Below are 197,110 nucleotides of genomic sequence, written 5' to 3'. Positions count from 1 at the left end.
CTCCTGCTTACGGGTCAACTACCCACTCATGACCACACCCCGGCGCTCTCCTGACCCTCCCCGCGGAACACCAAAGCCCTTCGTCAGCAGGCTCTTAGAGCCGGCCCGCGGCCTTCAACGCCAGGTAGGCGTCCGCCAGCGCGGGCGCGATGTCCTCGGGCGGCGCGTCCACGACCTCGACGCCGTGCCGGCGCAGCCTGGCCGTGATGCGCCTGCGGGCGAGCTGGGCCTGCTCGGCCGCCGCCGCGTCGTAGACCTCCTCGGTGCTGCCGCGCCTGGCCGCCATGGCCGCCACCCGCGGGTCGGACACGCCCGCGACCAGCACCAGGTGCCGCGAGGAGAGCTGGGACAGCACCGGCATCAGGCCCTCGTCGAGCGCCGCCGCGTTGAGGTCGGTGAGCAGCACGACCAGGCAGCGCCGCTTGGCCCGGGACAGCACGGCGGCCACCATGCCCTGCCCGTCGGCCTCGACCAGCTCGGCCTCGATCGGCGCCATCACGTTGACCAGCGACGACAGCAACTCGGTACGGGACGCGCCGCTCACCCACGCGCGCACCGCCCGGTCGAAGGCCAGGAAGTCGACCTGGTCGCCGGCCCTGGCGGCGAGCGCGGCCAGCAGCAGCGCCGCGTCCATCGACCAGTCGAGGCGCGGCCAGCCGGGGGCGGGCCGCGGGTCGGGGCGTACCAGCAGCCCCGGGCCCTGCGCGACGGCCCCGGTCAGGGGGACCGGCGCGTCGCCCACCCGGCCCGCCGACGTGCGGCCGGTGTCGAGCACGATCAGCACCCGCCGGTCGCGCTCGGGCCGCCAGGTGCGCACGACCACGTCGTTGCGGCGCGCGGTGGCCCGCCAGTCGATGGACCGCACGTCGTCGCCCACCACGTACTCGCGCAGGGAGTCGAACTCGGTGCCCTGCCCGCGCACCAGCGCCGGATGCCGGCCGTCGAGCTCGCGCAGCCGCGCCAGCCTGGACGGCAGGTGCTTGCGGGACAGGAACGGCGGCAGCACGCGCACCGACCACGGCGAGCGGTGGTTGCCCTGGCGGGCGGCCAGGCCGAGGGGCCCGACCGAGCGCACGGTCACCGCCACCGACGACCGGTCGCCGCGCCTGGTCGGGTTGAGCGTGACCACGATCCTGCGCCGCTCACCGGCCGGCACGTCGAGCGCGGCGACCCGGGGTTCGGCCCCGGCCGAGGGCGGCCAGGCGTCCCTGATCCGCCCGCGCACCCGCCGGCGGCCCGGGTTCTCCACGATCAGCTCGACCGTGGCCGTCTGCCCCAGCCGTACGAGCGTGTCCCCCGAACGGTGGAGCCGCAGCGGCCGCACGGCGCCCGCGAACACCAGGTCCACGATGATCGCGGCGGCCAGCAGCAGGCAGACCCCGGCCAGCGCGGCGGCGGGCTGCGGCGCGAGCAGCACCACCACGATCCCGGCCGCGGCGAGCAGCCCGGCGCGTCCCGTCAGAGCCATCGGCGCCTCCCGGGCGACAGCGTCGCGGACCACTCGCGTTCGTCGGAGCGGGCCATCAACGCGGGACCGGGACCGAGGCCAGGATGCCGTCGAGCAGGCCGTCGGCGGTCGCGCCCTCCAGCTCGGCCTCGGGCCGGAGCTGGACGCGGTGCCGCAGCGCGGGCCTGGCCAGCGCCTTCACGTCGTCGGGCGTCACGTAGGGCCGCCCGGACAGCCACGCCCACGCCCTGGAGGCCGCCAGCAGCGCCGTCGCGCCACGCGGCGAGACGCCGAGCTGCAGCGACGCCGAGCTCCTGGTCGCGCGGGCCACGTCGACGATGTAGCCGAGCACCTCGGGGGCCACGTGCACCTGGGAGACCGCCTCGCGGCCGGCCGCCAGGTCCTCGGCCGTGGCCACGGGCTTGACGTCGGACAGGTCACGCGGGTCGAAGCCGCGCGCGTGCCGTTCGAGCACCGAGATCTCCTGCTCGCGCGGCGGCAGCGGCACGGTCAGCTTGAGCAGGAACCGGTCGAGCTGGGCCTCGGGAAGCTGGTAGGTGCCCTCGTACTCGACCGGGTTCTGGGTCGCGCAGACCACGAACGGGTCGGGCAGCGGCCGGGCCGAGCCCTCCACGCTCACCTGGCGCTCCTCCATGGCCTCCAGCAGCGCCGCCTGCGTCTTGGGCGGGGTGCGGTTGATCTCGTCGGCGAGCAGCAGGTTCGTGAAGACCGGCCCCTCCCTGAACTCGAACTCGCTGGTCTTCGCGTCGTAGATCAGCGAGCCCGTCACGTCGCCCGGCATCAGGTCGGGCGTGAACTGCACGCGCTTGAAGTCGAGCGACAGGGCCGCGGAGAGGGTGCGCACCATCAGCGTCTTGGCCACGCCCGGCACGCCTTCGAGCAGCACGTGCCCCCGGCACAGCAGGGCGATGACGAGCCCGGTGACCACGGCGTCCTGGCCGACCACGGCCTTGGACACCTCGGCCCGCAGCGCGCCGAGCGCCTCCCTGGCCGCCTCGCCCGAGGGGGCCACGCGGAATGTCTCCTCAGAGTTCACTGACCTGCCTTTCGATGGAGTCCAAGTACCCGGCCAGCGCGACGAGCCCGGCGTCGTCGGCCGGCGGCGGGCCGTACAGTGCGGCGCCGACCACCCGCGGGTCGTCGGCGATCCGCGCGGCCAGGGCCGCGACCAGCTCGTGCGGCCCGGCGCCCTGGGCCAGGCCCAGGCGGGGCGTGAGCCGGTCGATCGTGCCGGCGCGCAGCGAGTCGGCGGCCCGCTGCCTGGCCTTCCTGGCGCGGTAGAGCCTGCCCCGGCCCTCGACCGTCTCGGCGGCCCGCACGATGACGGGCAGCTTCTCGGTGACCACCGGCCCGAGGCGGCGCCCGCGCCAGAACGCGACGAGCACCACGGTCAGGCAGGCCATCAGGAGCGCCCAGGGGATGCTCGGGGGCATCAGGTCGTACATCGACTTGCCCTCGGAGCCGGGCAGGTCGAGCGGGGGCGGGTTGTCGGGGCGTACCAGCCAGGTGACGGGCCTGCCGGTGCCGACGAGGTTGAGGGCGAGGGCCGCGTTGCCGTCTTCGGGCAGGCGCAGGTTGGTCATGAACGCGCCGTCGCCGACGACCGTGGTGGTGGCGCCGTCGGGGGTGCGGTAGCTGACCAGCGAGTGGCCCTCGCCGGCCGGGTAGCAGGCGGCGGCGCCCGGCGGGCCGGTCAGGACCAGGCCGCCGACGTACGCGCTGCCGGCCCGCGTGGCGGCGGGCAGCCCGCATTCCGGGTCGCGGGAGCGCACGCGCGACGGCTCGCGCAGGGTGCGCGCCTCGGGGGCCAGCACGTCGAGGCCGGGCAGGTCACCGACGATCAGCCGGTCGCCCGGGATCTGCGCGAGCCGGTGCTCGTCGAGGTAGGTCAGGTCGGTGACCAGCAGCAGCCGGCCGCCGTCCGCGGCCTTGCCGGCGGCCGCCTCGACCGAGTCGACCCGGTCGACCTGGACGCCCCTGGCCCGCAGCAGCTCCGCCAGCGCCTTCGACCCGGCCAGCGAGGTGTCGGCCGGGTCGAGGAGGCGCGAGGGGCCGCGCTGCGGGCCGAACAGCACCGCGGCCGCCGCGAACAGGACGACGACCAGGCCGAGCACGACGATCATGCGGCCCGCCCGCCAGGTGGAGCGGGCGGTGGGGGAGGTGGGGGCGGAGGCGGCCGGCGGCGCGGTGGACAGGCTCATGACGGGACGCCTCCCACGGCCAGCGGGACGGGCCGCGCCTGGCGCAGCCGCTCGTCCAGGTCGCTCATCGCCTGGTAGGCGGCCTGCGTGCCGGGCACGCCGCCGTAGCTGACGTCGTCGAACGAGCGGGCGGCGGCGGCCAGCTCGGCGGCGAAGGCGGGCAGCGCCGCGCCCGCCTCGGCGGCCAGCTCGTCGGCCGTGCGGCCCGGCATGCCGTCGACCAGGGCGCGTTCCTCCAGGTCACGGGCGATGGCGCGAAGACGTTCGCGGACGGCCTGCGTCCAGTCGCCCTCGGCGGCCAGGCGTTCGGCGGCCCTGCGGTGCTCGGCGGCGTTGAGCACGCGTTCGCCGTAGAGGCCGCCGACGGCCATGGCGTTCCTGCGGGCGGTCCCGCGCAACCGCCAGGCGACCAGCAGGATCACGCCGAGGATGATCAGCGCGATCACGAGGGCGGCGATGATCCCGCCGGTCGAGCCGCCGCCCGTCGCCGCGTCGGTCAGGTCACCGATGAACTGGTTGAAACGCCGATAGAGCAGGTCGAACAGGGATTCCTTCTCGTATCCGGGCTTGAGGAGCTCCTCGGCCGCTCTGCGGGCCGCCTCCTCCCGGTCGACCGGGCTCACGACCCGGCTGAGTTGGACGGGTGCCAGAGCTCGTCGGCGGAGGAGTGCACCCACCCCTGGCGCTGCTGCTCGATCGCCGCGGTCTGCAGCACGAGGTCGAACGCCTCGCCGCGCATGCGCCGGTCGGCGTAGAGCAGCCCGGAGACGCCGGCCTGGAAGGGGTAGGAGAGCATCGCGCTCAGCGTGCCGCCGACGGCGATGAACACGGCCGCGGCCACGGCCGAGCCGGGCGAGCCGCCGCCGAGCACGCCGATCACCGTCCCGCCCAGCGTGAACGGCACCGACAGCACCCCGGACAACAGCCCGACCAGCAGCGACGTCAGCAGCAGGATGCCGAGCACCCGCCAGAAGTCACCGGTCACCAGGTGCCACGAGCGCCGCATCGCGTCGATCGGCCCCCGCCCCTCCAGCACCACGGCGGGCGCGGCGAACGCGAAGCGCGTGGTGATGAACAGGTAGTACGGGATGAAGAGCAGGACGAACAGGCCCATCACGCCGAGCATCAGGCCGACGCCGTCGGAGGAGGAGACGTTCATCGCGAGCGCGAACAGGATCACCAAAAACACGGCCACGGGCACGACCATCATGACGGCCATCAGCCCCACGACCCCGAACAGCGCGGGGATGCGGCCCTTGCAGAGGTGCCACGCCTCGGCCGCGGTGATCTTGCCGCCGAAGACGGCCCGGCCGAGTATGCGGGTCAGCACGCCGGTCAGCACCGTGACCACGACGAACTGGACCGCGTACGAGACCAGCATGCCGCCGTACTGGGCGATGACGCCGTTGACGCTGTCGTAGCCGGCGGAGGCCGACGCCGGGTCCTCCAGCGCGTCGCCCATCGAGCCCAGCATGAGCGCCTGGCCCACGGCCAGCGGCACCGCGCCGAGCAGGGCGGCGATGGCCGACAGGCCGAGCACGGCCTTGGGGTTGGACCTGACCAGCTTGATCGTGCCGTCGAGGATGTCGCCGAGCCCCAGCGGGCGCAGCGGGATGATGCCGGGACGCAGCGCGGGCGGCGGCATGTAGCCGTAGCCGGGCTGCTGGTAGCCGTACTGGGGTTGGCCGGGTTGCGGATGACCGGAGTGCGGGTGGCCCGGCTGGGGGTAGGGTGTTTGAGGCCCCGGCGGGCCGTAGGGCGGCGGCTGGGGGGCTTCGCCCTGCGGCTCGTACGGTTGGCCGTACGGCGTCTGCGTGGGCGAGCCCGGCGCGGTCCACGGGGAAGCCTGCGGGGCGCTGTAGGGCGGGGGCTGTTCGGCAGACCAGCCTGGGGGCGTCTCGGGCGTGCGTCCGTGACCGTCTGACATATCCCAATCCTGGCACGCTGGGCGGGTGGCTGGTGTCACGGAGGGCATTCGCCGGCTCATCCAGCCCTCATTTATCGGCGAATCAGGGCAACGAAGGCTGCCGGGGATGGCCGAAAGTCGCTCCGTTACCGCAGACTGGGTTTGTGGTTGCGGGGGGAACCTGAAATTCGCCTTTCGTGAGGCTCATGTCCCACACATGGGCCGACCAAGGGTAACCTTCAGCGATCGTGCGGGTATGTCCCACAATGCGTAGAACGAATGAGGGGCCATGAAAGGTCGCGTGCTGGTCGTCGACGACGACGCCGCTCTCGCCGAGATGCTCGGCATCGTGTTGCGCGGAGAAGGCTTCGAGCCGTCCTTCGTCTCCGACGGCGACAAGGCCCTCGACGCGTTCCGGGATACACGCCCGGATCTTGTCCTGCTCGACCTGATGCTGCCGGGCGCCGACGGCATCGACGTGGCGCGCAGGATCAGGGCGGAGTCGGGGGTGCCGATCGTGATGCTCACCGCCAAGAGCGACACGATCGACGTGGTGCTCGGGCTGGAGTCCGGCGCCGACGACTACATCGTCAAGCCGTTCAAGCCCAAGGAGCTCGTGGCGCGGGTGCGGGCGCGGCTGCGCCGTACCGACGAGCCGACGCCCGAGATCCTCCAGATCGGCGACATCACCATCGACGTGGCCGGCCACTCGGTCAAGCGCGGCGAGGAGACGATCAACCTCACGCCGCTGGAGTTCGACCTGCTCGTCGCCCTGGCCCGCAAGCCGCGCCAGGTCTTCACCCGCGAGGTCCTGCTGGAGCAGGTCTGGGGCTACCGGCACGCCGCCGACACCCGGCTGGTGAACGTGCACGTGCAGCGCCTCCGCGCCAAGATCGAGAAGGACCCCGAGCACCCCGAGATCGTCGTGACGGTCCGCGGCGTGGGCTACAAAGCCGGCCCCGCCTAGCCTTCGCCCGCCCCGCCATGCCCCCGACCAGGCCCTCGACCAGGAATGCCCGCCGACGGACGGTCCGCCAGATTCTCGGCGGCGTCCGCCGGAGGGTGCGTCGTGCGGCGGGCCGGGTGCGCAGCGTGTGGCGGCGCTCGCTCCAGCTCCAGGTGGTCACCAGCACACTGGTGATCTCGGTGACCGTCGTGGTCGTCCTCGGCACGTTCCTGTCCGACGAGATCAACAGGTCCGTGATCGCGAGCAGCCAGCAGTCCGCGCTCAACGAGGCCTACGCCGACCGGCTGCAGATCGCCGACGCGCTGATCCCGCCGTCCGACGACGGGGCCAAGGCCGCCGACGCCGACCAGAAGGTCAACCCGCTCGACCAGGTCATGGACACCGTCACCGGGTCCGGCGAGGACGGCTCCAAGAAGCGCTACGACGTCCTCATACTCAACGAGGCCACGCCCGGCATGTCGCGGGCCTCGGGCCGGGTGGTGCAGGCCGACGTGCCCGCCTCGCTCCGGCAGCGCCTGCAGAGGTACATGAACCGGGCCGAGTACGGCAAGACCGAAGTGTCCATCGAGACGATCAGGTTCGCCGGGCAGAGCCAGGCCACGCTCACGTTCGTGGTCGCCGGGGTCGTGCACGAGACCCTGACCGGCGAGGACTACCAGGTCTACCACTTCTTCCCGTTCAACGAGGAAGAGGAGCTGCTGTCCAACGTCCGGCTCGCCATCGTCGTGGTGGGGCTCGGGCTCGTCCTGCTGCTGGCCGCCATCGCGTACCTGGTCACCCGGCAGGTGGTCACGCCTGTACGGCTGGCCCGCCAGGCCGCCGAGCGCCTGGCCGCCGGCAAGCTGGACGAACGCCTCAAGGTGCGCGGCGAGGACGACCTCGCCCGTCTGGCGAACTCGTTCAACGAGATGGCCGCCAACCTGGCGCTCAAGATCCACCAGCTTGAGGAGCTGTCGCAGGTCCAGCGCCAGTTCGTCTCCGACGTCTCCCACGAGCTGCGCACGCCGCTGACCACCGTCCGCATGGCCGCCGACCTGCTGTACGACGCCCGCGAGGACTTCGACCCCATGGCCGCCCGCTCGGCCGAGCTGATGCAGGCCCAGCTCGAACGGTTCGAGTCGATGCTGGCCGACCTGCTGGAGATCAGCCGCTACGACGCCGGCGCCGCCACGCTCGACATCGACTCGGTGGACATGCGCGACGTCGTCCACCGGGCCATCGCCGACTCCGAGGCGCTGGCCGAGCGCCACTCCACCCGCTTCGACATCCGCCTGCCGCACGAGCCGTGCATGGTCGAGGTCGACAACCGCCGCGTCGAGCGCATCCTGCGCAACCTGCTGTTCAACGCCATCGAGCACGGCGAGGGCAGGGAGATCGTGGTGACCGTGGGGGCCGACCGCGACGCCGTCGCCGTCGCCGTCCGCGACCACGGGATCGGGCTCAAGCCGGGCGAGGAGACGATGGTGTTCGACCGGTTCTGGCGGGCCGACCCGTCCAGGGCCAGGACCATCGGCGGCACCGGGCTCGGCCTGGCCATCTCGCGCGAGGACGCCGTGCTGCACGGCGGCTGGCTCCAGGCGTGGGGGCAGCCGGGCGAGGGCTCGCAGTTCCGCCTCACGCTGCCCCGGCTGGCCGGGGCCGACCTCAAGGGCTCGCCGCTGTCGCTGGTGCCGCCCGAGATCGAGATGCGGCGCACCTGGCGCAGCCACATGACGCCGGTGCTGCTCCCGGCCTCGGGGGACGGAGGCGGCCATGACGAGGACTAGGCGGATGGGGGCCGCGGTCGCCATCGCCGCGGCCGTGGCCTGCGCGGGGTCGGGCTGCACCGTGATCCCGGTGACCGGGCCGTACACGGTGAGCGACGCCGGGGGCGGCGACCCGCTGAACAAGCCGTTCCAGCGCATGATCGCCGTCGCGCCGCGCGACGACTGGGACCCGGAGCTGCTGGTCAAGGGGCTCCAGGCGGCCATGGCGGCCTACCCCGACGACCCTTCCGTGCTGGCCAAGTACCTGACGCCCAAGGCCCAGGCCAAGTGGAAGCCGTCCGGGCCGGTGACGGTGATCGAGGACGTGTACCAGGTGGACCCGGTGGAGGGCGACGCCGCGGAGACGTACGGGCTCAAGGCCAAGCAGGTCGCCCGCATCGACCCCGACGACGCGTACGTGCCGCTGTCGGGGAACGCGCCGGAGCGGCTGTTCGTGCTGAAGAAGGACGCCCGGGGCGTCTACCGGGTGGACGACCTGCCGGACGGGCTGCTGCTCACCAAGTCCGACGTGGCCCGGGCGTACCGGCTGACCAACCTGTACTACCTCAACAGCGCCCGCGAGCGGCTGGTCGTCGACCGGGTGTGCCTGCGGCTCAAGCCGACCGAGACCTTCGCCCAGACCATCGTCAGGCGGCTGCTCAAGGGGCCCAGCGGCGCGCTGCGCGGCGCCGTGGGCACCGTGTTCCCCGAGGGCACCGAGGTCGAGTCGATCGGCACCGGCGACGACCGCGTCGTGATCAACTTGTCGGGCCCGCTCCTGCCGCTCGACCTCGGCGAGAAGGCCGCGCTGGTGGCGCAGCTCAAGTACAGCCTGACCAACAACAAGGTCGCCATCAGCCGCACCATCGAGGTGCAGGTCGAGGGCGAGCAGTACTGGACCGAGCCGCCCAACTCCGAGACCCACTGGCTGGACAACGGCGGCAACACGCCGTACTACACCAACAAGGGGTCCGTGCACGTCATGAGCAACAACGAGGGCGCGGGCGTCGCCGTGTCCGGACCGGCGGGGGAGTCGAACACCGACTTCAAGGCGTTCGCGCTGTCCACGCAGCAGACCGGCGCGATCGTCGCGGCCCGGACCTCCACCGGCATCTCGATCGCCGGGCTCACCCCCGAGGGCCGCTGGCAGCAGGTCATCGAGGGCGCCGACCTCACCGACCCCACCTGGCGCCGCGACGGCTCCCTGTGGACGTTCGACCAGCACAACAAGGTCGTCCTGCGGTACGACCCCAACGGCGGACACGGGCCTGAGCGCGTCTCCGCCCCCGGACTCGACGGCCTCGACGTCACCGCGCTCAGGATCGCCAGGGACGGCGTGCGGGTGGCCCTGCGCACCGGCAAGAACACCGTGCAGCTCGGCGCGCTGAGCGAGGGGCTCAACGGGCCCATGCTCGGCAACCTGCAGACGCTGACCTCGACGGAGGTCGAGTACGAGATCGAGGACATCGCCTGGGAGGACGACGAGCACCTGCTCGTCCTCATCAAGAGCAAGGCCGGGCAGATACTCAACGAGATCGACATCGGCGACGGCGAGACGATCGGGATCCCGCTGAAGGACCGGCTGGAGCGGGTGACCGCGCTGATCGGGCGGGTGCTCGCGGAGGCGAACACCGACAAGGGGCCCAAGATCATCGAGCTCAACCCGGACCGGCAGGGCTGGACGAGCAAGATCGACCCCAGCGCCAAGAACCCCTTCTTCCCCCTGGGCTGACCTCTCCCGCTTCCCCCTGGGCCCGCTTCCTTTGGATGACCGCTGCCCGTGAGCGCGCGGGGCTCGGGTTTCCCGGAACTGTCGGTGGCCGCAGGCATGCTGGGCGGTGTGTTCGGGGGCGTGCTCGATGTGTTCCTGCCGCAGTCCTGTGTGGGCTGCGGCCGTGCCGGTGCTCGGTGTTGTGCGGGGTGTGCGGCCGAGATGGCCGCCGTCCCCGCCAGGCGGGGGCCGAGACCGGGCCCGGCCGGCCTGCCCGAGTGCTGGTCGGCCACGCCGTACGAGGGCGCGGCGCGCAGGGCGATCCTGGCCTACAAGGAGCGCGGCGCGGTGGCGCTGGCCGGCGTGCTGGCGCAGGTGCTGGCGTTCACCGTGCTCACCGCCCTGGGCGCCGGGGCGGGGGCAGGGTGGGCGCGGGGGCCGTTCGCCGTCGTGCCGGTGCCGAGCGCGAGGAGGGCGCTGCGGGGCCGGGGGCACGATCCCATGGGCCGGGTGGCCGTGCTCGTCACCCGTCACCTCGTGGCGTCCGGCCTGCGGGCCGAGCCGTGGGCGGGGTTGCGGCAGGCGCGCCGGGTGGCCGACCAGGCGGGCCTGAGCGCCACGCAGCGCGTCGCGAACCTCGCCGGGTCCCTCTGTGTCGCCGGACGCGCGAAAGCCCCTCCAGCGCCCTCTGCGCTGCTCCTGGACGACATCGTGACCACGGGCGCCTCGCTCGCCGAAGCCGCCCGCGCACTGCGCGCTGCCGGCGTACGGGTGCCGATGGCGGCCACCGTCGCCGCGACACGCCGAAGATCTTGAAAACGCTTGACATCACTGTCGGTAAAGAAAGATCCAATTCTTAGGCCCATCTTGAAGGATGGATTTCCTGTTGGGGGAAGAAGAAGTGGTGCAGCTCAGACCGTCGGAAGGCGCGTGGCCACTGGGCTTGCCGACAGGGCGCTCCGAGGTCCCCCGGGCGTCCGGAACCCCGGAAAAGTCACGGAACGTGATCCTTTGGCCGACGCTCCGGCTGACATTCGCGCAGGATGCGGATAGCGTTCTGACATGGCACCCGTTCGGGTCCGTGGTTGCGCAGAGTCGGTGTCCCCGGCTCTGCTAGCCGATGCCAGCCGCAGGCAAAACGGTCCACGTAAGGCGACTCTTTGTCGACCGATCACGGTGCGGCTTAGGGATAAGTCCTGCCTTCCCGAGGGTCCAGATGTCCCTCGTCAGAAGAGAAGGGCAGTAGTGGCAACAGAGCTGCGAAATCCTCAGCAGGCGGATGTGGGGTCGAAGACCAGGTCGGCCGGACGGGTGCCACCCGAGAACCCGGTGACGTCGTGGCGGAAGAGGGTAGCGGTGACAGAGAGGCGGACCCGAAACCCCGTCCGGAACGCACAGAGTCGGGCGCTCTTGCTCAGTCGTTAGACGAAGGGGGGCTGTTGCATGGACATCATCGTCAAGGGTCGGCACACAGGAGTGAGTGACCGGTTCCGAGACCAGGTGACGACCAAGCTGGCCAGGATCGAACGTCTGGACAACAAACTCATCCGAGTCGATGTGGAGGTGTCGAAAGAACGCAACCCTCGCCTCGCCGACCAGCGCGAGCGTGTCGAACTCACCATCCATTCCAAGGGCCCGGCCATCCGCGCCGAAGCCTCGGCCGACGACCGGTTCGTAGCCCTCGACATCGCCCTCGACAAGCTGGAAGGCCGCCTGCGGCGGCTGGCCGACCGGCGCAAGGTTCATCACGGCAACCACTGCCCGCCCTCGGTGGCGGAGATCACCGCGACGCTCCCTGACGTCGGCCTGCCGCCTCTCGGGGCCAAGCACGTCCCTGAGCCGGCCGAGTCCTACGAGGACCTGCCGGTGCAGGACGAGAAGCTCGACGACGACATCGTCCCGATCGAGATGGACGGCGACGGACCGCTCGTCGTCCGGGAGAAGTTCCACAAGGCGGAACCCATGACCATCGACCAGGCCATGCTCGAAATGGAACTGGTCGGGCACGATTTCTACCTGTTCCGTGACAAGGAGAGCGGCCTGCCGAGCGTGGTCTACAACCGGCGCGGGTACAACTACGGCGTGTTGCGGCTCATAGAGCCCTGATCGCACGCTAAAAGATCTTCTCGACCACCCGAGGACCGTGCCATACGTGCCATCATGGCGGTCCGACGGCTCTGGCCCCCCGACGAGGAGGACACGTGAGCGAGCTCAGTCAGGTTCAGATGAGCGAGCGAAGCGAGGGTACTGACGGGACAACCGCCATGCGGACAGCCGCCACGGCCCCGACCGGGCGTGACAACGGAGCGGCCGTCCGATGAGCAGGTTCCCCGTGAGCAAGGCAGGCGCAAGACGGACCGAGGAGGGCTCGTGACCGAGTCCGGCGAGGTCCGCACGGCAGAGAGCGAGCCGATCCGCGTGCTGATCGTTGACGATCACGAGCTGATCAGGCGCAGCCTGGCGTTGACGCTGGCCGCGGAGCCCGACATCGAGGTGGTCGGTGAGGCGAGCGACGGGCAGGAGGCGGTCGAACTGGCCGATCGCCTCATGCCCGACGTCGCCCTCATGGACGTACGCATGCCCCGGCAGGACGGGATCGAGGCGACCAAGAGCATCAGGGCCTCCGTCCCGAGCACCCGGATCATCATGCTGACCGTGAGCGACGAGGAAGAGGATCTCTTCGAGGCCATCAAGGCCGGCGCCACCGGTTATCTGCTGAAGGACGTGCAGATCAACGACGTGCCCGCCGCGGTGCGCGGTGTGCACGAGGGACAGTCCTTAATCAACCCGGCGATGGCCGCCAAGCTCATCAGCGAGTTCGCGAACATGAGCCGCAAGGAGGCCGAACGCCCGCCGCAGCTCCCCGTGCCCAGGCTGACCGACCGCGAGATGGAGGTCCTGCGCCTGGTCGCCAAGGGCATGAACAATCGCGAGATCGCCAAGCAGCTGTTCATCTCCGAGAACACGGTGAAGAACCACGTCCGCAACATCCTCGACAAGCTGCAGCTGCATTCGCGGATGGAAGCGGTGGTGTACGCGGTGCGGGAACGCATGCTGGAGATCACCTGAGGCCACCCGGCCCCCCCACAGAACACCCCGAAGCCCCTCCGCTGACAGCGACCACAACACGATCCCCGGCCGACCCTCGGTCCCGGTCCTGGCCGATCCCGGTCCTGGCCCTGGTCCCCGATGGCCCTGGTCCGGACCCCGGCCTCCAACCCCGGCCCTCGGTCGCCCTGATTCGGCCCCGGGCTCCTGGTCCTGGTCCTGGTTCTGTCCTGGCCCCGGTCCCTAGTTCTGGTCTTCGGCCGTTTGGGGTCGGTCCTGGCATCTAGCGCCAATCCTCGGATTGTCCTGGTTCTGCCCTCGGTGCTCAGTCCCGGCCGACGGTGCCCGGCCCTGGGTGTCCAGCCCCCCGGGTGTCCAGCCCCGGCCCTCGTCCGGTTTCCGAGTGCGCTGTTTCCCGGCTGTGGCTGTAGCCGGCGGCCCGCTGCTGAGAGGGCCGTCCAGCGCCAGGAAGCGCCGAGCTCCCGTAGCGCGGGGCACCCCACCGATGCCCTCCCCGGCCCCCCGCCGCTCTGGCGCGCAACCCGCAGGGCGCGGCCCGTTGAGGGCGCCCAGGGGCCCCGGCACGCAACCCGCCGGGTACGGCCGGTCGAGAGCGCCCAGCGGCGCTACAACCCCCGATCCCCGCGCCCGGCTCCAGCCGGGCCGCTCGCCCCTTTAGGGCAGCCCCTCCCCGAAGCCCCCGGCCCGAGCGCGGGCTGAGGTCAGGGGCGGGGGAGGGAGTGCGGAGCGCCGAAGAGAGGGGACGGGGGTGCGGGGTGGTGTCGGGGAGCTCCGAGGCGGGTTGGTGGTGCGGTGGGGCGTCCGTTTCTCGGGGGCTTACGGCTGGGGTGCGGTCAGGAGGGGGGCCAGTTCTGGGGGGTCGGTGCGTTCGACGCGTACGGAGTCGCAGCCCACCCATTCGGCGGCCGACCACAGCGCGTCGCGCAGGGCGTCGGCCCACTTGGCGGGGGACAGGCCGGGCTCAAGGTGGACCTGGCGGGCGACCAGGGTGGTGCCCTCGCGGGCCGGGTCGACCCGGCCGATCAGGCGGCCCCCGGCCAGCACGGGCATCGTGAAGTAGCCGTGGACGCGCTTCTCCTTGGGCACGTACAGCTCAAGCTGGTACTTGAACCCGAAGACGCGCTCGGTGCGGCCGCGGTGCCAGATGAGGGAGTCGAACGGGGACAGCAGCGTCGTACGGTGACGGCCGCGCGGCTCGGACTCCAGCGCCTGCGGGTCGGCCCACGCGTTGGCGTGGCCCTTCTTGGCGGGCCAGCCCGCCACCTTGACCGGCGCCAGACCGGCGGCGCCGCTGAGCAGGGCCTGGTCGAGCATCGCCGCGTACTTGCCCTTGAGGCGCAGGAAGTCGAGCAGGTCGGTACGGTTGGCCACCCCGAGCGACCGGCCCGCGATGGCGGCCAGCAGGACGATGCACTCCTCGTCGGACAGGTCGTCGGCCAGCGAGTCGGCGGGTACGACACGCTCGGTCAGGTCGTAGACGCGCCGCCAGCCGACGCGGCGCACGCAGGCGATCTCGCCGATGTCGAGCAGCCACTCCAGCCCGATCTTGGAGTCGGACCAGTCCCACCACGGGCCGCCGTTCTTGGCGCCGCCGACGTCGGACGTCGTGAGCGGGCCCGAGTCGCGCACCTGCTGCAGCAGCTTGTCGACGCTGTCGGGGACCTCGTGCCAGCGGTAGCGCCGGTCGCGGTAGGCGCGGCGCCGGAAGGCGTAGAGCGGCCAGTGCTCGATGGGCAGGATGCAGGCCGCGTGACACCAGTATTCGAAGCTCTGGGCGGGATCGTGCCAGTAGGCGCGCTCGACCGCGGGCCTGCCCACCGCGCCGAGGCGCGCGTAGGCGACCAGCTCGTGGGAGCGGGCCAGGACGGAGATCGTGTCGAGCTGTACGGCGCCGAGCCGGCGAAGCATGCCGCGCACCCCGCCCTTGCGCACGTCGGCGCCGATGAGCCCCTGGGCGCGCAGAATGACCCGACGCGCTTCGTCAGCGGTCAGGTCGGTCACGTTCGTCATACGGCGAACCCCAGGGGGCCTTGGGGGACGGTAGGGCTATCCATGCAGGAAATTTAGCGGCGCCCACCGACAGAATCGCTCCGCCCCAGGTGGGGATGGCCGGAGGCGTCCCACCGCCTGCGCGCCGGGGGAGCGACACGCCGATGTCCTGGCGTTGGGGAATTGGATGCCGAGAACAGGGGGTTCCGGAGGGGCCGGGCATGGGAACGGCGGGCGCCCGGATGGTCGGGGCCCGCCGTGTGCCGGAGTGGTCAGCGGTGGTCTTCGGCGTGCATGCCGACGCGGGGTGCGTCGATCACCACGTCCGTGAAGATGTCGAAGACGAGGGCGAGGATGCCGCCGACGACGAACGCACCGGCGCCGACCCAGACCAGCGTCCAGTTGTCGGCCGTCAGTCCGAAGCCGGCCACGATGGTGCCCACCACCATGACAGTCACGGCCAGCCACGAGGAGGCGCGCCCGCCGTGGTTGCCGAGATTCTGCGCGTGCTCGGACTTCTTCCCCTCAACCATGACTAAATCCTTCCTTTGCCGGATATCCCGCTATTGGTGCGAACCGGCGCTCAACCGGCATACCCTCTGCCTTGACCCCATTCTCCCAGACGTGTCCGGCGCCCTCGTCGTCACGGTGGCTGTGTCTGGTTGTGGAACCGCCTACGATGGCAACCGGGGAAGTTTGTCTCGGCCTCTCCTCCTGGCGGCGCCGCCGGGGTAGACCTGCGAGGAGCTTTACATAAAGTGGCAGCCATTCTCGACAAGATCCTACGTGCCGGCGAAGGCAAGACTCTGCGCAAGCTCAAGCGGATCGCCGATCAGGTCAACTCCATCGAGGACGACTTCACGAGCCTGTCCGACGCGGAGTTGCGCGCCCTGACGGACGAGTTCAAGCAGCGTTACGCCGACGGCGAGAGCCTCGACGACCTGCTTCCCGAGGCGTTCGCGACCGTCCGTGAGGCGGCCCGGCGCGTGCTCGGCCAGCGGCACTTCGACGTGCAGATCATGGGCGGGGCCAACCTGCACATGGGCAACATCTCCGAAATGAAGACGGGTGAGGGCAAGACCCTGACCTGTACGCTGCCGGCTTACCTCAACGCGCTGGCGGGCAACGGCGTCCACGTCATCACCGTCAACGACTACCTGGTCAAGGTCGGCGCCGAGAACATGGGCCGCGTCTACCGGTTCCTGGGCATGGAAGTCGGCATGATCCTCTCCGGCCAGGCGCCGGATGAGCGGCGCAAGCAGTACGAAGCGGACATCACGTACGGCACCAACAACGAGTTCGGCTTCGACTACCTCCGCGACAACATGGCGTGGTCGCTGGAGGAGTGCGTCCAGCGCGGCCACCACTTCGCCATCGTCGACGAGGTCGACTCGATCCTCATCGACGAGGCCCGCACGCCGCTGATCATCTCCGGCCCCGGCGAGCAGTCGGGCAAGTGGTACAGCGAGTTCGCCAAGATCGTTCCCAGGCTGCGCAAGGGCGTCGAGGCGAAGAACCCGGGCGAGGAGAGCACCGGCGACTACATCGTCGACGAGAAGAAGCGCACGGTCGGCGTCCTGGAGGCCGGCGTCGAGAAGGTCGAGGACTGGCTCGGCATCGACAACCTCTACAAGCCCGAGCACACCCACCTGGTCGGCTTCCTGAACAACGCGCTCAAGGCGAAAGAGCTGTTCAAGAAGGACAAGGACTACATCGTCTCCGACGGTGAGGTGCTCATCGTCGACGAGTTCACCGGCCGCGTGCTGCACGGCCGGCGCTACAACGAGGGCATGCACCAGGCCATCGAGGCCAAGGAAGGCGTGAAGATCAAGGACGAGAACCAGACTCTCGCCACGGTCACCCTCCAGAACTACTTCCGCCTCTACGCCAAGCTGTCCGGCATGACCGGTACGGCGGTCACCGAGGCCAACGAGTTCCACCAGACGTACAAGCTCGGCGTGGTCCCGATCCCGACCAACCGGCCGATGGTCCGCAAGGACCAGCCCGACGTGGTCTACAAGACCGAGGACGCCAAGTTCAACGCGGTGGTCGAGGACATCAAGGAGCGCCACGAGGCCGGGCAGCCGGTCCTCGTCGGCACGACCTCGGTGGAGAAGTCCGAGCGGCTGTCCAAGGCGCTCAAGCGCCGCGGCGTGGTGCACGAGGTCCTCAACGCGAAGAACCACGCGCGTGAGGCGGCGATCGTCGCCGAGGCGGGCCGCAAGGGCGCCGTCACCGTCGCCACGAACATGGCCGGTCGAGGCACCGACATCATGCTCGGCGGCAACTCCGAGTTCCGCGCCGACCTCGAGCTGCGCCAGCGCGGCCTCGACCCGGTCGAGACGCCGGAGGAGTACGAGAAGGCCTACCCCGAGGCGCTGGAGAAGGCCAGGGCGGCCGTCAAGGCCGAGCACGACGAGGTCACCCAGCTCGGCGGCCTCTACGTGCTGGGCACCGAGCGCCACGAGTCGCGCCGCATCGACAACCAGCTCCGCGGCCGTTCCGGCCGTCAGGGCGACCCCGGCGAGTCGCGCTTCTACCTCTCGCTCGGCGACGACCTCATGCGCCTGTTCAACGCGGCCAGGGTCGAGATGATCATGAACAGGCTGAGCATCCCCGACGACCAGCCGATCGAGTCGGGCATCGTCTCCAAGGCCATCGCCTCCGCCCAGCACCAGGTCGAGCAGCAGAACTTCGAGATCCGCAAGGAAGTTCTGAAGTACGACGAGGTCATGAACCGGCAGCGGAAGGTGATCTACTCCGAGCGCCGCCGCGTGCTGGAGGGCGCCGACCTGCACGACCAGGTGCGCGGCTTCGTCGGCGACGTGATCGACGGCTACGTCGCGGGCGCCACCTCCGAGGGCTTCGCCGAGGAGTGGGACCTGGAGAAGCTGTGGAAGGCGTTCGGCGAGCTCTACCCGGTCTCGCTCCGGATCGACGACCTGGTCGAGGAGGTCGGCAGCCGCGAGGAGCTGACCGCCGAGATCATCTCGGAGAAGATCAAGGCCGACGCCCTGGAGGCGTACGCCAGGCGCGAGGAGCAGCTCGGGGCGGAGGCCACGCGTAACTTCGAGCGCCAGGTCATCCTGTCCGTGCTCGACCGCAAGTGGCGCGAGCACCTCTACGAGATGGACTACCTGCGCGAGGGCATCGGCATGCGGGCCTACGCGCAGAAGGACCCGCAGATCGAGTACCAGCGCGAGGGCTTCGAGATGTTCGCCGCGATGCTGGAGGGCATCAAGGAGGACTCGGTCGGCTTCCTGTTCAACCTTGAGGTCGAGGTGCAGGAGAACCCGATCGTCGAGGAGGAGGACGCCGCGGTCACCGAGACGCGGTCGATCATCTCCACCGCCCTGCGCGGGCCGCAGCGCCCGGCCGAGCTCGAATACTCCGCCCCTGGCGAGCAGGGCGACGTCGAGCACACGCGGGTGCGCACCACGCCGGCCGAGCGGGCCGCGTACGGGAACGTCGAGCGCAACGCGCCGTGCCCGTGCGGGTCGGGCAAGAAGTACAAGCGCTGCCACGGCGACCCGAAGAACGCCGTCTGACAGGCTGAGGCGAGAGCCTGAGCGGGCCCCCGTCTCCCCGTGCGAAAGCAGGGGGGCGGGGGCTTCGTCATGCGTGATCAGGCGGGGGGTTCGCGGCCGGGGGTGGGGATGTTCAGGCGGCGGATCAGGAATGCGAAGATCAAATAGTAGAGGACGAAATACAGCAGGCCGAAGCCGATGATCAGGCCGAGCCGATGGGTGTTCGATTTGCTGGCGTTCAGCAGCATGTCGATGGCTCCGCCGGAGAAGGTGAACCCGAGTCGCGCGCCGAATTCCGCCATCAGGGCCATCGACAACCCCGTCAGCAGGGCGTGCACCACGAAAAGCACCGGCGCCACGAATATGAAGGCGAATTCCAGCGGTTCGGTAATGCCGGTGATGAATGCCGTCAGCCCCGCCGACAGCATGATGCCGCCCACGGACTTGCGGCGTTCCGGCGGGGCCGCCCGCCACATGGCGATGGCCGCTCCGAGCAGCCCGAACATCATCACGGGGAAGAAGCCGGTCATGAAGATGCCGGCGCCCTGCTCGCCGGCGAAGTAGCAGTTCAGGTCGCCGGCGGCGTTCCGGGTGGCGCCGTTCAGGCCCGCGTGGCACTCGGGCAGGGTGAACCAGACGATGGTGTTGAGGAAGTGGTGCAGGCCGACGGGTATCAGCAGGCGGTTGGCCACGCCGTAGATGCCGGTGCCGGCGGTGCCGTGGGCCGACAGCCAGTCGCCCATGCTGGACAGCCAGTCGCCGACCGGACGCCAGACCAGCCCGAACACGACGCCGAGCAGCAGGGCGGCGACGGCGGTGATGATCGGGACCGAGCGGCGTCCGCCGAAGAAGGCCAGCCACGGGGGCGGTTTCAGCCGGTAGAAGCGCTGCCACAGCAGTGCCGCCGTGATGCCGATGACGATGCCGCCGAGCACGCCGGTGGGGTTCTGGGCACCGAGGTTGAGCATGGGCCCCTGGGGGGTGGCGACGACGACCTTGGCGTAGACCGCGCCGTGGCCCGCGTCGTAGAAGAGCGTACGGCTGACGCGGTCGAACACCAGGTAGCCGACCAGGGCGGCGAGGGCGGTGGAGCCGTCCGACTTGCGGGCGAACCCGATCGCCACGCCGATCGCGAACAGGACGGGCAGGTTGTCGAACAGGGCGCCGCCGGCCGCGGCCAGGACGTTGGCGACGGGCAGCATCCAGGGAAGGATGCCGCCGAGTCCGTCCTTGCCGAGCAGGTCGTCCTGGCCGAAGCGGAAGAGCAGGCCCGCCGCGGGCAGCACGGCGATGGGCATCATGAGCGAGCGGCCGATGCGCTGCAGCACCGCGAACGTCGCCGACCAGGGCGACGCGCCCATGCCCCTCACCCCCGCTCGGTGGTCCGTCAGCGGGGGAATGCCAGGTTCCTACCACGGCGGGCGAGGCGGAAAACGGGCGCTAGGTCTCGCCGGAGTCGAGGTCGGGCTCGGGTTCTCGGCCCGGTGTCATGATGTCGAACCTGCGGATGAGGAACGTGAACACGACGTAGTAGACGACGCCGTAGATCAGGCCGAGCAGCAGGATGCCCGGAAGGTTCTGGGTGTTGGACTTGCTCACGTTCAGCAGCATGTCCAGCAGGCCCGCGGAGAAGCCGAAGCCGAGCTGCCCGCCGATGAGCGTGGTGAGCGCCATCGCCAGCCCGGTCAGGATGGCGTGCGCGACCAGCAGCGCGGGCGCGACGAAGATGAACGCGAACTCGATCGGCTCGGTGATGCCGGTGACGAACGAGGCCAGCCCCGCCGAGAGCATGATGCCGCCCACCGTGGCCCGGCGGTGCGGGGGCGCGGCCCGCCACATGGCCAGGGCGGCGGCCGGCAGGGCGAACATCATGACGGGGAAGAAGCCGGCCATGAACTGGCCGGAGTGCGGGGCGCCGCCGAAGTAGCAGTTCCAGTCGCCGCCCAGCACGTGACCGCCCACCTCGCACTGCGGCACGACGTACCAGACGACCGAGTTCACGAAGTGGTGCAGGCCGAGCGGGATGAGCAGGCGGTTGATCAGGCCGTAGATGCCGGTGCCGATGGGACCGATGGCGGCCAGGGCCTCGCCGGCATGGCGGATCCACTCGCCGAGGACCGGCCAGAGCCAGCCGAAGAGCACGCCGAGCAGCAGCGCGACGATGGAGGTGATGATCGGTACGAATCGGCGTCCGCCGAAGAACGCCAGCCACGACGGCAGCTTGATCCGGTGGAAGCGCTGCCACAGCAGCGCGGTGACCAGGCCCATCACGATGCCGCCGAGCACTTTGGTGGGGTTCTGCATGCCGTAGTTGATGACTTCTTTGATGCCCTCGTCCTGGACCTGGCGCATGGCCACGGTGTCCCGGATGTCGGAGCCGAAGAACATCACCTTGGTCACCCGGTCGAACACCAGGTAGCCGACGACGGCCGCCAGTGCCGTGCTGCCGTCGGCCTTGCGGGCGAAGCCGATGGCCACGCCCACCGCGAACAGCAGCGGCAGGTTCTGGAACAGCGCGTCCCCGGCCGCGGCCAGCACCGCGGCGACCTGGCTCATCCACGTGAACCCCGGGACGTCGGCCAGGCCGCCGGAGGCCGGGCCGTTGGAGCCCAGCATGTCGGGCTGGCCGAACCGGGAGAGCAGCGCGGCCGCGGGCAGGGCCGCGATGGGCAGCATCAGCGAGCGGCCCAGCCTCTGGAGCACGTTCATCACGCGTGCGAGCGGCGAAGGCCGGGCGGCGGCGGTGGTCTCGTTCACCGGGCGTTCCTCCGGGGGGTGGGAGTGGGGCGTCCGCCGGGCCGGCCGTCCGGGCCCGGCGGAGTGGCCCTAGCCCCGTCTAACGGGCATTTCGAGTATGGTCCGCAGCTGATAGCGGTCAGCGCGGTAGGTGGACACGCCGAGCTCCGCGCAGACGCCGCCGGAGAAGGACCTGCGCTGGAGCAGCAGCACGGCGCCGCCGCGCGGGAGCTTCAGCAGGTCGGCGTCGCTCGGGTCGGCGATGCCGCCGTCGATGGTGAGCTCGCCGGCGTCCATGACCAGGCCGTAGCGGCTCTCCAGCAGCTCATACAGCGATTTGTCGGACAAGTCGTAATCGGCCAGGTCGGGGGCGAGCTTGACCGGGATGTGTGCCCGTTCGATGGACAGCGGCTCACCGTCGGCCGTACGCAGGCGTTCGATGAAGTGCACTTCCTCACCCGGCTGGATCCCCAGCTCCTTGGCCAGGTGGGCGCTGGCCCGCACGATGCGGCGGTCGAGGTCGCGCGAGCCTGGGATCATGCCGCGCGCCCTCATGTCGTCGGTGAACGACGTGAGCTGCAACGCCAGCTCGATCTTGGGCCTGGCCACGAACGTGCCCTTGCCTGGCACGCGGTGCAGGCGTCCCTCGGAGACCAGGTGGTCGACGGCCTGCCGTACGGTCATCCTGGACAGGCCGAACCGCTGGCAGAGCTCCCGCTCGGACGGGATGGCGGCGCCGATGCTGAGCTCGTTGCTGTCAATGAGGTCCAGCAGGATCTCGCGAAGCTGGAAGTACTTGGGCACCGGGCTATCCGGATCGATGTGCGCCACGGATCCTCCCCTCGATCGGCAAAGAAGAAATCTGGGACTGGTGGTGCGGCAGTCTATGGGCAGATTTCTTGTTTGGTGGTCATGGGCTATGGTTCGTACTGGTCTAGTCCGGACTAGACCACATGTCGCGAAAGACGGTCAAGTGCGAACCGTATGAATCGAGGGATGAGCTCAGGATGACCACCAAGATGCGCAGTGAGATCGCCGAGCAGCCGGAGGCGCTGCGGGCCACGCTCGACGCCCTGCTCCCCAGGGTCGGCGAGGTGAAGGCGGTGGGCGAGCAGACTCGCCAGCTGCTGTTCATCGCGCGTGGAACCTCCGACAACGCCGCAGTCTACGGCCGCTACCTGGTCGAGTCCCACGCGGGACGGATGGGCGCGCTGGCCGCGCCGTCCATCGCGACGACCTACAAGCGCAAGGTCGACCTGGACGGCGTGCTGGCCGTCGCGATCTCGCAGTCGGGTCGTACGGAGGAGATCGTCGAGACCCTGGCCTGGGCCAAGGACTGCGGCGCGAAGACGGTCGGCATCACCAACGGCGGCGAGGACAGCCCGCTCGCCCAGGCGGCCGACGTCGCGCTGTGCACGCTGGCCGGCGAGGAGAAGGCCGTCCCGGCGACGAAGACGTACACCACGCAGCTCGCCGCGCTGGCCGTGCTGGCGCTGGGCCTGGGTGCCGACGTGGACGCCGGGGACCTGCGGCGGGTGCCCGAGGCGGTCGAGAAGCTGATCGCCGAGCCGGGCGACCTGGACGCGGTCGTCGAAGGGCTGCTGGACAAGCCGGGCGTGGTCGTGTCCGGACGCGGGCTCGCCTTCTCCACGGCCCTGGAGACCGCGCTCAAGCTCAAGGAGGCCTGCTACCTGCACGCCATGGGCCTGTCCTACGCCGACCTGCTGCACGGCCCGATCGCCGTGGTCGACGCCGACACCCCGGCGCTGCTGGTGGCCTCGGAGAACAGCCCCACGCTGTCCGGCACGGTGGCCCTGGCCGAGCGGGTCGTGGCGGCGGGCGCGGCGGCGTACACGATCGGCGGCGGCGACGCGCTCGCGCGGGCCGGCACGGCCGCGCTGAACGGCCCCGACCTGCCCGAATGGGTGGCGCCGATGGGCCTGATCATCCCCGGCCAGCTCCTCACCGAAGCGCTGGCCCGGCGCCTCGGCATCGACCCCGACTCGCCGCGCGGACTCAACAAGGTCACGCAGACGGACTGAGCGAGGCGCCTCGTTTAGCCTGGTCAAGGAGTTGGAACGAGGGAGGACCGGATGGCGGCGGATGTGAATGCGATCATCGCCGGTCTCGGCGGTGCCGACAACATCATCGAGATCGAACCCTGCATCACCCGGTTGCGCACCGAAGTGCACGACGCGTCCAAGGTCGACCAGGCCGCCCTCAGGGCGGCGGGGGCGCACGGCGTGATGGCCGCGGGCAACGTGGTCCAGGTCGTCGTGGGGCCCGAGGCGGACACGATCGCCAGCGACATCGAGGACATCATCGGCTAAGGGCGAGACCATGACGACTGTTCTCGCCCCGGTCGAGGGGGCGGCTGTGGGGTTGGCCGCCGTGCCCGATCCGGTCTTCTCCGCGGGCATGGTGGGACCGGGAACGGCGATCGACCCGTTGCGGGGGCCAGGCAAGGCCGTGGCCCCCATAGCGGGAAAGATCATGAAACTGCATCCGCATGCCTACGTCATCGTGGGGGACGACGGCAGGGGCGTGCTGGTGCACCTGGGCATCGACACGGTCCAGCTCAAGGGGAAGGGCTTCCGGCTGCTGGCGGCCGAGGGCGACAGGGTCAGCGCGGGGCAGCCCGTCGTGGCGTGGGACCCGTCGGCCGTCGAGGCGGGCGGACGGTCCCCGGTCTGCCCGGTCGTGGCCCTCGACGCCCCCTCGGAGTCGGTGACCGGCATCGTCCAGGGGGCGGTGCACGTGGGGGACGAGCTGTTCACATGGATGTAGCGGCCGTCGGCGCGGTCCCCGAGATCGCCGTACGGGCACGGTCGTACCGGCAGAAGACGTCACAATAGGCGTGCCCCCCGCCATACCGGGCACCGGCCCGACCGCGAGCGGCCGGCCGCCATTCAAGCAGGGGTCCAGCTGGTCTGGACCGGGTAGAGAAGGAGAGGCTCATGGGTGAGCGCAAGGTCACGGTCGCGGCGGAGGTGGGTCTGCACGCCCGTCCCGCGGCGACGTTCGTGAAACGGGCCCAGCTGGCCCCGATGGACATCAGCGTGGCCAAGGCCAGCGGCGGAGGGGCGCCGGTCAACGGCAAGAGCATCCTCGCGATCATGGCGCTCGACGTCCGGCAGGGCGAGACCGTCGTGATCAGCGCCGAGGGCGACGGCTCCGAGGAGATCCTGGACGAACTGGCCACGATCGCCGGAGCGCCATGAACCTGCGGGGGGTTGGGGTCAGCCCGGGCATCGGGCACGGCCCCGCGTACGTTCTGACCGCCTCTGTGCCCGAACCCCCCGAGGGCAGCACCTACACCGGTGAGGCGGAACAGGAGAAGGAGCGGGCGACGGCCGCGCTCTCACAGGTCGCGGGCGAGCTTGAGGCCCGCGGCAACCAGGCGGGCGGCGAGGCCGAGGAGATCCTCAAGGCGCAGGCGCTGATGGCCGAGGACCCCGGGCTGGTGGTGAAGGTCAGAACCCTCATCGACCGGGGTCTCGCCGCTCCGCGGGCGGTCTTCGAGGCGTTCACCAAATACCGGGACGTGCTCAGCGGGGCCGGCGGATACCTGGGCGAGCGGGCCGCCGACCTCGACGACATCAGGGACCGGGTGATCGCCCTGCTGACCGGGCACCCGATGCCGGGGCTGCCGGTGGCGCCCGAGGAGCCGTACGTGCTGGTCGCGGTCGATCTGGCGCCCGCCGACACGGCGTTGTTGTCCCGGCGGCACGTGGCCGGGTTCGTCACCGAGCAGGGCGGGCCCACGAGCCACACCGCGATCATGGCACGGGCGATGGGCGTGCCCGCCGTGGTCGCCTGCCCCGGGGCGACCGGCATCCCCGGCGGCGTCCGGGTGCTGGTGGACGGCACGACGGGCGAGGTGAGCCTGGAGCCGTCCGACGACCACGTGGCCGGGGCGCGTGACGCGGCGGCGGCGAAGCAGGCGGCGATCAGCGCGGCCAAGGGGCCGGGCCGGACCGCCGACGGGCACGCGGTGCCGCTGCTGGCCAACGTCGCCGGCCCGGCCGAGCTGACGGAGGCGGTGGCCGCCGGGGCGGAGGGTGTCGGGCTCTATCGGACCGAGTTCCTCTTCCTCGACCGCGCCGACGCCCCGGCCGTCGAGGAGCAGCGGCGGGCCTACCGCGCGGCGTTGGAGGCCGTGCCCGGCGGGACCGTGGTCGTGCGCACGCTCGACGCGGGCGCCGACAAGCCGCTGCGGTTCCTGCCCGCCCCCGCCGAGCCGAACCCGGCGCTGGGCGAGCGCGGGCTGCGCCTGTTCAGGCGGTTCCCCGAGGTGATGGACGCGCAGTTGCGCGCGCTGGCCGCGGCGGCCGAGGACGCGCCGGCCGAGCTGCTGGTGATGGCGCCCATGGTGGCCACGGCCGAGGAGGCCGAATGGTTCGCCGACGCCTGCCGGGCGCGCGGGCTGTCCAAGGTGGGCGTCATGATCGAGATCCCGTCCGCGGCGCTGCGGGCCGGGCAACTGGCCGGGATGGTGGACTTCGTCTCGCTCGGCACCAACGACCTGGCCCAGTACGCCTTCGCCGCCGACCGCCAGCTCGGCACGGTGAGCGGGCTCCAGGACCCGTGGCAGCCGGCGCTGCTCGACCTGATCGCCATGTCCTGCGGCCACGGCAAGCCGGTGGGCGTCTGCGGTGAGGCGGCCGCCGATCCCGCTCTGGCGTGCGTGCTGGTCGGGCTCGGGGCGACCACGCTGTCGATGGGGGCGGGGGCTCTGGGGGCCGTACGGGCCGCGCTGGCCGCGCACACGCTGGAGCAGTGCAGGCTGGCGGCGCGCAACGCGCGGGCCCAGGTCACGGCCGCGAACGCGCGCGCGGTGGCGCGCACGCACCTGCCCGGGCTCGCGGCGCTGGGGGTGTGAACGGGGCGTTTTGGGGCCGCAGGCCTCGGACGGGCCTCGGACGGGCCTCGGCATGGATACCTTGGAAGGCATGTTCAGACGGATCGGCCCGGCAGGGCTCCTGGTGTTGGCGCTGACCGCGTGCGGCGGCGGGGGTGGCGCCCCGGCGAGCGCGGCCCCGGCGAGCGACGGGGCCACCACCCCCGTGGGGAGCACGACACCACAGAGCCCGCCCCAGGCCGAGGCCGACCCGGTGCTGCGGGCCCTGCGGCGGATGACCCTGGAGGAGAAGGTCGGCCAGCTCTTCATGCCCGTCCTGTACGGCACCGCCGCCGACACCGTCTCCGGCGAGAACCAGGCCCGCTACGGCGCCCAGACCCCGGCCAAGGTGATCGCCCGCTACCACCTGGGCGGCGTGATCCTCTTCCCGGCGAACGTCAAGTCCACCGCCCAGGTCGTCAAGCTCACCAACGGCCTCCAGGAGGCGTCGAAGAAGGTCCCGCTGCTGGTCGGCACCGACCAGGAGAACGGCCTGGTGTCCCGCATGTCCGCGCTGATGACCGAGTTCCCGGGCGCGGCCGAGATCGGCGCCACCAAGGACCCGGCGATGTCCAGGGCCGTGGCCAGGGCGACCGGCGAGGAGCTGCGGGCGCTCGGGGTCAACCTCGACTTCGCGCCCGTCGCCGACGTCAACATCAACCCGAGGAACCCGGTCATCGGCAGGCGGGCCTACGGGAACGACCCGTCCGCGGTGGCGAAGATGGTCGCGGCGGCGGTCAAGGGCTTCGGCGACGCCAAGGTGGCGTCCACGGCCAAGCACTTCCCGGGCCACGGCGACACCTCCGTCGACAGCCACACCGGCCTGCCGGTGATCAAGCACACCATGGCCCAGTGGGAGCGGATCGACGCGCCGCCGTTCAGGGCCGCCGTCGGCGCCGGGGTCGACGCCGTGATGAGCGCCCACATCGTCTTCCCCAAGCTCGACCCGTCGGGTGACCCGGCGACGCTGTCCAAGCCCATCCTGACCGGCCTGCTGCGGCAGAAGCTCGGCTTCAAGGGCGTGATCTCCACCGACGCGCTCAACATGGAGGGCGTGCGCAAGAAGTACGGCGACGGCGAGGTGGCCGTGCGCGCGGTGCTGGCCGGGGCCGACCTGCTGCTCATGCCGTACGACCTGGGCAAGGCGTACCAGGCGGTGCTGGGGGCGGTGAAGTCGGGGCGCGTCTCGGAGGACCGCCTCGACCAGTCGGTTGTCCGGCTGCTCAGGCTCAAGCAGAAGAGGGGGCTGCTGTCCGCGGCGCCCGTCGCGTCGGCGCAGGCGGCGGCCGGTGTGCTGCGGTCGCCCGAGCACCGCAAGCTGGCCGCCGAGGTGCGGGCCGCGGGGTAGGCGCGAAAGCCGATTCGCGGGGTTCTATCCTAGAACCGGATTCGAGCGAGGAGGCGGTCGTGGTCGCAGGGGTGCTCATCGACTGGGGTGGCGTGCTCACGACCAGCCTGACCGACTCCATCGCCCGGTGGCTGGCGGCCGACCGGATCGACGCCGAGCACTACCGCTCGGTGATGCGCGAGCTGGTCGACCACGCCTACCAGGGCGGTGAGGGCCAGAACGTCGTGCACGCGCTCGAACGCGGCGAGCTCGACGGCCCGGCCTTCGAGCGCGACCTGGCCGCCCGGCTGCTCACCGTCGACGGCGTGCCGCCGGTGGCCGAGGGGCTGCTGGAGCGCATGTTCGCGCAGTTCGAACGGGTCGACGCCATGTACGACATGCTCCGCGACGTACGGAAAAATGGGGTTAAGACGTGTTTGTTGTCTAACTCCTGGTCGAACACCTACCCCCGCCACGAATGGGACGGCCTCTTCGACGCGGTCGTGATCTCCGGCGAGGTCGGCATGCGCAAACCCGAGGAACGCATCTTCCGACACGCCCTCGACCAGGTCGGACTGCCCGGCGAGCAGTGCGTCTTCATCGACGACATCGAGGCCAACATCCTGGCCGCCCGCGCGCTCGGCATCACCGGAATCCACCACCGCGACGCCGACACGACCCTCACAGAGCTGGAGTCCGTTCTCCGGCTCACGCTGCGACGGGCATGATGGTGCCCTTGCGATTTCGGAAAGGTTCGTGATGCGCGTCTATCTGCCGTGCACCCTCCCCGCCCTCGCCCGCGCGGTCGAGGCAGGGGAACTGGGGCCGGCCCCCCTGACCGGTTACGCGGTGACCCCCGCGCTGACCGAGTGGTACGCCTCGGGCGACACCGAGGAACTGGAGTACGTCGCACTGACCGAGGCGGCCCGCGCCTCGCTGCGCATGCTGGCCGCCGACCGCGCCGACGGCGTGGCCGCCGGGCCCAGGCGGGTGGTGGTCGCCGCCGAGGTGCCCGACGGCTCGGTCTCGGCCGGCGTCGGCCTGGAGGAGCGGGCCCGCGTGCGGCTCGCCGCGGCCGTCCCGATGGCAAAGGTGGCCGCGGTGCACATCGACGACCATGACGCTGCCGCCGACATCAAGGCCGCCGTCGAGGCGCTGCCTGCCTCCGACGACGGCGACGACGACGCCCGGTTCACGGTCGACGGCGCGGAGGCCCATGAGCTCATGTGGTATGCCACCCAGGAGATCCCGGACCTGCTGCGTTCAGAATAAGCTTGATGGGACATGACAAAACACATCATCTGGGATTGGAACGGGACGCTCTTTCACGACGTCGAGGCCGTCGTAGGTGCCACCAACGCCCTCTTCAAGCCGTACGCGCTGCCCGAACTGACCGCCGACGGGTTCCGCGCGGTCTACACCCGCCCCATCTGGGTCGCCTACGAGCGCCTGCTCGGCAGGCCGCTGGCCGAGGGGGAGTGGGAACTGCTGGACGACGGGTTCCATGAGCACTACTTCAGGCTGAGCGCCGCCTGCGGCCTGGCCCCCGACGCCGAGGTGGTGCTCGGCGGCTGGGCCGGCACCCAGTCATTGTGCTCGATGGCCCCCCACGCCCATCTGGTGCCGATCGTCGAGTCCTTCGGCATCACCCGGCACTTCACCCGGGTCGACGGGCTGGTCGGGAGCACGGGGGGTGAGAAGGCCGTGCACATGACCACGCACATCCAGGCCCTCGACGTCGATCCCGGCGAGATCCTGGTGATCGGCGACAGCGTCGACGACGGGCTCGCCGCGCGGCACGTGGGCGCGCGGGCGGTGCTCTACACCGGCGGCATGACCTCGCGGGCCGAGCTGGAGGGCACCGGCCTGCCCGTGGTGGACACGCTCGCCCAGGCGCTCCAGTACGCCTGAGGGGCATGCCGGATCCGCCTCGGGGGAAGCCCCGGGGCGGACGGCGGCCGTACCCTTGCCGGTAACCCCTCAGGAGGTCGCCATCAACCGCCTTGTGCTCTGGAACGTCGATCTCACCCTGGTCGACGTCGCCATCGTGACCCGGGACGCCTACGCCGAGGCGTTCCGCGCCGTGACCGGCCGGCCGCTGGTCAAGCTCGTGCCGCCGCTGGGCCGTCCCGACTCCGAGATCGTCTTCGAGACGCTGGCCGTCAACGGGATCCAGGCCGAGGACGACCACCTGCCCAGGTTCCTGGCCGCGCTCGCCCTCGCCTTCGCCGACCGGCGCGGCCGGCTGGCCAAGGAGGGCCGGATGATGCCGGGCGCCAAGAGCGCGCTGAAGACGGTGGCCCGGCTCGACGGCGTCGTGCAGTCGGTGCTGACCGGCACGATCAAGGGCAACGCCGTGCACAAGCTCAAGGCGTTCGGGCTGGACAAGTACGTCGACTTCGAGCTCGGCGGCTACGGCGAGGAGGTCTACCCCAAGGCGACGCTGCTGCAGGTCGCTCAGGGAAGGGCCAAGCAGCGGCTGGGCACGCCGTTCACGGCGGCCAACACGGTCGTGATCGGCGACTCCACGCGTGACGTGCAGGCGGCCAGGATCGGCGGGGCCGCCGTGATCGGGGTCGCCTCCGGGCGGTCCACGGCCGCCGAGCTGCGGGAGGCGGGCGCCGACCTGGTGCTGCCGGACCTGTCCGACGCCTCGGAGGTGCTGGCCGCCGTGAACGGCCTGACCTCCCCCCTGGACCGCAAGGCCGGCTGACCCGCCCTGCTGACCTGCGCCCCCCGTGCGGTGGATCAGGGCAGGGCGGTGAGGAAACGGGCCGCGACGGGGGCCGCCACGGCCGAGCCGGCGCCGCCGCCCTCCACGACCACCGCGAACGCCACGTCCCCCTTGTAGCCGATGAACCACGAGTGCGCGGGCGGCTCCTTGCCCGAGCCGTACTCGGCCGTCCCGGTCTTGCCCGCGGTGCCCGGGGGGAAGTGCGCGGCCTTGGCGGTGCCGTCCGTGACGACGGCGGGCATGAGCTTGCGCAGGGCGGAGACCACGCCGCGCTCCAGCGGGCGCGGGCGGTCGTCGGAGACCATCCCCTTGGGCACGATCCGCGGCGGGATCCAGGCGCCCGAGGCGATGGCGGCGGCGACGGAGGCCATGTTGAGCGGGCTGGCCAGCACCCGGCCCTGGCCGATGGAGGCCGAGGCGAGGTCGGTGTCGTCCTTGGGGTCGGGGAACTCGGCCCGCACGGCGGGCACGCCCGGGTTGATCGCGGTGCCGAAGCCGAAGCTCCTGGCCACCTCGGCCAGCCTGCCGCCGTTCAGCTCGGCCACGCTCATCTCGCCGAACGTGGTGTTGCACGAGTGCGCGAAGGCGTCCTGGAAGGAGAGCGTGCCGTAGTCCTTGAAGCCGGCGTTGTGGAAGGGGAAGCCGCCGATGTTCTTCTCGGCCGGGCAGGTGACCGTCCTGGCGGGCTCGACCCCGTCCGCGACCAGCGCCGAGGCCGTGACGACCTTGAACGTCGAGCCGGGTGGATACTTGCCCAGCAGCGCCCGGTTGAAGCCGCCGGGCTTGTTGACGACGGCCAGCATCTCGCCGGTCGAGGCGCGCAACGCCACCAGCGAGGCCGGCTTGGTCACGCCTTCGAGCGCCGCGGCCCCCGCCTTGTGCACCTTCAGGTCGATCGTGGTGGTGAGCGGCTCGGTGCCGCCCGGCTTGACCAGCGTCTCGACCAGCTCGTCGCCCTTGTAGAGGCCGATGATGGAGTCGCCGCTCCCGTTGAAGCGGTCGGGGTAGGTCTGCTTGATGCCCTCCACCAGTTGCTGCACCGAGCCGGGGGCGTCCGCGCCGCCGATCTCGGTGCCGTCGGCGGCCCGGACGCTCACCGCGTCGCGTTTCTGGGCGACCAGGCGCAGCGAGAGGCCCTTCTTGAGCTGGGGATGGAGGACGGCCGGGGTCCAGGCGACCTTCCACGCGCCGTCCTGCTCGACCACCTTGAGCCGGCTGCTGTACTTCCAGTCCCGGCGGCCTTGCAGGTTGACGTTGAAGCCCAGGTAGCCGTCGTCGTCCGGGCCGTCGTCGGCGAAGGGGCCGGTCGACCGGGAGCGGGAGAAGGTGGCCTGCTCGGCCTTGAGGTCGGTGCTGAAACGCCGGTGCCAGGCCTCGAAGTCGGTGGGCGGGTCGGCGACGAGCCGGCGCATCTTCGCATAGTCCTTGACGGACCAGGCCGAGAGGTATTCGTCGGTCGTCTGCTCGGGTGAGCCTTCCGTCCGCAACAGCCAGATGGTGGCCCCCGCCGCCACGACCAGCACGAGAAGGACTGCCAGGAGCAGCGGCCACCTGCGCCGCCGTCGGCGGCGCGGCTCCTCCGGCCGAAGTCGCCCGTACAGGGCCCCCGTTTGTGATGCCATGGCCTGAGGACACCAGACAGTGAGACGTCCCGTCCAATATTGATATGACGGCTACATAGATATAAATCTGGATATAGTGGCTGGTCATGGACCTGGTCCGGCATCTCCGCTACTTCCTCGTGGTGGCGGAGGAACTGCACTTCGGGCACGCCGCGATCCGCCTCGGCATGGCCCAGCCGCCGCTCAGCCAGCGCATCAAGCGCCTGGAGGAGGAGCTCGGCGTGCCGCTCTTCGACCGGTCCGCCCGCCAGGTGCGCCTGACCGAGGCCGGGCGGCTGCTGCTCGGCGAGTCCCGGGAGATCGTGGCCAGGGTCGAGCGGCTGCGCGAGCTGGCCCGCCACGGCGACGGCGGCGTGCTCAAGATCGGGGTCCCGCCCGACCTGGCCGCCTCCGTGATCGCCGCCCTGGTCGCGGGCTTCCGGGCGGCGAATCCGGACGTACGGCTCGTCCCCGCCGAGATCTGGACGGCCCACCAGGTGTCCGCGCTGGCCGAGGGCACGATCGACGTCGGGCTCGTCCGCCATCCGGTCGCCGCCCCCGGCCTGGACTTCGGCCAGGTGCTCGTGCAGCCCCAGGGCGTGCTCCTGGCCGGGGACGACCCGCTGGCCGAGGCCGGCGAGGTGCACCTGACCGAGCTGGCCGGGCGCGAGCTGCTGATGCCGCCCAAGGAGGGCGAGCCGGGCTGGCACGCAGAGACGCTGGCCGAGTGCCGCCGGCACGGCTACGTCCCCGCCCAGGTGCACCAGGGCGCCGGGCTCGGCCTGGTGCTCGCGGGCCAGGCGGTGGCGTTCGGGCCGAAGGCGGACGTCCCTGGGCTGGCGTGGCGGCCGCTGCTAGGCTCGCCGATCGCGTGCCGGGTCTCCACCGCCTGGCGAGCGGCGACGGGCACGAGGAAGGACTGGGTGGCCGAGTTCTCGGCCGTTGCCGTACGCACGTTGAAGGAGAGCGCCGGGATGACCGACGAGGGCGCCGCGCCCGCGCGGCGGATCAGCCGGAGGCCGGGGATGCTGGCATGAGCGATCCCGACTACGCGGCGCTGTTCCGGATGGCCGGGGTCACCGGCTGGCTGCACGCCTGCGACATCGACTCAGGGCGGGAGGCCGGGCACGACGCCGACGAGCCGGTGCCCCTGGCGTCGGTGTTCAAGCTGCCGCTGCTGGTGGAGTTCTGCCGGCAGGCCGACGCCGGGCTGCTGGACGCGACGGCCCCGACGACCGTCACGGCCGACCGGCGGGTCTCGGGGCCCACGGGCCTGTCGGCCATGCTCGACGACGTGACGATGTCGCTGCGCGACCTGGCGTACCTGATGATGGCGGTGAGCGACAACACCTCCGCCGACGTGCTGCTCGACCGGGTGGGCATGGAGGCGGTCAACACCATGCTGGACGCCTTCGGCCTCGACGGCACCCGGCTGCGGCAGAGCGGCCGGGCCCTGTTCGAGTCCATGGAGCTGGACACCGGCCACGGGTGGCCGTACCTGGATCCCGACGACATCTCCCGCCTGCGGGTGCTCGACCCGGCGCGGACGAACCGCAGCACCCCCCGCGAGATGACCCGCCTGCTCTCCATGATCTGGCGGGACGAGGCCGCCACGCCGGAGTCCTGCTCCTGGATGCGCGCCGTGCTCAACATGCAGGTGTGGCCCCACCGGCTGGCCTCGGGCTTCCCGTACGACGACGTCGAGGTCGGCGGCAAGACCGGGTCGCTGCCGACGCTGCGCACCGAGGTCGGCGTGGTCGAGTACCCCGACGGCGGCCGGTACGCGGTGGCGGTGTTCACCCGCTCGTCCAGCACGGCGGTCATCCAGCCGCGCGCCGACGCGGTGATCGGCACGGCGGCGCGTATGGCGGTGGACCACCTGAGGAGGTAGCAAGTTATGTGGGAGGTCAGGTATGACTTTCCACCTACCGGGCGACAGGATGGGGCACATGGTTGCTGAAGGTGCGCTTCTCTGGGAGCCGACCGACGAGGTCGTGGCCGCCGCCAAGCTGACCCGCTACCTGGAGTGGCTGGGACGGTCCGGAGCGAGCTACGAGGAGGTGTGGCAGTGGTCCGTCGACCGTCCTGAGGACTTCTGGACGTCGGTCTGGGACTACTTCGACGTCATCGGGGAGCGCGGTGACGGGCCGGTGCTGTCGGGCGAGATGCCCGGCGCGACCTGGTTCGCGGGAGCCTCGGTCAACTACGCCGAGAACGCGCTGCGGCGTACCGAGGGCACCGCCCTGGTCTTCGTCTCCGAGGACGGCGCCCGCCAGGAGCTGACGTACGCCGAGCTGCGTGACGAGGTGGCCCGCGTCCGCGCCGGCCTGGCCCGGCTCGGCGTCACCAGGGGCGACCGCGTGGCCGGCTACCTGCCGAACATCCCGCAGGCCCTGATCGCCTTCCTCGCCACCGCCTCGCTCGGCGCGATCTGGTCGGCCGGCTCGCCCGACTTCGGGGTGCCGAGCATCGTCGACCGGTTCAAGCAGATCGAGCCCAAGGTGCTCATCGCGGTCGACGGCTACCGCTACAACGGCAAGACCTACGACCGCTCCGACGCCGTCAACGAGATCGCCGCCGAGCTGCCCACGCTGCGCGCCACGGTCTGGATCCCCTACCTGTCGGCGGCCGGCGACGGCCGCGCCCCCCAGCAGGCCGAGCCCGGTGCCGCGCACACGCGTTCGGTGCCGCACGGCGAGGTGATCGGCTGGGAGGGGCTGCGGGCCGAGGCGGGGCCGCTGGAGTTCGACCGGGTGCCGTTCGGCCACCCGCTGTGGATCCTCTACTCCAGCGGCACGACCGGGCTGCCCAAGCCGATCGTGCACGGGCACGGCGGCGTGCTGCTCGAACACCTCAAGTCGCTCGCCTTCCACCAGGACCTGGGCGAGGAGGACGTGTTCTTCTGGTACACCACCACGGGCTGGATGATGTGGAACTACCTCATCGGCGCCCTGCTGGTGGGGGCCACGCCGGTGCTCTACGACGGCTCGGCCACGCATCCCTCGTCCGCGGCGCTCTGGCGGATCGCCGCCCAGGAGCAGGTGACGTACTTCGGGGTGGGGGCGCCGTACATCATGGCCTCGCTGAAGGAGGGGATCCGGCCGACCGGGCTGGAGCGGCTGCGCGGCATCGGCTCGACGGGCTCGCCGCTGCCGCCCGAGGGGTTCGAATGGGTCGCCGCCGAGCTGCCCGGTACGCCGATCGGGTCGTTCTCCGGCGGCACCGACGTGTGCACCGGGTTCGTCGGGGCCACGATGCTCCACCCGATCAGGGCGGGGATCATCCCGTGCCGGTCGCTGGGGGCGAAGGTGGAGTCGTACGACCCCAAGGGCGAGCCGGTGGTCGGCGAGGTGGGCGAGCTGGTGCTGACCCGGCCGATGCCCTCGATGCCGGTGATGTTCTGGAACGACCCCGACGGGCGGCGCTACTTCGAGAGCTACTTCGACGTCTACCCCGGCGTGTGGCGGCACGGCGACTGGATCAAGATCAACGAGGACGGCGGCTGCGTCATCTACGGCCGCTCCGACTCCACGCTCAACCGTGGCGGCGTGCGCATGGGCACCAGCGAGTTCTACCGGGTCGTGGAGCGGTTCGACGAGATCGCCGACAGCCTGGTGATCGACACCGGCCAGCTCGGCCAGGAGGGCCGCCTGCTGCTCTACGTCACCCTCGCCGAGGGCGCCGAGTTCGGTGAGCAGCTCGAACGCGCCCTGTGCGCGGCCCTTCGCCAGGAGCTGTCGCCCCGGCACGTGCCGAACGAGATCCGCGTCGTGCCCGGCATCCCCCGGACGCTGTCCGGCAAGAAGCTGGAGGTGCCCGTACGCAAGATCCTGCTCGGCACGCCCGTGGAGGAGGCGGCCAACCCCGACGCCATGGCGAACCCGGAGGTGTTGCGGCACTTCAGGCCGTAGCGACGGCGGATGCTCAGGGCTCCAGGCCGAACAGGGGCAGGCAGGCGTCCAGGTGGTGGATCTCGATGTCGGGCGACGGCGACCAGTCCTCGCGGGCCATGCGGAAGCGCCGGGTGACGACCGGCTCGCCCTTGCGCGCGTGCACGGTGACGCCGTCGTCGCGGTAGCCGAGCTTCCTGGTCACCGCCAGCGAGGCGTGGTTGTCCTCGAACGCCTCCGTCACGGCATGCCGCGCGCCGAGCCCGGCGAAGGCGAAGTGCAGGACGGCCCTGCGCATCTCCGTGCCGATGCCGAGGCCCTGGAAGCGCCGCCCCAGCCAGGAGCCCGTCTTGACCTGCCGGGCCACGGGGAAGCTCGTCGCGGTGATGCCCTGGGTGCCGACCACCTGGCCCTCGTGCACCGCGACCAGCTCCACCGACCAGTCGTCGGCGGTGAACCCGGCCCAGCTCCTGAAGTGGTACTGGACCGTACGGCGTACCCGCTCGGCCGGGGCCGCCTCGGACCACGGGCGCAGGAACGGCATGAAGCCGGCGTCGTGGACGCCCTCGGCCGCCCGGTCGGCCAGTTCGTCGAGGTCGTCGAGGGTGGGGTGCCGCAGTTCCAGTCGCGGCGTGGTGATGGAGAGCTCGAAGAGCGGCCAGTTACGCATATCTCGGCATACTTCCACCCGTGCTGACGCTCGCGCGACTCGTTTTTTGCCTGCCCCCGATTTTCTCCGGAAAGGTTTTGCCGAACGGTGTGCGTTCCGGGCTTCGGCTTGGCTAAGGTTGGGGCTGTTCGGAGGGGTGAACAGAGGTCCGGGTGGGTGAACGCGCAGCTCACTCCCCGGCTTCTGGAGGAAAGGCGGATGCGTCCATGGCGCATCCGCCTTTTCTTGGTCGCCCTCTTCTCTGCTTGCCCAAGACGCCGCTAAAGCTTTGACTTTGTTGTCGCATAAAAGCGATATGCCGGTTTTAATGGGATTTACCAGTGTCGTGAATTGTTGGTGATCTGGGTAGGCGTTGACCTATGATCACAAAGGTTCGGAGAGCGGTTGTTTTCGCCGCTCTCGGGTGTGGTGGGCTTCCCTTCCTGGCCGGTGCGCCCGCCGTGGCGGACACGGCTGTGCCCGGCACCGCTGGGCCCGGCGCGACCGGGCCCGACACGACCGGGCCTGGCACGACTGGGCCTGGCACGGCCGGGCGCGACACGGCCGGGCGCGGCACTACTGGGCGCGACACGGCCGGGCGTGGCAGGACCGGGCCTGGCACGGAGGTCGTGCTGCGGCCGGGCGACCGCGGCGAGACCGTCAGACGCCTCCAGGAGCGGCTGCACCGGAACGGCTACTACTACGGCAGGATCAACGGCGTCTACGACGAGCAGACCAAGTTCGGCGTGTGGGCCTTCCAGAAGCACCGGCACCTGCGTCCCCAGGGCGCGGTTGGACCGGAGGTGTGGCGGGCCTTCGACCGTCCGGTGCGGATGAAGCCGCTGGTCCCGAACGGCGAGGCCGACCGGGTCGAGATCAACCTGCGTTACCAGCTCCTCGTCGTCTACCGCCACCGCCGCCCGGCGCTCGTCTCGCACGTCTCGACGGGCGCGCGGGTCAGCTACTGCGAGAACGGCCACTGCGGCAACGCGATCACCCCGACCGGCGACTTCCACGTCACCAGCCGCGCGCCGGGCTGGACCGAAGGCCCGCTCGGCACGATGTACGACTCGCTCTACTTCGTCGGGGGCATCGCCATGCACGGCTCGTCCAAGGTGCCGCTGCGGCCCGCCTCGCACGGGTGCGTCCGGCTGCCGCTGCCCACCTCGAAGCGGCTGTTCGACATGGTGAAGATCGGCGAGCCCGTCTACGTGCGGGAGAAGTAGGTCAGATGCCCTGCGGCAGGCGGAACAGCCGGTCGGGGTCGTAGGTCGACTTCACCTCGGCCAGGCGGGCGGCGTTGGGGCCGTAGTAGGCGCCGCGCCAGCCGGTCAGGTCGGGATCGATGTAGTTCACGTAGGCGTGCTCGCCGAAGTGGGGGGTCATCTCGCCGTGCAGCCCGCGCAGCCAGGTCCGGTCCGTGCCCTCCGCGTAGTACTGCACGCTGTAGAGCGCGGCCCGGTGCGGGAACGCCGTGGCGGTCGGCTTCACCCGGCCCACCGCGCCGCCGAGCGCGTCCAGCAGCACGGAGTGCCGTCCGCCGCGCGCCACCCCGTCCACCAGCCTCCGGACGCCGTCGGCCGGGAGCTTGGCGTAGGCCAGGTGCGACTTGGCGGCGAACGCCTCTCTCGGCGTCCGGCGGCACTGCTCCACCGACCGCGAGGCGCATCCCGCCATGATCATCATCGCCTCCCGGTACGACGTGGTCCGCACGGACCTCGACGACGGCGTGCCGATCCGCGCGACCAGCGGGGCGAGCAGGCGGTCCAGTGACGCCTTCGGGCCCTCGTACGTGCCGACGACGAGCACGTCCAGGCCGCGTTCCGCGCGCGTCAGGTGCAGCGACGACCACAGCTCGTCCGGCGCGGACGGGCCCCACGACTGCCAGGCGCGCACCGCGGCCCCCGCCTTCGACCACGGCCAGTGCAGGAAGAACACGGTGAGGTCGCGCGTGGCGTGGGTGCGGAAGGTGAAGGAGACCGCGATGCCGACGTTGCCGCCGCCACCGCCGCGGCAGGCCCAGTAGAGGCCGGAGTGATGGGTGGCGTCCGCGGTCAGCAGGCGGCCGTCGGCCGTGACCACGCGGACGGACTCCAGGGTGTCGCAGGTGAGCCCGTACTTCCTCGACACCACGCCGAGGCCGCCGCCCAGCGTCAGCCCGGCGATCCCGACCGTGGGGCACGAGCCCGCCGGGATGCTCACGCCGTGCCGGGCCAGCCGGTCGTAGACGTCGATCAGCTTGGCGCCCGCCCCGACCGTGGCCCGGCCGGAGGCGTAGGAGACCGCGTTCATCCGGGACACGTCGATCACCAGGCCGGTGCCGGTGGACCAGCCCGCGTAGGAGTGGCCGCCGGAGCGGGCGGTGACCGCGACGCCGGTCGCGCGCGCGAACGCCAGGCACGCCGAGACGTCCGCCGGGCTCGCGCAGTACGCCACGCCGCCCGGCCTGATCCGGTCGTAGGCGGGGTTGAACAGGCGGCGGGCGCTGTCGTACCCGGAGTCGCCGGGCAGCACCAGCGTGCCCGCGAGCTGCCTGCGCAGCCGCGCCCAGTCCGGCGGCGGCGCCGACCGCCCCGCGCCGGCCGCCCCGACGCCGAACACCTCAGCGCCGGACACCTCAGCGCCGGACGGCCCGAAGCCGGACGTTCGCGCGCCGGTGGCCGGTACGCCGGGCGTCCTCGCGTCGGCGGCGAGTGCCAGCGGCGCGAGCGCGGTGAGGTGGAGAAAGTCGCGGCGGTCCATGGTCGTCCCCCGTCGGTCGTGTCGAACCGATCGATGAGACGCGTGGATCTCCGGACAAGTTGGTCACAACTCCATCACTGCAAAATCACCCCGCCGTCCCTCCGAATCCAAAGATGTTCTGACCGGCCCCCACCCGCGTCAGCCCCGGGGCCTTCCTCAACACGCCGTCCTTGACCAGCCGAAGCGGCGACATGGGCGGTTTCGGCCCGTCCCCGTTCGTCTGGGCGATGCGCAACGCCAGCGCCGGGCACATCTCGACCGCCCGCCGCGCGTCCTTGACCATCCATCCCGGCACGTTCCTGAACGACGGGAACCCGTAGTCGTCCAGGTCCACGAACTCCGGCAGCAGGTGCGCGCACAGTCCGTGCCCCTGGCAGCGGGTCCAGTCCACCTCCAGCCGGTACTCGGGCTCCACCTCGGGCTCGGGCATCGGCAGCACGCCGCGCACCGGCCGGCCGCACGAGCCGTGCTCCAGGTGGAGCGCGATCTCGCTCTCGAACGCGTCCAGCGCCGACAGCACGAACTTGGCCGTGCCGTCCGGGTGGAAGCACGCGCCACGCCGCTCGACGGCCCGCACGCACCGGCGTACGGCGTCCACGGAGCCCGTGCCCTCGGCGATCGCGCACAGCGCCCGCGCCACGTCGGGCAACCCCAGGCGGCAGGGACCGCACTGCCCGGCCGACTCGGCGGCCAGGTACGAGGCCACCCTGGCCGCCTCGCCCAGGGGACAGGTGGCGTCGCCGAGCGGCACGATGATCCCGGCCCCCAGCGTGGCCCCGGCCAGCTTCATGCCCTCCCGCGAGATCACCGCGGACCTGGCCACCTCGGCCGACAGCCACGCGCCGTGGTAGCCGCCGACCAGCACGCCGTCCCCGGCCTCGGCCTCGCACAGCGCGAGGACGTCGGCCAGCAGGACGCCGGTCGGCGCCTCGATCACCGCGCCGTTGGCCGCGCCGCCGCTCACCGTGAGCAGGATCGTGCCGGGCTCCTTGCTGGTGCCCACCTCGGCGTACTTCTCGGGGCCGTACTCGGCCAGCAGCGCGAACTGCGCGTAGGTCTCGGTGTTGGACAGCAGGGTCGGCAGCCCGTCCACGCCGCTCGTCGCGGCCCGCCGCTTCCTTCCCGGCGGGATGGCCTCCTCGCCGTTCACGCCGCGGACGAGCGCACCGCCCTCCCCGCTGATGAACCTCTCCGCCAGCCCGACCACCCGGATCGGGATGCGGCTCTCCGAACCGCCCGACACGTTCGCGGCCCGGCGTTCGGCCACTGCGGCGGACACGGACGACTCGGCCACCTCGCCCGCGACGGTGGCCACGACCACCTCTCGGGCGCCCAGGGCCTCCGCCGCCAGGATGGCGCCGTCCAGCACGAGGTGCGGGTTGCGGGTGAGCAGCATGGCGTCCTTGGAGCTGGCCGGCTCGCCCTCGGCGCCGTTGACCAGCACCACGCTCTCGCCGGTGCCCGCCGCGTCCGCCACGGCCCGCAGTTTGCGCCCGAACGGGAAGGCGGCGCCGCCCCGTCCGCGCATGTCCACCTCGTTCACCATGGAGATGAGCTCGGCCAGCTCGCGCGGGCGCGGTTCGCCGTGCAGCGTCCGGTGCGCGGGCAGGTCGAGCCGCCGGCAGTGGTCGAGCCCGGCGGTCAGCCGCGCCGGACCCATCCGCAGCACGCGCGGCACCCGGTGCGGGATCACGACCGGCTCCCTGAGGTCGCGCGGCGCGGGCTCATCCGGCCTCCCGGTACCTGCGTCGCGCGTCGGCCAGGCTCACCGGCGCGTCTGCCGGCGCCCCGGCGGTGGCCGCCGCCGCTGCCGCCGTGGCACGCGGCCGCTCGACGGGCACGTCCGCCGCGACCCCGGCCGTCACGACGGGCGCCTCGACCCTCTCCGGTACGACGGGCGGCCTGCGCAACGTGGCCAGCACGCGCACGACCAGCGCCGAACCGACCGCGGCCAGGCATGCCACGTACGACCAGGCCACCCAGCCGGCCGGCGAACGGCCCGCCGTCAGCCCGTGCATGATCGCGATGGGCCAGGCCAGGTAGGCGGCCGAGTGCAGCAGCCGCCACAACCACGGCGTGCCGCGTACGGCGAAGCGGCCTCGGAGCATCCCCGTGACCACCGCCACGATCATGAGGTCGAAGGCGAGCGCGCCGAACCCCACGTAGAGCCCGGCGACCGGCACGACCGCGGCCCCCGGCGGCGCGTGTCCCAGGCCGACCATGAGGACGATGTGCGTGACCAGGTAGGCCAGGCCGATGAGGGCGGTGGCCCGGTGCGCGAGCTGCGCCCTGACCCGGTTGGGCGGGGACAGGAACACGCGTTCGGTGGTGAGCAGGCCGAGCGCGACCGTCGCGGTCAGCAGCACCAGGGCGAACACGCCCGCGTAGAACTCTAGGAAACTGACTCCCCGGCCGAGCAGCGCGACGCCGCGTTCGGTCCTGGCCAGCGCGAACACCGACAACAGGACGGCGGTCAACGAGGCGCTCGCCCCCAGCCGGACGTTCCTTGTGTCCAGCTTTGTGGGGGCGTGCCGGGGGTGTCGTCTGTGGAGCATCTGTTTCCCTCCAAGGTCGGGTGAGGGTACGACTCGGAAGGCTGATGGGGACGTGTCAGCAGCGGCGCCCCCGGTTGATGCACGAGACGACGAACTGCATCAGCCGATCGGGCATGACGTTGGCGAAATCCGCGTGGTCGGTAACCGGGTTGTGCTTCTGTTCAGGGAACGCGTCCACGGCGAACGACGGACCCTGTGGAACTGTGTAGGCGAGGATCATGCGCAGTTGCGGAATCGCCCTGGTGCCTTGCGGACAAGCGCCGTTCTGCCCGGGGAAGCCCACGTGCGTGCGGTGATTGGCGCTGTCGGTGTTCTGACCGTCCCAGCAGCTGGGGAAATCCAGAATACGAAGAACCTGACTTCCGCGCGGGCAAAGCGGATATTTATCGGGACTTATGCGATTTGTGAATCCTGTGCAGGTCCAGCGGGCCCGCGCGTTGGCCGCGCCGTTCGTCCCGGCCTTGGCGTCGCCGGTGATCAGCCGCAGGAACCTCGGCATCGCGACGACCCTGGAGGTCGCGTTGCCCCGGAACTGCAGGGTCACCGCACGGGCGCGGATCACCTGGCCCACGTTGCCGTCGGGGTCCTGGGCGTTCGCGTCCACTTTACGGTCACGGAGAACCGGCCAGAAGTAAGTGGATTTATCCCCTGCGCGGCAGGTGGTGTCGGCGGCGGCCAGGCTCTCGTCGGTGGAGAAACCGTCCGTGGACAGGTTGCCCACATAGTCGTGGAGGTGGTGGGCGCCGTTGCTCACGCCGGGGGCCACGATGAAATTGTCGGGGTTGTTGTGGCCATTGCGATTGGTGCCGCATTGAGCGACGAATGTGCCGCGTGAGCCGTTCCTGCCGATGCCGGCGTCGAGCCTCAGAGGCTGCACCTGGCGGATGTCCACGAAGTCCTCGACGAACGGGCCCAGATTCAGACAGTCGTCGTCCTGGGTGGCCGTGGGGGAGGGGGAGGCGGTCCTGGTCGGCCGTCCGCGCCGGTCCGACGACTGGTCGCCGGGGTCCTGGGGATTCTGGGGGTCCTGAGGGTTCTGGGGGTCCTGGGAGTTCTGGTCGGGGTTCTGGGGTGCCTCCGGGGTGGGGGTCCGGGGCGAGCGGTTGCGTCTGAACAGGCCGGTGGACTCCTCCGGATCCGGCGACTGCGCGGGGTCGCGCAGCCCGATCCCGCCGCCCTGCACCTGCTGGTCGGGCGCCTGCTGATCAGGGGCCTGCTGGTCGGGGAACTGCTGGTCGGGCGCTTGCTGGTCCGGCGCCTGTTGGTCGGGGGCCTGCTGGTCCGGTGCCTGCTGATCAGGGACCTGCTGGTCGGGGGCGCGGTCGCCCTGGCGACGGGCGTTCTCCTGGCTGGCCTGGGCCGGGTCGCAGAGGTCGGCCCGCGCCGGCACCACCCCGATGACGGCGGCGGACACCAGGCTCCCCGCCGCCACGGCAAGAGCGGACATGGCCGCGGCCATGCGCCCAGTTCTCCTCATGGTTGTCTCCTCGTTTCGACCGCCTCGGCGGCGGCGGGCGGCCACCACGGAGCCGCCGGGCATGAGGGTCTCGCCGCACGAAGCCGTTGCATGGTGGGAGGTACGCGGGCTTACACCATCAGGTTCAGCCATGACCGGAGATAGTTAGAAATAACTGGAGTTATCGGAGTGGCTGCCGGACGGATAACGAAGGTGTAAAGATGTGCCCCGTGCTAGGTCACCTCGACGGCAGGTTCGAGAGTGCGGATGCCGAGGCGGAACATCGCATCGCGGTGCTCTACCAGGAGTTCGGCGGCCCTCTGCTGCGCCACGTACGCAAATCGACTGGTAACGATCTGCAATGGGCTGAGGACGTCGTACAGGAGACGCTGGTCAGGGCCTGGCGTAACTCGGCAAGACTGCAATGGGAACCGAGCCTTTTATGGGCGTGGCTGCTGACAGTGGCCCGCCGCATCGTTATCGATGGACGTCGACGGAAGAGCGCCCGGCCTCACGAGGTCGAGCCGCCCGAGGTCGACCAGATGTCGGTGCCGGACGGCTCCGAGCGCGCCCTCTCGGCGATCGTGGTCGCCGACGCGCTGCGCAGCCTGTCCGACGAACACCGCGAAGTCATTGAGCAGACCTATCTCCGAGACCGTACGATAAGTGAGGCGGCGGAGATTCTGGGGATACCGCCGGGCACGGTGAAGTCCCGGCTCTACTACGGGATCCGGGCTCTCCGCGAACAGCTGCGGGACAAGGGGGTAGCCGGCTGATGCACGACGGGGTGGCCGCCTACGCCCTCGGTGTCCTCGACGATGAGGAGCACGAGGCGTTCGAGCGCCACCTCGACGCGTGCGAGCGGTGTCAGGCCGAGCTCGTGGAGCTGGCCGAGCTTCCCGACCGGCTCGACGACCTCAAGAACGTCCCCTCGGCCTCCGGCGATGATCCCCCCATGTCGATGTCACGTTGACGTCTATGCCCTTTTCGGGTGATATCGGTACGGCGAGGCGTACGCCCGGAATCAGGCCGGGTGTTCAGGGGGAGGTGTTCGGTGGGCATCGACGGTGATGCGCCCGTTCCCCCGCATCGGCGGATCCGCACCGGGCCGGGCACGCGTGGCCCGGCCGGTGTCCCCTGTCTCCGCGGACGTACGCGTCTGCACTACTTCCCCTTGCCATGGGAACGAAGAGCCTGGCTATGAACAGCCATGGCAAACCCTCACAAAGGAGTGAGAGCGAAATGCCGCTCGACGAGGCCAAGGATGAGCTGCTGCAAAGAGCCGCGGAAAGTTGCGCGGTCGGCAGCGAGCACATGAGCGCGGAGGAGGCCCTCTCCTTCCTGCGGTTCTACTACCGCCATGTCGCACCCGAGGACCTGCTCGACCGCAACCCCGTCGACGTGTACGGCCCGGCGATGTCGCAGCGACAGCTCGCCGAGGTACGCCCCCAAGGCCGGGCCGTGGTCCGCGCCTACACCCCCACGCTGGAGGAGAACGGCTGGGACCCGGGGCACTCGGTCGTCGAGGTGGTCACCGACGACATGTCGTTCCTCGTCGACTCGGTCACCATGGAGCTCGACCGGCACGACATCGGCGTCCACCTGGTGGTCCACCCCCAGATGCGGGTACGCCGCGACATGACGGGCCGGATGCTCGGCCGCGGCCAGGAGGACGTCACCGGCCAGATGCTGGTCGAGTCCTGGATCCACATCGAGATCGACCGGCAGGCCGACCCCGCGGTGCTCAGGCGCGTCGAGGCCGACCTGCTGCGGGTGCTGGCCGACGTGCGGTACGCGGTCGAGGACTTCAGGAAGATGCGGGCGCTGGCCGTCCAGACGGCCGAAGACCTCAGCATGAACCCGCCGCCGCTGGAGCCCGCCGAGGTCGAGGACAGCCTCGACCTGCTGCGCTGGCTCGCCGACGGGCACTTCACCTTCCTCGGCTACCGCGAGTACCGGCTGGAGCACACCGACCAGGGCGAGATGCTGAAGGCCCTGCCCGGGGCCGCGCTCGGCATCCTGCGCGACGACAAGGTCGGCTCGGACAGCTTCTCCGCGCTGCCCGCGGAGGTGCGCGCCAAGGCCCGCGAGAAGCAGCTCCTGATCATCACCAAGGCCAACAGCCGGGCGACCGTCCACCGGGCGACCTACCTCGACTACATCGGGGTCAAGCTGTTCTCGCCCGAGGGCGAGGTCATCGGAGAGCGTCGCTTCCTCGGCCTGTTCACCCACGTGGCCTACAACGAGTCGATCTCCCGCATCCCGGTGCTGCGGCGCAAACTGGCCGAGGTGCTCAACGCCGCCGGCCACTCGCCCGACAGCCACGACGGCAAGGACCTCATCGAGATCCTGGAGACGTTCCCGCGCGACGAGCTGTTCCAGACCTCGGTCGCCCAGCTCCTGCCGATCGCGCTCGGCGTGCTGCGGCTGCGCGAGCGCAAGCAGGTCAAGCTGTTCCTGCGGCGCGACGACTACGGCCGTTACATCTCCTGCCTGATCTACCTGCCACGCGACCGCTACACCACCAAGGTGCGGCTGAAGATGCAGGAGGTGCTGCTCAAGGCGCTCGGCGGCAGGTCGCTCGACTACAGCGCGATGATCGGCGAGTCCGTGCTGGCCCGGCTGCACGTGGTCGTGCGCGGCGAGCAGCTCCCCGTGCCCAGCGTCGACGTGGAGGAGCTGGAGGCGCGTCTGGCCGCGCTGACCCGCTCCTGGGAGGACGACCTGACCGTCGCGCTCGACGAGATGACCTCCGAGGAGGAGGCCCCCGCGCTGGCCGGGAGGTACGTCTCCGCCTTCCCCGAGGGGTACAAGGCCGACTTCCCGCCCAAGGTCGCCGTGGTCGACCTGCGCCGCCTGGAGCAGCTCGTCGCCGACGGCGAGGAGGTGGCGATCAACCTCTACGAGCCGTACGACGCCACCGAGGGCGAGCGGCGGCTGAAGATCTACAAGGTCGGCTCGCCGATCTCCCTGTCGGAGGCCCTGCCCCTGATCCAGCGGCTCGGCGTCGAGGTCGTGGACGAGCGGCCGTACGAGATCGACCGGGACGGCGACGCGAGCACCAAGAACGCCTGGATCTATGACTTCGGCCTGCGCTACACGCCCTCCGGCGAGGTGGACAGGAACGACTTCAAGCGGCTCTTCCAGGACGGCCTGAGCGCCCTGTGGCAGGGCCGCGTCCAGGCCGACAACTTCAACGCCCTCATCCTGCGGGCGGGCCTGACCTGGGAACAGGTCGAGATCCTGCGCGTCTACGCCAAGTACCTGCGGCAGGCCGGCAGCACGTTCTCGCAGCTCTACATGGAACGCGTGCTGCTGGGCAACGTGCGGCTGGCCCGGCTGCTGGTCCGCCTGTTCGAGGCCAAGCTCGACCCCAAGCGCGGCGACGACGTGCGGGTCGACCTCGTGGAGGCGCTCAACGAGGAGATCCTGGGCGCCCTCGACGAGGTGGCCTCCCTCGACGAGGACCGCATCCTGCGGGCCTACCTGGAGATGATCCAGGCGACCCTGCGCACCAACTACTTCCAGACGGTCGACGGGCAGCGCAAGCCGTACATCTCGCTCAAGGTCGACCCGCAGGCGATCAGCGTGCTGCCGCTGCCCCGGCCGAAGTACGAGATCTTCGTGTACTCGCCCCGCGTCGAGGGCGTGCACCTGCGGTTCGGGAAGGTCGCCCGCGGCGGCCTGCGCTGGTCCGACCGCATGGAGGACTTCAGGACCGAGATCCTCGGCCTGGTCAAGGCCCAGATGGTGAAGAACACCGTCATCGTGCCCACCGGGTCCAAGGGCGGGTTCGTGGTGAAGCAGCCGCCCGTGTCCGGCACCCGCGAGGACATGCTGGCCGAGGGCGTGGCCTGCTACCGGACGTTCATCTCCGGCCTGCTCGACGTCACCGACAACCTGGTGGACGGCAAGGTCGTGCCGCCGGCCGACGTGGTCAGGCACGACGGCGACGACACCTACCTCGTCGTGGCCGCCGACAAGGGCACCGCGACCTTCTCCGACATCGCCAACAGCGTGGCCAAGGAGTACGGCTTCTGGCTCGGCGACGCCTTCGCCTCCGGCGGCTCGGTCGGCTACGACCACAAGGCCATGGGCATCACCGCCCGCGGCGCCTGGGAGTCGGTCAAGTACCACTTCCGCACGATGGGCGTGGACGTGCAGACCACCGACTTCACCGTGGCCGGCATCGGCGACATGTCCGGCGACGTGTTCGGCAACGGCATGCTGCTCTCGCAGCACATCCGGCTGGTGGCCGCCTTCGACCACCGGCACGTCTTCATCGACCCGACGCCCGACGCGGCCCGGTCGTTCGCCGAGCGGCAACGCCTGTTCGACCTGCCGCGCAGCTCCTGGGACGACTACGACGCCTCGCTGATCTCGGCGGGCGGCGGCGTGTTCCCGCGTACCGCCAAGTCCATCCAGATCACCCCGCAGATGCGCGAGGCGCTGGGCATCGAGGCGGGCGTCAACGCCCTGGCCCCCAACGACCTGATCAGCGCCATCCTGCGGGCCCCCGTCGACCTGCTGTGGAACGGCGGCATCGGCACGTACGCCAAGGCCGGCTCCGAGTCCAACGCCGACGTCGGCGACAAGGCCAACGACGGGCTCCGGGTGAACGCCGGAGACCTGCGGTGCAAGGTCATCGGCGAGGGCGGCAACCTGGGCTTCACCCAGCTCGCCCGCATCGAGTTCGCGCTGAACGGCGGTCTGGTCAACACCGACTTCATCGACAACTCCGCCGGGGTGGACACCTCCGACCACGAGGTGAACATCAAGATCCTGCTCGACCAGGTCGTCCGCGACGGCGAGCTGACCGACAAGCAGCGCAACCAGGTCTTCTCGTCGATGACCGACGAGGTCGCCGACCTGGTGCTGCGCGACAACCACGCCCAGAACGTGGTGCTCGACGCGACCCGCGCCCAGGCGGTCGACATGCTCCACATCCACGCCCGCTACCTGCGCAAGCTCGAACGGGACGGGCTGGTCAACCGGGAGCTGGAGTTCCTGCCCTCGGACAAGACGCTGGCCGAGCGGCGGCAGGCCAGGCTCGGGCTGACCGCGCCGGAGTTCTCGGTCCTGCTGGCCTACACCAAGCTGGTGGCCGACGCCGAGGTGCTGGGGTCCGAGCTGCCCGACGACCCGTACCTGGCGTCGTGCCTGGTGTCGTACTTCCCGTCGGACCTGCGCGAGCGGTTCCGCACGTACATGGACGCGCATCCGCTGCGCCGCGAGATCATCACGACCTGCGTGGTGAACGAGCTGGTCAACTCCATGGGCACCACGTTCATGTTCCGCTTCGGCGAGGAGACCGGGGCCTCCACGTCGGACATCGTGCGGGCGTACCTGGTGGCGCGTGAGGTCTTCGACCTGCCGAGCTTCTACCGGGCCGTGGAGGCGCTGGACAACGAGGTGGACACCGCCACCCAGGTCGCCATGCTGCTGGAGGGCCGCAAGCTGCTGGAGCGCGGCACCCGCTGGCTGCTGGTCAACCGGCGTCCGCCGCTCGACCTGGCCGGGTCGGTCGCCTTCTTCCTGAAGGGCGTCAACGGGCTGTCGGCGCACATCCCCAAGCTGCTCACCGGGCCGGACCTGGCCGCGTACGAGGAGCGCCGGGACTCGTTCGTGGCCCGCGGCGTGCCGCAGGAGCTGGCCGAGCGGGTGGCGTCGATGGTGCCCGCGTACTCGACGCTGGACCTGGTCGAGGTGGCGTCGCTGACGGGCCGTCCGGTGAACGAGGTGGCGGAGGTCTACTTCGACCTGGCCGATCGCCTGCAGCTCGCCCGCCTGCGCGAACGCGTCATCGCCCTGCCCAGGGACAACCGGTGGAACTCCATCGCCCGCTCGGCCCTGCGCGACGACCTGTACACCGCGCACGCGTCGCTGACCCGTGACGTGCTGGCCCACAGCAAGCCCGGCCTGCCCCCGGAGGAGCGGCTGGCCGGCTGGACCGAGGCCAACTCGGCCGCCGTGGGACGCGCCCGTCAGACGCTGTCGGAGATCTGGGAGAGCGACCACTTCGACCTGGCGACGCTGTCGGTGGCCCTGCGCGCGATCCGCACGCTGGTGGGCGCCAGCAGCCTGCCGCGCACGGAGGCCTAGGAACCGCCCGAGGGGGCCCTCACTCGCCGCTGGCGCGGGTGAGGGCCCCGTCGTGGGCGATGACGCGGGCGGCGGCCGGGGCCGTCAGCGGCGGCACCGCCGTGGCGTACTGGTGGACCTCGGTGAGCTTGAGGCTGCGGCGCACCGAGGAACCCGAGATGGCCCAGCTCGCCTCCGGCGGCACCGGGATGATGTAGGTGTTGTTGGCGACCGTGCGGGTCGAGGTGTTGCGCGACAGCGAGTACTGGATCAGCGCGCCGCCGTCGGACGTGCGCAGCGCGTAGACCGGCCAGTTGTCGGCGCTGAAGATCGAGTCGTAGCTGAACCCGTCCTTCTTGGCCTTCTCCCGGTCGGTGGCGATCTGCTTGGCCACCTCGGTCGTGTACTGGCCGTCGGCGAGCAGGCCCGCCGTCACCCCGGCCGCCCCCGTCTCGGCCACGCTGGCGTGCACCGGGCCCATGTACTGGGGGCTGATCGTGACGGTCTTGTCGTCGGGGGTCAGCGCCTTGGCGTAGCCGTCGGAGTCGAGCTCGACCTGCGGCAGCCGCTGCCCCGACAGGAGCTGCGCGGCCGAGCTGAGCTGCCAGTCCTCGCCGCTCTTGGCGAACGTCAGCAGCGTCGGCTGCCCGTTGCGCGTCACCAGCGCGCTGAACCAGGGCGCCCGCTCGCCCTGGGCGAACCTGGGCACGTAGAGGGTAGGCGAGCCCCACGTGTAGCGCGGCGGACGGTCGCCGGTGGACTCGTAGGCGGCCTGGGTGAGCGCGAACTGTCCGTCGCGGACCAGGTCGCTGTCGAGCGCGAGCCGCCCCGGCACGATGCTCTCGACACGCAGCACGTCGTCGGTGGGCAGGATCGCGGCGATCGCCTCCGCGGCCTCCTGACGCGTGACGGCGGGAGCCGGCGCGGACGGCGAGGGCGTGGCCGAGCCCGTGGCGGGCGCCTTCCCCTGCGACACTCCGGAGGACGTTTGAGCAGGGCCTGTGCACGCGGTAGCCGCGGCCAGCACGCCGACGGCGAGCGCCAGCATCTTCCCCCGACGGTATGCGCGCACCTCGCCATGTTATTCGTGCACGCGAGGGTCGCGTACCCTAGGGAGACGTGGCAGGCATCGATCCGGCAGAAGAGATCAACGAGCTCGCGAACACGCTCCGCAGCATCCAGGACGTGCTCGACCTCGACGCGATGCGCAAGCAGATCGAGGAGCTGGAGCAGCAGGTTGCCGCCCCAGACCTGTGGGACGACCCCGAGCAGGCGCAGAAGGTCACCAGCAAGCTCTCCCATCTCCAGGGCGAGCTCAACCGCGTCGAGGGCGTCGCACGCCGTCTCGACGACCTGAAGGTGCTCTACGAGCTCGCGGCGGAGGAAGGCGACGACGACACGCGCGTCGAGGCCGACAAGGAGCTGGAGTCCCTCAAGTCCGACATCGGCGCCCTTGAGGTACGCACGCTCCTGTCGGGCGAGTACGACGCCCGCGAGGCGCTCGTCACCATCAACTCCCAGGCCGGTGGCGTCGACGCGGCCGACTGGGCCGAGATGCTGCTGCGCATGTACCTGCGGTGGGCCGAGCGCAAGGGCTACTCCACCGAGGTCTACGACACCTCCTACGCGGAGGAGGCCGGCATCAAGTCGGCCACGTTCACCATCAAGGCCGCCTACGCCTACGGCACGCTGCGCGGCGAGCACGGCACCCACCGGCTGGTCCGCATCAGCCCGTTCGACAACCAGGGCCGCCGCCAGACCTCGTTCGCGGGCGTCGACATCGTGCCGGTCGTCGAGCAGACCGACCACATCGACATCAACGAAGACGACCTGCGCATCGACGTCTACCGTTCGTCGGGCCCCGGCGGCCAGGGCGTCAACACCACCGACTCGGCGGTGCGCATCACGCACATCCCGACCAACATCGTGGTCTCCTGCCAGAACGAGCGCTCCCAGCTCCAGAACCGCGCCTCGGCCATGAACGTGCTCCAGGCCAAGCTGCTGGAGCGCAAGCGGCAGGAGGAGGCGGAGAAGATGTCGGAGCTGCGTGGCGCGACCACCACGTCATGGGGCACGCAGATCCGCAACTACGTGCTGCACCCGTACCAGATCGTGAAGGACCTGCGCACGGGCACGGAGGCGGGCAACCCGACGGCGGTGCTCGACGGCGACCTCGACGGGTTCATCGAGTCGGAGATCCGCTGGATGCGCAGGCAGGAGTCAGGCACCGACTAGGTGCCTGAGCACCAGCGTCGCGAAGAGCAGGACGAGGAGCAGGACGGCGACGAGGGCGGGTGACAATCCGGCGAAGCCGTGGTTGTGCATCCGCTCCCTGTTGGCTCGGCAGAGGGGGCAGCGGCCCTCGATCACGGGGTGGGCGCACTGCGCGCATACGAGGTGTTCGCAACTCATGACAGCCCCAAGTGTAGCCGCACAATCGTTTTGTTTCCGTTATGGACGTTCCATGCCAGTCTTCCCCCTAGACTGTCGTCTGGCCAATCGGAACGTCGATCATCAGTAAAGACGGCGTCCCCGATCGGCCGGCGGCGGGAATGGGCATGTGCCACCCTCGCTTCCGTCCTGACCCCTAGACTGGCATGCCGTGATGCTCTCGTGATCCATTTCGATAATGTCACCAAGGTCTACGCGAACCAGAACCGGCCCGCTCTCGACCACGTCTCCGTCGACGTGGACAAGGGTGAGTTCGTGTTCCTCGTCGGCCCTTCGGGGTCAGGCAAGTCCACGTTCCTGCGTCTGGTCCTGAAGGAGGAGCGGCCCAACTCCGGGGCGATTCACGTCGCCGGCAAGGACCTGGCCCGCCTCTCCAACTTCAAGGTGCCTCACCTGCGCCGCCGTATCGGCTGCGTCTTCCAGGACTTCAGGTTGCTCCCGAACAAGAACGTCTACGAGAACGTGGCGTTCGCCCTAGAGGTGATCGGCAAGCCCAGGCGGTTCATCCGCAAGGTCGTGCCCGAGGTCATCGAGCTGGTCGGCCTGGAGGGCAAGGCGCACCGCATGCCCGACGAGCTGTCCGGCGGCGAGCAGCAGCGTGTCGCCATGGCCCGCGCGTTCGTCAACCGGCCGATGATCCTGCTGGCCGACGAGCCCACGGGCAACATCGACCCCGCGACGAGCATCGGCATCATGAAGGTGCTCGACCGCATCAACCGGACTGGCACCACGGTCGTCATGGCCACGCACGACGCGGCCATCGTGGACTCCATGCGCAAACGCGTCGTCGAGCTGGAAGACGGGAAAATCGTCCGTGACCAGTCGCGTGGCGTTTACGGCCAGGCGTACTGACAGGGAGCGGCAGACAGAACATGCGGGCGAACTTCATCTTCTCCGAGGTCTGGATCGGCCTCCGTCGCAACCTGACCATGACGATCGCGGTCGTCATCACCGTGGCCGTCGGCATGGCGATGTTGGGCGTCGGCTTGTTGATCAACACCCAGGTCTCCTTGCTCAAGGGCTTCTGGTTCGACAAGGTGGAGATCTCGGTCTTCCTGTGCACCAAGGGCACCGCGATCCCCGAGTGCAACGGCAAGGCGGTCACTCCGGCCCAGACCAAGGCGCTGGAAGCCCGCCTGAAGGGCCTCCAGGGTGTCAAGGAGGTCTTCTACGAGGACCAGACCACGGCGTACGACAACTTCAAGACGGCCTACCAGGGCAGCCCGACGCTCGTCCAGGCCACCCGGGTCGAGGACATGCCGCAGTCGTTCCGCGTGAAGCTGGTCGACCCCGACAACTACCAGCCGGTGGTCCAGGCCGTGAAGGGCCAGCCGGGCGTGTCCCAGGTGATGGACCACAAGCAGCTCATCGGCAAGTTCTTCGACATGCTCGACAAGCTGTCCTTCTACGCGCTGGCCGTCGCCATCATCCTGGTGCTGGCCGCGGCGCTGCTGATCGGCAACACCGTCCGGCTGTCGGCGTTCAACCGGCGCCGGGAGACCGGCATCATGCGCCTGGTGGGCGCGTCCAATCTCTACATCCAGCTCCCGTTCGTCATGGAAGGCGTGATCGCCGGCCTGATCGGCGGCGTCTTCGCGGCGATCATCCTGATCGTGACCAAGGTCCTCCTCTTCGAGGAGATCGCGGCCTACTTCGGCAGCGGCACGGCCCAGCTCGGCTGGGACTCGGTGGCCCAGACCATCACGGTCACCATGGGCATCGGCGTCGTGATCTGTGTGCTGGCCTCGTTCGTGACGCTCCGCCGATACCTCAGGGTGTGAGGAATCGCCGGTAAGGTCGAAGCATGCCACGTGAGACCGGGCGGAAGGTCATCGCCCAGAACAAGCGGGCCCGGCACGACTACCACCTTGAGGACACCTTCGAGGCGGGGCTCGTGCTCCAGGGCACGGAGGTGAAGTCGCTCCGCGAGGGCCGCGCCTCGCTCGTCGACGGCTACGCCAGCATCGACGACGGCGAAGCGTGGCTGCTCAACGTGCACATTCCCGAGTACACGCAGGGCACGTGGACCAACCACGCCGCCCGCCGCAAGCGCAAGCTGCTGCTGCACCGCAAGGAGATCGAGAAGCTGGCCGCCATCACCAAGGAGGGCGGCCTCACGATCGTCCCCACGGTCCTGTACTTCCAGGACGGCCGGGCCAAGGTCGAGATCGCCGTGGCGCGCGGCAAGAAGGACTGGGACAAGCGGCAGTCGCTGGCCGAGCAGCAGGCCAAGCGGGAGATGGCGCGGGCCCTGCGGCACCGCAACCGATGAGAGCGGCGGCACTCTAACCGATGACACGCGCGCGCCGCACCCTTGCCGCGACCGTCACGCTGGCGGTCGCGAGCATGACGCTGACCGGCTGCTTCGAGGAGTCCTCGCCGCACGACGCGGTGCGTGACTTCCTCGTGGGCTGGCAGTCCGAGGACTACGCCCTGGCCGCGGGCCGCACCGACGGCGACCCGGCCACGGTGGGCAAGGCCCTGGCCAACGCCAAGCTGGAGCTCGACGCGGCCTCGTTCCGCTTCAGGATCAAGAGCGTGAGCGTGACCGGCGAGGAGTCCAAGGCCGACTTCCGCGCCGAGGTCGACCTGGGGGAGAACACCCCTCTCTGGGAGTACGACGGCTCGCTGCCGCTGCACCTGGTCGACGGCCGGTGGAAGGTGCGCTGGTCGCCGTCGGTGCTGCATCCGCAGCTCAAGGAGGGCCAGCGGTTCGCGGTCGAGACCAACCCCAAGCCGCGCCAGCCGGTGGTCGACCGCTCCGACGATCCCCTGCAGAACGAGCTCTACGTCTACGTCGTGGGCGTGGTGCCGTCCGCGCTGGGCGACCGGGCCGAGGACGTCGTGGCCAAGCTGTCGGCCATCACCGGCTACGCCCAGGACCGGCTGCTGAGCCGGATCAGGTCCTCGCCGCCCGACAAGTTCGTGCCGCTGGTCACGTTCGGGCGCTCGCGGTACCTGTCGATGAAGTCCAAGCTGGCCGGCATCGCCGGCATCGAGACCGACCCGCAGCCGCAGCCCATCGACCCCGCCGCGCCCAAGCAGATCGTCGGCAAGGTCAGCGCGCTCACCCCCGAGGACGAGCAGAAGCTCGGCGGGCCGCAGCGGGCCGGCGACTCGGTCGGTCAGAGCGGCCTGCAGCAGGCGTACCAGGACTATCTGACCGGTTCCACCGAGACCAAGGTGATCACCCTCGATCTCAAGACCGGCAAGCAGGTGGCCAAGCTGCGCGAGTGGCCGGGCCGCCAGAACGTCTCGGTCAAGACCACGATCGACAGCCACGTCCAGGCCGCGGCCGAGCGGGCGGTGGCCGAGACGGCCACGAGCGCGCTGGTGGCCGTGCAGCGCGACACCGGCGAGATCCTCGCGGTCGGCACCAGCGGGCTCAACCAGGAGAAGGACGCGCTGGCGGGCAGGTTCCCCGCGGGCACGGCCTTCTCGATCGTGGCGGCCGACGCGCTGATCAAGGGCGGCGTCAGCACCAAGCAGCGGCTGGCCTGCCCGGCCGAGCGCACGGTCGGCGGCGCCAAGTTCGTGCACACCAGCCAGGCCGCCGGGGTCACCTCGTCGGCCACGTTCCAGGACAACTTCGCCAAGGGCTGCGTGACCGCGCTGGCCTCGCTGGCGCGCCGGGCCACCGCGGGCGGCCTGGCCACGAGCGCCAAGGCGTTCGGCATCGGGCTGCCGTGGCAGCTCCCGCTGAAGTCGTTCAGCGGGGCGATGCCCGAGCTGTCCAGCGACGCCGACAAGGCCAGGGCCATCGCGGGCCAGAACGTCGAGGTCAGCCCGCTGTCGATGGCGCTGGTCGCGGCGGCGGTGGGTTCGGGCACCTGGCGGCCGCCGGTGCTCGTGACCGCCCCCAAGTCGCCCGATCCGGCCGCGGAGGTCGTCCCCGACCGGCAGCCGGCTCCCGTCGCGATGGATCCGAAGGTGCGCACGGCGCTGACCGCGATGATGCGTGCCGGCGCGGTCGGCAGCCCCGCGCAGGCGGGCCGGGGCCGGGTCTACGGCGTCCGCGCCACGGCGGGCAGCCAGGACAAGCCCATGACCTGGTTCGTCGGCTGGCAGGGGGACGTGGCGATCGCCGTCCTGGCCAAGAACTACGACGCGGCGGCCGTCGCGGGCAGCTTCTTCTCGGGTCTTCGTGACCCTGCGTGAAAAGTCGTGACGGTGAGCAACCTTTCCGGACGTCGGCTGCGTCTTACTGAATGACTGGGCCCGCTCGGGGGGTTGCGGACTCAGTCGCCGTGATGAGATCAGGACTTCATCTCGGGGGAAGTCCTGCCGTCCGGACCGGCTCGACCCTGCCGGTCGGCCCCCGGGAGCGCGTGCTGCTGTGCCACGCTCCCGGGGGTTTCGCCATGCTGGAATTAAGTTGGCGTTGAGGGTGTTGTCCCCTGTAGATTCAGTGTTGCTCGTCTCTGTGTGATCAGCATTGAGGCGTGTTGACAACTGCACAGGGGGTGACTGGCTTCGACTTCGATCTTGCAAGCCAGGTGAAGCGGGCCGAGGACTGCGGACATAACCTCGTTAATCCTGTGACCGCAAAACAATAAGTGCCAATTCCAAGCGCACTGAGGTCGGCCAGGGTTCCCTGGCCCTCGCTGCCTAAGTAGCGAAACCTCTGTCAGCCCGGGAGCGCCTTCGGCCCGGTGTCTGGCATCGTGAGAAGGCTCAACCGATCGACCCGGCCACGGGGGAGATCGGGAAATCAAACAGTGGCTGAGCCCGTCGGCGACTCGCCTGTGTGATCGCCGGGGCTGAGAAAAGCACAACAGGCTGCGCCCGGAGAAGCCCTGACTTGGGGTTGAAGGACGCGGGTTCGATTCCCGCCACCTCCACGTGACCAGAACGCCTCCGACCTGCCGAGATCTCGGCGGGTCGGAGGCGTTCTGCTGTCCGGGGTGTGTTGTTGTGCTGCCTAGAGCGTGCGCAGCCATTGGCGGAAGCGGTCCAGGCCGGGGCTCGGCGTCGGTGACGGCAGGGTGCGGAGCAGCTCGTCGTCGGTGGCCGGGCGGGCGTCGAGGGCCGCCTGGCGCAGCAGCTTCGCGTCCACCCGCAGGCCGCCGAGCACCTGGACGGTCACCGTGTCGCGGCGCATCGCGTAGCCATGGGTGTCCTCTTTGCGGACGTACGTGAGGCCGGGGCCGGCGGTGGTGCACTCCTTGGCGAGGAAGCAGACGTCGTCACCGTCGACGTAACTCGCGTACATCGTGATGCGGACGGTCTGCGCGCCGTTGCCGGTGTGGTCGGCGGGCGTGTAGATCAGGCCCGGCGGGATGCCCGTGAGCTGTGGGGTGTATCCCGGGATCTTCGCCGCGTAGTAGTCGCCGGTCTGCTCCTGGTCGCCCAGCTCGCGGGCGGTGGCCGGGCGCAGGGTCCGGGCGGCCGACCGGAGCAGGGCGTGGTCGACGGCCGCGCTCCCCACCACCGCGACGTACCGGCGTCCCACCCGCACCTGGTAGCCGTGTTCCACCGGGCCTTGCCGGTAGACCAGGCCGCCGGGCTCGGCCGTGCACGACTCGACCGGCAGATGGGCGTCCAGCGCGGTGGGTTGTCCGCATCTGTCCTCGCCCACCATGAGCCGGTCGTACGCGGCGATCGTGATGTGCCGGTCGGGCGGGACGGAGGCCGGGTCCGCGGGCATGAAACCGGAGGCGCCCAGCCCGTCGCCGTAACCGTTGCCGTCGGGGCGGTAGCCGGGGATGGCGACCACGTACGCGGTCTTCCGGGAGAGGTTGCCGGCACTCAGCCGCGTCTCCAGGTCGTCCGGCGGGTCCTGGCGCAGCACGGCCACACCGGCCGCCAGGAGGGCCAGGATCAGCCCGAGAGCGACCGCGCGGTAGCGCCACCCGCGGACGAACACCCCGGCCACCAGGGCGTGCGGGACCCCGCCGAGCAGGAACGTCAGCAGCGCGTCGCGGCTCACGCCGAGGCCGGCGATGTCGGTCACCCTCCAGCCGAGCAGCCATCCGGCGGTCCCCAGGCCCAGGACCAGCAGCGCCCACAGCAGCCGGCCGCCGAGGGTGGTGCCGAGGACCGACACGTCACGGGTGGCCTTGATCACGAAGACCAGGTAGCCGAGGATGGCCGCCACGGCCAGTGCCGCGGCGACGAGGGGCGCGGTCTCGTTGACGGCGAACAGCAGGATCATCAGGACCATCCCCGCCGCCGGCAGGATGAGCGATCCCACCGTCCAGGCCGCGGCGAGATGGGCCAGGACCCGCACCGGCTTCGGCACGGTCGGCCCGGTAGCCCTGGGCGGTCGGTCGTTCTCGGTTTCCGCGCGCACGCCGCTCTCCGTTCTTCGCGTCAGCCAATGTGTTGGATGAACGCCGGGCGGCGGGGGTTCGGCGGGCCGGGTCAACGTTCGAGGGTGGTCTTGAGGTGGCGGTTGCGGACGTTGATGAGGTGGGTCATGTGGCGGCGGAGGACCAACCGGTCGGCCAGGCGGCCCAGGAGACCGGCGGGGGCGGAGAAGTCCACGATGTCGGTCATGAGGGTGGCGCCCGCATGCGGGGCCGCGTCGAAGCGATGTTCGTGGCGCCAGTGGCGGAACGGGCCGGACACCTGCTCGTCCACGAAGTACGCGGGCCGCTCCCACGCGCTGATCGTCGAGGTCATCCGCCAGGTGAGCCCGAAGTGCCTGGCCTGCCAGGTGACCTGGTCGCCGAGGCCGAGCAGGCCCGTGGTGACGCCCGCGCGTGGAGGTCGTCGGGTCAGTGGGCGCAGCCGGCGTACTCGTCGAGGCGGCGGAACATGGCGGCCAGCATGAGCGGGAACATCGCGACGTGCGCGACGACCATCAGGACGCCGCCGTCGATGACGCCGAGCCACAGCAGCGGATACAGCGGCACGACCGGGACGAACATCGCCGCGCACATCTCCAGCGTCGGCGGCCAGCGGTGGCCGCGGAAGCGCATCCACGCGGCCATGCCCACCGACATGTCGACGGCCATGATCAGGTACGCGAGCTCCGGCGACTCCTCGTGGGAGACGGACAGGCCGACGGCCGACTGGAGGGCGCCGAGCACGAACATGCCGGCGAACATGGCGAGGATCATCTCCACGTAGTGGAGGGCGAACTTCGACCAGCGACGTCCGGTGATGGAAGGCGGTGTCATGCTTCCGACTGTGGCCGGGCGGGGGCGGCATAAAGGAAGGGCAAGGTGGTACATGTCCGGAAAGTTGGGTTGTCTGTCTGCCCTACTACAGTCGTGCCATGGAGTACCGGCGGGTCGTGGTCGTCGCCTACGAGGCGGCCGAGCTGCTCGACATCGCGTGCGTCACCTCGACTCTGGAGAACGCCAACTGGCACGGCGCCTCACCGTACTACCAGGTGCGGATGGCCACTCCCGGAGGCCATCCCGTCACCACCGCCAGCGCGCTGGTGCTCCAGGGCCAGCTCACGCTTGAGCGGATCACCGGGCCGCTCGACACGCTCATCGTCTCCGGCGGCACCGGCCACCTGGACGCCGCCGAGAACCCGCTGGTCGTCGGCCACGTCCGCAGGCTGGCGCGGGAGAGCAGGCGGGTCGCCTCGGTGTGCACCGGCGCGTACGTGCTGGCCGCCGCGGGGCTGCTCGACGGCAGGCGCGCCACCACCCACTGGCGGGAGGCGGCCGACCTGGCGGCCCGCCATCCGCGCGTCACCGTGGATCCCGCCCCGATCTACGTCCGCGACGGCGAGGTGGCCACGTCCGCCGGGGTCACCGCCGCGCTCGACCTCACGCTTGCCTTGGTCGAGGAGGACAACGGCGCCGAGCTGTCCAGGACGGTGGCCCGCGGCATGGTCACCTACCTGCAACGGCCGGGCAACCAGGCGCAGATGAGCATGTTCGTCAGCCCTCCGGCGCCGGCCGACAGCCTGGTCAGGCGGACCGTCGAGCACATCTCCGCCAACCTGGCCGCCGACCTCACCGCGGCCACGCTGGCCGCCGCGGCGGGCGTCAGCGAACGCCACCTGACCCGGCTGTTCCTCAGGCATCTGAAGCAGACGCCGGGCAGGTTCGTGCGGCAGGCCCGTACCGAGGGGGCGGCGCACCTGCTGGTCTCGACCTCGCTGCCCATGTCCGCGATCGCCGTACGCTGCGGTTTCGGCACGGCCGAGACGTTGCGCCAGGCGTTCGTGGACCGGTACGGCATCCCGCCGTCCCGGTATCGGCTGACTCAGTCGTCTGCGACCGGTTAATTGCCTTTTGTCCGGCCCGAAAGGAGTAATTCGGGCTAGTGTGACTGACTTGGGCACTTTCCCGAGCATTAAGGTGATCATCAGATGCGAAAGACGATCGCGCTGACCGGGGCGGCCGTCGTCCTGTCGGGGTGCGGCATGCTGCCCGGCGCGCAGTCGCGGACGGCCGCGCAGGAGACGGCGGCCACCACCGCTCCCGCCGCCGCCACCACCTCCTCTGCCTCACCGCCGCAGAGCGCGCCGCCGCAGCAGGACGAGGTCATCGCCACCCGCGAGGCCAAGGTCGGCTCGGGCGGCCAGCACGGCAAGGCCCGCGTCGACATCACCGCGCTCAAGCGCCAGGGCAGGACCGTCACACTCAACTGGACGATCACCGCCACCGACGGCAAGGTCAACGTGCACAACGGCCTCGGCACCGGCACGCTCGACTACACGGTCGCCAACGTCTCCCTGATCGACCCGGTGAACGCCAAGCGCTACCGCGTCGCCCGCAACGGCACCGGCCCGGACGCCACGTGCGTGTGCTCCGGCACCCAGGGCCAGTTCCTGGAGAACGGGCAGGCCAGCACGCTGTACGCGGTCTTCGCCGCGCCGCCGCCGGAGGTCACCAAGGTCAACGTCGAGATGCCGATGCTGGGCGTGCTCACCGATGTTCCGCTCTCTTAGCGTCGCGCTGGCCCTCGTCCTGACGCCGGCGCCGTCCCCGGTCCAGGTCCCGCCCGACGCCATCGGCCCGGTCGAGGACCTGGTGCTGCCGGTCGAGGACATCGTCGGCGAGGTCGAGTCCATGGACGGCGCCGAGAGCGAGACCAAGCAGGGCCGCCAGGTGACGGTCGCGCTCACCAGCGACGTGCTGTTCGCGCTGGACAAGTGGCGGCTCACGCCCAAGGCCAGGAAGCGGCTGGCGGACGTGGCCGCCAAGGTCGAGGCGGAGGGCGCGGGCGGCGTCGTCAGGATCGGCGGGCACACCGACGACCAGGGGAGCGACGCGTACAACCTGGTGTTGTCGCGGCGGCGTGCACAGGCCGTGCGCGCGGCCCTCGCGCCGCTGCTCGGCGGCGGGAACGTCACCCTCCAGGCCGCCGGCTACGGCGAGACGCGGCCCAAGTTGCCCAATCTGGTCGAGGGCAAGCCGGTGGAACGGAACCGGGCGAAGAACCGCCGCGTGGAGATCGTCTTCACGGCCAAACAGTGACGGGCGCGGTCGGGCGGGGTGTCACTCGGCCTTGAGTTCGCCGAGCGTCACCGTGACGGTCTGGGTGCCGCCGTTGGCGCGCAGGATCTCCACCTTGACCTGGTCGCCGGGTTTGTAGGCGCTGACCTCCTCCGCCAGCGCGGCCATGGTCGCGGTCTTCTTGCCGTTGATCGAGAGGATCACGTCGCCGGACCGGATCCCGGCCTTCTCCGCGCCGCCGCCCTTCTCCACGCCGGCCACGCCCACGCCGCTCGGCTGCCCGGTGGCGCCGATGACCGTGCTGCCGCGGATGCCCAGCGCGGCCCGGTGGCTGTTGGTGACCTTGCCGCTCTTGACGATCTGGGCCGCGATGTCGGTGGCCGTGTTGCTCGGGATCGCGAACCCGATGCCGGGTGCGGCCCCGCCGCCGAGCTGGGGGTCGGTGGCGGCGAGCGTCGGGATGCCGATGACCTCGCCGGCCAGGTTCACCAGCGCGCCGCCGCTGTTGCCGGGGTTGATCGCGGCGGAGGTCTGGATCGCGCCGCTGATGGTGGCTCCCGGCGATTCGGGGTTCTGGGGCTCGCTGACGGTACGGCCGAGCGCCGAGACGATGCCGTTCGTGACGCTGCCCGACAGGCCCAGCGGGTTGCCCATGGCCAGGACGATCTGGCCGACCCGCAGCTTGCTCGAGTCGCCGAACCTGGCCGGACGCAGGCCGTCGGGCTGCTCCACCTTGATCACGGCCAGGTCGCCGGCGCCGAACGCCTTGACCAGCTTGGCCGGGCGGGGTGCGCCGCCGGTGGCGATCGTGACGTTCATCTCGGTCGCCTCGCCGACCACGTGCGCGTTCGTGACGATGTGACCTGCCGTGTCGTACACGATGCCGGAGCCGAGGCCCACCTTGGTGTTGATCTGCACGATCGACGGCAGGACGTCCGTGATGACCCGTTCGTACGCGCTCTCCAGCGATTCCGGCCCGCTCCCCGGTGCCGCCGCCGAGGTGGGCGACGGCGAGCCCGGCATGGTCGTGGCCGGCGAGACCGTGGACGTCGAGGTGGACGAGGACGGCCCGCAGGCGGTGAGCAGTGCGACGGCGGCCAGCCCCGCGACGATCTCCCTCATGGGGAGGTCTCTGCCCAGCTCAGCAGGAAAGATACGCCTCCCGGACGTCGCGTCTGCTCAGCTTGCCGGTCGGGGTGCGCGGCAGCGACTCCCGGTACTCGATCACCCGGGGGTGCTTCAACCGGGCCAGCCGGGGCCCGCAGTGCCGCAGCAGTTCGGCGGTCAGTGCCTCGCCGCCCGCCACGCCCGGTGCGGGCTGGACCAGCGCCACGACCTTGTGCCCCCACTCGGGATCGGGCACGCCGATCACCGCGACGTCGGCGACCGACGGGTGTTCGAGCAGCGCGGCCTCGATCTCGGCGGGGTAGATGTTGACGCCGCCCGAGATGATCAGGTCGGTCCTGCGGTCCAGCAGGAACAGGTAGCCGTCGGCGTCGAGGTAGCCGATGTCACCCGGGGTGTAGGCGGCGCCGCGCATGGCCGAGGCGGTCTTGCCGGGGTCGCCGTGGTACTCGAAGCGGTTGATGCCGCCGATGTAGACCGTCCCGGGCTCGCCGGGGGGCATCTCGTCGCCGTCGTCGCCGACGATCGTGAAGGCCATCCCGTCGAGGGCCCTGCCCACCGTGCCCGGCCTCTCCAGCCACTCCCGGGACGACACCATGGTCGCCACCGCCGCCTCCGTCGAGCCGTAGTACTCCCACAGGACGGGGCCGAGCCAGTCGATCATGGCCTGCTTGGTGGCGGGCGGGCAGGGGGCGGCGCCGTGATAGAGGTGGGTGAGGGAGGACAGGTCGTACCTGTCCCGGTCCGGCACGGCGAGCAGCCGGTGGAACATCGTGGGCACCATGAACGCGTTCGTCACCCGGTGCCGTTCGATCAGCTTCAGCGCCTCGGCCGCGTCGAACCGTTCGGGGGCCACGATCGTGTGGCCGAACTGCAGCGCCATCATCGCCTGGCCGTACGGGGCCGAGTGGTAGAGCTGCGAGCACACCAGGTGCACGCCGTCGGACGGCAGGCCGAAGTGACGCCAGCTCTTGCGCATCAGGATGGGGTAGAGGTCCTCGGGCGTCAGGTCGAGCAGGCGGCGGCGCACGCCCTTGGGGCGGCCCGTGGTGCCGGAGGTGTAGAGCATCATCGAGCCGGCCCGGCGGTGCCCGGGAGCGGTGTCCGGCCGGCCGTCGATCAGGTCGGCGACCGTGAGCGCATCGGGGGAGACGACGACGTCGGCCGCGCAGTCGGCGATGACGTAGTCGATCTCCTCGGCCGTGAAGTGCCAGTTGACCGGCACCAGGTAGGCGCCGATCTGGTAGGTCGCCAGCATCATGGTGAGGGCGTCGAGCCCGTTCTTCAGCACGGTCACCACGGCGCCGCCCGGCCGGACGCCACGCGCGACCAGGCCGTGGGAGGCGCGGTTGGCGCGGCCCAGCAGTTCGCCGTAGGTCGCTTCCACGTCGCCGAGCAGGGCGGGACGGTCTGGATCGGCGGCTGCGATCTCGTAGAAACCCCTCATGTTCGCAGACCATACAGAATTAGATTCTGCTGGGGGAATAGAGGAATTATCCTCCTCTGTGGTGACGTAACCTCAAGGCCATGGCGGACGTCGGCGACGAGAGATCAGCACAGGACACCCAACCTTTCCGCAAGGTCGTCGTGCCGCCTGCCGAGCAGACCGTCAAGATCCCGCGTCCGCCTCGGCCGGGGGCTTCCCAGCCGGTCGGGCCCGCTCCGCAGCCGCCGTCCGGCCCCCAGGCTCCCCGCCCCGCCCCTCCCGGCTCCCGGCCCGGCCCGCCGCCCGCCCCGCAGTCCGCTCAGTCGCCCGCACCACCGTCCGCCCCGGCGCCCGCTCGGTCGCCCGCGCATCCGTCTGGTCAGCCGCCGTCCGGGCCGCAGGCGCGCCCGCACCCAGGGCCGCCATCAGGGCCGCAAGGGCGCCCACCGTCCGGCCCGCAGGTGCGCCCGCAGCCTCCCTCCGGGCCGCAGCCTCCCTCTGGGCCGCAGCCTCCCTCTGGGCCGCAGCCTCCCTCTGGGCCGCAGCCTCCCTCTGGGCCGCAGCCCCTCTCCGGGCCGCAGGCTTCCTCCGGTCGGCGGCCTTCCGGCCCGCAGCCTTCTTCCGGTCCGCAGGCGGGCCCGGCCGGTCCGCCGGGTTCCCTCGGCCCGCTCGGTCGCCCGCCGCAGCCGCCGCAGGGCGGGAACCCGCAGCTTCCGGGTGGGGGACGGCAGGGGCAGGGGAGGGCGGCGGGGCATCAGCCTGTGCAGGTGTGGCCGCCGGGATCGCCCGGATCGCCCGAGTCGGGCCCGGGCGGACCTGTGACGCCGGTCGTCACCAAGCCGCACAAGCGCGGCATCGGGGACATCCCCATCCGCGTGGTGTACCTGGCGGGCGCGATCCTCGTCACCGTCGTGGCGGTGCTGCTGGTGTTCGTCGTGTTCTCCGGCGACGTGCCCACGCGCGTCGACTCCACCGGGACGCCGGTCTCCGTCGCCCCGGTACCGGCCGCGACCGCCACCCCGACCGCCTCGCCGACGCCCAGCGAGACGCCGGTCGTCCTCCCGGCGGTGCCCGAGAGCAAGGCGTTCGCCACGTTGCCGGGCAAGGCGTCCGTGGTCAGCGGGATCATCTCCGACCGGACGTCCGGCATCAGCTACCCGCGCCTGGCCGCGCCCTGGGACGCCAAGTCGTTCGCGCCGTTCACCGTCGCCCAGCGCATCGGCAAGGTCGCGGTGCCGCACACCGTGATCGCCTCGGCCATGTTCCCCGGCGACGCCCCCGAGAAGAAGCCCTCCAAGGACGCCGACTACCGCGAGATGGCCACCCGCGCGGCCCGCTGGACCCTGCGTACGCAGTACCCGGCGGGCGCCACGCTGACCTCCTGGACCGGGTCCAGGAAGGTGCCGGTCGGCAAGGGCTGGTCGCTGGGCTACAAGGTCACGTACGTCTCGGGCGGCAAGACCGAGACCGCCCAGGCCATGGTGACGATCGTCGAGGTCGGCAAGACGAAGCCGGCGATGCTGATGGCCTCGATCCCCGAGAAGAACAAGGCGCGATGGCCTGATTTGAACACACTCGTCCAGCAGGTGAAGCCCCTCTAGGCCAGAAGCATGCTCTAGAATATGGTTCTGGGCATCAGGCGTGGACTTTGACCTGGCTGGAGGATGAGCAATGGCGATCGGATTGAGCGAGGAGCACGAGGCGCTCCGCGACTCGGTGAGCGGCTGGGCCGACCGGAACATCCCCTCGGAGCTGCTGCGATCCGGGTCGGACGGGCGTCCGCCGTTCTGGCCGGGCCTGGCCGAGCAGGGGCTGCTCGGCCTGCACCTGCCCGAGGAGTCCGGCGGCTCGGGCTACGGGCTGCTGGAGGCGGCCGTCGCCGTCGAGGCGCTGGCCGAGAAGCTGGCCCCCGGCCCGTACGTGCCGACCGTGCTGGCGAGTGCGGTCATCCACGCCAGCAAGCGGCACGACCTGCTCGAAGCCCTCGCCGACGGCACGCTGACGGGCGCCGTCGCGCTGTCCGGCTCGCTCACCGGCGCCCGCGCCGACGACGGCTCGCTGGTCGTCTCCGGCACGGCCGACCCGGTGCTCGCCGGCTCGCTGGCCGACGTGCTGGTGCTGCCGGTGACCACGTCCGAGGGCGAGGAGTGGATCGCCGTCGACGCCGCCGCCGTCACCGTCACGCCGGTCGAGTCGCTCGACCTGACCCGTCCGGTGGCCAAGGTGGAGCTGTCGGAGGTGAGCGTGCCCGCCGAGCGGGTGCTCGACGGCGTGGAGAGCCCCGACGTGCTCAACCTGGCCGCGATCCTGCTCGGCGCGGAGGCCGCCGGGCTGGCCTCCTGGTGCGTCACGGCCGCCGCCGCCTACGCCAAGGTACGCGAGCAGTTCGGCCGCCCGATCGGCCAGTTCCAGGGCATCAAGCACAAGATCTCCCGCATGCTCGTCGCCCTTGAGCAGGCCCGCGCCACCGTCTGGGACGCCACCAGGGCCGAGGGCCGCGAGCTGGAGTACGCCGCCGCCGTCGCCGGTGTGATGGCCCCCGACGCGGCCGTCCAGTGTGCCAAGGACGCGATCCAGACGTTCGGCGGCATCGGCTACACCTACGAGCACGACGTGCACCTGTACTACCGGCGCGCCCTCACGCTGCGCGCGCTGCTCGGCTCGTCGGCCGAGTGGGCCGCCTCCGTGACCGCGCTCGCCCTTCAGGGCGTCGGCCGCGAGATGGAGATCGACCTGCCCGAGGGCGCCGAGGAGCTGCGGGAGGGCATCCGCGCCGAGATCGCGGAGATCGCCCGGCTTGAGGGCCAGGAGCAGAAGCGGGCGCTGGCCGGGCGCGGCTTCGTCATGCCTCACCTGCCCAGGCCGTGGGGCCGCGCGGCCAAGCCGCTGGAGCAGGTGCTCATCGCCCAGGAGCTCAAGGCCGCCAAGGTCAGGCTGCCCGCGATGATCATCGGCGCCTGGGTGGTGCCGTCCATCGCCGTGTACGGCACGCCCGAGCAGCAGGAACGTTTCCTGCCCAAGACGCTCGCCGGCGAGATGATCTGGTGCCAGCTCTTCTCCGAGCCGGGCGCCGGGTCCGACCTGGCCTCGCTGCAGATGAAGGCGGAGAAGGTCGAGGGCGGCTGGCGGCTCAACGGCCAGAAGATCTGGACGTCGGTCGCCCACGTGGCCGAATGGGGCATCTGCATCGCCCGCAACTCCTCCGAGGGCACCAAGCACGAGGGCATCACGTACTTCCTGGTGGACATGAAGGCCCCCGGCGTCACGGTCAGGCCGCTCACCGAGATGACCGGCGAGAACCTGTTCAACGAGGTCTTCCTCGACGACGTCTTCGTCCCGGACGACCTGGTCGTGGGTGAGGTCGGCGACGGCTGGAAGGTCGCCCGCAACACGCTGTCCAACGAGCGCGTGTCGCTCTCGTCCGGGTCGGGCGGCACCGGCGCGTCCGTGCCCGACCTGCTCGGGCTGATCGGGCGGCTGGGCCGCGAGCTCACGCCGGCCGAGGAGCAGGAGGTGGCGGGGGTCGTGTGCGAGGGGCACTCGATCAACGCGCTGTCGCTGCGGGTCACGCTCAAGCAGCTCGCCGGGACCGAGCCGGGCGCCGACGCCTCCGTACGGAAGCTGCTGTCCACCTCGCACGCCCAGCACGTCTCCGAGACGGCCGTGAGCCTGCTCGGCGCCAAGGCCGTGGTGGCCGCCGACATGAAGCTCGGCGACGCCGGCTACTGGAACCGGGCGGTGCTCGCGACCAGGGCCATGACCATCTACGGCGGCACCACCGAGGTGCAGCTCAACATCATCGGCGAGCGTATGCTCGGCCTGCCCCGGGACCCCGAGCCGGGCAAGTAACACATGTGAGGTTTCGGCGGCTACTCTCCCTTGTGTCCGGACTGCCCGTCCCGGCGCGAGGGAGAGGCGGTGTCACGGTGCGCGAAGGCCGTGCGGGCCGCTGGGGGCCCGCGGTGCTGGGGCTCGGGCTGGCGGTGCTGGCGCTCGGACCGGCGCTGGCGTGGGGGCTGGTGCTCCGGTACGACCTGCTCTTCGTGCCCGACCCGCCGCTCTGGCCCGACCGTGGCGGGTTCCCCCGGGCGGTGCCCAGCGACCTGGTCGTGGCGCTGCTGTCCAGGGCGGTGCCCGTGGAGATCGTGCAGAAGGCGGCCCTGGTCGCCGTCTTCGTGCTGGCCGCGAGCGGGGCGGCGGCGCTGGTGCCGGGGGAGCGCAGGCTCGCCCGGTTCGTGGCCGCCGCGTTCTACGCCTGGAACATCTACCTCGCCCAGCGGCTCATGCTCGGCCAGTGGGCCCTGCTCCTGGGCGTGGCCGGACTGCCGTGGGCGATCCGCGCGCTCACACGGGACGACCCCGGCGACGGCGCGCGCGAGGCCCTCCCCCCGGCCTCTCGGTCGCGGGCGGGACTCGTGCGGTGCGGGCGGCTGGCGGCGGCGTTGCTGCCCGCCGCGGTCGGCGGGTTCCAGGCGATGCTGGTCTCCTGGCTGACCCTGATGCCGATCGCCGTCGCCCGGCGCAGGGTGCCGGTCGCCGCCGGGGTGCTGGTGGCGTTCAGCCTGCCGTGGGCGGTGCCCGCGCTCGGCTCGGGCGCGGTGACGGACCCGGCGGGGGTGGACGCGTTCGCGGCCCGCGCCGACGGGCCCTTCGGCGTGCTGGGCAGCCTGCTCTCGCTCGGCGGCATCTGGAACGCCGAGGCCGGGCTGCCGGGCCAGGAGTCGTGGTGGACGGCGACCGCCCGCCTCCTCCTGGTCCTCGCCGGTCTGTACGGCTACGCCCGCCTCCGCTCGGCCCCCGTACGGCCCGCGTGGTGGGGCGGACTGGCGGTGGCGGCGGCGGCCGGGTTCTGCGTCGCGGGGCTGGGCGCGTTCCAGGCCGGGCGGGAGGCGCTCAAGTGGCTCATCGCCCTGTGGCCGGGATTCGGCCCGCTGCGCGACGGCCAGGTCTACCTGGCTCCGCTGGCCCTGCTGACGGCGGTCGGCCTGGCCTCGGTCCTGCGGTCGGGCGCGCTCGCGCTGGTCGGGGTGCTGGCCCCGGTGCTGGCGCTGCCGACGTTCGCGCTGGGGGCGTTCGGCCGGCTGGAGGCGGTGACGTACCCGGCGGAATGGACGGCGGTCCGGCGGATCGTGGACGGCGACCCGGCGCCGGGAGCCCTGGTGTCGCTGCCCTGGGGTGCCCACCGGGCCTTCGCCTGGAACGGCGGGCGGGTGGTGCTCGACCCCGCGACCAAGCTGTTCAGGCGCCGGGTGCTCTGGGACGACACGCTGCTCGTCGGGCTGCCCGGCGGCGGCCGGCTGCGGGTGCGCGGCGAGGACCCGCTGAACCGCCGTGCCGGCGACCTGCTGGCCGCCCACGCCTACGGCGAGCTGCCTGCCAGATACCTCCTCATGGCCGCGGGCGAGAACGGGTTCCCGTCCGCGCCGCCCGGGTGGAGAACGGTCTTCGACGGCGAAGAGCTGCGCTTGCTGCGGCATTGACCGGCTGTTTCATGATGTACCGGAGGGTAACTTGCTTTATCACGGTTTGACCAATGTTATGGATTCAAGACGAAACACGTTCTAGTCTCGGCACACCGCGTCACCGGAAGGAAGGGAGTGCTTCGTGTTGCGACTTCTCGTGGCCCTGGCAATAGGAGCCCTGCTGGCGGTCGGAGCCTCGGTCGCGGTGGTCAACGTGGCCTCACCCTCGCTCACCCCACCCAACCAGCCGCTCTACAACTACGGCACCAGGTGATCCATCCCGCTTGACGCGGGGCCATGCACAGCGAGCACGGAGTGTGGCTCCGCCATGCCCGCATGCCGGCCGACGAGGAGTGACGGTGGTCTTTACCGGTGAGCGCAAGGCGGACCCGGCACGGCTGGCCGAGCCGCGTACGAGCGACAGGACGGCGGACGAGCGGCCACTCGCGGGCGTCCGCGTGGCGATGCTCAACTTCCGCGAGCCCCGGCAGTCCACGGCCGGCGGCGCCGAGGAGTACGCCTGGCAGGTCAGCCGGTTCCTGCTGACCCAGGGAGCCTCGGTCGTGTTCGTGACCGGCCGCCAGCGCGGGCAGCGCCGCGCCGAGGTGCTCGACGGGGTCGAGCTGCGCAGGATGGGCAACCCGTACCTGGTCTACCTGCTGGTCCCGCTCTGGCTGCTGGTCCACCGGCGGCGCGTGGACGTCGTCATCGACACCATGAACGGCATTCCCTTCTTCTCCCCGCTCGTCGTCCGCCGCCGCACACCCGTGATCAGCCTCGTGCACCACGTCCACGACCGGCAGTTCCACGCCTTCCTGCCCGCCTGGCTGGCCCGGATCGGCTGCTTCGTGGAGGGCCAGGTGGCCCGGCTGGTCTACCGGCGCTGCCTGACGATCACCGTCTCGGAGTCGTCGAGGCGCGACCTGGCCGACAAGCTGCGCTGGCTCGCGCCGGTCACCGTCGTGCCCAACGGCTGCGCCCAGCCCGCGCGGACCGAGCCGCCGGACGCGGCCGGCGACCCCGCCCTCGTGTACGCCGGCCGCCTGATCGGCCACAAGCGCATCGAGCGCGTCGTGGACCTGGCCGCCGAGCTCGGCGGCGCCTGGCCGGGCCTGCGGGTGCACGTCGTCGGCCGCGGCCCCGAACGCGACGCCCTGGCCGCGCGGGTCGCCGACCAGGGCCTGGACGGACGCGTCGAGCTGCACGGCTTCCTGCCGGAACCGCGCAAGAACGCCCTGCTGGCCGCGGCGAGGCTCAACGTGACGGCCTCGGAGTTCGAAGGCTGGGGCCTGACCGTCATCGAGGCCGCCGCGCTCGGCGTGCCCACCGTGGCCTACGACGTGGCCGGGCTGCGCGACTCCGTACGGGACGGCGTCACCGGGTGGCTCGTACGGGACGGGGAGAGCCTGGCCGAGGTGACCGGCCGCGCGCTGGAGGAGCTGGCCGACCCGCGGCGGCGGGCGGAGGTGGCCGCGGCCTGCCGCGCCTGGGCCAGGGAATTTACGTGGGCCCGAACTGGGGCTAGCATGACCGGACTTGTCCTGGCGAAACTCCAAGATTGCGGCGGAGCCCCTCAGTGACCCAAGCCTCGCCTGGACCCCCGGGGGAACGCGGGGACTCCATCGTCGAGAGCGCCGTCGAAAGCTACGAGGCCCGGATCAGGCACAGGTTGCGGCTGCTCGCCGCCTGCCTCCTGCTCGGCGCCATCGCGTTCAACACCTCGACCGAGAAGATCATCCCCGAGACGAAGCTCGACATGGCGGTCAACCCGCTGGGCTTCCTCGGCCGGGCGCTGCACCTGTGGGACGGCGCCTACTTCGGCCACCTGCAGAACCAGGCGTACGGCTACCTGTTCCCGATGGGCCCGTTCTACGCGATCTTCCTCAAGCTGGGCATGGAGTCGTGGACCGTCCAGCGGTTGTGGATGTCGCTCGTGTTGTGCGCCGCCTTCCTCGGCGTCGTCCGGCTCGCCCGCGCGCTCGGCGTCGGCGGCCCGCACACCCGCGTCCTGGCCGGATTCGTGTACGCGCTCGCGCCGCACGCCCAGGCGCTGATCGGCATCAACTCCTCGGAGTTCCTGCCCAGCGCCGTGTTGCCGTGGATCCTTCTCCCACTGGTCAAGGGGGCCAAGGGCGAGCTGACGCCGCGCCGGTCGGCCGCGCTGTCGGCGTTCGCCTTCCTGTTCTGCGGCGGCGTGAACGCGGTGGCCGAGGCGGCCGTGCTCGTGGTGCCGATGGTGTACCTGTTGACCAGGCGCGGCGGGCCGGTCAAACGCCGCCTGATCGCCTGGTGGCTGCCGCTGGTCGCGCTGGCCTCGATGTGGTGGGCCGTGCCGCTGCTCACGCTCGGCGGCTACATCTTCTCGTTCCTGCCCTACATCGAGACCGCCACCGCGACGACCGGCGTGACGTCCCTGGTCAACGCCCTGCGCGGCACGTCGAGCTGGCTCAGCTTCCTGACCGTGGACGGCCAGACCTGGCTGCCCGACGCCCACCAGCAGTCCACGGTCCCGTGGCTGATCGTGGTCACCGCCGCCGTGGCCGCGCTCGGCCTGGCCGGGCTCACCCTGCGCCGGCTGCCCGAGCGGCCGTTCCTGCTGATCAGCCTGCTGTGCGGGATCGCCATCATCACCACCGGCCATCCGGGCACGCCGCACGAGCAGTTCATGGTCGGGCTGCTCGACGGCCCGCTGGCCGCCTTCCGCAACCTGCACAAGTTCGACGCGCTGATCCGGCTGCCCGTCGCGCTCGGCTTCGCGGGGCTGCTCTCCCTGGCGCGTCCGCGCCTGCGCACGCCCCTGACCGCGCTGGCCGCCGGGCTCGTGGCCCTGTCGGGCCTGCCCGTCCTGTACGCCGGCCTCGCCCCCGCCGGCGGCTTCACCGCCATCCCCGACTACTGGCGGCAGGCCATCACCTGGCTCAACCGCAACGCCGGCGACGGCATGGTGCTGGCCGTGCCGGGCGCCAAACGCGGGGAGTACCTCTGGGGCCGCCCCCTGGACGAGCCGCTGCAGGCGCTCTCGCAGGCCCGCTGGTCCACGCACACGATCGTGCCGTGGGGCTCGGCCGGCATCTCGCGGCTCATGGCCGCCGTGGACGACCGCCTGGCCACCGGCCAGGGCTCGCCGGGGCTGGCCGCCACGCTGCGCCGGATGGGGGTGTCGTACCTGGTCGTCAGGAACGACCTGGACCGGGCGACGATCGGCACGGCCTGGCCGGTCCGGGTGCACCAGGCGCTGGAGGACTCGCCCGGCGTCTCGCTCGTGGCCCAGATGGGACCGGGCGTCGGCATCGGCCAGTACGGCAGAGCCGCCGCCTGGCTGGACCAGCCCTACCCCGCCGTCGAGATCTACCGCGTGGCCGGGGCCGCGCCGCTGGTCGGCACCGTGGACGCCACCCGCCCGCTGCGCGTGGGCGGCGCGCCGGAGTCCGTGCTCTCCCTGGCCGAGCAGGGCCTCCTGGGCGACGACCGGCCCGTCCTGCTCAACGACGACGCGGGCGTGGTCAAGGTGCCCGCGCACGACACGATCCTGACCGACACGCTGCGCCGCCGGGAGGTGGCCTTCGCCGACCTGCGCCGCAACGCCAGCGCCACGCTCACGGCCGACGAGCCCCTGCGCGGCAGCTCGCCCTCCAACGACCTGCTCGACCCCGGCTGGGCGCGATACGTGTCCACGGCGGGCCTCACCGGCGTCGCGGGCGTCACCGCCTCCAGCTCCGAGGCCGACGTCGGGGCCGCCCCCAACAGCCGCGAGCCCGCCCACCAGCCCTTCGCCGCCCTGGACGGCGACCGGCGCACGAGCTGGCGCTCCACCGGCTGGAACGGCGCGGTGGGCGAGTGGCTGGAGGTGACCTTCGCCGACCCGTTGACGATCCCCACGATCCAGGTGGCGTTCGAGAACTCGCCGATCGGCCCGCCGCCCAGCGAGGTCGTCGTGGAAACCGGTGCCGGCTCGCTGCGCCAGAAGGTGCGCGCGACCGCCGACCCGCAGGAGCTGGCCGTGCCGAAGGGCCCGGTCGAGCGGCTGCGCGTCAAGGTCGTCGCCACCGCCTACCAACCGGCCAACCGCCTGGGCGGCCGGGTCGGCATCACCGAGCTGACCATCCCCGGCGTCCAGCCCGGACGGTCGATCGTCGTGCCCGACCCGCGCGAGGACACCGGCGAGCCGGCCACGATCGCGCTGGCCAGGACCGGCGACGTGCCCGGCTGCGTCAGGGGCTCGGCCGCCTGGAGCTGCGCCAAGGGCCACGAGGTGCTGGGCGACGACGGCAACGGCTTCGACCGCACCTTCGTCACCGGCAAGGACGGCGCGTACGGCGTCTCGGGCCGCACCACCGTCACCGACCGCGCCACCGTCGAACGCCTCAGCACGCTGCCCGGCGACCCCCTGAGCGTGCGCGCCTCCTCCACCTCGGTGGACGGCGGCGCGGCGGGCGGGCGCTGGGCCTTCGACGGCGACCCGAAGACGGCCTGGTTCGCCGACCCGCTCGACCCCAGGCCCACGCTGACCGTCGAGCTGGCCCGCGAGACGAAGTTGTCGCAGCTCCGCGTCATCACGCCCGACTCCTACCTCGGCGCCCCTCCCGTCCGGGTGACGATCCGCGCGGAGGGCGGCGTGCGGCAGAGCTGGGTCGGCACGGACGGTCTCATCCGCTTCCCGGAGATGCGGGCCAAGAAGGTCGCGCTGGAGTTCGGGGCGTCGGGCGGGCGGCCCATCGAGATCAGCGACGTGGCCTTCCCCGGCGTACGGCCGCTCGGCGCGCTGACCGGTTTCAAGCTCACGCTGCCGTGCGGCTTCGGGCCGACGCTCACCATCGACGGCAACGAGGTGCACACCGCCATCACCGGCGGCACCCTGCACGACGTGGTCACCGGCCGGCCGGTGACCTTCGAGACCTGCGAGCGGCTGCAGCTCGTGGCCGGTCCGACCCGGCTGTCGGTGCGGCCGGGCGAGTCGTACCGGGTCGAGTCGGCCGTCGTGCGGCACGAGCCGGGCAGCCCGGCGGCCGGGCCCACCGTCATGCGGCCGACGCCGGTCGGCAAGTGGGCGGCCGGTGAGCGGGTCGTCCAGGTCAGCGTGCAGGACGACTCCTACCTGGTGGTCAACGAGAACTTCAACGCCGGCTGGAAGGCCACGCTGGGGGCCGCGGCGCTCAAGCCGGTCCGGCTGGACGGCTGGCGGCAGGCGTGGTTCCTGCCCGCGTTCACCGCCGGGACGGTGACGCTCACGTACGAGCCGGACGAGCCGTACCGGGCGGGGCTCGCGGCGGGCGGGGCGCTGGCGCTGCTCGTCGCCGGGCTGGCCCTGGTGGGAAGGGGCAGGCCGGGACGCCATCTCGCGCCCGTCCTGGCCGCCCGGCCGCGCGTCCGGCACGTCGCGGTCTTCGCCGTGGCACTCGGCTACTGGGTCGGCGGGCCGGCGGGCGCGGGCGTGGCCGGAGTGGCGTTCGTGCTGGGCGCCTGGTCGCGTCCGCTGCGCGAGGCCGAGCACCTGCGCGGGCGGCGGCGCTGGACCCTGCTGCTCGGGCCGCCCGGCGGGATCGCGCTCTACCTGGCCGTCACGGTCGCCACGGCGTTCGGCGCGGGCGGCCTGTGGACGCAACTGCTCTGCCTGCCGCTGCTCGGGCAGCTCATCGTCGAGGTGGCGGCCAGGCGGGCGCCGGTGAGGCAGACGACCGTACCGATCACCGTCGCCGCAGGCGGCCCGACCATGACGAGTGTTCCGTGACCGACACGATCAAGCCGCGTCCGGGGACCGTGATCACGGTTCCCGGCCCGGTGGCGTGGGCCGCCCGCCGGATCCGCCGCCACGGCGTCCTGCTGGCCGGGCTCGTGCTCATCGCCGTGGCGATGGCGGGCAAGGCGGCCGTCGTCCAGGAGGCGTACTTCAAGGAGGACGACTACGAGTTCGTGGCCAGGGCGATGGAGAGCGACCTGTCGTTCGACTACCTGACCCGGATCCATTTCGGCCAGTTCATGCCGGGCGGCTTCCTGCTGGCCTGGCTGGTCTCCCGGCTGCACCCCTTCGACTGGGGGTGGGCGGCCGGCACGGTGCTGGCGCTGCACGCCGTGGCCGCCCTCGGCGTGCTGCGCATGCTGCGGGTGGTCTTCGGCAGGCGGCCGGCGACGCTCGTGCCGTTGCTGGTCTTCCTCCTCGCGCCGGTCACCGTGCCCGCGCTCGCCTGGTGGGCGGCCGGGCTCAACACCGTCTTCCTCCAGGTCGCGCTGCCCATGGCGGTCGCCTCGCACTGGCATCACCTGCGCACGGGCAGGCTGCGGCACGCCGTGGCCGCGGCGCTGTGGGTGCTGGTCGGGCTGCTGGGCTTCGTCAAGGGGTTCGCGCTGCCGCTGCTGCTGTTCGCCCTCACCGCGATCTACCACGGCGGGCTGCGCGCCGCGCTGCGCCGCCACCTGGCCGCCTGGGGCATGTACCTCACCGTGCTGGTGACCTTCGGCGCGCTCTACGTCCAGCGGTCGTCGGCGGCGCCGAACACCGGGGCGCTGCCGATCTTCGACCAGGCCCTCGGCTTCCTGTGGGAGCTGCTGGGCAGGACGTTCGCCACCACCGTGCTCGGCGGGCCGTGGCGGTGGTTCGCGGGCGGCGACTGGGGAGTGGCCTCGCCGCCGCTGCCGCTGGTGATCGCCTCCCTCGCCGTCCTCGCCGCGCTGGTGGTGATCACCAGCCGGTACCGCAGGCGGGCCCTCCTGGCCTGGGCCACGCTGCTGGGCTACCTGCTCGTCGCCGACGCGCTGCCGGTGTTGTGGGGACGCGTCCACCTGCTGGGCTCGTTCGTCGGCACCGACACCCGGTACGTCGCCGACGCCGTCCCGCTGCTCGCGCTGGTCGTGGGCCTGGTGCTGCTGCCGCTGCGCGGCGAGGAGGAGCCGTACCGCAGGGCGCTGCCGGCGCGGGAGCGGGTGACGGGCGCGGCCGGCGCGATGCTCGGCCTGTTCGCGGGCGCGTCGCTGGTCACGGTGACGCTCTTCGCCGGGTACATGGGCGCCGAACGGCGGCACGACTACATCGAGACCGCCCGCGCCGAGCTGGCCAGGGCGGCCCCCGACAGCGTGATCTACGACCGGCTGGTGCCGACCGAGGTGCTGCCGAACTCGTACCGGACCTACAGCCTGACCTCGCGGGTGCTGGGCGCGATGGCCACGCCCGCGCTCAGGGCCAGGATGCAGGCGCCGCCCGCCGCGCTCGACGGCCTCGTCTTCGACGACCAGGGCCGCCTGCGGCCGGTGGACGTGCAGGGCATCCCGCTCGTGCCCACCACGCGCGACCGGTGCTGGCCGGTCACCGGCGGGACCGTCCAGGTGCCGCTGGACAACCGCGTCACCCGCGTCGAGGGCACCCTGGTCAGGTTGGGGTACGCGGCGCGCTCCGACACGACGGTCACCCTGTGGATGGGCGACCGCGCCACCGACGTGAAGCTGCGCGCGGGCTTCGGCAGGGTCTTCGTGCTCGCCGCGCCGGGGGCCGACCGGATCGTCGTGCACGACGTGCCGCCCGGCCTGTGCCTGGGCGACGTGACGCCAGGACAGGCGGTGCCCCGGCCGTGACCCCCCTGAGCCGCAGGAGCCTCGCGCCGGTGCTGGCCGGCGTGGGCGCCTTCCTGCTGACGCTCATCCCCCTGACCCGCCTGTACGTCTACGACCAGGTGCTCAAGGCCCCCCTCGAACAGCAGAGCATGACCAGGGCGACCGCAGCGTCGGCCACGTACGTGGACCCGGCGACCATGCGGCAGACGACCGGCGACCTGGTCCAGACCCGGTGGCTGATCGGCGACGTGCTGGCCGGCGACGACGACCGGGCGGTGTGGGGCGAGTCGGTCTCCCTGGCCACCCGCGACGGCCGCCGCCTGGACTACCACGAACGCCGCCTGGCCTTCGACCGGCGTACCGGCGAGATCGTGAACTGCTGCGGCGAGTACCTGGACGAGGACGTCTCCGTCCGGCAGATCGGGCAGGCCTTCCGCTGGCCCTTCAACGCCGAACGCCGCGACTACCCGCTGTTCGACCTGCGCCTGCGCCGCCCGGTCACGGCCGCCTTCGACGGGGTCGAGCGGGTGCGCGGCGTCGAGACGTACCGCTACGTCCAGCGCACGCCGCGCCGGCTCGTGCCCGGGGAGACGCCGCCGCTGCCGCGCCACCTGCTCGGCCTGCCCGGCAAGGGCGACGTCGGCCTCGGCCGCTACGCCGAGATCCGGCGCACGTACTGGGTCGAACCGGTCAGCGGCCTGCCCGTCAGGACGCAGGAGGAGGTGACCGAGACGCTGGTCACCGCAGACGGCCGGGGCCGGCTGACCGCCCTCGACGCCGACCTCCGCACCTCGGAGTCGGACGTCGCCGCGTCCCTGGCGACGGCGGCGGCCTACCGGCGCTGGATCCTGCTGCTCGGCACGGTGGCGCCGATCGGCGGCGGCCTGCTCGGCGTGGGCTGCGTGGTGGCCGCCCTGTGGTTGTCGCGGCGGCGCTCACCTGCGGCGCAGGACGAGGAGCAGGTTCCAGGTGACCAGCTCGCGGATGCCAGGTAGGTGGACGACGTGCCTGGCCCAGCGTGGGTGGTACCGGGGAATCGCGTCGAGGATCTCCACGTCGCGCCGCCCGCGCGCCCAGGCCAGGGGCTTGGCCACGCCGATGGCGTACATGCTCTCGCCGTAGACGTTCTTGGGGGGCCTGCCGTGGGTGCGGGCGTAGCGGCGGGCGGCGTAGTGGCCGCCGAGGTAGTGCCAGGGGGAGGTCTCGTGGCCGCCCCAGGGCGAGAACCAGATCGTGTACGACAGGTACACCACGCCGCCCGGCCGGGTCACCCGGACCATCTCGGAGGCCATCCGCAGCGGGTCGGGGACGTGCTCCAGCACGTTGGAGGAGAAGCACACGTCCACCGAGCCGTCGGCGAGCGGCAGGTCGAGCGCGCTGCCGAGCACGGCGTCGCGGGGCGGCACGCCGTCGCGCAGGCGCATCTCACCGGCGTCGCAGTCGACGCACAGGGGACGCGCGCCGACCGCGCGCAGGGCGTCGGCGAAGTAGCCGGGGCCGCCGCCGATGTCGGCCACGGTCGCGCCGGCCAGGTCGGTGTAGGTCGCGAGCTGGGCCACCGTGTCCCTGGCCAGGGTGCCGTAGAAGAAGTCGGGGTCGCTCTGCTCCAGGCGGAAGGCGCGCAGCAAACGGACGGATCTGCCGAGATCCGCTCGGAACGGTTCGGTGTCCACGGCGCGGAGCTTACTGCAGTGGAGGGATACGTCCATGACTGAAGACCTCAAGCGAGCAGAGCCCTTCCAGATCACGATCCCGGCGGTGCGCACCGGGCCGGTCATCGGCGTGGGCCTGCTGATCATCGTGGTCTCGCTGGTGTTCCGGGCGAGCCTGCTCAGCAAGGCCTACTTCGTCGAGGACGACTTCCTCTTCGTGGCCGGGGCCGGCGACAGCGGGCCGACCTGGGAGTACCTGATGAGGGTGCACAAGGGGCACCTCATGCCGGGCGCGCTCGGCCTGGTGTGGCTGCTCACGTCGGTGGCGCCGTACAGCTGGGCGCTGGTGTCGTTCGTGACCGTCGCGATCCAGGGGGCCGCCTCGGTCATGTTCCTGGTGCTGCTGCGGCGGCTGTTCGGCGACCGGGCGGCCGTGCTCGCCGCGCTGACCGTCTACGCCTTCGCGCCGCTCACCGCGCCCGCCATGAGCTGGTGGTCGGCCGCGCTCAACGCCGTGCCGTTGCAGCTCGCGCTGGTCGCGGCGCTGGCCGCGCACGTCCGGTACGTCCGCGAGGGCAAGGGCCGCTGGCGGGCCCTGGCCTGGACCGCCGTCGGGATGGCCTTCTCCACCAAGGGGGTGTTCATCCCGTTCGTGGTGCTCGGGGTGAGCAGCGCCTACCTCGGCCGGGGCCTGTGGGCCCGCGCCCTGCTCGCCGAGCTGCGCAGGCCCGTCTGGTGGGCGCACGGCCTGCTGCTGGCCGGGTACGCCCTGCTCTACTGGCTGCGCCGCGACACCGCCGGGGCCGACGCGCTGACCGGCCCGAAGGCCGAGGTGGTCCCCGGGCTGCTGCGCAGGCTGCTGGGCGAGACCTTCCCCACCGGGGCCGTCGGCGGCCCGCTGCGCTGGGGCGGCGTCACCTCGACCGGCGGGCTGGCCGACCCGGCCCCGGTCACCGTGGTCGTGGCGTGGGCGGTGCTCGCGGCGCTGGTCGTGGTGACCTGCGTGTACCGCAGGCGGGCCTGGCGGGCGTGGGCGATCCTGGCGGCCTACGTGGTGGTCGCCGACGCGGTGCCCACCGTGATCGCGCGGGCCACCGCCTGGGACCTGGTCGGCGCCGAGACCCGGTACGTCGCCGACGCCGCCGTGCTCTTCGCGCTCTGCCTGGCGCTGGCCGTCATGCCGGTGGAGGACGAGCCCGACGTCGTCCGCAGGCCGGCGCCGTCGAGCATGCCGGCCGTCGGCGCCGGGCTGACCGCCGTGTTCCTCGTCGTGTCGCTGATCTCGATCAACACCTTCGGCGACACGCTCACCGGCGACCGGGTCAGGACGTACCTGGAGAACGCCAGGACCTCGCTGGCCGCGGCGGCCGGGGACGCCGACATCTACGCCCGTCCCGTGCCGCCGGAGATCGTCCTGCCGTGGAACGGGGAGCGCCGGATGACCTCGTACGTGCTGGCGCCGCTGGTCGACGCCGAGACCCGGGAGCGCATGCGCGACCCGCGGCCGTCGTCGGAGCCGTACGTGCTGGACGACACGGGCAAGCTCGTCCTGGTGGGACGGGTGGCGCCGTTCTTCGACGCGGTCAAGGGGCGCAGGTGTTACCCGGCGGGCAAGGAGTTCCCCGTCGAGTCCTTCGGCGGGGCCGGCGTGGTGGTGGCCATGTCGTACGTCAGCCCGCAGCCCGTGCAGGTCGTGGTGGAGGTCGGCGAGGCCCAGCGGGCGGCCACGCTGCCCGCGACCGGCGCCATGGGCGCGCTGTTCTACGTGCCGCACGACGGGCCGGGCAAAGGCATGCGGATCACCGCGGCCGGGGCGCAGGGTCAGGCGTTCTGCCTCAGGGCGGTGGCCTTCGGCGAGCCGGGTCCGGCGGCGCGCTGAGGCACCAGGCGGACGAGCCGCCTGGCGGGCTCCTCGACGTAGCGGTGGGTGAGCCCGGCCATGGTGACGGTGATGGCGGTGACGGCGACCAGGTTGACCAGGAGGTTGCCGGTCCACGGCTTCTGTCCGGTGAAGTCGTACCAGAGGTAGAGGATGACGAACTGCCACAGGAAGACGCCGTAGGAGATCTGGCCCAGGTAGCTCATCACCCGTCCGCCGAGCAGCTCGCGCACCCGCGTGGACCGTCCGGGCTCCAGCGCGGCCGGGGCGACCAGGCAGAAGGCGACGAGCGTGTACAGGCCCTGCTCGTAGAACGCGGTCCAGATGCTGCCCAGGCCGACCGCGCGCGGCCCGGTGACCGGCGTCGAGGCGATGAGGTACGCCAGGCCCGCGATGACCCACAGCGTGCCCCAGGAGGAGGCCAGCGCGGCGCTCAGCCGCCGTGCGCGGCCGTCCTGGGCCCTGGCCCAGACGGTCAGCACGGCCAGCGCCATGCCGGGCACGAAGAACGTCCAGGAGCGCGGCAGCCAGATGTTCATCCAGGGCCGGTAGTCGGGGAAGTACTCGAAGACCGTGTACACGTACGACAGCGCGCCGAAGGCGGCCAGGCCGACGAGCAGCCGCCGGCCCCTGGTCCGCAGGTCGGGGTCGCCGCGCAGGGCGAACCTGCGCAGCACGGCCGCCATCAGCGGGAGCGTGAGGTAGAAGGTCAGCTCGACCGCGAGGCTCCACATCTGGCCCAGCCCCTTGGGGCCGAGGCCGTACCACCAGGGGGTGATGTCGTAGGTGTGCACGAGGAACAACATCTGCGCCCACGTCCAGGGGTCGGCCCGGTGCGCCTCGCCCCACAGCAGCAGCGCCACGGCGACCACCAGCCAGTACGCCGGCATGATCCGGAAGAAGCGTTTCCACAGGTAGCGGCGGGTGTCCGGGGCCCGGTCGCCGAGCAGCACCTGCGCCGCCCACGGCCGGTACAGCAGCAGGCCGGAGAGCGTGAAGAAGATCGGCACGCCGATCTCGCCCCTGGACAGCACGCCGCCCAGGAACCCCGGGTCCAGGGCCGTCCCCGCCTCCATGGACACGTGGAAGAGCAGGACGGCGAAGGCGGCCACGGCGCGCACGCCGTCGAGCGAGGTCTGGTGTCCTGAGACCACCGGAACCCCGCTCGAAGTAGAACCTGTTTCGGTCACGTTTCCGCATCCCTGGTGACGTCGGTCACTCATCGCAATAACATACCGGCGAGTAGGTAGTTCGTTTCAGTACTTAACCACCCAAACAGGCGTCCGTGCACCTGCACACATGGAGGGTCCATGAACCGGGTCGTCGTTGGCAGCGTCCTCATCGCCGTCGGGGCATTCCTCATCGTTCTGGCTCCCCTGGTCCGCCTCCAGGTCGCGCCCGCCTTCATGGCCGCCAAGGGCGACCAGTACAGCATCAGCAAGCTGCACGCGACGGGCGCCCAGTACTTCAGCATCCCCGACGGCAAGGTGCTGACCGGCGACCTCGACATCATCGTGACCACCCGCGGTGACGTGAAGGAGGCCAGCGACGACCGCGTCGTCTGGGACGAGTTCACCGCCGTCAACGACGTCACCAACAGCAAGCCCGGCATCAACTTCAGCGAGCGGCGCAGCGCCTTCGACAAGCGCACCGGCGTCGGGCTCAACTGCTGCGGCGTCAGCATCGACAAGGCCCCCGTGCAGCTCCAGGGGCAGATCTACAAGTTCCCGTTCGACGTGGAGAAGAAGACCTACCTGGTGTTCAACGCCAGCGCGGGCAAGGCGTTCGACGCCAAGTTCGTCGGCGAGGAGCAGGTCGACGGGCTGGCCACGTACAAGTTCGAGCAGACCGTCCCCGAGACCAGGACGCAGACCCTGAACGCCCCCGCCGCCTGGTTCGGCATGGGCACCACGGGCGACGTGCAGCTGAACCGGTTCTACTCCGGCACCGTCACCTACTGGATCGAGCCCACCACCGGCGCGCCCGTCAAGCAGGAGCAGGTCCGCAACGAGGTGCTCAAGAGCCAGGACGGCATCGAGCGCTCCAAGGCGTTCGTGGCCACCGCCAAGATGACCGACGACACGGTCAAGGGCCTGGTCGACAGCGCCGCCGACGGCAAGAGCCAGATCAACCTGATCAGGACCACGCTGCCGATCGTGCTCGGCGTGGTCGGGGTCGTCCTGCTCCTGGGCGGCCTGCTGCTCGCCCTGCGCGGCCGCCGGTCCGCATGAGCCAGGGCGTGGTCGCCCGGCCCTGGTCGGCCGCGCCCGCGCTGGCCCTGGCCAGGGCCGCCCGGCCGCGCCAGTGGCTGAAGAACCTGCTCGTCCTGGCCGCCCCCATGGCGGCCGGGGTGCTCGGGCAGCCGGGCCGGCTGCTGTCGGCGCTGCTCGTCCTGGCCGCCTTCTGCCTGGCCGCCAGCGGCTCCTACCTGCTGAACGACGCCTCCGACGTCGAGGCCGACCGGCTGCACCCGCGCAAGCGCCGCCGTCCCGTCGCCTCCGGCGCGGTGTCGGTGCGCACGGCCCGGGTGGCGGGGGTCGTCCTGCTGGTCCTCGGGCCCGCGGTCGCCGCGCTCACCGGCGGCTGGCAGTCGCCCGCGGTCGTCGCCGGGTACGTCGCCCTGACCCTGGCCTACACGACGTGGCTCAAGCACCAGGAGGTCGTGGACCTCATCGCGGTCGCCGGATGCCACGTGATCAGGGCCTTCGCCGGGGCCGTCGCCGTCGGCGTGCCGGTGACCGGCTGGTTCCTCATGGTCGTCTCGCTGGCCGCGCTCCAGCTCGTGGCAGGCAAGCGCGAGGCCGAGCTGCGGTCGCGGGGCGTGTCGGGGACGCGGGCCACGCTCGCCGCGTACCCGGCCGCCTATCTGACGCAGGTGCGGGTCATGGCGTCCGGGGCGATGATCGTCACGTACTGCCTGTGGGCGCTGAACGCGCACGAGAACCTGTTCTACGGGCTCAGCATCGTCCCGTTCCTGCTCCTGGTGCTCCGGCACAACCTGCTCGTCGAGCGGGGCGCCGGGGAGGAGCCCGAGGAGCTGGTGATCCGCGACCGGCACACCCTCGTCTTCGCCGCCGCACTGGTCGTCCTGGTGGGGCTGGGGATCTACACATGAGCACGTTCCTCACCGGCTGGGGACGCACCTCGCCCAGCCCCGCCGAGCTGCGGCGCCCCCGCTCCCTGGCCGAGCTGCGCGACCTGGTCCTGGCCGCGCCGGTCCGCGGGGTCGTCGCCCGCGGGCTCGGCCGCTCGTACGGCGACGCCGCCCAGAACGCCGGCGGCCTCGTCCTGGACTGCACCGGCCTGGACACGTGGAGCTTCGACGAGCACACCGGCGTCGTGACCGCGGCGGGCGGGGTCAGCCTGCACGAGGTGATGACGGCGCTCGTGCCCCAGGGCTGGTTCGTGCCCGTGAGCCCCGGGACCAGGCACGTCACGGTCGGCGGGGCCGTCGCGGCCGACGTGCACGGCAAGAACCACCACCGCGACTCCTCCTTCGGCGCGCACGTCCGCTCGCTCACCCTGGTGACCGCCGACGGCGCCGCCAGGGTGCTGCGTCCCGGCGAACCGCTCTTCCGGGCGACCGTCGGCGGCATGGGGCTGACCGGGGTGGTGGCCGAGGCGACGTTCGGCTGCGTGCCCGTGGAGACGTCCCTGATGCGGGTGGACGTCCGGCGCACCGCCGACCTGGACGAGACCCTCGACGTCATGGCCCGCACCGACGACCGCTACCGCTACACGGTCGCCTGGATCGACCTGCTCGCCCGGGGACGCCGGATGGGCCGCAGCGTGCTGACCAGGGGCGACCACGCGCCGCGCGACACGGAGAAGCCGCCGCCGGGCTTCGCGCCCGGCGACGAGGACGCCCTGGCCTTCGCGCCGCGCGCGCGGCTGCACGCGCCGCCGTGGGCGCCGGACGGCCTGCTCAACGGGCTCAGCGTGCGGGCGTTCAACGAGCTCTGGTACCGCAGGGCGCCGCGGAGCGCGACCGTCACGCAGGGCATCGCGCCGTTCTTCCACCCGCTCGACTTCGTCGAGGGCTGGAACCGCATGTACGGCTCGCGCGGCTTCGTCCAGTACCAGTTCGTCGTGCCGTTCGGCGCGGAGGAGACGCTGCGCGGCATCGTCGGGGCGTTGTCGGCGCACGGGACGGTGTCGTTCCTGACCGTGCTCAAGCGGTTCGGTCCCGGTTCGGGCGGTCTGCTGTCCTTCCCCGTGCCCGGCTGGACCCTGGCCCTGGACATCCCGGCCGGTCAGCGCGGCCTGAGCGGGCTCCTGCGCGGCTTCGACGAGCGCGTCGCGCAGGCCGGGGGACGGGTGTACCTGGCCAAGGACGCCCGCCTGCGCGCCGACATGATGGCGGCGATGTACCCCGAACTGGAACGATGGCGGAGCATCAGGGACGAGGCCGACCCGGAGGGCCTGTTCCGCTCGGATCTGTCCAGGAGACTACGACTGTGACCACCGCTTCGCCCTCGACGGCCGGCGCCGCGCTCGGGAGGGCCGCCGCTTCGCGCCCCGGGACCGTCGCTTCGGGCCGGAGGGCCTTGTGAGGAACGCGCTCGGGGCCGTGGACAGTGTGCTGCTGCTGGGCGGCCGGAGCGAGATCGGCCTGGAGATGGTCAGGCTGCTGGTCGGGCTGGGCGCGACCAGGGTCGTGCTGGCCGTCCGGGGCGAGCTCGCGCCGCCGGCCGACCTCGCCGCCGAGGTGCACGTCCTGCCGTTCGACGCGCTGGACGTGGGCTCGCACGCCGCCGTCCTCGACCGGGCCGTGGAGCTGGTGGGCGACCTCGACGTGGTGATCTCCGCGTTCGGCGTGCTCGGCAGCCAGGACGACTACGACGCCGACCCGTCCGCCGCCGCCGAGGCCGTCGCGGTCAACTACGGCGGCCACGTCTCGGTGGACCTGCACGCCGCCAGGGTCCTGCGCGAGCAGGGACACGGCACTCTCGTGGTGCTCTCGTCGGTGGCCGGCGCGCGGGTGCGCAAGGCCAACTTCGTCTACGGCTCGGCCAAGGCCGGGCTCGACGGGTTCGCGCAGGGGCTCGGCGACGCGCTGCACGGGTCGGGCGCGCGCGTGCTGATCGTCCGTCCCGGCTTCGTCGTCGGCCGGATGACCAAGGGGCTGCCGCCCGCGCCCCTGTCCTCGACGCCCCGCCAGGTGGCCCTGGCCGCCGTGCGCGCGCTGCGTGAGGGCGCGTCGTCGGTGTGGGTGCCGCGGGCGCTCGGCCCGGCGTTCGGCCTTCTGCGCCTGCTTCCGAGGCCGCTCTGGCGCCGGCTGCCGCGCTAGGACGCGTTCCACGCGTGGGAGCCGACCGACCAAAGGTTCTAGAGTAGAACGCGTTGCAGTTCGGCTGCGCCGCGGCTTATCGTCGGGCCATGCGGACACGTGTCACGGACATGTTCGGAATCGAGCTCCCGATCTTCGCGTTCAGCCACTGCCGGGACGTGGTCGCCGCGGTCAGCCGCGCGGGCGGCATGGGAGTGCTCGGCGCGCTCTATTTCACCCCGGAAGAGCTCGAAATGGAGCTCAAGTGGATCGACGACCACGTCGACGGCAAACCGTACGGGGTGGACGTGGTCATGCCCGCCTCCTACGAGGGCGCCGACTTCGCCCCCGAGGAACTGGTCGGCCGCCTGCAGGCGATGATCCCCGAAGGGCACCGCGCGTTCGTCGAGAACCTGCTGGGCAAGCACGGCGTCCCGGCGCTGTCGTCCGACGCCGACCCCGGCAGGGTCCTGCTCGGCTGGACCGACGCCACCGCCCGTCCTCAGGTCGAGGTCGCGCTCCGCCATCCCATCGCCCTGCTGGCCAACGCCCTCGGCCCGCCACCGGCCGACGTCGTGGACCTGGCCCACCGGCACGGCGTCAAGGTCGCCGCCCTCGCCTCGACCCCGCGCCACGCGCTCAAGCAGGTCGAGGTCGGCGTGGACGTCGTCGTCGCCCAGGGCACCGAGGCCGGCGGCCACACCGGCGAGATCTCGACCATGGTGCTCATCCCGCAGGTGGTGGACGCCGTGGACGTCCCCGTCCTCGCGGCGGGCGGCATCGGGAACGGCCGGCAGATGGCGGCCGGCCTGGCCCTGGGCGCGGAAGGCGTCTGGACCGGCTCCCTGTGGCTCACCGTCGAGGAGGCCGACACCCCCGAGATGGCGAAGCGCCGCATCCTGGAGGCCACCTCGCGCGACACCGTGCGCTCGCGGAGCTGGACCGGCAAGCCGGCCCGCCTGCTCAGGAACGAGTGGACCGAGGCGTGGGAGTCGCAGGAGTCGCCGGGCACGCTGCCGATGCCGCTGCAGTTCATGCTGGTCTCGGACGCGCTGCGCCGGATCGGCCGGTCGGACGCCTCCGAGCTGGCCACGTTCCCCGCCGGGCAGGTCATCGGCCTCACCAACCAGGTGCGCTCGACGAAGGACGTGGTGTTCGGGCTCGTGGAGGAGTACGCGGACGCCCTGGAACGCCTCGGCCGCATCACCGAGGACTGATCGTCCGGCTGTTACCGTGGGGACGTGTCGGTCTTATACATGCCGTACCACCTCGATGAGCACCAGCCCGATCTCAACGTCCCGCTGCCCGGCGGCGTGCCCGTCGCCGAGTTCGCCGTGGAGCTGCCCGGACCGGACGTCTGGTCGCGGCTCGGGCGGCTCTACGACGCCGTCGCCACCACAGTCGAGCGGGCCGTGCGGGCGGGGGAGAGGCCCGTCGTGGTCTCCGGCGACTGCACGGTGTCGATCGGCATGACGGCGGGCCTGCAACGAGCCGGGCTCGACCCCTCGATCGTCTGGATCGACGCCCACGGCGACCTCCAGACGCTGGAGACGACCACGTCGGGCTATCTCGGCGGCATGGCGCTGCGCTTCCTCCTCGGCTACCGCCCCCGCGACGTGGCCGACCGCCTGGCCCTGCGTCCGCCGCCCGAGGACCGCGTGCTCCTCGTCGACGCCCGCGACCTCGACCCGCCCGAGGCCGGCTACCTGGCCTCGTCGGGCGTGACCCGGGCGGGCCTCGACGAGGTGACGCCCGAGAGCCTGCCGCCCGGCCCTCTCCTGCTCAACCTGGACCTGGACGTCCTCGACCCGTCCTGCCTGCCCGGCCTGCGCTACCCGGCGGCCGGCGGGCCCGACGTCCCGGCGCTGCTGCGGGCCGTACGGGTGGTGCTGGGCAGCGGCCGGCTCGCCGCGCTCAATCTCGCCTGCACGTGGCACCCGGGCCGGGACGACCCCGGCGGCGTCCGCGAGCGCCTGGTCGCGGCGATCCTCGCCGACCTGCGGGACCGCGCGGGCTGACCCGCAGGTCGTGCCTCCCGGCGTGAGGTTCCCCGTCAGTCGAACATGCCGGGCACGTAGTCGCCCGCGGGCTGCTGGGTGACGACGTTCACCCGGTTGAAGGCGTTGATGAGGGCGATCAGGCACACGAGCGCCCCGAGCTGCTCCTCGTCGTAGTGCTTGGCGGCGTTCGCCCAGACCTCGTCCGGGACGCCGCCGGCGGCGTCGGCGATGCGGGTGCCGTGCTCGGCCAGCTCCAGCGCGGCCCGCTCGGCCTCGGTGAACACCTTGGCCTCCCGCCAGGCGGCGACCAGGTTGAGCCGGATCGGGGTCTCCCCGGCGTGCGCGGCGTCCTTGGTGTGCATGTCGGTGCAGAAGCCGCAGCCGTTGATCTGGCTGGCCCGGATCTTCACCAGCTCCTGCGTCGCGAGGGGGAGAGCCGAGTCCATGATCACCTTGTTGGACGTGATGAGGTGCTTGAGGACCTTGGCCGTGATCTGGTTCTGGAAGAGGTTCATGCGAGCTTCCATGACGCGCTCCTTGCCGTGGCTGATTGCTTCCACCTCTCCGACGGGACAGCCCGGCCGCACGTGACAGGAATGGATGTGACGTGCGTCTCTCCGTGTGCCGGGGTCAGTGGCCCTCGTACCGGGCGGGGCGCTTCTCGCGGAACGCCCGGGTGCCCTCCTTGGCGTCCTCCGAGCCGATCACCGGCCAGCCCAGCTCGTCCGACACCTTCAGGGCCTCCGGCTCCGGCATGCCCAGCGTGTCCCGGTACGTCCGCAGAATCGCCTGCACCGCCAACGGCCCGGAACCGGCGATGTCCTCGGCCAGCTCACGAGCCGTCGCCAGCGCCTGGCCGTCCGGTACGACCCGGTTGACCAGGCCCATCGCCAGGGCCTCGGCGGCGGTGACGGAACGGCCGGTGAGCAGCAGGTCCATCGCGTGGCAGTACGGGATCTGGCGCGGCAGCCGGATCGCGCTGCCGCCCATCGGGAAGAGCGCACGTTTGGCCTCGAAGAGCCCCAGGGTGGCCGATTCCGCCACCACCCTCAGATCGGTGCCGACCAGCAACTCCGTGCCGCCGGCCACCGCGTGACCCTCGACGGCGCTGATGATCGGCTTCGTCGGCAGGTCCTCCCTCAGGAGCCCCTTCCAATGGAAATTCGGGATCTGGGCGGCCCTTGCCTGGACGTCCGGATCGGTCGAGGGTTGGCCCATGGCCTTGAGGTCGGCCCCGGCGCAGAACGTCCCCTCCGCCCCGGTCAGGATCGCGACCCGGATCGAGGGCTCGGCCGACGCGTACGCCCAGGCCGAGGCCAGTCCGATCAGCATGTCCGAGGAGAGGGCGTTGCGGGCCTCCGGCCGGTTCATCGTGACGGTCAGGACGTGGCCGTCGCGTTCCACCCGGCAGTGCGGGGTGCTGATCGGCAGAAGCTCCATGTACGCCTCCCAAGTCCCAGAAGCTACAGAATCAAGCGCTTGCTACGGACTTTACCCGCGGGATACGCTCCGCACAGCAAACGAGAACAAGTTCCTGTTTTGCTACGCCTGAGCTGAGGAGATCAGATGGGCACGCTCGGATTCTGGAGGCTGGCGCAGGCGGATCCCGAGTGGATCGCGGCCGTCGACCCCGACGGCACGGAGCACCGCGCGGGTGACCTCCTGGCCCGCTCGAACCGCCTCGTCCACGGATTACGCGAGCTCGGCCTCCAGCCGGGCGACGGCATCTGCGGCCTGGTGCCGAACGGCGCGGACGGCCTCGTCCTCTATCTGGCCGCGCTCCAGGCGGGCTGGTACTACACGCCGATCAACTGGCACCTGACCGGCCCGGAGATCGCCTACATCGTGTCCGACAGCGAGGCCAAGGCGTTCTTCGTCCACCCCCGGTTCCTCCAGGAGGGCGCCAGGGGAGCCGAGGCGATCGAGCCGCACCGCCGCTTCCTCCTCGGGGACGGCCGGCAGGACGGCTTCCGCCCGGCGGACGACCTGACCGGCGGGCAGCCGGACACCGCGCCGCCCGACCGCACGGCCGGCGCCACCATGCACTACACCTCGGGCACCACCGGCAGGCCCAAGGGCGTCAGGCGCACGCTGAGCGGCCTCGACCCCGACGACGGCGCCGAGCTGATGACCTTCCTGCTCGGCCTGTTCGGCATCACGGCCGGACCGCCCAACGCGCACCTGGTCACCTCGCCGAGCTACCACACCGCCGTCACCCAGTTCGGCGGCAGCGCCCTGCACATGGGCCACACCCTCGTCTACATGGACAAGTGGGACGCCGAGGAGACGCTCCGGCTGTGCGAGCGCTACCGCGTCACGAACTCCCACCTGGTCCCCACGCACTTCAAGCGCCTGCTCGCGCTCCCCGAGGCCACCAGGGCCAAGTACGACCTGTCCTCGCTCAAGTGGATGATCCACGCCGCCGCCCCCTGCCCGGTCCCGGTCAAATGGGCGATGTTCGAGTGGTGGGGCGACTGCATCTACGAGTACTACGCGGCCACCGAGGGCGGCGGCACCCTGGCCACGCCCGAGGGCTGGAAGTCGCACCCGGGCACGGTCGGCTCCGCCTGGCCCATCAGTGAGCTGCTGATCGCGGACGACCAGGGCGAACCCGTCCCGACCGGCACGCCAGGGACGATCTACATGAAGATGATGGGCGTGCCCTTCGAGTACAAGGGCGACCCCGCCAAGACCGCCGCGAACCGGCTCAAGGACTACTTCACGGTCGGCGACATCGGATACCTGGACGAGGACGGCTTCCTCTTCCTCTGCGACCGCAAGGCCGACATGATCATCTCCGGCGGGACGAACATCTACCCGGCCGAGATCGAGAACGAGCTCATGGTCCATCCCAAGGTCGCGGACGTGGCCGTGTTCGGCATCCCGGACGAGGAGTGGGGCGAGCAGATCAAGGCGGTCGTCGAGCCCGCGCCGGGCGTGCCGCCGGGGCCCGGGCTCGCCGCCGAGCTGATCGCCTCACTGGAGGGCCGCCTGGCCCGGATGAAGTGGCCCAAGAGCATCGACTTCATCGCCGAGATGCCCCGCGAGCCCAACGGCAAGCTGCTCAAACGCAAGCTCCGCGCACCGTACTGGGAGGGTCACGACCGTGCCATCTGACGACCCGCTGGTCGCCCAGCATGTCCTGGAGTTCCCCGGCGGCTACACCCGGACGACCGGGCCGGTGATCGGGCGTTTCCTCACCGAGCTACGTGGCCGCCGCATCGTCGGAGTGCGTACGAAAGAGGGCAAGGTCCTCGTACCGCCCCTCGAATACGACCCCGCCACCGGCGAATCCGTCACCTCCGAGTACGTCGAGGTCGGCCCGGCCGGCACGGTCACCTCCTGGGCCTGGGTGCCCGAGCCCCTGGCGAACCACCCGCTCGACCAGCCCTTCGCCTGGGCCACGATCCTGCTGGACGGCGCCGACACCGCGCTCGTGCACGCCGTCGCCGCCGACAACCCCAAGGCGTTGTCGAAGGGCTCCCGCGTCTGGCCGGTGTGGCGCGACCGGCCCACCGGCCACATCACCGACATCGCCCACTTCGCGCCCGAGGTCACGAAGATCGTGTCCAACGTGCGCGCCGAGTACCGCCTCCAGGCGGGCGGCTCGCTCCGCGTCTTCCTGGAGGGCGTCGAGCGCGGCGTCTTCCTCGGCGGACGCTGCGAGCAGTGCGACCAGGTGTACGTGCCCTACCGGATGTCCTGCCCCCAATGCGGAGGTCTCATCCCGGAGACGCTCGAACTCCCCGACACCGGGACGATCACCACGTTCGCCATCAACAACCTGCCGGATCCGCGCGCTCCGGAAGTGCCGTTCGTCTCCGCCTACATCCTGCTCGACCACGCCGACATCCCCATGATCGCGCTCATCGGCGACGTACCCGCGCACGAGGTGCGCCAGGGCATGCGGGTCAGGGCCGTCTGGGTGCCCGAGGAGGAGCGGAGCAAGTCCATGGCGAACATCCGCTGGTTCGCCCCCACCGGCGAGCCCGACGTGGAGCTGTCATGAGAGAGGTCGCGATCGTCGCGTTCGCGCAGACCGTCCACACCGACCACGACACCGGGCTCACCGAGCCCGAGCTGATCCTGCCCGTGATCAGCGAGGTCAAGGAGCGGACCGGGCTGACCAGGTTCGGCTTCACCTGCTCGGGAAGTTGCGACTACCTGGCCGGGGCCCCGTTCTCGTTCGTCAGCGCCCTCGACGCGCTCGGCGCCTGGCCGCCCGTCTCCGAGAGCCACGTCGAGATGGACGGCGCCTGGGCCCTGTACGAGGCGTGGGTCCGCCTCCAGCACGGTGACATCGACTCGGCCCTGGTCTACGGCTTCGGCAAGTCGTCGCTCGGCGACCTCCGCACGATCATGACCCTCCAGCTCGACCCCTACTACCTGGAACCCCTCGGTCTCGACCAGCTCTCCCTGGCCGCACTCCAGGCGAACGCGCTCGACGCGGACAGGAAGCACCTCGACGAGATCGTCCGCAGGTCCAGGGCGGACGGCAGAAGCAACCCGTACGCGCTCGACCTGCCCGAACCGGACGGCGAGGACGTCGCCGTCGAACCCCTCAGAAGAACGGACGTGCCGCCCATCACGGACGGCGCGGCGGCGATCGTGCTCGCCACGGACGAACTGGCCCGGCGGCTCACCAGCCGTCCCGCCTTCATCAGGGGCATCGCCCATCGCATCGAGCCCCACTACCTGGGCATGCGGGACCTGGCCCGCTCGGCCTCCGCCGCCGACGCCGCCCGAGCCGCCGGGGTCGGCAAGGGCCCGGTCGAGGTGGCCGAACTGCACGCCCAGTTCCCCCACGAGGAGCTGATCCTCCGATCGGCGCTCGAACTGGGCGGCGACACGGTGATCAACCCCTCCGGCGGCCCGCTCGCCGCCAACCCCGTCATGGCCACGGGGCTCATCCGCATCGGCGAGGCCGCGCGGCGCATCCTGGACGGCGGCGCGAGCCGCACCGTCGGGCACGCCGCCGGCGGCCCCTGCCTTCAGCACAACCTCGTCACGGTCCTGGAGGCGTGAATCATGGGCAACCGGTGCGCGGTGATCGGGGTCGGGCAGACGCACTACACCACCAAGCGCAGGGACGTCTCCATCGCGGGCCTGGTCCGCGAGGCGGCGCTGCGGGCCCTGGAGGACGCGGGGCTGACGTTCAAGGACATCGACGCCGTCGTGGTCGGCAAGGCGCCCGACCTGTTCGAGGGCGTGATGATGCCCGAGGCGTACCTGGCCGACGCGCTCGGCGCGGCGGGCAAGCCGATGATGCGGGTGCACACCGCGGGCAGCGTCGGCGGCTCGACGGCGCTGGTCGGCGCGAGCCTCATCCAGGGCGGCGTGCACGAACGGGTGCTCGTCGTGGCCTTCGAGAAGCAGTCGGAGTCCAACGCGACCTGGGCGCTCTCCACCCACCTGCCCTTCAGCGCGTCGCTCGTGGTCGGCGCGGGCGGCTACTTCGCGCCGCACATCCGCGAGTACATGCGCAGGTCGGGCGCGCCCGGCCACGTCGGCACGCTGGTCGCCGTCAAGGACCGGCTGAACGCGCTGAAGAACCCCTACGCCCACCTCAGGATCCCCGGCATCGACCAGAAGATGGTCGAGTCCACGCCGATGCTCTGGGAGCCGATCCGCTACCTGGAGACCTGCCCGTCCAGCGACGGCGCCTGCGCGATGGTCCTGGCCGCCGAGCACAAGGTCACCGGCACCCCCGCCTGGGTGCACGGCACCGCCATGCGCTCGGAGCCCATCTTCCGGGCCGGCCGCGACACCGTCAGCCCCCAGGGCGGCAAGGACTGCGCCGCCGACGTCTACCGCCAGGCCGGCGTCACCGACCCGCGCCGCGAGATCGACGTGGCCGAGGTGTACGTGCCCTTCTCCTGGTACGAGCCGATGTGGCTGGAGAACCTCGGGTTCGCGGCGGAAGGCGAGGGCTGGAAGCTGACCGAGTCCGGCGCCACCGCCCTCGACGGCGACATCCCGTGGAACGCCTCGGGCGGCGTGCTGTCCAGCAACCCGATCGGGGCCTCGGGGCTGATCAGGTTCGCCGAGGCCGCCCTCCAGGTCCGCGGCCAGGCCGGCGAGCACCAGGTGGACGGCGCCCGCACGGCGCTCGGCCACGCCTACGGCGGCGGAGCCCAGTTCTTCGCGATGTGGATCGTCGGACGGGAGAAGCCCTGATGGAGTTCAACCACGCGGACCTGTTCGAGGCGCTCGCCGACGCGATCGGGGACCGCACCGCCGTCATCTGCGGCGCCGACCGGCGCACCTACGCCGAGCTGGACGCCGAGGCCAACCGGCTCGCCCACTACCTGACCGACCTGGGCGTCGGGCCGGGCCAGCACGTCGGGCTGCACCTGTACAACGGCGTGGAGTACCTGGCCGGGCTGCTGGCCGCGCTCAAGATCCGGGCCGTGCCGATCAACGTCAACTACCGGTACGTCGAGGCCGAGCTGCTCTACCTCTACCAGGACGCCGACCTGCGCGCGCTGGTCTACGACGTCGAGTTCGACCCGCGCGTGGCCGCCGTCGCGCACCAGGCGCCGCTGCTGGACCATCTGATCGCGGTCGGGGGCGAGTCGTCGATCGCCTCCGCGGTGCCGTACGCGGCGGCGCTGGAGCGCGGCAAGCCGGAGCGCGGCTTCGCCCCGCGCACCGGCCAGGACGTCTACATCATCTACACCGGCGGCACCACCGGCATGCCCAAGGGCGCGATGTGGCACGTCGAGGACCTGTTCATGGCCTTCGGCGGCGGCAACCCGTACGGCGACCCGCGCGCCACGCCGCAGGAGGTCGTGGACGAAGCCGTCAAGGCCGGCCCGATGGTCATGATGGCCACGTCGCCGCTCATGCACGGGGCCGCGCAGATGGCCACGTTCATCAGCTGGTGGTCGGGCGGCACGATGGTGCTCGTCCCCAGGTTCGACGCCGGGGAGGTGTGGCGGGCGGTCGAGCGCGAGCGCGTGCTCACCGTCAGCATCACGGGCGACGCCATGGCCAGGCCGCTGGCCGAGGCGCTGGAGACGGGCACGTACGACCTGTCGTCGCTGTTCGTGGTCAGCTCGACCGGCGCGATCCTGAGCGGCGCGGTCCGCGACCGGCTCCAGAGCCTGCTGCCCGGCGTCATGATCGTGGACAGCTTCGGCTCGACGGAGTCCGGCTACACCGCCTCCGCGCTGCCCGGCTCCACGCCCGAGACCGGGCTGCGCTACCAGCCCAACCCGTCGGCCAGGATCAGCGTCCTGGACGAGCGGGGACGTCCCGTTCCGCCGGGTTCGGGGCAGATGGGGACGGTGGCCAGGTCAGGGCGGGTGGCGTTCGGCTACTACAACGACCCGGACAAGTCGGCACGCACGTTCGTCACCGACCCCGACGGCACCCGCTGGCTGCTCACCGGCGACCTGGCGACCGTGGACGCCGACGGCACCGTGCACGTGTTCGGCCGGGGCTCGCAGTGCATCAACACCGGGGGCGAGAAGGTGTTCCCGGAGGAGGTCGAGGCCGTGCTCAAGGGGCATCCGGCCGTGTTCGACGCGGTGGTGACCGGTGTGCCGGACGACCGGTGGGGGAGCAGAGTGGCGGCCGTGGTCGAGCCGCGCCCCGGCGTCGAGCTGACCGCCGCCGAGCTGGACGTCCACTGCCGGGCGTCGTTGTCGGGGTACAAGGTGCCGCGTTCGTACGCGTTCGTGGAGGAGATGGTGCGCTCCCCGGCCGGCAAGGCCGACTACCGCTGGGCCAGACAAACCGCCGAGTCCGCCACCACCCACTGACCACCCCTCCCTAGGGCCGGCACCGCCACCCGCGGCCTGTCCTTTGCCGGGCGCGGTGCCGTCGCTGTGGGCGCGTTCCGCGCGGGGGCTGCTAGGTCGCTCGTAGCTCGGCAGCCACCTGGGACGCCTCCTCGCGCCTGCCGGACTTCTCCAGAAGCCCCAGCCGGCCGCGTAGCACGTCGCGGAGCAGCTCGGTCAGCTCGCGGTTCTCGTCGTGTTCGCGACCTTCGAGGTGTCCGTCGTTCGCGCCGGTGGTGGGGTCGCCTGTGGTCAGGAGGCCGCGTAGCAGGCCGTGGGCGACCCGGAGCGCGGTGTCGGCCGCGTCGTCCCTACCCAGTTCCTGCTGGCAGAAGCCGAGCCGGGCGTGGGCGACGGCGGCGGCCGGCTCGTCGCCGATGACCTGGGCGCCGCGATGGAAGACCAGGCTCGCCTCCAGCGCCCGTCCCGACTCCATCAGGGCGTCGCCCAGCATGAGCATCGCCCGGGAAAGGATGCCGCCGAGCAGGGGGTTCGCGGGGGCATGGCGTTCGAGCACGGCGACGGCCTCGCGCAGCGGCCCCACCGCCTCCGCCGGCTGCTCGCGGAGCCGGAGCGCGGCGGCCAGCGTGAGCCCGGCGCCCGCCCGGCTGACGTGCAGCGCCTCCGCGTTCATGCCCGTGGTCAGCAGCTCGTCGTAGATCGCGATGGCCTCGCGGGCCCGCGCCTCGGCCTCCGCCGCCGCGCCGGGCCGCAGCAGGGGCAGCAGCTCCGAGCTCTGCGCCAGCGAATCGGCCAGGATCGCCCGGTACGTCAGGTCGCCCGGTGTCCGCCTGGCCAGCCGGATCAGCTCCTCGGCCAGCACGCCCGCCTCACGCGCCTCGCCCAGCATCATGTGGCACCTGACCAGGCGCTGGGTGGCGAGGGCGTGCCTGAGCGTGCGCGGCGGATGGCCGGTGACGGCGATCCTGGCGTACTCGGCGGCCTCCTCGGGACGCCCGGCGGCCAGCAGGTCGTCGGCGATCGTCCCGGCCACCTCGGCCGCCGCCGCGGGCCGGGCGAGCCGGACGTGGAGCCGCATGGCCTCCGTCAGGTCGGCCAGCGCCTCCTGCGTCCTGCCGGACGCGCGCAGCACCTGCCCGCGCACCTGGATCGCCTGCGCGCGCACCCCGAGCAGCCCGGCCTCACCACCCCGCCCCTGCCCGCTCTCCTCCCGCGTGGCGCGTTCCTGTTCGGCCAGGGACCAGGTCACCGCCTCCAACGCGGCCTGCGGGCGGTCCAGGGCGGCCAGCGCCGCGCCGAGCTGGGCGTACGTGACGGCGGCGACGGCGGGCTCGTCCAGCTCGTCGCAGAGGTCGGCGGCGCGTTCGGCGTGGGCCAGCGCCTCCACGGCCCGGCCGGCCTCCAGCAGCCTGACCGCGTACCTGTTCAGCGTCTCGGTCAGCGCCCTCCCGTCCTCGGACAGCAGGTCGACGGCCTGCTCCAAGGTGGCCAGGTCGGCGTCGCCGATCGCGGCCAGCGCCAGGCCCAGGGAGCGCCGGTGGCGGGGGTCGATCGCGGCCAGCCCCTTGTGGACGCGTACGGCCGGGGCCGCCGTCCCGCCGCTCAGCATCAGGCAGCGGCCGAACCGTTCATGGATCAGCGGGTTCTCGCTGACCGGAGCCCAGTGCTCCAACGCCTCGGCGAACGCCGTGAGCTGCGGCAGCAGCCTGACAGCCGTCCTGGCGGTGGCCGTGCGCAGGTGGGCCGACAGCTCGTCCACGACTGTCGTGAGCACGTCGGGGCGTGGCAGCGGACGTACTCGGAGAAGCTGGGCGTACAGGTCGATCCCGGCGGACGGGCCGTGTCCGGTCACGCGGAGTCTGGCCAGGCGGGCCAGGGCCTGCACGTGCACGCCGGTCAGGTCGCGGGTGAGCGGGCCGTCCTCGGCCGTCAGGGCGATGCCCTTGGCCAGCTCGGCGGCGGCGAGGTCGCGTTCGTCCAGGTCTGCGTGGCACAGGCCGCTGAGCTCCAGGCAGGTGGCGGTCAGCAGGCGGGTGCGCTCGGGCGGCTCCGGGACGAGGATGTCCAGGGCGCGGGTGACCGATTGGAGCGCTCCTTCCACGTTCCCGCGCGACCGGCGGAGGCCGGCGTGCAGGCGCAGCGCGCCCGCCAGCGCGATCGGGGACTCCAGGCGCTCGGCCACCAGGCCCTCGCACACCGCGACCAGCCGTTCCGCCTCGGCGTCGGCGGCGTCCAGGTGGCCGGTGCGGTCCAGCGCGACGATCTCCAGGACGAGCAGCTTCGCCAGCTCCTGCTGCACCACGAAGCTGACCTCGGCCTGCGGCCCGTACGACTCGACGGCGGCCCGCAACCACGGCAACGCCTCCTGATGACGCCCCAGCCCCACGAGCGCCCGCCCTAGCGCCCCCGCCACCACCCCACCCACCACACTCCCGCCCACCCCCGCACCACCCGCCACCGAACCCCCCGCCGTCGGACCACCCGTCTCGGGACGGCCCATCTCGGGACCGCTCGCCTCCGGGCTGATCGCCTTCGAGTCCCCCATGGTCGGGGCGCTCGTCACCTGGCCGTCCGTCACCCGGACGTCCGCCTTCGGGGCGTACGTGACCGGCGGCGGTCGGTGCAGCAGGTCGGTGGCCTGCGTCGCGAGCAGGAACCCGTCGCGGGGGCGTCCCGTGTCGGCCCAGGCGCGGGCCAGCGCCGCCTGGGCGGCGACGTACGCGTGCACCTGCGCGATCTCCGGCCCGGCCGCGCCCTCCGCGCCCTCCGCGCCCTCCACGGCGGCGCGGCGTTCGGCGAGGTGTCGTTCGGCTCTGGCCACGTCGGGAGGCGGGGTGATCAGGGACAGCATCCAGGGTTGCTCGGCCTCCCCGGTGGCGGTGGCGGGGGCGTCCGTCGATTCCCGCCAGGCCCGGACCTCGTCCCGGTGCCGCCGACAGGACGGGTCATCGGCGCTCAGAACGTCATAGAACCCGGCCGCCGCCTCCATGTGGGCACGGGCGTCGGCGGGACGGTCGAGCTCGGCCAGGCAGAGGCCGAGGAGGTGCCTGGAGCGGGCCCTGGCGGCCGTGTGCCGTGGTCCGTCCAGCTCGGCGGCGAGGATCGCGGCGTCCTGGAGCGGGTCGAGCGCCTCGTGCGGGCGGCCGTCGGTCAGCAGCAGCTCGCCCAGGTCCAGGAGCTGGGCGGCCAGGGACGGGCGGTGCTCGTCGGGTTCGAGCGCGACCAGCGCGCGCAGGCTGCGCACGGCCTCGGCGGCGAACCGTTCGGCCTGGTCCAGGTCGTCCAGGTCGCGGTGGAAGCCGGCCAGCAGGCCCGCGGCCTCGGCCAGCAGCTGCCGCAGGCCCGGCTCCTCGCCCGCCAGTCCGCGCAGCCGTACGACGGCCTCGGCGGCGGGGGCGACGGCCTCGGCCGCCCTGCCGTGCTCCCCGAGCCACGCGGCCAGCAGGCACAGCCGTTGAGCCAGGTCCCGATCGGTCGGAGCCGCCCCCGCCACGGCCGCCGTGGCCGCCACGACGAGACAGGCGGCCAGTTCGGCCATCGCCTCAGCATCGGGGCCGCCGAAGTCGAGGGGCGGGATGGGGGCGGGGGCCCGCCTGACGACACCGGGCATGGTGCCTGGCCCGAGGAGGCCGGGGGCGGAGGTCTGTCCGAAGATGCGGGGCGTGGGGGACTGTCCCATGGTGCCGGATTCGGGGGGCTGGTCGAGGGCGTCAGGTGTAGGGGTCCGTCCGGGCACGCCGGGCGTGGGGGGCTGCCCAATGGCGGCGGATGTGGAGGTCTGTTCGAGGGCGCCGGATGTGGGGGGCTGTTCGTGGGGGGCGGGTGTCGGGGCTCGGACGGGGGTGGGTGGCTCGGGGAGGGGGAGCGTCGGGAAGACACTCACTGTGAGGACGCCCGCCAGAGCGGCGGCGACCTCGTCGTCCCCGCCCGCCGCCGCGAACGCCTCCACCGCCTCGCCCGTCCGCCCCGAGTCCAGGAGCGCGCACGTCAGGTTGTGGTACGCCCGAGCCGCCCGCCCCGCGTACCGGGGGTCGTCCTCGGCCAGGATGCGGAACCGGGTCGCCGCCTCCTGAGCGGGTCTGAGAGCGCTGCCGGACTCGCCCGCGAGCAGCAGGCACGCGCCCAGGACGAACAGCGCCTCCGCCTGACCGGCCGCCTCCTCGTACGGGGGCGCGGCGGCGAAGATCTCCACGGCCTCGGCGGCGGCCACCACCGCCTCACCCACCCGTCCCACGGTCGCCAGCCGGGCCGACAGCCGCGACAGCGCACCCGCCAGCGCGGTCCGTCCGCCCCCCTCCCGGAAATGCCGCACGGCCAGCTCGGCCAGCGTCACCTCAAGAGCCCGCAGCCCGAGCGGCGCCCCCGCCCGCGCCGCATCCGGCAGCGCGGCCACCGCCGCGCCCGGCAGTGTGGCCGCGGCCGCGACCGTCGCGCGGTCGTCCGGCAGCATCGTGAGTGCGGCGTTGAGGAGGTCGCCGAGCCGGGTGGCGGGGTTCGCCGCCGCCTCCGCGACCAGCGCCCCGATCCTGGACGTCACCAGCACCCGCAGCGCCCGCCCCACCTCCTCCCGCCCCGCGCCCAGCCGGAGCACGTCGAGCAGCCGCACCAGGTGCCCCGGCGAGCGCCGCTCGTGGTCGTGCACGGCCAGGACCAGCGCGTCCAGGTCCTCGGTCTCGGCGAGCGCCTGCTCGGCGACCAGGTCGGGCCCGAGCGGGCACAGCCGGTCCACGCCGGGGAAGACGCGCCCCAGCCAGTCGGCGACGACCTCAGCCGCATGGGGATCGCCGTGCAGGGCGGGCACGGCCGACAGCAGGCCGGGCAGCTCGGCGGGGGTGGGGGCGGTGAGCGTGAGCAGGGCGACGGCCTGCCGGGCGGTGACCTCGTCCACCTGTTCGCGGCCGGCGGGCCAGACGGTGGCCCACTGGTCGCGTTCGCGGTCGAGGAAGCGGCCGAGCAGTTCCTCGCCGGAGCCGGCCAACGGACGCGTCCGGGTCCCGCCCCGGCCGCCGGGACGGAAGGCGTTCCAGGGCTCCGGCGCCGTCCGGTAGGGCGGGGCGCCGAGGCCGCCGCCCGGCAGGGTGCCGGGGACGGCGGGCGCGGGCAGGACCTCAGTCTCGCCGCCGCGCAGCCGCAGCAGGGCCGCCAGGTGGACGCGGAGCGGCAGGCCGTACTCGGGGTCGTCCAGGCGCGGGGGAGTGGGCAGCGCGGCCCGGCTCGGCGCGAACGCCTTCATGGCCGTGAACGCGTGCTCGGTGCGCTCGTTCAGGGTGAGCGGATGCTGGTTGAGCTGCACGGTCGTGGTGTTGAGCCGGCGCAGCCAGCCGCCCGCCGCCGTGTCCAGCCGCCGCCACCACTCCGCGTCGCCGGGCTCGCGGGCCCGCAACAGCACCCGTACGCGGGGGTTGTGCCCGTGTTTGGCCAGCCGCCGTATCAGCTCGCCCACCAGCGGAGCGGACGGCCCCGGCGACTCCACGACGACGAGCGAGGGCCGCACCGCCTCCAGCGGCACCGCCTCGGGCCCGGACAGGGCGGCGAGCGCGGCGTCCAGGGCCAGGAAACCGGCGTCCCAGCCCGCTTCCCGCAGCTCCTCGCACAGCTCCCCGGCCAGCCGGGTACGGCCCGTGCCGCTCCGCCCGGTCACCACCGCGACCGACAGCGCGGTCGGTTCCGCGGCCCAGGCGCGCAGGGCCGCGAGCTGCCCGCCGCGCCCCGCGTACGGCACCACGGCGTGCCGCGGCAGCAGCAGCCGCCAGTCGGGGCAGTCGGACGGCAACGGCTCACGCGCCGGCAGCAGCAGCCCGGGCAGGACCACCCGCCCGTCACCGGCGGAAACGCTCTCCAGCGGGCCCGGCGGCGTCCCGGTGAGCTCGCGGAACCGGTCGTCGCCCAGCAGCACGCGCACGGGCACCGCGTCGAGCCGCGTCCCGGCGGGCCCGGCGGCCGAGGCGACGACGACGGCGGCGACCTGCCCGGCGGGCTCGGCCAGCACCGCGGCCCCGGTCAGACCCGCCCGCACGTCCATGGGAGGCGAGGGGCTGAGCACGTCCATGGAGAACGTCCGCGACGCCGGACCCGCGGGGGCGTCGGCCAGGCCGGACAGCACCCGGACGTCCCTGAACCCCGCCCTCCGCCGCGCCCGCGGGAACCCCATGGCCAGGCACGGCACCCGCTCCCCGGCCAGAACGGCCCACCGGACGTGCCCGATGCCGGGGACGTCGGCCCACGGCGGTCCGGGCACCCGCAGCAGCGCCGCGCCGTGCCCGCGCCAGACCTGCTCGGCCGCCGCCCACCGGGACGACCACGGCGGGCGCACGTGACAGGGCGCTCCGGGGTCCACCACCAGGGACGAGGTCAGCACGAGCTCCGGGCCGACCACATGGCCGGTTCCGGTCACGCCGACCACGTCGTCGTGACCCGAGTAGACCTCGACGACTCGTTCGAGGCCGAGGCGGTGCGGTGGCGCGTCCATGGGTCCGCCTAGCTGCTACGTCCCGGCTTTTCGTCCCCCGATTGATCTCACTATCGCATCATGGACGCAAAATTTCCCGGCTTGTCATGCCTTCTCAGTTGTGAGCCAGGCGGCCAGCCCGAGGTACACCAGGCCGCTGCTCACGTCCAGCCGCCGCCGGGCCCGTACGGACCCGCGCAGCCGCGCGGCCAGCACCGACGACAGCAGCGCGTACATGCCGTCGCTGGCCATCCCGAGCACCAGCCACAACGCGCCGAGCAGGAGGATCTGCGGTCCCACCGGCCCCGCCGCCGGGTCGGTGAACAGCGGCAGGAAGGTCAGGAAGAACACGGCCGTCTTCGGGTTGAGCACGTTGACCACGAACCCCTCCCAGAACAGCCGCCGCCTGGACTGCACCTTCAGCTCGACGACCTCCTCGGACTCCCCGCCGCGCTTCATCAGCTTGCGCAGGCCGAGCCAGAGCAGGTACGCCACGCCCACGTACTTGACGACCGTGAACGCGGTCGCCGAGGCCGCGATCAGCGCGCTGATGCCGAGGGCCGCCGCGCCGATGTGGATCAGCGAGCCGGTGTGCACGCCCAGCACCGAGACCAGCCCGGCCGACCGGCCCTGGGAGACGCTCCGGGTGACGATGTAGAGGACCGCCGGTCCGGGGACCAGCAGCAGCCCGAGTGTGGCCGCGCAGAAGAGTGCGAGATGCGTGATGTCCGGCATGTGCTCATCGTAGGGACGTCGTCAACGATTTTCCCGGGCGGGTGACAGGCTTTCCGTCAGCGCTTCGAGCAGGGCGCCGGTGGCCGGCGGATGGGGCGGCTCGCCGTAGACGGCGGCGTAGACGTGCCTGGTGGAACCGGGCACCTGGGTCACCTCGACGTCGGGGTTGCGGTGGGCGGTGAGCGCCAGGCCGGGCAGCACGGTCAGGCCCATGCCGGCCGCCACGAGCGCCTGCACGGCCACGATGTCGTCGCTGGTGAAGGAGATGCGCGGCTCGAAACCGGCCTTGGCGCAGATGTCGAGCAGGTGGCTGCGGCAGCGGTCGCAGCCGGCGATCCAGGGGGAGTCGGCATGGTCGGCCAGCTCGCCGCCGGGCCCGATGGAGACCAGGTAGCTGGGGTCGTCGAAGAGGTGGATCAGGTGCAGGCCGGGTTCTTCGGGGGCGGTGTCGTCGTACCGGAACATGACCGCGACGTCGACGCGGCCGGCGCGCAGCAGCCTGAGGGCCTCGGGCGGCTCGGTCTCGGTGAGCTGCATGCGCAGCCCCGGATGGGCGCCCGACAGGCGGCGGACGGCGGACGGGATGAACGTGCCGAGCGCTGACGGGAAGGCGGCCAGGCGGACGCGCCCCTCGCGCAGGCCCACGTGGGCGGCCAGCTCCTCGGCCGTGGCGTCGATCCGGCCGATGATGTCGGCGGCCCGGTCGGCGAGCAGCCGGCCCGCCTCCGTCAGCCGGATGCCGCGGCCCACCCGCTGGACGAGCTTGGCGCCGGTCTCGGCCTCCAGCCGGGCCAGGTGGTGGCTGATGGAGGGCTGGGAGTAGTGGAGCTCCTTGGCGGCCGCGGTGAGCGACCCCTTGCGGGCCACCGCGACGAGGACGCGGAGCCGGGCGACGTCGAGCATTCATCAATCGTATCTATCGATGGGCCAGAAGACTTCTGTTGGACCTATCGATTCACTTGAGACACCGTAGAGAGGGAGGACAAATTGCCGCATTTTCCCTAGGGGGACACCGTGAACATGGTCGCGACCACCACCAGGCCAGGGCTCGACGTGCTGGTGTCCGGCATCTCCGAGATCGTGGCCAGAAAGCTCCCCGCCCGCGAGACCGCGTTCGCCGTGGCCGACCTGCTGCGCGACCGGCTGCCCGGCATGGACGTCCTCACCCCCGAGGAGCGCCTCGGCACGCCCGACCGCTACACCTCACACCTGCTGCACGCCCAGGACGAGTTCTCGATCGTGGCCGTCGTGTGGCGTCCCGGCCAGTACACGGTGATCCACGACCACGTCTCGTGGTGCACGTTCGGCATCCTCAGCGGCATCGAGCACGAGACCCTCTACCGCGACATGGGCGACCACCTGGTGGAGATCGGACGGGCCGACAACCGGCCGGGCGAGGTCAGCGGGTTCGCCCCTCCCGGCGACATCCACATGGTCCTCAACACCAGCGACGAGGTCGGGGTGTCGCTGCACGTGTACGGCGCGGACGTGGGCAAGCTCGGCAGCAGCGTGCGCCGCGTCTACGAGCTGCCGGTGCGCTGACGCCTCACCTGATGCGGCCGTGGAGCAGCTCGACCAGGGTCTGGTGGGTCTGCTCGATCGGCCGCTCGGGGTAGAGGGCGCGGCGTTCGATGGCGACCGTCAGGACCATGCCGAACAGGGCGGTCGCCGCCGTCTCCACGTCGAGGTCGGCGCGGATCTCGCCGCTCGCCGCCGCCCTGCGCAGGACGCCCGCGTACACGCCGAGCGCGCTCTCGCGCAGCCGGGCCACCGCCTCCTGCCAGGCGGTGCGCCACATCTCGGACAGCAGCACCCGGGCGAACGGCCCGTGCTCCTCGAAGAAGCGCAGCTGGCCCAGCACGACCGAGTCGAGGGCGGCCACGCCGCTCTCCCCGGTGTCGGCGGCGGCCAGCGCGCCCGCCAGCCGCTCGATCGAGTGGTCGAGCAGCGCGGAGAACAGGCCCTCCTTGCTGCCGAAGTTGTAGAACACGGTGCCCTTGGCCACCCCGGCGCGCTCGGCGATCGCGTCGACCGTGGTGGCCGCGTAGCCCTGCTCGGCGATCAGCTCGACCGCCGCCGTGAACACCTTCGCCCGGGTGTCCTGCCTGCTCACAGCGACAGCTCGGGGTGCAGGCGCTTCATGGACCAGACGCGGCCGCGCTCCACCGCGAGGGTGGTCAGCGCGAGCCCGAGCACGAGGAATGCGGACAGCACGCCGCAAGCCTGCCACACCACGGTCAGATCGCCGCCACTGATCAGCCTGCGCAGGGCCGAGACGACCCAGCTCATCGGCAACCACGGCGAGATCGTCTGGAAGAACCCGGGCGAGGTCTCGATCGGGTACGTCCCCGCCGCCGAGGTGAGCTGGAGCATCAGCAGCGCCAGCCCCACCACCCGGCCGGGCGGCCCGAGCAGCGCGTTGACCGCCTGCACCACCGCCAGGAACGCGGCCGCCGCCAGCAGCAGCAGCCCGATCACCCCGAGCCAGTGCGCCGCCTCCAGACCGAGCGCGAACCGCAGCACCGCCGCCAGCACCCCGACCTGGGCCGCGCCCAGCGCCACCGCGGGCAGCCAGCCCGCCAGCGCGATGCGCACCCCGCCCTGCGTCCCGGCCAGCCGCCGCTGGTTCAACGGCTTGAGCACCATGAACGTGATCATCGCGCCCACCCAGAGCGCCAGCGGCAGGAAGAACGGCGCGAAGCCGGTGCCGTAGTTGGGGACCTCGTTGTCGACCGTCTTGGCCAGCCGCACCGGGTCGCTCATCACGTCGGCGCGGGCGGCCCGCTGCCGGGCGTCGTAGTCGGGGATCTTCTCCGCGCCCTCGCCGAGCCCGCCGGCCAGGTCCTTCGATCCCTTGGCGAGCTGGTCCATGCCCTTGTCGACCTGGCCCGCGCCGTCGTGCAGCCGGTCGACCCCGGCGTACAGGGTGCCGGCGCCGTCGCTCAGCTTGACCAGGCCGCCGCCGAGCTGCCCGAGCCCGCTGGTCACCTTGGCCGAGCCGTCGTGCAGCTTGGTCGCGCCCTGGTAGAGGGTGCCCGCGCCGGTGCCGGCCTTGGCCAGGCTCGCGTCCACGGTCGCCGCGCCGGCGGCCAGCTTGGCCAGGCCGTCGTCCAGGGCGTTCACCTGGCTCCTGACCTGGTCGACCTTGGGGCCGATCTGCGGGGCCACGGCCGCGATCTTCCGGGCGTTCCTGGCCAGCTCGCGGGCCTGGGCGGACAGGGCGGAGGCGCCGCCGGAACCGCCGGTGCCCCCCGAGCCGGCCTGCTCGGCGGCGCGTTCCGCGGCGTTCGCCGCGCTGCGCAGCAGGGAGCGCAGCTCGGGGTCGGCGTCCGCGCCGAGGCGGTCGAGGGCGGCCTGGGCCTGGGAGGCGGCCTCCCGGGCGCTGCCCGCGGCGCGGGTCGCGCCGGTGCCCGTGCCGGAGCCGTCCGCGAGCCGGTCGGCGGCGTCGGCCACCTGCTCGGCGGCGTCGGCGACCTTCGGGCCCCACTCGTCCAGCACCGGTACGTACTTGTCGGCGAGCTGGTTGACCGCGCGCGTCTGGGTGTGGACCTGGTCGGCCGCCTTGCGGGTGCCCTTGCGCAGCTCGGAGGTGCCCTCGCGGCGGAGCTTGGCCAGGCCGTCCCGCAGCTCGCCGATGCCCTGCTGCGCCTTGCCGATGCCGTCGGTGACCTGCGCCGAGCCGTCCCGGAGCTTGTCGGTGGCGGTGTTGGCGCTGTTCAGGCCGACCGAGAGCTGCTGGGCGCCGTTCTCGGCGGTGCCGAGGCCGGAGTTGAGCCGGGAGACGCCGTCGCCGGCCTTGACCGCGCCGTCGTGCAGCTTGCCGGCGCCGTCGGCGGCCTCGGTGGTGGCGTCGTGGATGTCGCCGATCGAGACGAAGACCTTGTCGAAGTAGTCGTGGACGGCCGTGCGCTCGGCGGCGGCGCGCACCTCGTTGAAGACCGCGTCGGAGATGCTGCCGACGATGTAGCTGCGGCCGGTGTCCACGCGCAGGCCGAGCTGGGCGGGGGTGGGGGTCGTCGTGTCGTCGGAAGGGGAGGCCAGGCGGGTGCTGAAGTCGGCGGGCACGGTGAGCGACAGGTAGTAGCTGCCGTCGGCGACCCCGTCGGCCGCCTGCCGGGGCGTGGCCTCGTGCCAGGCGAACGTCCGGCGCTCGCGCAGCTCGTCGGCCAGGTCCTGGCCCGCGTGCAGGGTCTTGCCGTCGACCGTGGCCGGACGGTCCTCCATGACCAGCGCGACCGGGACCCGGTCCAGGTTGCCCTGGGGGTCCCAGAACGACCACAGGTACAGTCCGGCGTATAGGAGCGGCAGCACGATCACCGCCGCCAGCGCAGCCCGGGTCAACCGGGACCGCAGCATGCCCTTCATCACAGCTCCACGAGGTGGTCGTAGCGGGCAGGCGGGCGCACGCAGCTCGCGACCACGGCCGTGCCGAGGCCGCGCAGGAGGTCCCACAGCTCGCCCACGCGGTCGTCGGGCAGGCCCGCGTCCACGTTGTCGGCGAGGATCAGCGCGGGCTCGTCCAGCAGGGCCAGGGCGACGCCGAGGCGCACCTGCTGCTCGCGGTCCAGCTCGCTCACCGGCGTCATGTCCGGCGCCGCGAGCCCCGCCCGCTTCAGGACTTCCTGGTACGGCTTGCGCCTGCGCTCGCGCAGGTGCTCCTTGACCGTCAGCGCCCTGTCGAGATCCGTCACGCCGTCCACCAGCGCGAGGGCCGCCACCTTGCGGATGGCCCGCGGCCTGGCGTGGCCGGCGACGGAGAGCGTGCCCGTCGTCGGCTTCATCCGCCCGGCCAGCGTGAGCAGCAGGCTCGTACGCCCGCTGCCCGCCGGCCCGGCGACCGCCGTGAGCGTCCCGGGGCCCGCCTTCAGCGAGACCGCCGGGTACACCCCCTCGATCGACAAGCCCTCCGCGACGATCACCACAACCCCATCTCTTGAACTGACTGGTCAGTACAAAAGATTACCTCGTGATGCGGTGCGTCACACTGTGAGATACGCCTCCAACCGCTCGACCAGCTCCTTCGGCCGCGACAGCATGACCATGTGACTGCCCCCGATCTCGTCGGGCACGACACCGAGCCGTTCCCGGACCACCCGCCGCATGAACTCGGGCGGGAAGAACCGGTCGTCCCGGCAGAGCAGGAATTTCGTCGGCACGTCCGGCCACGCCGCGCCCGGCCACGGCTCGACGGACGACTTCTCCGCCTGTGGACGCCCCCGGGTCAGCTCCTCCGCGGCCAGCTCCGCCGGGACGTCGTGCATGAACTGGGCGATCGTGTCCAGGTCTTCGGCGCTGCGGTGGCCGGTGTTGGCCCACCACTCGCCCGGCGGCTCGCCCGGCACCGGGATCATGGCCGTGACCAGCACGAGCAGCTTGACGGGCAGGCGGTCGCAGACCAGTGGCGCGACGAAGCCGCCCCACGAGTGGGCCACCACGACCAGCTCGTCCGCCTCGCCGACGGCCCGCGCCACGGCGTCGGCGTACTCGGCCAGGCCGGCGGACTCGTCCTCGATCGGCAGGTCGACGGCCACCGTGCGGTGGCCCCTGGCGCGCAGCTCGGCCTCGACCAGGTGCCAGTCCCATGCCGAGCTGCCGCCGCCGTGGATCAGCGCGAACGTGGCCGGACGGCCCTGGGGCGCCTCGCTCATACTCTTGCTCCCTTCGTCGGTGGTGCGGAAGTAGTTCTACGCCCCGGGGCAGACAGAAAAGCGAAGTCCGCAACTTTTATTGCGCAATTTTTCTTTCGCATCTAGGATGAAGGCATGGCAAGGCACGAGCGGCAGCGCGTCCAGGACGTCGGCACCCTCAAGGCGCTGGCGCACCCGCTGCGCATGAAGCTGTACCGCGCGCTCAAGGTGGCCGGGTCGGCGACGGCCTCGCAGCTCGCCGAGCAGGTGGACGAAGCGGTCTCCCTGGTCAGCTACCACCTGCGCAAACTCGCCTCCCATGGCCTCATCGAGGAGGCGGAGAGCGGCCGGGGCGACGGCCGGGAGCGCTGGTGGCGGACGTCCGCGGAGAGCTTCTCCACCCGCAACTCCGACTTCCGCGACAACCCGGAGGGGGCCGTGGCCCACCAGGCGATCTCACGCCTGCACGCCCGCCAGCTCACCGAGATGTACGACGGCTACCTCGACGCCCAGTGGGCCTGGAGCGAGGACTGGCAGGACTCCTCCTTCGGCTCGGAGTTCCTGCTCACGCTGACCGCCGAGGAGTTGCGCGGCCTCAGGCAGGAGATCGACGACGTGGTCCTGAGGTGGACGGCCCGCGGCAAGGCGGCCGCCGAGGCGGGTGACGCCAAGGGCCGCGAGAACGTCGCCGTGCACCTGTACGGGTTCCCGTTCACGACGTGAGGAGAGAGCAGGATGTATCCCGACTTATACCTACTTGTAGAGCAGGTACGCGGCCAGGAGTTGCGCGCCGCGGCCCGGACCCCCCGACGGGCGTGGCGGGCGCGCCGCGGAAGGGGCGCCCGCTCCTGGGAACGGCGGCTCGGCTGGGCCCTCGTGGAGACCGGGCTGCGCCTGGTGTGCCGCGGCGCGGCCAAGGGCCCCCGCCTGGTGGACCGCCACGCCTGACCCTCCCGCCGGGATCAGCCGCCGTTCAGGCCGTTCAGGCCCTTCAGGACCGCGCGTTCCACCGGGGTGGGGGCGGTGCCGGTGAGGTCGAGCAGGCCGGTCGGCACCAGCGGCGGCTGGGCCATGAAGCGCGGCACGCTGCCGCGATGCGGCTGGGCGGCGTGGATCAGGAACGGGTGGCACAGGTAGACGTCCCCCGCCGAGCCGGTGACGGTGACCTCCCTGCGCCCCTCGCTGAGCGGCACCGCCTCCCCGCACAGCGGGAACCATTCACGCCCTTCGTCCCCGGAACCGGCGAGCAGAGCGGGCACGTCCAGATGTGAGCCGACCCGTACCCGGGTGGGGGCGTCGTCCGGGCCGACCTCGGAGAACAGGAACAGCATGAGCAGGGCACGGCCGCGCGAGCGCAGGCTCGGCCCGGCACTGGTCGACCGTCTCCCGGGGAACCGCGCCGGGCAACCGGACGAAGCCGTCCTCGACGAACGACTCGACCTGCTCGTCGGTCAACATGCGCCGCCCTTCCTGACGGACTCCGGTGAACGCCGTGCAGTCTGGCGAACCGGGCCCCGGAAGGGCAACGCGTTTTCCGGCTCAGACGCCGAGCGCCGACGGCAGGCTCAGCTCCTGCAGGAACAGCGCCTCGGCGGTGGCCACGCGGCGCAGCTCGTCGAGGTCGACCCGCTCGTTCGGGGCGTGGATGGCGGCGTCCTCGTCCTCGGCGCCGAACAGCAGGATCTCGGCCGCCGGGTACTGCTTGAGCAGCGTGTTCACCAGCGGGATCGAGCCGCCCGCGCCCACGTCGCGCGGCGGGCGGCCGAAGGCGCGCTCCATCGCCCGGTTGAGCGCCGCGCGAGCCTTGCCGCCGGAGTCGGCCTGGAAGCCGGACCCGACGGTGAAGTCGCCGAACGACACCTGCACGCCCCACGGCGCCACCTGGCGCAGGAACTCCACCACGGCGTTGACCGTGGTCTTGGGGTCGCCGGACGGAGGAATCCGGACGGTCACCCTGGCCCGCGCCGCGGGCTGGACCGCGTTCACGGCGCCCGACACGCTCGGCACGTCGAGGCCCGTGACGGTGATGGCGTACGACGCCCACAGCCGGTCGGCCAGCGAGCCGGACCCGACCAGCGACACGCCGTCCGCCACGCCGGCGGTCTTCCTGAACTCCTCCTCCGACGGGCCCTGGCCGAGGAAGCTGCCGCGCGGCAGGCCGGGGACGCGGATGTCGCCGTTCTCGTCGTGCAGCGCGGTCAGCATGCGCATGAGGGCGGCCAGCGCGTCGGGGGCGGCGCCGCCGAACGAGCCGCTGTGGACGGCCTCGCGCAGCGTGCGCACCTCGATGGTGAAGGCCGCCATGCCGCGCAGCGACGTCGTGATCGCCGGGTCGCCGACGCGCGGGTTGCCGCTGTCGGCCACCACGATCGCGTCGGCGCGCAGCAGGTCGGGGTTGCGCTCGACGAAGGACTCCAGGCGCTCGCCCGCGTACTCCTCCTGGCCCTCGATGATGACCTTGATGCCCACTGGGAACCGGCCCTGGAAGGCACGCAGGGCGGTGACGTGCGAGATGATGCCTGACTTGTCGTCCGCGCAGCCTCGGCCGTACAGCTTGCCGTCGATCAGGGTCGGCTCGAACGGCGGCGTGCGCCAGGCGGCCAGGTCGCCGGCCGGCTGCACGTCGTAGTGCGCGTAGAGCAGGACCGTGGGCGCGCCGGGAGGGGCGGGGGCCTCGCCGTAGATCGCGGGGAAGCTGCCCTCGACGGCGACCTGCTGGACGTGCGGCAGGCCGGCCGAGCGGACGAGCTCCTCCGTCACCGACGCGGCGGCGAGGACCGGCTGGTCGGGGTGTCCCGGAAAGGCCACGGAAGGAATGGCGGCGAGCCGCTTGAGCTCCTCGATGGCCTGGGGCATCGCGGCGGCGACAGCGCTCTCGATCTGGTCAGGAGTCACGGGACGGTCCCCCGGGGGTCGTTCTCGACAGTTTGGTCTCATTGGATCACAGAACGTTCCACAGTACGGAAACAGGCATGACCCGCGCGTTAATCTACCTGCGGATTTCGTTGCTGTTACACAACGGTTCTGCGGATCTCGATTTTCTTGCATAGTGCTGCGACCGATTCGCTTGGCAAACCGCAGGTGAAGATGCAGACTGTGGGGAGTTCGACACAAGGGAAGATAACCATGACGCAGCCGGAAAACGACGTCCTGAAGGCCGCGCAGGACAACCTGTGGTTGCACTTCACGAGGCACAGCGCCTACCAGAAGAACGAGATCCCGACCATCGTGCGCGGTGAGGGGTCCTACATCTACGACATTCACGGCAAGCGTTACCTCGACGGCCTGGCCGGGCTGTTCGTCGTCCAGGTCGGGCACGGGCGTGGCGAGCTGGCCGAGGCCGCCGCCAAGCAGGCGCAGGAGCTGGCCTTCTTCCCCCTGTGGTCCTACGCGCACCCCAAGGCGGCCGAGCTGGCCGCCCGCCTGGCCGCCCAGGCGCCGGGCGAGCTGAACCGGGTCTTCTTCACCACCGGCGGCGGCGAGGCCGTCGAGACCGCGTGGAAGCTGGCCAAGCAGTACTACAAGCTCGTCGGCAAGCCGCTCAAGCACAAGGTCATCAGCCGCCAGATCGCCTACCACGGCACCCCGCAGGGCGCCCTGTCGATCACCGGCATCCCGGCGTTCAAGCAGATGTTCGAGCCTCTCGTGCCCGGTTCGGTGCGCGTTCCGAACACGAACTACTACCGCGCCGACGAAATCAGCGGCGTTCCCGGCATGTCGCCGGAGGAATACGGCATCTGGGCGGCCGACCGCGTGGCCCGCGCCATCGAGATGGAGGGCCCCGACACCGTGGCCGCCGTCTTCGCCGAGCCCGTCCAGAACGCCGGCGGCTGCTTCCCGCCGCCCCCCGGCTACTTCCAGCGCCTGCGCGAGATCTGCGACGAGTACGACGTGCTGCTCGTCTCCGACGAGGTCATCTGCGCCTTCGGCCGCCTCGGCACCATGTTCGGCGGCCAGAAGTTCGACTACGTGCCCGACATCATCACCTGCGCCAAGGGCCTGACCAGCGGCTACTCGCCCATCGGCGCGATGATCGCGCACGAGCGGCTGTTCGAGCCGTTCAAGGAGGGCGACACCATGTTCGCCCACGGCTACACCTTCGGCGGCCACCCCGTGTCCGCCGCCGTGGCCCTCGCCAACCTCGACATCTTCGAGCGCGAGGACCTGCTCGGCCACGTCACCAAGAACGAACCCCTCTTCCAGGCGGCCCTCGACGACCTGCGCGACCTGCCGATCGTCGGCGACGTGCGGGGCTCGGGCTACTTCTGGGGCATCGAGCTGGTCAAGGACAAGGCCACCAAGGAGACGTTCAACGCCGAGGAGTCCGAGCGGTTGCTGCGCGGGTTCCTGTCCAAGGCGCTGTTCGACGCCGGACTCTACTGCCGGGCCGACGACCGCGGAGACCCCGTGATCCAGCTCGCGCCCCCGCTGATCGCGGGGCCAAGGGAGTTCGACGAGATCGGATCCATCCTGAGGGGCGTGCTCTCGGAAGCGTGGGCGCGCCTCTAACACCCTCCCCACCCGGTACGACGAAGTGCCGCGGTCTCCGAAAGGATCCCTACGATGAAGATCGGCGTCCCTGCCGAGGTCAAGAACCACGAATACCGTGTGGCGGTCACCCCCGCCGGTGTTCACGAGCTGGTGCGGAACGGTCACGACGTCACCGTCCAGCGGGGTGCCGGCCTCGGCTCACACATCACTGACGAGGAATACCTCGCCGCGGGCGCGAAGATCCTCGACAACGCCGACGCCGTATGGGCCAGGGCGGACATGGTCCTCAAGGTCAAGGAGCCCATCGCGGAGGAGTACCACCGCCTGCGCGAGGGCCTGGTCCTGTTCACCTACCTGCACCTGGCCGCCTCACGGCCGTGCACCGACGCCCTGCTCGCCGCCAGGACGACCGGCATCGCGTACGAGACCGTGCAGGTGGGCCACACGCTGCCGCTGCTCGCCCCGATGTCGGAGGTCGCGGGCCGGCTCGCGCCGCAGGTGGGCGCCTACAACCTCATGCGCTTCAACGGCGGCCGCGGCGTCCTGCCCGGCGGCGTGCCCGGCGTGGCCCCGGCCAGGATCGTCGTCATCGGCGGCGGCGTCTCGGGCCTGAACGCCGCCCAGATCGCCGTCGGCATGGGCGCGGACGTGACCGTGCTCGACACCAACATCGACCGGCTCCGCCAGATCGACGCCATCTACCAGGGCCGGCTCAAGACCCTCGTGTCCACCTCGTACGCGATCGAGCGGGAGGTCCTCCAGGCCGACCTGGTCATCGGCGCGGTGCTGATCCCCGGCGCCAAGGCCCCGACGCTGGTCTCCAACGACCTGGTCTCACGGATGAAGCCGGGCTCGGTGCTCGTGGACATCGCCATCGACCAGGGCGGCTGCTTCGAGGACTCGCGGCCGACCACGCACGCCGAGCCGACGTACAAGGTGCACGAGTCGATCTTCTACTGCGTGGCGAACATGCCCGGCTCGGTGGCCAACACCTCCACCTACGCCCTGACCAACGCGACGCTCCCGTACGCGGTCAAGCTGGCCAACCTGGGCTGGCGTGACGCGCTGAAGGCCGACCAGGGCCTCGCGGGCGGTCTGAACACCCATGACGGCCAGCTCACCAACGAGCCGGTCGCCCAGGCGCTGGGGCTGGCGTACACGCCGGTCGCCGACGTGCTCTGAAACCTCTGAAGGGGCGCGGCGCGAGGTCGCGCCCCTAACTCACTCCCAGGCGGCGGCGCAGGTCGCGCGCGGTGGCCAGGACGTGGTGGATCTCGCCCGTGCCCGGCCACGGCGCGCTGCCGGGACGCAGCAGCGTGCCGCGCACCGACGCCAGGTGCTCGACCGCGCTGCGGTGCACCCCGCTCCGCTCGACCAGCCAGCCGATCACGTCGGAGTGGTCGTGCAGCGGCCTGGTCACCAGGTCCCAGGTGCCCAGGACCTCGGTCAGGTCCGGCACGGACAACGGCACGCCGCCCCGGCGGCCCGTGGCCGCGGCCGCCAGCTCGGCGCGGGCGGCCAGCTCCGGCTCGGCGGTGCGCGCCCACGCCGGCGGCGGCGGGTCGGCCAGCCACTCCTCGGCCTCGCCCAGCTCGCCGGCGACCGTCAGCAGCCCGCCCAGCTCGACCGCCGCGCCGTGGTGGCCCGCCCGCGCGGCCTGGCGGAACCAGTGGCGGCCGCCGGCCAGGTCGCCGAACTCGGCGATCAGCAGCAGGCCGTAGTTGAAGGCAGATTCGGCGTCGCCGCCCGCAGCCGCCCTGCCGAACCAGTGGCTGGCGGCCGGGGTGTCGCCGAGCTCCACGCAGACGAACCCGGCCATGCGCTGGTCCTCCAGCCGCCCGGCCGCGGCCGCCCGCTCGTACCAGGCGCGGGCCGTGCGCAGGTCGCCGCAGGACAGGGCGATGGCGCCGAGGCGGGAGGCGGCGCCCGGGTGCTCGTTCTTGGCGGCCAGCCGGTAGTAGGCCTCGGCGCCCTCGGGGTCGCGGCTGGCGTGCAGGTAGAGGCCCATGCAGTGGGCGGAGTCGGCGTGGCCGCCCCTGGCGGCGTACTCCCACCAGCGCACGGTCTCCTCGTCCTCGCCGGCGGAGTAGGCCAGGAAGCCGAGGTCGTGGGCCGAGGTCATGTCGCCCTCGTCGGCCGCCCTGCGGTGCCACTCACGGGCCACGCCGGTCTCGCCGGTGTCCTCGCACAGCAGCGCCAGCCGGCGCGCCGCGGTGCGCGACCCGGCCAGGGCCGAGCGCTCGAACCAGGCCCTGGCGGCCCCGGCGTCGCCGCGCTGTTCGAGCAGGAGCGTGGCCAGGTTGGCGGCGGCCTCGGCGTCGCCGGTGGCCGCGGCGGTCTCGTACCAGCCGACCGCCTCCTCCAGGCTGCCGTGCTTCTCGTGCCAGACGCCCAGGTTGTAGGCGCTGTCGACGTTGCCTCCCGAGGCGGCCAGCTCCCACCAGAGCCGGGCCGCCGCGCGGTCGCCGTGCTGGGCGTAGAGCTTGCCGAGCCGGTGGGCCGCCTGGGCGTCGCCCTGCCGCGCGGCCGCCAGCAGCTCCGGCTCGTCCCCCGCCCGTGGCGCCGGAACGGCCGGTGTCGCCACCTCTCCCTGCCACCAGGCCATGGCGACAGACTGGCACGTGATCATACGATCGCGAACCGTAATCGCCGACAACGGGCCTAGGAGAACCTGATGAACCCCGAATACATCCCCATCCCGCACACGTAACGCAGCGAGCCGGGGGGGTGGGGCGGCAGCCGTACGGTGGCGGGCAGGGCCACGTCGCGCCCGTCGATGGTGACCGTGCTCGTGCAGCCCGGATCGACCAGTTTGAAGATGACCTCGACCGGTACGTTCGCGCGGGCGGACACGGTGGCGGGCCGGTAGCCGTCGCGGGTGGCGAAGACCGTGACGATCTGGGCGGCGGGCCCGGCGGCGGCCGGTGCGGCGTCCCCCGTCCAGCCGCCCAGGTTGAGCCCGGCCACGACGGTCCAGAGCCCGGCGGCCATGGCGACGACCCCGGCGAGCCGGGCCAGCCTGGTGCGGGAGATCCGCCGCAGCACGTACCCGAGCAGCGCGAACGCGGGCGCGGTGCCGAGCACGAAGCCCGCCATGGCCGCCGCGCCCGACAGCGGCGAGCCGCTGGACACGGCGAGCATCTCCATGCCGAGCGTCACCCCGCAGGGCACCAGGACGGTGGCCGCGCCCAGCAGCGGCGCCCTGTAACCGGACGTCCGGACGGGCTCGGCGCAGGCGTGGCCCCCGCCGCGCAGGAGCCGGATCGCGAACCCGATCACCGCGCAGCCCGCCGCGACCAGGAGCAGGGCCCGCGCCCGCGGCGGCAGGCCGACGGCCGAGCCGAGCAGCCCGAGCAACGCCCCCACCAGCGTGTACGAGGCCAACCGGCCGCCCAGGAACCAGGCCACCAGCGCGGGGTCGCCTCCGGGACGCCGGCCGACCAGGCCCACCAGCAGCCCGCCCTGCGCGGCGGTGCAGGACGCGGTGCCGCCCACCAGCCCGGCGGCCACGCCCCCGGCGAACAGGGTGACGGCCTCCACGTTCAGCCCCTCCCGGCTCTCTCGCGAAGCTCTGGGAGAAACGTAACGCGGCACGCCGGATGCGGCCAGTGACAGTTCTTGTACCCTTAGTGATGTTTAGGTGGTTGCGCCCGCAATCACGCCCCGGACGTCGGTACGCCGGGACGCCGGGCCTCGATGAGGAACCTGGACGAATAGGCGACGAACGGCCCTTCGGCCTCGATGAGCTCGTGCAGCTCGCGCAACTTGGCGCCGTAGCGGCCGACCGAGAAGCCCGGCACGATCCAGATCACCTTGCGCAGGAAGTAGATCACCGCGCCGATGTCGCGGAACTCCATCCGCAGCCGCTCGACCCGCAGGTCGGCCACTTCGAGCCCGGCCGCCTCCGCCTCCGCCACGGCCTGGCGCGGGTCGCGGGCCGAGCCGTCCTGCGGGCCCATGAAGAACTCGGTCAGCTCGAACACGCTGCGCGGGCCGACCTGCTGCGAGAAGTACGCGCCCCCGGGACGCAGCACCCTGGCGATCTCCGCCCACCAGGTCTCCACCGGATGGCGGCTGACCACCAGGTCGAAGACGCCGCCGCGGAACGGCAGGCGCGGCTCGTCGTCGTCGGCCACCACCCGCGCCCCGCGCGGGCGCAGCCGGGCGGCGGCCAGCGCCAGGTTGGGCGGCCACGACTCGGTCGCCACCGTCACCTTCGGCAGTGTGGGCAGCCCGGCCAGGATCTCGCCGCCGCCGGTCTGGACGTCGAGCGCCGCCTCGGCCGCCGCCATCCGCCCGGCCAGCAGGCGGGAGTAGCCCCATGAGGGCCGTTCCTCGGTGGCCCTGCCCTCCAGCCAGGAGAAGTCCCAGCCGTCCACGGACACGGTGTCGGCCTCTTCGACCAGGTCATCGTACGTACGCCGCATCCTCCGACCATGTCAGCGCCCGGGGGGTGGCTTCAACCGGATTTCTCCCGTGTCGCGGATCAGGCGATGCGGGCGCGCACGGCGGCGCGGTCGACGCCGAGCTGGTCGATCAGCCCGGCCACCGGGTCGTGGCGGTCCCGCTCCAGCAGGGCGAGCAGGAGGTGCCGGGGAACCTCCTGCCTGGTCTTGCGCCGCGTGGCGCCGATGGCGGCGTTGACCACCGCGCGGGCGCTCGACGTGAGCGAGGTGCCGGGGATCGGCGGGTGCCGGCGCGGCGTCGCGCGCGGTGCCTGGCCGAGGTCGAGGCCGATCGAGCGCAGCGCCTCCCGGTCGAGCTCGTCGAGCGCGGCCCGCGCCTCCGCCAGGTCCACGCCGAGCGCCCGCGCCGGCTCGGCGGCGGGGTCGTGCAGCAGGCCGAGCAGCAGGTGCTCGGTGCCGAGCCGCCGGTCGCCGCGCTGCCTGGCCTCGTCGAGCGCCGCGCTGACGACGGCCGCGAACGGGCTCTTCTCCTTGCCGAACATGGCGATCCTCACTTTCCGTATCGGGCGTGCACGGACTGCCGCGACATGCCGAGCGCGTCGCCGATCTGCTCCCAGGTCCAGCCCTGTTCCCTGGCCAGCGCCACCGACGTCGCCTCGACCTGCTCGGCCAGCCGGTGCAGCGCGCCCACGGCCCGCAGGCCGAGGGCGGGGTCGTTCGACCTGATGCGTTGAGACAGCTCTTCCATGTCCACGCCGTCAGGCTAGATTGACAGACGGGTGTTTGTCAACCTAGCCTGACAGGCATGGACGACGTGATGATCGTGGGAGCGGGCCCGGTCGGGCTCATGCTCGCGGGCGAACTGGCCCTGGCCGGATTACGCCCGATCGTGCTGGACAAACGCCCTGAACCGAGCGAACTGCCCAAGGCGAACGGGCTCGCGGGCCAGATCGTCGAGCTGCTCGACCACCGCGGCCTGCTCGGCCCCCTCTCCGAGGGCAGCGGCTTCGCGGGCCCCGCGCCGGGGTTCCCGTTCGGGCAGGTGCCGCTGCGGTTCGCCGGGCACGACGACATGCCGCTGCGGCTGCTGCTGATCCAGCAGCCGCGGCTGGAACGGCTGCTGGCCGAGCGGGCCGGACAGCTCGGAGCCGAGATCAGGCGGGGCCACGAGGTGCTCGGGCTCGTCCAGGACGAGGAGGGCGTCACGCTGGAGCTGTCCACCGGCCGGGCCCGCGCCCGCTACGCGGTGGGCTGCGACGGCGGGCACAGCACCGTGCGCGCGCTGACGGGCATCGGCTTCCCCGGCACCACCGACGACGAGGTGCTGCGGCTCGGCCACTTCGCCTGGGACGGGCAGGGCCCGTTCGAGGCGCCGCGGGCCGAGGGCCTGGGACCGGGATGGAACCGCACCCCCGCCGGCCGCCTGCTGCTCACCTCGCTCCGGCCCGGCGTGCTCGTCGCGGGCGTGCGCGAGCGCGGCGCGGCGCCCGAGGGCCCGGTCACGCCGGAGGACTTCCGCGCCGCCGTGCGCCGCGTGATCGGGCGGGACCTGCCGCTCGGGGAGCCGCTCTGGCTGTCCGGCACGGTCGCGCAGGCCCGGCTCGCCGACCGCTATCGGGCCGGCCGGGTGTTCCTGGCCGGGGACGCCGCCCACCTGTTCCCGGCGGGCGGGACGGCGCTCAACGTCGGCATGACGGAGGCGGTCAACCTGGCCTGGAAGCTGGCCGCCGTGCTGCTCGGACGGGTGCCCGAGGGCCTGCTGGACACCTACGAGGAGGAACGCCGTCCGGTGGCCGGGCGGGCGCTGGCGCAGACCCGGGCCCAGGCGGCGCTGGAACGGGCCCCCGGCGAGGACGGCGACGCCCTGCGCGGGCTGCTCGCCGAGCTGTTCGCCCACGAGCAGCCGCTGCGCCACCTCGCCGCGATCCTGCACGGCTCCGACACCCGCTATCCGCCCGGCCCGGAGCACCCGCATCCGCTCGTCGGCCGGTTCGTCCCCGACCTGCGGCTGAGCACGGCGGAAGGGGAGCGGCGGGTGGCCGAACTGATGCGCGCCGGGCGGCCGGTGCTCCTCGACCTCCGCGACGAGACCGGCCCGGCGTCACCCGGCGGCGGCTGGATCGACGTGGTCAGGGCGCGGTGCGCCGAGCCGCCCGCCGACGTGCTGCTGATCCGCCCCGACGGGTACGTGGCCTGGGCCGGCACCGACGGCCTGGCCGGGGCCGCGCGGGCGTGGTTCGGCGCGGAGCCGCCCGCCGTCAGAGCCACCCCGGCTTGACCAGGCCCGACTCGTAGGCGATGACCACGAGCTGCGCGCGGTCGCGGGCGTGCAGCTTCATCATGGCCCGGCTGACGTGGGTCTTGGCGGTGGCCGGCGACATGAACAGCTTGGCGGCGATCTCGTCGTTGGTCATGCCCGTGCCGACCAGGGAGAGCACCTCGCGCTCGCGGTCGGTGAGCTGGTCGAGGCCCTGCGTGGCGACCGGTTCCTTGGCGCGCGAGGCGTACTCGGCGATCAGCCGCCGGGTCACGCTCGGCGACAGCAGCGCCTCGCCCGCCGCCACCACCCGTACGGCCTGGATGAGCTCGGCCGGCTCGGTGTCCTTGACCAGGAAGCCGGACGCGCCGCCGCGCAGGGCCTCGAAGACGTACTCGTCCAGCTCGAACGTGGTCAGGATGATGATGTGCGGGCCGGGCGGCATCAGGCGGGTGGCGGTCAGGCCGTCGGTGCCGGGCATGCGGATGTCCATCAGCACGACGTCCGGGGCGTGCTCGCCGGCCAGGCGCACCGCCTCCGCGCCGTCGGCCGCCTCGGCCACCACGGTCATGTCGGGCTGGGCGTCCAGCAACGCCTTGAAGCCCGCGCGGACCAGCGCCTGGTCGTCGGCGAGCAACACCTTGATCACGTTGGGTTCTCCTCGGGTAGGGGCAGACGGGCCTCGACCTGGAAGCCGTCGCCCGACGGGCCGGCGACGAGCGTGCCGCCCAGGGCGGAGGCGCGTTCGCGCATGCCGGGGATGCCGTTGCCGCTGCCCTCCTCCGACAGCACGGCGGGGGTCGTCGCCCCCGTGTCGGCGACCGCGATGACGAGCTGCGCCGCGCCGTACTCCAGGCGCACCGTCACCCGCGAGCCGGGCGCGTGGCGGGCGGCGTTGGTGAGCGACTCCTGCACGATCCGGTACGCGGCCCGCTCGACCTGCGGCGGCAGCGGCCGCGAGCCCACCCGCCTGAGCGAGACCTCCATCCCCGAACGCTGGACGAGGTCGTCGAGGCGGTCGAGCCCGGCCGTCGGGGAACGCGGAGCGCCCTCGCGCAGCACGTTGAGCACCGAGCGCATCTCGCCCAGCACCTCCTTGGACGCCGTCTTGATCGTGGCCAGGGCCGAGCGGGCCTGCTCGGGGTTGGCGTCGATGAGGTGCAACGCGGTGCTGGCCTGCACGTGGATGAGCGAGATGTTGTGCGCGAGCACGTCGTGCAGCTCCTGGGCCATGGTCAGGCGCTCCTCGCTGGCCTGCCGCCGGGCCTCCTCCTCAAGGATGCGCTCGCGCTCGGCCCGGCGTTCCCTGACGATCCTGACCAGCTCGGCCACGACCATGAACAGCAGGATGAAGGCCAGGATCGACAGGCTGTGGAACAGGTCGCGGTTGCCCACCCACCAGGCGTAGCTGAGGAGCGAGGTCACCGTCATGGTCGCCATCGTCCAGGCCATCAGCCGTCTGCCCCCGGTGACCAGGAGGAACAGCAGGACGCCCGGGCTGAGGAAGGCGGGGCCGTAGGCGTAGCCGCCGATGAGGAACAGGTCCATCGCGGCGAGCGCGACGGAGACCGTCAGCAGCGGGAACCGCCTGCGGAAGAGGATGGCCAGCGGCCCGATCAGCAGCAACGCGTACGCGTACGGGTCGAGCTGCTCCCTGAGGAGACGCTGGCCCCACGTCGCGCCTTGGGCGATCACCAACTGGGCGACCGCCACGATCAGGGCGAGATAAGGGTCGAAACCGGACTTCCTGCGCACCCCACCACGCTAGGCCACCGGCGGAGGGCAGGACATCCTCCCCTCGTGCGAGGGGGCCCTACCACGACGGGCGTAGCTGGGTCATGGTGGACACCATGCGCCGTGTGATCTATTCCGCAGCAGCAGTCCTCATCTCCCTCCTGCCCGCCGCGCCCGCGTCCGCGGGCCCCCAGCAGAAGTCCCCGGTCGCCGAGGGGTACGGAGGCGCCGTCGCCACCGTCGACCTCGACGCCAGCAAGGCCGCGCTCTCCGTGCTGAGACGCGGCGGCAACGCCGTCGACGCGGCCGTGGCCGCCGGAGCCGTGCTCGGGGTCACCGAGCCGTACTCGGCCGGCCTGACCGGCGGCGGCTTCATGGTGTTGTACGACGCCAGGCAGCGCAAGGTGTTCACCATCGACGGCCGCGAGACGGCCCCGCGCGCCATGACCGCCACCAGCTTCGAGGGCATCCCGTTCGACGAGGGCGTCACCAGCGGCCTGTCGGCGGGCGTGCCCGGCACGCTGGCCCACTGGGACCTGGCCCTGCGCCGGTTCGGCACGCTCTCGCTCGGCCAGGCGCTCCAGCCGGCCATCGAGGTGGCCTCCCGTGGCTTCGTCGTGGACCAGACGTTCCACGACCAGACGGCCGCCAACGTCGACCGCTTCAAGGACATCGCCTCCACGGCCCGGCTCTACCTCCCGAACGGCGCGCCGCCGCCGGTCGGCTCGGTGTTCAGGAACCCGGAGCTGGCGAACACCTACCGGGAACTGGCCCGGCGCGGCCCCGGCTGGCTGTACGGCGGCCGGCTCGGCCAGGAGGTCGTGGCCACCGTCAAGAAGCCGCCGGTCACCCCCGGCAACACCCGCAACGTGCGGCCCGGCCTGATGGAGCTGTCGGACCTGCGGGACTACCGCGCCCTCCTGCGCGAGCCCACCAAGATCTCCTACAACGGCATGGACGTGTACGGCATGGCGCCGCCGTCCTCGGGCGGCTCGACCGTCGGCGAGGCGCTCAACATCCTCGAAGCCCTGCCCAAGGTGGGCCTGCACGAGTACCTGGAGGCGTCCAGGCTGTCCTTCGCCGACCGCAACGCCTACGTCGGCGACCTGCCCGGCGTGCCGCTGCGCGAGCTGCTGTCCGACGGCTTCGCCAAGGAGCGGGCCTGCCTGATCGGCGACCGGGCCCTGAGCAGCCCGGCCGCCCCCGGCAGCCCCGACGGCACGTACGGCGCCTGCGCCACCCCGACCGGCAGCGCGACCCCGATCGCGGACGAGGGGCCGGAGACCACGCACCTGGTCGTCGCCGACCGCTGGGGCAACGTGGTCGCCTACAACCTCACCATCGAGTCGACCGGCGGCAACGGCATCGTGGTGCCGGGCCGCGGCGTGCTGCTCAACAACGAGCTGACCGACTTCACCTTCGGCCCCGCCCCCGGCGACCCCAACCTGCCCGGCCCCGGCAAGCGGCCGCGCTCGTCGATGGCGCCGACGCTGGTGTTCGACCACGGCAGGCCGGTGCTGGCCGCCGGCTCGCCGGGCGGCTCGACGATCATCACGACCGTGCTGCAGATCCTGGTCAACCGGTACGAGTTCGGCATGAGCCTGCCCGACGCGCTCGCCGCGCCGCGGGCCACCCAACGCAACACCGCCCAGACGCAGGCCGAGCAGGCGTTCCTCGACAAGTACCGGACCGAGCTGGAGGCCAAGGGGCACAGCTTCGTGCTGAACCCCGAGATCGGCGCGGCCACGGCCCTGGAACTGCGCGGCCACGGCCTCGTCCAGGCCGTCGCCGAGCCCGTACGGCGGGGCGGCGGCAGCGCCCTGGTGCTCGACCCGCGCTGAAACCCGCGCTGAGCGCGCACGGCGGCGGCCCCCGGCGGGCCGCCGCCCTCGCGGGGTGACCGAGGTCACGGCTTGACTGCCGCATGAGGGAATGTTTGCGCAGGTCACAGGGTTGTAACGGGCATCGCGACGGGTCGTGGCGCCGTGCCGCCGAGCGGAATCCGCCGGCCGCACCCTCATTCAGCCGCCGTCGTTCGAGCCGGATCCCGAGAGACACCCGTGGGCTGCCCCGGCCTGCCCTCAGGAGGAACCCTGTGAACGCCAAGAAGCTGTACGCGAGCGCCCTGCTGGCCGCCACCGCCGCCGTGTCGGCCCTCGGCCTGACGTCCGCCCCGGCCCACGCCGACGGCCTCACCTACGGCCAGGACGTCTCCAGCTACCAGCCGGACCACGACTGGGCCGCCAGCGGCGCCTCGTTCGGCATCGTCAAGGCCACCGAGGGCGCCACCCACGTGGACGCCTCCTTCGCCCGCCACTGGGCCGACCTGGGCACGAAGGGCAAGGTGCGGGGCGCCTACCACTACGGGCACCCGTCCAACGACCCGGTCGCCGAGGCCGACCACTTCCTGTCCGTGGTGAACCGGCAGCCGGCCGCCAAGGGCGACCTGCTCGCGCTCGACCTGGAGACCGCCGACGGCCAGTCCGTGACCGCGGTCAACGCCTGGGCCAAGAAGTGGCTGGCGCACGTCCAGGCCAGGACGGGCATCACGCCGCTGTTCTACAGCGGCTGGAACTTCGCCGACGAGTACGGCCACGGCCTGCAGCAGTACCCGCTGTGGGTGGCCCGCTACGGCCAGGGCCCCGGCCAGGTGGCCGCCCCCGCCGACTGGAAGACCTGGACCATCCACCAGTACGCCGACGCGCCGGTGGACCAGAACGTCTCCGCCCTCACCCCCGTCCAGCTCAAGGCGCTGGGCCGCAGGTGACCCGCCGTCCTCAGTAGATGAGCTCGTACGCCGCCGGGCGCACCTTCCGCGTACGGGCCCAGTACTCGAAGGTGAAGCCCGGCCAGATCGTCCGGTTCACTCCGTGCTCGTCCAGGTACCAGGAGGTGCAGCCGCCCGCGTTCCACACGAGCGGGTCCAGGCGGGCGCGCAGCCGGCGGTTGAAGGCGTCCTGGACGTCCTTCCTGACGTCCACCGCCCTGGCCCCGGTCCTGGACAGCAGGCGCAGGCACTCGACGACGTGGCGCACCTGCGACTCGATCATGAAGACGACCGAGTGGTGGCCGAGGCCGGTGTTCGGGCCGAGCAGGAAGAACAGGTTGGGGAAGCCGGAGGCCGTGATGCCGAGGTAGGCCTCGATGCCGTCCTGCCAGGCGTCCTGGAGCTTCAGGCCGTTCCGGCCGGTGATGCGCTGGGTCTGGAGGGCGTCCACGACCTTGAAGCCGGTGCCGTAGACGATCACGTCCACCTCGTGCTCCTCGCCGGTCGTGGTCACGATCGAGCGGGGCCGGATCTCGGCGATGCCGTCGGTGACGAGGGTGACGTCGGGCCTGGTCAGGGCCGGATAGTAGTCGCTGGAGACGAGCAGGCGCTTGCAGCCGATCGTGTAGTCGGGCGTCAGCTTCCTGCGCAGGTCCGGATCGGGCACCTGGGCGGCCAGGTGCCTGAGCGCCAGCGACTCGTGCGGCTTCATCAGGCGCGGGTGCACCGCGAAGCCGAGCGCCCGGCTCTCCAGCGCCCAGTAGATGCCGCCGCGCAGGGCCCGGGCCATGCCGGGCAGGCGCAGGACGCGCCGGGCGGCGGGGGAGAAGGTGAGGTCGGGCTTGGGGTGGATCCACGGCGGCGTGCGCTGGAAGACGGTCAGCTCGCGCGCCTGTGGGGCGATCCGGGGGACGAACTGCACGGCGGAGGCGCCGGTGCCGATGACCGCGACGCGCTTGCCGGTGAGATCGACCGAGTGGTCCCATTCGGCGGAGTGGAAGGAGGGGCCGGCGAAGGACTCCCTCCCCACAATTGCCGGAAATTTCGGGATATGGAGGGCGCCGATGCCGGAGACGACCGCGTTCGTCCGGATGGTGGCGCCGTCGTCCGTGGTGACCGACCAGCCTCGGTGGTCGTCGTCGTACTCCAGGGCCGTGACGTGCTTGTTGTAGCGGATGTGGGGCGTTACTCCGTACTTGTCCGCGCACGTGCGCAGGTAGTCCCAGATCTCGGCCTGCGGGGCGAACATCCGCGACCATCCGGGATTCAGCTCGTACGAGTAGGAGTACATGTGCGACGGCACGTCGCACGCGCACCCGGGGTAGGTGTTGTCCCGCCAGGTGCCCCCGAGGTAGGCGGCCTTCTCCAGGATCACGAAGTCGTGGTAGCCCGCCTCCTTGAGCTTGATCGCCATGCCGATCCCGGCGAAGCCGGTGCCGACGATCACCAATCCTGGCTCGGCCACTGAACCTCCACGACGACCGCGACCAGCGCGGTCCGATGTATTGGACGTATCGTCCAATGTAGTCGGCCGGCCACCGCCGGTCCAGGGAGGCGGTACGCCCGGCCTGTGCGGAAACGACTGTGCGGAAACGACGAAGACCCGCCACGGCGTCGGGGCGGGTGGGTGGTCCGTATGGGGTTGTGTGCTAGCGGAGCAGCAGGAAGGCGGCGACGCCGATGATCACGATCACCACGGCGACCGCCAGGATCGGCAGCAGCGGCGACTTCTTGGGAGCCGCCTCGGCTTCCTGCTCCTGGCGCTGCGCGAAGGCGCGGAACTGCTGGGTGTTGCCCGCCGGGTCGATATGCTGGTCAGACATGGCCAGCAGCCTAGCGTGATGACAGGGTCCATTTGCACCCTTTGCCACTATCTATAGGCATGGGCTGATGGGGGGACCACTCCACCCGGCGGATAGCTTTGAGTCATGCTCCGGACCCTGCTCTCACCCCGCGTCGTGGGGCTGCATCTGCTGACGATCGGGGTCCTGATCGCGTTCATCCTGCTCGGCCGCTGGCAGCTCGGTGTGTTCCAGGACTCCGGCAGGCCGCACGCCGCCGTCGACCCGGCCCCCGTGGGGGTCGCCACGCTGGCTCCCGTGGGCGGGCAGATGGAGGGCGAGGCCGTCGGCCGCAGGGTCACGGCTGAGGGCACGTACGAGGCCGCGCGCCAGCTCCTGGTCGCCGACCGTCGCCCCGACGTCGACGCCCCCGGTGGCAACGTCTCGCGCGACCACGGCTACTGGGTGCTCACCCCGATCAGGCTCGACGACGGCACGCTGATGCCGGTCGTGCGCGGCTGGGCGGCCAAGGCGGACGACCCGGGCGTTTCCGTCGTGCCCGAGGGCCGGGTCGCGGTGATCGGGCGGCTGCGCGGCCAGCAGGGCACCGACAGCGTCCAGCGGCGGGTGGAGGGGCTGCCTCCTGGTCAGGTCCAGACGGTGTCCACCGGAGAGCTGATCAACCTGTGGACCGGCCAGAAGCTGCGGACCGGCTTCATGGTGGCGCAGCCGCCGTCCGGCTCGCTCGGGCAGGTGAAGATCCGGCCGCCGGAGGTCGGTGGCACACTGACCTGGCGTAATCTGGCATATGCCGCAAACTGGTGGATCTTCGCTGGATTCGCCGTCTTCATGTGGTTCCACTTCGTACGCGACGCCGTACGGGCGGATCGGGACCGCGACAAGTCCCCCGAGATGGTTCTGGAAGGTTAACGGTGGAATCGGCTCTCAAGCCCTTCCGGGTGCTCGCCTACGTGGTCGGCGTCATGCTGCTCATCCTGTGCGTCGCCATGGTGCTGCGCTACGGCTTCGGCGCCGCGGAGATGTCCAAGATCATCGCGCCCATCCACGGCGGCCTCTACATGATCTACCTCATCACCGTGATGAACCTGGGCATGAAGGCGCGCTGGAGCTGGCCCTACATGCTCGGGGTCATGCTCGGCGGCACGATCCCGTTCCTGTCGTTCTACGTGGAGCGCCGGGTGCACAGCCGGGTGCGCACCGAGCTGAGCGCGGCGAGGGCCTGACGACGGCCCCCGCCGCGGCTCGCGGGCCTCAGCCGCCGATCCCGCGCCTGCGGGCCCGCTTGAGCCGCTCGCGCTGCGACGGGTCGAGCATGAGGTAGCCGACCACCGGCGCCGCGACCGCGCCGAGGACCACCAGCAGCGTGATCCAGCCCGGCAAGAAGATCAGCGAGAGCAGAACCGCGGCGCCTGCGCCGATGACGTACTTCTGAACTGGCGACATCCCTGGCTTCCTCCGAACGCGGAGCCCGTGCCCCGCCTCTCCCACATTCTGCGTCGCCCTTCCAACGAGCGGACCCGTGCCCTGGGTTCCAGGACGCGATGTATCTCAATTGTTGCGGGACCAGAGGGTCAGGTGGATCGAGCCGTACGTGCGTGTCTGTCCTGGTACGAGCGTTCTTTTCAGGGTGCGGTAGCGCTCGTCGTCGGCGTACTTCGTCCCGATCCTGGGGGAGATGAGCCAGACCCGGTCGACGCCCTTCAGCGCCGCGTCCAGTTCGTCGGCCGTCCGCGGGCCGGGCGCGCCGGGTGCGCGGGTGAGGTCCGTCAGGCGGTCGTACGGGGTGCCGTACACGGCCACGAACAGCCGGAAGCGCTGCGGCACGAACAACACCCGGTCCCCCGGACGCTCCTCCGCGGCCAGCGTGGCGGCCAGCGTGCGCAGGTCGTCGGGACGGGCGGCGGGCTGCCTCATCGCCACCTGCGCGGGCAGGACGAGCACGGCGTACAGGGCCAGCGCGGCGACCGCCACGGGACGCCACCGCACCCCGGCCAGGCCGATCCCGGCCGGCAGAGCGAGCAGCGGGACCGCGAAGAGCACGTAACGCGGATGGTAGACCGGCTGGACCTGGGAGATCGCGAACGAGAGCGCCACCGGCGACGCCGCCCACACCGCCACCGCCGGGGCGCGTACGGCCCCCCACAGGGCGGCGGCGAACAGCACGGCCGCGCCCGCCCCCGCGACCTCGCCGGGGAAGGCGGCCAGCTCGGCCCAGCCCGGTGACCTGAGCCAGAACACCTGGGCGTCCCGCTGACCGGCGGCCAGGGCGAGGAGCGGGACGAGCGCCACCCCCGCCGCCGCCACGGCGACCAGCGAGCGCACGACGGCGGGCGCCGGGTTCGCGGCGAGCGTGCGGCGGAGCACCGGCAACCAGGCGGTGAGCAGGTGGGCGGGGACGAGGAGCAGCGCGTACAGGTGCAGCCAGCCGAGCAGGGCCACGCTCGCGCCGTAGGCCACGAGGGCGGCCCGGCCGGGACGGTCGAGCAGCCTGACCAGCAGCCACGTCGCCAGCACGGCGACCGCGCTCACCAGGGCGTACGAGCGGGCCTCCTGGGCGTACCGGGCGGCCATGGGGGTGAGGGCGTACAGGAGACCGGCGTACAGACCGGCGGCGGTGCCGGCCAGGCGGCGGCCCAGGGCCGCGACCCCGTAGGCGGCGGCCACGAAGGCGAGCACCGAGGGCAGGCGGACGGCGATCTCCGGCGGCCAGGGAAGGGCGGCGAAGGGCCGCAGGAGGAGGTAGTAGAGGGCGTGGACGGCGTCGAGGTCGGCGAGGAAGCGGCGCAGCTCGTCGAAAGACATGCGCGCGACCAGCGTGCTGACCGACTCGTCCCGCCACAGCGACGGCACCGGAAGCCCCCAGAACCCGGCCACCGCGGCGACGAGCGCGGGCCCGGCGGGCCACCACCGGCCGGCGCCCCGCCCGGCGGCTCCGGCCTCGGCCTGACGCGGCAGGACGGTCGCGCCGGTCATCGGCGCGGGCCCATGACCGCGAGGAGCTGCTGACGGAGGGCCTCGGGGGTGGGACGGTCGGCCGGGACGCCGGACAGGAGGCGGACCAGGACGGGAGCCAGCGCCCCCGCCCGCGCCAGCGACGCCCCCGGCGCGGGCGGCACACCTTCCACGGCCATGAAGAGCGTCGCGCCCAGGGACCACAGGTCGGCGGCCGGGCCCGCGCCCCCCTCCGGAGCCGTGTACGCCGGGACGGTGGCCGACCGCAGCGGCGGGACCAGCGTGGCCCGCCCCTGGTCGGAGATGAGGATGCCGCCCGGCTGCACCGCCCCGTGGTGGCCGCCCCTGGCCTGGAGCTGGTCGAGCACGGCGAGCCCGATCTCGGCCACCTCGGCGGGCGGGAGCGGTCCAAGGGCGTGGACGACCTGGTCGAGCGGCTGGTCCACGGCCAGCCGCTCCAGCGTCTCGCGGACCACCTCCACCGGCGGCGATCCGGCGGGATGCAACATGGCCCGGATCAGCGACCTGAGCGGGTCGGCGCCCTCGGCGGGCACCTGGCCGGGCGGGCGGCCCTCCACGGCGAAGTGCAGCGTGGCCGCCAGCGACCACAGGTCGGCCGAGGGCCGCATGCTCAGGCTCGGCACCCCGAACCCGGTGAGCACCGCCCTTCCGGTGCTGGTCAGCAGCACGTTCCCGGGGCTGACCTGCCCATGGACGATCCCGGCCGCGTGCGCGGCGTCCAGCGCCGACAACACGCAGACGCCCATCCTGGCCACCTGGACGACGGGCAGCGGCTGCCGCCCGCGTACGGCCTGCTCCAGGGACACGCCCGAGACGAACTCCATGACCAGCCACGGCACCCGGTCCTCGACCAGCACGCCGAGCACCCGGGCGATGGAGGCGTGCCGCAGCCCGGCGGCCCTGCGCGCCTCGTGCAGGGCGGACTCGCGGAGCTCGGGCGGGATGCGCAGCTCCCTGACCGCGACGTCGCGGTGTTCCGTCTCGTCGAAGGCCAGCCGTACGGACCCCGCGCCCAGGGGGTTGAGCAGCCGATAGCGCCCGGCGAGCTTCCTGGTCTCAGCCATGTCGAGTGCACGATAGCGCTCGCCCGCACTGCCCGGCCATCACGCGGTCCGGCCGGTCAGCCACGCCTCGTGGGCGTCGTTCAGCCTGCTCCAGAGCCCTTCGGCGTCGTGGGTGCCCAGGTCGTCGAAGGTCAGCCGGAACACGTCGGCGAGCGCGGCGTAGTAGTCGCGCGCCGTGTCCAGGGTGATCGAGTGGCTGCCGGCGCCGACGCGGGACAGGACGAGCCCGCGCAGCGAGTCCACACCGGAGGCGTCCCGCCGTTGGACGACGGCCGTGCGCACGAACCCCGACGACGGTGACGTCGACAAATGGTTGTGCATATCAGCGAAGGCGGACATGTCTGTGGAGGTCCGCTCGAAATCCATGCCCACGAACGAACCACTCGGATCGTGGTCGAACCGCCACCCGCCGGGCGCGACCTCCGACGGCCGCAGGGCGTAGGTGAACGGCCCCTGCCGGTACGCGCCCGCGACCAGCGGCAGCGGCTCGTGCAGGCCGTCCCCGAGCCCGAGGTCGGCCAGCCACTCGCCGCCCGGGTTGTCCTCGCTCGGCAGGCCGCGCACGGTCAGCACCAGGTGGTTGCCGGTGACGCCGGGCTCGCTGCCGGGGTTCTGCACGCCGCCGACGTGCCTGGTGACGTCGTAGCCGAGGTTCCTGATCAGCTCGGAGAAGGCGCCGTTCAGGTGGTAGCAGTAGCCGCCGCGCCCCCCGATGATGCGCTCGGCGGACTCGACGGGATCAAGGGAGGTGGGACGGTTCAGCCAGATCTCCAGCGCCTCGTAGGCGACCCTCTCGACGTGCGCGACGTGGAGCGCGCGCAGGCCCTCGGCGCTCGCGGGGGCGTCGATCAGGCGGGACAGGCCCAGACGGCTGAGGTAGCCAGCGGTGTTCACCGGCCAAGTCTGCACCAGATGTGCACAAATTATGGAGTGTCGTCTGCACAGCGCACTTCTACTCTTTCGTACGTGGCAGAGCAGCGGCGCGTCCTCGTGGTCGAGGACGATGTGACGATCGCCCTGGCCGTACGGAACAGGCTGGCCGCCGAGGGCTTCGACGTCCGGGTGGCGGGCGACGGGCACGACGCCCTGGTCCAGTACGGGAAGGCGGAGCCCGACCTGGTGATCCTCGACCGGCTGTTGCCCGGTCTGGACGGGCTGGAGGTGTGCCGCAGGATGCAGGCGGCGCGCCCGGTGCCCGTCCTCATGCTGACCGCGCTCGGCGAGGAGACCGACGTGCTGGTCGGGCTGGGGGTGGGGGCCGACGACTACCTGGCCAAGCCGTTCAGCATGCGCGAGCTGGTGGCCAGGATCCACGCGCTGCTGCGCCGGGTCGAGCGGGCCGCCCAGCTCGCGGTCGAGGACACGGTGATCAGGGTGGGCGAGGTGGAGATCGACACGGCCGCGCGCCGGGTGTTCGTCCGGGGGGTCGAGGCCCAGCTCACCAGGACCGAGTTCGACCTGCTGCGACGGCTGGCCGAGCGCCCCGGGCAGGTCTTCGAGCGCGACCGGCTGCTGTCGGACGTGTGGGGCTTCTCCGAGGCCGCCGCGACCAGGACCGTGGACAGCCACGTCCGCGCGCTGCGCCGCAAGCTGGGCTCCGACGTGGTGCGCACCGTCCACGGTGTGGGCTACGCCCTGGTCCGGCAATGAGGCCGCTCGACTTCCTCGGCCGCATCAAGGTCAAGCTCGGCATCGTCATCGTGCTGGCGGTGGGCACCGCGTTCGTGGTGAACGAGGTGGGGCTCAACGCCGGGTTCACCCGGGACGTCCGCATCGTGGTCGCGGTCATCCTCGCGTTGATCATGGTCCAGGTGCTGGCCATGGGCATGACCAAGCCGCTGCGCCAGATGGCCAGGGCCGCCCAGACCATCGCCAAGGGCAGCTACGGCCTGCGGGTCAGCGCCACCTCGCGGGACGAGGTGGGCGAGCTGGCCAGGGCGTTCAACGCGATGGCCGCCGACCTCGGCGCGGTGGACCGGCAGCGGCGCGAGCTCGTCGCGAACGTCAGCCACGAGCTGCGCACCCCCATCACCGGCCTGCGCGCGGTGCTGGAGAACGTCGTGGACGGCGTCTCCGCGCCCGACCCGGTCACCATGAGGACCGCGCTCGCCCAGACCGAACGGCTCGGCCGCCTGGTCGCCCAGCTCCTCGACCTGTCCAGGCTCGACTCGGGCGTACGGCTGATCGAGCCCGAGGTCGTCGAGCTGGCGCCGCTGGTCGAGCAGGCCGTGCGGGAGGCGTCGCTGGCGCGCGAGGACGTCACGATCACGGCGTCGGCGCCCGGCGGGCCGGTGGTGCGGGCCGATCCCGACCTGCTGGCGCAGGTGCTGGCGAACCTGCTGGACAACGCCGTACGGCACAGCCCTTCCGGGGGCGTGGTGACGGTGACGTGCTCGGCCGGGCGGGACGGGGCGCGGATGGTGGTGGCCGACCAGGGGCCGGGCATCCCGGAGGCGGCCAGGGGACGGGTGTTCGAACGGTTCTCCCGGCTGGACGCGGGGCGGGCGGCCGACTCCGGGGGCGCGGGGCTGGGGCTGGCGATCGTCAAGGAGGTCGTGGAGCTGCACGGGGGGTCGATCCGCATCGACGACTGCGCGGGGTGCCGCATGGTCGTCGACTTACCAGGAAGGACGACGATGACGGAGACACCGTTCGACAAGGGGGCGAACAGGGTGCACGAGGGCCGTCCGGCGGACTCGCCTCCCCTGGGCGACGCGCTCCCCGCGGCCGAGGACGGCCCGCCTCCGCCCCCCGCGTCCCTTGGCACGGCGGGCCCTGGCACGGCGACCCCGGGCAGGGCGGGCCCGCAGCCGCCCGCCGGACCGGGCGCCGCCGGGGACCCGGCGCCGCTCCCCCCGGACGCGACGGCACCAGGGGCCGGCACCCTCGTGGGGACCGGGGCGACGGCAGCGGGGGCCGGCACCCTCGTGGGGACCGGGGCGACGGCAGCGGGGGGCGGCACGCTTGTGGGGGCCGGGGCGATGGCGCCGGGGGTCGGCGCGCCCGTGGGGGCCGGGGCGGGGATGCCCGCGGGGGCCCCGGTTCCGCCCGTTACCCAGGCGGGGAGCGGGGGGCTCGCCAGGATGGTCGGGGGCGGGGTGCTCGGGGTCGTGGTCGGCTTCCTGGGCGGGCTGTTCGCGGCCGTGCTGGCCTCGGTGACCGTCGGCGACGGCCTCGCGCTCGTCACGCTGGTCATGGTGACCGCGCTGGGCGGCGCGCTCGGAATGGCGCTGGGCGCGGGGGCGGGGCGCAGGGCGGCGGCGTACCAGGCCGCGTACCAGGTGGCGGGGCGGGGGCCGGGCGGGGGCGGGCCGGCGTACGTGCCGCCGCCGCTCTTCCCCAGGCCCGAGCTGCCCGTCGCGCCACGCTGGCTGCTGCCGGCCGCCGCGGGCGCGGGCGTGTTCGCCGCCGTGGCGCTGCCCGAGGCGCAGGTGGGGCTGGGCATCGTGCTCGTGGCCATGGTGCTCGGCGCGGCGGCGCTGCCGGCCGTGCTGCGCAGGATGACCCCCTGGACGCTGGCGTTCGGGGTGACGGCGTACTGGCTGATCTCCATGGCGGCCGTGCGCGACGCGGACTGGCTGGTCGCGATCCTGCTCGTGGCGGGGGCCGGGCTGGGCGCGCTGGCGGTGTCCGGCGCGGGGGCGGGATGGCTCGGCGTGATCAGGGGCGGCGTGTCCGTGGTGCTCGCGCTCGGTCCGGTGCCGTGGTTCCTCGCCGGGCCGATCAGGAAGCTGACCGCCAGGCGGCGGATCATGCCGGTGCTCGCGGGGCTCGGCATCACGGTCGTGCTGGTGCTGGTGTTCGGGCTGCTGTTCGCCTCGGCCGACGCGGTGTTCGCCGCGTACGTCGAGCGCCTGACCAGCACCCCGGCCTGGGCCGACTCGGTGCCTTCGCGGATCTTCGTCTTCGGGTTCGTCGCCGTGCTGCTGGCCGCCACGGTGCTGGTCGCGCTGCGGCCGGTGATCGACCCGGTCGGTCCCGCGCACAAGTTCGGCGTGAGCAGGAGCGTGTGGCTGGTGCCGCTGGTCTCGGTGAACCTGCTGTTCTCGGCGTTCGTGGCGGTCCAGATCAGGGCGCTGTTCGGCGGCGCCGACTGGGTGCTGCGGACGGCCGGCCTGACCTACGCCGAGTACGCCAGGCAGGGGTTCTTCCAGCTCGTGGTGGTCAGCGTGTTCGTGCTCGGCATCGTCGCGGTGGCCGGGGGGCTGCTGCGGACCGAGCGCGGCGAGCGCTGGCTGCTGGCGGTCGTGCTCGGCGTGCTGTGCGGCCTGACCATGGTGGTGCTGGCCTCGGCCCTGCACCGGATGAACCTCTACACCGACGCCTACGGCCTGTCACGGTTGCGGATCTCCGTCCAGGCGACCGTGTGGTGGCTGGGCGCGTTGTTCGCGCTCGTGCTGCTGGCCGGCGCGGTACGCCTGGCGGGCCGCGGCTCCGGCTGGCTGCCGCGCACGGTCGTCCTGGTCACCGGGCTCGGCCTGGGCGTGTTCTCGCTGGTGAACCCTGACCTCCAGGTCGCGCAGACCCAGGTCGAGGTGCGCGGCGTGACCAACATGGACTCCGACTACCTGGGTGACCTCGGCGCGGAGGCCGTGCCCGCGCTCGACCGGCTGCCCGAGCCGCAGCGCAGTTGCGTGCTCGCCGACGTGGTGCGCGCCAACGGGCTCGACCGCGCCGACCCGTGGAACGGCTGGAACCTCGCCCGCGCCCGGGCCAGGGACCTGCTGGCCGAGCGGCCCGTCGACCGCTGGTCACCGTGCCCATCGGCGTCCTCGCGCGGCTCTGATTGAATCTTGGTGTGAGGTTCGACGTAGTCATCAGCGGCGGCCGGGTGCTCGACGGCACGGGCGCGCCGCCGTACCGGGCGGATGTGGGGATCGCGGGCGACGAGGTCGCGGCGGTCGGCAGGCTGGACGGCGGGCAGGCGGAGACGGTGATCGACGCGACCGGGCGGTTCGTCGCGCCCGGCTTCGTCGACTGCCACGCCCACGGCGACGCCGCCGTGTTCGACCCGGCCGTGCAGCTCGCGGCGCTGCGGCAGGGGGTGACCACGTTCGTCCTGGGACAGGATGGTCTGTCCTTCGCGCCGGGGTCGGCCGAGACCGTCGCCTACGCCTCCCGCTACTTCGCCGCCGTCAACGGCGCCCTGCACGAGGGCCCGCTGAGCGTGGCCGAGCTGCTCGACGGCTACGACCGCGCGGTGGCGCTGAACACGGCCTACCTGCTGCCGCACGGCACGATCCGCTACGACGTCCTGGGGGCCTCGCCGGAGCAGGCCTCGCGGGCGGAGCTGGCCGCGATGGTCGAGCGGGTCGAGCGCGGCCTGTCCGAGGGCGCGGTCGGGCTGTCCAGCGGGCTGGAGTACCTGCCGGGCCGCTACGCCGACGCCGCGGAGCTGGCCGCCCTGTGCGCGCCGCTCGGCGGCCTGCCGTACGTCACCCACATGCGGGCCTACGGCGTGAACGCCGGGGTCGGCATGGCGGAGGTCGTGGACATCGCCGGGCGTTCCGGCGCAGCCGTGCACGTCTCCCATCTGCACGGGCCGGCCGACGTGCTGCTGCCGCTGGTCGGCAGGGCCCACGACGAGGGCGTCGACCTCACCTTCGACACCTACCCCTACCTGCGCGGCAGCACGATCCTGGCCATGGTGGTGCTGCCGCCGTCCGTGCCGGGCGCCGAGACCGACGCGGCGCTGGAGATGATCACCTCGCCGAAGCTGGACGACTGGTGGGCCGGGCTCGGCGACGTCTACCCCCGGCTGACCGTCTCCCACGCGCCCGGCCTGGAATGGGCCGAGGGGCTCGCCCTGCCGGACGCCGCCGCGCGGGCCGGCATGACGCCCGCCGCGTTCTGCCGCCACCTGCTGGTGGAGACGCGGCTGGAGGCCGGGTGCGTCTCCGCGCGTCCCGACGAGGGCCCCGCGGGTGAGGAGTCGGTACGCCGGATCCTGCGCCATCCGTCCCACACCGGCGGCTCCGACGGCATCTACGTGGGCGGTCATCCGCATCCGCGCGGGTTCGGGGCCTTCGCCAGGTTCCTCGGCCGGCACGTCCGCGAGCTGGGCGACTGGACGTGGGAGCAGGCGGTCGTGCACCTGGCCTCCCACCCGGCCCGGCGGTTCGGGCTCGACCGGCGCGGGCTGGTGCGCGGCGGGTGCGTCGCCGACCTGGTGGTGTTCGACCCGCTCACGGTGTCCGACCGGGCGACGTACGCCGACCCGCGCAGCCCGGCGCACGGCGTCGACGACGTGCTCGTGTCCGGCGTACGGGTGCTGGCCGGGGGCGAGCTGACCGGGGCCCATCCGGGACGGGCACTTCGATCACGCTGATCCCGCCTGGGATAAGGTCAGACGCGGATAAAGGGGGTGTCGTGCAGGTAATCCTTGGGCAGTCGGTCCTCGACGGCGAGCTCGGCTTTCCGCTGATGATCGTGCACCGCGACGCGCTGGAGCACAACGTGGCCACGATGGCGGCGTTCGCCCGCGACCACGGCATGGAGCTGGCTCCGCACGTCAAGACCCACATGTCGCCGGAGATCTCCGCCATGCAGCTCGAAGCGGGCGCGTGGGGGCTGACGGTCGCGACGACCCGGCAGGCCAGGATCGCCCGCGGCTACGGCGGCGACCGCATCATGGTGGCCAACCAGATCGTCGACTCCGCCGGGCTGACATGGGCCGCCGGAGAGCTCGACCGCGACCCGGCCTTCGAGTTCCTCAGCTTCGTCGACTCCGAGGCCGGGGTGGACATTCTCGCCCGGCACGCCTCGACCCGCCCGTTCCGGGTGCTCGTGGAGCTCGGGCACGAAGGCGGACGAGCCGGCTGCCGCACCCTCGACGAGCTGCTGAAGGTGGCCGCTTACGTGCAGGAGACGCCCGGCGTCGAGCTGGCCGGCGTCGCCGGGTACGAGGGGGCGCTGAAGAGCGCGGAGGAGGTCCGGCGTTACCTGGCAGGGCTTCAGGAGGCCGTCGAGCACGTCCGCGTCCGCAACCCGATCCTGACGATCGGCGGCAGCCAGTGGTTCGACGTGATCGGGCGCGAGCTGGTCACCACGCACGCCCGCATCCTGCTGCGCAGCGGCGCGTACGTCACCCACGACGACGGCTACTACCGCGAGCGCACGCCGTTCAACCGGATCGAGGGCGAGCTGCGACCGGCCCTTGAGGTGTGGGCGCACGTGCTGTCCACGCCCGAGCCGGGCCTCGCGGTCGTGGGCATGGGCAAGCGCGACGCGCCCTACGACGAGGGCCTGCCGGTGCCGCGCCGGAACGGCGTCACGATCGCGAAGATGCAGGACCAGCACACCGTCGTACGGGCCGACGGGCTCAAGCCGGGCGACCTGCTGGCCTTCGGGATCTCACATCCGTGCACCGCGTTCGACAAGTGGCGCGTTCTGCCGTTGGTGGACCGGGACTACCGTGTCGTCGGCACGATACACACCGATTTCTAGGGAGATTTCGTGAAGAAAGAGCTCAAGACCACCGAGGGTGCCGCTCCGGTCGGGGCCTACTCCCAGGGGCTCGTGGTGGGCGACTTCGTCTACACCTCCGGGATGGGCCCGCTCGACCCGCACACCGGCGAGATCGTCGGCGACGACGTCGCCACCCAGACCCACCAGGTCATGAAGAACCTCGGGGCCATCCTCGCCGCCCACGGCCTGGGCTTCGACGACGTCATCAAGTCGACGGTCCACCTCCAGAACGTCAAGGAGGACTTCGCCGCCTACAACGAGGTGTACAAGTCGTACTTCACCCAGCCGTACCCGGTGCGGACGACGGTGGGCTCGCAGCTCATGAACATCCTGGTGGAGATCGACTTCGTCGCGCACAAGAGCGCGTAAGGTCTGCACGTGGACAGTTCGGTATACGTCTTCGCCGAGGACCTGCACGGTGAGGGCGTCGAGCGGGTGCTCGACAGGGTCAGCGCGTACGGCGTGGGCGGGGTCACGGTCGGCGCCGTCCACCACGCCGCGCGCGACGTCACCCCGCACGGACTGTCCAGGCTGACCGTCAGGCACGACGGCGCCCACTTCACCCCGCCGGCCGGGCTGTTCGACGGGCTCCGGCTCGCTCCCGTGCCCGGCCACGTCCACGCCCTCGACGGGCTGCGCGAGGCGTGCGCCGGACGCGGCCTGAAGCTCCACGGCTGGACGGTCTTCCTGCGCAACGCCACACTCGGCAACGAGCACCCCGACGTGACCGTCCGCGACTGCTTCGGCGACCGCGGCTCGCTGATCGACCTGTGCCCGGCCCATCCCGACGTGCGCGAGTACTCCGTCGCGCTGGCCAGGGCGGTGGCCAGGCTGGGCGTCGACAGCGTGGTCGCCGAGGCGCTGCACTTCACGCCGGTCGAGCCGCAGCGCTCCTTCGTGCAGCTCGGGCCCATGGACACGTACCTGTTCGGGCTCTGCTTCTGCGACTACTGCATGCGCCGGGCCACCGACCTGGGCGTGAACGCCGAGGTGGCGCGTGAGGAGTGCGCGCGGATCGTGGGCGGCGTCTTCGACGGCGACCCGGCCGCGCAGGGCGAGGTGACCAGGGCGGCGCTCACCGCCTACGCCGGGCCCGAGGTGGTGGCGTACGCGCGGGCGCGCTCCGAGACCGTCACCACGCTCGTCTCCGAGGTGTCGTCGGCGGTCGCCGAAGAGGGCTCCAGGCTGGTCTTCGTCGACTCGACCGGCGCGGTGAAGGGCTACCGGGACGGCCTGCCGACCCCGGGCCTGGCCGCCCACGACGCCTGGCAGCTCGGCGTGGACCTGGTGGCGCTGGGCGACCTGGTGCCCGCCTTCGGCGTGCTGGCGTACGCGCGGGACGCGGCGCGGGTGGCCGACGACGTGGGCGCGTACCTGCGGTCGGTGGGCAAGGACCGCGAGGTGCGGGCGGTGCTGCGGCCCGGCTACCCAGACAGCGACTCGACCGACCGCCTGGTGTCCAAGGCCAGGGGGGCGAAGGCGGCGGGCGCGCTGGCGGTCGACTTCTACGCCTACGGCCTGGTGCCGCACCCGGTGCTCGACCGCATCCCGGCCGCCCTCGCCGCTGCCGGCTGACCCCGCCCTTTCACAAACCCGTTCCAACCCCGCACAACCTCGCCCGAGCCCCTCTCAAACCCGCTCGAACCGCCCGGACCCAGCTCAGCCCCGACGTGCCCGCTCCGGCGGGTTCGCTCAGTTCCGGCGTGCCCGCTCAGAAGGCGTCGAGCAGGGCTGAGACGGCCTTCTTCGCGAAGCCGTCAGGCAGGGGCATCCCGCGGAGGACCGTGCGCATCCACACGGCCCCCGCCAGCAGATCCATGATCAGCAACGGATCGGCCGACCCGCTCAGCTCACCCCGCCGCACCGCCCGCTCGAACACCACACGCTCCCGCGCGAACCGGTCGGCGAAGAACCGGCGGGCGTCGAGCTCGGGATGGCGCACGGCGGCGGCCAGCGCCGCGACCGCGATGTCGCTGCCGGGCGGCTCGGTGAGCAGCCGCTCGACCTGCTCGACCAGCGCCACCAGGTCACTCCGGAACGACCCGGTGTCCGGCGGCTCGAACGCCAGCACGTCGGACTCGACCAGCGCGGCCCCGAGCAGCGCCGCCTTCGACGGCCACCACCGGTAGATCGTCGTCTTGTTGACCCCGGACCGCTCGGCGACCCCCTCGACCGTCAGCCCGTCATAGCCCTTCTCCGCGACCATCCACAGCGTCGCGTCGAAGATCTCCTGCTGCTTCCTCGGCGCCATAGGTCATTTTCTCCCGGCGAACGCCATGGCCACGCCGAGCCCCAGGTAGACGACGCCGCTGACGTACCGCATCACCTTGGCGGCCCTGGTCAGGTGGGCGCCGAGGGTGCCGGCGGTGAGGGCGTACACGATGTCGGAGGCGAACCCCAGGAGCAGCAGCGTCAGGCCGAACACGACGATCTGCAGCGCCGGCGAGCCGGCGCCGGGGTTCACGAACTGCGGGAGGAACGCCACGAAGAACAGCGCCACCTTGGGGTTGAGCACGTTGACCAGGACCCCTTCGAGGAACACCTTGGACAGCGGCTGCACGGGCGGCGTCCCGGCCTGCGCGTCCTTGCCGGTGAAGGCGCGCACGCCCAGGTAGACGAGGTAGCCCACGCCCGCCCACTTGACGACCGCGAACAGCGTCGCCGACCGCGAGATGACGTAGGAGAGCCCGGCGGCGGCCGCGGCGATGTGCACCAGCGTGCCGGTCTCGACGCCGAGCGCGCTGGCCAGCCCGGCCGCCCTGCCCTGGGCCAGGCCCCTGGCGGCGATGTACAGGTGGTTGGGCCCGGGGACGATCACCAGGGTGAGCGAGGCCATCACGAAGAGCGCGAAAGTCGTCAAGGAGATCACGAAAGAGCAGCGTAGAGTGACTTTGGTATGACGATGAGGGCCAATTCCGCGGCGGTCGGGCGGACCAATGAAATGTCGCAGGAGCGTGGCACACTTGCTGGCGTGAACGGTCTTCTCGTCGGGCGCTCGGCCGAGCTGTCCAAGCTCGTGCGTGTGCTGGAGTCCGCGGCCGGCGGCACGGCCGGGGTCGCGCTCATCGGCGGCGACGCGGGGATCGGCAAGACGCGTCTGGCCGGTGAGCTGGTGGCCGAGGCGCGCGAGCGCGGCTTCCACGTCATGATCGGCCAGTGCGCCGAGCTGGGCGACGCGCTGCCCTACCTGCCGCTGGCCGACGCGCTGCGCGGGGCCGAGCCCGGCGTGCGCGAGGCGGTCGCCGCCCATCCCATGCTGGGCCAGCTCCTTCCGGGCCAGGAGAGCGGGGCGCCCTCGGCCGGGCTCACCCAGCAGCGGCTGTTCGGCTCGCTGCTCGGGCTGCTGGCCGACGTCCAGCCGGTGCTGTTCGTGATCGAAGACCTCCACTGGGCCGACCGCTCCACCCGCGACCTGCTGGTCTTCCTCAGCCGCATGCTCCAGAGCGAGCGCGTCTGCGTGGCCGGCACCTACCGCACCGACGACCTCCACCGCCGCCATCCGCTACGCGGGGTGCTGGCCGAGCTGAAGCGGCTGCCGTCGGTGACGAACGTGGAGCTGGGGCCGCTGGGGTCCGGCGAGATGTCGGACTATGTCACGACCTTGGGAGAGGTGGGGGCGCAGGAGCTCGGGGTCATCGTCTCGCGCGCCGACGGCAACCCGTTCTATGCCGAAGAGCTGTTCGCGGCCATGTCCGAGGGCGACAGCCTGCCCGACGGGCTGGCCAGCCTGCTGCTGTCGCGGGTCGAGGTGCTGTCCGAGGCCGGGCAGCGGGTGCTGCGCGCCGCCGCGGTGGCCGGCCGCCGGGTGGAGGACGAGCTGCTGCGCGAGGTCTCGGGGCTGCCGCTGGCCGAGTTCGAGGAGGCGGTCAGGGAGATCGTCTCGCGCGGCCTGCTCAAGGTGCAGGGCCACGGCTACACCTTCCGTCACGCCCTGCTGCAGGAGGCGGTCTACACCGATCTGCTGCCCGGCGAGCGCACGAGGCTCCACGCCGACTTCACCCGTCTGCTCACCTCGCCCGCCGAGCTGGCCCACCACCACCTCGCCAGCCACGACCTGGCCGGTGCGCTCGCCGCCTCGGCGCAGGCGGGCCGGGACGCCGAGCGGCTGGGTGCGCCCGCCGAGGCCCACAACCACTATGACCAGGCGCTCGCCCTGTGGGACCGCGTCGAAGGCGCCGACGAGCTGGCCGGGGAGAGCCGGGTCGCGCTGGCCTTCCGCAGCGCCGTCGCGGCGGCCGACAGCGGCGACAACCACCGGGCGGTCCACCGGTTGCGGGCGCTGCCGTCGTCCTCCGAGGTCGACGAGCGGCTGGCCTACTACCTCTTCGAGACCAACGACCCGCCCGGCGCCATCGCCGCCGCCGAGCGCGCGGTCGAGGAGGCCGGAGACCAGCCGAGCCTCGCCCGCGCCCTCGCCACCCAGGCCCGCACGCTGCTGTGGACCGCGCGCCACCACGAGGTCGAGCCGCTGACCGCGCGCGCCCTGGAGACGGCCCGCGCGTGCGGCGCCGTCGACGCCGAGGTGGGCGCGCTGCTCACGCTGGCCAGCTACGTCGAGCAGCGGGGTGATGTGGCGCGGGCCCATTCGCTGGTCGAGAGCGCCTCCGCCCGGGAGACGGGCGACCTGGCGATGGACCTGCGGGCCCGCTTCCACCACGCCCGCATCCACTACGAGCAGGGCCTGCTCGCCCAGGCCGCCGAGGTGGCCGACAACGGCATCGAGCTGGCCGTCAGCACCGGCCTCAACTGGAGCACCTACGGCACCGACCTGCGCTTCCTGCGCCTGCTCATCCACTACGTCGCCGGCGAGTGGGACGCCGCGGAGGCGGTGGCCGCCGGGTTCGGCGCGCGGGTGGGCACGCTGTCGGAGGCCATCCTGTCGTCGTTCGCCCTGTTCATCGAGGTGGGGCGAGGGTTGCCGGTGGTCGAGGAGCGGCTGGGGTGGCTGCGTCCGTTCTGGCGTGATCCGCTGGCGACGTACATGTCGCGGGGCATGGCCGCCGAGCACGCCCTGTGGAACGGCGACCCGGCCGCCGCGCTCGACCACGTCCACGCGGCCATGGCCACGCTCGACGAGGGCGAGTCCGGCGCGCTGCGGCTGGCCGCCGTCGGCCTGTGGGCGATGGCCGAGCTGGGCACCACGGAGGGGGCCGACGACCTGCTGGCCCGCGCCCGGTTCGCCGCCACCAAGGGGCCGACCGGCGAAGGTGGCCACCTCGGTCCCGAGGGCCAGGCCTGGACGCTGCGGGTGGAGGCCGACTGGCACCGCCTCCACGGGCGGCTCGACGTCGAGCTGTGGCGCGAGGTGGTCGCGGCCTTCGACTTCGGCTTCGTCTACGAGGTGGCCAGGGCGCGCTGGCGGCTGGCCGAGGCGCTGCTGGCGGCCGGCGAGCGGGAGGCGGCGCAGGCGGAGTGGGCCCTGGCCAAGGAGGCGGCCGGCAGCCTGCGGGCCGCGCCGCTGGAGGCCGCGCTGCTGGAGTTCGGCAGGCGGGCCCGGTTCGGCGGCGGGCAGCCCGAGGGTGGCCTGACCGCGCGCGAGGTCGAGGTGTTGCGGCTGGTCGCCGAGGGGCTGACCAACCGGGAGATCGCCGGGCGGCTGTTCATCGCGCAGAAGACGGTGAGCGTGCACGTCTCCAACATCCTGAGCAAGCTCGACGTCTCCACCCGTACCCAGGCGGCCGCCGCCGCCCGGACGCACGGGCTCGTGTGATCGCGGCGCTGAACGAGGCCGCGCGGTGGTCGGGCGTGGTGGTCGAGTTCTCCGGCAGGGGGGCCGATGGGCTACGGCACCTGGGCCGGGCCGAGCAGGCCCGTTGGCGGGACAGGCAGGGGTGAGTCCGTACATCTGGGACGCCACGTGCGGCCATTTGGGACGACGTTTGCGTCTCGCCTCGTAGCGTCCGAGATCGGGACCTCTCACCGGAGAGCGATGGCGGGCCCGGCCGGCGGCTCGCGTCGACCTGTCCTGTCGTGACAGGTCGGCCCATCCCGTTGTGATGCGCCGACCCGTCCTGCCTCGAAAAGGAGCAGTCATGCCCACTCTCGCCACGTCACTGCCCGCTCTGGCCGCCGCCGGGTTGACCGTCCTGGCTCCGGTCGCCGTCCCGGGGGCCGCGCACGCCGCGGCCGCGATCTCGTGCACCGTGTCCGGCAAGGCCCAGTACCTGCCGGGGGCGGGCCGGCTCTCGCAGACGGAACGTTCCGACAGGGGCGCGTGGAACTGCGTGGACCGCAGCGGCTCCGGGGTCACGGCGGCCCAGCTCCACGCCACCTTCAACGGCGTGCACTCCAACTGCGACGGGAGCAGGGCGTTCACCTCAAGAGGGCGCCCGTCCGGCGGCGGCAACGCGTTCGACCAGGTGTTCGGCACCCGCGACTACGAGCGGCGCAACCTCGCCAACCGCATCATCTACGACCGCGAGGGCCACAACCTGGCCGACCGCATCATCCACGACCGCGACGAGCGCGAGATGGCCGACCGCATCGTCTACGACCGCGAGCGCTGGGGGGCCTCCGACGGGGTCGTCCGCGACCGCGCCGCCTCCGCCGGGAGCACCGCGCCCGGGGGCATCGGCACGGTCACCATCGACTGGACCATCAGGGGCACCAAGCAGACCAGCAGGGTCAGCGCGCGCATCGTCGACGTCGTGCACGACACGGCCAAGGTGTCCGGGACGATCCAGTCCGGGCCGTTCAGGGGCAAGACGTTCACGGGCCGGTTCGGCAGCCATCTGCTCGGCGGTTCGTGCGTCTCGGGCGCGTCCGGCAGCGTGCTGAACGCGGACTTCAGGGGCGAGTTCGAGGTCGCCTGACCGCCACTCCACAGGGCGCGACCGGCGCCTGGCCCCCGTACGGGCGGCCAGTCCGCCGGTCCCGCCTGATCGCGTCTGTTTGGTAAGTTGTCGTGAGGTGTGCCGGGAAGTCTGGTCGGCGATTCTGCCGTCGATCGTGGAGTTCTCCTTGAAGGCTTTCCCAGGTGGTCCGCCGTGACCGTCACCGCGTGGCTGGCGGTCGCCGTCTTCCTCGTCTCGTACACGCTGATCGCCACCGAGAAGGTGCACCGGGTCGCCGCGGCGCTCGGCGGCGCGGGGATCATGCTGGTGCTGCACGCCACCGACGGCGGCGCGGCCTTCTTCGACGAGCACACCGGCATCGACTGGAACGTCATCTTCCTGCTGCTCGGCATGATGATCATCGTCGGCGTGCTGAAACAGACGGGCGTCTTCGAATTCCTGGCCATCTGGGCCGCCAAACGGGCCAGGGGACGCCCGTTCCGGCTCATGGTGCTGCTGATCCTGATCACGGCGGGCGCGTCGGCGCTGCTGGACAACGTGACCACCGTGCTGCTGATCGCGCCGGTGACGTTCCTGGTATGCGAGCGGCTGGCGCTGCCGGTGGCGCCGTTCCTCATCGCCGAGGCGATGGCCTCCAACATCGGCGGCACCGCCACCCTGGTCGGCGACCCGCCCAACATCATCATCGCCAGCCGCGGCGGGCTGACCTTCAACGACTTCCTCGTGCACCTGACCCCGCTGATCGTGGTGCTGATCGTCGTCTTCATCGGGTTGTGCCGGGTGATGTTCCGCCGGTCGTTCACCTACGATCCCGAGCTGGCGGCCGAGATCATGGCGCTCGACGAGCGCGAGGCCATCGCCGACCGCAGGCTGCTGTGGCAGTCGCTGACCGTGCTCGCGCTGGTGATGGCGGCGTTCGTGCTGCATCCCGTGCTGCACTACGAGCCGTCGGTGGTGGCGCTGCTCGGCGCCGGCGTGCTGGTGGCCCTCACCAAGGTGACCACCGAGGAGGCGATCGCCGAGGTCGAGTGGCCCACGCTGGTGTTCTTCGCGGGCCTGTTCGTCATGGTCGGGGCGCTGGTGGAGACCGGGGTCATCGACCGGGTCTCCCAGGCCGCCGCGCGGGCCACGCACGGTGAGCTCGGGCTGACCGCGATGGTGCTGCTGTGGGCCTCGGCGGGCCTGTCCGCCATCGTGGACAACATCCCGTACGTGGCCACCATGAGCCCGATCGTGGCCGACCTCGTCCAGGCCAACGGCGGCAACGGACCGGCGCAGGTGTTGTGGTGGGCCCTGGCGCTCGGCGCCGACCTGGGCGGCAACGCCACCGCCGTGGGCGCGGCGGCGAACGTGGTCATCCTCGGCATCGCGGCCCGCAACGGCACCCCGATCAGCTTCTGGCAGTTCACGAAGTACGGCCTGGTCGTCACGGTGACGACGGTCGCGCTCGCCACGCCGTACCTGTGGCTGCGCTACCTGGTGTGACGCGGCTCATGTCACACCAGGGGGCCGCGAACGCTCTCAGAGGACATGATGCCTGGAATGACGGACGTTTTCGCCGGCCACAGGGAGCTGCTGTTCTCCATCGTCTACAACATGCTCGGCAGCGTCTCCGACACCGAGGACGTGCTCCAGGAGACCTGGCTGTCGTGGTCGTCGAGAGATCCGGACGAGATCGGGAACCCGCGCGCCTACCTGGTGCGCATCGCCGTGAACCAGGCGCTCGCCCACCAGTCGGCGCTGCGCCGCCGCCGCGAGACCTACGTCGGGCCGTGGCTGCCCGAGCCGCTGGTCACCGCGGCTGACAGAGCCGCCGACAGGGCGGCCGACGGGGCGGCCGACGGGGCGGAGGAGGTGGTGCGGGGCGAGTCGGTGTCGCTGGCGCTGCTGGTGGTGCTGGAGACACTGACCCCGCTGGAGCGGGCCGTGTTCATCCTGCACGAGGTGTTCGCCTTCCAGCACACCGAGATCGCCGGCATGCTCGGCCGCAGCCCCGCCGCCGTACGGCAGGTCGCGCACCGGGCCCGCGAGCACGTCCAGGCCAGACGGCCGCGCAACCGGGTGGACGCGCACGTCCAGCAGGAGGTGACCGAACGGTTCGTGGCCGCGGCGTTCGGCGGCGACCTCGACGCGCTGATGGAGCTGCTGGCGCCGGAGGTGACGTTGTGGGCCGACGGCGGCGGCAAGTCGGTGGTGGGCGGCCCGCGTCCGGTCCGGGGCCGGGACAAGGTGGCCCGGCTGCTCGTCGCGCGCACCGCCCAGCCGATGGAAGGGTTGGACATCCAGTACAGAGAGACCAACGGGGACCCCTCGGCGGTGGTGTTCGTGGAGAACGCGCCGTTCGCCGTCATGGTCGTGGACCTGACCCCCGACGGGTCGCAGGTGCGCGACATCTACACGGTCGCCAACCCCGACAAGCTCTCCAGGGTGCGGAAGGAGCCATGATCTAGGCGTGAGACCTACAGCCCGCCAGGTGGCCGAACTGGCGAACGTGTCCGTGGCGACCGTCTCCTACGTGCTCAGCGGCCGGGACCGTCCCGTCGGCGCGGAGACCAGGAAACGGGTGCTCGACGCCGCCAAACAGCTCGGCTACACCCCCAACCAGGCCGCCCGCAGCCTGCGCCGGCGCAGCACGCAGCGGGTCTGCCTGGTGCTCGGCTCGCTCGGCGGGGTGCCCGCCGACGAGCGGCTGGCCGCCGACCTGCACGACATGGCCGACGCCCGCGGCTACTCGGTGGTCACGCTGGCCGTCTACTCGCCGGCCCGCGCCCGTTCCGCGGTCGACGTGCTGCTCGGCGGCATCGCCGACGGCGCGCTGTTCAACGTCACCGGCGACCATCTCACCGGCGACCTGCTGGCCGAGCTGGCCGCCGCCGGGCTGCCCATGGTGGCGCTGCGCAACGAGGAGGTGCCCGAGGGCTGCGACGTCGTGCGCACCCCCGAGACGGAGGCGTGCGCCGAGGCGGTCGAGCACCTGGTGGCCGGGGGACGGCGGCGGATCGCGTTCATGGGCCAGCGTTACGAGCTCTACCGCGACCGGCCGGTCGGCCGCCTGCTGGGCTACACCAAGGCCCTCGACCGGCACGGCGTCACCGACCGGATCATCACCTCCGGCGCGGACGACCGGGTCTCGGCCTACCAGACCGCCGCCGAGCTGCTGCGCTCGCCCGACCGTCCCGACGCGGTCTTCGCCGCCTCCGACCGGGCCGCGATCAGCGTCATCTGGGCCGCCCGGGACGCGGGGCTGCGCGTCCCCGAGGATCTGGCGGTGGTCGGCGTCGGCAACATCGACGAGGGGCTCATCAGCAACCCGCAGCTCAGCACCGTCGGCCCGCTCAGGCACGACTACACCGACGTCGTACGCCTGCTCTTCGACCGGCTCCAGGCCGAGGAGCCGCCACCCGGCCGGGAGATCGTCCGGCCGTGGCGGTTCCTGCGCAGGGGATCGTCCTAACCGACGGTCTCGGGCACCGGGCTCTCGACGGGCGCGGCGGCGGCGCGGGCCCGCAGGCCGAACGCGGTCACCAGCACGGCCACCACCGCGGCGGCCACCGGGACGACCAGCGCGATCCGGAGCGAGTCCAGGGTCGGCGCGGTGCCCCCGCCGAGCGCGGCCACGTTCACGGCGGTCACCGCCGACAGGCCGAGCGCGGTGCCGAACTGCATCGCCGTGTAGAGCAGGCCGCCGGCCAGGCCCTGCCGGTCCTCGTCCACGCCCTCGGTCGCGGCCATGGTCAGCGGGCCGTACGTCAGCGAGAAGGCCAGGCCGAGCAGGAGCATGGTGGGCAGCATGGCGGCGTACGTCCAGTCCGGGCCGACCGGCAGGAACAGCGCGTACGCCAGCGCCGACAGCACGATGCCGCCGAACAGCACCCGGGCGTTGCCGAACCTGTTCACCAGGCGCGGCGTGAGCGTGGGGGCCAGGACCGTGTCGATGCCGATCACCAGCATGGCCAGGCCGGTCTGCAGGGTGCTCCAGCCGCGCACCTCCTGGAGGTAGAGCGTGGCCAGGAACTGGAACCCGGCGAACGAGGCCAGGAACAGCAGTGCGCCCAGGTTGGCCCGGACCAGCGGCCCCGAGCGCAGGATGTCCAGCCGGACCAGCGGGTTGGCCGAGCGGCGTTCGATCAGCACGAACAGGGCGAGCAGCAGCAGCCCGGCGGCGAACGTCGCGAGCGTGACGCCGGAGCCGTCGGCGGGCGCCTCCAGGCGGACCACGCCGTACACGAGCAGCAGCATCGAGCCGGTGATGGTCAGCGCCCCGGCCAGGTCGAACGAGCCCCGCGCCCGTTCGCCGGAGTCCTTGACCAGCGGGACGGCGGCCAGCAGGATCACCGCCGACAGCACCACGGGGGCGAAGAACACCCAGCGCCAGCCGATCGAGGCCAGCAGGCCGCCGGCGACCAGGCCGAGCGAGAAGCCGCCGGCCGCGGTCCCGGCGTAGACGCCGAGGGCCTTGGTGCGCTGCGGGCCCTCGGGGAAGGTGCCGGTGACCAGCGCCAGCCCGGCGGGCGCCATGAACGCGGCGGCGACCCCCGTGACGAACCGGGCGAGCAGCAACATCCACCCCTCGGTCGCCAGGCCGCCCAGGCCGGAGAAGAGCAGGAACACCGTCATCCAGGTCAGGAACATGCGGCGGTGCCCGAGCAGGTCGGCGGCCCGTCCGCCCAGCAGCATGAACCCGCCGTAGCCCAGCACGTACGCGCTGACCACGCCGCTCAGCGTGCCGGTGGACAGGCCGAGGTCGGCGCGGATCGACGGCAGCGCCACGTTCAGCATGGCCACGTCGATGCCTTCCAGAAAGACGGCCCCCGCCAGGACGAACAGCGCGCTCCACGCGCGTGCGCCCATGCGCTCGTTCGAGGGAGACATGGGAGACATGGGAGACATGGGAGACATGATGCATTCCTTCCACAAGAGTCGGTTCCTTCTTGTAACCAGCAGCATTTTTGGTGACTATTGGGACTCATGGAAGACGGAACTTCGATGTCACCCGGTCACTGCGGGGATACCGACTACGACGTGCTGCAATGGGACCAGCGGGAGGACTGCGAGGTCAGGCAGATCCTCGACCGGATCGCCGACAAGTGGTCGCTCCAGGTGATCGCGCTGCTCGACCGGCGCAGCCTGCGCTTCACCGAGCTGCGCCGCATGATCGACGGCGTGAGCCAGCGCATGCTGACCAGGACCCTTCGTCACCTGGAACGCGACGGCCTGGTGAGCCGTACGGTCCATGCGACCGTGCCGCCCCGCGTGGACTACGCGCTGACGCCCCTGGGCGGCACGTTGCACGCCACCATCCGCGCCCTGGTCACCTGGACCGAGGAGCATCAGGGCGAGATCGCCGCCGCCCGCGCCGCCTACGACGTGCGCGTGGCGGGCGAGCAGGAGGCGGCGGCGGAGGAGGCGGCCGAACGCGACGCCGTCGCGCGCGGCGTGCTCGCGGGCATGCGCTGACGGCCGTGGCGGTCGGCAGCCGTCAGCGTCAGTGGCCGGGTGAGTGCCGGGGAGCGTGCTTGGGCGCGTGTCCCGGCGCCGCCGGGGTGGTGGTGGCGGCCGGGCCGGCGGGGGGCTGGGACGCGTTCTGCTTCACCGGCACGATCACCCGCACGGCCCCCGCGTCGCGGAAGACGAAGGTCATGGGCACGGAGGGTCCGCGTACGCCGGTGACCGTGCCGAGGGGCTGCTCGTTGGCGCCCACGGGCTGGTCGGGCCGGATGTCGGTGGCGGCGCCGGAGAGCTGCACCGAGCCGCCGCCGTCGACGGTGATCTGCTGGAGCTGGTCGGGCTTGTGGCCGTCGTTGATCAGCACGGCGTAGAGGGTCTGCTCGGAGGCGGGCGAGACGGGCGAGGCCGCCTGGCCGGAGGCGGCCCGGAGGTGGGCGTTGCGCACGTGCAGGACGCCCTTGGCGTCGGCGTTCGCGCCGTCGTTCTGCGGCAGGTGCTGCCCCGTGTCGTATCCGGTGTTCGTGCAGCCCGTGGCGAGCAGGGCCAGGAGCGCGGCACAGCTGATGGGACGCTTCACGACGCCCTCCCCGTTCGGTACACACCGTCATCGTTCCGTTACCCGTCATGATGGTGGCGAACCCTTGGCGAAACACCAATTTTCCTACCGGAAGTGTGGGAGAATGGAGCATGGGATTGGACCGGACCCGCTCGCCGAGTGAGCGCGCCGAGACTCCGCTGACCGCCGCGATCATGGCGGGCCGCTGGATCCGCACCGCCGCCGTGGACGACGGCCGAGGCCGTCACTGGCGTGCCAACCCCGACCCCCGTGGCAGGTCGGCCGCCGCCGGCGACTCCGCCTCCCTGTACGCGGGCGCGGCCGGCATCGTGCTGTTCTTCCTGGAACTGGCCGCCGCGACCGGCCACGAGGCGTACCTGGACGACGCCCGCAGGGGCGCCCGCTATCTGGCCGCCACCTGGCGCGAACGCGCCGACCTGTCCCTCTACCACGGCCTGACCGGCACCCTCGTCGCGCTCATCGAGGCCGGCTGGGCCTTCGGCGACGGCGTCTTCGAGGAGGAGGCCGTCGCGGTGGCCGACGCGATCGTCCGGGCCGCGCGCCCGCTCGACGGCGGGCCCGGCTGGACGCGGGAGCCCGCACAGCGCGGCGACGGCGGGATCGTGCTGGGGCTGCTCCAGGCGTCGGCGGCGCTCGGCGTGCCGGGCTACGCGGAGACGGCCGTGGCGGCGGGCGAGCGCATCGCCGGGCTCGCCGTGCCCGGCCACCGCTTCGGCGACTGCGCCGACCTGCCCCTCGACGCCGTCACCCCGGGCTTCCTGTCCGGCACGGCGGGCACCGCCTTCCTGCTGGCCAGGCTCTTCGGCGTCACGGGGGAGCGGCGCTTCCTGGAGGCGGCCGCCCGTGGCGCGGGCTTCGTGCGCGAGGTGAGCGCGGTGGCGGGCAGGTGCGCGGTCGTCCCCCACCACGTGCCGCAGGGGCGTGAGCTGCACTACCTGGGGTTCTGCTCGGGCTCGGCGGGCGTGGCCCGGATGTTCTACGAGCTGTACCGGGTGACCGGCGACCCCGGTCACCTCGACTGGGTCGAACGGCTCGCGCACGGCGTCGTCGAGAGCGGCGCCCCCCACCGGCAGACCGACGGCTTCTGGAACGTGGCCTGCCAGTGTTGCGGCGCGGCCGGGCTGCTCGAATTGTTCGTCGGCCTGTGGGCGGCGACCGGCGACGAGGCCCGCCTTGAGCACGCCCGGGTGCTCGCCGAGCACCTCATCGGACGCGGCGACAACCACGACGGCCAGGGGTTCCGCTGGTACCAGGCGTACCGGCGGCTGCGTCCGGGCGAGGTGAGCGCGGACACCGGGTACATGGTCGGCGCGGCCGGCATCGGGGCCGCCCTGCTGCACCTCGACGCGGCCCTGCAGTCCCGGCAGGCGCGCCGGGTCATCCTGCTGCCGGACAACCCCTTCCCGGCGATCCCGGTGCCGTCCGCCAAACTTCGCGATTCATCCCAATAGGTATTCCCTTTAAAACCAGTAGGGAATATTGACTTCCGGCTTGCGGCGGCCTAGCGTCGTGGGCATGAGCCAGGGCACTCTCCTGACCAGGCGCCCGCACGTGGACTTCGGCCACGTCGCCAGCGCCCAGTGTCGTTGATCACGGACCAGCAGCCGCCCGCCTTCCCTCGAGCGCTCCAGCGTGGCCGACGCCGTCCACGCCTCCGCTGACGAATCCCCCCTCTCCGTGCCCCCTTCCCGGCGCTCCCGGCCCCGCCGCCGGGAGCGGCGTGAGCACGCCCTCTCTCCCGTGAGGAGCCTTTCCGTGATCGCATTCCGACCTGTCCGCCCGTCCCGAGCGAGGGCCGGCGCATGACCGACACGCTGCCCGACCAGCAGGCCGTCGGCGCGGACGTGTTCCGCCAGGCGCTCGCCGTGCACGCCAGCGGAGTGGTGGTGATCACCGCGCAGAGCGACGGCATCCCCGTCGGGCTCACGGCCACCTCGTTCTCCTCGGTCAGCCTCGATCCGCCGCTCGTCTCCTTCTACGTCGACCAGTCCTCGACCACCTGGCCGTGGCTGCGCGGAGCCGACCACTTCGCGGTCAACATCCTGGCCAGCGACCAGGCCGAGCTGGCGGCGCGGTTCGCGCGCAAGGGGGTGGACCGGTTCGCCGCGCCCACGCGATGGCGGGCCGGGCCGCTGGGCGCGCCGCTGCTCCAGGACGTCTCCGCGCACCTGATCTGCCTGCCGTACGAGACCGTCGAGGTCGGCGACCACGTGCTGGTCGTCGGCCTGGTGGCCGAGGCGGCCACGCACAACGCCGGCCGTCCGCTCCTCTACCACCAGGGCCGGTTCGGCCGCTTCCTACCCCACCAGGAGAACCTGTGACCGCCACCACCGGCACGCCGGTCTACGCCGGCCCGCTCGACCGCACCGCCTACGGCCAGTACGGCCCCGGCCGCCTGCACCTGTCGTCCGGCTGGGACCGCCCGATCTACCCCTTCCAGGACCGCGTCACCGCCGACGGGACCAGCGGCTACCGCGCCGAGCCCGGCCGCTATCACCTCTATGTCGCCTGGACCTGCCCCTACGCCCAGCGCGCCGTGATCGTCCGCAAGCTCAAGCGTCTGGAGGACGTCGTCACGCTGTCGTACGTGGACGACGAGCGCGACGGCCGCGGCTGGGCCTTCAGGGAGCGCAGGGGCCCGGACCCGGTCAACGGCTTCACCCTGCTGGAGCAGGCGTACGACGCCACCGAGAAGGGCTACCCGGGCCACATCTCGGTGCCCGTGCTCTGGGACAGGGCGCGGCGCAGGATCGTCAGCAACAACTTCCCCGACATCACGATCGACCTGGCCACCCAGTTCGAGAAGTGGGCCGACACCTCGGTCGACCTCTACCCCGAGCACCTGCGCGCCGAGATCGACAAGCTGAACGGGTGGATCTACCACGACGTCAACACCGGCGTCACCCGCGTGGCCCCCGCCGGCACCGAGGCCGCCCGCGAGGAGGAGCGCCACCGCGTCGTCTCGGCCCTGGAACGCCTGGACGAACGCCTGGCCGAGCAGCGCTTCCTGACCGGTGACACGATCACCGAGGCGGACGTGCGGCTGTGGGTGACGCTGGCCAGGTTCGACGCGCTGCACAACCGCGACCACCTCGTCAGCGAGCGCGAGCTGCCCGACTTCGAGCACCTGTGGGGCTACGCCCGCGACCTCTACCAGCGCCCGGCGTTCGGCGAGACCATCGAGGGCCTGCCCGACGCCTGGAACACGCCGCACGGGCGGGGCCGGTGACGCGCAAGAGGCAGGTGCACCTCGCCGCGCACTTCCCCGGCGTGAACAACACCACCGTGTGGGCCGATCCCCGGTCGGGGAGCCAGATCGACTTCGCCTCGTTCGTCCACCTCGCCAGGACGGCCGAGCGCGGCACGTTCGACTTCTTCTTCCTGGCCGAGGGGCTGCGGCTGCGCGAGCTCAAGGGCCGCGTCCACGATCTGGACGTCGTGGGCAGGCCCGAGGCGCTGACCGTCCTCAGCGCCCTGGCCGCGGTGACCGGACGGCTCGGGCTCGCGGGCACCGTCAACGCCACCTTCAACGAGCCGTACGAGCTGGCCAGGCGGCTGTCCACGCTCGACCACCTGAGCGAGGGCCGGGCCGCCTGGAACGTGGTGACCACCTCCGACGCCTTCACCGGCGAGAACTTCCGCCGCGGCGGCTTCCTCGACCGCGCCGACCGGTACGAGCGGGCCGCGGAGTTCGTCCGGCTGTCGCGCGAGCTGTGGGACTCCTGGCAGCCGGACGCCGTGCTCGCCGACGCGGACACGGGCCGCTTCCTGAGGGAGGGCGCGATCGGCACGGTCAGCCATCGGGGCAGGCACTTCACCGTCGAGGGCCGGTTCACGCTGCCGCGCGCCCCGCAGGGACACCCGGTGATCATCCAGGCCGGCGACTCGGACGACGGCCGCGAGTTCGCCGCCGCCCACGCCGACGTGATCTTCACCCCGCACGGCAGGCTGGAGGACGGCAGGCGCTTCTACGCCGACGTCAAGGGCCGCCTGGCCAGGTACGGCCGCGAACCCCACCAGCTCAAGATCATGCCCGGCGTGACGTTCGCGCTGGGCGACACCGAGGAGGAGGCCACCGAGAACGCGGCCCTGATCCGGCGGCAGCAGGTCGGGCCGCAGACCGCGATCGCGTTCCTGGAGCAGGTGTGGGGGCGGGACATGTCGGCCTTCGATCCCGATGGACCGTTCCCCGACGTCGAGCCGGACCTGTCCGAAGGCGTCTCCCAGGGACGGGTGCCGATCAAGGACCGTGCCGAGGTGGCGGCCAAATGGCGGGCGCTGGCCGGGGAGAAGGGGCTGAGCATCCGCGAGCTGGTGATCGAGGTGACCGGACGGCAGACGTTCGTCGGCACCCCGCAGAGCGTGGCCCGGCAGATCGACGAGCACGTGCAGGCCGAGGCGGCCGACGGCTTCATCCTCGTCCCGCACCTGACCCCCGGCGGGCTGGACGAGTTCGTGGACCGCGTGGTGCCGGTGCTGCGGGAACGCGGCGTCTTCCGCACCGAGTACACCGGGACCACCCTGCGCGAACACCTGGAGCTGTTATGACACTGCACCTGGCCGTGGCGCTGGACGGCGCGGGCTGGCACCCCGCCGCCTGGCGCGAGACCCCCGGCGAGCGGCTCTTCTCGGCCGGCCACTGGGCGGGGCTGGTCGCCGAGGCCGAACGCGGGCTGCTCGACTTCGTCACCGTCGAGGACGCCCTCGGACCGCAGTCCACCCTGCCCGACGGCCCCGACGACCGCACCGACCAGGTGCGCGGCCGGTTCGACGCGGTGCTGCTGGCGGCCCGGCTGGCGCCGCTCACCACCCGGATCGGCCTGGTGCCGACGGCCACCACCACGCACACCGAGCCGTTCCACGTGGCCATCGGCATCGCCACGCTCGACCACGTCAGCGGCGGCCGGGCGGGCTGGCGGCCGCAGATCTCGGCGCGGGCGAGCGAGGCCGCCCACTTCGGCCGCCGCCGGTTCCCCCCGATCGACCAGGTGCTGAACCGGCCCGGCGGCGTGGACCTGTCGGCCGACCCGCACGTGCGCGCCCTGTTCGCCGAGGCCGCCGACGCGGTGGAGGTGGCCCGGCGGCTCTGGGACAGCTGGGAGGACGACGCCGAGATCAGGGACGTGGCCACCGGCCGGTTCATCGACCGGGACAAACTCCACTACATCGACTTCGAGGGCGGGTTCTTCTCCGTGAAGGGGCCGTCCATCACGCCCAGGTCGCCGCAGGGGCAGCCGGTGGTGGCCGCGCTGGCCCACGCGCGGCTGCCGTACGAGTTCGCCGCGGCGAGCGCGGACGTCGTCTTCGTCACGCCGCGCTCGGCCGAGCACGCGCGGGACATCGTCGAGGAGGTCCGGGGCCTGTCCGGCACGATCAAGATCTTCGCCGACCTGGTCGTCTTCCTGGGCCCGGACGCGGCCCGGCGCAAGGCGCGGCTCGACGAGCTGGACGGCGCCGAACTGGCCTCCGACGCGGCGATCTTCACCGGGAGCGTGGCGGAGCTGGCCGGCCTGCTGCTGGAGTGGCGGCGGGCCGGGATCGAGGGGTTCCGGCTGCGGCCGGGGGCGGTGCCGTACGACCTGGAGCGGATCAGCCGGGAGCTGACGGCCGAGCTGCGCGGGCGCGGGGCCTTCAGGAGCAGGTACGAAGCCGGGACGTTACGCGGGCTCCTCGGCCTGCCGCGCCCGGCGAGCAGGTACGCGGAGGTGTCATGAAATTTCTCGGCATCACATTGATCGTCCACAACGACGGCAGATCACCGACGGAACGTTTCCGCGAGGTCGTCGAGAACGCCGTGCTCTTCGAGGAACTCGGCTTCGACGGCTACGGCGTGGGCGAGCGGCACGAACGGCCCTTCATCTCCTCCTCGCCCCCGGTCGTGCTCAGCCACATCGCGGCCCGGACGTCCAGGATCAGGCTGTTCACCGCGGTCACCACGCTGAGCCTGCTCGACCCGGTCCGCGCCTACGAGGACTACGCCACGCTCGACCACCTGTCCGGCGGCCGGCTCGAACTGATCGTCGGCAAGGGTAACGGCGCGGCGCAGGCCAAGCTCTTCCACGTCACCACCGAGGACCAGTGGGAGCGCAACCGCGAGTCGTACGAGCTGTTCCGCCGGCTCTGGCGGGAGGACAGGGTGACCTGGGAGGGCAGGTTCCGCCCCTCGCTGACCGACGCCGAGACCTGGCCGCGTCCGCTGCAGAAGCCGATCAGGGTCTGGCACGGCAGCGCGACCAGCAAGGAGTCGGTCGACCTGGCCGCCCGCTACGGCGACCCGCTGTTCTCGGCCAACGTCACCAACCCCATCGAGCCCTACGCCGAGCTGATCGACCACTACCGCGAGCGCTGGGCGCACTACGGCCACGACCCGGCCGACGCGCTGGTCGGGGCGGGCACCGCGGGCTACTACGCGGCCCGCACCTCGCAGGAGGCCGTCGCCGTCTACCGGCCGATCTACGAAGCCCGCCTGGAGACGTTCCGGCGGGTCGGCGTGGAGCCGGTCTTCCCCACCCTGGAGGACGCCATCGAGCGCAGCTCGATCCTGGTCGGCAGCCCGCAGCAGATCATCGACAAGGTGCTGCGCTACCACAAGCGGTTCGGGCACGAGGTCATGCATCTGCAGGCCGACGCCGACGGCCTCACGCCGGGGCAGCACCGGGAGACGCTGGAGCTGTTCCAGGCCGAGATCGCGCCGGCGCTGCGCAAGGAGATCCCCAGCCGTCCGTTCCCGGGGAGCGCGTCATGAGCCTGTCCATCCTCGACCTGGCCCCCATCAGCTCGGGCGGCACCGCGGGCGAGGCGCTGCGCAACACGATCGACCTCGCCCGCCGCGCGGAGGAACTCGGCTACGTCCGTTACTGGCTGGCCGAGCACCACTTCGCCCGGGGCGTGGCCGGCTCGGCCCCCGCCGTGCTGATCGGCCTGGTGGCGGCGGCCACCGCGACGATCAGGGTCGGCTCGGGCGCCGTGCAGCTCGGTCACCAGACGCCGGTGTCGGTGGTCGAGCAGTTCGGGGTCATCGACGCGCTGCATCCGGGACGGCTCGATCTGGGGATCGGGCGGTCAGGGCAGCGCAGGGCCGAGCCGGCCCCCGCGCGGCCGCCCGGCCAGGAGGCCAGGGTGGTGGACGGGCTGCTCATCCCGCCGCCCTTCGACTGGTCGCGGCTGGCCAAGGTGCCCCGCCTGGCCTTCCAGGCGAGCCTGCTCCAGCAGCCCGGAGCCGTGACGCCTGACTTCGCCGACCAGATCGACGAGGTGCTGGCGCTGCTCAAGGGGACCCACGAGGCGCACGTCGTGCCGGGCGAGGGAGCCGACCTGCGGGTGTGGATCCTCGGCAGCAGCGGCGGGCAGAGCGCCCAGGTCGCGGGGGAGCGCGGGTTGCCGTTCGCGGCGAACTACCACGTCAGCCCGTCCAGCGTGCTGGAGGCCGTGGAGGCGTACCGGGAGGCGTTCAAGCCGTCGGACGAGCTGGCCGAGCCGTACGTGATCGTGTCGGCCGACGCGGTGGTGGCCGAGGACGAGGCCAGAGCGCGCGAGCTGGCCTCGCCGTACGGGCTGTGGGTGCGCAGCATCAGGACCGGGGAGGGGGCGATGCCGTACCCGACGCCGGCGGAGGCGGCCCGGCACGTCTGGACCGACGCCGACCGCGCGCTGGTCAAGGACCGGATCGACACGCAGTTCGTCGGCACGCCGGAGACGGTGGCCGAGCGGCTGCGGGTGCTGCGCCGGGTCACCGGGGCCGACGAGCTGCTGGTCACCACCATCACCCACGACCACACCGACCGCGTGCGCTCCTACGAGCTGCTCGCCGAAGCCTGGGAACGCCCGTGAAGCGCCTGCCCGCCGTCCTGCTGGCACTCGCGCTGGCCGCGTGCGGCGCCCAGCGACCCGCCGAGCAGGCCCCCGGAACCTCCCTGACCTGGGCGATCGAGACGCAGCCGATCACCCTCAACCCCCAGCAGTGGGCCCAGAACAAGGTCCGGCTGCTGGTGTTCAACCAGTTCGACGCGCTGCTCTCGCGGGCCGAGGACGGCACCTTCCACCCCTGGCTGGCCACCTCGTGGAAGGCGTCGGACGACGGCCTCACCTACACCCTCGACCTGCGGCAGGACGTGACCTTCCACGACGGCACGCGCTTCGACGCCGCCGCGGTGAAGGCCAACCTCGACCAGTTCCGCGTGCCCGGCTACAACCCGGCCGTCTCGGCGATCCAGTTACGCGCCTTCGACCAGGCCGAGGTGGTCTCGCCGTACACGGTCAGGATCACGCTCAAGGAGCCCGACGGGCTGTTCCTCGACTTCCTCGCCTCCCCGTACGCCGGGCAGGTCTCGCCGGCCTCGCTCAAGCACGCCAAGGACCTCAAGTTCGGCGGCACGGACCTGGTCGGAACCGGGCCGTTCATCCTCGACCGGTACGTGCCCGGCCAGGAGATCCGCTACCGCCGCAACCCCGCCTACAAGTGGCCGCCCGCCGGGGCCGCGCACCAGGGCCCCGCCTACCTCTCCGAGCTCACCTACCGGTTCCTGCCGGAGGCGGCGGTCCGGGTGGGCGCGCTCACCTCGGGGCAGGTGCAGGTCATCGAGGGCGTCCCGGCCACCGACGTCGAACTGATCAAGAAGGACCCCGACCTGGCCCTGCGCACGTCGCTCAACTCCGGCACCTCCTTCTCCTACTACTTCAACACCAACCGTGCCCCCTTCGACGACCAGCGCGTGCGCGAGGCCTTCCGCGAGGCCGTGGACGTGGACGCCGTCCTGCGGTCGGTCTACCAGGGCACCGCCACCAGGGCGTGGAGCGTCGTCGGCGAACGCAGCCCGTTCTACGACGCGACCCTGGAGAACGCCTACGGCGGCGACCCGGCCAGGGCGAACGCGCTGCTCGACGCGGCGGGCTGGCGGCAGCGCGACGCCGAGGGCTTCCGGGTCAAGGACGGCAGGCGGCTCACCGTGCGCACGGTCGCCTCGGCGCCGTTCGTCCGCGACCGCCGCGACATCCTCGCCCAGGCCGTTCAGGCCCAGGTCAAGCAGAGCGCGGGCATCGACTTCCAGGTCAAGATCGTCGATCAGGGCAGCGCGCAGAAGGCCGTGGAGGAGAACGAGTACGAGATCTTCGAGAACTCGCGCGGCGACCCCGACGTCGGCGCGGCGCTCAACCTCATCCTGCCGGGCCAGGGCGCGATCAACCGGACCCACTTCACCGACGAGCGCGTGGACAAGTGGCTCGCGCAGGCGTCGGCCAGCTCCGACCAGGCCAGGCGCAAGGAGCTCTACGCCAAGGTCCAGCAGGCGGTGGTGCGGGAGAAGGCGATCGTGTTCCCGCTCTACGTGCCCGCCGACCAGCTCGCCGCGCGCAGGAGCGTGCAGGGGCTCGGCTTCGATCCCGCGTCCGGCACGCCGGCCGGCGCCTACGACGTGCGGATCGGGACGTGATCCGACGACTCGGGACCGGGCTCGCCGTCCTGTGGGCGGCGGCCACGGCCTCCTACCTCGCGCTGCTGCTCGCCCCCGGCGACACCGTGGACATCCTGATCGGCGACGGGGCCGACACGCCGGAGATCCGGGCGCGGATCGTCCAGGAATGGGGGCTCGACCGGCCGGAGGTCGTCCAGTACCTGTCCTATCTGTGGCGGTTGCTGCACGGCGACCTCGGGCGCTCGTACCGGCTCCAGCTCGGCGTCGGTGAGGTGCTGGCCACGCAGATCCTGCCGACCGCGCAGCTCACGCTCGCGGCGGCCGGGGTCGGCGTCGCGCTCGCCGGGGTGATCGCGATCGTCACCGCCGGGCGCGGGCGGCTGCCGCGCGGCGCGGCCTCGCTGGCCGAGCTGGTGTCGGTGTCGGTGCCGCCGTTCCTGATCGGGATCGTGCTGCTGTCGGTGTTCTCGTTCACGCTCGGCTGGTTCCCGGTGTCGGGGGCGGCGGGGCCGCTCGCGCTCGTGCTGCCCGCGCTCTCGCTGGGGCTGCCGATCGCGGGCGTGCTCGGCCAGGTGCTGCGCGGCGGGCTGGAACGGGCCCTGGAACAGCCGTTCGCGGTCACCGCCAGGGCGCGCGGGCTGACCGAGCGGGCGCTGGTGGCCAGGCACGCGCTCAGGCACGCGCTGATCCCCGCCGTGACGCTGGCCGGCTGGTTCACCGGCACGCTGCTCGGCGGGACAGTGATCACCGAGGTGCTGTTCGGGCGTCCCGGGCTCGGGCGGGTGGCCATGGAGGCCGTCACGGGGCAGGACATGCCGGTGGTGATGGCCGTCGTGCTGCTGTCGGCGATCGCGTACGTGACCATCAGCACCCTGCTCGACCTGGCCTACCGCGTCATCGACCCGCGGATGAGGGGCTGAGCGGCGATGAGCGCGCCGGTTCTCGCGCTCCCGCGCCGCCGCCCGTCCGCCGCCGCGCTCCGGACGGCGGCGCCGGTCCTGCTGCCGCTCCTGCTGCTCGCCCTGCTCGCGCTGGCCGTGCTGGCGCCGGGGCTGCTCGCCGGGGCGGACCCGCTGGCCGCCGACCCGCTCGGCGCGCTGTCCCCGCCGGGCGGCGCGCACCCGCTCGGCACCGACCATCTCGGCCGGGACGTGCTCGCCCGCGTCGTCCACGGCGCCCGGCACTCGATCAGCATCGGCGTCGGGGCCACCCTGCTCGCGGTCGTGACGGGCGCGCTGCTCGGGCTGGCCGCCGGGCTGTCGCCGAAATGGCTGGACGAGGCCCTGGCCCGCTCGTTCGACGTGCTGTCCACGCTGCCCGAGCTGCTGCTCGCGCTGCTCGTCGTGGCGATCACCGGGCCGGGCACGGTCAACGTGATCCTCGCGATCGCCGTCGCGCAGATCCCCAACTACGCCCGCGTGGTCCGCGCCCAGACCTTCGTGGTGCGCCGATCGGGGTACGTGGAGCAGGCCCGCACGTCCGGTCGCCCGCCCGCGGCGATCACGTTCGGGCACGTGCTGCCGAACGTGCTCGGGCCCGTCCCCGTGCTGGCCACGATCGGGCTCGGCACGGCGGTCATCGCGGGCTCGGGGCTCAGCTTCCTCGGCATGGGGCCGCAACCGCCGGCCGCCGAATGGGGGGCGATGCTCTCCGAGGGCCGCAACTATCTGCGCGTCGCCTGGTGGGAGGCGCTGTTCCCGGGCCTGGCGATCACGCTGACCGTGGTCTGCCTGACCGTCGTCGGACGCCGGCTGCAACGCCGTTTCGAAGGGAGGACCCCATGACCGCCGTCCGGGACGAAGGCACCGCGCCCGCCGTGGCCCGGCCCGCCGGCTCCGCGCTGGTCGCCGTGGAGGACCTGCGGGTGAGCTTCGGCGACGCCGAGGTCGTCCACGGGATCTCGTTGTCGGTCGCGGCCGGGGAGTGCGTGGCGATCGTGGGGGAGTCGGGGTCGGGCAAGAGCGTCACCGCGCGCACCCTGCTGGGGCTGACCGGGCCGGGCTCGTCCGTGACGGCCTCGGCGTTCACGGTCGCCGGGCGGGACGCGCTCGCGTTCGGCGAGCGGGAGTGGCGGCGGCTGCGCGGCCGGTTCGCCGGGCTGGTGCTCCAGGACGCGCTGGTCTCGCTCGACCCGCTGCGCACCGTCGGCGCGGAGATCGCCGAGGTGCTGGCCACGCACGACGTCGTGCCCCGCGCCCGGCGCGCGGAGCGGGTGCTCGACCTGCTGGCGGCGGTCGGCGTGCCGGAGCCCGCCCTGCGGGCCGGGCAGCGGCCGCACCAGCTCTCGGGCGGGCTGCGGCAGCGCGTGCTGATCGCCTCGGCCATCGCGGCCGACCCCGAGCTGATCATCGCCGACGAGCCCACGACGGCGCTCGACGTCACCGTGCAGGCCCAGGTCCTGCGGCTGCTGGCCGAACGCAAGGCGGCCGGCACGGCGTTGCTGCTGATCAGCCATGACCTGGCCGTCGTGTCCTCGATCGCCGACCGCGTCCTGGTGATGAAGGAGGGCCGGGTCGTCGAGGAGGGCCGGACGCGGGACGTGCTGGGCGCCCCGGCCCACCCGTACACGCGCACGCTGCTGGCCGCCGTCCCGTCGGCGGCCTCCCGGGGCTCCCGGCTCACCGCCGGCCCGCCCATCGCCGTACGCGAGCCGAACCCGTATGCCCGGGTGCTGGCCGGTACGGGCCTCACCCGCGCGTACGGGCGGCGGGTGGTGGTCGACCACGTCTCCTTCACCCTGCACGAGGGCGAGACGCTGGGCGTCGTCGGCGAGTCCGGCTCCGGCAAGAGCACGCTCGCCCGGCTGGTCCTGGCCCTGCTGGAGCCCGACGCGGGCCGGGTCAGCCTGCACGGACGCCCCTGGAGCGACCTGCCGGAGAGCCGCCGCCGCCCGCTGCGGCCCCGGATCCAGCTCGTCTCGCAGGACCCGCTGGGCTCCTTCGACCCCCGCCACACCGTGGGCCGCCTGGTCGCCGAGCCGTTGCGGCTGCCGCGCGGCGAACGCCGGGCCCGCGTGCTCGACCTGCTGGCCCGGGTCGGCCTGCCGCCGGGGACGGCCGACCGCCGTCCCCGCGAGCTGTCCGGCGGCCAGCGTCAGCGCGTGGCCATCGCGCGGGCCCTGGGGCCTCGCCCCGACGTGCTGGTCTGCGACGAGCCGGTCTCCGCGCTCGACGTCTCGATCCAGGCGCAGGTGCTCGACCTGCTCGCCGGGATCCAGGCCGAGGACGGTACGGCGATGGTGTTCATCTCCCACGACCTGGGTGTCGTGCATCATGTCAGCCACCGCGTGCTGGTCATGAAGGACGGCCAGGTCGTGGAGGAGGGCGAGGTCGGAGAGGTGTTCACCCGCCCGCGTCACGCCTACACCGAGGCCCTGGTGGCTTCGGTGCCACGTTTGCTGTAGCCTTTTCCTACTTTTTAGGTATGTTTTGTCTGAAAGGCAGTACCCCCATGTCCTCATCCAACCTGCGCACCGCAGCCGTCATGCTCGCCGTCGTTGGGCTCCTCGGCGCCTGTGGTGGTCAAGGGGGTGCTGCCGGCGCGGCGCCGTCCAGCGATCAGCCGGTCTACGGCGGCACGCTGACCTACCTGGAGCACCAGCCGCCCACCTGCCTCTACCTGCCGGCCGCCGGCTTCTATCCCAACGGCGGCATCCTCAACCAGATCACCGACAAGCTGACCTGGCAGAACCCGCAGACCCTGGAGATCGAGCCCTGGATCGCCACCAAGTGGGAGGTGAACAAGGACGCCACCGAGTACACCTTCCACCTGCGCCAGGGCGTGACCTTCAGCGACGGCAGCCCCCTCGACGCCGCCGCCGTCGCCGCCAACTTCGACGTGTACGGCCTCGGGAACACCGAGCTCAAGCTGCCGGTCGCCGAGTTCGTCAACAACTACGAGCGCAGTGAGGTCGTCGACCCGCTGACCGTCAAGTTCCACTTCAAGAAGCCCTCGCCCGGGTTCCTCCAGGGCACCTCGGTCATCGGGGCCGGGCTGGTGTCGAAGAAGACGATCTCGCTGCCGTACGAGCAGCAGTGCCAGCTCAAGAACATCGTCGGCTCGGGCCCCTTCACGCTGAAGAACCAGATCGTCGACAAGGAGGTGGACCTGGCCGCGCGCAAGGACTACGACTGGGCGCCGCCCTCCTCCAAGCACCAGGGACGGGCGTACCTGGACGAGATCAAGATCATCGTGACGCCCGAGGACAACGTCCGGGTCGGCGCGCTGACCTCCGGCCAGGCCGACTTCGTGCGCTACGTCCAGGCCTACGACGAGAAGACGGTCAAGGACGCGGGCTTCCAGATCTACGCCGAGCCGACCAGGGGCGTGAACAACGGCCTGTACCTGCGGCCGTCCAACAGCATCCTGAAGGACCTCGACGTGCGCAAGGCGCTCCAGGCGGGCACCGACGTCAAGGAGGTCGTGGACACCCTGTTCACCGCGAGCTACCCGCGTGCCACCTCCGTGCTCAGCCACCTCGCCCAGGGCTACGTCGACCTGTCGAAGGACCTGGCCTACGACCCGGTCAAGGCCGGCGAGCTGCTCGACAAGGCCGGCTGGACCAAGGGCGCCGACGGCGTGCGCGAGAAGGACGGCGTCAAGCTGCGGCTGGGCGTCTTCGTGGCCGGGCCGCAGCCGCTGTCCAAGCAGACCCTCGAACTCGTCGGCCAGCAGTGGGCCAAGCTCGGCGTGCAACTGGAGATCCGCCCCGCCGACGCCGGCACCCAGGCCGTCGACATCAAGGACGCCGAGAAGACCGCCGTCGCGCACAGCATGGTCGGCCGCGCCGACCAGGACGTCATCAAGAGCCACTTCCACAGCCAGAACCGCGACGTCATCCTCTCCAAGGACAAGAAGCTCGACACCCTGCTGGAGGAGGAGTCCGCCGAGCCCGACAACGCCGAGCGCAACGCCAAGGTCGCCGAGATCCAGCGCTACGTGATCGACCAGGGCTACGCCATCCCCCTGTTCGAGGAGCCCCAGGTGTACGGCGGCGCGCCGTACGTCAAGGGCGTGGCCTTCGAGGCGGTCGCCCGCCCGTGGTTCTACTCGGCCTGGAAGACGCAGCAATGACCAGGTACCTCCTGACGAGGGCCGGACAGGCGGTGCTCGTGCTGTGGGCCGCCTTCACCGCGAGCTACGTGCTGCTGCAACTGCTGCCCGGCGACTCGATCCTGATCAAGTTCCAGAACCCGGAGCTCGGCCTGTCGCCGCAGCAGATCGCTGACATCCGGGCGTACTACAGCGGCGGCTCGCCGATCGGCGAGTACCTGCGCACCCTGTCCGGCTTCCTGACCGGCGGATTCGGCTACTCGATCGACACCGGCACCCCCGTGGTCGAGCGCCTGGGCGAGGCGCTGCCCGAGACGGCCCGGCTGGCCTCGGCGGCGTTCGCGCTGGCGGTGCTGCTCGCCGTGGTGATCGCCTTCGTGGCGAGCTACAGCAGGACGTCGTGGCTGCGCGGGGCGCTGCTGTCGGTGCCGTCGCTGTTCATCTCGGTCCCGGCGTTCTGGCTGGGGATCCTGCTGATCCAGGTCTTCTCCTTCCGGCTGCGGCTGGTGCCGGTCATCGGCGGCGGCGAGCTCCAGCAGCTCGTCCTGCCGGTGGTGACGCTGGCCGTGCCGATCTCGGCGCCCATCGCGCAGGTGCTGGCGCGCGGCATCGACCAGGTGTACGCGCAGCCGTTCGTGCCGGTGATCGCGGCCAAGGGCGCCACCCGCTGGTGGATCCTGTGGCGGCACGTGGCGCGCAACGCCGTGCTGCCGACGCTGACCGTGGCGGGCCTGACGTTCGGCGAGCTGATCGCGGGCTCGGTCGTGACGGAGACCGTCTTCGGCCGCAACGGCATCGGGCGGCTCACCGAGCAGGCCGTCACCGCCCAGGACACGCCGGTGATGCTGGCCGTCGTGGTGCTCGCCGCGGCGGTGTTCGTCCTGGTCAACCTGGTCGTGGACGTGTTGTTCCCGGTGCTCGACCCGCGGCTGAAGGCGGCGTCGTGAGGGCCGGCCTGATCCTGTCCTGGACGGTGATCGCCGTGGTGCTGCTGTGGGCGGTCGTCCCTGGCCTGTTCACCGGGTACGACCCGATCGCCGGCGTGCCGGTCGAGAAGCTCCAGGCCCCGAGCGGGCAGCACCTGTTCGGCACCGACGCCGTCGGGCGTGACGTGTTCGCGCGGGTCGTGCACGGAGCCGTGAACTCGCTGTCGGGGGCGTTCGTCGCCGTCGCGGTCGGCCTGCTGCTCGGCACGCTGCTCGGGCTGCTGGCCGGCTCGCTCGGCGGGGTGACCGACGCCGCCGTCATGCGGGTCGTGGACGTGCTGCTGTCGGTCCCCGGCCTGCTCCTGGCCCTGGTCGTGATCATCCTGCTCGGCCCGGGGACGGTGAATGTGGCCGTCGCGGTCGGCGTCGGCTCGGTCGCCGCGTTCGCCCGGCTGTCGCGCTCGGAGGTCGTCCGGGTGCGCCGCACCGACTACGTGGAGGCCGCCTTCGGCAGCGGCGGCCGGTTCACCGCCGTGCTGTGGCGGCACGTGCTGCCCAACTCGCTCGGTCCCGTCGTCGCGCTGGCCGCCCTGCAGTTCGGCGTGGCCATCCTGGCCATCTCGACGCTCGGCTTCCTCGGCTACGGCGCCGAGCCGCCCACCCCCGAGTGGGGGCTGCTCATCGCCGAGGGCCGCAACTACCTGGCCACGTCCTGGTGGCTGACCACGCTGCCCGGGGCCGTGGTGGTCGCGGTCGTGCTCGCCGCCGGCCGGATCAGCCGGTCCATCGCCAAGGAGTCCTCGTGAGCCTGCTCGACGTCCGCGACCTCGCGGTCTCCTACGACGGCCGCCCGGCGGTGCACGGCGTCTCCTTCACCGTCGAGCCGGGCGAGGTCGTCGCGGTCGTCGGCGAGTCGGGGTCCGGCAAGACCACGACCGCGCACTCGATCATCGGCCTGCTGCCGGGCAACGCCTCGCTGGAGCGCGGCAGCGTGCTGCTGGGCGAGAACGACCTGGCGACCTGGTCGCCGCGGCGGATGGAGTCCGTACGCGGGGCGCAGATCGGGCTGGTGCCGCAGGATCCGTCCAACTCCCTCGATCCGGTCAAGACGGTCGGGGCGCAGATCGCCGAGGTGCTGCGCATCCACAAGCGCGGCGACCGGGCCGCCGTCCGGCGCCGGGTGGTCGAACTGCTCACCCGCGTCGGCCTGCCCGACCCCGAGACGCGGGCCCGCCAGTACCCGCACGAGCTGTCCGGCGGCATGCGCCAGCGCGTGCTGATCGCCATCGCCGTCGCGCTCGAACCCCGGCTGATCATCGCCGACGAGCCCACCAGCGCCCTGGACGTCACCGTTCAGCGACGCATCCTGGACCTCATCGACGACCTGCGCGCCGAGTTCGGCACGGCCGTGCTGCTGGTCACCCACGACCTCGGCGTGGCCGCGAGCCGCTCGGACCGGCTGGTCGTCATGAAGGACGGCCGCGTCGAGGAACAGGGCCCGACCAGGGAGATCCTGGCGGCGCCCGGCGCGGACTACACCCGGCGGCTGCTGCACGACGCCCCCGCGTTGTCGGCCCGTCCCTTCCGCGAGCCGGTGGCCGCCGAGCCCGCGATCGTGGTGCGCGACCTGGTCAAGGAGTTCCGTTCGGGCCGGCGGGCCTTCCGGGCCGTGGACGGCGTCTCGTTCGAGGTGCCGCGCGGCACCACGCACGCCCTGGTCGGGGAGTCGGGATCGGGCAAGACCACCACCGCGCGCATGGTGGTGCGCTTCGCCGAGCCCACGTCGGGAACGGTCACCGTCACCGGGGCCCCCGACGGCCGCGGATTCCGCCGTCACGTCCAGCTCGTCCACCAGAACCCGTACGGGTCGCTGGACCCGAGGCAGTCGATCGCCGGCATCGTGGAGGAGCCGTTGCGCAACTTCGGGCTCGGCGACCGGGCCGCCCGCCGAGCCCGCGTCGCGGAACTCCTCGACCGGGTGGCGCTGCCCGCCGACGTGAGCTCCCGCAGGCCGCGCGAGCTGTCGGGCGGGCAGCGGCAGCGGGTGGCCATCGCCCGCGCGCTGGCCGCCGGCCCGGAGGTGCTCGTGCTCGACGAGGCCGTCTCGGCGCTGGACGTCACCGTCCAGGCGCAGATCCTCGACCTGCTCGGACAGCTCCAGCGCGACCTCGGCCTGACCTACCTCTTCATCTCGCACGACCTGGCGGTGGTGCGGCAGATCTCACACACCGTCTCCGTCATGAACAAAGGACGCATCGTGGAATCAGGATCCACCCGGCGGGTCTTCACCGACCCGGCCGACGACTACACCCGCGAGCTGCTCGCCGCCATCCCGGAGCCGGTGCGATGAGGCTCGGCTTCTTCACCCGGGTCCTGGACGAGGCGCCTCCGGCCGAGCGCTACCAGCTGGCCGCCGAGCAGATCGCGCACGCGGAGTCGCTCGGGTTCGACACCGCCTGGGTGGCCCAGCACCACTTCGACGGCGAGGAGGGCGGGCTCCCCGCGCCGCTGGTGTTCCTCGCCCACGTGGCGGCCAGGACCAGCCGCATCCGTCTCGGCACCGGCATCATCACCCTCCCGCTGGAGCAGCCCGTCCGGGTGGCCGAGGACACCGCCGTGCTCGACCTGCTCACCGGCGGGCGGCTGGAGGTCGGGGTCGGCAGCGGCGGGACGCCGTCGTCGTTCGGGCCGTTCGGGCACGACAGCGGCGACCGCGCCACCCTGTACGCCGAGCACCTGTCGATCCTGCTCAGGGCCTGGTCGGGCGAGGACCTGGGCGGCGGCAACCGGCTCTACCCGCCCGCGCCCCGGCTGGCCGGCGCCGTCTGGGAGGCGACGTTCTCGGTCTCCGGGGGAGCGCGGGCCGGCCGGGCGGGCAACGGGCTGATGCTCTCGCGCACGCAGCCGCGGCCGGCCGACGACCCGCAGGCGACGCTCGCCGACCTGCAACAGCCGATCGTGGACGCCTACCACGAGAACCTGCCGGCGGGCGCCGTCCCGCGCATCGTGGCCTCGCGGACCGCGTTCGTGGCCGACAACAGGGCCGAGGCGCTGCGCCTGGCCGAAGCGGGGCTCGGCCGCCGTCCGCTGCCGTGGGAGCTGCCCGGCGGCGACCTCGACAGCCGCATCGCCGCCTTCGACGTGCACGTGGGCACCCCCCAGGACGTCATCGACAGCCTGCGCGCCGACCCGACCCTCGAACGGGTCACCGACATGGTCTTCCAGGTGCACTCGGTGGACCCGCCGCATCCGCTCGTCCTCCGTTCGATCGAGCTGCTGGCGACCGAGGTCGCGCCCGCGCTCGGCTGGCTCCCCTCCACCGAAATGAGCTCCACATGATCAACGATGTCATCGACCACCTGGCCGGGATAAGACCGGGCTCCCGCCTGGACAAGCTGCGCGACCTGCGGCCCGCCGCCCGCGAGCACGCCCAGCGCGGCTTCGACGCGCTCTTCGTCCCCGACGAGGAGGGCGAGGTCACCCTCGTCGAACGGGACGCGGTCGCGGCCTTCGTGGCCGGGCTGCACCGCGACGCCGTCGTCGCCGGCTTCTACGCCGACCGGCTCGCCGAGCTGGCCCCCGGCCTGCTGAAGACCGTCGAGGCGGAGGTCGAGGCGGGCGTCACCACCGGCCCGTACGGGGTCTACCCCGCGCCGCTGGCCGCCGAGAGCGACGAGGGCCTGCGCTACCGGGTACGGAACCCGGACGAGCTGGGCGTCCGGCTCGCCGCCGCGTTCGAGCACGCGCACCTGCTGGTCTTCCGGCCGCGCGAGGCGAGCCGGCAGGCCCTGGACGCGCTGGCCGCGGCGGGCTGGAGCCCGACGGGCGTGGTGACGTTGTCGCAGCTCGTCGCCTTCCTCGCCTTCCAGGTCAGGGTGGTCGGCGGGCTCCGGCTGCTCGGCCAGGAGGTGGCCGCGTGAGCACCGGATTCACCCAGGAACAGCTCGGCTGGAAGCCCTGGCTGCCGCCGCTCGCGCCGGAGGAGCTGACCGAGGCCCACCACGAGGCGCTGGTGGACCGGGCGCGGGCGTCGTCGCCGTACTTCCTGCTGCTGGCCCGCGACCCCGAGATCCTGCACGCGCGCACCAAGACCGACAACGACATCTTCTACAACGCCGACGGCGGGCTGCCGCGCGCCGAGCGCGAGCTGGCCGCGACCGCCACCTCGCGGCGCAACGGCTGCGTGTTCTGCGCGTCGGTGCACGCCCGCTTCGCCGCCCACCACTCCAAGCGCCCGCAGGACGTGCAGCGCCTGCTCGACGAGGGGGTGGACGCGCCGCAGGACGACACCTGGCGGGCGGTCGTCGACGCCTCGGTCGCGCTGGCCGCCACGCCCGTCGAGTTCGGGCCCGAGCACCTCGCGGCGCTGCGCGCGGCCGGGCTCGACGACCTGGCGATCAGCGACACCATCCACGCCGCCGCCTTCTTCAACTGGGCGAACCGGCTCATGCTCTCACTCGGCGAACCGGAGGACCACCGATGACCGACCGTCACCTCGACCACCTCGTCTATGCCGTTCCCGACCTGCTCAAGGGGGTTGAGGACTTCGCCGGGCGCACCGGCGTGCGGCCCGTCCGGGGCGGCAGCCATCCCGGAGGCACCGCGAACTACCTGGTGCGTTTCGGGCCGGACGCGTACCTGGAGATCATCGGGCCGGACCCGGAGTCGGAGGTGCGGCCGAGGGCGTTCGGGCTGGAGACGCTGACCGAACCCCGCCTGGCCGCCTGGGCCGTGCATCCGCGGGACCTCGACAAGACCGTGGAGCTGGCCCGCGAGCGCGGCTACGACCCCGGTGACGTGCAGCCGCTGTCCCGGCGCACCCCGTCCGGGGAACTGCTGGAGTGGCGGCTCACCCGGCGCGAGGACCCGGCCGCGGTCCGGCCGGTGCCCTTCCTCATCGACTGGGGCTCGACCACCCATCCGGCCGCCACGGACCTGCCGCTGGTCGGCCTGGTCTCCTTCGCCGCCGTCCACCCCGACCCCGGCGCGCTCCGCCGCGACCTGGCCGCGCTCGACGTGACGCTCGACGTCACCGAGGGGCCCGAGCCCGCCCTGCGGGCCGTCATCGACACCCCGCTCGGCCACGTGACCCTGAGCTGACCCCCTTCCGGAGAGAAAGACCCATGAGCACCCTTCGCGAGTACCTGTCGCACAAGCGCGCCGCCCTGCTGGCCCGCCGGGAGGCCCCGGCGGGCGGCCCGGTGCCGCTGCACGCCCACGTCACGGCCGAGGGCCGCAGCGGGATCCGGCGCATCAGGATCAGGGACTTCCAGATCATCAGCGACAGCGGCCCCGACTTCGCCGGCTACGACCTCGGCCCCGGCTCGCCCGAGCTCCAGGCCGGCGTCCTGGGCAGCTGCGTGACGCACATCTTCCTGATCAAGGCGGCCGAGCTGGAGGTGCCGATCGACTCCCTGGAGGTGGACGTCCGCGCCGAGTACGACCCCAAGGCCCAGCTCCCGGGCGACCAGGGCGTCCCGGTGTCCCCGCACAACTTCACCTACGAGGTGCAGATCAGCTCGCCCGCCTCCGACGAGGAGCTGGCCGGGCTGCACGCCGAGGTCGAGCGGGTGTGCCCGATCCTCAACCTGATCCGCAACCCGCAGCAGATCAGCGGCTCGATCGTGCGGGTGGCGGACCCCGCCGAGCTGCCCGTCGCCTAGCGGGACGGCCCCGCCCCCAGGGGCGGGGCTCTCAGCCGGCCGTGAAGCCGGAGAACAGCGCCAGGGCCAGGGCCAGCGCGACGACCACGTTGACCACCGTCGCGGCGGCGAACACGGCGACCGGCCGCCATCCGGCCTCACGCAGCGCCGACACCCGGAATTCCAGCCCGATGCTGACGAACGCCAGGATCAGGAACCAGGTCCGCAGGTCGTTGGCGACCCCGATGACCGCCTTGCCCTCGCCCGCGGCGACCGTCGTCAGCCACCAGGTGGCGACCACGGACGCGGCGACGAACCCGAGCACGAACTTCGGGAAGCGCCGCCACAACTCGATCAGGCCGGGCCGTTCGGCGTCGGCCCGCCGCTCGACCCGGAAGGCGAACCAGGCGGTCAGCGCGACCACGACGACGCCGATGAGTGCGTTCTGGGTGACCTTGACGATCGTGGCGATGGCGAGGGCGTCCTCGCCCGCGATCGTCCCGGCGGCGGTGACGGCGGCGGTGGTGTCGATGTTGCCGCCGATCCAGGCCCCCGCCACCTCGGGCGGGAGCCCGAGCAGCGAGGCCAGGGCGGGCAGGACGAAGATCGACGGCAGCGCGAACGCGATCACCAGGCTGGCGCTGTAGGCGAGCTGCTCCTTCCTGGCCTGGACGGCCCCCGCCGCCGCGATGGCCGCGCTGACCCCGCAGATCGACACGGCCGACGACAGCAGCGCGCGCAGCCGGTCGTCGAGCCCGAGCCGTCCGCCGAGCCACCAGGTGAACAGGAACACCGTGCTGATCAGCACGATCGCCTGGACCACGGCCGGTCCGGCGGCGGTCACGATCACCTTGAGGTTGATGGACGCGCCGAGCAGGACCAGCCCGGTCTTGATGAAGAACTCGGTGCGGAACCCGCCGGCCAGCCGCTCCCGCAGCCCGGACGCGGTGAGCAGCGCGTTGCCGAGCAGCCCGAGCGCGATCGCGTAGACCGGGAACTCGACGGCCTTGGCCAGGCCGGACCCGGGGAACCAGCCGGGGACGCCCTTCTCCAGGACGCGGGTGGCGGCGGCCAGCACGAGCACGACCAGGACGCCGAGCGCTGTCCCGTGCCAGGTCGCGCGGTCGCCGGTGACGGTGCTCATCAGGGCACCAGCCCGACGGGGATGACGCCGGTGAGGACGAGGACGAGCAGGACCAGGCCGACGGCCGTGGCGGCCCAGTCCTCGTTGACCGCGACGCGGCTCTCGCGCCCGGTGGGGGATTCGTCGGTGCTCATGTGCGTGCCTTTCACATCGGGGGGTGGGACGTGAAAGGCGTGCTCAGATGCCTTTCGCGTCAGGTGGGACGTGCGGGCGGGGCCCAGCCAACCCCGCCCGCACTGGCTTCGGCCGATCCGCGAGGCCCCGGCCACGGCGACGTTCGTGGCCGGGGCGGCCCCGGGGAGGGTCAGGCGGCGATCGGTGAGTAGGTCGCGGCGTCGCCGCTCAGTGCGGTGCTGGTCCGGCCGTCCACGCCCACCGGCAGGTCGCCGGCGATCGTGACCCGGTGCAGGCGGCGGGGACGGTCGCCGAAGTCGTGCACCACGCGGTGCTGGGTGGCCCGGTTGTCCCAGATCGCCACGTCGCCGGGCGACCAGCGCCAGCGCACGGTGTTCTCCACCTCGGTGACGTGCTCCTGGACCAGCCGGATGATCGAGCCGGACGTGTGCCCCGACAGGCCGCTCAGCCGCTTGGCGAAGTCGCCGAGCAGGATCGAGCGCTCGCCGGTCTCCGGATGCACGCGCACGACCGGGTGCTCGGTCTCGAACAGGGTGGAGGTGAACGCCTCGGCGTGCTCGCGGGCCCGCTCGTCGACGGTGGCGGCGCGGACGTAGTCGTACTGGTTGGTGTGCACGGCGCGCAGCCGGTCGAGCAGGTCGCGCAGCTCGGCGGGCAGATTGTCGTACGCGCTGACGGTGTTGGCCCACAACGTGTCGCCGCCGGCCTCCGGCACGACGACCGCGCGCAGCACCGAGGCGAGCGGCGGCCGGTCCACGAAGGTCACGTCGGTGTGCCAGCGGTCGACCTTGTGGCCGTTGCTGTAGTCGAGGTCCAGGATGTGGGCGTTGCCGTGCAGCGCGGGCACGGTCGGGTGGGCGGCGGTCGGCTCGCCGAGCAGCCGGGCGAAGCCCACCTGGCCCTGCTCGTCGAGGTGCTCCTGACCGCGCAGGAAGATCACTTTGTGGGTGAGGAGGGCCTGGCGGAGCTCGGCCACGACGTCGGGGCGCAGGTCGGGGGCGAGCCGCACACCGGTGATCTCGGCTCCTATACGGCCGGCCACGGGGGTGACGGTGAGGGATGGCAGGGATGGCATGGCGTCCTTCCTTCCGTACGCCTCCACCGTAGATAAAAACCAACTAAATTGGTAGGGCTTGACGGAATACGATCACCGTGCTGGGCTGAAAGACGTTTCACGGACGCCAGAAAGGACTCGGCATGCCTGTGGAGTTTCTCGGTATCGGCGGCACCAACGACGGCTCGGAGACCTCACCCCGCTCGGGCCCGTCCTTCGACAAGCAGTACACGCTCCGGCTCGCGCGGGCCCACCAGGAGCACGGCTGGGACCGGGTGCTGTTCGCCTACGGCTCCGGCTCGCCCGACCCGGCCCAGGTGGCCGCGTACGTCGCGAGCAGGGTCGAGGACCTGGGGATCCTGCTGGCCCACCGGCCGAACGTGTCCTACCCGACGTACGCGCTCAAGACCTTCGCCACCCTCGACCAGATCAGCGACGGCCGCCTGACCGTGCACTTCATCACCGGCGGCAACGACCACGAGCAGGGCAGGGAGGGCGACCGCCTGACCAAGGACGAGCGGTACGCCAGGACCGGGGAGTACATCCGGATCGTCAAGAAAGGGTGGACCTCCAGGGAGCCGTTCGACCACGAGGGCGCCCACTACTCCTTCAGGGACTTCGTCTCCGACGTCTTCCCGGTCCAGCGGCCGCGGCCCCAGGTCTCCTTCGGCGGCTCGTCGCCCGCGGCGTACGCGGCGGGCGGGGCCGAGGCCGACGTCTACTGCCTGTGGGGCGAGCCGCTGGCCGAGACCGCGCAGCAGATCGCCTCGGTCAAGGAAGCGGCCCGCGCGGCCGGGCGGGCCGACGTGCCGCGCATCCAGGTGGCCTTCCGGCCGATCATCGCGCCCACCGAGGAACTGGCCTGGGAGAAGGCGCACCGGATCCTGGGCGAGCTGCGACAGGGCGGGGCGAACCCGCGGCGGCGTCCGTCGGGCCCGCCGCAGAACGCCGGGTCGCGGCGGCTGCTGGAGGTGGCCGCCAGGGGTGAGCGGCACGACCGCGCCCTGTGGACGCCCACCGCGGCGGCCACCGGCGGCGCCGGCAACTCCACCGCCCTCGTCGGCACCCCGGAGACGGTGGCGCGGGCCCTGCTCGACTACTACGACCTGGGCGTGGAGATCCTCTCGGCGCGCGGCTACGCGATCCTGGACGACGCCGTCGACTTCGGCCGGCACGTCATCCCGCTCGTCCGCGCGGAAGTGGCCAGACGCGACGCCGAGCGCGCCGCCCGCGACGAGGCCGCGCGCACCGACCACGACGAGGCCGCGCGTGCCGGCCGCGGCGAAGCCGGGCGTGCCGGCCGCGGCGAAGCCGGGCGTGCGGACCATGACGCTGCATGACACGGCCGCGGCCGTGCCCGCCGCCGGGCGGCAGGAGGCCGCGCCGAAGGTCGTGACCGCCCGCCACCCGTTACGGGCGGCGGCCGCGCTCGGCGTCCTGGTGCTGCTGGCGATGGCGGCCAACGCCCTGGTCACCAACCCGGCGTGGGATTGGGACGTCGTCGGGACGTACCTGTTCGCGCCCTCGGTCGTGCGCTCGGTGCTGCTGACGCTGGAGCTGACCGGGCTGGGCATCGGGCTCGGGTTCGGGCTCGGCACCCTGCTCGCCCTCATGCGCCTGTCGTCCAACTGGCTGCTGTCGTCGGTGGCGTGGGGGTACGTGTGGTTGTTCCGCTCGGTGCCGCTGATCCTGCAACTGCTGTTCTGGTACAACCTGGCGCTGCTGTACCCGAGGTTGTCGTTCGGGGTGCCGTTCGGGCCCGCCTTCTTCGACGTCGGCACGATGGACCTGATCGGGCCGGTCACCGCCGCCGCGCTCGGGCTGGCGCTGCACCAGGCCGCCTACGCCGCCGAGATCGTCCGCGGCGGCCTGCTGTCGGTCGATCCGGGGCAGCGCCTGGCCGCGGCGGCGCTGGGCATCCCGAGGGTCCGCCGGATGTTCCGGATCATCCTTCCGCAGGCCATGCGGACGATCGTGCCGAACGCCGGGAACGAGATCGTCGGCCTGGTCAAGGGCACTTCGGTGGTCTACATCATGGCCCTGCCCGAGCTGTTCTACCAGGTGCAGGTGATCTACAACCGCAACGGCAGGGTGATGGCGCTGCTGCTGGTCGCGACCGTCTGGTACTTCGTCCTGACCACCACGCTCTCGGTCGTCCAGCACTTCCTGGAACGCCACTACGGCAGGGGCCGCTCATGATGGTGGAACTGGCCGGGGTGCACAAGAGCTTCGGCGCGCTGCACGTCCTCAAGGGCATCGACCTGCGCGTACGGCAGGGCGAGGTGGCGGTGGTGCTCGGCCCGTCCGGCTCGGGCAAGTCCACCCTGCTCCGCGTGATCAACCACCTGGAGAAGGTGGAACGCGGGACGGTCACGGTCGACGGCGAGCTGCTGGGCTACCGGCGGGCCGGCGACAGGCTGTACGAGCTGCCCGAACGCGAGATCCTCCGCCAGCGCACCAGCATCGGCTTCGTCTTCCAGAACTTCAACCTCTTCCCGCACCTGACCGTCAGCCAGAACGTGGCCGAGGCGCCGCTGTCGGCGCGGCGCCGGCCGCGCGGCGAGGTGGCCGAGCTGACCGCCCGCCTGCTCGACCGGGTCGGGCTGGCCGACAAGGCGGCGGCCTACCCGCGCACGCTCTCCGGCGGCCAGCAGCAGCGCGTCGCCATCGCCAGGGCGCTGGCCCTGGAGCCCAAGGTGGTGCTGTTCGACGAGCCCACCTCCGCCCTCGACCTCGAGCTCGTCGGCGAGGTCCTGGAGGTCATGAAGGATCTGGCCCGCAGCGGCACCACCATGATCGTCGTCACGCACGAGGTCGGCTTCGCCCGGGAGGTGGCCGACACCGTCGTGTTCATGGACGAAGGCCGCATCGTCGAGCGGGGCCCGGCCGCGCAGGTCCTCGACGCCCCGCGCCACGCGCGCACGCGCGCCTTCCTCGGCAAGGTCCTCTGATCACAAGGAACCCTCATGCGTCTGATCGCCGTGCCCGCCCTTCTGCTGCTCCTGTCCGCCACCGTTACCGCCTGCGCGGCCGAGCCCGCGCTCGTCCCGAAGGCCGGCCCGGGGGCCGCCGCCCCCGCGGGCGCCGGCCGCGTCATCGACACCGGCCCCGACCAGAAGCGGGTGCGCACCGGCAAGGTCGCGGGCATCGCCGCCCGGGTGCCCGCCGAGATCGCGCGGGACGGCCGGCTCACCGTCGGCTTCAGCGGCCAGGGCTCGCCGCCGCTGGTCTTCCCGGCCAGTGACGACACCACGCTGATCGGCGTGGAGACCGACCTCGCCCAGCTGGTGGCCGACGTGCTCGGCCTCGAACTGGCCCCGGAGAGCTCGTCCTGGGAGAACCTGTTCCTCGGCGCCAGGTCCGGCAAGTACGAGGTCGTGCTCAACAACGTCACCGTCACCGAGGAGCGCAAGGACGTCTACGACTTCGCGACGTACCGGATCGACCAGCTCGGCTGGCAGGTGCCCGCGTCCAGTCCGATCAGGAAGATCTCCCAGCCGGCCGACGTGGCCGGGCTGCGTGTCTCGGTCGGACCGGGCACCAACCAGGAGAAGATCCTGCTCGACTGGGACGCCCGGAACCGCAGGGCAGGCCTGAAACCGGTCGAGATCCTCTACTACCAGAAGTACGGCGACGTGCTGCTCGCTCTGCGGTCGGGGCGGGTGCAGGCGTATTTCGGCCCCAATCCGTCCATCGCCTACAACATCGCGGTCAGCGGCGGTTCCAGGATCGTGGGCACCGCCTCGGGCGCCGGGCCGGGCCTGCAGGGGCTCATCGCGGCGATGACGAAGAAGGGCAACGGCCTGGTCGGGCCGGTCCACGACGCGCTGAACACGGTGATCGGGAACGGCACGTACCGGCAGGTGCTCGACCGGTGGGGGCTGGGCAACGAGGCGGTCCCCGAGTCCAGGGTCAACCCGCCTGGCCTGCCGAGGCAGAACGGTTGAGCGCGCCCGCCTTCGAGGTCCGCCTGGTCGCGCCGGACGATCCCGCCGTCCGGCCGCTGCTGGCGGACCTCGCGCTGGAGTACACGAGCCGGTACGGCGTCAACGACGAGCTGAGCCGGTACCCCGCCGAGGAGTTCGCGCCGCCGGACGGGGCCTTCCTCGTCCTGGTGGTGGGCGGCGAGACCGTGGCGGGGGGCGCGTTCCGCCGCTACGACGCGCACACGGCCGAGCTGAAGCGGGTGTGGACGCATCCCGGACACCGCAGGCGCGGCCTGGGCGCGGTGGTCGTGCGCGAGCTGGAACGCGAGGCCGCCCGCCGCGGCTACCTGCGGATCCACCTGAGCACCGGCCCCCGCCAGCCCGAGGCCGTCGCCCTGTACCTGGCCGGCGGCTACACCCCGCGGTTCGACCCGGACGACCGTCCGGAGCGCGGCCCGCTGCCTTTCGTGAAGAGTCTGTGACCCAGCGTGGGATTGACGGGCGCCCTCTCTTGCTCCTATAAACACTCTAAAGCCACTAAATAAGTGGGAAATGGGGAGAAGAGATGAACGCTCGCAGGGTTCGCGTATCGGTGGCCACCCTGGCCGCCCTGGCGCTCACGACCATGGCGGCCGCCTGTGGGGGCAGCGGCAGCCCTGCGGACAGCGGCGCGAAGAGCGGGGGAGCCGGCACGACGCAGGTGCGTCTCGGCTTCTTCCCCAACATCACCCACGCCACCGCCCTGGTCGGCGTGGAGAAGGGCATCTACGCCAAGCACCTCGGCACCGCGCCCAAGACCAGCACGTTCAACGCCGGCCCGGCCGCGATCGAGGCCGTGTTCTCCGGCGCCATCGACGCCACCTACGTCGGCCCCAACCCGGCCATCAACGCCTGGTCGAAGTCGAAGGGCCAGGCCATCAAGATCGTCGCCGGCGCGGCGTCCGGCGGCGTGTTCCTCGTGGTCAAGCCCGGGATCAACTCGGTGGAGGACCTCAAGGGCAAGAAGATCGCCACCCCGCAGCTCGGCAACACCCAGGACGTCGCGCTGCGCTACTGGCTGACCGAGAAGGGCATCAAGACCGACACCAAGGGCGGTGGCGAGGTCTCGATCGTGCCCCAGGAGAACTCCCAGACCATCCAGACCTTCGCCACCGGCGACATCGACGGCGCCTGGGTGCCCGAGCCGTTCGCCAGCCGCCTGATCAAGGAGAGCGGCGGCAAGGTGCTGGTCGACGAGCGCGACCTGTGGCCGAACAAGCAGTTCGTGATCACCCACCTCATCGTCCGCCAGGAGTGGGCCAAGGAGCACCCCGACCTGCTCAAGAAGCTGATCGAGGCGCACGTCGAGGCCAACGACGTCATCGCCAAGGACCCGGCCGGCGCCGCGCAGACCGCCAACGCCGCCCTGCAGAAGCTGACCGGCAAGCCGCTCAAGCCCGAGGTGCTGGACAGCGCGTTCAAGAACATCACCTTCACCAACGACCCGATCGCCTCGTCGCTGGTGGGCAGCGCCGAGCACGCGACGAAGGTCGGCCTCCTCGACCCGGTCGACCTGAACGGCATCTACGACCTCACGGTCCTCAACGAGGTCCTCGCCGCCAAGGGCCAGCAGGCCATTTCCGACAAGTAGGAGGCGCACGCGATGTCCGCTCCGCTCACGGAGCAGGCCACCGGCCGGGTCGAGGGGCAGAGCCCCGCGGTCCGGCTGGAGGCCGTCTCCAAGCTCTACGGTCAGGGCCGGACGGCCCTGCAGGCCCTCGACCAGGTCTCGCTGTCGGTGGCCCCCGGCGAGTTCGTCTGCCTGCTCGGCGCGTCCGGGTGCGGCAAGAGCACGCTGCTGTCGCTGGTGGCCGGGCTCGACCGGGTCTCGGCCGGCCGCATCGACGTGGACGACAGCCGCGTCGCGCTGATGTTCCAGGAGCCCGCGCTGTTCCCCTGGCTGACCGTCTCGGCCAACGTCGAGATGGCGCTGCGCGCCAAGGGCGTGGGCAAGCAGGAACGCCGGGACCGGGCCGCCGAGTTCCTCGACATCGTCCACCTGGGCGGGTTCGGCAAGAAGCGGCCGCACGAGCTGTCCGGCGGCATGCGCCAGCGCGTCGCCCTGGCCAGGGCGCTCGCCCAGGACGCCGACGTGCTGCTGATGGACGAGCCCTTCGGCGCCCTGGACGCCATGACCCGCGACCTGCTGCACGACGAGCTCGAACGCATCTGGCGGGAACGCTCCCTGTCGGTCCTGTTCGTCACCCACAACGTGCGCGAGGCCGTACGGCTCGGCGACCGGGTCGTCCTGCTGTCCAGCCGGCCGGGGCGGGTGGTGGAGGACTTCCCCGTCGAGCTGCCGCGGCCCCGCCGTACCGACTCGGGCGAGGTGGCCGAGCTGGCGGGGGAGATCACCGGCCGCCTCCGCCAGGAGGTCCTGCGCCACGCCCGTCAGGAGGAGCCCGCATGACGACGACGGACACCCACGCCCAGCAGCTCGCCGGGCTCGACGCGCTGGAGCTGGGCGCCGGCCACCGCGCCGGCCTGGCCTCCCGGCTGTGGGCGGGGCTGTGGCCGATCGCCTCGGCCGTGGTCATCGTGCTGGCCGTCTGGCAGGCGGTGGTGTGGGCGGGCTGGTGGCCCGAGTACGTCTTCGCCGGCCCGGTCACCACGCTCTCCGAACTCGGGCACCGCCTCGGCGACCCCGAGTTCTACACCGCGCTGACGGTCACCATGCGCCGCGCGGTCACCGGGTTCGCCCTGGCCATCGCCGTCGGACTGGTCGTCGGCGCGCTGGTCTCGCGGATCGGGCCGCTGCGCCGCGCCACGGGCTCGCTGATCACCGGGCTCCAGACGATGCCGTCCATCGCCTGGTTCCCGCTGGCCATCCTGCTGTTCGGGCTGTCCGAGAGCGCGATCCTGTTCGTGGTGGTGCTGGGCGCGGCGCCGTCCATCGCCAACGGCCTGATCACCGGGGTGGACTACACGCCGCCGATCCTGCTGCGCGCCGGGCACATGCTCGGCTTCCGCCGGATCGCGCTCTACCGGCACGTCATCCTGCCGGCCTCGCTGCCGTCGTTCCTGGCCGGGCTCAAGCAGGGCTGGGCCTTCGCCTGGCGCTCGCTGATGGCCGGTGAGCTGCTGGTCATCATCGCCAACCAGGCTTCGCTGGGCGAGCAGCTCCACTACGCCCGCGAGCTGGCCGACTCGCCCGGTCTGCTCGCCACCATGATCGTCATCCTGGTCATCGGCATCGTGGTGGACCGCGTCTTCGGCCTGGCGGACGACGCGTTGCGCCGCCGCTGGGGCCTGCACCAGGTGAGCGCCTGAGCAGTAGACGGTCATGCGGATCTCCGCCAGAACCCAGTACGCCCTGCGTGCCGCGGCCGAGCTGGCCGCGGCGCCGCCGGGCCCCATGCCCGCCGAGAAGATCGCCACGGCCCAGGGCATCCCCCGCAAGTTCCTCGACAACATCCTGCTGCAACTGCGCCGGGCGGGGCTGCTGCACAGCCAGCGCGGCCCCGACGGCGGCTACTGGCTGGCCAGGCCCGCCGGCGAGATCACCCTCGCGGACATCGTGGTGATCGTGGAGGGCGTCTCCGAGGGCGGCGACCACGGGGGGTATCCCGGGGTCGCCAGCCCGCTCGCCGAGGTGTGGAGCGCGCTGCGCGACCACGAGGAGATGATGCTGGCCGACATCACGCTGGCCGACATCGCCCGCGCGAGCGTCCGGCTGGGCGACGAGACGCGCTGAGTGCCGTACCCCGGAGCTAGCCCGCCACCCGGTTCTCCCAGGCCCACGCGATGATCTCGACCCGGTTGCGTATGCCCAGCTTGTCCAGGACGGCCGAGATGTGGCCCTTCACCGTGCTCAGCGAGATGTGCAGGGACGCGGCGATCTCCTGGTTGGTGCGTCCGGCGGCCACGGCGCGCACCACGTCGGTCTCCCGTTCCGACAGCGGGTGCACGGCGCCCTTCGCGCGCGGCGCCCGTCCGGCCAGCCGGCCCAGCAGGCGCGGGGTGATCGACGGCGAGATCAGCGCGTCCCCGGTGCTGGCCGCCCGGACGGCCTCGGCGAGCAGGGCCGGGCCGGCGTCCTTCAGCACGAAGCCGGCCGCGCCGCCGCGCAGCGCGTCGTAGACGTACTCGTCGAGGTCGAACGTGGTGACCACGACCACGGGCAGCGGGTCGGGCACGCCGGCGCCGGCCAGGGCGCGGGTGACCGCGATGCCGTCCATGCCGGGCATGAGGATGTCCACCAGGCACACGTCGGGGCGTAGCCGCCGGGCCAGCTCCACGGCCTCCTCGCCGTCCCGGGCCTCGGCCACCACGCGGATGTCGGGCTGGTCCTCCAGGATCAGCCGCAGGCCCCGGCGGACCATCGCCTGGTCGTCGGCCAGCAGCACGCCGATCGTCATCGCCGCCCCCCTAGGGGCCCCGTGAGAGGCCCCGTGAGAGGCAGGGTGGCGCGGACCGACCAGCCGCCCTCCGGCCGGGGGCCCGCGCGCAGGGTGCCGTCGAGGGCCTCGACGCGTTCGCGCATGCCGAGCAGGCCGTAGCCGCCGCGGTTCCGGGACGTCGTCACCGGCGGGGCGTCGTCGGCGACCTCGACCACGACCGCGCCTTCCCCGCCGGTGACCTCCACGGTGACGTCGACGGTGACCGCGCGGGCGCGGGGGGCGTGCCGGGCGACGTTGGTCAGCGACTCCTGGACGATCCGGTAGACGGTGCTGGTCACCTCCGGCGGCCAGCTCTCCGCCTCGCCGGGGCCGCGCAGGGTCACGGGCGGGCCGTCGAAGCGGCCGACCAGGTCGGTGAGACGCCCGGGCGGGCCGGGGACGTCGTCGGCGGAGTCGCGGAGCAGGCCGACGACGCGGCGCAGCGCGGCCAGGGCCCCGGTGCTCGCGTCCTCGATGTCCTCCAGGGACTCCTCCAGCGGGCCGGACCCCCTGCGGGCCAGCAGCCGGGCGGCCTGGGCCTGGAGGACGATGCCGGTCATGTGGTGCGCGGCCACGTCGTGCAGCTCCCTGGCCAGCCGGCGGCGCTCGTCGTGGCGTACGCGCTCGGCGACCGCCAGGCGGCGCCCGGCCAGCAGCCTCAGGCCGCCGCCGACGGCCAGGGCGGCCAGCCAGCCGGCCACGTTGAGCGCCACCACGGAGGAGTTGTGCGCGGCAGGCACGCTCGCGGCGGCCACCGCGAGCCCACCGGCCGCGACGGCGCACGCGGGCCGCGCGGGAAGCGTCCTGACCGCCGATCCGACCAGCACGGACAGGCCCAGCGCCATGGCCGGCCCCGGCTCGCTCGGCAGGTCGGCCCACGCGGCGGCCAGGACGGCCGCCACCGCGACCGCCAGACCGGCCGCGGCCGTCCAGGCAGGGGCGAGGCGGCGCGCCAGGGCCAGCGCGCACACCGCCGCCCCCGCCGCGCAGTCGAGCACCCAGTAGCCGCCGCCCCAGCTGTCGGCGATCAGGCCGGCCCAGAGGACCAGCACGGCGACGGCCGCGCCCCCCAGCGCGACCTCCGCCGACACGGCCGCGGCCCGTCCGCCGGGCCAGGCGGGCGCAGCCCCGTCCCGCACGTTCACACCAACCGGGCCAGGCAGGCGGGCGCAGCCTCGTTCCGCACGTTCACGACATCCAGGCTAGGGAGGCGGGTCCGCCCGGCACACCGGCCGAAAGTACGGTCGCGGCGGTCCGAACCCTGCTTTCGACCCTCCCGGCGCCCCGCCGCCCGCCGCAGGATGAGGCCCCATGCCCTACGACGACACGCGGCCCGCCCGCCCCCTGCCCCATGACGAAACACCGCCCGCCGCTCCCCGGCGGTCGCGCATCATCGCGCTCGACGTCGTGCGCGGGTTCGCCCTGTGCGGGATCCTGCTCGCCAACGTCCAGCCGATCTCGCACGTCGGCATCGAGGCGGTCACCCAGCAGGAGGTGGTGCTCGACGACACCGCCCGCTGGCTGGGCCTGCTCGTCGAGCAGCGCTTCTTCCCGATCTTCTCGCTGCTGTTCGGCGTCGGGTTCTCGCTGCTGCTGGACTCCGCCTCGGCCCGCGTCCCCCACCCGCGGGCGCTGCTGCTGCGCAGGCTCCTCCTGCTGGCCTGCATGGGCCTGGTCCACATGTTCCTGCTGTGGCGCGGCGACATCCTGACCGTCTACGCGGTCGTCGGCCTGGTGGTGCTGCTGCCCTCGACGTGGCTGCCGCGCTGGGCGGTGGCGGGGCTCGCCGCCGTGCTCGTCGTCGCGGCGATGGTCGTCTTCAGCGGCGGCACGATGCTGGTCCCCGGCCTGTTCCTGCTGGGCTCGGCCCTCACCAGGTACGGCGTGATCGACCGGATCGAGAGCTCCACCCGCGTTCCGGCGCTCCTGGCCCTGCTCTTCGCCGCGGCCACCGTCCCGGCCCTGTCGTGGCAGGCGGGCGCATCGGGCGTCCCCCTGCCGATGGCCACGTCCGGCCTGCTCATGGCCGGCCTGTACGTGTGCGTCCTGCTCGTCCTGCTCAGGACCCCGGTGCGCCCGCTGCTGCGGGCCGTCTTCGCCCCGCTGGGCCGCATGGCGCTGACCAACTACCTGAGCGCCACCGCCCTGGTCCTGGTCATCGGCAAGGTGGTCGGCGGCCGGTCGGAACACTGGTCGCTGGGCACGATCGTGGGGATCGCCGCCGTCATCCTGGCCGTCCAGTGGGTGTGGTCCACCCTCTGGCTGCGCCGGTACCGCTTCGGCCCGCTGGAGTGGCTGTGGCGCTGGGCCACCTGGGGACGCCGTCCCGCCCAGCGGGCCCGGTGATTTCGCAGAAAATTCCGGGACGAACCCTGCAACCCTCCGCCCGGCCGGCCGCGTTGGGAACGGGCGAAGGGAGAACACCACATTGGACGCTCACGACGGCTTCCGCGAGTTCGTCATCGCCCGGCAACAGGCGCTGATGCGGACCGCCTACCTCCTCGTGGGCGACCCTCACCTGGCCGAGGACCTGCTCCAGAGCGTGCTGGTCAAGGTCGTGCGGCACTGGCACAAGCTGGCGCGCGAGGGCAACCCCGAGGCGTACACGCGTAAGGCGCTGGTCAACCAGTACATCTCGTGGCGGCGCCGGCCGGACCCCGAGCTGCCCAGCGCCGACCCGCCCGAGCGCGCGGTCACCTACGACGACGACGCGCTCGACCGGATCGTGCTGCGGCAGGCGCTGGGCAAGCTGACGCGCAAGCAGCGGGCGGTGATCGTCCTGCGTTTCTGGGAGGACCTCACCGAGGCCCAGACCGCCGACGTGCTCGGCTGCGCGGTCGGCACGGTGAAGAGCCAGACCCACCACGCGCTGGCGCGCCTGCGCGAACTCGCTCCCGACCTCATGGACTCGCGAATCGCTCAGGAGGCGGCCCGATGACCAGACTGCGTGACGCACTGAACGGCTTGGCCGAGGAGGCTCCCCCGGCGAACCTGGCCGACCTGGCCGACCTGGCGGTGGTCGGGTACCGGCGCAGGCGACGGTCCACGGCGACGCTGGCGGCGGTCGCGACGATCGCGGTGCTGGCCGGGGTGACGGCGACCGTGCTGATGGCCGGGCCGCGGCGGACGCCGGCCGCCGCGCCGCAGGAGGCACCAGTGCCCGTGCTGCCGGCGGGCGAGGTGGGGACGCTCAGCCACGCCTACCTGGAGACCTGCCTGCCCCCCAAGGGAAAGGACCCGCTGCCCGACTGCGTGCCGGACGAGTGGCGGGTGGTCACGAGCGCGGGCAAGACGTACCGGGTGCCCCAGGCGCTCGGGACGACCACCCGGAACCGCCGCGTGCCCGTCGCCGTCAGCCGCGACGGGCGCATGTTCGCCTACTACGACAAAGACGCGGGGGCGCACGTCGTCCGCGACATGGTGACCGGCGTGGAGACGGTCTCCGCCGCGAAGGTGAAGGAGGAACGCCTCGGCGTCGGCTCCATGCTGGTGGTCTCCGACGACGGCCGCCACCTGGCCTTCGACCCGCGCGAGGGCACCAAGGACCCCGGCCTGCTGATCGACGTGCGGACCGGCGGGACGGTGCCCGTCCCCGGCGTGTACGAGCCGGTCGCCATCAAGGACGGCGTCGCCGAGCTGGTCCGCTACCGCAGGACCGACCTGCTGTTCATGCCGGTCACCGGCGGCGGCAGGCCGGTGCGCTTCGACGGCGTCTTCATCATGTTCAGCGAGCTCGCCCCGGACGGCCGCACGGTGGTCGCCTTCGAGTTCCCGCCCGGCAAGAAGGCCCAGCCCGAGTACGTCACCCGCAGGCTCACCGTGCTCGACACCAGGACCGGCCGCACCCTGCGGAAGGTCTCCGTGAAGGGCCTGCCGAAGAGGGCGGGCATCGACGACGCGACGATCTGGCAGAGCCCGTCGGAGGTCACGCTCGCCGTCGAGGTCGGGCCGGACACCCGGGCGTACGCGGTGGACGTCCGCACCGGCCGGGCCAGGCCGGTGGCCAAGTATCCCGGCCGGTCCTGGGGACAGCTGGTCCTGCCCGGAGCCGCCGGCGGGCTATGAGGCTCCCGGGAGCGCTGCCTGTACGGAGGCCAGGCAGCGCTCCACCACGGGACGCGGGTCGAAGGCGTAGTCCCCGGCCCCGAACAGCTCGAACGTCATCGCTCCCCGGTATCCCCTGCGGCCCAGCGCCGCCAGGTACGCGGCGAGCGGCAGCTCGCCGTCGCCCCAGGCCAGGTGCCCGGTGGGGGAGCCGTCGACCAGGTGCACGTGCCTGACCCGGTCGCCGAGGGCGTCGAAGTAGTCGTCCACGCCCTCCCCGGCCGCCGCCATCGCCACGGTGTCCAGCACCGCGCCCAGGTTGGGGGCGCCCACCTCGTCGATCATGCGGGCCAGCGTGGGCGCGTCGTTGACCAGGTTGGACTCCACCCGCTGCAACGCCTCCAGCACGCATGACACGCCGAGCGTCCCGGCGTACGCGCAGATCTCGCCGATCGCGTCGGCCGAGCGCCGCCAGGCGCCGGCGACCGGCTCGTCCTCGAAGCCCCGGCCGGGGGTCAGCAGCAGCAGCTCGGCACCCAGCTCGGCGGCCAGTTCGGCGGCCCGGCGGAACATCGCCACGCTCCCGGCCCGCAGCCGGCCGTCCGGCGAGGCCAGGTTGACGGGGTAGGCCACCTGCTCGGGCGTCAGGCAGCGGACGGTGAGCCCGCGCCCGGCGGCGCTGCGGCGGATCGCCCGCGCCTCGGCGTCGCTCAGCCACGGGACGTGCAGCTGCGGCGCGACGCCCCACAGCTCCAGGTGCTCGCGACCGAGCGCGGCGGCGTCGTCGAGGAAACGGTCGAAGGGCAGGTGCTGGTAGGCGAAGTTGGAACCGGTGACCTGCCGCAGTGACAACGACATCAGACTCACTTCCCGACCCCGTCGGCGAGGCCCTTGACGATGTAGCGCTGGCCGAGGAAGAACAGCAGCACCACGGGCAGCGCCGCGATCACCATCCCGGCGAAGACGACGGGGAAGTCCGTGCCGTGCTTGCTCATCAGGCTGGTCAGGCCGACCGGCAGCGTCTGGACGCCGGAGCCGCTGGTGAAGACCATCGCGAACAGGTACTCGTTCCAGGCGAACAGGATGTGCAGCAGCACGGTCGAGGTGAGGATCGGCTTGCACATCGGCAGGATGATCCGCCAGAACGCGGTCCACCGGCCGCAGCCGTCCATCTCGGCGGCCTCGTCCACCTCGCGGGGCAGGTCGATCATGTACGCCCGGATGAGGAACGTCGTGAACGGGACGCGGAACGCGGTGTAGAGGATCAGCAGCGCCCAGAAGCTGTTGTACAGCCCCATGGCCTGGAACATCTTGACCAGCGGCACGAGCGCCACGGTCGGCGCGAGCATGAGCCCGCCCAGGATGCCCATCGTGACGAACCGGTTCAACGGGAGGTTCACCCGGGTCAGCCCGTAGGCCGCCCACGCGCTGACGAACACGGTGGCGACCGTGGAGGTGAGCGTGACCAGCACACTCGTCGTCAGGTAGTCGCTCACCCCCCGGTTCCACGCCTTCTGGTAGCTCTCGAAGCTCCAGCTCGACGGCAGCGCGAACGGGTTGCCGAACAGCTCGCTGTTGGACTTGAACCCGTTGAGCACCATCCACAGCAGGGGATAGAGCACGACCACCGCGAGACAGAGCAGGAACGCCCAGAGGAACACGCGCGCGATCACGCCGAGAAAGCCACGGCGACTCACCATTCCACCCTTCTCCTACGGGTGACCCACATCTGTCCCACGGCGATGCCGAGCGTGATGACGAAGATCACTGTCGCGATGGCGGCGGCGTAGCCGAAGTTGTTGCGCACGAAGCCGCTGCGGTAGAGCCAGGTGCCCAGGACCTGGCTGGAGTTGTCGGGGCCGCCGCTGGTCATCACCATGACCTCGTTGAACACCTGGAAGGCGCCCGAGACGGTGACCATCATCATCAGCCCGGTCATCTCGCGCACGAGCGGCACGGTCACGTGGAAGAACCGCCGGACCGGGCCGGTGCCGTCGATGGCGGCGGCGCCGTAGATCTCGCGGGGGATGCGCTGGATCGCGACGGCGAACAGCAGCGTCGAGTAGCCGAATCCCTGCCACTGGCTCATCGCGATGATCGCCGACATGGCGGTGCTCTCCTGGCCCAGCCACGCCTGGGCCAGGCCGTCCAGGCCGATCGCCCTGAGCAGGTGGTTGAGCGGGCCCAGGTTGGGCTCGTAGATGAAGTAGAAGAGCAGGCCGGCGACGGTCATGGAGATCGCCGACGGGATGAAGTAGACCGCCCGCAGGCCGCGCTGCCACCGCTCGCTGCGCACGCCCTCGATCAGCGCGGCCAGCAGCAGCGCGCCGAACACCTGGAAGACGATCGAGACCACCGCGTACAGGACGTTGTTGCCCAGCGAGGACCAGAAGACCGGGTCGTCGACCAGCTTGCGGTAGTTGTCGAGCCCGACGTACTCCTGGGTGCCGCTGTAGATGTCCCACTTGAGGGTGCTGAACTGGAAGTTCTGCACCAGCGGCAGGTAGACGAACACCACGACCAGCGCGAGCGCGGGGGCCACCCACGCCAGGCCGAGCGCCCGTTGACGTATGGCACGCACCGGCATGCTCTCCCTCCGGCCGCCCGGCCTACTTCGCCGACTCCGACGCCTCGCGGACGCTCGCCAGCACCTTGTCGGGGGTCGAGCCGCCGCTGATCAGCGCCTCGCCGCCGGCCAGCCAGGCGTCGGCGACCTCGGGCACGGTGACGGTGTCGAGCCACGCGGCCAGCCGCGGCGCCTTGTTGACCTGCTCCATGCCCTCGTAGACGGCCTTGCTGGAGGTCTCGGCGGTGACCGCGCCGACGACCGTGCTGGGCTGCCCGTACGGGGGCGCCGACAGGGTCCTGGCGTTCTCGGTGGAGGTCACGAACTTCATGAAGTCGACGGCCAGCGCGGCCCGCGGCGACCTGGCGTTGATCAGGTAGCCCTCGGGCGCGCCCTCGATCGTCTTCGGGTCGCCGGCCGCGTTCTGGGGGACCGGGAGCTGGAAGATGCCGAAGTCGTCCGCCTTGAGGCCGTTCTTGTCGGTGGCGTTGTCGAACTCCAGGACCTCCTGGTAGTACATGGCCGCCTTGCCGTCGTGGAAGGCCTGCTGGGCCGAGCTGTAGAGCACGCCGTTGGTGCCCTTGCCGGTGTCGGTGCAGGTGTCGACCAGGGTCTTGAACCGGTTGAGCGCGGTCACGTAGCCCGGGTTGTCGAGCTTGGCCGTCTTCGGGCTGAAGTCGGCCTGCAGGACGTCGGCCGGCACGTCGTAGGCGAAGAGCTGCTGGAGGTAGTGCAGGGCGGGCCAGCCGTCCTTGTTGCCGAAGGCGATCGGCTCGTAGCCCGCCTTGCGCAGCGCCGCGCAGCTCCCGACCAGCTCCTCGAACGAGCCGGGCACCTTGACGCCGGCCTTGTCGAAGGCGGTCTTGTTGTAGCCCATGAACTTGCCGTTGCCGTACAGCGGGATGCCGTAGTACTTGCCGTCGTAGGCGAAGGCCGACAGGGAGCCGGGGCTGAACGTGCCGCCCCACTCGGTGCCGGGGCCGATCACCTTGCTCAGGTCGGCGGCCCGGCCGCCGCGCACGAAGTTCTCCGCCCAGTTGCCGCTCCAGGTGAAGAAGACGTCGGGCAGCGCGTCGGAGGCGGTCAGCGTCTTGGTCTTGTCCTTGACGCTCTGGTCGGTCTCCTGGATGAGCTCGACCTTCACTCCCGGGTGCTTCTTCTGGTACGCCGCGGCCAGGTCCTCGAAGTACGGCTGCAGCGGGTCGCCGGCGAACTTCGTGAGGACGCTCAGCGTGCCGGAGAAGTCGGGCGTGGCGGACAGGTCGGCGGCGGGGGCCTTGGCCGCTCCGTCGCCGCCGCCGGAACAGCCGGCCAGGGCGAGCGTCCCGAGGAGCGCCGCGAACGACGTCATTGCGCGAGGGCGCATGGGCTTCCTTTCTCTCGGAGGGAGAGGGGGACCTGCCGGTCCGCGGTGGGGGTGTTGGCTGACTGTACAGATGAACTGATACCGGTACCAGAGCGCAGAGGAAGATTTTCTTTCCGGGCGGCTCCCTGCGGGCTTTTCGTCGAGGTGAAACAGCAGGCTGCTTCAGGTTCTCGCAGGTGGGGTGTTGACGCGTGGCCGGATCCTGTGCCACCGTGACCTCCGCGTGATACCGGTATCAGGCCGCTGGGCGGCGCCGGCCCGCAAGCATTCCCGAAAGGACGCGAAGATGCTCGGATTCAACGAGCCGGAATTCCTGTCGCAGCTGGCCAGCACCGTGGCCCTGCGCCCCCAGATTGAGGAACTCGTCGATCGGCTCGTGGACCAGGGGTTCGACACCCTCCTGCTCGTCGGCGCCGGCGGCACGTACGCCCAGATGTGGCCCTACGAGCACCTGGCCAGGCGGAGCTCGACGCTCGACGTCCGCGCCGCCGTCGCGGCCGAGCTGGTCGTCTCCGGCGACGCCCGCCTCGGCGAGCGCACGGTCGCGATCTTCACCTCGGTCTCCGGCACCACCGAGGACAGCCTGCGCGCGATCGAGTACGTCAAGGACAAGGGCGCCTACACGGTCGGCTTCACCGGCTACCCCGACTCGCCGATCGCCAAGGCCGTGGACGCCGTGCTCGTCTCCGAGCCGAAGGCATGGCCGTTCGACCAGCAGATGTTGCTGTTCATGGGCCGCCTGCTGTCGCGCCGCGGCGAGTTCGAGGGCTACGAGAAGCTGGCCGGCGAGCTGGCCGGGCTGCCCGGCGTGCTGCTGGAGGTCGCCCGGCAGGCCGATCCGGTGGCGTCCGCCTTCGCCGAGGCCCACAAGGACACCGGCTACCACTTCCTCATCGGCGGCGGGAACCTGTGGGGATTCACCTACCTGTACTCGATGTGCATCCTTGAGGAGATGCAGTGGCTGCGCACCACCAGGGTGCACAGCGCAGAGTTCTTCCACGGCTCGCTGGAGCTGCTGGAGGAGGACACGAGCGTGCTGATCTTCCAGGGCGAGGACGAGACACGCCCGCTCACCGACCGCGCGGAGGCGTTCGCCCGGCGCGTCTCCAAGGACGTCACCGTCTTCGACACCCGCGACTACCCGCTCGACGGCATCAGCCCCGAGTTCCGCGGCCTGCTCGCGCCGCTCGTGCTCGACACGGTGATGGGCCGGGTCAGCAAGCACCTGGAACGGGTCCGCGACCACTCGCTCGACCTGCGCCGCTACTACCGGGTCATGGACTACTAGGCCACCGCCACCCCGCTCCCGCTCCCGCCCGTCGGGACGGGAGCGGCCACGGCCTGCCCACCCCGAACCCCCGGCACAGGAGAAACATGAGAGTCCTCGGCTTCGGCGACAACATCGTCGACCGGTTCGTCGATCGGGGCATCGACTATCCGGGCGGCAACAGCGTGAACGTCGCCGTCTACGCGGGCCGCCTCGGCGTCGAGGCCGCCTACCTCGGGGTCTTCGGCGACGACGACCTCGGCGGCTTCCTGCGCGAGGCCGTCGCCGCGCAGGGCGTCGCCGTCGACCGTTGCGTGGTTCGTCCCGGCGAGAGCGGCGTCTCCCGGCTGCGCGTCGACGACGGCGACCGGGTCTTCCTGGGCTGGAACGGCGGCGGCGTCACCGTGCGCGAGCCGCTGTCGCTGGCCGGCGACCTGCTGGCCTACGCCGGCTCGTTCGACCTGGTGCACTCCAGCGTCTACTCCGGCAGCGAGGACGAGCTGGCCGGGCTCGCCGGCCTGCGTCCCCTGGTCAGCTTCGACCTGTCCAGCGAGGACGACTACCGCGCCCCCGCCTACCTGGACCGCGTCTGCCCGCACGCCGACCTGGTGCTGTTGTCCTGCTCCCACCTGGACGAGGCGGGCACCCGCGACCTGCTGGCCCGGGTGGTGGCGAGCGGCGCCCCCCTGGCCCTCGGCACCAGGGGCGTGGACGGCGCGATGGCCTACGACGGCCGCGACCTGGTCGCCGCCCCCGCCCGGCTGGTCGAGGACCCGGGCAAGATCGTCGACACCATGGGCTGCGGGGACGCGTTCCTGGCCGGGTTCGCCGTCTCGCTGCTGCGCGACGGCTGGCGCAAGGGCGTGGCGCCCGGCCGCGGCAGGATCGAGCGGGCGCTGCTGGCCGGTGCGGAGACCGCCTACGAGCAGTGCTTCGTCGAAGGCGCGTTCGGCTTCGGCAGGCCCGCCCCGCGCGACTAGCATGGGCGTGCCCGCGACCCCCCAGAAACGAGGAACCCGTTCGATGGCAGCCGACCGGAGCCAGTCGGGCCGGCCGACGATCTCGGAGGTGGCCGCCGAGGCCGGCGTCGGCCGTGCCACCGCGGCCCGCACCCTCGGCGGCTACGGCTACGTCAGCCCCGAGCTGCGCGAACGGGTGCTGGCGGCGGCCGAGAAGCTCGGCTACCGCGCCAACGCCCTGGCCCGCAGCATGTCCACCGGGGTCAGTCACACGCTCGGCGTGATCCTGGCCGACATCGGCAACCCGTTCTTCGCGGGCGTCCTGCGCGGCATCTCCGACGCCTCGCGCGCCCGCGGGTTCGACACGATCGTGCTGAGCACGTACGAGCGGCTCGACGAGGAGGTGGCGGCCACCGACGTGCTCATCGACAAGCGGGTCGACGGCGTGATCATCGCCTCCGCGGCCGTGGGGCGCGACGAGGTCAAGCACATCAGGGCGGCCATGGGCCGGGGCATCCCGATCGTGCTCGTCGACCGCGCGGTCACGCCGCTCGACCTCGACACGGTCGTCATCGACAACCGCGGCGCGGCCCGCGAGGCGGTCGAGGTGATGATCGCGGCCGGCCACCGGCGCATCGGGTTCGTGTGGGGGCCGTCCTCGGTCGACCCGCCCGTGACCAGGCGGGCGCTGCTGGAGAAGGCGCGCAACGTGTGGACCGACGGCGAGCGCCTGCGCGGCTACCTCGACGCGCTCGACGACGCCCGCATCCCCTTCGACCCCGAGCTGGTCATGACCGGCCCGAAGACCGAGGAGTGGGCCACCCAGGAGGTGGCCCGGATGCTGGCGCTGCCCGACCGCACCACAGCCCTGTTCTGCACCGAGACCGACGCCGTGACCGGGGCGCTGCGGGCCGTACGCGCCGCCGGGCTGTCCTATCCGGCCGACATCTCGCTCATCGGCTTCGACGACAGCGCGTGGGCGGCGGTCATGGACCCGCCGCTGACGATGATCGAGCAGCCGGTCCACCAGCTCGGCGCGAAGGCGGCGGAGGTGCTGCTCGACGTGCTCGACGGCGGCGAGCCGCGGCACGACGTGCACACGCTGCGCTCGCGGCTGGTCACCCGCGCCTCGGTCGCCCCGCCGCCGTCCTGAGCGGCCCCGCCGTCGATCACCCGCTCAATGGTGGGTGACCTGTGGCGAGGTGGTCACCACCTCGCGCGTGGGGCGCGGCGCGGGCGGGGTGCGCGGACGGCCCGCCGCCACGAACACGACCGCCGACAGCAGCGTCATCGCGACCACGATGATCAGGATGAAGGCCATCTCCCGCCGCGTCACCGGACAGCGGCGGCGGCGGGCCGGTTTGGCGTTGAGCGCGTCGATGCGGCAGGCGAAGTCGCGGTCCTGCCAGCGCAGATCCTGCTCGATCTCGGCCAGGATGCGGCGTTCGCGGTCCGACAGGCTCATGGCCGCCGCTCCCGTCCCGCGACGCCGTGTGCGGGGGCGGGCCGTGAGGTCAGCGGTTCGGTCATGTCGTTCTCCGTCGCTCCCGGTCAGAAGTAGCCCCCGTCAGGGCGGCTTGGTCGGGGCCGGCCCTGGTCAGGGGGCGTCCCGCTGGTGAGGCGCGCTTTCGTGGCGGCGCGCTCTGGCGGGTCGCCGGCGGGCCTGAGGGCCCGCGATTCCTCCCGTACCCGGGGGCGCAGGCTCGATGCGGTGCCTTACCGCGCCCGGAATGAACTGTTACGCCCGTACGGCGATGTCCACCTAAATCCAGACATTTCCTTCACCTGCGATCGAGTCCCGGCTTACCGGGCCCGGCCCCCGGTCACCTGTCCGGCTTCTCCACCAGCGGGGTGTCCACCAGGTGCTCGATCAGGAACCAGGTCTGCAGCTCGTTCGTCCTGATGACGTCGGAGACCAGCAGGTCGTTGGTGCCGTCGTCGCCCATCTCCTGCGCCCGGTTGGCCGCGTCGTGGGCGGCCACCAGGATGGTCTCGTGCGCCTCGATCAGGCGCGAGAGCATGGCCGGCACCTCCTCGCAGCCGTTCGGCGGGCGCGGGATCACGGTGATCTCGGCCACGTGGCGCGGATCGCCCACCGCGACGCCGCCGAGGGTCTGCACGCGCTCGGCCATCTCGTCCACCAGCGCGATCTGCTCCGAGGCGTGCTTGTCCAGCAGCAGGTGGAGCTGGTAGAAGGTCGGGCCGCGCATCAGCCAGTGGTGCTTCTTGTAGAGGCTGTAGAGGATCTGGGTGTCGGCCAGGATCTGGTTGAGGCGCTGGCAGGAGTACTCGCGCGCGTCGCGGGAGAGGCCGAGCGGGAACATCCGCACGGTGCCGTACTCCTGGATCTCCACGCCGTTCACGTGCAGCCACGGCTGGCTGTCGGGCTTCGACCGGGTCGGCTTGGTGGAACGTTTGGTGGGCACGTACATCTCCTCAGAAAGGCGGAACAATCGCCCGGAAACCTCCCCATGGACGCGCCAAGGGCCCCCACGAGCCTGCACAAGAGCCGGTCAACATCCGATGTCGGCGCCCGTTTGCCCGCAGGTCGGAGGGGTAGCCGGAGGGGTGGGCGCGGGGGAGCCCCGCGCCTCGTCTTCCTGAGGGGGGATGACGATGCGACGCAAAGAGTCCGAGGACCAGGAGACGCCCGCGGCCGACCTCGAAGGCCCCGAGAACGACGAGCCCTACGACGAGGAGCGCGAGCGCTTCGAACGCCTCAAGGAACTGAACCCGGACGACTTCGAGTGACCGCCGGGCCGCCCCTGGACCCACCACCACCGGACCGGCCACTACCGGACCGGCCACTACCGGACCGGCCACTACCGGACCGGCCGGCGGGCCGGGTCTGCCCGGGTCAGTCCGGGTCTGCCCGGGTCAGTCCGGGTCGATGAGGGCCAGGCCGGTGGCGGGGTCGTGGCGGCGCCTGAGGTAGCGCGGTGACTGCGTGACGATCACTTCCAGCGTCGGCCACACCTCGCCGTCCAGCAGGTGGCCGCCGCGGGTCGTGCCGTCCGGCAGGCCCACGACCACATGGGCGTGCAGGTGGGGCCCCACGTCGTCGTCGGGCATGGCGAAGTCGCCGATCAGGGAGAGCACCTCGGTCTGCCGGTCCACCGGGATCGGGTCGTAGCGGAGCGCCTCGGGGTCGAAGAAGCCCAGCGTGACCCGCCGGAACCCGCCGATGCCGGTCAGGCGGGCGGCGCGGATGCCGTTGCCGGCCGCCCACTCCGTCAGGCTCCGGACCACCTCGTCGCCGGGGTCGAGGACGACCGCGTACGTCTGCTCCTCGTTGGTCGAGAGCCGCTTGCTGCGCATGACGATCTCCTGCCCGCAGGGCGCGCGGGCAACCGGGTCACCGCCAGACGGCCTTGGCCAGGATGTCCCCGAGCCCGGGGGTCTTCCACTGGTCGACGACGAGCACCTTCTCCTTGCGCAGGTACCAGATGCGCTGGGTGTAGGCCACCGAGGTCGGCTTGCTGGTCTTCGTCTGGCAGGTCAGCTTCCACTCGGTGAAGCGGGCCGGATGCCCCTTCCCCACCTGGACGGTCGCGGCGCGCGAGGGCTTCAGGGGCGCGACGCCCTCTACGTAACGTTTGTCGGGAACGCACTCCATGACCCCGCTGCTGGGGTGGTACGGCTGCCCCGCCCGGTAGGGGCCGCCCTCTGAGGCGTAGGCGATGGCCTGCCGGCCGCCGATGGAGAAACCGGGGCATTCCATCGCCTGCTTCGAGCAGGCGCCGGTGACCACGTCGAGCCCTCCGACCGGGTCCTTCTTCACCTTCCATGAGACCGGTACCTGGATGGTGAAGCCCTGGAACGACACGGATTTGGTGGCCTGCGCGGGGGTTCCGGTGAGGACGAGCGCCGCGCTGAGCGTCAAGGTCATGAGCACGGCGGCGATCTTAGGTCCTGTCATCGAGGGAATGTCAAGGGCCGATAAATCGGGAAAAATGGTCACAACTTTCCGGACGATCATCGCATCCAACCGTCCGTGAACGTGCTGACCGCCGACGATCCCCAGCGCCTGGGCGGCTACTGGCTCGCCGGACGGCTGGGCGCCGGCGGCCAGGGCGTCGTCTACGAGGCCTACGCCGAGGACGGCGTCCGGGTCGCGATCAAGGTGCTGCACGGCGACGAGGCCGGACGGCTGGCCAAGGAGGCCGAGGCGGCCGGGCGGGTCGCCTCGTTCTGCACGGCCCGCGTGCTCGCCGCCGAGCTGGACGGCCCGCGTCCCTACATCGTCAGCGAGTACGTCGCCGGGCCCAGCCTGCGCCAGGCGATCGCCGCCGGACGCCGCTTCGCGGGCGGCGACCTGCACCGACTGGCCACGGCGGTGGCGACGGCGCTCACCGCCATCCACGAGGCCGGCGTGGTGCACCGCGACCTCAAACCGGACAACGTGCTGCTGGGCCCGGACGGCCCGCGGGTCATCGACTTCGGCATCGCGCGGACGGCCGAGATGTCGCTGACCGCGACCGGCCTGGTGACCGGCACGCCGACGTACATGGCGCCCGAGGTGTTCGGCGGGCAGCGGGCCGGCGCCCCCGCGGACGTGTTCGCCTGGGGCTGCGTCGTCCTGTACGCGGCCACGGGCGCCGACCCGTTCGAGGCCGAGAGCCTGGGCGGGGTGATGCACCGGGTGCTGTCGGCCACGCCCGACCTGGCCGCGCTGCCGGACTCGCTGCGCCCGCTGGTGTCGGCGGCCCTGAGCAAGGAGCCCGGCCGGCGTCCCGAAGCCCGTCAGCTCCTGCTCGCGCTGGTCAGCGGGGACGGCGGGCTCGACACCGCGCGGCTGCTCGAACGCGGGCGACAGGCCGCCCGCGTCGCCGAGGCCGCCGCGGACCCGGCGCTCGGCACGCTGGCCGAGGACTCCTACGCGCTGCTCGCCCCGGCGGAACGGGAGCTGGCGCCCGAGGTGTTCCTGCGCCTGTTCACCGTGGACGCGCAGGGCGAGCTGGCCACCCGGAAGGCCGCCCTGGACGAGCTGGTCGCCGGCAGGCCGGCGGCCGAGACGCCGGCGGTCACCAGGATCCTGGAGGTGTTCGCGTACCTGCTGGGCCGCGACGGGCGCGAGGTCTGGCTCGCCCGTCCGGCCCTGCCGCACGCCTGGCCGCGGCTGCGCCGCTGGATCGAGGCCAACAAGGAGGGGCTGGTCGTCCACGGCCCGATCCTGGCCGCCGTCCGGCGCTGGGACGAGGGCGGCCGCAGGGACGGCGGCCTGTTCCACGGCACGATGCTCGACGACGCCCTGAGCTGGGCCGCGACCGCCCGCCGCGACATCAGGCTGTCCCAGGCCGAGCGCGAGTTCCTGGAGTCCTCGGCGCGGCTGGCCAAGCGGCGGGCCCGCCGCGCCCGGCTCCTGACGCTGAGCCTGGCGGGGCTGCTGGTCGTCGCGCTGGTCGCGGGCGGCCTGGCGATCCAGCAGAGCAGGCTCGCCG

General features: G+C 72.1%; 176 protein-coding genes and 1 other RNA gene. 112 read left to right on the top strand and 65 right to left on the bottom strand.

What is annotated here, in order from left to right; translation table 11 throughout:
* Positions 1–94: 94 nt before the first annotated feature.
* The 5 genes from ABZ815_RS28355 to ABZ815_RS28335 are packed head-to-tail and all read right to left on the bottom strand — an operon-like array spanning position 95 to position 5,596.
* The gene (locus ABZ815_RS28355) at positions 95–1,468 is read right to left on the bottom strand and encodes a DUF58 domain-containing protein (protein WP_357703062.1); all 1,374 of its coding nucleotides are present in this window, start codon (positions 1,466–1,468) and stop codon (positions 95–97) included.
* A gap of 55 nt (positions 1,469–1,523) precedes the next feature.
* Positions 1,524–2,480, bottom strand: coding sequence for a MoxR family ATPase (locus tag ABZ815_RS28350; RefSeq protein ID WP_357703060.1), 957 nt, complete (start codon positions 2,478–2,480; stop codon positions 1,524–1,526).
* Positions 2,481–2,493: 13 nt separating this feature from the next.
* Positions 2,494–3,669 carry a DUF4350 domain-containing protein gene (locus tag ABZ815_RS28345; RefSeq protein ID WP_357703058.1) on the bottom strand — a complete coding sequence of 392 codons (1,176 nt, stop codon included), beginning with the start codon at positions 3,667–3,669 and terminating at the stop codon, positions 2,494–2,496.
* Positions 3,666–4,292, bottom strand: a complete 627-nt coding sequence (locus ABZ815_RS28340) for a DUF4129 domain-containing protein (protein WP_357703056.1) — start codon at positions 4,290–4,292, stop codon at positions 3,666–3,668. The genes ABZ815_RS28345 and ABZ815_RS28340 overlap by 4 nt, the downstream gene beginning before the upstream one ends.
* On the bottom strand, positions 4,289–5,596 hold the full coding sequence (locus ABZ815_RS28335; protein ID WP_357703054.1) for a glycerophosphoryl diester phosphodiesterase membrane domain-containing protein: 1,308 nt from the start codon (positions 5,594–5,596) through the stop codon (positions 4,289–4,291). Before ABZ815_RS28335 ends, ABZ815_RS28340 begins: the two co-directional genes overlap by 4 nt.
* 268 nt (positions 5,597–5,864) lie before the next feature.
* Between ABZ815_RS28335 and mtrA the strand changes: the two genes are divergently transcribed.
* The 6 genes from mtrA to ABZ815_RS28305 all read left to right on the top strand — a co-directional run bounded on the left by mtrA (position 5,865) and on the right by ABZ815_RS28305 (position 13,067).
* A complete protein-coding gene (gene mtrA / locus ABZ815_RS28330) occupies positions 5,865–6,542 on the top strand; it encodes an MtrAB system response regulator MtrA (RefSeq protein ID WP_043620615.1) in 678 nt (225 codons plus the stop codon).
* A gap of 95 nt (positions 6,543–6,637) precedes the next feature.
* Complete coding sequence (mtrB, locus tag ABZ815_RS28325; RefSeq protein ID WP_357703052.1) at positions 6,638–8,308, top strand: MtrAB system histidine kinase MtrB; 1,671 nt, start codon at positions 6,638–6,640, stop codon at positions 8,306–8,308.
* Positions 8,295–10,019: an LpqB family beta-propeller domain-containing protein gene (locus tag ABZ815_RS28320; protein WP_357703050.1), complete on the top strand. Its 1,725-nt coding sequence runs from the start codon at positions 8,295–8,297 to the stop codon at positions 10,017–10,019. The genes mtrB and ABZ815_RS28320 overlap by 14 nt, the downstream gene beginning before the upstream one ends.
* Before the next feature lie 201 nt (positions 10,020–10,220).
* Positions 10,221–10,814, top strand: coding sequence for a ComF family protein (locus tag ABZ815_RS28315; protein WP_357703048.1), 594 nt, complete (start codon positions 10,221–10,223; stop codon positions 10,812–10,814).
* Positions 10,815–11,441: 627 nt separating this feature from the next.
* Positions 11,442–12,104, top strand: coding sequence for a ribosome-associated translation inhibitor RaiA (gene raiA, locus ABZ815_RS28310; protein WP_357703046.1), 663 nt, complete (start codon positions 11,442–11,444; stop codon positions 12,102–12,104).
* Between the two features lie 264 nt (positions 12,105–12,368).
* On the top strand, positions 12,369–13,067 hold the full coding sequence (locus tag ABZ815_RS28305) for a response regulator transcription factor (protein WP_357703044.1): 699 nt from the start codon (positions 12,369–12,371) through the stop codon (positions 13,065–13,067).
* An 816-nt stretch (positions 13,068–13,883) separates the two neighbouring features.
* On the opposite strand, the gene ABZ815_RS28300 is transcribed toward ABZ815_RS28305, so the two are convergent.
* Positions 13,884–15,077 carry a crosslink repair DNA glycosylase YcaQ family protein gene (locus ABZ815_RS28300; RefSeq protein ID WP_357703042.1) on the bottom strand — a complete coding sequence of 398 codons (1,194 nt, stop codon included), beginning with the start codon at positions 15,075–15,077 and terminating at the stop codon, positions 13,884–13,886.
* Positions 15,078–15,328: 251 nt separating this feature from the next.
* The gene (locus ABZ815_RS28295; RefSeq protein ID WP_357703040.1) at positions 15,329–15,589 is read right to left on the bottom strand and encodes an HGxxPAAW family protein; all 261 of its coding nucleotides are present in this window, start codon (positions 15,587–15,589) and stop codon (positions 15,329–15,331) included.
* Between the two features lie 225 nt (positions 15,590–15,814).
* On the opposite strand from ABZ815_RS28295, the gene secA reads away from it, so the two are divergent.
* Positions 15,815–18,604 carry a preprotein translocase subunit SecA gene (gene secA, locus ABZ815_RS28290; RefSeq protein ID WP_357703038.1) on the top strand — a complete coding sequence of 930 codons (2,790 nt, stop codon included), beginning with the start codon at positions 15,815–15,817 and terminating at the stop codon, positions 18,602–18,604.
* Positions 18,605–18,681: 77 nt separating this feature from the next.
* Here the strand turns inward: secA and ABZ815_RS28285 are convergent, their stop codons facing one another.
* From ABZ815_RS28285 to ABZ815_RS28275, 3 genes are all read right to left on the bottom strand, one after another.
* Complete coding sequence (locus ABZ815_RS28285) at positions 18,682–19,944, bottom strand: PTS transporter subunit EIIC (protein WP_357703036.1); 1,263 nt, start codon at positions 19,942–19,944, stop codon at positions 18,682–18,684.
* A 79-nt stretch (positions 19,945–20,023) separates the two neighbouring features.
* Positions 20,024–21,340, bottom strand: a complete 1,317-nt coding sequence (locus tag ABZ815_RS28280; RefSeq protein ID WP_357703034.1) for a PTS transporter subunit EIIC — start codon at positions 21,338–21,340, stop codon at positions 20,024–20,026.
* Positions 21,341–21,409: 69 nt separating this feature from the next.
* Positions 21,410–22,150 carry a GntR family transcriptional regulator gene (locus ABZ815_RS28275; RefSeq protein ID WP_357703032.1) on the bottom strand — a complete coding sequence of 247 codons (741 nt, stop codon included), beginning with the start codon at positions 22,148–22,150 and terminating at the stop codon, positions 21,410–21,412.
* A 176-nt stretch (positions 22,151–22,326) separates the two neighbouring features.
* On the opposite strand from ABZ815_RS28275, the gene ABZ815_RS28270 reads away from it, so the two are divergent.
* From ABZ815_RS28270 to ABZ815_RS28225, 10 genes are all read left to right on the top strand, one after another.
* Positions 22,327–23,361, top strand: coding sequence for an SIS domain-containing protein (locus tag ABZ815_RS28270; RefSeq protein ID WP_357703030.1), 1,035 nt, complete (start codon positions 22,327–22,329; stop codon positions 23,359–23,361).
* A gap of 51 nt (positions 23,362–23,412) precedes the next feature.
* Complete coding sequence (locus ABZ815_RS28265; protein WP_125632338.1) at positions 23,413–23,649, top strand: PTS glucose/sucrose transporter subunit IIB; 237 nt, start codon at positions 23,413–23,415, stop codon at positions 23,647–23,649.
* Between the two features lie 10 nt (positions 23,650–23,659).
* Positions 23,660–24,106 (top strand): PTS glucose transporter subunit IIA, encoded by a 447-nt coding sequence (locus ABZ815_RS28260; protein WP_357703028.1) that lies wholly within the window; start codon positions 23,660–23,662, stop codon positions 24,104–24,106.
* Positions 24,107–24,276: 170 nt separating this feature from the next.
* Positions 24,277–24,540: an HPr family phosphocarrier protein gene (locus tag ABZ815_RS28255; protein WP_357703026.1), complete on the top strand. Its 264-nt coding sequence runs from the start codon at positions 24,277–24,279 to the stop codon at positions 24,538–24,540.
* On the top strand, positions 24,537–26,201 hold the full coding sequence (ptsP, locus tag ABZ815_RS28250) for a phosphoenolpyruvate--protein phosphotransferase (protein ID WP_357703024.1): 1,665 nt from the start codon (positions 24,537–24,539) through the stop codon (positions 26,199–26,201). The genes ABZ815_RS28255 and ptsP overlap by 4 nt, the downstream gene beginning before the upstream one ends.
* 70 nt (positions 26,202–26,271) lie before the next feature.
* Entirely contained in the window at positions 26,272–27,567 is a 1,296-nt protein-coding gene (locus tag ABZ815_RS28245) for a glycoside hydrolase family 3 protein (RefSeq protein WP_357703022.1), read from the top strand.
* Between the two features lie 59 nt (positions 27,568–27,626).
* Positions 27,627–28,274 carry an HAD family phosphatase gene (locus tag ABZ815_RS28240; RefSeq protein WP_357703020.1) on the top strand — a complete coding sequence of 216 codons (648 nt, stop codon included), beginning with the start codon at positions 27,627–27,629 and terminating at the stop codon, positions 28,272–28,274.
* Positions 28,275–28,305: 31 nt separating this feature from the next.
* On the top strand, positions 28,306–28,818 hold the full coding sequence (locus ABZ815_RS28235; RefSeq protein WP_357703018.1) for a hypothetical protein: 513 nt from the start codon (positions 28,306–28,308) through the stop codon (positions 28,816–28,818).
* Positions 28,819–28,830: 12 nt separating this feature from the next.
* On the top strand, positions 28,831–29,457 hold the full coding sequence (locus tag ABZ815_RS28230) for an HAD hydrolase-like protein (protein WP_357703017.1): 627 nt from the start codon (positions 28,831–28,833) through the stop codon (positions 29,455–29,457).
* Positions 29,458–29,551: 94 nt separating this feature from the next.
* On the top strand, positions 29,552–30,259 hold the full coding sequence (locus tag ABZ815_RS28225; RefSeq protein ID WP_357703015.1) for a haloacid dehalogenase-like hydrolase: 708 nt from the start codon (positions 29,552–29,554) through the stop codon (positions 30,257–30,259).
* Positions 30,260–30,294: 35 nt separating this feature from the next.
* Here the strand turns inward: ABZ815_RS28225 and ABZ815_RS28220 are convergent, their stop codons facing one another.
* Entirely contained in the window at positions 30,295–31,902 is a 1,608-nt protein-coding gene (locus tag ABZ815_RS28220; RefSeq protein ID WP_357703013.1) for a penicillin-binding transpeptidase domain-containing protein, read from the bottom strand.
* An 86-nt stretch (positions 31,903–31,988) separates the two neighbouring features.
* On the opposite strand from ABZ815_RS28220, the gene ABZ815_RS28215 reads away from it, so the two are divergent.
* The 3 genes from ABZ815_RS28215 to ABZ815_RS28205 are packed head-to-tail and all read left to right on the top strand — an operon-like array spanning position 31,989 to position 35,792.
* Positions 31,989–32,918, top strand: coding sequence for a LysR substrate-binding domain-containing protein (locus tag ABZ815_RS28215; RefSeq protein WP_357703011.1), 930 nt, complete (start codon positions 31,989–31,991; stop codon positions 32,916–32,918).
* On the top strand, positions 32,915–33,772 hold the full coding sequence (locus ABZ815_RS28210; RefSeq protein ID WP_357703009.1) for a serine hydrolase: 858 nt from the start codon (positions 32,915–32,917) through the stop codon (positions 33,770–33,772). The genes ABZ815_RS28215 and ABZ815_RS28210 overlap by 4 nt, the downstream gene beginning before the upstream one ends.
* Before the next feature lie 58 nt (positions 33,773–33,830).
* The gene (locus ABZ815_RS28205) at positions 33,831–35,792 is read left to right on the top strand and encodes an acetoacetate--CoA ligase (RefSeq protein WP_357703007.1); all 1,962 of its coding nucleotides are present in this window, start codon (positions 33,831–33,833) and stop codon (positions 35,790–35,792) included.
* A gap of 13 nt (positions 35,793–35,805) precedes the next feature.
* Here the strand turns inward: ABZ815_RS28205 and ABZ815_RS28200 are convergent, their stop codons facing one another.
* On the bottom strand, positions 35,806–36,441 hold the full coding sequence (locus tag ABZ815_RS28200; RefSeq protein ID WP_357703005.1) for a GNAT family protein: 636 nt from the start codon (positions 36,439–36,441) through the stop codon (positions 35,806–35,808).
* Positions 36,442–36,881: 440 nt separating this feature from the next.
* Between ABZ815_RS28200 and ABZ815_RS28195 the strand changes: the two genes are divergently transcribed.
* Positions 36,882–37,646 carry a L,D-transpeptidase family protein gene (locus tag ABZ815_RS28195; RefSeq protein ID WP_357703003.1) on the top strand — a complete coding sequence of 255 codons (765 nt, stop codon included), beginning with the start codon at positions 36,882–36,884 and terminating at the stop codon, positions 37,644–37,646.
* Between the two features lies 1 nt (position 37,647).
* Here the strand turns inward: ABZ815_RS28195 and ABZ815_RS28190 are convergent, their stop codons facing one another.
* The 4 genes from ABZ815_RS28190 to ABZ815_RS28175 form a co-directional block, all read right to left on the bottom strand.
* The gene (locus ABZ815_RS28190; protein ID WP_357703001.1) at positions 37,648–39,162 is read right to left on the bottom strand and encodes an FAD-binding oxidoreductase; all 1,515 of its coding nucleotides are present in this window, start codon (positions 39,160–39,162) and stop codon (positions 37,648–37,650) included.
* A gap of 85 nt (positions 39,163–39,247) precedes the next feature.
* The gene (locus tag ABZ815_RS28185) at positions 39,248–40,855 is read right to left on the bottom strand and encodes an NADH-ubiquinone oxidoreductase-F iron-sulfur binding region domain-containing protein (protein WP_357702999.1); all 1,608 of its coding nucleotides are present in this window, start codon (positions 40,853–40,855) and stop codon (positions 39,248–39,250) included.
* Between the two features lie 31 nt (positions 40,856–40,886).
* The gene (locus tag ABZ815_RS28180) at positions 40,887–41,717 is read right to left on the bottom strand and encodes a hypothetical protein (RefSeq protein ID WP_357702997.1); all 831 of its coding nucleotides are present in this window, start codon (positions 41,715–41,717) and stop codon (positions 40,887–40,889) included.
* 55 nt (positions 41,718–41,772) lie between these two features.
* Positions 41,773–43,176 carry a DUF1996 domain-containing protein gene (locus ABZ815_RS28175; RefSeq protein ID WP_357702995.1) on the bottom strand — a complete coding sequence of 468 codons (1,404 nt, stop codon included), beginning with the start codon at positions 43,174–43,176 and terminating at the stop codon, positions 41,773–41,775.
* Positions 43,177–43,403: 227 nt separating this feature from the next.
* Between ABZ815_RS28175 and ABZ815_RS28170 the strand changes: the two genes are divergently transcribed.
* From ABZ815_RS28170 to ABZ815_RS28160, 3 genes are all read left to right on the top strand, one after another.
* Positions 43,404–43,949: a sigma-70 family RNA polymerase sigma factor gene (locus ABZ815_RS28170; protein ID WP_357702993.1), complete on the top strand. Its 546-nt coding sequence runs from the start codon at positions 43,404–43,406 to the stop codon at positions 43,947–43,949.
* A complete protein-coding gene (locus tag ABZ815_RS28165) occupies positions 43,949–44,146 on the top strand; it encodes a zf-HC2 domain-containing protein (RefSeq protein WP_357702991.1) in 198 nt (65 codons plus the stop codon). Before ABZ815_RS28170 ends, ABZ815_RS28165 begins: the two co-directional genes overlap by 1 nt.
* 269 nt (positions 44,147–44,415) lie before the next feature.
* A complete protein-coding gene (locus ABZ815_RS28160; protein ID WP_357702989.1) occupies positions 44,416–49,275 on the top strand; it encodes an NAD-glutamate dehydrogenase in 4,860 nt (1,619 codons plus the stop codon).
* Between the two features lie 19 nt (positions 49,276–49,294).
* Here ABZ815_RS28160 and ABZ815_RS28155 read toward each other — a convergent pair whose 3' ends face one another.
* Entirely contained in the window at positions 49,295–50,326 is a 1,032-nt protein-coding gene (locus tag ABZ815_RS28155; protein WP_357702987.1) for a hypothetical protein, read from the bottom strand.
* A 47-nt stretch (positions 50,327–50,373) separates the two neighbouring features.
* Between ABZ815_RS28155 and prfB the strand changes: the two genes are divergently transcribed.
* The 6 genes from prfB (at position 50,374) to ssrA (ending at position 56,549) form a co-directional block, all read left to right on the top strand.
* Complete coding sequence (gene prfB, locus ABZ815_RS28150; protein ID WP_357702985.1) at positions 50,374–51,489, top strand: peptide chain release factor 2; 1,116 nt, start codon at positions 50,374–50,376, stop codon at positions 51,487–51,489.
* 378 nt (positions 51,490–51,867) lie between these two features.
* Positions 51,868–52,557, top strand: a complete 690-nt coding sequence (gene ftsE, locus ABZ815_RS28145) for a cell division ATP-binding protein FtsE (protein ID WP_020541427.1) — start codon at positions 51,868–51,870, stop codon at positions 52,555–52,557.
* Between the two features lie 20 nt (positions 52,558–52,577).
* Complete coding sequence (gene ftsX, locus ABZ815_RS28140) at positions 52,578–53,486, top strand: permease-like cell division protein FtsX (protein WP_357702983.1); 909 nt, start codon at positions 52,578–52,580, stop codon at positions 53,484–53,486.
* 23 nt (positions 53,487–53,509) lie between these two features.
* Positions 53,510–53,977 carry an SsrA-binding protein SmpB gene (gene smpB / locus ABZ815_RS28135; protein WP_357702981.1) on the top strand — a complete coding sequence of 156 codons (468 nt, stop codon included), beginning with the start codon at positions 53,510–53,512 and terminating at the stop codon, positions 53,975–53,977.
* A 20-nt stretch (positions 53,978–53,997) separates the two neighbouring features.
* A complete protein-coding gene (locus ABZ815_RS28130; protein ID WP_357702979.1) occupies positions 53,998–55,863 on the top strand; it encodes a penicillin-binding transpeptidase domain-containing protein in 1,866 nt (621 codons plus the stop codon).
* 301 nt (positions 55,864–56,164) lie between these two features.
* Positions 56,165–56,549, top strand: a transfer-messenger RNA (tmRNA) gene (ssrA, locus tag ABZ815_RS28125).
* A gap of 77 nt (positions 56,550–56,626) precedes the next feature.
* On the opposite strand, the gene ABZ815_RS28120 is transcribed toward ssrA, so the two are convergent.
* The 3 genes from ABZ815_RS28120 to ABZ815_RS28110 form a co-directional block, all read right to left on the bottom strand.
* Positions 56,627–57,997, bottom strand: coding sequence for a hypothetical protein (locus ABZ815_RS28120; RefSeq protein WP_357702977.1), 1,371 nt, complete (start codon positions 57,995–57,997; stop codon positions 56,627–56,629).
* Between the two features lie 71 nt (positions 57,998–58,068).
* Positions 58,069–58,329, bottom strand: a complete 261-nt coding sequence (locus ABZ815_RS28115) for an SRPBCC family protein (RefSeq protein WP_357702975.1) — start codon at positions 58,327–58,329, stop codon at positions 58,069–58,071.
* A gap of 95 nt (positions 58,330–58,424) precedes the next feature.
* The gene (locus ABZ815_RS28110; RefSeq protein WP_357702973.1) at positions 58,425–58,829 is read right to left on the bottom strand and encodes a hypothetical protein; all 405 of its coding nucleotides are present in this window, start codon (positions 58,827–58,829) and stop codon (positions 58,425–58,427) included.
* 98 nt (positions 58,830–58,927) lie between these two features.
* Between ABZ815_RS28110 and ABZ815_RS28105 the strand changes: the two genes are divergently transcribed.
* From ABZ815_RS28105 to ABZ815_RS28095, 3 genes are all read left to right on the top strand, one after another.
* The gene (locus ABZ815_RS28105) at positions 58,928–59,896 is read left to right on the top strand and encodes a helix-turn-helix domain-containing protein (RefSeq protein WP_357702971.1); all 969 of its coding nucleotides are present in this window, start codon (positions 58,928–58,930) and stop codon (positions 59,894–59,896) included.
* 84 nt (positions 59,897–59,980) lie between these two features.
* The gene (locus ABZ815_RS28100; RefSeq protein ID WP_357702969.1) at positions 59,981–60,562 is read left to right on the top strand and encodes a hypothetical protein; all 582 of its coding nucleotides are present in this window, start codon (positions 59,981–59,983) and stop codon (positions 60,560–60,562) included.
* Complete coding sequence (locus ABZ815_RS28095) at positions 60,546–61,091, top strand: OmpA family protein (RefSeq protein WP_357702967.1); 546 nt, start codon at positions 60,546–60,548, stop codon at positions 61,089–61,091. The genes ABZ815_RS28100 and ABZ815_RS28095 overlap by 17 nt, the downstream gene beginning before the upstream one ends.
* Positions 61,092–61,112: 21 nt before the next feature.
* On the opposite strand, the gene ABZ815_RS28090 is transcribed toward ABZ815_RS28095, so the two are convergent.
* Both ABZ815_RS28090 and ABZ815_RS28085 read right to left on the bottom strand, forming a co-directional pair.
* Positions 61,113–62,192, bottom strand: a complete 1,080-nt coding sequence (locus ABZ815_RS28090) for a trypsin-like peptidase domain-containing protein (protein ID WP_357702965.1) — start codon at positions 62,190–62,192, stop codon at positions 61,113–61,115.
* 19 nt (positions 62,193–62,211) lie between these two features.
* On the bottom strand, positions 62,212–63,642 hold the full coding sequence (locus ABZ815_RS28085; RefSeq protein ID WP_357702963.1) for an AMP-binding protein: 1,431 nt from the start codon (positions 63,640–63,642) through the stop codon (positions 62,212–62,214).
* A gap of 797 nt (positions 63,643–64,439) precedes the next feature.
* On the opposite strand from ABZ815_RS28085, the gene ABZ815_RS28080 reads away from it, so the two are divergent.
* From ABZ815_RS28080 to ABZ815_RS28045, 8 genes are all read left to right on the top strand, one after another.
* Complete coding sequence (locus ABZ815_RS28080; RefSeq protein ID WP_357702961.1) at positions 64,440–65,222, top strand: hypothetical protein; 783 nt, start codon at positions 64,440–64,442, stop codon at positions 65,220–65,222.
* 70 nt (positions 65,223–65,292) lie between these two features.
* Positions 65,293–67,470 carry an acyl-CoA dehydrogenase gene (locus tag ABZ815_RS28075; protein ID WP_357702959.1) on the top strand — a complete coding sequence of 726 codons (2,178 nt, stop codon included), beginning with the start codon at positions 65,293–65,295 and terminating at the stop codon, positions 67,468–67,470.
* 77 nt (positions 67,471–67,547) lie between these two features.
* Positions 67,548–69,101, top strand: coding sequence for a hypothetical protein (locus ABZ815_RS28070; protein WP_357702957.1), 1,554 nt, complete (start codon positions 67,548–67,550; stop codon positions 69,099–69,101).
* 124 nt (positions 69,102–69,225) lie between these two features.
* Complete coding sequence (locus tag ABZ815_RS28065; RefSeq protein WP_260477562.1) at positions 69,226–69,357, top strand: hypothetical protein; 132 nt, start codon at positions 69,226–69,228, stop codon at positions 69,355–69,357.
* 124 nt (positions 69,358–69,481) lie between these two features.
* Complete coding sequence (locus tag ABZ815_RS28060; RefSeq protein WP_357703069.1) at positions 69,482–70,663, top strand: glycosyltransferase family 4 protein; 1,182 nt, start codon at positions 69,482–69,484, stop codon at positions 70,661–70,663.
* Positions 70,660–74,811, top strand: a complete 4,152-nt coding sequence (locus ABZ815_RS28055) for an alpha-(1->3)-arabinofuranosyltransferase family protein (RefSeq protein ID WP_357702955.1) — start codon at positions 70,660–70,662, stop codon at positions 74,809–74,811. Before ABZ815_RS28060 ends, ABZ815_RS28055 begins: the two co-directional genes overlap by 4 nt.
* Positions 74,808–76,646 carry a hypothetical protein gene (locus ABZ815_RS28050; protein ID WP_357702953.1) on the top strand — a complete coding sequence of 613 codons (1,839 nt, stop codon included), beginning with the start codon at positions 74,808–74,810 and terminating at the stop codon, positions 76,644–76,646. The genes ABZ815_RS28055 and ABZ815_RS28050 overlap by 4 nt, the downstream gene beginning before the upstream one ends.
* Positions 76,643–77,620, top strand: a complete 978-nt coding sequence (locus ABZ815_RS28045) for a DUF3068 domain-containing protein (RefSeq protein ID WP_357702951.1) — start codon at positions 76,643–76,645, stop codon at positions 77,618–77,620. Before ABZ815_RS28050 ends, ABZ815_RS28045 begins: the two co-directional genes overlap by 4 nt.
* Here the strand turns inward: ABZ815_RS28045 and ABZ815_RS28040 are convergent.
* Entirely contained in the window at positions 77,561–78,334 is a 774-nt protein-coding gene (locus ABZ815_RS28040) for a methyltransferase domain-containing protein (protein ID WP_357702949.1), read from the bottom strand. The genes ABZ815_RS28045 and ABZ815_RS28040 overlap by 60 nt on opposite strands.
* On the opposite strand from ABZ815_RS28040, the gene ABZ815_RS28035 reads away from it, so the two are divergent.
* Positions 78,333–80,156, top strand: coding sequence for a hypothetical protein (locus ABZ815_RS28035; RefSeq protein WP_357702947.1), 1,824 nt, complete (start codon positions 78,333–78,335; stop codon positions 80,154–80,156). The genes ABZ815_RS28040 and ABZ815_RS28035 overlap by 2 nt on opposite strands.
* On the opposite strand, the gene ABZ815_RS28030 is transcribed toward ABZ815_RS28035, so the two are convergent.
* Positions 80,099–81,346, bottom strand: coding sequence for an acyltransferase (locus ABZ815_RS28030; protein WP_357702946.1), 1,248 nt, complete (start codon positions 81,344–81,346; stop codon positions 80,099–80,101). The two genes, ABZ815_RS28035 and ABZ815_RS28030, sit on opposite strands and share 58 nt — an antisense overlap.
* 120 nt (positions 81,347–81,466) lie before the next feature.
* Between ABZ815_RS28030 and ABZ815_RS28025 the strand changes: the two genes are divergently transcribed.
* The 6 genes from ABZ815_RS28025 (at position 81,467) to ABZ815_RS28000 (ending at position 87,443) form a co-directional block, all read left to right on the top strand.
* The gene (locus tag ABZ815_RS28025; RefSeq protein ID WP_357702944.1) at positions 81,467–82,387 is read left to right on the top strand and encodes a DUF3068 domain-containing protein; all 921 of its coding nucleotides are present in this window, start codon (positions 81,467–81,469) and stop codon (positions 82,385–82,387) included.
* A complete protein-coding gene (locus ABZ815_RS28020; RefSeq protein ID WP_357702942.1) occupies positions 82,384–83,271 on the top strand; it encodes a decaprenyl-phosphate phosphoribosyltransferase in 888 nt (295 codons plus the stop codon). The genes ABZ815_RS28025 and ABZ815_RS28020 overlap by 4 nt, the downstream gene beginning before the upstream one ends.
* Positions 83,268–84,617, top strand: coding sequence for an FAD-binding oxidoreductase (locus tag ABZ815_RS28015; protein ID WP_357702940.1), 1,350 nt, complete (start codon positions 83,268–83,270; stop codon positions 84,615–84,617). Before ABZ815_RS28020 ends, ABZ815_RS28015 begins: the two co-directional genes overlap by 4 nt.
* A gap of 88 nt (positions 84,618–84,705) precedes the next feature.
* Entirely contained in the window at positions 84,706–85,446 is a 741-nt protein-coding gene (locus ABZ815_RS28010; RefSeq protein WP_357702938.1) for an SDR family NAD(P)-dependent oxidoreductase, read from the top strand.
* An 89-nt stretch (positions 85,447–85,535) separates the two neighbouring features.
* Positions 85,536–86,642 carry a nitronate monooxygenase family protein gene (locus tag ABZ815_RS28005; protein ID WP_357702936.1) on the top strand — a complete coding sequence of 369 codons (1,107 nt, stop codon included), beginning with the start codon at positions 85,536–85,538 and terminating at the stop codon, positions 86,640–86,642.
* 24 nt (positions 86,643–86,666) lie between these two features.
* Positions 86,667–87,443, top strand: coding sequence for an arginase family protein (locus ABZ815_RS28000; protein ID WP_357702934.1), 777 nt, complete (start codon positions 86,667–86,669; stop codon positions 87,441–87,443).
* Positions 87,444–87,478: 35 nt separating this feature from the next.
* On the opposite strand, the gene ABZ815_RS27995 is transcribed toward ABZ815_RS28000, so the two are convergent.
* Together ABZ815_RS27995 and ABZ815_RS27990 are read right to left on the bottom strand one after the other, a co-directional pair.
* On the bottom strand, positions 87,479–87,952 hold the full coding sequence (locus ABZ815_RS27995; protein ID WP_357702933.1) for a carboxymuconolactone decarboxylase family protein: 474 nt from the start codon (positions 87,950–87,952) through the stop codon (positions 87,479–87,481).
* A 103-nt stretch (positions 87,953–88,055) separates the two neighbouring features.
* Positions 88,056–88,865: a crotonase/enoyl-CoA hydratase family protein gene (locus tag ABZ815_RS27990; protein WP_357702931.1), complete on the bottom strand. Its 810-nt coding sequence runs from the start codon at positions 88,863–88,865 to the stop codon at positions 88,056–88,058.
* 126 nt (positions 88,866–88,991) lie between these two features.
* Here ABZ815_RS27990 and ABZ815_RS27985 point away from each other — a divergent pair, with 126 nt between their 5' ends.
* Genes ABZ815_RS27985 through ABZ815_RS27965 form a run of 5 tightly spaced genes read left to right on the top strand, consistent with a single transcriptional unit; the run spans position 88,992 to position 95,191 of the window.
* Positions 88,992–90,542, top strand: coding sequence for an acyl-CoA synthetase (locus ABZ815_RS27985; RefSeq protein WP_357702929.1), 1,551 nt, complete (start codon positions 88,992–88,994; stop codon positions 90,540–90,542).
* Positions 90,532–91,434: an OB-fold domain-containing protein gene (locus ABZ815_RS27980; protein ID WP_357702927.1), complete on the top strand. Its 903-nt coding sequence runs from the start codon at positions 90,532–90,534 to the stop codon at positions 91,432–91,434. The genes ABZ815_RS27985 and ABZ815_RS27980 overlap by 11 nt, the downstream gene beginning before the upstream one ends.
* The gene (locus ABZ815_RS27975; RefSeq protein ID WP_357702925.1) at positions 91,431–92,450 is read left to right on the top strand and encodes a thiolase domain-containing protein; all 1,020 of its coding nucleotides are present in this window, start codon (positions 91,431–91,433) and stop codon (positions 92,448–92,450) included. The genes ABZ815_RS27980 and ABZ815_RS27975 overlap by 4 nt, the downstream gene beginning before the upstream one ends.
* 3 nt (positions 92,451–92,453) lie before the next feature.
* Complete coding sequence (locus tag ABZ815_RS27970; protein WP_357702923.1) at positions 92,454–93,602, top strand: thiolase domain-containing protein; 1,149 nt, start codon at positions 92,454–92,456, stop codon at positions 93,600–93,602.
* Entirely contained in the window at positions 93,602–95,191 is a 1,590-nt protein-coding gene (locus ABZ815_RS27965; RefSeq protein ID WP_357702921.1) for an acyl-CoA synthetase, read from the top strand. The genes ABZ815_RS27970 and ABZ815_RS27965 overlap by 1 nt, the downstream gene beginning before the upstream one ends.
* Before the next feature lie 91 nt (positions 95,192–95,282).
* On the opposite strand, the gene ABZ815_RS27960 is transcribed toward ABZ815_RS27965, so the two are convergent.
* The 3 genes from ABZ815_RS27960 to ABZ815_RS27950 all read right to left on the bottom strand — a co-directional run bounded on the left by ABZ815_RS27960 (position 95,283) and on the right by ABZ815_RS27950 (position 103,256).
* A complete protein-coding gene (locus tag ABZ815_RS27960; RefSeq protein ID WP_357702920.1) occupies positions 95,283–101,639 on the bottom strand; it encodes a tetratricopeptide repeat protein in 6,357 nt (2,118 codons plus the stop codon).
* An 84-nt stretch (positions 101,640–101,723) separates the two neighbouring features.
* Positions 101,724–102,353, bottom strand: a complete 630-nt coding sequence (locus ABZ815_RS27955) for a LysE family translocator (protein WP_357702918.1) — start codon at positions 102,351–102,353, stop codon at positions 101,724–101,726.
* A 21-nt stretch (positions 102,354–102,374) separates the two neighbouring features.
* Positions 102,375–103,256, bottom strand: coding sequence for a LysR family transcriptional regulator (locus ABZ815_RS27950; protein WP_357702916.1), 882 nt, complete (start codon positions 103,254–103,256; stop codon positions 102,375–102,377).
* A gap of 117 nt (positions 103,257–103,373) precedes the next feature.
* On the opposite strand from ABZ815_RS27950, the gene ABZ815_RS27945 reads away from it, so the two are divergent.
* The gene (locus ABZ815_RS27945) at positions 103,374–103,895 is read left to right on the top strand and encodes a cysteine dioxygenase family protein (RefSeq protein WP_357703067.1); all 522 of its coding nucleotides are present in this window, start codon (positions 103,374–103,376) and stop codon (positions 103,893–103,895) included.
* A 4-nt stretch (positions 103,896–103,899) separates the two neighbouring features.
* Here ABZ815_RS27945 and ABZ815_RS27940 read toward each other — a convergent pair whose 3' ends face one another.
* The 4 genes from ABZ815_RS27940 to ABZ815_RS27925 are packed head-to-tail and all read right to left on the bottom strand — an operon-like array spanning position 103,900 to position 108,001.
* Positions 103,900–104,466, bottom strand: coding sequence for a TetR/AcrR family transcriptional regulator (locus tag ABZ815_RS27940; protein WP_357702914.1), 567 nt, complete (start codon positions 104,464–104,466; stop codon positions 103,900–103,902).
* Positions 104,463–106,718 (bottom strand): YhgE/Pip domain-containing protein, encoded by a 2,256-nt coding sequence (locus tag ABZ815_RS27935; protein WP_357702912.1) that lies wholly within the window; start codon positions 106,716–106,718, stop codon positions 104,463–104,465. Before ABZ815_RS27935 ends, ABZ815_RS27940 begins: the two co-directional genes overlap by 4 nt.
* Entirely contained in the window at positions 106,718–107,272 is a 555-nt protein-coding gene (locus ABZ815_RS27930) for an ATP-binding cassette domain-containing protein (RefSeq protein ID WP_357702910.1), read from the bottom strand. The genes ABZ815_RS27935 and ABZ815_RS27930 overlap by 1 nt, the downstream gene beginning before the upstream one ends.
* A 60-nt stretch (positions 107,273–107,332) precedes the next feature.
* Positions 107,333–108,001 (bottom strand): alpha/beta hydrolase, encoded by a 669-nt coding sequence (locus ABZ815_RS27925; RefSeq protein WP_357702908.1) that lies wholly within the window; start codon positions 107,999–108,001, stop codon positions 107,333–107,335.
* A gap of 114 nt (positions 108,002–108,115) precedes the next feature.
* Between ABZ815_RS27925 and ABZ815_RS27920 the strand changes: the two genes are divergently transcribed.
* Positions 108,116–108,703: a helix-turn-helix domain-containing protein gene (locus ABZ815_RS27920; RefSeq protein WP_357702906.1), complete on the top strand. Its 588-nt coding sequence runs from the start codon at positions 108,116–108,118 to the stop codon at positions 108,701–108,703.
* A gap of 12 nt (positions 108,704–108,715) precedes the next feature.
* Complete coding sequence (locus ABZ815_RS27915; RefSeq protein ID WP_357702904.1) at positions 108,716–108,928, top strand: hypothetical protein; 213 nt, start codon at positions 108,716–108,718, stop codon at positions 108,926–108,928.
* A gap of 14 nt (positions 108,929–108,942) precedes the next feature.
* On the opposite strand, the gene ABZ815_RS27910 is transcribed toward ABZ815_RS27915, so the two are convergent.
* Together ABZ815_RS27910 and ABZ815_RS27905 are read right to left on the bottom strand one after the other, a co-directional pair.
* The gene (locus tag ABZ815_RS27910; RefSeq protein ID WP_357702902.1) at positions 108,943–109,311 is read right to left on the bottom strand and encodes a phytanoyl-CoA dioxygenase family protein; all 369 of its coding nucleotides are present in this window, start codon (positions 109,309–109,311) and stop codon (positions 108,943–108,945) included.
* 208 nt (positions 109,312–109,519) lie between these two features.
* Positions 109,520–110,875, bottom strand: coding sequence for a dipeptidase (locus ABZ815_RS27905; RefSeq protein WP_357702900.1), 1,356 nt, complete (start codon positions 110,873–110,875; stop codon positions 109,520–109,522).
* Positions 110,876–111,106: 231 nt separating this feature from the next.
* Here ABZ815_RS27905 and ABZ815_RS27900 point away from each other — a divergent pair, with 231 nt between their 5' ends.
* Together ABZ815_RS27900 and ald are read left to right on the top strand one after the other, a co-directional pair.
* Positions 111,107–112,489 (top strand): aspartate aminotransferase family protein, encoded by a 1,383-nt coding sequence (locus ABZ815_RS27900; protein ID WP_357702898.1) that lies wholly within the window; start codon positions 111,107–111,109, stop codon positions 112,487–112,489.
* A 54-nt stretch (positions 112,490–112,543) separates the two neighbouring features.
* On the top strand, positions 112,544–113,653 hold the full coding sequence (gene ald, locus ABZ815_RS27895; RefSeq protein WP_357702896.1) for an alanine dehydrogenase: 1,110 nt from the start codon (positions 112,544–112,546) through the stop codon (positions 113,651–113,653).
* Positions 113,654–113,687: 34 nt separating this feature from the next.
* Here the strand turns inward: ald and ABZ815_RS27890 are convergent, their stop codons facing one another.
* The 5 genes from ABZ815_RS27890 to ABZ815_RS27870 all read right to left on the bottom strand — a co-directional run bounded on the left by ABZ815_RS27890 (position 113,688) and on the right by ABZ815_RS27870 (position 117,625).
* Positions 113,688–115,076 carry a tetratricopeptide repeat protein gene (locus ABZ815_RS27890; protein WP_357702894.1) on the bottom strand — a complete coding sequence of 463 codons (1,389 nt, stop codon included), beginning with the start codon at positions 115,074–115,076 and terminating at the stop codon, positions 113,688–113,690.
* A 56-nt stretch (positions 115,077–115,132) separates the two neighbouring features.
* Positions 115,133–116,011, bottom strand: coding sequence for a sulfite exporter TauE/SafE family protein (locus tag ABZ815_RS27885; RefSeq protein WP_357702892.1), 879 nt, complete (start codon positions 116,009–116,011; stop codon positions 115,133–115,135).
* Positions 116,012–116,127: 116 nt separating this feature from the next.
* Positions 116,128–116,898, bottom strand: coding sequence for a class I SAM-dependent methyltransferase (locus tag ABZ815_RS27880; RefSeq protein WP_357702891.1), 771 nt, complete (start codon positions 116,896–116,898; stop codon positions 116,128–116,130).
* A gap of 59 nt (positions 116,899–116,957) precedes the next feature.
* A complete protein-coding gene (locus tag ABZ815_RS27875) occupies positions 116,958–117,431 on the bottom strand; it encodes a Clp protease N-terminal domain-containing protein (protein WP_357702889.1) in 474 nt (157 codons plus the stop codon).
* Positions 117,428–117,625, bottom strand: coding sequence for a helix-turn-helix domain-containing protein (locus ABZ815_RS27870; RefSeq protein WP_357703066.1), 198 nt, complete (start codon positions 117,623–117,625; stop codon positions 117,428–117,430). The genes ABZ815_RS27875 and ABZ815_RS27870 overlap by 4 nt, the downstream gene beginning before the upstream one ends.
* Before the next feature lie 57 nt (positions 117,626–117,682).
* Between ABZ815_RS27870 and ABZ815_RS27865 the strand changes: the two genes are divergently transcribed.
* The gene (locus ABZ815_RS27865; protein ID WP_357702887.1) at positions 117,683–119,155 is read left to right on the top strand and encodes an FAD-dependent monooxygenase; all 1,473 of its coding nucleotides are present in this window, start codon (positions 117,683–117,685) and stop codon (positions 119,153–119,155) included.
* Here ABZ815_RS27865 and ABZ815_RS27860 read toward each other — a convergent pair.
* The gene (locus tag ABZ815_RS27860; protein ID WP_357702885.1) at positions 119,136–119,783 is read right to left on the bottom strand and encodes a response regulator transcription factor; all 648 of its coding nucleotides are present in this window, start codon (positions 119,781–119,783) and stop codon (positions 119,136–119,138) included. The genes ABZ815_RS27865 and ABZ815_RS27860 overlap by 20 nt on opposite strands.
* Positions 119,780–120,889, bottom strand: coding sequence for a sensor histidine kinase (locus tag ABZ815_RS27855; protein ID WP_357702883.1), 1,110 nt, complete (start codon positions 120,887–120,889; stop codon positions 119,780–119,782). The genes ABZ815_RS27860 and ABZ815_RS27855 overlap by 4 nt, the downstream gene beginning before the upstream one ends.
* 95 nt (positions 120,890–120,984) lie before the next feature.
* Here ABZ815_RS27855 and ggt point away from each other — a divergent pair, with 95 nt between their 5' ends.
* Positions 120,985–122,709, top strand: coding sequence for a gamma-glutamyltransferase (gene ggt / locus ABZ815_RS27850; RefSeq protein ID WP_357702881.1), 1,725 nt, complete (start codon positions 120,985–120,987; stop codon positions 122,707–122,709).
* Positions 122,710–122,963: 254 nt separating this feature from the next.
* Positions 122,964–123,635 (top strand): GH25 family lysozyme, encoded by a 672-nt coding sequence (locus ABZ815_RS27845; RefSeq protein ID WP_357702879.1) that lies wholly within the window; start codon positions 122,964–122,966, stop codon positions 123,633–123,635.
* A 10-nt stretch (positions 123,636–123,645) separates the two neighbouring features.
* Here the strand turns inward: ABZ815_RS27845 and ABZ815_RS27840 are convergent, their stop codons facing one another.
* Both ABZ815_RS27840 and ABZ815_RS27835 read right to left on the bottom strand, forming a co-directional pair.
* Positions 123,646–125,100, bottom strand: coding sequence for an NAD(P)/FAD-dependent oxidoreductase (locus ABZ815_RS27840; RefSeq protein WP_357702877.1), 1,455 nt, complete (start codon positions 125,098–125,100; stop codon positions 123,646–123,648).
* Between the two features lie 184 nt (positions 125,101–125,284).
* Complete coding sequence (locus ABZ815_RS27835) at positions 125,285–125,458, bottom strand: hypothetical protein (RefSeq protein WP_357702875.1); 174 nt, start codon at positions 125,456–125,458, stop codon at positions 125,285–125,287.
* A 105-nt stretch (positions 125,459–125,563) separates the two neighbouring features.
* Here ABZ815_RS27835 and ABZ815_RS27830 point away from each other — a divergent pair, with 105 nt between their 5' ends.
* Positions 125,564–126,346, top strand: coding sequence for an SURF1 family protein (locus ABZ815_RS27830; RefSeq protein ID WP_357702873.1), 783 nt, complete (start codon positions 125,564–125,566; stop codon positions 126,344–126,346).
* A 2-nt stretch (positions 126,347–126,348) separates the two neighbouring features.
* Positions 126,349–126,660 carry a DUF3817 domain-containing protein gene (locus ABZ815_RS27825; protein WP_357702871.1) on the top strand — a complete coding sequence of 104 codons (312 nt, stop codon included), beginning with the start codon at positions 126,349–126,351 and terminating at the stop codon, positions 126,658–126,660.
* Between the two features lie 28 nt (positions 126,661–126,688).
* Here the strand turns inward: ABZ815_RS27825 and ABZ815_RS27820 are convergent, their stop codons facing one another.
* The 4 genes from ABZ815_RS27820 to ABZ815_RS27805 form a co-directional block, all read right to left on the bottom strand.
* Positions 126,689–126,880, bottom strand: a complete 192-nt coding sequence (locus tag ABZ815_RS27820) for a hypothetical protein (RefSeq protein WP_352322643.1) — start codon at positions 126,878–126,880, stop codon at positions 126,689–126,691.
* 105 nt (positions 126,881–126,985) lie between these two features.
* Complete coding sequence (locus tag ABZ815_RS27815) at positions 126,986–128,410, bottom strand: glycosyltransferase family 39 protein (RefSeq protein WP_357702869.1); 1,425 nt, start codon at positions 128,408–128,410, stop codon at positions 126,986–126,988.
* Complete coding sequence (locus ABZ815_RS27810; RefSeq protein WP_357702867.1) at positions 128,407–129,474, bottom strand: protein kinase; 1,068 nt, start codon at positions 129,472–129,474, stop codon at positions 128,407–128,409. The genes ABZ815_RS27815 and ABZ815_RS27810 overlap by 4 nt, the downstream gene beginning before the upstream one ends.
* Positions 129,475–129,513: 39 nt before the next feature.
* Positions 129,514–130,368, bottom strand: coding sequence for an arylamine N-acetyltransferase (locus ABZ815_RS27805; RefSeq protein ID WP_357702865.1), 855 nt, complete (start codon positions 130,366–130,368; stop codon positions 129,514–129,516).
* Positions 130,369–130,464: 96 nt separating this feature from the next.
* Between ABZ815_RS27805 and ABZ815_RS27800 the strand changes: the two genes are divergently transcribed.
* The 6 genes from ABZ815_RS27800 to ABZ815_RS27775 are packed head-to-tail and all read left to right on the top strand — an operon-like array spanning position 130,465 to position 138,516.
* Positions 130,465–131,124 (top strand): response regulator transcription factor, encoded by a 660-nt coding sequence (locus tag ABZ815_RS27800; protein WP_357703064.1) that lies wholly within the window; start codon positions 130,465–130,467, stop codon positions 131,122–131,124.
* On the top strand, positions 131,121–134,264 hold the full coding sequence (locus ABZ815_RS27795) for a DUF4153 domain-containing protein (RefSeq protein WP_357702863.1): 3,144 nt from the start codon (positions 131,121–131,123) through the stop codon (positions 134,262–134,264). Before ABZ815_RS27800 ends, ABZ815_RS27795 begins: the two co-directional genes overlap by 4 nt.
* 8 nt (positions 134,265–134,272) lie before the next feature.
* Positions 134,273–135,802 carry an amidohydrolase family protein gene (locus ABZ815_RS27790; protein ID WP_357702861.1) on the top strand — a complete coding sequence of 510 codons (1,530 nt, stop codon included), beginning with the start codon at positions 134,273–134,275 and terminating at the stop codon, positions 135,800–135,802.
* A 41-nt stretch (positions 135,803–135,843) separates the two neighbouring features.
* On the top strand, positions 135,844–136,920 hold the full coding sequence (locus ABZ815_RS27785; RefSeq protein WP_357702859.1) for an alanine racemase: 1,077 nt from the start codon (positions 135,844–135,846) through the stop codon (positions 136,918–136,920).
* Positions 136,921–136,929: 9 nt separating this feature from the next.
* On the top strand, positions 136,930–137,310 hold the full coding sequence (locus tag ABZ815_RS27780; RefSeq protein ID WP_357702857.1) for a Rid family detoxifying hydrolase: 381 nt from the start codon (positions 136,930–136,932) through the stop codon (positions 137,308–137,310).
* 9 nt (positions 137,311–137,319) lie between these two features.
* Complete coding sequence (locus tag ABZ815_RS27775) at positions 137,320–138,516, top strand: hypothetical protein (RefSeq protein ID WP_357702855.1); 1,197 nt, start codon at positions 137,320–137,322, stop codon at positions 138,514–138,516.
* A 136-nt stretch (positions 138,517–138,652) separates the two neighbouring features.
* On the opposite strand, the gene ABZ815_RS27770 is transcribed toward ABZ815_RS27775, so the two are convergent.
* Together ABZ815_RS27770 and ABZ815_RS27765 are read right to left on the bottom strand one after the other, a co-directional pair.
* Positions 138,653–139,192: a TetR/AcrR family transcriptional regulator gene (locus ABZ815_RS27770; RefSeq protein WP_357702853.1), complete on the bottom strand. Its 540-nt coding sequence runs from the start codon at positions 139,190–139,192 to the stop codon at positions 138,653–138,655.
* A 3-nt stretch (positions 139,193–139,195) separates the two neighbouring features.
* Entirely contained in the window at positions 139,196–139,810 is a 615-nt protein-coding gene (locus ABZ815_RS27765; protein WP_357702851.1) for a LysE family translocator, read from the bottom strand.
* Positions 139,811–139,912: 102 nt separating this feature from the next.
* Between ABZ815_RS27765 and ABZ815_RS27760 the strand changes: the two genes are divergently transcribed.
* The 5 genes from ABZ815_RS27760 (at position 139,913) to ABZ815_RS27740 (ending at position 147,189) form a co-directional block, all read left to right on the top strand.
* A complete protein-coding gene (locus ABZ815_RS27760) occupies positions 139,913–142,651 on the top strand; it encodes an AAA family ATPase (protein WP_357702849.1) in 2,739 nt (912 codons plus the stop codon).
* 322 nt (positions 142,652–142,973) lie between these two features.
* A complete protein-coding gene (locus tag ABZ815_RS27755; RefSeq protein WP_357702847.1) occupies positions 142,974–143,753 on the top strand; it encodes a hypothetical protein in 780 nt (259 codons plus the stop codon).
* 174 nt (positions 143,754–143,927) lie between these two features.
* Positions 143,928–145,220 (top strand): ArsB/NhaD family transporter, encoded by a 1,293-nt coding sequence (locus ABZ815_RS27750; protein ID WP_357702845.1) that lies wholly within the window; start codon positions 143,928–143,930, stop codon positions 145,218–145,220.
* Between the two features lie 57 nt (positions 145,221–145,277).
* Positions 145,278–146,180 carry an RNA polymerase sigma factor SigJ gene (gene sigJ / locus ABZ815_RS27745; RefSeq protein WP_357702843.1) on the top strand — a complete coding sequence of 301 codons (903 nt, stop codon included), beginning with the start codon at positions 145,278–145,280 and terminating at the stop codon, positions 146,178–146,180.
* 7 nt (positions 146,181–146,187) lie between these two features.
* Positions 146,188–147,189, top strand: coding sequence for a LacI family DNA-binding transcriptional regulator (locus tag ABZ815_RS27740; protein ID WP_357702841.1), 1,002 nt, complete (start codon positions 146,188–146,190; stop codon positions 147,187–147,189).
* Here the strand turns inward: ABZ815_RS27740 and ABZ815_RS27735 are convergent.
* Complete coding sequence (locus ABZ815_RS27735; protein WP_357702839.1) at positions 147,186–148,607, bottom strand: MFS transporter; 1,422 nt, start codon at positions 148,605–148,607, stop codon at positions 147,186–147,188. The genes ABZ815_RS27740 and ABZ815_RS27735 overlap by 4 nt on opposite strands.
* 96 nt (positions 148,608–148,703) lie before the next feature.
* Between ABZ815_RS27735 and ABZ815_RS27730 the strand changes: the two genes are divergently transcribed.
* Positions 148,704–149,192, top strand: a complete 489-nt coding sequence (locus tag ABZ815_RS27730; protein ID WP_357702837.1) for a helix-turn-helix domain-containing protein — start codon at positions 148,704–148,706, stop codon at positions 149,190–149,192.
* 28 nt (positions 149,193–149,220) lie between these two features.
* On the opposite strand, the gene ABZ815_RS27725 is transcribed toward ABZ815_RS27730, so the two are convergent.
* Positions 149,221–149,760 (bottom strand): hypothetical protein, encoded by a 540-nt coding sequence (locus ABZ815_RS27725; RefSeq protein ID WP_357702835.1) that lies wholly within the window; start codon positions 149,758–149,760, stop codon positions 149,221–149,223.
* A gap of 110 nt (positions 149,761–149,870) precedes the next feature.
* Between ABZ815_RS27725 and ABZ815_RS27720 the strand changes: the two genes are divergently transcribed.
* The 20 genes from ABZ815_RS27720 to ABZ815_RS27625 all read left to right on the top strand — a co-directional run bounded on the left by ABZ815_RS27720 (position 149,871) and on the right by ABZ815_RS27625 (position 170,811).
* Entirely contained in the window at positions 149,871–151,211 is a 1,341-nt protein-coding gene (locus ABZ815_RS27720) for a lanthionine synthetase LanC family protein (RefSeq protein ID WP_357702833.1), read from the top strand.
* A 351-nt stretch (positions 151,212–151,562) separates the two neighbouring features.
* Positions 151,563–152,081: a flavin reductase family protein gene (locus ABZ815_RS27715; RefSeq protein WP_357702831.1), complete on the top strand. Its 519-nt coding sequence runs from the start codon at positions 151,563–151,565 to the stop codon at positions 152,079–152,081.
* Positions 152,078–152,989, top strand: coding sequence for a glutathione S-transferase C-terminal domain-containing protein (locus ABZ815_RS27710; protein WP_357702829.1), 912 nt, complete (start codon positions 152,078–152,080; stop codon positions 152,987–152,989). The genes ABZ815_RS27715 and ABZ815_RS27710 overlap by 4 nt, the downstream gene beginning before the upstream one ends.
* Entirely contained in the window at positions 152,986–154,308 is a 1,323-nt protein-coding gene (locus tag ABZ815_RS27705) for an NtaA/DmoA family FMN-dependent monooxygenase (protein ID WP_357702827.1), read from the top strand. Before ABZ815_RS27710 ends, ABZ815_RS27705 begins: the two co-directional genes overlap by 4 nt.
* Positions 154,305–155,474 carry an LLM class flavin-dependent oxidoreductase gene (locus ABZ815_RS27700; protein ID WP_357702825.1) on the top strand — a complete coding sequence of 390 codons (1,170 nt, stop codon included), beginning with the start codon at positions 154,305–154,307 and terminating at the stop codon, positions 155,472–155,474. The genes ABZ815_RS27705 and ABZ815_RS27700 overlap by 4 nt, the downstream gene beginning before the upstream one ends.
* A complete protein-coding gene (locus ABZ815_RS27695; protein ID WP_357702823.1) occupies positions 155,471–156,505 on the top strand; it encodes an LLM class flavin-dependent oxidoreductase in 1,035 nt (344 codons plus the stop codon). The genes ABZ815_RS27700 and ABZ815_RS27695 overlap by 4 nt, the downstream gene beginning before the upstream one ends.
* Entirely contained in the window at positions 156,502–157,590 is a 1,089-nt protein-coding gene (locus tag ABZ815_RS27690; protein WP_357702821.1) for an LLM class flavin-dependent oxidoreductase, read from the top strand. The genes ABZ815_RS27695 and ABZ815_RS27690 overlap by 4 nt, the downstream gene beginning before the upstream one ends.
* The gene (locus ABZ815_RS27685; RefSeq protein WP_357702819.1) at positions 157,587–159,188 is read left to right on the top strand and encodes an ABC transporter substrate-binding protein; all 1,602 of its coding nucleotides are present in this window, start codon (positions 157,587–157,589) and stop codon (positions 159,186–159,188) included. Before ABZ815_RS27690 ends, ABZ815_RS27685 begins: the two co-directional genes overlap by 4 nt.
* Positions 159,185–160,090, top strand: coding sequence for an ABC transporter permease (locus ABZ815_RS27680; protein ID WP_357702817.1), 906 nt, complete (start codon positions 159,185–159,187; stop codon positions 160,088–160,090). Before ABZ815_RS27685 ends, ABZ815_RS27680 begins: the two co-directional genes overlap by 4 nt.
* A 6-nt stretch (positions 160,091–160,096) precedes the next feature.
* A complete protein-coding gene (locus ABZ815_RS27675) occupies positions 160,097–160,954 on the top strand; it encodes an ABC transporter permease (protein WP_357702815.1) in 858 nt (285 codons plus the stop codon).
* On the top strand, positions 160,951–162,573 hold the full coding sequence (locus tag ABZ815_RS27670) for an ABC transporter ATP-binding protein (RefSeq protein WP_357702813.1): 1,623 nt from the start codon (positions 160,951–160,953) through the stop codon (positions 162,571–162,573). Before ABZ815_RS27675 ends, ABZ815_RS27670 begins: the two co-directional genes overlap by 4 nt.
* Positions 162,574–162,620: 47 nt before the next feature.
* A complete protein-coding gene (locus tag ABZ815_RS27665; RefSeq protein WP_357702811.1) occupies positions 162,621–164,243 on the top strand; it encodes a TIGR04028 family ABC transporter substrate-binding protein in 1,623 nt (540 codons plus the stop codon).
* Entirely contained in the window at positions 164,240–165,169 is a 930-nt protein-coding gene (locus tag ABZ815_RS27660; protein ID WP_357702809.1) for an ABC transporter permease, read from the top strand. Before ABZ815_RS27665 ends, ABZ815_RS27660 begins: the two co-directional genes overlap by 4 nt.
* Positions 165,166–165,954, top strand: coding sequence for an ABC transporter permease (locus ABZ815_RS27655; RefSeq protein WP_357702807.1), 789 nt, complete (start codon positions 165,166–165,168; stop codon positions 165,952–165,954). Before ABZ815_RS27660 ends, ABZ815_RS27655 begins: the two co-directional genes overlap by 4 nt.
* Positions 165,951–167,498 carry an ABC transporter ATP-binding protein gene (locus ABZ815_RS27650; RefSeq protein ID WP_357702805.1) on the top strand — a complete coding sequence of 516 codons (1,548 nt, stop codon included), beginning with the start codon at positions 165,951–165,953 and terminating at the stop codon, positions 167,496–167,498. Before ABZ815_RS27655 ends, ABZ815_RS27650 begins: the two co-directional genes overlap by 4 nt.
* A complete protein-coding gene (locus ABZ815_RS27645) occupies positions 167,495–168,487 on the top strand; it encodes a putative FMN-dependent luciferase-like monooxygenase (protein ID WP_357702803.1) in 993 nt (330 codons plus the stop codon). Before ABZ815_RS27650 ends, ABZ815_RS27645 begins: the two co-directional genes overlap by 4 nt.
* Complete coding sequence (locus tag ABZ815_RS27640) at positions 168,484–169,068, top strand: CMD domain protein (protein WP_357702801.1); 585 nt, start codon at positions 168,484–168,486, stop codon at positions 169,066–169,068. The genes ABZ815_RS27645 and ABZ815_RS27640 overlap by 4 nt, the downstream gene beginning before the upstream one ends.
* The gene (locus ABZ815_RS27635; protein ID WP_357702799.1) at positions 169,065–169,631 is read left to right on the top strand and encodes an alkylhydroperoxidase domain protein; all 567 of its coding nucleotides are present in this window, start codon (positions 169,065–169,067) and stop codon (positions 169,629–169,631) included. The genes ABZ815_RS27640 and ABZ815_RS27635 overlap by 4 nt, the downstream gene beginning before the upstream one ends.
* Positions 169,628–170,248 carry a VOC family protein gene (locus ABZ815_RS27630; protein WP_357702797.1) on the top strand — a complete coding sequence of 207 codons (621 nt, stop codon included), beginning with the start codon at positions 169,628–169,630 and terminating at the stop codon, positions 170,246–170,248. Before ABZ815_RS27635 ends, ABZ815_RS27630 begins: the two co-directional genes overlap by 4 nt.
* A gap of 23 nt (positions 170,249–170,271) precedes the next feature.
* Complete coding sequence (locus ABZ815_RS27625) at positions 170,272–170,811, top strand: OsmC family protein (protein WP_357702795.1); 540 nt, start codon at positions 170,272–170,274, stop codon at positions 170,809–170,811.
* A 31-nt stretch (positions 170,812–170,842) separates the two neighbouring features.
* Here the strand turns inward: ABZ815_RS27625 and ABZ815_RS27620 are convergent, their stop codons facing one another.
* The 3 genes from ABZ815_RS27620 to ABZ815_RS27610 form a co-directional block, all read right to left on the bottom strand.
* On the bottom strand, positions 170,843–171,934 hold the full coding sequence (locus tag ABZ815_RS27620; RefSeq protein WP_357702793.1) for a putative sulfate exporter family transporter: 1,092 nt from the start codon (positions 171,932–171,934) through the stop codon (positions 170,843–170,845).
* Entirely contained in the window at positions 171,934–172,068 is a 135-nt protein-coding gene (locus ABZ815_RS27615; protein ID WP_357702791.1) for a hypothetical protein, read from the bottom strand. Before ABZ815_RS27615 ends, ABZ815_RS27620 begins: the two co-directional genes overlap by 1 nt.
* Before the next feature lie 170 nt (positions 172,069–172,238).
* On the bottom strand, positions 172,239–173,144 hold the full coding sequence (locus ABZ815_RS27610; RefSeq protein WP_357702789.1) for a TauD/TfdA family dioxygenase: 906 nt from the start codon (positions 173,142–173,144) through the stop codon (positions 172,239–172,241).
* Positions 173,145–173,266: 122 nt separating this feature from the next.
* On the opposite strand from ABZ815_RS27610, the gene ABZ815_RS27605 reads away from it, so the two are divergent.
* The 9 genes from ABZ815_RS27605 to ABZ815_RS27565 all read left to right on the top strand — a co-directional run bounded on the left by ABZ815_RS27605 (position 173,267) and on the right by ABZ815_RS27565 (position 180,782).
* The gene (locus ABZ815_RS27605) at positions 173,267–174,463 is read left to right on the top strand and encodes an LLM class flavin-dependent oxidoreductase (RefSeq protein WP_357702787.1); all 1,197 of its coding nucleotides are present in this window, start codon (positions 173,267–173,269) and stop codon (positions 174,461–174,463) included.
* Positions 174,450–175,322: an amino acid ABC transporter permease gene (locus ABZ815_RS27600; protein ID WP_357702785.1), complete on the top strand. Its 873-nt coding sequence runs from the start codon at positions 174,450–174,452 to the stop codon at positions 175,320–175,322. Before ABZ815_RS27605 ends, ABZ815_RS27600 begins: the two co-directional genes overlap by 14 nt.
* Positions 175,319–176,074 carry an amino acid ABC transporter ATP-binding protein gene (locus ABZ815_RS27595; RefSeq protein WP_357702783.1) on the top strand — a complete coding sequence of 252 codons (756 nt, stop codon included), beginning with the start codon at positions 175,319–175,321 and terminating at the stop codon, positions 176,072–176,074. The genes ABZ815_RS27600 and ABZ815_RS27595 overlap by 4 nt, the downstream gene beginning before the upstream one ends.
* Positions 176,075–176,089: 15 nt before the next feature.
* Positions 176,090–177,070 (top strand): ABC transporter substrate-binding protein, encoded by a 981-nt coding sequence (locus ABZ815_RS27590; protein ID WP_357702781.1) that lies wholly within the window; start codon positions 176,090–176,092, stop codon positions 177,068–177,070.
* Positions 177,067–177,531 (top strand): GNAT family N-acetyltransferase, encoded by a 465-nt coding sequence (locus ABZ815_RS27585; RefSeq protein ID WP_357702779.1) that lies wholly within the window; start codon positions 177,067–177,069, stop codon positions 177,529–177,531. The genes ABZ815_RS27590 and ABZ815_RS27585 overlap by 4 nt, the downstream gene beginning before the upstream one ends.
* A gap of 83 nt (positions 177,532–177,614) precedes the next feature.
* Positions 177,615–178,679: an ABC transporter substrate-binding protein gene (locus ABZ815_RS27580; protein WP_357702777.1), complete on the top strand. Its 1,065-nt coding sequence runs from the start codon at positions 177,615–177,617 to the stop codon at positions 178,677–178,679.
* A gap of 12 nt (positions 178,680–178,691) precedes the next feature.
* Entirely contained in the window at positions 178,692–179,498 is an 807-nt protein-coding gene (locus ABZ815_RS27575) for an ABC transporter ATP-binding protein (protein ID WP_357702776.1), read from the top strand.
* A complete protein-coding gene (locus ABZ815_RS27570; RefSeq protein WP_357702775.1) occupies positions 179,495–180,358 on the top strand; it encodes an ABC transporter permease in 864 nt (287 codons plus the stop codon). Before ABZ815_RS27575 ends, ABZ815_RS27570 begins: the two co-directional genes overlap by 4 nt.
* A 13-nt stretch (positions 180,359–180,371) precedes the next feature.
* Entirely contained in the window at positions 180,372–180,782 is a 411-nt protein-coding gene (locus ABZ815_RS27565; protein ID WP_357702773.1) for an Rrf2 family transcriptional regulator, read from the top strand.
* Positions 180,783–180,798: 16 nt separating this feature from the next.
* Here the strand turns inward: ABZ815_RS27565 and ABZ815_RS27560 are convergent, their stop codons facing one another.
* Both ABZ815_RS27560 and ABZ815_RS27555 read right to left on the bottom strand, forming a co-directional pair.
* Positions 180,799–181,446 carry a response regulator transcription factor gene (locus tag ABZ815_RS27560; RefSeq protein WP_357702771.1) on the bottom strand — a complete coding sequence of 216 codons (648 nt, stop codon included), beginning with the start codon at positions 181,444–181,446 and terminating at the stop codon, positions 180,799–180,801.
* Positions 181,443–182,606 carry a histidine kinase gene (locus ABZ815_RS27555; protein WP_357702769.1) on the bottom strand — a complete coding sequence of 388 codons (1,164 nt, stop codon included), beginning with the start codon at positions 182,604–182,606 and terminating at the stop codon, positions 181,443–181,445. The genes ABZ815_RS27560 and ABZ815_RS27555 overlap by 4 nt, the downstream gene beginning before the upstream one ends.
* A gap of 172 nt (positions 182,607–182,778) precedes the next feature.
* On the opposite strand from ABZ815_RS27555, the gene ABZ815_RS27550 reads away from it, so the two are divergent.
* The 3 genes from ABZ815_RS27550 (at position 182,779) to ABZ815_RS27540 (ending at position 185,532) form a co-directional block, all read left to right on the top strand.
* Positions 182,779–183,813: a DUF418 domain-containing protein gene (locus ABZ815_RS27550; RefSeq protein WP_357702767.1), complete on the top strand. Its 1,035-nt coding sequence runs from the start codon at positions 182,779–182,781 to the stop codon at positions 183,811–183,813.
* Between the two features lie 82 nt (positions 183,814–183,895).
* Positions 183,896–184,405 carry a SigE family RNA polymerase sigma factor gene (locus ABZ815_RS27545; RefSeq protein WP_357702765.1) on the top strand — a complete coding sequence of 170 codons (510 nt, stop codon included), beginning with the start codon at positions 183,896–183,898 and terminating at the stop codon, positions 184,403–184,405.
* Positions 184,402–185,532: a hypothetical protein gene (locus ABZ815_RS27540; protein WP_357702764.1), complete on the top strand. Its 1,131-nt coding sequence runs from the start codon at positions 184,402–184,404 to the stop codon at positions 185,530–185,532. Before ABZ815_RS27545 ends, ABZ815_RS27540 begins: the two co-directional genes overlap by 4 nt.
* On the opposite strand, the gene ABZ815_RS27535 is transcribed toward ABZ815_RS27540, so the two are convergent.
* From ABZ815_RS27535 to ABZ815_RS27520, 4 genes are read right to left on the bottom strand one after another with little or no spacing between them, the layout of a single operon-like run.
* Positions 185,527–186,369 carry a TIM barrel protein gene (locus ABZ815_RS27535; RefSeq protein WP_357702762.1) on the bottom strand — a complete coding sequence of 281 codons (843 nt, stop codon included), beginning with the start codon at positions 186,367–186,369 and terminating at the stop codon, positions 185,527–185,529. The two genes, ABZ815_RS27540 and ABZ815_RS27535, sit on opposite strands and share 6 nt — an antisense overlap.
* Positions 186,370–186,374: 5 nt before the next feature.
* The gene (locus ABZ815_RS27530) at positions 186,375–187,184 is read right to left on the bottom strand and encodes a carbohydrate ABC transporter permease (RefSeq protein WP_357702760.1); all 810 of its coding nucleotides are present in this window, start codon (positions 187,182–187,184) and stop codon (positions 186,375–186,377) included.
* Between the two features lie 20 nt (positions 187,185–187,204).
* On the bottom strand, positions 187,205–188,092 hold the full coding sequence (locus ABZ815_RS27525; protein WP_357702758.1) for a sugar ABC transporter permease: 888 nt from the start codon (positions 188,090–188,092) through the stop codon (positions 187,205–187,207).
* 28 nt (positions 188,093–188,120) lie between these two features.
* A complete protein-coding gene (locus ABZ815_RS27520) occupies positions 188,121–189,443 on the bottom strand; it encodes an extracellular solute-binding protein (RefSeq protein ID WP_357702756.1) in 1,323 nt (440 codons plus the stop codon).
* Between the two features lie 286 nt (positions 189,444–189,729).
* On the opposite strand from ABZ815_RS27520, the gene ABZ815_RS27515 reads away from it, so the two are divergent.
* The 3 genes from ABZ815_RS27515 to ABZ815_RS27505 all read left to right on the top strand — a co-directional run bounded on the left by ABZ815_RS27515 (position 189,730) and on the right by ABZ815_RS27505 (position 192,822).
* A complete protein-coding gene (locus ABZ815_RS27515) occupies positions 189,730–190,731 on the top strand; it encodes an SIS domain-containing protein (protein ID WP_357702754.1) in 1,002 nt (333 codons plus the stop codon).
* A gap of 86 nt (positions 190,732–190,817) precedes the next feature.
* Entirely contained in the window at positions 190,818–191,690 is an 873-nt protein-coding gene (locus ABZ815_RS27510; RefSeq protein ID WP_357702752.1) for a PfkB family carbohydrate kinase, read from the top strand.
* Positions 191,691–191,733: 43 nt separating this feature from the next.
* Positions 191,734–192,822, top strand: a complete 1,089-nt coding sequence (locus ABZ815_RS27505) for a LacI family DNA-binding transcriptional regulator (protein WP_357702750.1) — start codon at positions 191,734–191,736, stop codon at positions 192,820–192,822.
* 24 nt (positions 192,823–192,846) lie between these two features.
* Here the strand turns inward: ABZ815_RS27505 and ABZ815_RS27500 are convergent, their stop codons facing one another.
* Both ABZ815_RS27500 and ABZ815_RS27495 read right to left on the bottom strand, forming a co-directional pair.
* On the bottom strand, positions 192,847–193,134 hold the full coding sequence (locus tag ABZ815_RS27500) for a DUF3040 domain-containing protein (RefSeq protein ID WP_357702748.1): 288 nt from the start codon (positions 193,132–193,134) through the stop codon (positions 192,847–192,849).
* Between the two features lie 358 nt (positions 193,135–193,492).
* Positions 193,493–194,095 (bottom strand): DNA starvation/stationary phase protection protein, encoded by a 603-nt coding sequence (locus tag ABZ815_RS27495; protein WP_357702746.1) that lies wholly within the window; start codon positions 194,093–194,095, stop codon positions 193,493–193,495.
* A gap of 190 nt (positions 194,096–194,285) precedes the next feature.
* Here ABZ815_RS27495 and ABZ815_RS27490 point away from each other — a divergent pair, with 190 nt between their 5' ends.
* A complete protein-coding gene (locus tag ABZ815_RS27490) occupies positions 194,286–194,420 on the top strand; it encodes a hypothetical protein (RefSeq protein ID WP_357702744.1) in 135 nt (44 codons plus the stop codon).
* A gap of 126 nt (positions 194,421–194,546) precedes the next feature.
* On the opposite strand, the gene ABZ815_RS27485 is transcribed toward ABZ815_RS27490, so the two are convergent.
* The gene (locus ABZ815_RS27485; RefSeq protein ID WP_357702742.1) at positions 194,547–194,987 is read right to left on the bottom strand and encodes a PPC domain-containing DNA-binding protein; all 441 of its coding nucleotides are present in this window, start codon (positions 194,985–194,987) and stop codon (positions 194,547–194,549) included.
* Positions 194,988–195,024: 37 nt separating this feature from the next.
* Positions 195,025–195,588 carry a hypothetical protein gene (locus tag ABZ815_RS27480; protein ID WP_357702740.1) on the bottom strand — a complete coding sequence of 188 codons (564 nt, stop codon included), beginning with the start codon at positions 195,586–195,588 and terminating at the stop codon, positions 195,025–195,027.
* Positions 195,589–195,663: 75 nt separating this feature from the next.
* On the opposite strand from ABZ815_RS27480, the gene ABZ815_RS27475 reads away from it, so the two are divergent.
* Positions 195,664–197,110, top strand: a 1,447-nt coding sequence (locus ABZ815_RS27475; RefSeq protein ID WP_357702738.1) for a serine/threonine-protein kinase, incomplete at its 3' end; no start/stop codon positions are given.

It is taken from the genome of Nonomuraea sp. NPDC047529, assembly GCF_040642995.1.
GTDB lineage: Bacteria > Actinomycetota > Actinomycetes > Streptosporangiales > Streptosporangiaceae > Nonomuraea.
The sequence above is the reverse complement of the archived record's forward strand: the minus strand, read 5'-3'. Positions and strand labels throughout refer to the sequence as shown.

Coding starts and splice junctions, on each gene's coding strand:
- ABZ815_RS28355 (WP_357703062.1), bottom strand. CDS start 1,468: ATGGCTCTGACGGGACGCGCCGGGCTGCTCGCCGCGGCCGGGATCGTG.
- ABZ815_RS28345 (WP_357703058.1), bottom strand. CDS start 3,669: ATGAGCCTGTCCACCGCGCCGCCGGCCGCCTCCGCCCCCACCTCCCCC.
- ABZ815_RS28335 (WP_357703054.1), bottom strand. CDS start 5,596: ATGTCAGACGGTCACGGACGCACGCCCGAGACGCCCCCAGGCTGGTCT.
- mtrA (WP_043620615.1), top strand. CDS start 5,865: ATGAAAGGTCGCGTGCTGGTCGTCGACGACGACGCCGCTCTCGCCGAG.
- ABZ815_RS28320 (WP_357703050.1), top strand. CDS start 8,295: ATGACGAGGACTAGGCGGATGGGGGCCGCGGTCGCCATCGCCGCGGCC.
- ABZ815_RS28315 (WP_357703048.1), top strand. CDS start 10,221: ATGGCCGCCGTCCCCGCCAGGCGGGGGCCGAGACCGGGCCCGGCCGGC.
- raiA (WP_357703046.1), top strand. CDS start 11,442: ATGGACATCATCGTCAAGGGTCGGCACACAGGAGTGAGTGACCGGTTC.
- ABZ815_RS28300 (WP_357703042.1), bottom strand. CDS start 15,077: ATGACGAACGTGACCGACCTGACCGCTGACGAAGCGCGTCGGGTCATT.
- ABZ815_RS28295 (WP_357703040.1), bottom strand. CDS start 15,589: ATGGTTGAGGGGAAGAAGTCCGAGCACGCGCAGAATCTCGGCAACCAC.
- ABZ815_RS28285 (WP_357703036.1), bottom strand. CDS start 19,944: ATGGGCGCGTCGCCCTGGTCGGCGACGTTCGCGGTGCTGCAGCGCATC.
- ABZ815_RS28270 (WP_357703030.1), top strand. CDS start 22,327: ATGACCACCAAGATGCGCAGTGAGATCGCCGAGCAGCCGGAGGCGCTG.
- ABZ815_RS28265 (WP_125632338.1), top strand. CDS start 23,413: ATGGCGGCGGATGTGAATGCGATCATCGCCGGTCTCGGCGGTGCCGAC.
- ABZ815_RS28260 (WP_357703028.1), top strand. CDS start 23,660: ATGACGACTGTTCTCGCCCCGGTCGAGGGGGCGGCTGTGGGGTTGGCC.
- ABZ815_RS28255 (WP_357703026.1), top strand. CDS start 24,277: ATGGGTGAGCGCAAGGTCACGGTCGCGGCGGAGGTGGGTCTGCACGCC.
- ptsP (WP_357703024.1), top strand. CDS start 24,537: ATGAACCTGCGGGGGGTTGGGGTCAGCCCGGGCATCGGGCACGGCCCC.
- ABZ815_RS28245 (WP_357703022.1), top strand. CDS start 26,272: ATGTTCAGACGGATCGGCCCGGCAGGGCTCCTGGTGTTGGCGCTGACC.
- ABZ815_RS28235 (WP_357703018.1), top strand. CDS start 28,306: ATGCGCGTCTATCTGCCGTGCACCCTCCCCGCCCTCGCCCGCGCGGTC.
- ABZ815_RS28230 (WP_357703017.1), top strand. CDS start 28,831: ATGACAAAACACATCATCTGGGATTGGAACGGGACGCTCTTTCACGAC.
- ABZ815_RS28220 (WP_357703013.1), bottom strand. CDS start 31,902: ATGGCATCACAAACGGGGGCCCTGTACGGGCGACTTCGGCCGGAGGAG.
- ABZ815_RS28215 (WP_357703011.1), top strand. CDS start 31,989: ATGGACCTGGTCCGGCATCTCCGCTACTTCCTCGTGGTGGCGGAGGAA.
- ABZ815_RS28210 (WP_357703009.1), top strand. CDS start 32,915: ATGAGCGATCCCGACTACGCGGCGCTGTTCCGGATGGCCGGGGTCACC.
- ABZ815_RS28205 (WP_357703007.1), top strand. CDS start 33,831: ATGGTTGCTGAAGGTGCGCTTCTCTGGGAGCCGACCGACGAGGTCGTG.
- ABZ815_RS28200 (WP_357703005.1), bottom strand. CDS start 36,441: ATGCGTAACTGGCCGCTCTTCGAGCTCTCCATCACCACGCCGCGACTG.
- ABZ815_RS28190 (WP_357703001.1), bottom strand. CDS start 39,162: ATGGACCGCCGCGACTTTCTCCACCTCACCGCGCTCGCGCCGCTGGCA.
- ABZ815_RS28180 (WP_357702997.1), bottom strand. CDS start 41,717: ATGCTCCACAGACGACACCCCCGGCACGCCCCCACAAAGCTGGACACA.
- ABZ815_RS28175 (WP_357702995.1), bottom strand. CDS start 43,176: ATGGCCGCGGCCATGTCCGCTCTTGCCGTGGCGGCGGGGAGCCTGGTG.
- ABZ815_RS28165 (WP_357702991.1), top strand. CDS start 43,949: ATGCACGACGGGGTGGCCGCCTACGCCCTCGGTGTCCTCGACGATGAG.
- ABZ815_RS28160 (WP_357702989.1), top strand. CDS start 44,416: ATGCCGCTCGACGAGGCCAAGGATGAGCTGCTGCAAAGAGCCGCGGAA.
- ftsX (WP_357702983.1), top strand. CDS start 52,578: ATGCGGGCGAACTTCATCTTCTCCGAGGTCTGGATCGGCCTCCGTCGC.
- smpB (WP_357702981.1), top strand. CDS start 53,510: ATGCCACGTGAGACCGGGCGGAAGGTCATCGCCCAGAACAAGCGGGCC.
- ABZ815_RS28130 (WP_357702979.1), top strand. CDS start 53,998: ATGACACGCGCGCGCCGCACCCTTGCCGCGACCGTCACGCTGGCGGTC.
- ABZ815_RS28115 (WP_357702975.1), bottom strand. CDS start 58,329: ATGACCTCGACGATCAGCGCGTGGGAGCGGCCCGCGTACTTCGTGGAC.
- ABZ815_RS28110 (WP_357702973.1), bottom strand. CDS start 58,829: ATGACACCGCCTTCCATCACCGGACGTCGCTGGTCGAAGTTCGCCCTC.
- ABZ815_RS28105 (WP_357702971.1), top strand. CDS start 58,928: ATGGAGTACCGGCGGGTCGTGGTCGTCGCCTACGAGGCGGCCGAGCTG.
- ABZ815_RS28100 (WP_357702969.1), top strand. CDS start 59,981: ATGCGAAAGACGATCGCGCTGACCGGGGCGGCCGTCGTCCTGTCGGGG.
- ABZ815_RS28095 (WP_357702967.1), top strand. CDS start 60,546: ATGTTCCGCTCTCTTAGCGTCGCGCTGGCCCTCGTCCTGACGCCGGCG.
- ABZ815_RS28090 (WP_357702965.1), bottom strand. CDS start 62,192: ATGAGGGAGATCGTCGCGGGGCTGGCCGCCGTCGCACTGCTCACCGCC.
- ABZ815_RS28085 (WP_357702963.1), bottom strand. CDS start 63,642: ATGAGGGGTTTCTACGAGATCGCAGCCGCCGATCCAGACCGTCCCGCC.
- ABZ815_RS28075 (WP_357702959.1), top strand. CDS start 65,293: ATGGCGATCGGATTGAGCGAGGAGCACGAGGCGCTCCGCGACTCGGTG.
- ABZ815_RS28035 (WP_357702947.1), top strand. CDS start 78,333: ATGACTGAAGACCTCAAGCGAGCAGAGCCCTTCCAGATCACGATCCCG.
- ABZ815_RS28040 (WP_357702949.1), bottom strand. CDS start 78,334: ATGGACGTATCCCTCCACTGCAGTAAGCTCCGCGCCGTGGACACCGAA.
- ABZ815_RS28025 (WP_357702944.1), top strand. CDS start 81,467: ATGAACCGGGTCGTCGTTGGCAGCGTCCTCATCGCCGTCGGGGCATTC.
- ABZ815_RS28020 (WP_357702942.1), top strand. CDS start 82,384: ATGAGCCAGGGCGTGGTCGCCCGGCCCTGGTCGGCCGCGCCCGCGCTG.
- ABZ815_RS28015 (WP_357702940.1), top strand. CDS start 83,268: ATGAGCACGTTCCTCACCGGCTGGGGACGCACCTCGCCCAGCCCCGCC.
- ABZ815_RS28005 (WP_357702936.1), top strand. CDS start 85,536: ATGCGGACACGTGTCACGGACATGTTCGGAATCGAGCTCCCGATCTTC.
- ABZ815_RS27995 (WP_357702933.1), bottom strand. CDS start 87,952: ATGGAAGCTCGCATGAACCTCTTCCAGAACCAGATCACGGCCAAGGTC.
- ABZ815_RS27990 (WP_357702931.1), bottom strand. CDS start 88,865: ATGGAGCTTCTGCCGATCAGCACCCCGCACTGCCGGGTGGAACGCGAC.
- ABZ815_RS27985 (WP_357702929.1), top strand. CDS start 88,992: ATGGGCACGCTCGGATTCTGGAGGCTGGCGCAGGCGGATCCCGAGTGG.
- ABZ815_RS27975 (WP_357702925.1), top strand. CDS start 91,431: ATGAGAGAGGTCGCGATCGTCGCGTTCGCGCAGACCGTCCACACCGAC.
- ABZ815_RS27970 (WP_357702923.1), top strand. CDS start 92,454: ATGGGCAACCGGTGCGCGGTGATCGGGGTCGGGCAGACGCACTACACC.
- ABZ815_RS27965 (WP_357702921.1), top strand. CDS start 93,602: ATGGAGTTCAACCACGCGGACCTGTTCGAGGCGCTCGCCGACGCGATC.
- ABZ815_RS27960 (WP_357702920.1), bottom strand. CDS start 101,639: ATGGACGCGCCACCGCACCGCCTCGGCCTCGAACGAGTCGTCGAGGTC.
- ABZ815_RS27955 (WP_357702918.1), bottom strand. CDS start 102,353: ATGCCGGACATCACGCATCTCGCACTCTTCTGCGCGGCCACACTCGGG.
- ABZ815_RS27950 (WP_357702916.1), bottom strand. CDS start 103,256: ATGCTCGACGTCGCCCGGCTCCGCGTCCTCGTCGCGGTGGCCCGCAAG.
- ABZ815_RS27945 (WP_357703067.1), top strand. CDS start 103,374: ATGGTCGCGACCACCACCAGGCCAGGGCTCGACGTGCTGGTGTCCGGC.
- ABZ815_RS27935 (WP_357702912.1), bottom strand. CDS start 106,718: ATGAAGGGCATGCTGCGGTCCCGGTTGACCCGGGCTGCGCTGGCGGCG.
- ABZ815_RS27925 (WP_357702908.1), bottom strand. CDS start 108,001: ATGAGCGAGGCGCCCCAGGGCCGTCCGGCCACGTTCGCGCTGATCCAC.
- ABZ815_RS27920 (WP_357702906.1), top strand. CDS start 108,116: ATGGCAAGGCACGAGCGGCAGCGCGTCCAGGACGTCGGCACCCTCAAG.
- ABZ815_RS27915 (WP_357702904.1), top strand. CDS start 108,716: ATGTATCCCGACTTATACCTACTTGTAGAGCAGGTACGCGGCCAGGAG.
- ABZ815_RS27910 (WP_357702902.1), bottom strand. CDS start 109,311: ATGCTGTTCCTGTTCTCCGAGGTCGGCCCGGACGACGCCCCCACCCGG.
- ABZ815_RS27900 (WP_357702898.1), top strand. CDS start 111,107: ATGACGCAGCCGGAAAACGACGTCCTGAAGGCCGCGCAGGACAACCTG.
- ald (WP_357702896.1), top strand. CDS start 112,544: ATGAAGATCGGCGTCCCTGCCGAGGTCAAGAACCACGAATACCGTGTG.
- ABZ815_RS27890 (WP_357702894.1), bottom strand. CDS start 115,076: ATGGCCTGGTGGCAGGGAGAGGTGGCGACACCGGCCGTTCCGGCGCCA.
- ABZ815_RS27880 (WP_357702891.1), bottom strand. CDS start 116,898: ATGCGGCGTACGTACGATGACCTGGTCGAAGAGGCCGACACCGTGTCC.
- ABZ815_RS27870 (WP_357703066.1), bottom strand. CDS start 117,625: ATGGAAGAGCTGTCTCAACGCATCAGGTCGAACGACCCCGCCCTCGGC.
- ABZ815_RS27865 (WP_357702887.1), top strand. CDS start 117,683: ATGGACGACGTGATGATCGTGGGAGCGGGCCCGGTCGGGCTCATGCTC.
- ggt (WP_357702881.1), top strand. CDS start 120,985: ATGCGCCGTGTGATCTATTCCGCAGCAGCAGTCCTCATCTCCCTCCTG.
- ABZ815_RS27835 (WP_357702875.1), bottom strand. CDS start 125,458: ATGTCTGACCAGCATATCGACCCGGCGGGCAACACCCAGCAGTTCCGC.
- ABZ815_RS27830 (WP_357702873.1), top strand. CDS start 125,564: ATGCTCCGGACCCTGCTCTCACCCCGCGTCGTGGGGCTGCATCTGCTG.
- ABZ815_RS27820 (WP_352322643.1), bottom strand. CDS start 126,880: ATGTCGCCAGTTCAGAAGTACGTCATCGGCGCAGGCGCCGCGGTTCTG.
- ABZ815_RS27815 (WP_357702869.1), bottom strand. CDS start 128,410: ATGACCGGCGCGACCGTCCTGCCGCGTCAGGCCGAGGCCGGAGCCGCC.
- ABZ815_RS27810 (WP_357702867.1), bottom strand. CDS start 129,474: ATGGCTGAGACCAGGAAGCTCGCCGGGCGCTATCGGCTGCTCAACCCC.
- ABZ815_RS27795 (WP_357702863.1), top strand. CDS start 131,121: ATGAGGCCGCTCGACTTCCTCGGCCGCATCAAGGTCAAGCTCGGCATC.
- ABZ815_RS27770 (WP_357702853.1), bottom strand. CDS start 139,192: ATGGCGCCGAGGAAGCAGCAGGAGATCTTCGACGCGACGCTGTGGATG.
- ABZ815_RS27755 (WP_357702847.1), top strand. CDS start 142,974: ATGCCCACTCTCGCCACGTCACTGCCCGCTCTGGCCGCCGCCGGGTTG.
- sigJ (WP_357702843.1), top strand. CDS start 145,278: ATGACGGACGTTTTCGCCGGCCACAGGGAGCTGCTGTTCTCCATCGTC.
- ABZ815_RS27735 (WP_357702839.1), bottom strand. CDS start 148,607: ATGTCTCCCTCGAACGAGCGCATGGGCGCACGCGCGTGGAGCGCGCTG.
- ABZ815_RS27730 (WP_357702837.1), top strand. CDS start 148,704: ATGGAAGACGGAACTTCGATGTCACCCGGTCACTGCGGGGATACCGAC.
- ABZ815_RS27720 (WP_357702833.1), top strand. CDS start 149,871: ATGGGATTGGACCGGACCCGCTCGCCGAGTGAGCGCGCCGAGACTCCG.
- ABZ815_RS27715 (WP_357702831.1), top strand. CDS start 151,563: ATGACCGACACGCTGCCCGACCAGCAGGCCGTCGGCGCGGACGTGTTC.
- ABZ815_RS27700 (WP_357702825.1), top strand. CDS start 154,305: ATGACACTGCACCTGGCCGTGGCGCTGGACGGCGCGGGCTGGCACCCC.
- ABZ815_RS27695 (WP_357702823.1), top strand. CDS start 155,471: ATGAAATTTCTCGGCATCACATTGATCGTCCACAACGACGGCAGATCA.
- ABZ815_RS27690 (WP_357702821.1), top strand. CDS start 156,502: ATGAGCCTGTCCATCCTCGACCTGGCCCCCATCAGCTCGGGCGGCACC.
- ABZ815_RS27675 (WP_357702815.1), top strand. CDS start 160,097: ATGAGCGCGCCGGTTCTCGCGCTCCCGCGCCGCCGCCCGTCCGCCGCC.
- ABZ815_RS27670 (WP_357702813.1), top strand. CDS start 160,951: ATGACCGCCGTCCGGGACGAAGGCACCGCGCCCGCCGTGGCCCGGCCC.
- ABZ815_RS27665 (WP_357702811.1), top strand. CDS start 162,621: ATGTCCTCATCCAACCTGCGCACCGCAGCCGTCATGCTCGCCGTCGTT.
- ABZ815_RS27660 (WP_357702809.1), top strand. CDS start 164,240: ATGACCAGGTACCTCCTGACGAGGGCCGGACAGGCGGTGCTCGTGCTG.
- ABZ815_RS27645 (WP_357702803.1), top strand. CDS start 167,495: ATGAGGCTCGGCTTCTTCACCCGGGTCCTGGACGAGGCGCCTCCGGCC.
- ABZ815_RS27640 (WP_357702801.1), top strand. CDS start 168,484: ATGATCAACGATGTCATCGACCACCTGGCCGGGATAAGACCGGGCTCC.
- ABZ815_RS27630 (WP_357702797.1), top strand. CDS start 169,628: ATGACCGACCGTCACCTCGACCACCTCGTCTATGCCGTTCCCGACCTG.
- ABZ815_RS27625 (WP_357702795.1), top strand. CDS start 170,272: ATGAGCACCCTTCGCGAGTACCTGTCGCACAAGCGCGCCGCCCTGCTG.
- ABZ815_RS27620 (WP_357702793.1), bottom strand. CDS start 171,934: ATGAGCACCGTCACCGGCGACCGCGCGACCTGGCACGGGACAGCGCTC.
- ABZ815_RS27615 (WP_357702791.1), bottom strand. CDS start 172,068: ATGAGCACCGACGAATCCCCCACCGGGCGCGAGAGCCGCGTCGCGGTC.
- ABZ815_RS27610 (WP_357702789.1), bottom strand. CDS start 173,144: ATGCCATCCCTGCCATCCCTCACCGTCACCCCCGTGGCCGGCCGTATA.
- ABZ815_RS27605 (WP_357702787.1), top strand. CDS start 173,267: ATGCCTGTGGAGTTTCTCGGTATCGGCGGCACCAACGACGGCTCGGAG.
- ABZ815_RS27600 (WP_357702785.1), top strand. CDS start 174,450: ATGACGCTGCATGACACGGCCGCGGCCGTGCCCGCCGCCGGGCGGCAG.
- ABZ815_RS27595 (WP_357702783.1), top strand. CDS start 175,319: ATGATGGTGGAACTGGCCGGGGTGCACAAGAGCTTCGGCGCGCTGCAC.
- ABZ815_RS27590 (WP_357702781.1), top strand. CDS start 176,090: ATGCGTCTGATCGCCGTGCCCGCCCTTCTGCTGCTCCTGTCCGCCACC.
- ABZ815_RS27580 (WP_357702777.1), top strand. CDS start 177,615: ATGAACGCTCGCAGGGTTCGCGTATCGGTGGCCACCCTGGCCGCCCTG.
- ABZ815_RS27575 (WP_357702776.1), top strand. CDS start 178,692: ATGTCCGCTCCGCTCACGGAGCAGGCCACCGGCCGGGTCGAGGGGCAG.
- ABZ815_RS27570 (WP_357702775.1), top strand. CDS start 179,495: ATGACGACGACGGACACCCACGCCCAGCAGCTCGCCGGGCTCGACGCG.
- ABZ815_RS27565 (WP_357702773.1), top strand. CDS start 180,372: ATGCGGATCTCCGCCAGAACCCAGTACGCCCTGCGTGCCGCGGCCGAG.
- ABZ815_RS27560 (WP_357702771.1), bottom strand. CDS start 181,446: ATGACGATCGGCGTGCTGCTGGCCGACGACCAGGCGATGGTCCGCCGG.
- ABZ815_RS27550 (WP_357702767.1), top strand. CDS start 182,779: ATGCCCTACGACGACACGCGGCCCGCCCGCCCCCTGCCCCATGACGAA.
- ABZ815_RS27540 (WP_357702764.1), top strand. CDS start 184,402: ATGACCAGACTGCGTGACGCACTGAACGGCTTGGCCGAGGAGGCTCCC.
- ABZ815_RS27535 (WP_357702762.1), bottom strand. CDS start 186,369: ATGTCGTTGTCACTGCGGCAGGTCACCGGTTCCAACTTCGCCTACCAG.
- ABZ815_RS27520 (WP_357702756.1), bottom strand. CDS start 189,443: ATGCGCCCTCGCGCAATGACGTCGTTCGCGGCGCTCCTCGGGACGCTC.
- ABZ815_RS27515 (WP_357702754.1), top strand. CDS start 189,730: ATGCTCGGATTCAACGAGCCGGAATTCCTGTCGCAGCTGGCCAGCACC.
- ABZ815_RS27510 (WP_357702752.1), top strand. CDS start 190,818: ATGAGAGTCCTCGGCTTCGGCGACAACATCGTCGACCGGTTCGTCGAT.
- ABZ815_RS27505 (WP_357702750.1), top strand. CDS start 191,734: ATGGCAGCCGACCGGAGCCAGTCGGGCCGGCCGACGATCTCGGAGGTG.
- ABZ815_RS27500 (WP_357702748.1), bottom strand. CDS start 193,134: ATGAGCCTGTCGGACCGCGAACGCCGCATCCTGGCCGAGATCGAGCAG.
- ABZ815_RS27490 (WP_357702744.1), top strand. CDS start 194,286: ATGCGACGCAAAGAGTCCGAGGACCAGGAGACGCCCGCGGCCGACCTC.
- ABZ815_RS27485 (WP_357702742.1), bottom strand. CDS start 194,987: ATGCGCAGCAAGCGGCTCTCGACCAACGAGGAGCAGACGTACGCGGTC.
- ABZ815_RS27480 (WP_357702740.1), bottom strand. CDS start 195,588: ATGACAGGACCTAAGATCGCCGCCGTGCTCATGACCTTGACGCTCAGC.